Annotated in this window: 198 protein-coding genes and 3 pseudogenes (2 of these 201 cut by a window edge); 68 read left to right on the forward strand and 133 right to left on the reverse strand. The window is 65.0% G+C overall.

The window, feature by feature from the left end; translation table 11 throughout:
* From PT85_RS13030 to PT85_RS13055, 6 genes are all read left to right on the forward strand, one after another.
* Positions 1-231, forward strand: partial view of an alanine/glycine:cation symporter family protein gene (locus tag PT85_RS13030; RefSeq protein WP_039606866.1) — the end only. 1,128 nt of this gene lie to the left of the window's left edge; the window shows 231 of its 1,359 coding nt (coding positions 1,129-1,359); the start codon falls outside the window, past its left edge; its stop codon occupies positions 229-231.
* A 67-nt stretch (positions 232-298) separates the two neighbouring features.
* On the forward strand, positions 299-799 hold the full coding sequence (gene tpx, locus PT85_RS13035; protein ID WP_027591342.1) for a thiol peroxidase: 501 nt from the start codon (positions 299-301) through the stop codon (positions 797-799).
* 162 nt (positions 800-961) lie between these two features.
* The gene (locus PT85_RS13040) at positions 962-2,173 is read left to right on the forward strand and encodes an MdtA/MuxA family multidrug efflux RND transporter periplasmic adaptor subunit (protein ID WP_052237677.1); all 1,212 of its coding nucleotides are present in this window, start codon (positions 962-964) and stop codon (positions 2,171-2,173) included.
* Positions 2,170-5,277, forward strand: coding sequence for an MdtB/MuxB family multidrug efflux RND transporter permease subunit (locus tag PT85_RS13045; protein WP_039606867.1), 3,108 nt, complete (start codon positions 2,170-2,172; stop codon positions 5,275-5,277). The genes PT85_RS13040 and PT85_RS13045 overlap by 4 nt, the downstream gene beginning before the upstream one ends.
* Positions 5,274-8,360: an efflux RND transporter permease subunit gene (locus PT85_RS13050; protein WP_039606868.1), complete on the forward strand. Its 3,087-nt coding sequence runs from the start codon at positions 5,274-5,276 to the stop codon at positions 8,358-8,360. The genes PT85_RS13045 and PT85_RS13050 overlap by 4 nt, the downstream gene beginning before the upstream one ends.
* Entirely contained in the window at positions 8,360-9,793 is a 1,434-nt protein-coding gene (locus PT85_RS13055; protein WP_039606869.1) for an efflux transporter outer membrane subunit, read from the forward strand. The genes PT85_RS13050 and PT85_RS13055 overlap by 1 nt, the downstream gene beginning before the upstream one ends.
* Before the next feature lie 106 nt (positions 9,794-9,899).
* Here PT85_RS13055 and PT85_RS13060 read toward each other — a convergent pair whose 3' ends face one another.
* From PT85_RS13060 to PT85_RS13075, 4 genes are all read right to left on the reverse strand, one after another.
* Positions 9,900-10,895, reverse strand: coding sequence for a DctP family TRAP transporter solute-binding subunit (locus tag PT85_RS13060; RefSeq protein ID WP_407681095.1), 996 nt, complete (start codon positions 10,893-10,895; stop codon positions 9,900-9,902).
* A 290-nt stretch (positions 10,896-11,185) separates the two neighbouring features.
* Positions 11,186-11,581 carry a diacylglycerol kinase gene (locus PT85_RS13065; RefSeq protein WP_051587413.1) on the reverse strand — a complete coding sequence of 132 codons (396 nt, stop codon included), beginning with the start codon at positions 11,579-11,581 and terminating at the stop codon, positions 11,186-11,188.
* 90 nt (positions 11,582-11,671) lie between these two features.
* Positions 11,672-12,388, reverse strand: a complete 717-nt coding sequence (locus PT85_RS13070) for a PIG-L deacetylase family protein (RefSeq protein WP_175444362.1) — start codon at positions 12,386-12,388, stop codon at positions 11,672-11,674.
* Positions 12,389-12,618: 230 nt separating this feature from the next.
* Positions 12,619-13,614: a D-cysteine desulfhydrase gene (locus tag PT85_RS13075; protein ID WP_039560283.1), complete on the reverse strand. Its 996-nt coding sequence runs from the start codon at positions 13,612-13,614 to the stop codon at positions 12,619-12,621.
* A gap of 142 nt (positions 13,615-13,756) precedes the next feature.
* Here PT85_RS13075 and PT85_RS13080 point away from each other — a divergent pair, with 142 nt between their 5' ends.
* The 3 genes from PT85_RS13080 to PT85_RS13090 all read left to right on the forward strand — a co-directional run bounded on the left by PT85_RS13080 (position 13,757) and on the right by PT85_RS13090 (position 16,137).
* Positions 13,757-14,869: a DUF3182 family protein gene (locus PT85_RS13080; RefSeq protein ID WP_027590333.1), complete on the forward strand. Its 1,113-nt coding sequence runs from the start codon at positions 13,757-13,759 to the stop codon at positions 14,867-14,869.
* Positions 14,853-15,605, forward strand: coding sequence for an alpha/beta hydrolase family protein (locus PT85_RS13085; RefSeq protein WP_039606870.1), 753 nt, complete (start codon positions 14,853-14,855; stop codon positions 15,603-15,605). Before PT85_RS13080 ends, PT85_RS13085 begins: the two co-directional genes overlap by 17 nt.
* Positions 15,606-15,681: 76 nt before the next feature.
* Entirely contained in the window at positions 15,682-16,137 is a 456-nt protein-coding gene (locus PT85_RS13090) for a PA2169 family four-helix-bundle protein (RefSeq protein WP_027590331.1), read from the forward strand.
* 34 nt (positions 16,138-16,171) lie between these two features.
* Here the strand turns inward: PT85_RS13090 and PT85_RS13095 are convergent, their stop codons facing one another.
* The 5 genes from PT85_RS13095 to PT85_RS13115 all read right to left on the reverse strand — a co-directional run bounded on the left by PT85_RS13095 (position 16,172) and on the right by PT85_RS13115 (position 18,805).
* Positions 16,172-16,615 (reverse strand): DUF421 domain-containing protein, encoded by a 444-nt coding sequence (locus PT85_RS13095; protein WP_039560281.1) that lies wholly within the window; start codon positions 16,613-16,615, stop codon positions 16,172-16,174.
* Between the two features lie 11 nt (positions 16,616-16,626).
* Positions 16,627-17,148: a hypothetical protein gene (locus PT85_RS13100; protein WP_039606871.1), complete on the reverse strand. Its 522-nt coding sequence runs from the start codon at positions 17,146-17,148 to the stop codon at positions 16,627-16,629.
* A 98-nt stretch (positions 17,149-17,246) separates the two neighbouring features.
* Positions 17,247-17,534 (reverse strand): DUF3509 domain-containing protein, encoded by a 288-nt coding sequence (locus PT85_RS13105; RefSeq protein ID WP_052199725.1) that lies wholly within the window; start codon positions 17,532-17,534, stop codon positions 17,247-17,249.
* Positions 17,535-17,654: 120 nt separating this feature from the next.
* A complete protein-coding gene (locus PT85_RS13110) occupies positions 17,655-18,080 on the reverse strand; it encodes a DUF4142 domain-containing protein (protein ID WP_234702704.1) in 426 nt (141 codons plus the stop codon).
* A 65-nt stretch (positions 18,081-18,145) separates the two neighbouring features.
* Positions 18,146-18,805: a Yip1 family protein gene (locus PT85_RS13115; protein ID WP_082013078.1), complete on the reverse strand. Its 660-nt coding sequence runs from the start codon at positions 18,803-18,805 to the stop codon at positions 18,146-18,148.
* 159 nt (positions 18,806-18,964) lie between these two features.
* Here PT85_RS13115 and PT85_RS13120 point away from each other — a divergent pair, with 159 nt between their 5' ends.
* Positions 18,965-19,420 (forward strand): hemerythrin domain-containing protein, encoded by a 456-nt coding sequence (locus PT85_RS13120; protein ID WP_027590327.1) that lies wholly within the window; start codon positions 18,965-18,967, stop codon positions 19,418-19,420.
* Between the two features lie 4 nt (positions 19,421-19,424).
* Here the strand turns inward: PT85_RS13120 and PT85_RS18065 are convergent, their stop codons facing one another.
* Complete coding sequence (locus tag PT85_RS18065; protein WP_065365669.1) at positions 19,425-21,101, reverse strand: DNA-binding protein; 1,677 nt, start codon at positions 21,099-21,101, stop codon at positions 19,425-19,427.
* Between the two features lie 170 nt (positions 21,102-21,271).
* Between PT85_RS18065 and PT85_RS13130 the strand changes: the two genes are divergently transcribed.
* Positions 21,272-22,285 (forward strand): site-specific integrase, encoded by a 1,014-nt coding sequence (locus tag PT85_RS13130; protein ID WP_082013067.1) that lies wholly within the window; start codon positions 21,272-21,274, stop codon positions 22,283-22,285.
* 46 nt (positions 22,286-22,331) lie between these two features.
* Here the strand turns inward: PT85_RS13130 and PT85_RS13135 are convergent, their stop codons facing one another.
* On the reverse strand, positions 22,332-23,279 hold the full coding sequence (locus tag PT85_RS13135) for a LysR substrate-binding domain-containing protein (protein WP_039606873.1): 948 nt from the start codon (positions 23,277-23,279) through the stop codon (positions 22,332-22,334).
* Positions 23,280-23,441: 162 nt separating this feature from the next.
* Here PT85_RS13135 and PT85_RS13140 point away from each other — a divergent pair, with 162 nt between their 5' ends.
* Positions 23,442-24,068: a hypothetical protein gene (locus PT85_RS13140; protein ID WP_027590325.1), complete on the forward strand. Its 627-nt coding sequence runs from the start codon at positions 23,442-23,444 to the stop codon at positions 24,066-24,068.
* Here PT85_RS13140 and PT85_RS13145 read toward each other — a convergent pair.
* On the reverse strand, positions 24,065-24,448 hold the full coding sequence (locus tag PT85_RS13145) for a Rho termination factor N-terminal domain-containing protein (protein WP_039606874.1): 384 nt from the start codon (positions 24,446-24,448) through the stop codon (positions 24,065-24,067). The two genes, PT85_RS13140 and PT85_RS13145, sit on opposite strands and share 4 nt — an antisense overlap.
* Before the next feature lie 141 nt (positions 24,449-24,589).
* Here PT85_RS13145 and PT85_RS13150 point away from each other — a divergent pair, with 141 nt between their 5' ends.
* The 8 genes from PT85_RS13150 (at position 24,590) to PT85_RS13175 (ending at position 33,051) form a co-directional block, all read left to right on the forward strand.
* Entirely contained in the window at positions 24,590-27,055 is a 2,466-nt protein-coding gene (locus PT85_RS13150; RefSeq protein WP_039606875.1) for a glycogen/starch/alpha-glucan phosphorylase, read from the forward strand.
* Between the two features lie 154 nt (positions 27,056-27,209).
* Positions 27,210-27,392 carry a con-10 family general stress protein gene (locus tag PT85_RS17805; protein WP_074467522.1) on the forward strand — a complete coding sequence of 61 codons (183 nt, stop codon included), beginning with the start codon at positions 27,210-27,212 and terminating at the stop codon, positions 27,390-27,392.
* Between the two features lie 143 nt (positions 27,393-27,535).
* Positions 27,536-27,673 (forward strand): PSPA7_2676 family Cys-rich small protein, encoded by a 138-nt coding sequence (locus PT85_RS18405; RefSeq protein ID WP_139182030.1) that lies wholly within the window; start codon positions 27,536-27,538, stop codon positions 27,671-27,673.
* Positions 27,674-27,676: 3 nt separating this feature from the next.
* The gene (locus tag PT85_RS13155; protein WP_039606876.1) at positions 27,677-28,165 is read left to right on the forward strand and encodes an MgtC/SapB family protein; all 489 of its coding nucleotides are present in this window, start codon (positions 27,677-27,679) and stop codon (positions 28,163-28,165) included.
* A gap of 41 nt (positions 28,166-28,206) precedes the next feature.
* Positions 28,207-29,097 (forward strand): non-homologous end joining protein Ku, encoded by an 891-nt coding sequence (ku, locus tag PT85_RS13160; protein WP_039606877.1) that lies wholly within the window; start codon positions 28,207-28,209, stop codon positions 29,095-29,097.
* A gap of 30 nt (positions 29,098-29,127) precedes the next feature.
* Positions 29,128-31,647 carry a DNA ligase D gene (gene ligD / locus PT85_RS13165; RefSeq protein WP_039606878.1) on the forward strand — a complete coding sequence of 840 codons (2,520 nt, stop codon included), beginning with the start codon at positions 29,128-29,130 and terminating at the stop codon, positions 31,645-31,647.
* 155 nt (positions 31,648-31,802) lie between these two features.
* Positions 31,803-32,663: an SDR family oxidoreductase gene (locus PT85_RS13170; RefSeq protein ID WP_039606879.1), complete on the forward strand. Its 861-nt coding sequence runs from the start codon at positions 31,803-31,805 to the stop codon at positions 32,661-32,663.
* A complete protein-coding gene (locus PT85_RS13175) occupies positions 32,656-33,051 on the forward strand; it encodes a GFA family protein (RefSeq protein WP_039606880.1) in 396 nt (131 codons plus the stop codon). The genes PT85_RS13170 and PT85_RS13175 overlap by 8 nt, the downstream gene beginning before the upstream one ends.
* A gap of 9 nt (positions 33,052-33,060) precedes the next feature.
* Here PT85_RS13175 and PT85_RS13180 read toward each other — a convergent pair whose 3' ends face one another.
* The 4 genes from PT85_RS13180 to PT85_RS13195 all read right to left on the reverse strand — a co-directional run bounded on the left by PT85_RS13180 (position 33,061) and on the right by PT85_RS13195 (position 36,224).
* Positions 33,061-33,825 (reverse strand): class I SAM-dependent methyltransferase, encoded by a 765-nt coding sequence (locus tag PT85_RS13180; RefSeq protein ID WP_039606881.1) that lies wholly within the window; start codon positions 33,823-33,825, stop codon positions 33,061-33,063.
* Positions 33,816-34,931: a hypothetical protein gene (locus PT85_RS18070; protein WP_139182025.1), complete on the reverse strand. Its 1,116-nt coding sequence runs from the start codon at positions 34,929-34,931 to the stop codon at positions 33,816-33,818. Before PT85_RS18070 ends, PT85_RS13180 begins: the two co-directional genes overlap by 10 nt.
* 184 nt (positions 34,932-35,115) lie before the next feature.
* Positions 35,116-35,817, reverse strand: a complete 702-nt coding sequence (locus PT85_RS13190) for an RES family NAD+ phosphorylase (protein ID WP_039606883.1) — start codon at positions 35,815-35,817, stop codon at positions 35,116-35,118.
* On the reverse strand, positions 35,811-36,224 hold the full coding sequence (locus PT85_RS13195; RefSeq protein ID WP_039607032.1) for an antitoxin Xre-like helix-turn-helix domain-containing protein: 414 nt from the start codon (positions 36,222-36,224) through the stop codon (positions 35,811-35,813). The genes PT85_RS13190 and PT85_RS13195 overlap by 7 nt, the downstream gene beginning before the upstream one ends.
* A 139-nt stretch (positions 36,225-36,363) precedes the next feature.
* Between PT85_RS13195 and PT85_RS13200 the strand changes: the two genes are divergently transcribed.
* Positions 36,364-36,852, forward strand: a complete 489-nt coding sequence (locus PT85_RS13200) for a VOC family protein (RefSeq protein WP_039606884.1) — start codon at positions 36,364-36,366, stop codon at positions 36,850-36,852.
* A gap of 22 nt (positions 36,853-36,874) precedes the next feature.
* On the opposite strand, the gene PT85_RS13205 is transcribed toward PT85_RS13200, so the two are convergent.
* Positions 36,875-38,383: a 2Fe-2S iron-sulfur cluster-binding protein gene (locus PT85_RS13205; RefSeq protein WP_052237679.1), complete on the reverse strand. Its 1,509-nt coding sequence runs from the start codon at positions 38,381-38,383 to the stop codon at positions 36,875-36,877.
* Between the two features lie 142 nt (positions 38,384-38,525).
* Between PT85_RS13205 and PT85_RS13210 the strand changes: the two genes are divergently transcribed.
* Complete coding sequence (locus PT85_RS13210) at positions 38,526-38,930, forward strand: DUF1924 domain-containing protein (protein ID WP_039606885.1); 405 nt, start codon at positions 38,526-38,528, stop codon at positions 38,928-38,930.
* A gap of 9 nt (positions 38,931-38,939) precedes the next feature.
* Positions 38,940-39,461 (forward strand): diheme cytochrome c, encoded by a 522-nt coding sequence (locus tag PT85_RS13215; RefSeq protein ID WP_039606886.1) that lies wholly within the window; start codon positions 38,940-38,942, stop codon positions 39,459-39,461.
* A 9-nt stretch (positions 39,462-39,470) separates the two neighbouring features.
* Here the strand turns inward: PT85_RS13215 and zapE are convergent, their stop codons facing one another.
* Positions 39,471-40,580, reverse strand: a complete 1,110-nt coding sequence (gene zapE / locus PT85_RS13220; protein ID WP_039606887.1) for a cell division protein ZapE — start codon at positions 40,578-40,580, stop codon at positions 39,471-39,473.
* A gap of 144 nt (positions 40,581-40,724) precedes the next feature.
* Here zapE and PT85_RS13225 point away from each other — a divergent pair, with 144 nt between their 5' ends.
* Genes PT85_RS13225 through glgB form a run of 3 tightly spaced genes read left to right on the forward strand, consistent with a single transcriptional unit; the run spans position 40,725 to position 48,284 of the window.
* A complete protein-coding gene (locus tag PT85_RS13225) occupies positions 40,725-42,734 on the forward strand; it encodes an alpha-1,4-glucan--maltose-1-phosphate maltosyltransferase (RefSeq protein ID WP_051587410.1) in 2,010 nt (669 codons plus the stop codon).
* A gap of 10 nt (positions 42,735-42,744) precedes the next feature.
* Positions 42,745-46,053, forward strand: coding sequence for a maltose alpha-D-glucosyltransferase (gene treS / locus PT85_RS13230; protein ID WP_027590307.1), 3,309 nt, complete (start codon positions 42,745-42,747; stop codon positions 46,051-46,053).
* Positions 46,050-48,284 carry a 1,4-alpha-glucan branching protein GlgB gene (gene glgB, locus PT85_RS13235; protein WP_052237680.1) on the forward strand — a complete coding sequence of 745 codons (2,235 nt, stop codon included), beginning with the start codon at positions 46,050-46,052 and terminating at the stop codon, positions 48,282-48,284. The genes treS and glgB overlap by 4 nt, the downstream gene beginning before the upstream one ends.
* A 13-nt stretch (positions 48,285-48,297) precedes the next feature.
* Here the strand turns inward: glgB and PT85_RS13240 are convergent, their stop codons facing one another.
* The 12 genes from PT85_RS13240 to glgA all read right to left on the reverse strand — a co-directional run bounded on the left by PT85_RS13240 (position 48,298) and on the right by glgA (position 64,516).
* On the reverse strand, positions 48,298-49,257 hold the full coding sequence (locus PT85_RS13240) for a lysylphosphatidylglycerol synthase domain-containing protein (protein WP_039606888.1): 960 nt from the start codon (positions 49,255-49,257) through the stop codon (positions 48,298-48,300).
* Positions 49,254-50,462 carry a cardiolipin synthase ClsB gene (gene clsB, locus PT85_RS13245; protein WP_039606889.1) on the reverse strand — a complete coding sequence of 403 codons (1,209 nt, stop codon included), beginning with the start codon at positions 50,460-50,462 and terminating at the stop codon, positions 49,254-49,256. Before clsB ends, PT85_RS13240 begins: the two co-directional genes overlap by 4 nt.
* The gene (locus tag PT85_RS13250) at positions 50,459-51,235 is read right to left on the reverse strand and encodes an endonuclease/exonuclease/phosphatase family protein (protein WP_037008779.1); all 777 of its coding nucleotides are present in this window, start codon (positions 51,233-51,235) and stop codon (positions 50,459-50,461) included. The genes clsB and PT85_RS13250 overlap by 4 nt, the downstream gene beginning before the upstream one ends.
* Positions 51,232-52,146, reverse strand: a complete 915-nt coding sequence (locus PT85_RS13255; RefSeq protein WP_039560267.1) for a DUF72 domain-containing protein — start codon at positions 52,144-52,146, stop codon at positions 51,232-51,234. Before PT85_RS13255 ends, PT85_RS13250 begins: the two co-directional genes overlap by 4 nt.
* Before the next feature lie 3 nt (positions 52,147-52,149).
* Positions 52,150-53,469 (reverse strand): zinc-dependent alcohol dehydrogenase, encoded by a 1,320-nt coding sequence (locus PT85_RS13260; RefSeq protein ID WP_039606890.1) that lies wholly within the window; start codon positions 53,467-53,469, stop codon positions 52,150-52,152.
* 28 nt (positions 53,470-53,497) lie between these two features.
* Positions 53,498-53,911, reverse strand: coding sequence for a CBS domain-containing protein (locus PT85_RS13265; protein WP_027590301.1), 414 nt, complete (start codon positions 53,909-53,911; stop codon positions 53,498-53,500).
* Positions 53,912-54,042: 131 nt separating this feature from the next.
* A complete protein-coding gene (gene glgX / locus PT85_RS13270) occupies positions 54,043-56,181 on the reverse strand; it encodes a glycogen debranching protein GlgX (protein WP_039560265.1) in 2,139 nt (712 codons plus the stop codon).
* 24 nt (positions 56,182-56,205) lie between these two features.
* A complete protein-coding gene (locus PT85_RS13275; protein WP_039606891.1) occupies positions 56,206-56,463 on the reverse strand; it encodes a DUF2934 domain-containing protein in 258 nt (85 codons plus the stop codon).
* On the reverse strand, positions 56,456-59,236 hold the full coding sequence (locus PT85_RS13280; protein WP_039606892.1) for a malto-oligosyltrehalose synthase: 2,781 nt from the start codon (positions 59,234-59,236) through the stop codon (positions 56,456-56,458). Before PT85_RS13280 ends, PT85_RS13275 begins: the two co-directional genes overlap by 8 nt.
* Positions 59,233-61,311, reverse strand: a complete 2,079-nt coding sequence (gene malQ, locus PT85_RS13285; RefSeq protein ID WP_039606893.1) for a 4-alpha-glucanotransferase — start codon at positions 61,309-61,311, stop codon at positions 59,233-59,235. Before malQ ends, PT85_RS13280 begins: the two co-directional genes overlap by 4 nt.
* Complete coding sequence (treZ, locus tag PT85_RS13290; RefSeq protein WP_065365668.1) at positions 61,304-63,043, reverse strand: malto-oligosyltrehalose trehalohydrolase; 1,740 nt, start codon at positions 63,041-63,043, stop codon at positions 61,304-61,306. Before treZ ends, malQ begins: the two co-directional genes overlap by 8 nt.
* 3 nt (positions 63,044-63,046) lie before the next feature.
* The gene (gene glgA, locus PT85_RS13295) at positions 63,047-64,516 is read right to left on the reverse strand and encodes a glycogen synthase GlgA (RefSeq protein WP_175444361.1); all 1,470 of its coding nucleotides are present in this window, start codon (positions 64,514-64,516) and stop codon (positions 63,047-63,049) included.
* 259 nt (positions 64,517-64,775) lie between these two features.
* On the opposite strand from glgA, the gene PT85_RS13300 reads away from it, so the two are divergent.
* The gene (locus tag PT85_RS13300; protein WP_027590295.1) at positions 64,776-65,264 is read left to right on the forward strand and encodes a CinA family protein; all 489 of its coding nucleotides are present in this window, start codon (positions 64,776-64,778) and stop codon (positions 65,262-65,264) included.
* Between the two features lie 6 nt (positions 65,265-65,270).
* Here PT85_RS13300 and PT85_RS13305 read toward each other — a convergent pair whose 3' ends face one another.
* Together PT85_RS13305 and PT85_RS13310 are read right to left on the reverse strand one after the other, a co-directional pair.
* Positions 65,271-66,563, reverse strand: a complete 1,293-nt coding sequence (locus PT85_RS13305; RefSeq protein WP_175444360.1) for a tyrosine-type recombinase/integrase — start codon at positions 66,561-66,563, stop codon at positions 65,271-65,273.
* 697 nt (positions 66,564-67,260) lie between these two features.
* The gene (locus tag PT85_RS13310) at positions 67,261-68,292 is read right to left on the reverse strand and encodes a hemolysin family protein (RefSeq protein WP_027590293.1); all 1,032 of its coding nucleotides are present in this window, start codon (positions 68,290-68,292) and stop codon (positions 67,261-67,263) included.
* 267 nt (positions 68,293-68,559) lie between these two features.
* Between PT85_RS13310 and PT85_RS13315 the strand changes: the two genes are divergently transcribed.
* The 13 genes from PT85_RS13315 to PT85_RS13375 all read left to right on the forward strand — a co-directional run bounded on the left by PT85_RS13315 (position 68,560) and on the right by PT85_RS13375 (position 85,660).
* Positions 68,560-69,711, forward strand: coding sequence for an outer membrane beta-barrel protein (locus PT85_RS13315; RefSeq protein WP_039606894.1), 1,152 nt, complete (start codon positions 68,560-68,562; stop codon positions 69,709-69,711).
* Positions 69,712-69,731: 20 nt separating this feature from the next.
* Positions 69,732-70,268 carry a polysaccharide biosynthesis/export family protein gene (locus PT85_RS13320; RefSeq protein WP_037008769.1) on the forward strand — a complete coding sequence of 179 codons (537 nt, stop codon included), beginning with the start codon at positions 69,732-69,734 and terminating at the stop codon, positions 70,266-70,268.
* The gene (locus tag PT85_RS13325; RefSeq protein ID WP_051587403.1) at positions 70,268-72,481 is read left to right on the forward strand and encodes a GumC family protein; all 2,214 of its coding nucleotides are present in this window, start codon (positions 70,268-70,270) and stop codon (positions 72,479-72,481) included. The genes PT85_RS13320 and PT85_RS13325 overlap by 1 nt, the downstream gene beginning before the upstream one ends.
* Positions 72,482-72,630: 149 nt before the next feature.
* Positions 72,631-73,944, forward strand: a complete 1,314-nt coding sequence (locus tag PT85_RS13330; protein WP_139182029.1) for an undecaprenyl-phosphate glucose phosphotransferase — start codon at positions 72,631-72,633, stop codon at positions 73,942-73,944.
* A gap of 25 nt (positions 73,945-73,969) precedes the next feature.
* Positions 73,970-74,725: a WecB/TagA/CpsF family glycosyltransferase gene (locus PT85_RS13335; RefSeq protein ID WP_234702705.1), complete on the forward strand. Its 756-nt coding sequence runs from the start codon at positions 73,970-73,972 to the stop codon at positions 74,723-74,725.
* Between the two features lie 10 nt (positions 74,726-74,735).
* Complete coding sequence (locus PT85_RS13340) at positions 74,736-75,743, forward strand: glycosyltransferase (RefSeq protein ID WP_234702706.1); 1,008 nt, start codon at positions 74,736-74,738, stop codon at positions 75,741-75,743.
* A complete protein-coding gene (locus PT85_RS13345) occupies positions 75,740-76,849 on the forward strand; it encodes a glycosyltransferase (protein ID WP_039606896.1) in 1,110 nt (369 codons plus the stop codon). The genes PT85_RS13340 and PT85_RS13345 overlap by 4 nt, the downstream gene beginning before the upstream one ends.
* Positions 76,846-78,135, forward strand: coding sequence for an O-antigen ligase family protein (locus PT85_RS13350; protein WP_052237681.1), 1,290 nt, complete (start codon positions 76,846-76,848; stop codon positions 78,133-78,135). Before PT85_RS13345 ends, PT85_RS13350 begins: the two co-directional genes overlap by 4 nt.
* Positions 78,132-79,058, forward strand: coding sequence for a glycosyltransferase family 2 protein (locus PT85_RS13355; RefSeq protein ID WP_039560258.1), 927 nt, complete (start codon positions 78,132-78,134; stop codon positions 79,056-79,058). The genes PT85_RS13350 and PT85_RS13355 overlap by 4 nt, the downstream gene beginning before the upstream one ends.
* Positions 79,055-80,473, forward strand: a complete 1,419-nt coding sequence (locus PT85_RS13360) for an oligosaccharide flippase family protein (RefSeq protein WP_039560257.1) — start codon at positions 79,055-79,057, stop codon at positions 80,471-80,473. Before PT85_RS13355 ends, PT85_RS13360 begins: the two co-directional genes overlap by 4 nt.
* A gap of 90 nt (positions 80,474-80,563) precedes the next feature.
* The gene (gene imuA, locus PT85_RS13365) at positions 80,564-81,190 is read left to right on the forward strand and encodes a translesion DNA synthesis-associated protein ImuA (protein WP_039560256.1); all 627 of its coding nucleotides are present in this window, start codon (positions 80,564-80,566) and stop codon (positions 81,188-81,190) included.
* Positions 81,191-81,197: 7 nt separating this feature from the next.
* Complete coding sequence (locus PT85_RS13370; RefSeq protein ID WP_039560255.1) at positions 81,198-82,604, forward strand: Y-family DNA polymerase; 1,407 nt, start codon at positions 81,198-81,200, stop codon at positions 82,602-82,604.
* Entirely contained in the window at positions 82,601-85,660 is a 3,060-nt protein-coding gene (locus PT85_RS13375) for an error-prone DNA polymerase (RefSeq protein WP_039606897.1), read from the forward strand. Before PT85_RS13370 ends, PT85_RS13375 begins: the two co-directional genes overlap by 4 nt.
* 74 nt (positions 85,661-85,734) lie before the next feature.
* On the opposite strand, the gene PT85_RS13380 is transcribed toward PT85_RS13375, so the two are convergent.
* From PT85_RS13380 to PT85_RS13480, 21 genes are all read right to left on the reverse strand, one after another.
* Positions 85,735-86,538: an enoyl-CoA hydratase/isomerase family protein gene (locus PT85_RS13380; protein ID WP_074467521.1), complete on the reverse strand. Its 804-nt coding sequence runs from the start codon at positions 86,536-86,538 to the stop codon at positions 85,735-85,737.
* Positions 86,535-87,578 carry a Rieske 2Fe-2S domain-containing protein gene (locus PT85_RS13385; RefSeq protein WP_039606898.1) on the reverse strand — a complete coding sequence of 348 codons (1,044 nt, stop codon included), beginning with the start codon at positions 87,576-87,578 and terminating at the stop codon, positions 86,535-86,537. The genes PT85_RS13380 and PT85_RS13385 overlap by 4 nt, the downstream gene beginning before the upstream one ends.
* Positions 87,579-87,773: 195 nt before the next feature.
* On the reverse strand, positions 87,774-89,015 hold the full coding sequence (locus PT85_RS13390) for a helix-turn-helix transcriptional regulator (protein WP_234702710.1): 1,242 nt from the start codon (positions 89,013-89,015) through the stop codon (positions 87,774-87,776).
* A gap of 118 nt (positions 89,016-89,133) precedes the next feature.
* A complete protein-coding gene (locus tag PT85_RS13395; protein WP_197058171.1) occupies positions 89,134-90,303 on the reverse strand; it encodes a helix-turn-helix transcriptional regulator in 1,170 nt (389 codons plus the stop codon).
* 11 nt (positions 90,304-90,314) lie between these two features.
* Entirely contained in the window at positions 90,315-92,732 is a 2,418-nt protein-coding gene (locus tag PT85_RS13400) for an efflux RND transporter permease subunit (RefSeq protein WP_039606899.1), read from the reverse strand.
* Positions 92,733-92,741: 9 nt separating this feature from the next.
* Positions 92,742-93,710, reverse strand: coding sequence for a WD40/YVTN/BNR-like repeat-containing protein (locus tag PT85_RS13405; RefSeq protein ID WP_039606900.1), 969 nt, complete (start codon positions 93,708-93,710; stop codon positions 92,742-92,744).
* A gap of 188 nt (positions 93,711-93,898) precedes the next feature.
* Positions 93,899-95,101: an acetyl-CoA C-acyltransferase gene (locus PT85_RS13410; protein ID WP_039606901.1), complete on the reverse strand. Its 1,203-nt coding sequence runs from the start codon at positions 95,099-95,101 to the stop codon at positions 93,899-93,901.
* Positions 95,102-95,112: 11 nt separating this feature from the next.
* Complete coding sequence (locus tag PT85_RS13415; protein ID WP_039606902.1) at positions 95,113-95,583, reverse strand: MaoC family dehydratase; 471 nt, start codon at positions 95,581-95,583, stop codon at positions 95,113-95,115.
* 10 nt (positions 95,584-95,593) lie between these two features.
* Positions 95,594-96,379, reverse strand: coding sequence for an SDR family oxidoreductase (locus PT85_RS13420; RefSeq protein ID WP_039607041.1), 786 nt, complete (start codon positions 96,377-96,379; stop codon positions 95,594-95,596).
* Between the two features lie 231 nt (positions 96,380-96,610).
* The gene (locus PT85_RS13425; protein WP_039606903.1) at positions 96,611-97,495 is read right to left on the reverse strand and encodes an SDR family oxidoreductase; all 885 of its coding nucleotides are present in this window, start codon (positions 97,493-97,495) and stop codon (positions 96,611-96,613) included.
* 164 nt (positions 97,496-97,659) lie between these two features.
* The gene (locus PT85_RS13430; protein ID WP_039606904.1) at positions 97,660-98,811 is read right to left on the reverse strand and encodes an acetyl-CoA C-acetyltransferase; all 1,152 of its coding nucleotides are present in this window, start codon (positions 98,809-98,811) and stop codon (positions 97,660-97,662) included.
* A gap of 3 nt (positions 98,812-98,814) precedes the next feature.
* Positions 98,815-99,873, reverse strand: coding sequence for an acyl-CoA dehydrogenase family protein (locus tag PT85_RS13435; RefSeq protein ID WP_039606905.1), 1,059 nt, complete (start codon positions 99,871-99,873; stop codon positions 98,815-98,817).
* Between the two features lie 10 nt (positions 99,874-99,883).
* Positions 99,884-101,050 carry an acyl-CoA dehydrogenase family protein gene (locus tag PT85_RS13440; RefSeq protein ID WP_039606906.1) on the reverse strand — a complete coding sequence of 389 codons (1,167 nt, stop codon included), beginning with the start codon at positions 101,048-101,050 and terminating at the stop codon, positions 99,884-99,886.
* Positions 101,051-101,060: 10 nt separating this feature from the next.
* Positions 101,061-101,813, reverse strand: a complete 753-nt coding sequence (locus PT85_RS13445) for an enoyl-CoA hydratase family protein (RefSeq protein WP_039606907.1) — start codon at positions 101,811-101,813, stop codon at positions 101,061-101,063.
* Positions 101,810-102,925 carry an NAD(P)H-dependent flavin oxidoreductase gene (locus PT85_RS13450; RefSeq protein WP_039606908.1) on the reverse strand — a complete coding sequence of 372 codons (1,116 nt, stop codon included), beginning with the start codon at positions 102,923-102,925 and terminating at the stop codon, positions 101,810-101,812. The genes PT85_RS13445 and PT85_RS13450 overlap by 4 nt, the downstream gene beginning before the upstream one ends.
* Positions 102,922-103,833 (reverse strand): enoyl-CoA hydratase, encoded by a 912-nt coding sequence (locus PT85_RS13455; protein WP_039606909.1) that lies wholly within the window; start codon positions 103,831-103,833, stop codon positions 102,922-102,924. Before PT85_RS13455 ends, PT85_RS13450 begins: the two co-directional genes overlap by 4 nt.
* Complete coding sequence (locus tag PT85_RS13460) at positions 103,830-104,639, reverse strand: CoA-transferase subunit beta (RefSeq protein ID WP_039606910.1); 810 nt, start codon at positions 104,637-104,639, stop codon at positions 103,830-103,832. The genes PT85_RS13455 and PT85_RS13460 overlap by 4 nt, the downstream gene beginning before the upstream one ends.
* Positions 104,640-104,651: 12 nt before the next feature.
* Positions 104,652-105,527 carry a CoA transferase subunit A gene (locus PT85_RS13465; RefSeq protein ID WP_039606911.1) on the reverse strand — a complete coding sequence of 292 codons (876 nt, stop codon included), beginning with the start codon at positions 105,525-105,527 and terminating at the stop codon, positions 104,652-104,654.
* The gene (locus tag PT85_RS13470) at positions 105,524-106,438 is read right to left on the reverse strand and encodes a VOC family protein (protein WP_039606912.1); all 915 of its coding nucleotides are present in this window, start codon (positions 106,436-106,438) and stop codon (positions 105,524-105,526) included. Before PT85_RS13470 ends, PT85_RS13465 begins: the two co-directional genes overlap by 4 nt.
* A gap of 286 nt (positions 106,439-106,724) precedes the next feature.
* Positions 106,725-107,663 (reverse strand): bifunctional OB-fold nucleic acid binding domain-containing protein/MaoC family dehydratase, encoded by a 939-nt coding sequence (locus tag PT85_RS13475; protein WP_039606913.1) that lies wholly within the window; start codon positions 107,661-107,663, stop codon positions 106,725-106,727.
* A 2-nt stretch (positions 107,664-107,665) separates the two neighbouring features.
* The gene (locus tag PT85_RS13480; RefSeq protein WP_039606914.1) at positions 107,666-108,877 is read right to left on the reverse strand and encodes a thiolase family protein; all 1,212 of its coding nucleotides are present in this window, start codon (positions 108,875-108,877) and stop codon (positions 107,666-107,668) included.
* Positions 108,878-109,061: 184 nt separating this feature from the next.
* Between PT85_RS13480 and PT85_RS13485 the strand changes: the two genes are divergently transcribed.
* On the forward strand, positions 109,062-111,149 hold the full coding sequence (locus PT85_RS13485) for a PQQ-dependent dehydrogenase, methanol/ethanol family (RefSeq protein WP_197058173.1): 2,088 nt from the start codon (positions 109,062-109,064) through the stop codon (positions 111,147-111,149).
* A 76-nt stretch (positions 111,150-111,225) separates the two neighbouring features.
* Here the strand turns inward: PT85_RS13485 and PT85_RS13490 are convergent, their stop codons facing one another.
* From PT85_RS13490 to PT85_RS13520, 7 genes are read right to left on the reverse strand one after another with little or no spacing between them, the layout of a single operon-like run.
* Positions 111,226-112,878, reverse strand: coding sequence for a DUF1302 domain-containing protein (locus PT85_RS13490; protein ID WP_052237683.1), 1,653 nt, complete (start codon positions 112,876-112,878; stop codon positions 111,226-111,228).
* 60 nt (positions 112,879-112,938) lie between these two features.
* Positions 112,939-114,024, reverse strand: coding sequence for an MBL fold metallo-hydrolase (locus PT85_RS13495; RefSeq protein WP_039606915.1), 1,086 nt, complete (start codon positions 114,022-114,024; stop codon positions 112,939-112,941).
* Positions 114,024-115,886, reverse strand: coding sequence for a long-chain-acyl-CoA synthetase (locus tag PT85_RS13500; protein ID WP_039606916.1), 1,863 nt, complete (start codon positions 115,884-115,886; stop codon positions 114,024-114,026). The genes PT85_RS13495 and PT85_RS13500 overlap by 1 nt, the downstream gene beginning before the upstream one ends.
* A 3-nt stretch (positions 115,887-115,889) precedes the next feature.
* The gene (locus PT85_RS13505) at positions 115,890-116,969 is read right to left on the reverse strand and encodes an alkene reductase (RefSeq protein ID WP_039606917.1); all 1,080 of its coding nucleotides are present in this window, start codon (positions 116,967-116,969) and stop codon (positions 115,890-115,892) included.
* A 12-nt stretch (positions 116,970-116,981) separates the two neighbouring features.
* Positions 116,982-117,608, reverse strand: a complete 627-nt coding sequence (locus tag PT85_RS13510) for a nuclear transport factor 2 family protein (RefSeq protein ID WP_039606918.1) — start codon at positions 117,606-117,608, stop codon at positions 116,982-116,984.
* Positions 117,609-117,649: 41 nt separating this feature from the next.
* Positions 117,650-118,423: an SDR family NAD(P)-dependent oxidoreductase gene (locus tag PT85_RS13515; protein ID WP_039606919.1), complete on the reverse strand. Its 774-nt coding sequence runs from the start codon at positions 118,421-118,423 to the stop codon at positions 117,650-117,652.
* Positions 118,424-118,433: 10 nt separating this feature from the next.
* Positions 118,434-119,165 carry an SDR family NAD(P)-dependent oxidoreductase gene (locus PT85_RS13520; RefSeq protein WP_039606920.1) on the reverse strand — a complete coding sequence of 244 codons (732 nt, stop codon included), beginning with the start codon at positions 119,163-119,165 and terminating at the stop codon, positions 118,434-118,436.
* A 221-nt stretch (positions 119,166-119,386) separates the two neighbouring features.
* Here PT85_RS13520 and PT85_RS13525 point away from each other — a divergent pair, with 221 nt between their 5' ends.
* The 3 genes from PT85_RS13525 to PT85_RS13535 are packed head-to-tail and all read left to right on the forward strand — an operon-like array spanning position 119,387 to position 123,738.
* Positions 119,387-120,715, forward strand: a complete 1,329-nt coding sequence (locus PT85_RS13525; RefSeq protein WP_039606921.1) for a spinster family MFS transporter — start codon at positions 119,387-119,389, stop codon at positions 120,713-120,715.
* Between the two features lie 16 nt (positions 120,716-120,731).
* Entirely contained in the window at positions 120,732-121,568 is an 837-nt protein-coding gene (locus tag PT85_RS13530) for an alpha/beta fold hydrolase (RefSeq protein WP_039606922.1), read from the forward strand.
* 40 nt (positions 121,569-121,608) lie between these two features.
* A complete protein-coding gene (locus PT85_RS13535; protein WP_039606923.1) occupies positions 121,609-123,738 on the forward strand; it encodes an oxidoreductase in 2,130 nt (709 codons plus the stop codon).
* 91 nt (positions 123,739-123,829) lie between these two features.
* On the opposite strand, the gene PT85_RS13540 is transcribed toward PT85_RS13535, so the two are convergent.
* Positions 123,830-124,510 carry a TetR/AcrR family transcriptional regulator gene (locus PT85_RS13540; protein ID WP_039606924.1) on the reverse strand — a complete coding sequence of 227 codons (681 nt, stop codon included), beginning with the start codon at positions 124,508-124,510 and terminating at the stop codon, positions 123,830-123,832.
* A 205-nt stretch (positions 124,511-124,715) separates the two neighbouring features.
* Here PT85_RS13540 and PT85_RS13545 point away from each other — a divergent pair, with 205 nt between their 5' ends.
* From PT85_RS13545 to PT85_RS13555, 3 genes are all read left to right on the forward strand, one after another.
* Positions 124,716-125,552: a TauD/TfdA dioxygenase family protein gene (locus PT85_RS13545; protein ID WP_039606925.1), complete on the forward strand. Its 837-nt coding sequence runs from the start codon at positions 124,716-124,718 to the stop codon at positions 125,550-125,552.
* A gap of 41 nt (positions 125,553-125,593) precedes the next feature.
* A complete protein-coding gene (locus PT85_RS13550) occupies positions 125,594-126,364 on the forward strand; it encodes a class II aldolase/adducin family protein (RefSeq protein ID WP_039606926.1) in 771 nt (256 codons plus the stop codon).
* Between the two features lie 82 nt (positions 126,365-126,446).
* Positions 126,447-127,379, forward strand: coding sequence for a 2-hydroxyacid dehydrogenase (locus PT85_RS13555; RefSeq protein ID WP_039606927.1), 933 nt, complete (start codon positions 126,447-126,449; stop codon positions 127,377-127,379).
* A gap of 92 nt (positions 127,380-127,471) precedes the next feature.
* Here the strand turns inward: PT85_RS13555 and PT85_RS13560 are convergent, their stop codons facing one another.
* The 11 genes from PT85_RS13560 to PT85_RS13610 all read right to left on the reverse strand — a co-directional run bounded on the left by PT85_RS13560 (position 127,472) and on the right by PT85_RS13610 (position 140,567).
* A complete protein-coding gene (locus PT85_RS13560) occupies positions 127,472-128,845 on the reverse strand; it encodes a DUF1329 domain-containing protein (RefSeq protein ID WP_039606928.1) in 1,374 nt (457 codons plus the stop codon).
* Positions 128,846-129,049: 204 nt separating this feature from the next.
* Positions 129,050-130,741 carry a class I adenylate-forming enzyme family protein gene (locus tag PT85_RS13565; protein WP_039606929.1) on the reverse strand — a complete coding sequence of 564 codons (1,692 nt, stop codon included), beginning with the start codon at positions 130,739-130,741 and terminating at the stop codon, positions 129,050-129,052.
* A gap of 109 nt (positions 130,742-130,850) precedes the next feature.
* A complete protein-coding gene (locus tag PT85_RS13570) occupies positions 130,851-131,978 on the reverse strand; it encodes an acyl-CoA dehydrogenase family protein (RefSeq protein WP_039606930.1) in 1,128 nt (375 codons plus the stop codon).
* A gap of 10 nt (positions 131,979-131,988) precedes the next feature.
* Positions 131,989-133,182 (reverse strand): acyl-CoA dehydrogenase family protein, encoded by a 1,194-nt coding sequence (locus tag PT85_RS13575; protein ID WP_039606931.1) that lies wholly within the window; start codon positions 133,180-133,182, stop codon positions 131,989-131,991.
* Positions 133,183-133,263: 81 nt separating this feature from the next.
* Entirely contained in the window at positions 133,264-134,733 is a 1,470-nt protein-coding gene (locus tag PT85_RS13580; RefSeq protein WP_039606932.1) for an FAD-dependent oxidoreductase, read from the reverse strand.
* A 97-nt stretch (positions 134,734-134,830) separates the two neighbouring features.
* The gene (locus PT85_RS13585) at positions 134,831-136,000 is read right to left on the reverse strand and encodes an acyl-CoA dehydrogenase family protein (RefSeq protein ID WP_039606933.1); all 1,170 of its coding nucleotides are present in this window, start codon (positions 135,998-136,000) and stop codon (positions 134,831-134,833) included.
* Between the two features lie 10 nt (positions 136,001-136,010).
* On the reverse strand, positions 136,011-137,189 hold the full coding sequence (locus PT85_RS13590; protein WP_039606934.1) for a lipid-transfer protein: 1,179 nt from the start codon (positions 137,187-137,189) through the stop codon (positions 136,011-136,013).
* 20 nt (positions 137,190-137,209) lie between these two features.
* Positions 137,210-137,629, reverse strand: a complete 420-nt coding sequence (locus PT85_RS13595; RefSeq protein WP_039606935.1) for a MaoC family dehydratase — start codon at positions 137,627-137,629, stop codon at positions 137,210-137,212.
* On the reverse strand, positions 137,598-138,734 hold the full coding sequence (locus PT85_RS13600) for an acyl-CoA dehydrogenase family protein (protein ID WP_039606936.1): 1,137 nt from the start codon (positions 138,732-138,734) through the stop codon (positions 137,598-137,600). The genes PT85_RS13595 and PT85_RS13600 overlap by 32 nt, the downstream gene beginning before the upstream one ends.
* Positions 138,735-138,743: 9 nt before the next feature.
* Positions 138,744-139,724: a bifunctional MaoC family dehydratase N-terminal/OB-fold nucleic acid binding domain-containing protein gene (locus PT85_RS13605; RefSeq protein ID WP_039606937.1), complete on the reverse strand. Its 981-nt coding sequence runs from the start codon at positions 139,722-139,724 to the stop codon at positions 138,744-138,746.
* Between the two features lie 57 nt (positions 139,725-139,781).
* Positions 139,782-140,567 (reverse strand): SDR family oxidoreductase, encoded by a 786-nt coding sequence (locus tag PT85_RS13610; RefSeq protein WP_039606938.1) that lies wholly within the window; start codon positions 140,565-140,567, stop codon positions 139,782-139,784.
* Positions 140,568-140,705: 138 nt separating this feature from the next.
* Between PT85_RS13610 and PT85_RS13615 the strand changes: the two genes are divergently transcribed.
* The 3 genes from PT85_RS13615 (at position 140,706) to PT85_RS13625 (ending at position 143,919) form a co-directional block, all read left to right on the forward strand.
* On the forward strand, positions 140,706-141,491 hold the full coding sequence (locus PT85_RS13615) for an enoyl-CoA hydratase (RefSeq protein ID WP_039606939.1): 786 nt from the start codon (positions 140,706-140,708) through the stop codon (positions 141,489-141,491).
* A gap of 71 nt (positions 141,492-141,562) precedes the next feature.
* Positions 141,563-142,732, forward strand: coding sequence for an acyl-CoA dehydrogenase family protein (locus tag PT85_RS13620; protein WP_039606940.1), 1,170 nt, complete (start codon positions 141,563-141,565; stop codon positions 142,730-142,732).
* Complete coding sequence (locus tag PT85_RS13625) at positions 142,729-143,919, forward strand: acyl-CoA dehydrogenase family protein (protein ID WP_039606941.1); 1,191 nt, start codon at positions 142,729-142,731, stop codon at positions 143,917-143,919. Before PT85_RS13620 ends, PT85_RS13625 begins: the two co-directional genes overlap by 4 nt.
* Before the next feature lie 80 nt (positions 143,920-143,999).
* Here PT85_RS13625 and PT85_RS13630 read toward each other — a convergent pair whose 3' ends face one another.
* The 10 genes from PT85_RS13630 to PT85_RS13675 form a co-directional block, all read right to left on the reverse strand.
* Entirely contained in the window at positions 144,000-145,226 is a 1,227-nt protein-coding gene (locus PT85_RS13630; protein WP_039606942.1) for an NADH:flavin oxidoreductase, read from the reverse strand.
* Between the two features lie 67 nt (positions 145,227-145,293).
* Positions 145,294-146,670, reverse strand: a complete 1,377-nt coding sequence (locus PT85_RS13635; protein ID WP_039606943.1) for a DUF1329 domain-containing protein — start codon at positions 146,668-146,670, stop codon at positions 145,294-145,296.
* Between the two features lie 19 nt (positions 146,671-146,689).
* Positions 146,690-148,351, reverse strand: coding sequence for a DUF1302 domain-containing protein (locus tag PT85_RS13640; protein WP_175444359.1), 1,662 nt, complete (start codon positions 148,349-148,351; stop codon positions 146,690-146,692).
* Between the two features lie 106 nt (positions 148,352-148,457).
* Positions 148,458-150,071 carry a FadD3 family acyl-CoA ligase gene (locus PT85_RS13645; protein WP_082013070.1) on the reverse strand — a complete coding sequence of 538 codons (1,614 nt, stop codon included), beginning with the start codon at positions 150,069-150,071 and terminating at the stop codon, positions 148,458-148,460.
* A gap of 16 nt (positions 150,072-150,087) precedes the next feature.
* A complete protein-coding gene (locus PT85_RS13650) occupies positions 150,088-151,122 on the reverse strand; it encodes a ferredoxin--NADP reductase (RefSeq protein ID WP_039606944.1) in 1,035 nt (344 codons plus the stop codon).
* 2 nt (positions 151,123-151,124) lie between these two features.
* A complete protein-coding gene (locus tag PT85_RS13655) occupies positions 151,125-151,880 on the reverse strand; it encodes a glucose 1-dehydrogenase (RefSeq protein ID WP_039606945.1) in 756 nt (251 codons plus the stop codon).
* 10 nt (positions 151,881-151,890) lie between these two features.
* Positions 151,891-153,597 (reverse strand): FAD-binding protein, encoded by a 1,707-nt coding sequence (locus PT85_RS13660; RefSeq protein WP_039606946.1) that lies wholly within the window; start codon positions 153,595-153,597, stop codon positions 151,891-151,893.
* A gap of 61 nt (positions 153,598-153,658) precedes the next feature.
* Positions 153,659-154,849, reverse strand: coding sequence for an acyl-CoA dehydrogenase family protein (locus tag PT85_RS13665; protein WP_039606947.1), 1,191 nt, complete (start codon positions 154,847-154,849; stop codon positions 153,659-153,661).
* A 217-nt stretch (positions 154,850-155,066) separates the two neighbouring features.
* Positions 155,067-156,659, reverse strand: a complete 1,593-nt coding sequence (locus PT85_RS13670) for an amidase (RefSeq protein WP_407681096.1) — start codon at positions 156,657-156,659, stop codon at positions 155,067-155,069.
* 44 nt (positions 156,660-156,703) lie between these two features.
* A complete protein-coding gene (locus PT85_RS13675) occupies positions 156,704-158,137 on the reverse strand; it encodes a coniferyl aldehyde dehydrogenase (protein ID WP_039606948.1) in 1,434 nt (477 codons plus the stop codon).
* Positions 158,138-158,320: 183 nt separating this feature from the next.
* Here PT85_RS13675 and PT85_RS13680 point away from each other — a divergent pair, with 183 nt between their 5' ends.
* From PT85_RS13680 to PT85_RS13705, 6 genes are read left to right on the forward strand one after another with little or no spacing between them, the layout of a single operon-like run.
* Positions 158,321-159,322, forward strand: coding sequence for a flavin reductase family protein (locus PT85_RS13680; RefSeq protein WP_039606949.1), 1,002 nt, complete (start codon positions 158,321-158,323; stop codon positions 159,320-159,322).
* A gap of 35 nt (positions 159,323-159,357) precedes the next feature.
* A complete protein-coding gene (locus PT85_RS13685; RefSeq protein ID WP_039606950.1) occupies positions 159,358-160,131 on the forward strand; it encodes a glucose 1-dehydrogenase in 774 nt (257 codons plus the stop codon).
* A gap of 12 nt (positions 160,132-160,143) precedes the next feature.
* Entirely contained in the window at positions 160,144-160,938 is a 795-nt protein-coding gene (locus PT85_RS13690) for a fumarylacetoacetate hydrolase family protein (RefSeq protein WP_039606951.1), read from the forward strand.
* A gap of 25 nt (positions 160,939-160,963) precedes the next feature.
* Positions 160,964-161,860, forward strand: a complete 897-nt coding sequence (locus tag PT85_RS13695) for an acetaldehyde dehydrogenase (acetylating) (RefSeq protein WP_039606952.1) — start codon at positions 160,964-160,966, stop codon at positions 161,858-161,860.
* Between the two features lie 10 nt (positions 161,861-161,870).
* Entirely contained in the window at positions 161,871-162,902 is a 1,032-nt protein-coding gene (gene dmpG / locus PT85_RS13700) for a 4-hydroxy-2-oxovalerate aldolase (RefSeq protein ID WP_039606953.1), read from the forward strand.
* 30 nt (positions 162,903-162,932) lie between these two features.
* Positions 162,933-164,288: an MFS transporter gene (locus PT85_RS13705; protein ID WP_039606954.1), complete on the forward strand. Its 1,356-nt coding sequence runs from the start codon at positions 162,933-162,935 to the stop codon at positions 164,286-164,288.
* A gap of 73 nt (positions 164,289-164,361) precedes the next feature.
* Here PT85_RS13705 and PT85_RS13710 read toward each other — a convergent pair whose 3' ends face one another.
* On the reverse strand, positions 164,362-165,129 hold the full coding sequence (locus PT85_RS13710) for a 3-alpha-hydroxysteroid 3-dehydrogenase (protein ID WP_039560249.1): 768 nt from the start codon (positions 165,127-165,129) through the stop codon (positions 164,362-164,364).
* 615 nt (positions 165,130-165,744) lie between these two features.
* On the opposite strand from PT85_RS13710, the gene PT85_RS17580 reads away from it, so the two are divergent.
* From PT85_RS17580 to PT85_RS13725, 3 genes are read left to right on the forward strand one after another with little or no spacing between them, the layout of a single operon-like run.
* Complete coding sequence (locus tag PT85_RS17580; RefSeq protein WP_065365791.1) at positions 165,745-167,157, forward strand: site-specific integrase; 1,413 nt, start codon at positions 165,745-165,747, stop codon at positions 167,155-167,157.
* Positions 167,158-167,208: 51 nt separating this feature from the next.
* The gene (locus PT85_RS13720; RefSeq protein WP_039606955.1) at positions 167,209-167,535 is read left to right on the forward strand and encodes a type II toxin-antitoxin system PrlF family antitoxin; all 327 of its coding nucleotides are present in this window, start codon (positions 167,209-167,211) and stop codon (positions 167,533-167,535) included.
* Positions 167,532-168,044 carry a type II toxin-antitoxin system YhaV family toxin gene (locus tag PT85_RS13725; protein WP_039606956.1) on the forward strand — a complete coding sequence of 171 codons (513 nt, stop codon included), beginning with the start codon at positions 167,532-167,534 and terminating at the stop codon, positions 168,042-168,044. The genes PT85_RS13720 and PT85_RS13725 overlap by 4 nt, the downstream gene beginning before the upstream one ends.
* A 56-nt stretch (positions 168,045-168,100) precedes the next feature.
* On the opposite strand, the gene mobH is transcribed toward PT85_RS13725, so the two are convergent.
* Positions 168,101-169,816 carry a MobH family relaxase gene (gene mobH / locus PT85_RS13730; protein WP_039607048.1) on the reverse strand — a complete coding sequence of 572 codons (1,716 nt, stop codon included), beginning with the start codon at positions 169,814-169,816 and terminating at the stop codon, positions 168,101-168,103.
* A 673-nt stretch (positions 169,817-170,489) separates the two neighbouring features.
* Here mobH and PT85_RS13735 point away from each other — a divergent pair.
* Both PT85_RS13735 and PT85_RS17810 read left to right on the forward strand, forming a co-directional pair.
* A complete protein-coding gene (locus PT85_RS13735; RefSeq protein ID WP_139182023.1) occupies positions 170,490-172,274 on the forward strand; it encodes a formylglycine-generating enzyme family protein in 1,785 nt (594 codons plus the stop codon).
* Positions 172,275-172,584: 310 nt separating this feature from the next.
* Positions 172,585-172,938 (forward strand): DUF3742 family protein, encoded by a 354-nt coding sequence (locus PT85_RS17810; RefSeq protein ID WP_074467520.1) that lies wholly within the window; start codon positions 172,585-172,587, stop codon positions 172,936-172,938.
* A gap of 74 nt (positions 172,939-173,012) precedes the next feature.
* On the opposite strand, the pseudogene PT85_RS13740 reads toward PT85_RS17810, so the two are convergent.
* From PT85_RS13740 to PT85_RS13760, 5 genes and pseudogenes are all read right to left on the reverse strand, one after another.
* Positions 173,013-174,443, reverse strand: a pseudogene (locus PT85_RS13740) (conjugal transfer protein TraG); the annotation flags it as partial.
* Positions 174,440-174,784, reverse strand: coding sequence for a hypothetical protein (locus tag PT85_RS13745; RefSeq protein WP_039606958.1), 345 nt, complete (start codon positions 174,782-174,784; stop codon positions 174,440-174,442). The gene PT85_RS13745 and the pseudogene PT85_RS13740, both read right to left, overlap by 4 nt.
* The gene (locus tag PT85_RS13750) at positions 174,781-176,124 is read right to left on the reverse strand and encodes an integrating conjugative element protein (RefSeq protein ID WP_407681097.1); all 1,344 of its coding nucleotides are present in this window, start codon (positions 176,122-176,124) and stop codon (positions 174,781-174,783) included. The genes PT85_RS13745 and PT85_RS13750 overlap by 4 nt, the downstream gene beginning before the upstream one ends.
* Before the next feature lie 14 nt (positions 176,125-176,138).
* Positions 176,139-177,083 carry a TIGR03756 family integrating conjugative element protein gene (locus tag PT85_RS13755; RefSeq protein ID WP_039606960.1) on the reverse strand — a complete coding sequence of 315 codons (945 nt, stop codon included), beginning with the start codon at positions 177,081-177,083 and terminating at the stop codon, positions 176,139-176,141.
* On the reverse strand, positions 177,080-177,505 hold the full coding sequence (locus tag PT85_RS13760; protein ID WP_039606961.1) for a TIGR03757 family integrating conjugative element protein: 426 nt from the start codon (positions 177,503-177,505) through the stop codon (positions 177,080-177,082). The genes PT85_RS13755 and PT85_RS13760 overlap by 4 nt, the downstream gene beginning before the upstream one ends.
* A 162-nt stretch (positions 177,506-177,667) precedes the next feature.
* Between PT85_RS13760 and PT85_RS13765 the strand changes: the two are divergent.
* The 5 genes and pseudogenes from PT85_RS13765 to PT85_RS13785 all read left to right on the forward strand — a co-directional run.
* Positions 177,668-178,206: pseudogene (locus tag PT85_RS13765) on the forward strand (serine O-acetyltransferase); the annotation flags it as partial.
* Positions 178,207-178,490: 284 nt separating this feature from the next.
* Positions 178,491-181,190, forward strand: a complete 2,700-nt coding sequence (locus PT85_RS13770; protein WP_039606962.1) for an AAA domain-containing protein — start codon at positions 178,491-178,493, stop codon at positions 181,188-181,190.
* Positions 181,187-182,359, forward strand: a complete 1,173-nt coding sequence (locus PT85_RS13775) for a hypothetical protein (RefSeq protein WP_039606963.1) — start codon at positions 181,187-181,189, stop codon at positions 182,357-182,359. Before PT85_RS13770 ends, PT85_RS13775 begins: the two co-directional genes overlap by 4 nt.
* Positions 182,360-182,362: 3 nt before the next feature.
* The gene (locus PT85_RS13780) at positions 182,363-183,895 is read left to right on the forward strand and encodes a phospholipase D-like domain-containing protein (RefSeq protein ID WP_234702707.1); all 1,533 of its coding nucleotides are present in this window, start codon (positions 182,363-182,365) and stop codon (positions 183,893-183,895) included.
* Entirely contained in the window at positions 183,892-185,472 is a 1,581-nt protein-coding gene (locus PT85_RS13785) for a sigma-54-dependent transcriptional regulator (RefSeq protein WP_039606964.1), read from the forward strand. Before PT85_RS13780 ends, PT85_RS13785 begins: the two co-directional genes overlap by 4 nt.
* 9 nt (positions 185,473-185,481) lie before the next feature.
* Here the strand turns inward: PT85_RS13785 and PT85_RS13790 are convergent, their stop codons facing one another.
* On the reverse strand, positions 185,482-185,835 hold the full coding sequence (locus PT85_RS13790; RefSeq protein WP_039606965.1) for a HipA N-terminal domain-containing protein: 354 nt from the start codon (positions 185,833-185,835) through the stop codon (positions 185,482-185,484).
* A gap of 74 nt (positions 185,836-185,909) precedes the next feature.
* The gene (locus PT85_RS13795) at positions 185,910-186,191 is read right to left on the reverse strand and encodes a helix-turn-helix domain-containing protein (protein ID WP_039606966.1); all 282 of its coding nucleotides are present in this window, start codon (positions 186,189-186,191) and stop codon (positions 185,910-185,912) included.
* A 220-nt stretch (positions 186,192-186,411) separates the two neighbouring features.
* On the opposite strand from PT85_RS13795, the gene PT85_RS13800 reads away from it, so the two are divergent.
* Entirely contained in the window at positions 186,412-187,353 is a 942-nt protein-coding gene (locus PT85_RS13800; RefSeq protein WP_065365792.1) for an NUDIX hydrolase, read from the forward strand.
* 3 nt (positions 187,354-187,356) lie between these two features.
* On the opposite strand, the gene PT85_RS13805 is transcribed toward PT85_RS13800, so the two are convergent.
* The 11 genes from PT85_RS13805 to PT85_RS13855 form a co-directional block, all read right to left on the reverse strand.
* Positions 187,357-190,206, reverse strand: coding sequence for a conjugative transfer ATPase (locus PT85_RS13805; RefSeq protein ID WP_039606967.1), 2,850 nt, complete (start codon positions 190,204-190,206; stop codon positions 187,357-187,359).
* Complete coding sequence (locus PT85_RS13810; RefSeq protein WP_039606968.1) at positions 190,206-190,616, reverse strand: TIGR03751 family conjugal transfer lipoprotein; 411 nt, start codon at positions 190,614-190,616, stop codon at positions 190,206-190,208. The genes PT85_RS13805 and PT85_RS13810 overlap by 1 nt, the downstream gene beginning before the upstream one ends.
* Complete coding sequence (locus PT85_RS13815; RefSeq protein ID WP_039606969.1) at positions 190,597-191,997, reverse strand: TIGR03752 family integrating conjugative element protein; 1,401 nt, start codon at positions 191,995-191,997, stop codon at positions 190,597-190,599. The genes PT85_RS13810 and PT85_RS13815 overlap by 20 nt, the downstream gene beginning before the upstream one ends.
* A 205-nt stretch (positions 191,998-192,202) precedes the next feature.
* Entirely contained in the window at positions 192,203-192,544 is a 342-nt protein-coding gene (locus tag PT85_RS13820) for a type II toxin-antitoxin system HicB family antitoxin (protein ID WP_027589671.1), read from the reverse strand.
* On the reverse strand, positions 192,541-192,792 hold the full coding sequence (locus tag PT85_RS13825; RefSeq protein ID WP_039606970.1) for a type II toxin-antitoxin system HicA family toxin: 252 nt from the start codon (positions 192,790-192,792) through the stop codon (positions 192,541-192,543). Before PT85_RS13825 ends, PT85_RS13820 begins: the two co-directional genes overlap by 4 nt.
* A gap of 117 nt (positions 192,793-192,909) precedes the next feature.
* The gene (locus tag PT85_RS13830) at positions 192,910-193,713 is read right to left on the reverse strand and encodes a TIGR03749 family integrating conjugative element protein (protein ID WP_052237685.1); all 804 of its coding nucleotides are present in this window, start codon (positions 193,711-193,713) and stop codon (positions 192,910-192,912) included.
* On the reverse strand, positions 193,710-194,369 hold the full coding sequence (locus PT85_RS13835) for a PFL_4703 family integrating conjugative element protein (RefSeq protein ID WP_039606971.1): 660 nt from the start codon (positions 194,367-194,369) through the stop codon (positions 193,710-193,712). Before PT85_RS13835 ends, PT85_RS13830 begins: the two co-directional genes overlap by 4 nt.
* On the reverse strand, positions 194,366-194,761 hold the full coding sequence (locus PT85_RS13840) for a TIGR03750 family conjugal transfer protein (RefSeq protein ID WP_039606972.1): 396 nt from the start codon (positions 194,759-194,761) through the stop codon (positions 194,366-194,368). Before PT85_RS13840 ends, PT85_RS13835 begins: the two co-directional genes overlap by 4 nt.
* Positions 194,762-194,774: 13 nt before the next feature.
* Positions 194,775-195,125, reverse strand: coding sequence for a TIGR03745 family integrating conjugative element membrane protein (locus tag PT85_RS13845; protein WP_039606973.1), 351 nt, complete (start codon positions 195,123-195,125; stop codon positions 194,775-194,777).
* A 23-nt stretch (positions 195,126-195,148) separates the two neighbouring features.
* On the reverse strand, positions 195,149-195,382 hold the full coding sequence (locus PT85_RS13850) for a TIGR03758 family integrating conjugative element protein (RefSeq protein ID WP_039606974.1): 234 nt from the start codon (positions 195,380-195,382) through the stop codon (positions 195,149-195,151).
* On the reverse strand, positions 195,379-195,741 hold the full coding sequence (locus PT85_RS13855; RefSeq protein WP_039606975.1) for an integrative conjugative element protein, RAQPRD family: 363 nt from the start codon (positions 195,739-195,741) through the stop codon (positions 195,379-195,381). The genes PT85_RS13850 and PT85_RS13855 overlap by 4 nt, the downstream gene beginning before the upstream one ends.
* A 163-nt stretch (positions 195,742-195,904) precedes the next feature.
* On the opposite strand from PT85_RS13855, the gene PT85_RS13860 reads away from it, so the two are divergent.
* Positions 195,905-196,207, forward strand: coding sequence for a hypothetical protein (locus tag PT85_RS13860; RefSeq protein ID WP_039607052.1), 303 nt, complete (start codon positions 195,905-195,907; stop codon positions 196,205-196,207).
* An 8-nt stretch (positions 196,208-196,215) separates the two neighbouring features.
* On the opposite strand, the gene PT85_RS13865 is transcribed toward PT85_RS13860, so the two are convergent.
* The 31 genes and pseudogenes from PT85_RS13865 to PT85_RS14010 form a co-directional block, all read right to left on the reverse strand.
* A complete protein-coding gene (locus tag PT85_RS13865) occupies positions 196,216-196,938 on the reverse strand; it encodes a hypothetical protein (RefSeq protein WP_039606976.1) in 723 nt (240 codons plus the stop codon).
* Entirely contained in the window at positions 196,935-198,950 is a 2,016-nt protein-coding gene (gene pglZ, locus PT85_RS13870) for a BREX-3 system phosphatase PglZ (RefSeq protein WP_039606977.1), read from the reverse strand. Before pglZ ends, PT85_RS13865 begins: the two co-directional genes overlap by 4 nt.
* The gene (locus PT85_RS13875) at positions 198,947-201,709 is read right to left on the reverse strand and encodes a DEAD/DEAH box helicase (RefSeq protein WP_234702708.1); all 2,763 of its coding nucleotides are present in this window, start codon (positions 201,707-201,709) and stop codon (positions 198,947-198,949) included. Before PT85_RS13875 ends, pglZ begins: the two co-directional genes overlap by 4 nt.
* A 68-nt stretch (positions 201,710-201,777) precedes the next feature.
* Entirely contained in the window at positions 201,778-204,555 is a 2,778-nt protein-coding gene (locus PT85_RS13880) for a DNA methyltransferase (protein ID WP_039606979.1), read from the reverse strand.
* Positions 204,556-204,567: 12 nt separating this feature from the next.
* Positions 204,568-205,917 (reverse strand): hypothetical protein, encoded by a 1,350-nt coding sequence (locus tag PT85_RS13885; RefSeq protein ID WP_139182022.1) that lies wholly within the window; start codon positions 205,915-205,917, stop codon positions 204,568-204,570.
* 10 nt (positions 205,918-205,927) lie between these two features.
* Complete coding sequence (locus tag PT85_RS13890) at positions 205,928-209,668, reverse strand: DUF6079 family protein (RefSeq protein WP_197058174.1); 3,741 nt, start codon at positions 209,666-209,668, stop codon at positions 205,928-205,930.
* Positions 209,669-209,707: 39 nt separating this feature from the next.
* A complete protein-coding gene (gene brxF / locus PT85_RS13895; protein ID WP_039607054.1) occupies positions 209,708-210,163 on the reverse strand; it encodes a BREX-3 system P-loop-containing protein BrxF in 456 nt (151 codons plus the stop codon).
* 10 nt (positions 210,164-210,173) lie between these two features.
* Positions 210,174-211,088 carry a WYL domain-containing protein gene (locus tag PT85_RS13900; RefSeq protein ID WP_039606981.1) on the reverse strand — a complete coding sequence of 305 codons (915 nt, stop codon included), beginning with the start codon at positions 211,086-211,088 and terminating at the stop codon, positions 210,174-210,176.
* A gap of 213 nt (positions 211,089-211,301) precedes the next feature.
* Positions 211,302-211,703, reverse strand: a complete 402-nt coding sequence (locus PT85_RS13905; RefSeq protein WP_082013073.1) for a type II toxin-antitoxin system YafO family toxin — start codon at positions 211,701-211,703, stop codon at positions 211,302-211,304.
* Complete coding sequence (locus tag PT85_RS18075) at positions 211,639-211,995, reverse strand: hypothetical protein (protein ID WP_052237688.1); 357 nt, start codon at positions 211,993-211,995, stop codon at positions 211,639-211,641. Before PT85_RS18075 ends, PT85_RS13905 begins: the two co-directional genes overlap by 65 nt.
* A 300-nt stretch (positions 211,996-212,295) precedes the next feature.
* Complete coding sequence (locus PT85_RS13910; RefSeq protein WP_039606982.1) at positions 212,296-213,042, reverse strand: TIGR03747 family integrating conjugative element membrane protein; 747 nt, start codon at positions 213,040-213,042, stop codon at positions 212,296-212,298.
* Complete coding sequence (traD, locus tag PT85_RS13915) at positions 213,039-215,192, reverse strand: type IV conjugative transfer system coupling protein TraD (RefSeq protein WP_039606983.1); 2,154 nt, start codon at positions 215,190-215,192, stop codon at positions 213,039-213,041. Before traD ends, PT85_RS13910 begins: the two co-directional genes overlap by 4 nt.
* Before the next feature lie 9 nt (positions 215,193-215,201).
* Positions 215,202-215,744 carry an integrating conjugative element protein gene (locus PT85_RS13920; protein ID WP_039606984.1) on the reverse strand — a complete coding sequence of 181 codons (543 nt, stop codon included), beginning with the start codon at positions 215,742-215,744 and terminating at the stop codon, positions 215,202-215,204.
* A complete protein-coding gene (locus PT85_RS13925; protein ID WP_039606985.1) occupies positions 215,741-216,319 on the reverse strand; it encodes a lysozyme family protein in 579 nt (192 codons plus the stop codon). Before PT85_RS13925 ends, PT85_RS13920 begins: the two co-directional genes overlap by 4 nt.
* On the reverse strand, positions 216,301-217,002 hold the full coding sequence (locus PT85_RS13930) for a TIGR03759 family integrating conjugative element protein (RefSeq protein WP_039606986.1): 702 nt from the start codon (positions 217,000-217,002) through the stop codon (positions 216,301-216,303). Before PT85_RS13930 ends, PT85_RS13925 begins: the two co-directional genes overlap by 19 nt.
* A gap of 3 nt (positions 217,003-217,005) precedes the next feature.
* Complete coding sequence (locus tag PT85_RS13935; RefSeq protein WP_039607056.1) at positions 217,006-217,635, reverse strand: hypothetical protein; 630 nt, start codon at positions 217,633-217,635, stop codon at positions 217,006-217,008.
* Complete coding sequence (gene pilL2 / locus PT85_RS13940) at positions 217,628-218,167, reverse strand: PFGI-1 class ICE element type IV pilus protein PilL2 (protein WP_052237690.1); 540 nt, start codon at positions 218,165-218,167, stop codon at positions 217,628-217,630. Before pilL2 ends, PT85_RS13935 begins: the two co-directional genes overlap by 8 nt.
* Positions 218,168-218,321: 154 nt before the next feature.
* On the reverse strand, positions 218,322-219,146 hold the full coding sequence (locus PT85_RS13945) for a DUF932 domain-containing protein (RefSeq protein WP_039606987.1): 825 nt from the start codon (positions 219,144-219,146) through the stop codon (positions 218,322-218,324).
* Positions 219,147-219,264: 118 nt separating this feature from the next.
* Positions 219,265-219,663 carry a hypothetical protein gene (locus PT85_RS13950; RefSeq protein ID WP_039606988.1) on the reverse strand — a complete coding sequence of 133 codons (399 nt, stop codon included), beginning with the start codon at positions 219,661-219,663 and terminating at the stop codon, positions 219,265-219,267.
* Positions 219,664-219,748: 85 nt separating this feature from the next.
* Complete coding sequence (locus PT85_RS13955) at positions 219,749-220,207, reverse strand: STY4534 family ICE replication protein (protein ID WP_039607058.1); 459 nt, start codon at positions 220,205-220,207, stop codon at positions 219,749-219,751.
* Positions 220,208-220,541: 334 nt separating this feature from the next.
* Complete coding sequence (locus PT85_RS13960) at positions 220,542-221,249, reverse strand: DUF5983 family protein (RefSeq protein WP_039606989.1); 708 nt, start codon at positions 221,247-221,249, stop codon at positions 220,542-220,544.
* 702 nt (positions 221,250-221,951) lie between these two features.
* Positions 221,952-223,850 (reverse strand): annotated as a pseudogene (locus tag PT85_RS13965) (DNA topoisomerase III); the annotation flags it as partial.
* A gap of 12 nt (positions 223,851-223,862) precedes the next feature.
* On the reverse strand, positions 223,863-224,246 hold the full coding sequence (locus PT85_RS13970) for a single-stranded DNA-binding protein (RefSeq protein WP_039606990.1): 384 nt from the start codon (positions 224,244-224,246) through the stop codon (positions 223,863-223,865).
* On the reverse strand, positions 224,243-224,764 hold the full coding sequence (locus tag PT85_RS13975; protein ID WP_052237691.1) for a DUF3158 family protein: 522 nt from the start codon (positions 224,762-224,764) through the stop codon (positions 224,243-224,245). The genes PT85_RS13970 and PT85_RS13975 overlap by 4 nt, the downstream gene beginning before the upstream one ends.
* Positions 224,761-225,525: a PFL_4669 family integrating conjugative element protein gene (locus PT85_RS13980; protein ID WP_074467519.1), complete on the reverse strand. Its 765-nt coding sequence runs from the start codon at positions 225,523-225,525 to the stop codon at positions 224,761-224,763. The genes PT85_RS13975 and PT85_RS13980 overlap by 4 nt, the downstream gene beginning before the upstream one ends.
* 148 nt (positions 225,526-225,673) lie before the next feature.
* On the reverse strand, positions 225,674-226,768 hold the full coding sequence (locus tag PT85_RS13985; RefSeq protein WP_052237692.1) for an STY4528 family pathogenicity island replication protein: 1,095 nt from the start codon (positions 226,766-226,768) through the stop codon (positions 225,674-225,676).
* Entirely contained in the window at positions 226,768-227,334 is a 567-nt protein-coding gene (locus PT85_RS13990; RefSeq protein WP_039606991.1) for a DUF2857 domain-containing protein, read from the reverse strand. The genes PT85_RS13985 and PT85_RS13990 overlap by 1 nt, the downstream gene beginning before the upstream one ends.
* Positions 227,335-227,346: 12 nt before the next feature.
* Positions 227,347-228,951, reverse strand: a complete 1,605-nt coding sequence (locus PT85_RS13995) for a ParB family protein (RefSeq protein WP_082013075.1) — start codon at positions 228,949-228,951, stop codon at positions 227,347-227,349.
* Positions 228,887-229,129 (reverse strand): hypothetical protein, encoded by a 243-nt coding sequence (locus tag PT85_RS14000; RefSeq protein ID WP_027590722.1) that lies wholly within the window; start codon positions 229,127-229,129, stop codon positions 228,887-228,889. Before PT85_RS14000 ends, PT85_RS13995 begins: the two co-directional genes overlap by 65 nt.
* A 43-nt stretch (positions 229,130-229,172) precedes the next feature.
* A complete protein-coding gene (locus PT85_RS14005) occupies positions 229,173-229,379 on the reverse strand; it encodes a helix-turn-helix transcriptional regulator (RefSeq protein ID WP_027590723.1) in 207 nt (68 codons plus the stop codon).
* A gap of 100 nt (positions 229,380-229,479) precedes the next feature.
* Positions 229,480-230,033, reverse strand: the 3' portion of a protein-coding gene (locus PT85_RS14010; protein WP_039606992.1) for a hypothetical protein. Its footprint extends 205 nt past the window's final position; 554 of the gene's 759 nt are visible here — the last part of the coding sequence; its start codon lies off the right edge, out of view — the gene reads right to left on this strand; the stop codon is at positions 229,480-229,482.

Consider the following 230,033-nt stretch of genomic DNA (forward strand, 5'->3'; position numbering starts at 1 on the left):
AAATGCTGGGAGTTCATGATGGGCACGCGCGCCATCTGGCCGTTCCGGGTGATCTGGGTGCTGGCGGTGCCGATCGGCGCGCTGACCCAGTTGGACTTCACCTGGCTAGTAGCCGATACCCTTAATGGGCTGATGGCCATTCCCAACCTGGTCGCGCTGCTGCTACTGAGCCCGGTAGTGGTGCGCCTGACCCGTGAGTATTTCGCCAAGCAGGCAGCCGTCCGGGTGTGATCCGGGCGCTGCCATGCTTAAATTGCCAGCCTGGTAATCCCCCAATCCCACCAGAAGGATCAAGCAAATGGCTCAAGTGACCATGCGTGGCAACCCCATCGAGATTTCCGGCAACCTGCCGCAGCCCGGTCAGCAGGCGCCGGCGTTCAGCCTGGTCGGTACTGACCTGGCCGACGTCACCCTGGCCAGCTTCGCCGGCAAGCGCAAGGTGCTGAACATCTTCCCGAGCATCGACACGCCGACCTGTGCCACCTCGGTGCGCAAGTTCAACACCGAGGCTTCCAGCCTGCAGAACACCGTGGTGCTGTGCATTTCCGCCGACCTGCCGTTCGCCCAGAAGCGTTTTTGCGGTGCCGAAGGCATCCAGAACGTGGTCAGCCTGTCCACGATGCGCGGTCGTGAGTTCCTGCAGGACTATGGCGTCGCCATCGCCAATGGTCCGATGGTCGGCCTGACTGCCCGTGCCGTGGTGGTGCTGGACGAGCAGGACAAGGTCCTGCACAGCGAGCTGGTTCCGGAAATCGGCCAGGAGCCCGACTACCAGGCCGCGCTGGCGGTACTGCGCTGAGTCACCCGCGCCCCGCTTGGTCGGGGCGCTTTTTTCCCTCGATTCACCCCTCCTTACAATTCCCCGCGCCCGCCGCAGGTAAAACTGCGGTAAAGAGCCTTTGCAGGCGCTTGCTCAATCCTTATCGTGCGGCCATTCGATTTGTCCCAGGCGCAATCCGTCATGTCCGAGTCTCCTTCCACCCTGTCGCGCAACCTCCGCCGTGGCGGGCTGCTGGTGTTGCTGGTTCTGCTCGTGCTGCTGGCCTGGTGGTTGTGGCCCGCCGGCAAGGCCCCGAGCGGTGCGGGTGGACTGGGTGGCCCCGGCGCCGGCCCGGCACGCTTCGGTTTCGGCGGCCCGGTGCCAGTACGCGTCGCGCCGGTGACCCGGGGTGACTTCCCCATCGAGCTGCGCGCGCTGGGCACGGTCACCGCGTACAACACCGCGAACGTACGGACGCGGGTGGGCGGTGAGCTGGTCAAGGTGTTGTTCGAAGAAGGCCAACGCGTCAAGGCCGGCGATCTGCTGGCGGTGATCGATCCGCGTCCCTACGAGACGGCGCTGCGCCTGGCCGAAGGTCAGCTGCAGCAGACCCGCGCCCAGCTGAAGAATGCCGAGATCGACCTGGCCCGTTATGAGGGCCTGTACCAGGAAGACTCTATCGCCCGCCAGACCCTGGACACCCAGCAGGCGCTGGTCGCCCAGTACCAGGGACAGCTCAAGGTTCAGCAGGCCAGCGTCGAGGAAGCCCGCCTGAACCTGGACTTCACCCAGATCCGCGCGCCGATTTCCGGACGCCTCGGCCTGCGCCAGGTGGATCTGGGCAACCTGCTGACCAGCAATGACAGCACCGTGCTGGTCAGCATCACCCAGACCGAGCCCATCGCGGTCAGCTTCACCCTGCCGGAGGGCGAGCTGCCCCCGGTGCTGGAGCAACTGCGTGCCGGGCGAACGCTGAACGTCGAAGCCTGGGACCGCGCCGAGCGCGAGGTATTGGCGCAAGGGCAACTGGCAAGCCTCGACAACCAGATCGACACGGCCACCGGCACCCTGCGTCTCAAGGCCCGCTTCGCCAATGCCGACCAGCGCCTGTTTCCCAACCAGTTCGTCAATGTGCGCCTGCGGGTCAGCACCCGCCAACAGGCTCTGCTGATTCCCGCCGCAGCGCTGCAATACGGTTCGCGCGGCACCTTCGTCTATGTAGTGGGCGAGGGCGACACCGTCGAGCTGCGCCAGGTCACCGCAGGGCCCAGCAGTGGTGAGCTGACGCTCATCGAGGCCGGGGTGCAGCCCGGCGAGCGCCTGGTGCTGGAAGGCACCGACCGCCTGCGCGACGGTTCGCCCGTGCAGGTGATCGAGAGCTTGCCGGCGGCCACCGCCAAGCGCGACGCATGAACATCTCGCGGCCCTTCATCCTGCGTCCGGTGGCCACCACCTTGCTGATGGTGGCCATCTTCCTCAGTGGACTGATCGCCTACCGGCTGCTGCCGGTTTCCGCGCTGCCCGAGGTGGACTACCCGACCATCCGCGTCATGACGCTGTATCCGGGCGCTAGCCCGGAGGTGATGACCCGTGCGGTGACTGCGCCGCTGGAGCGCCAGTTCGGCCAGATGCCCGGCCTGGAGCAGATGTCCTCGACCAGCTCAGGCGGCGCCTCTGTAATTACCCTGCGCTTCAGCCTGGACGTCGAACTGGATGTCGCTGAACAGGAAGTGCAGGCCGCCATCAACGCGGCCAGCAACCTGCTGCCCAACGACCTGCCGTCCCCGCCGGTGTACAACAAGGTCAACCCGGCGGACACCCCGGTGATGACCCTGGCCATCACCTCGCCCAGTATGCCGCTATACCGGGTGCATGACTTGGTGGACACCCGCATGGCGCAAAAACTGGCGCAGATCAGCGGTGTCGGCCTCGTCAGCCTGGCCGGCGGCCAGCGGCCGGCGGTGCGTATCCGGGTCAATCCCGAGGCGCTGGCCGCCTACGGGCTGAACCTCGCCGATGTGCGCGCGCTGATCGGTGCCTCCAACGTCAACCAGCCCAAGGGCAACTTCGACGGCCCGACCCGCGTGTCGCAGCTGGATGCCAACGACCAGCTGCGCTCCGCCGAGGAATACGCCGAGCTGATCCTCAGCTACCAGAACGGCGCCGCCCTGCGCCTGAAGGACGTGGCCAGCATCGTCAACGGCGCCGAGAACGAACGCCTGGCCGCCTGGGCCAACCGCAATGGCGCGGTGCTGCTTAACATCCAGCGCCAACCGGGTGCCAACGTCATCGAGGTGGTCGACCGCATCCAGCAGTTGCTGCCGCAGATCAGCGCCAGCCTGCCGGCCAACCTGGACGTGACGGTGCTCACCGACCGCACCCAGACCATTCGCGCCGCCGTCAGCCACGTGCAGTTCGAGCTGCTGTTGGCGGTGTGCCTGGTGGTGCTGGTCACCTTCCTGTTCCTGCGTCGGCTGGCGGCCACGGTGATACCCTCCATCGCCGTGCCCTTGTCGCTGATCGGCACCTTCGCGGTCATGTACCTGGCGGGGTTCTCCATCAACAACCTGACCCTGATGGCGCTGACCGTGGCGGCGGGCTTCGTGGTGGATGACGCCATCGTCATGCTGGAGAACATCGCCCGCCATCTGGAGGAGGGCGAAACACCGCTGCAGGCCGCGCTCAAGGGTGCGAAACAGATCGGCTTCACGCTGATCTCGCTGACCTTCTCGCTGATCGCCGTGCTGATTCCCCTGCTGTTCATGGAAGACGTGGTGGGACGTCTGTTCCGCGAGTTCGCCATCACCCTGGCGGTGGCCATCCTGATTTCGCTGGTGGTATCGCTGACCCTCACGCCCATGATGTGTGCGCGTTTCCTGCGCCAGGAGCGCGAGGACGACCAGGGGCGCTTCTACCGCGCCGCCGGCGACGTCATCGACCGCATGATCGCCGCCTACGACCGAGGCCTGCACTGGGTGCTGCGTCATCAGCCGCTGACCCTGCTGGTGGCCGTCGCCACCCTGGGCCTGACCGTGCTGCTGTATCTGGTGGTGCCCAAGGGCTTCTTCCCGGTGCAGGACACCGGCCTGATCCAGGGCATTTCCGAGGCGCCGCAGAGCATTTCCTTCCAGGCCATGAGCGAGCGCCAGCAGCGCCTGACCGAGGTGATCCTGCGGGACCCGGCAGTGGCCGGCCTGTCCTCGTACATCGGCGTGGATGGCGACAATCCGACCCTGAACAGCGGCCGCCTGCTGATCAACCTCATCCCGCATACCGAACGCAACGTGACCGCCAGCGACGTGATCGAGCGCCTGCGCCCGCAGCTGGCGGCGATTCCCGGCATCGAGCTGTACCTGCAGCCGGTGCAGGACCTGACCATCGAAGACCGGGTCAGTCGCACCCAGTTCCAGTTCAGCCTGGAATCGCCGGATGACGCGCTGCTGGAGGAGTGGACACCGCGCCTGGTCGAGGCCCTGCGCGCGCGCCCGGAGCTGAGCGATGTGGCCAGCGACCTGCAGAATCGGGGGCTGCAGCTGTTCCTGGACATCGACCGGGATGTCGCAGCACGCCTGGGCATCAGTGTCGCGGACATCACCGATGCGCTGTACGACGCCTTCGGCCAGCGGCAGATCTCCACCATCTACACCCAGGCCAGCCAGTACCGCGTGGTGCTGGAAACCGCCGGCGCCGACCGCCTGGGGCCCCAGGCGCTGCGCCAGGTGCACCTGGCCACCCGCGACGGCGGCCAGGTGCCGCTGTCGGCGCTGGTGCGCCTCGAAGAGCGGGCCACGCCGCTGCTCATCAACCACATCGGCCAGTTCCCGGCGGTGACCCTGTCCTTCAACCTGGCCCCGGGCGTGTCCCTGGGCGAAGCGGTGGCGGTGATCGAGCAGGCCGAACAGGACATCGGTCTGCCGGCCGGCATCGTTCGCCAGTTCCAGGGCGCCGCGCAGGCCTTCCGCGCCTCGCTGTCCAGCACGCTGCTGCTGATCCTGGCGGCCATCGTGACCATGTACATCGTGCTCGGCGTGCTCTACGAGAGCTACATCCACCCGATCACCATCCTCTCCACGCTGCCGTCGGCGGCGGTCGGCGCGCTGCTGGCGTTGCTGCTCACCGGCAACGACCTGGGGCTGATCGCCATCATCGGCATCATCCTGCTGATCGGCATCGTCAAGAAGAACGCCATCATGATGATCGACTTCGCGCTGGAGGCGGAGCGCAATCAGGGCATGGCCCCGCAGGCCGCCATCCACCAGGCGGCGCTGCTGCGCTTCCGGCCGATCCTGATGACCACGCTGGCCGCGCTGTTCGGCGCCATTCCGCTGATGTTCGCCACCGGCTCGGGCGCGGAGCTGCGCCAGCCGCTGGGCCTGGTGCTGGTCGGCGGCCTGCTGCTCAGCCAGTTGCTGACCCTGTTCACCACGCCGGTGATCTACCTGTACTTCGACCGCCTGAGCCGGCGCCTCACCGGGCGTAGCGCGGCGGGAGTCGCCGCGGACGGCGCCCGGTCATGAACCTCTCGGCGCCGTTCATCGTCCGACCGGTGGCCACGCTGCTGATCAGCCTGGCTATCCTGCTGGTCGGCGCGCTGAGCTTCGGCCTGCTGCCGGTGTCGCCGCTGCCGAACATGGATTTCCCGGCCATTACCGTGCAGGCCAGCCTGCCGGGCGCCAGTCCGCAGATCATGGCGTCCACCGTGGCCACGCCGCTGGAGCGGGCGCTGGGCGGCATCGCCGGCATCAACGAGATGACCAGCCGCAGCAGTCAGGGCAACACCCGCATCATCCTGGTGTTCGACCTGGACCGCGACATCAACGCCGCCGCCCGCGAGGTGCAGGCGGCCATCAACGAGGCGCGGCCGCTGCTGCCCAGCGGCATGCGCAGCATGCCCACCTACAACAAGATCAACCCCGCCCAGGCGCCGATCATGGTGCTGTCGCTCACCTCACCGGTGCTGGGGCAGGGCGAGCTGTACGACATCGCCAGCTCCATCGTCGGCCAGAAGCTCTCCCAGGTGCCTGGGGTGGGCGAAGTGCAGGTCGGCGGCAGCTCGCTGCCGGCGGTGCGCATCGAGCTGCAGCCCCGGCTGCTGGACCAGTACGGCGTGGCGCTGGACGAGGTGCGCCGGGCCATCGCCGACGCCAATCAGCAGCGCCCCAAGGGCGCCGTCGCGGACGACCGGCGCCACTGGCAGATCCAGGCCAACGACCAGCTGCGCACGGCCGCCGAGTACATCCCCCTGATCATCCGCTACCAGGACGGCGCGGCGATCCGCCTGGGCGACGTGGCCAGCGTGCGCGACGCGGTGGAAGACCGCTACAACAGCGGCTTCTACAACGACCAGGAAGCCGTGCTGGTGGTGATCAACCGCCAGGCCGGTGCCAACATCCTGGAGACGATCGAGGCCATCAACGCCCAGTTGCCGGCGCTGCGTGCGGTGATTCCCGCCAGCCTCGAGCTGGACGTGGCGATGGAACGTTCGTCGGTGATCCGCGCCACCCTGCGCGAGGCCGAACGCACCCTGCTGATCGCCGTGGGACTGGTCATCCTGGTGGTGTTCGCCTTCCTCGGCCACTGGCGGGCGGCGCTGATTCCGGCACTGGCGGTGCCGGTGTCGCTGATCGGCACCTTCGCGGCCATGTACCTGTGGGGCTTTTCGCTGAACAACCTGTCGCTGATGGCACTGATCGTCGCCACCGGCCTGGTGGTCGACGACGCCATCGTGGTGCTGGAGAACATCGCCCGGCATATCGAGAACGGCGAAAAGCCGCTGGCGGCGGCACTGAAGGGGGCGAAGGAGGTGGGCTTCACGCTGCTGTCGATGAACCTCTCGCTGGTCGCGGTATTCATCTCCATCCTGTTCATGGGCGGCATCGTCGAGCGGCTGTTCCGCGAGTTCTCGCTGACCCTGGCGGCGGCCATCCTGATTTCCCTGCTGGTCTCGGTGACCCTCACGCCGATGCTCTGCGCGCGCTGGCTCAAGGCCGAGACATCCCGCGAGCCGGGGCGCCTGCAACGTGCCGGCAAGCACCTGCAGGGCAGGGTGCTTGCCGGCTATGCGCGCAGCCTGGACTGGGCGTTGCGCCACACCCGTCTGATGCTGCTCCTGCTGCTGGGCACCATCGCCCTGAACGTCTATCTCTACGTGGCAGTGCCCAAGACCTTCCTGCCGCAGCAGGACACCGGCCTGCTGATGGGCATGATCCGCGGTGATGACGGCCTGTCCTTCCAGGTGATGCAGCCGAAGATGGAACAGTTTCGCCAGGCGGTGCTGACCGACCCGGCGGTGGAAAGCGTGGCCGGCTTCATCGGTGGCAGTGGCGGTATCAACAACGCCTTCATGATGGTGCGCCTCAAGCCGCTGGCCGAACGGCGCATCGGCGCGCAGGCGGTAGTCGATCGGCTGCGTCGCGAGCTGCCGAAGATTCCCGGCGCGCGGCTGTTCATGATGGTCAACCAGGACCTGCAGATCGGCGGCCGCCAGCGCAGCACGGAAAACGAATTCGTGCTGCTGGCCAGCGACCTCGACGACCTGCGCATCTGGCTGCCCAGGGTGCGCGAGGCGCTGCGTGCCTTGCCGCAGCTCACCGATATTGACGCCAGCGAGGGCGAGGGCGCCCAGCAGATCACCCTGCAGGTGGATCGCGAAACCGCCAAGCGCCTGGGCGTGGACATGGCCATGGTGACCAGCGTGCTGAACAACGCCTTCAGCCAGCGGCAGATTTCCACCATCTACGACACTCTCAACCAGTACAGCGTGGTGATGGAGATCGATCCGCGCCATGCCCAGCACCCCGAGGCCCTGGACCGGGTGCAGGTGATCGCCGCCGATGGCAGCCGCGTGCCGCTGTCCGCTTTTTCGCGCTGGGAGCGCAGCCTGGAAGAGGACCGCGTCAGTCACCAGAGCCAGTTCGCCGCGGAGAGCATCGGCTACTCGGTGGCGCCGGGTTACAGCGCCGATCAGGCCGTGGCGGCGATCAACGAGGCGGTGGCGCGGGTTGGCCTGCCCACCGAGGTGCAGGGGCTGATCGGTGGCACCGGCGGCATGCTGCAGCAGACCCAGCAGGGCCAGCCACTGATGATTCTCGGCGCGCTGGTGATCGTCTACATCGTGCTGGGAGTGCTCTACGAGAGCTATGTCCATCCGCTGACCATCCTCTCCACGCTGCCCTCAGCGGGCGTCGGTGCTCTGCTCGCCATCCAGCTCACCGGCGGCCAGTTCAGCCTGATCTCGCTGCTCGGCCTGTTCCTGCTGATCGGCATCGTCAAGAAGAACGCCATCCTGATGATCGACCTGGCCCTGCAGCTGGAGCGCGAGGGACGCGAGTCGCTGGCCGCTATCCGCGAGGCCTGCCTGCTGCGCTTCCGGCCGATCCTGATGACCACCCTGGCGGCGATTCTCGGCGCGCTGCCGCTGCTGCTGGACAGCAGCGAAGGCGGCGAGATGCGCCAGCCGCTGGGCCTGGCCATCGTCGGCGGACTGCTGCTCAGCCAGTTGCTTACCCTGTACACCACGCCGGTGGTGTACCTGTATTTCGACCGCCTGCGCCAGCGCTTCGGCCGCCGGCGCGTGCACACCGCAGTGGATGCCGCCTGATGAACGCTTCCTTTCGACTTCTGACCCTCGCCCTGCTGACCAGCAGCCTTAGCGCCTGTGCCCTGGGTCCCGATTACCAGCGTCCCGAACTGGACGTACCCGAGCAGTACCGCCAGGTGCAGGGCTGGAAGCCGGCAGCCCCCGCCGATGCCTTGGAGCGCGGTGCCTGGTGGTCGCTGTACGACGACTGGGAGCTGGATGCGCTGGTCGAGCGCCTGAACGTGTCCAACCAGAATTTGGCGGCTGCCGAGGCGCAGTATCGTCAGGCGCGCGCACTGGTACGCGGCGCGCGCGCAGCCTTCTATCCGACCGTCAGCGCCGGCGTCGAGGTCGGGCGCAGCTCCATCGGGTCGGGCTCCCAGCAAGGCGTGACGTCAGATAGTCGACGGGATTCCTACGATGCCAATCTGGGCCTGAACTGGCAGTTGGACCTGTGGGGCCGGCTGCGCCGCACCCTGGAGTCGGAACGCGCCAGCGCCCAGGCCAGCCAGGCGGACCTGGCCGCCGCGCGGCTCAGCCTGCAGACCGAACTGGTGCAGAACTACCTGCAGTTGCGCGTGCTTGATGAGCAGCGCCGCCTGCTGGAAGCCACGCTGGAGGCCTACCAGCGATCGCTGAGCCTGACCGAAAACCAGTACCGTGCCGGCATCGTGCCGAAATCCGACGTCAGCCAGGCGCTGACCCAGCTGAAAAGCACCCAGGCCCAGGCCGTCGATCTGGAATGGCAGCGCGCCCAGCTGGAGCATGCGATCGCCGTGCTGATCGGTCTGCCGCCCGCCGGCTTCTCGATTGTCGCTCGCACCGGGCTCCCCGCATTGCCGAATATTCCGCCGGCGCTGCCGTCACAGCTGCTGGAACGTCGCCCGGACGTGGCCTCGGCCGAGCGCAGCGTGATGGCAGCCAACGCCGGCATCGGCGTGGCCAAGACCGCCTGGTTCCCCGATCTCAGCCTGTCCGCGCTGGGCGGTTACCGCAGCAGCAGCTTTGCCGACTGGATCAGTCTGCCGAATCGCTACTGGTCCCTGGGACCGGCGTTGGCCCTGGAGCTGTTCGATGGCGGTGCCCGGCGCGCCGAGCTGGAACGGGCCGAGGCGGCCTACGACCAGACGGTGGCCCAGTACCGGCAGACGGTGCTGGATGCCTTTCGGGAGGTGGAGGACGCCCTGGTCGAGTTGAGTGTGCTGGAGCGCGAGCAGCAGTTGCAGCAAGAAGCCGTGGCTGCCGCGCGCGAATCCTTGCGTCTGATTGGGAACCAGTACCGGGCCGGCACCGTAGACTTCAACAGTGTGGTAATCGTGCAGGCGGCTGCGCTGAACAACGAGCGCAGCGCATTGAGCCTGCTGGGCAACCGCCTGCGTGCGAGCGTACAGCTGATCGCCGCGCTGGGTGGTGGTTGGGAAAGTGGGGAACTGAGCGACCCCGAGCGGCCTTGAAAGCGGCGAAGTAGGGGGGCATCGCTTTGTCTGGCCGCCAGCGGAGCGCGACCTCAGCGTAACGGTGGACAAGGAACACGTTGTCCACCCTAGTTGCCGACGGGGCCTACTCCTCGCGCAGATTGGATGCTCGCGCGGCCCTGAGCACGTCGGGGCCGATGTCCGCTTCGAAATGCCTCCACACCGGTTCCATGGCGACCCGCCAAGCCTCGCGTTCTCGAGGGCTCAGGCTGATGATCTGGCTGTGCCCGGACTCCGCCACGCGCTGCCGGTCCAGCGCATTGAGCCGGGCGGCCTCCCGGTTCACCGCATAGCTCACCTCGTCGATGATGGCTTCCAGTTGCGTGCGGATCCGGTGCGGGATGCTATACCAGAAGCGCGCATTGGTGACCAGCATGTAATCCAGCACGCCATGGTTGCTCTCGGTGATGTACGGCTGCACTTCGTGGAAGCGCTGGCTGTAGACGTTGGACCAGGGGTTTTCCGCTCCCTGCACCTGCCCGCTGGCCAATGCATCAAACACCTTGGAGAAGGCCAGACGGGTGGTCAGCGCGCCCACCTGATTGAACTGGGTCTCCAAAACCTCCGACTGTTGAATACGGAAGTTCAGGCCGGCTGCGTCTTCAGGCAGGCGTAGCGGACGGGTGGCGGACAGCTGCTTCATGCCGTTGTGCCAGTACGCCAGCCCCAGGATGTCATGCTGCTCCATCGAGTACAGCAACTGCCGCCCCTTGGCGCGCTTCTGGAATCGGTCCACCGCATCCAGGCCATCGAACAGGAAGGGTAGATCGAAGACCCGCAGCTGGCGGGTGTAGGTCTCGAACTTGGCCAGCGAGGGGGCCAGCAACTGCACCTTGTTGTCACGCAGGGCGGCCAGTTCTTCGGCGTCGCCGTAAAGACTGGAGTTATGGAACACCTCAACCTGCACCTGGTCGCCCAGGCGTTCTTCGACCAGTTGCTTGAACAGCAGTGCCCCCTTGCCCTTGGGGGTGTCTTCGGCGACCACGTGGGAGAATTTGATGAGGATCGGATCGGCTTGCGCCTCGACGGCACCCGCCAGGGCGGCGATGCCGAGACAGACGGCCAGGACTGTCTTGATCACGGAGTTTCCTTTTTTGTTCTGGGGATAGGAGCTCCGGCCGGGACCTGCGGTCACGGTCGGGCGGGTGCATTTCGCAAGGCCTGTGCCAGGTTCCGTAACTAATCCTGATTTCGGCGGAGAATGATTCCGTTTTGGCGGCGAACGCACGTATCTAAGGGTGAGCGCGGGTTTTCAGCTGAACAGACGAGTCAGGTAGTTGGCGAGCGTTCGCCGCCGGACTAACAAAAATGGGCGTATTTTCGCCACGTTGCGCCTCATGCGCCCGACATCGGGCACACGAGGACGCGACCTCAGAGCAGGATGGTGCTCCAGACCAGCGCGATCAGGCTGAGTGCCAGGAATTGCGCGGCGCTGCCCATGTCCTTGGCGCGTTTGGCCAGCGGGTGAATGTCCAGGGAAATGCGATCCACCGCGGCCTCGATGGCAGAGTTGAGGATTTCCACGATCAGTCCCAGAAACACCACCCCTACCAGGATGGCGCGCTCGGCGCGGGTAACATCCAGCCAGAAAGCGAGGGGGATCAGCACCAGATTGATCAGGACGAGTTGTCGGAAGGCGGCTTCCCCCGTAAAGGCCGCCTTCAACCCGGCCATCGAATAACCGGTGGCATTGAGAATACGCGCCAGGCCAGTACGGCCCTTGAGCTGTCCGGCATCCACGGCCGGCGCGGTTTTCAGCTTCTCCATGAAGACTCCAACAAGGGCAAGCGAGCCCGGAAAAATGAACGCAAGTCTAGCGGAGTTGCCCTTTCCTTGGCAGGGGCATCCAACGCCCGATCAGAGAATGAACAGCTCGTAATGCAGTTGCAGATGCCAGCGCTCGTCCGACCGGTACGCAAGCCAGTCCATCGGTCCGGATGTCTGGAATTTGATGGCGTGGCGCTTGCGCGCCAGCGTCGGATGATCAAGTACCAGCTTGCATGAACGCCGCCAGGGCAGGTTGCCATCCTCGCCGGATGCCCATTGCCAGGCCTGGATAGGCATTTCCACGAGACGAGCCCCCAGCATTTCGCAAGCCGCGTGTGCACCACGGCCTACTGTCTCGCGGTCCGGATCACCATCCAGCCGCCAGGGGGCAAAGACCACGTCACCGGGGCGCAGGTAGCGCAGCAGGAAGTCCAGCAGGCTGTCGGGGCGCAACTGGTTCGGCATAAATCGGCCGCGCACCCATTTCATCTGCAGTGGCGGAATGCCCAGGCGGCGCAGCGAGTCGGAATTTTCCAGCGCTTGCGCGACGCTGCGTCCCTGCGGCAGGTCGTCCGGGCCATAGGCTTCGTCAGTCACTGAGATCAGCTGCAGGGCATGACCGCGCAGGCTGAGAATCTGCAGCAGACCGCCGCAGGCAAGCACTTCGTCAAAGGGATGTGTCGCCAGAATCACGGCCCGCTGGAAGGGGCGTAGCAGCGTGTCGAATTCGATCAGCGGTATCCGATCCAGCTGATGGCAACCGACAGCCTTCCAGGGAGGGGCCTTGGTGGCGTTGCGCGAATGCATGTCCATTTCCATTCGACCTCCATTGGTGCGAGGTCCGCCTTGCGCTTGCCGCAACCCGGCCGCCGTCAGAAACGGACCCACACCCGTATTGGCGGCCAGCGGCGGAAAAACTTGATCCGCTCTTCCTTGATCCCGTGGCCGCGTTGAAGGTGAGGCAGGCGCTGACGGACGAAGTTCGCCCAACCCACGCGGTGATGACACTGAAATGACAGACGGCCTTGCGAGCAAACTCAGCCCGCGGCGGGGTGATAGGCGAACAGGGCGGGTGTACCACCGGTATGTACGAATAGCACCGGACCTTCTGCAAAACGAGTCAGGGCAATGCCGTCGAGCAGGCCGTCCATGGCCTTGCCGGTGTAGACCGGATCGAGCAGCAGCCCTTCACACCGCGCAAGCTTGTGCAGTGCCGCCTGGGTTCCCTCGTTTGGCTCGCCGTAGCAGGGGCCGTGGTACTCGTCCCACAGCTGCACCTGTAGCGGGTGCGGCACATCGACGCCCAGCAGGGCCGCGCAGCGCTCGATCAGCCCCATGACCTTGGGGCGCTGCGCATCTGCCGGCCGCGACACGGTGATGCCGATGACCGGAAGTTCCGGCATTTCATGGGCCAGTGCCAGGCTCAGACCTGCCTGGGTCCCCGCGCTGCCGGAGGCGACAACCACGGCGGCGAAGCGCAGCCCGAGGGCGTGAATCTGCTGCGCCAGCTCCAACCCGGCGCGCACATAGCCCAGGGTACCCAAGGCATTGGAACCGCCCACGGGCAGCACATAGGGTCGCTTGCCCTGAGCACGCAGGCGCTCGGCCAGCGCTTCCAGCTGGGCGTCCGGATCGCCCAGCGTGGCGACCGTTTCTACCGTTACGCCGAACAGGTCCAGCAGCAGTCGGTTGCCATTGCCCAGGTAGCAGGCCTGTGTCGCGCCCAGGGGATTCTCCAGGAGGGCGTGGCATGCCATGCCCTGCCGGGCGGCCAGAGCGGCTGTCTGGCGCACGTGATTGGACTGTATGGCTCCAGCGGTCACCAGGCAGTCGGCGCCGGCCCGCAGCGCATCGGCGCCCAGGTATTCGAGCTTGCGAACCTTGTTGCCGCCCATTGCCAGCGGGGTGAGGTCATCACGCTTGACCCAGATGTCGCAGTTCATGTGGGCGGAGAGACGCTCCAGGCGTTCCAGCGGGGTGGCGGAGGGCACTAGCTCCAGGCGGGAAAAGCGCTGCAGGGCCGCATTCAGCATGGTGGTGACTCCCAGGGGCGATCCCCGTTGACTATAGGCAAGCCACCGTCGGCGTTGACCCGTCCATGACGAACTGGCCCCGGTCGTCATGGTCATTCACTCACGCACAGCCTCTTTCGTGCCGCTTGCAGGGAGAACTGCCATGCCCGTCACCCCACGGCCGATCGTTCTGTCCCACATCAATAACCCCAGGGCGCCACGGCACCAGCGCGAAACCACCCGGTTCATCGCCCGCTGGCTGGCCAGCATTCGCGGTCTGGAATACGGCGGGGACTTCGATCCGCGCCTGCACGCCGGACACCGCTGTTATTTGGTGCCTGCTCAGACCCTCAAGGGACCAGAGGAGGCCCGCGCCCTCAACGTGCACGGGCCGGACGATCTGTTCGGCGGCTATGTGGAGCGGGATTTCATGGCCAGCAAGATCATCGCCCATCCGCTGGTCTCGCCTCGGGCCATCCACCCCGAAGGCTGGAGCGAGGCTTTTGCAACCCGCGTGCACGAGTGCGCGCTGCCGGGGTTCAGCGTGTTTTCCCGGGACGATGCCGAAGTGGCTGTGCGCCAGCTACTGCCGCACGGCACCGTACGCGTCAAGGCGGCGCGGGCCAGCGGCGGCCGGGAACAGTGGCAAATCTCCGCTATGGATGAGCTGCACGCCTGGTTCGGCGAGCCAAATGGAGACGCGATGCTGGAAGGCGGGGTGGTCTTCGAGCAGGACCTGGCCGAATGCCAGACCTTCAGTGTCGGTCAGTTATCCATTGATGGCCGGCTGCTAAGCTACTTCGGCACCCAGCACGTGACGCCGGACCATGCCGGGGAGCTTGCCTATGGCGGCTCCGACCTGGTGGTGGTGCAGGGCGATTACGACGCGCTGCTCACGCTGGACCTGGCCGACCCCGTGCGCCTGGCCATCGCCCAGGCCCGCTGCTTCGATGCAGCGGCGGATGCCTTGCTGCCCGGTTTCTTCGCGTCGCGGCGCAACTACGACACGGTGCAAGGCCTCGACCTGCAGGGTCAGATGCGCGCCGGGATACTCGAGCAATCCTGGCGCATCGGCGGCGCCACCAGCGCCGAGGTGGCCGCCCTGCAAGCCTTCATCGACAACCCGCGACTGCGTGCAGTGCGCGCCTCGTCTTTCGAGCGTTTCGAGGATAAACCGTTGCCCGCCAACGCCACGGTGATCTTCCGTGGCAAGGACGCTGAAGTGGGTTTTTTGCTCAAGTACGCCATGGTGGAACCCTATGACGGCCCGAAGTGAGACGATCCAGATCCAGGTGGAGCAGGAGTTCATGGAGGGGACATTCCTCACCCCACGCACCCGTGTGCCAGGCGTTCTGTTCGTGCACGGCTGGGGCGGTAGCCAGCAGCGCGACCTGGCGCGCGCCAAGGGCATCGCCGGGCTCGGCTGCATCTGCCTGACCTTTGACCTGCGCGGCCACGCCAGTGCCGAGGCGCGCCTGTGCCAGGTGTCGCGGGAAGACAATCTGCGCGACCTGGTGGCCGCCTACGACCGCCTGCGCGGTCACCCGGCGATCGACACCGATGCCATCGCCGTGGTGGGCACCAGTTATGGCGGCTACCTGGCGACCATCCTCACCAGCCTGCGTCCGGTCAAATGGCTGGCCTTGCGCGTGCCGGCCATCTACCGGGACGCCCAGTGGGGAACACCCAAGCGGCAGTTGGACAAGGCCGACCTGGCCCACTACCGCAGCCATCCGATACCGGTGGCGGACAACCGGGCGCTGCGAGCCTGCGCCGAGTTTCGCGGCGATGTGCTGTTAGTTGAATCCGAGCATGACGAACACGTGCCCCACGCGACCCTGATGAGTTATCGCACCGCCTTCCGCCAGGCGCATTCCCTGAGCCACCGGATCATCGATTCCGCCGACCATTCGCTCAGCGATAGGGTCGCGCAGGAGTCGTACACCAACATCCTGGTCAACTGGATCACCGAGATGGTGGTGGGCGAGCGCCTGCGTCTGGTACGTGACTGACCGGTGATCCCGGGCATAGAACCCGCCGGCCGCGCGAGCAGTCAGGGAAAGGGCAACGTACTTCCCAGGAGGCACCATGACCGATAACAAGCAGACCGTTTCCGTACTCAATGACTTGATTGAAACCTGCAAGGACGGCGAGGCCGGCTTTCGTACCTGTGCCGAGGATGTCCGCCGCCCCGAGCTCAAGAGCCTGTTCCATACCCGTGCGCAGCAGTGCGCTGAGGCCGCGGCGGAGCTGCAGCAACTGGTCCGCCAGCGCGGCGGCAACCCGGAAACCGACACCAGCGTTGGCGGCGATCTGCACCGTCGCTGGGTCGATCTGAAGTCGCTGATCACCGGCAAGGATGACGAGTCGATCCTCAACGAGTGCGAGCGCGGTGAGGATGTCGCCAAGCGCAGCTACCAGAAGGCCCTGGAAAAGGGACTGCCGGAAGACGTCAGGGCCATTGTGCAACGTCAGTATGAAGGCGTGCTGCGCAACCATGACGAAGTGCGCGCCCTGCGCAACGCGGCGCGGGCCAACGGCTGAGCGTCTTGACGAGGGGGTGGTGGCATTGCCACCCCTACGAATAGGGGATGATCGAGATCTTCCCGTTGGGTTCGAGGATCGCGTACTTGATCTGCTCCATGTGCTCCAGTCCCTGGCCCTGTCGGGCCGCCTGAAGAATGTCCTCATCCTGGAGGCGCGCCTCCACCATGCGCGCCCTGAGCGGGCGACCATGTTCGACCAGCAGCGTCGGCGTGCCATCCAGCCATCGCTGAGTCCCCTTGCTGCGCAGCTTGAGCATCGACAGCCCGACGTCGAGAACCACCAGCGTGCAGATCGCCAGCAGGCTGTTGGAAAAGGAATGGTCATCGCCCAGTAGGGCTTCCTGGGTGGCTTCGCCAATCACCAGCAGCAGGATCAGGTCGAACGGGGTGATCTCCGCCAGCGAGCGGCGCCCCGCCAGGCGAAACAGCACCATCAGGGCGAAATAGAGGGATGCCGCACGCAGCACCACGTCCATGGTCACCTCCTTCAGGGATAGATGAACTGCCAGAGCCGCAGTCGGTGCTCGCCGAACCGTATCGTCAGGTGGGTCGCTCCCGTCCGGTCCGGTCGCAGGCTGAAGTGCAGGGTTGCGCGGCCGTCCCGGTCAGCGCGCACCGCCAGGCGCAACCCACCTTGTGCGCTACCCGATTCCAGCGGGTGCGGTTCAAGCGCCTCGATCCGGTGGGTATCCAGGAACGGCGCCTCCAGCACGACCTGCAGTGTGGCGCCCGGCTCGCCCTGCAGGGCAAGTCGCAGGGGACTGCGTCCGCCCTGGCGGAGAAAGCGCTGGTCATCGACCTGCAGGGTGCCGTCGGGCGTTGTCAGGCGTCGGTCGCTCAAGGGACCATTGGAAAATAACCCCAGCAGGGCGAACACGACCAGAACCAGCAGGCACGCCCAGCCGACCCGCTCCACTTTCCAGGCCTTGCGCTGGAAGGCGATGTCATCCTCGACGGGATGATCGCGGGGTCTGAAGTCATCCTCTGGCGCTTCGGGAGATCGCGGCATGTCCCGCTCCTAACGGACACTGCTCGTTGGGCAAGCGCGACGGCGAATGATTCCAAGGAAAGGCCGGATGGGGGCGGCACACCGCCCCGTTCCGGTGATCAGAAGTAGGGCAACTGGAGGCGTTTGTGGAAGTAGCCGATATGGCTTTTCTGCAGGGGACCCTGGTGAGCAAGCAGGTCGCGGCGAACGCGCTCCAGCACATCGTTGATGAGCACGGGATTGCGTTGCTCCTGCGCCGTCACCACCCGACGCAGCACCTGGACGTCGTCGGAGCGCCGATGAAGCGTCAGGACCAGTGAAGCATCCGGTCGGAGTTCGCGGGTGATCCGGTAGTCCTTGGAGAGCACTTCGATCAGGTAATCGATAGGGCTTTCTTGTTTTGACATGTTGCCGTCCCTCTGTGATTCAGCAGTGACTCATTCACTGTAGCAGGGGACTGAGCCTTCCCAGGCCCGAGCGACCGGCTGTAGCCCACGCAGCGCCTGGTTTCCAGCGGGAGGCCGGGCTTATTGGTCACCGGCCAGCTTGCGGGCCATTTCCAGGTGCTCCTCCAGCGCGGGCAGTTTTTCTTTGGCGAACGCCTGCAGCTCCCGGTCGTCGAGGCTCTGCGACGCTTCTCGGAACAGCTCGACCACTTGCTCATGGGCATTGACCTGGTTCCGGGCGTAGGCGTCATCGAAGTTCTCGCCCTCACGCAATTCAAGGAGCATGGTCTTTGCCTTGTCCATGGCATCGGGAGCGTTGGCAACCTCGAGCTGCTTGCGGCTGGCCAGGGCCTTGAGGTCCTCGTTGGCTGCCGTGTGATCCTTGATCATCCGCTCGGCGAAGCGCTTTACCTCCGCGGAACGGCCTTCCTCCAGGGCCAAACGGGCAGCTTCGATCTCCGCCATGCCGGCAGCCGACGCCTTGTCGACGAAGTCCTGTGCTCTCATATCCGCCCAGGCCGACGCAGCGGTAAGCAACAAGGAAAGCCCGGCAACGGGCAACCTAGGGTGTTTCATGGTGCGTTCTCCTGCGATGGGGTCATGGGATCGTCGAGAGGGAGCGCCGGCTCCGTCCGGTACTCACTGGTCATGAAGGTCTCCAGCCAGAACTCCAGGAACATGAAGGCCGTGGTCAGCAGCGCCAGGAAGCCGAAACCGAGAAGGCAGGCGGTGTAGAACAGGGACTTCCGCCGCGTCATGCGCATGAAGACCGGCACCCCGACGAAAAGCAGGAACGTGGATGCGCCGCTGGTCAGTACCGCCACGATCAGCAACAGCCAGCGTTCCGGATGCAGGGCAGCCAGGCCTCCCAGCATCAGGGGTACGGCCACGACGGTGTTGAAGGTCAGGCTTTCCGGCAGCGTCGGACGCGACGCCGTGCGGTACAGCACCCAGCGGGTCAGCACTGCCATCACCAGAACACCGCACAGGAAGGCCAGATAGCACATCAGCGCCAGGTTGAATCCGCTGCGCGGGTCCAGGTAGCGAACATCGTTCTCGCCGAAGAAGCTCCAGCCGACCTTGACCGCACCGATATAGGTGCAGATCGCCGGCAACAGCGCTAGTCCGAGCAGGACGGGCGCGAACCCCCACGGGTGACGATCAGCCCTTTTGCGAATATCCAGCCAGGCACCTGCTGGAGCGTGCAGCAGTCGGGGCAGCGTGTTCAGCATGATCTGACCTCGCAGCACGGATGACTGATTGACGACCCTGGGACCGATAGGTTCATGAGGCCGGGCCGGGAGGCAGCCATCCATCCCGGTACACGAACCGCTGGCGTGGCCTGGCGGTCTGCTCCCTACCGTGAGGGTGATATGACGTGGAGAGACCGAATGAATGCCATCGAGCTGCTCAAACAAGACCATGAAACCGTGCGCAAGCTGCTGGAACAGCTGAGTGCGACCACCGAACGGGCGGTGAAGACCCGTCAGGAGCTGCTGCACAAGATCGAACTGGAGCTGTCCATCCACACCCAGCTGGAGGAGCAGCTTTTCTATCCCGCCTACAAGCAGGCAGGCGGCAAGGATGCCGCCATCATGGATGCCGAGGCCCGCGAGGAGCATCGGACCGTCGAGGCGCTGGTGCTGCCGGACCTGTTGCAGACCGACCCGGCAAGCCTTCCGTTCACCGGCCGGGTGAAGGTTCTCAAGGAACTGCTCGAACACCACATCGAGGAAGAAGAGGGGGAACTCTTCCCCGAAGCGACCAAGCTGCTGGGCAAATCGCGCCTCGAAGAACTCGGTCTGGAGATGGAAAGCATGAAAAAGGGGCTCAAGAAAGCCTCGTGAACCGTCAGCGCAGCCGCACCTGCCGGCTGCGCTCCACCAGCAGGGCGCAGGCACTGGAGGCGCCGGCCCAGAAGCCGTCCAGGGATTCGCGCCCCGGCTCGATCAATTGCCCGCGGGGGTCCAACAGCACGCCTCCAGCCGCCTTGAGCAGAGCCAGCGCGGCGCGCAGGCTTCGTTGCGGCACGCTCTGGCTGCCCAAGGCGCATACCCCGTCACCGGCGGCAACGCGCGCCAGGCGGTAGGCGGGATGCGGCACCAGCATCAGCTCCGCCGGCGCACTCCATTGCCGCAGCCGCTCGTCCGCCCGATCTGAAAGCACCTGCGCGCCCTTATCCAGCCGCAGGCGAGGCAGGGCAGAGGTTACCGGAGTACCGTTACGCAGCAAGCCCTCCAGCCCAGACGCCCAGGCGATGCAATCGGCCTGCCCCTGTTCGTCGCTCGGCGCCATGACCAGTGCCAGCACGGGCTTGCCATCACGCAACAGCGCGATGCTGAAGGCGCCGCCATGCAAGGCGGCACCCACGCAGCCGTCTACCAGCCAGACCGCCCGCTGGCTGCCTTCCGCCTGGCAGGGCAGCAGGGCTTCAAGGCGCTCTTTCAGATGCAACTCGGTTTCGCGCTCCGTGCGCAGGCGTTCGGCATCGCTGGGAAATGCCTGCTGCAGACGCTGGCCCGCATCCGTTGCCAGTGGCAGGACCGCCTCCAGCAGGGGGCGGCAGTCGTCTGGGCGTAGCGCCAACGCCCGGTACAGGTCCGGTGCCGTTCGGCGAGACAGCTCCACGTGCGCCTGCCGCAAACGCTCGGCGTCTTCCATGCGCGCGACCCCCAACTTCTTCACCTCCTGTTGCGCAGTCTCCAGACGCACCTGTAGCACCTGCACGGAGGTTCCGGCCTGGGCAAGGCGCTCTTGCAGGGCAGGCAACTCCGCAGACAGGCGCTCCTGCTCACGCCGCAGTTGCGCAGACTCGGTAAGCAGCCGCTCATTGTCCCGGTGCAGGCGAGTCAGCTCGTCCTGTTTGACCAGCAGGCTCTGCTGCGCCTGACGCAGCTCCATCTGCAGCTGCTGCAGTTGGGTTTCATGCCGGCGCTGGTCCTGCTCACGCTGTTCACGGCTGGCCTGGCGATAGTGCTCCAGCGCATCCCGTGCGTGCTGATGCTTTTCTTCCAGCGAGCGGATCTGGCCGTCGCGGTCCTCCAGGCGCGTCTGCAGGTCCTGGGTGGCCTGCAGGGCGCGCGCCAACTCCAGTTCGCGTTGTTGCAACTGGTCGCGCAGCTGATTGTTTACCTGGCCCTGCTCGGCGAGACGGCTGGCCAACTCGCCGTGCTGCGTCTGCACTTGACTGACCCGCGCCTCGCTGTCCTGCAGGCGCTGCTGCCATTCCAGGCGGTCGCGGGCCAGCTCGGCGCGCTCCTCGGCCACGCCCTCGGCGGCTTCCTCTTCCAGCGCCTCGGCCAGACGCGCCACGAGTTGTCCGAGCCGCTCGCTGATCGGCGTGCCAGGCTCGGTCTGGATGGTCGACCCCCGACCCTCCAGCTCCTTGAGGCAACGGTGGATGGTGCTCTTGGACCCGGTATTGCCGAGCTCAACGCGGATGGCGTCGATGCTGGGGTGCTCGCCACGGGCGAGCAGTGCATCCCTTGCCTTCTGCACCAGTGCCCTGTTGATGCCGCTGCGTGCCATGTGTGCTCCTATTATTTCGTAGCGTTTGTACGTAATACGTAAATACATACCAGTATGGCTATATTCTGCGCAACATGCAGCCTAGAATAAAGATAAGATAATGGAGGCTTATCACAGGTCAGGGCCGTTCTCAGGCACAGCTGACCTCACAGCGGTACAGGGGAGAGGACATGAGCGAGGTCGAGCGCTATCTGCAGGCCGGCACCCGGGAGAACACCCGGCGCAGTTACCAGGCCGCCATTGAGCACTTCGAGGTGAGCTGGGGTGGCTTCCTGCCCGCGACCAGTGACAGCGTGGCCCGCTACCTGGCCGAGCATGCCGGAACGCTTGCGCTCAACACCCTCAAGCTGCGTCTGGCGGCCTTGTCGCAGTGGCATGTCACCCAGGGCTTTCCCGATCCCACCAAGGCGCCGCTGGTACGCCAGGTACTGAAAGGCATCCGCAGCCTGCATCCAGCCCGGGAAAAGCAGGCTGCGCCGCTGCAGCTGCAACAGTTGCAGCTGGTGGCTGACGATCTGGAACGCCAGGCAGAAGAGGCCCTTCAGGATGGAAACCGAGCGGCCCTGTTGCGCGCCCGCCGGGATCGCGCGCTGCTGTTGCTGGGCTTCTGGCGGGGCTTTCGCAGCGATGAGTTGTGCCGCCTACAGGTGGAGCACGTCCAGGCGGTGGCCGGCTCTGGCATGACCCTATACCTGCCGCGCAGCAAGGGCGACAGAGACAATCTGGGCGTGACGCATCAGGCGCCGGCCTTGCGCCGGCTCTGCCCGGTACAGGCCTACCTGGACTGGATCGGTACCGCCGGGCTGACCAGCGGCTCGGTATTCCGACGCATCGACCGCTGGGGGCGTCTGGCCGGAGAGGGACTCAACCCCAACAGCCTGATCGCCTTGCTGCGGCGCATCCTGGAGCAGGCCGGCATTCCGGCCGAAGCGTATAGCAGCCACTCGCTGCGTCGCGGCTTCGCCACCTGGGCCGCCGGCAGCGGCTGGGACCTGAAGGCGCTGATGCAGTATGTCGGCTGGAAGGACATGAAGTCGGCACTGCGTTATGTGGATGCCACGGCGTCGTTTGGCGGGCTGGCGGTTGAGCAACGGCCGCAGCTGCCCAGGCAGGTGCCGCCTGCCGGGGTAAAGCCGCCCCTAGAGGGTCCCCATCAGGCCCCCGCGGATGGAGAGCCCGGATAACAGCCTGCGCGATGGGGTTGCAGATGGCGCTGACCGATAACGCGACCTAACGCCCGCGCCCCGCCTCGGCATAGAAATCCTGATCCAGAACTCCCGGCAGAGTGAGCAGAATGAAGTCGATCAGGCTGCGCACCGAAGGCAGCATGCCGCGCGGGCTCGGGTAGGCAAGTCCCAGCGCACTGGTTCGGCCGTTCCACTCGGGAAGGACACGTGCCAGCAGGCCCTCGCGAAGGGTGGCCTTGAGCAGGGTGCCGTGGAGCAGAGCGACCCCGGTGCCGTGAATCGCTGCCTCCAGTTGCACCCGGATGTTCCGGGTTACTAGCGCCGGATTGTGGCGAACCACCACCGGTACTGCGCGCTCACGAAACAGCTCCCAGTAACCGGAACCCTGGGACACTTCCTCCGGACGGCAAATGGAGGGCAGCCCGCTCAGCTCGTCGATCGACCGGGGCGTTCCATGGCGGGCCAGGAAATCCGGGCTGGCCACCAGGATCGGCGAGGACCGTCCCAGCTCGCGAATGACCACGCCACTCGGCTCACTGTCCTTGCCTGGCGTAATGACGCGTAGAGCGATATCGACCCGGTCGGCGAACAGATCCACATCGCTGTCACCGGCGTCGATCACCACCGAAACCTTGGGGTGTGCACGCAGGTACTCCGGCACTACGTGCGCCAGATAACTTTCGGCGAGCAGCAGCGGCGCACTGATGCGCACGACGCCAGCAGGCTCGGCCTGCAGCTCGGCCAGGCATTCGTAGGTCGCGCGCAGGCTTTCCAGGGTCGCCTGGCAGTGTCGGTGGAAATGCTGGCCCGCCTCGGTGAGCACCACCGTGCGGGTGGTGCGGTGGAGCAGCGCTACGCCCAGCTGTTTTTCCAGGGCCGTTACCCGGCGGCTCAGGCGCGACTTCTCGATGCCTGCGGCTCGCGAGGCGGCGCTGAATCCCCCGTGCTTGACTGTGAGGGCGAAGAGTTCGAGATCGCTGAGATTGCTCATGACGGTTCAATAAGAGACAAAAATGCAACACACCTTAGCATTTCGAGTCCATTGTCTACAGAAGCCTTGTAAGTATAGTGACCGGCCCAATCCGGGCAGGTACTCCCCCGGGTAGTCATGAGGTATGCGATGTTCGATAGAAGGTTCGATGAGAAGACAGTCGTGTCGGCTATCCTGGGCGCCTGGCTCGGCTTTGGCGCCCTGGCCACCTATTCGCTGTTCGTGGAAGGCAACGTCAATGTCTACGCCGAGAATGGCATCCTGGAAACCCTGCAGGCCGTCCTGCTGGCGCTGTCCTGCCTGATGTTTCTCGCTACAGCGATCTGGGAGAAGGGCACGGGACGCCTGGTGGTCCTGTTCTGCGCCTTGCTGTGCTATGGCTTCGTACTGCGCGAAGTCGACGTCGAAACCCTGGATATTCCGGATCTGCTGATCCTGCTGGGCTCGGGTAGCGGCCGCAACCTCTCGCTGGGGATCGGGCTGATCCTGTTGTGCCTGTGCGCGCTGTTCGCCGGCTTTCGCGCGCAGTTGCGCTGTGGCCTGGACTTCGCCCGCTCGCGCGCCGGCCTGCTGCTGCTGAGCGGGCTGGGCTTCCTGCTGCTGGGCGATGTGTTCGAGAAACAGGTGCTGGGCAGCATCCCGCACCATGTGTTCTTCGAGGAAATGTCCGAGTTGCTGGGGGATGTGATGATCCTGCTGTCCGCCGTCGCCTCGGGTTCCTTCCTGCAACGCGAAGCGGCGACCGCGCGGCGCAAGATCGCGCTGGCCACCGGGGCGGTACGCAGCTAACCCGTCTGCTTCAGCGCCTCGATCAGCTCAGCCTTGCGCATTGTCGAACGCCCGCGAATGTCCTTGGCCCGCGCTTCCTCCATCAGCTGAGCGCGGGTCTTCTCCTGCCGCTCAGGCGCCGAGCGGGCACGGGGTACGCCACGCCGGGTGGCCACGGCCCGCCGGGCCGATTCCTCACGATCATCGGCCTTGGCCGCAGCGCTCTTCCTGCGTCCGGAGCCACCGGCGCGCTCGCCGCCGCCGGACTGCTTGTTGACTGTTGCCCAGGCGCGGGCCTCGGCTTCATCCTCGGAAACGCCCTTGGCCTTGTAGCTGTCCTCGATGTGCTCGGCCTTGCGCTTCTGTTTGGCTGTGTACTTGTCTTTACTGCCACGAGGCATGGTGGTGACTCCAGGAACAAACCCCTTCGATCCCCACTCCGCGCCCTCGGTTTGCCCGGCCGGACAGGCGGGGCGGGAACCGTCAGCCCGCATCGGCTTTCAGAATGACAGTCCATCCCGATTCGCAGCGAGGAACGCACCATGTCCCAGCCCGCCGACCAGCCCAGCGAAGGTGTGGAGGCCTTTCGCGCGCGCATTCTCGACAAGCTCAAGTACGCCACCGGCAAGGACATCACCTCGGCCTGCCCCCATGACTGGTTCGAAGCCACCGCGCTGGCGGCGCGCGACCACATCATCGACCGCTGGGAAGACGCGGCGTTGCAGATCGACCGCAGCGAGGAGAAGCGCGTCTATTACCTGTCGCTGGAATTTCTTATCGGTCGCCTGCTGGTCGACAACCTGAGCAACCTGGGCCTGCTGGACACGGCCCGTGCGGCACTGCACGACCTGGGGGTGGACTTCGAGGAGATCCGCGAACTGGAACCGGATGCCGCGCTAGGCAACGGCGGCCTGGGCCGATTGGCTGCCTGTTTCATGGAAAGCATGGCCACTCTGGGCGTGGCGGCCCACGGCTACGGCATCCGCTACGAGCACGGGCTGTTCCGCCAGGTACTCATCGATGGCTGGCAACACGAGCACACGGAAACCTGGCTGGAGTTCGGCAACCCGTGGGAATTCGAGCGCTCCGAGGTCAGCTACACGGTGGGCTTCGGCGGCAGCGTGATGAGCACCGGCGACAACGGCAACAGCCGCCAGGTGTGGTTGCCCAACGACACCGTTCGGGCGATTGCCTACGACACGCCGATCATCGGCTGGCGACGCCACAGCGTGAATACCTTGCGCCTGTGGCGTTCGCGCGCCGAGCGTTACCTGCAGCTGGAGCGCTTCAACGCCGGCGACCACCTGGGGGCGGTGGCCGAAGCGGTCAAGGCGGACAGCATTTCCCGAGTGCTGTATCCGGCCGATGTCACCGAGGCCGGCCAGGAGCTGCGCCTGCGCCAGGAGTACTTCTTCGTCTCCGCCTCGCTGCAGGACCTGCTGGGCCGCCACCTCAGCCACTACCCGCTGGAACGCCTGCCGGACATGGTGGCCATCCAGCTCAACGACACCCACCCGGCCATCGCCGTGGCCGAGCTGATGCGCCTGCTGGTGGACGAGCACGACGTTGAATGGGCCGAGGCCTGGCGCTTGACCGTGGCGACCCTGTCCTACACCAACCACACGCTGTTGCCCGAGGCGCTGGAATCCTGGCCGGTGTCGCTGATGGAGCGACTGCTGCCGCGCCACATGCAGATCATCTACCTGATCAACGCGGAGCACATCGACGCGCTGCGCGCCAGGGACATCCATGATTTCGGCCTGCTGCGCGCCGTGTCGCTGATCGAGGAAGACCAGGGGCGCCGGGTGCGCATGGGCAACCTGGCCTTTCTCGGCAGCCACAGCATCAATGGCGTATCGGCGCTGCACACCGACCTGATGCGCCAGACCGTGTTCCGCGAGCTGCACGGGCTGTACCCGGAGCGCATCAACAACAAGACCAATGGCGTCACCTTCCGGCGCTGGCTGTACCAGGCCAACCCGGCCCTGACCGGCCTGCTGGTCGAGCGTCTCGGCGAATCGGTACTGGATGCGCCCGAACAACGGCTGCGCGACCTGGAGGCCTGGGCCGAGAAGAGCGGGTTTCGCAAGCAGTTCATGGCCATGCGCCAAGGCAACAAGGCTGCCCTGGCGCGACTGGTCAAGGAATGGCTGGGCATCAACCTGGATACCCGGGCGATCTTCGATGTGCAGGTCAAGCGCATCCACGAGTACAAGCGCCAACTGCTCAATCTGCTGCACTGCGTGGCGCTCTACCAGGCGATCCGCAACGACCCGACGGTGGACTGGGTGCCGCGGGTGAAAATCTTCGCCGGCAAGGCGGCGGCCAGCTACTACCAGGCCAAGCTGATCATCAAGCTGGCCAACGATATCGCCCGTACCATCAACAACGACCCCACGCTGCGCGGGCAGCTCAAGGTGGTGTTCCTGCCCAACTACAACGTCAGCCTGGCGGAAATCATCATCCCCGCCGCCGACCTGTCCGAGCAGATCTCCACCGCCGGCATGGAGGCCTCCGGCACCAGCAACATGAAGTTCGCCCTGAACGCTGCCCTGACCATTGGCACCCTGGATGGCGCCAACGTGGAAATGAGCGAGCAGATCGGCCGCGAGCACATGTTCATCTTCGGCATGACCGCCGACGAGGTGAACCTGCGCCGCCATGCCGGCGAGCTGGACATGTCAGGCCTGATCGCCGGCTCGGAGCGCCTGCGCGAGGCGCTGGAAGCCATCCGCGGCGGGGTGTTCAGCCCCGATGAGCCGCATCGCTATGCGGCCCTGATACAGGGCCTGCAGCACCAGGACACCTTCATGGTGTGCGCCGACTTCGACGCCTACTGGGCGGCGCAGCTGCAGGTCGAGGAATACTGGCGCCAGCCCGACCGCTGGTGGCGTTCGGCAATTCTCAACTGCGCGAGGGCCGGCTGGTTCTCCTCGGATCGCACCATTCGCGAGTACGCGGCGGATATCTGGAAAGTGAGTCCCAGCCTGCCGCCGGAACAAGGCTGAACCGACCAGTCGTCTTGTTACCGCAAGCCACGCAGGGCAGGCTCTTAACAACAAATCGCTATAGAAATACCTCGAACTTACGCGAAATCACGCTTTCAGAGGCTATGGGTGCGCCAAGCGCCCGCATTAAATCCTGAACACGAGGACATCGAAAATGGCTCAGCATCAAGGCGGTAAAGGCAACTTCGCTGAGGATCCACAACGGGCCTCCGAAGCTGGCAAGAAAGGCGGCCAAGCCAGTGGCGGCAACTTCAAGAATGACCCGCAACGCGCCTCGGAAGCAGGCAAAAAGGGTGGACAGCAAAGCCATGGCGGCGGTCGCAGCAGCAGTAGCTGATTGAGTGCCATGGGCGGAAGCTGGACGCTTCCGCCCCGGATGCGGTTCTCCAACGTCCCTTTGTACCCCTTTCGCAAAACCTCTCGCCGTCTCGGCAGTCCAAAACCATGATCCTGAACAGAGGCCAGGCCCTGGAGGTCATCATGTGCTTGCGTTGCCTGCTTGTCGGCTGCCTGTGGACACAACCAACCCGTGTCCGCCTGGGATCCGAAACCCTGCTGTGCCAGCGCTGCAGTCGCTGCGCCAGCAAGCGCTACCGACCCGATGATGGACAGGCATGATGAATGGACGCATGGGCAGTGCTCGTCGAGACCCTGGCGGATGAGTTAGGCGACACCACCGATCTGGAGCATGCCACGCGCATCGTGTTGCGTCTTGCCCTCGCCGCGCTGTTCGGCGGGCTGCTAGGTTTCGAGCGCGAACACCATGGCAAGGCCGCCGGGATACGCACCCATATGCTGGTCGCGGTGGGCAGCGCGCTGTTCGTCATGGCACCGAGTCTGAGCGGCTCCGAGGAAGACGCCATGAGCCGCGTCATACAGGGCATCGTCGCCGGCGTGGGCTTTCTCTGTGCCGGGACCATACTCAAGAGCGACAACGACCGCGACGTGAAGGGCCTGACCACCGCCGCCGGCGTCTGGCTCACCGCCGCCATCGGCATCGCCACCGGCCTGGGGAGTGCGCTCCTTGCCCTGCTGGGCACGCTGCTGGGGCTGTTCATCCTGAACATCGTGCCGCGCCTGGTCGACCGCTGCGAACGCCACAGGGACTAGCGTCAACCGCCAGCGGAGCCGGGAGCGGGGAGGTAACCGCAATGCCACGCTCAATCTGGAAAGGCGCAATCAGCTTCGGCCTGGTGCATATCCCGGTCGGTCTGGTATCCGCGACCTCGAAGCAGGGCGTCGACTTCGACTGGCTGGACAAGCGCAGCATGGACCCGGTCGGCTACAAGCGCATCAACAAGGTCACCGGCAAGGAAATCACCAGCGAGAACATCGTCAAGGGTGTGCAGTACGAAAAGGGCCGCTACGTGGTGCTCAGCGACGAAGAAATCCGCGCCGCGCATCCGGAGGCCACGCAGACCATCGACATCTTCTCGTTCGTCGAGCGCAGCGCCATTCCGCTGCAGAACATCGACACCCCGTACTACCTCAGTCCCGAACGGCGCGGCGAGAAGGTCTATGCGCTGCTGCGCGAAGCGCTGCGCCAGAGCGACAAGGTGGCCCTGGCGCGGGTGGTGCTGCACACCCGCCAGTACCTGACGGCACTGATGCCGCTCGAGGACGCACTGGTCCTGGTCAAACTGCGCTGGCCCGCCGAGGTGCGCAGCCTGGCCAGCCTGGAACTCGGTCCGGCAGTCACCAAACCCTCGCTGGCGAAAAGCGAACTGGAAATGGCTCGACGCCTGATCGAGGACATGGCCGGCGACTGGCAACCCGACGACTACCGCGACCAGTTCCAGGACCAGATCATGGATCTCGTGGAGGAGAAGGCCCGCAAGGGCAAGATCCACGAGGTGGAGGCTGTGCCCGGCGAAGCCGAAACCCGGCGCAGCGCCGATGTCATCGACCTGACCGAACTGCTCAAGCGCAGCCTGAGCGAACGGGGAGGAGCGGCCAAGGGCAAGGAAAAAACTAGCGGCAAAGCGGGCGATGACGGCGAGGAAAAACCCGCGGCGCCGCGTCGACGTCGCAAGGCCCAGTAGGGTTTTCACGGACTACCAGCAGGCGAGGCGATGAACAGCAAACTCGACGAGTACCGCCGCAAGCGCGACTTCAGCATTACCGCCGAGCCGGATGAGCAGCCCCTGCGCAAGCGGCGTGGCAAGAGCGCCCTGAGTTTCGTTATCCAGAAGCACGCTGCACGGCGCCTGCACTACGACTTCCGCCTGGAGCTGGACGGCACCCTGAAGAGCTGGGCAGTGCCCAAGGGTCCGAGCCTGGACCCCCGCGACAAGCGCCTGGCCGTGCATGTGGAAGACCATCCACTGGACTACGGCAGCTTCGAGGGCAGCATTCCGGCCGGGCAGTACGGCGCAGGCGATGTGATCGTCTGGGACCGCGGCATCTGGCAGCCCCACGGCGATCCCCGAACGGCCTACCAGAGCGGCAAGCTCAAGTTCAGCCTGCAGGGCGAAAAGCTGGGCGGCGACTGGACACTGGTACGCACCCATCTGCGCGGCAGCGGCGACAAGGAACAATGGCTGCTGATCAAGGAACGCGACCAGCAGGCGCGTTCCGCCGACGACTACAACATCGTCGAGGCACTGCCAGGGAGCGTGCTCAGCGAGGCAAGCATTCCGGCCAAGCCTGCGAAACCGACCCAGGCGGCACCGCGCGAGAAACCGCCACGTTCCGGCGTGCCGCTGCCGGACATGCTCAAGCCAGCCCTGGCCACCCTGGTGGATCGCCCCCCATCCGGTGACTGGCGCTACGAAATCAAGTTCGACGGCTACCGCATCCTGGCCCGCAAGCAGGGCAGGGAAGTGCGGCTATTGACCCGCAACGGCAACGACTGGACCGAACGCCTGCCGCAGCAGGCCAAGGCGCTGGCCGCACTGGACGTCGGTGACAGCTGGCTGGACGGCGAAGTGGTGGTGCTCGGCGACAATGGCCTGCCGGATTTCCAGGCGCTGCAGAATGCCTTCGACCGCAACCTGCCGAAGGACATCATCTTCTACCTGTTCGACGCCCCGTTCCTGCACGGCGAAGACCTGCGCGACCAACCCGTGGAGGCACGCCGCGCCGCCCTCAAGGCCGTGATGGGCAGCAACCGTAGCCCGGCACTGCGCTTTTCCGAGGATTTCAGCGCCGCCCCCCAGGACATCATCGAAAGTGCCTGTGCCCTGAAGCTGGAAGGCATCATCGGCAAACGTGTCGGCAGCACCTATGTTGCGCGACGCACACCCGACTGGATCAAACTCAAGTGCCGGCTGCGCCAGGAGTTCGTGATCATCGGCTTCACCAAGCCCAAGGGCAGCCGTTCCGGCTTCGGCGCACTGCTGCTTGGCGTGCATGAGCAGGGCGACCTGCACTACGCCGGGCGCGTCGGCACCGGCTTCAGCGAAACCCGCCTGCGCGAGCTGCACGACCGCCTGAAGCGTCTGGAGCGCAAGACCCCGGCAGCGGTCGATCCCCCCACTGGCGCCGAGGCCCGCGACGTGCATTGGGTCAAGCCCGAACTGGTCGCCGAAGTCGAGTTCGCCGAGTGGACCCGCGAAGGCGTGGTGCGCCAGGCCAGCTTCGTTGCCCTGCGCAGCGACAAGCCGGCGCAAGAGATCGGCCACGAAACCCCGCAGCCGGCGGAAAGTATCGAGCCTCAACGCAACGATGTCGCCATGCACCGCGCCGGCAAGGCAGTGGTCGCCGGTGTGTCGATCAGCAATCCGCAGCGGATCATCGACCCGGAAAGCGGCGGCAGGAAGCTGGACCTGGCGCGCTTCTACGCCGATATCGCCGACTGGATCCTGCCGTTCCTCAACGACCGGCCGGTATCGCTGGTGCGCGCCCCGGACGGCGTGGAAGGAGAGCAGTTCTTCCAGAAACACGCCGAAAAGCTGTCCATCCCCAACATCCGCCACCTGGACCCGAGTTTGGACCCGGATCACCCACGCCTCATGGAAATCGACTCCCTCAAGGCGCTGATCGGCGCGGTGCAGATGGGCACCATCGAACTGCACACCTGGGGCGCCACCGATGACGCCATCGAAACCCCCGACCTGTTCGTGCTCGACCTGGACCCCGATCCCGCACTGCCCTGGCGCACCATGCAGGAAGCCGCGCAACTGTGCCTGTCGGTGCTCGATGAGCTGGGCCTGGACGCGTACCTCAAGACCAGCGGTGGCAAGGGCCTGCACATCATCGTGCCGCTCAAGCGCGAAGCCGGCTGGGACGTGGTTAAAGCGTTCAGCAAGGCTTTCGCACGCTTCATGGCGCACCAGTTGCCGGACCGTTTCAGCGCCACCTCCGGCCCGAGGAACCGTGTCGGCAAGATCTTCATCGATTACCTGCGCAACAACCGCGGCTCCAGCACCGTCTGCGCCTACTCGGTACGGGCGCGCCCCAGCCTGCCGGTATCGGTACCCATTGCCCGCGACGAACTGCACGACCTGCACAGCGCAGCCCAGTGGACCATCTTCAACCTACGCGACCGCCTCGACGCGCTCAACGGCAACCCCTGGGACGGCTACGCCAACCGCCAGACCCTCACGCCGAAGATGTGGAAACAGCTCGGCGCCAAGCCACCCCGTACCTGAACGTAGGGCGGACAACGCCTTTCTTGTCCGCCAACCGGCACCGAACCACTGGTCTGGCGCGCAACGCCCCAGACCACCGCGCATCCCCAACCCCGAACCCCATGCTCCCATCCCAGTCGGGTTTCCAAACACATCTGCAAAACGGGGAGCCCGCCATGACCGACAAGAAGCAAACCCAGCCGCCCCAGCACCAGGATCAGCGCCCCGGCTCCGAAGAGGAGATGACCCCGCAGCCGGTCTACCTGGCCGACACCTATCGCCCGGCCGGCAAGCTGCAGGATCGGGTCGCCATCATCACCGGCGCCGACAGCGGCATCGGCCGTGCGGTGGCCGTGCATTTCGCCCTTGAAGGCGCCAGGATCGTCCTGCTCTACCTGAACGAGTACCAGGACGCCGAGGTCACCAAGGACGAAATCCGCAAGATGGGTGGCGAGGTGATCGACTTCGCCGGTGACGTGGCGGGCGAAGACTTCTGCCGCACCGTGGTGGAGGAAACCCTCAAGCAATGGGGACGCATCGACATCCTGGTCAACAACGCCGGCGAGCAGCATCCGCAGAAAAGCCTTGAGGACATCAGCCCGGAGCAATGGGAGCGCACCTTCCGCACCAACATCTTCGGCATGTACCAGCTCACCCGCGCCGTGCTGCCGCACCTGAAACGCGGGGCGGCCATCATCAACACCACCTCGATTACCGCCTACAAGGGCAACCCGATCCTGCTGGACTATTCATCCACCAAAGGCGCAATCACCGCCTTCACCCGCTCGCTGGCCATCAACCTCGCCCCGAAGGGCATCCGCGTGAACGGCGTAGCGCCGGGGCCGATCTGGACGCCGCTGATTCCCTCGACCTTCTCGGAAGAACAGGTGGCCAGCTTTGGCACCGACACGCCGCTGGGGCGCGTCGGCCAGCCCGCCGAAGTGGCGCCGGCCTTCGTCTACCTGGCCAGCGACGATGCCTCCTACGTCTGCGGGCAGGTGATTCATGTGAACGGGGGGAGTGTGGTGAATGGGTGACCGAATCAGCGGCGGCTGCCTGTGCGGCAGGCTCCGCCTGGTGGCCACGGGCCAACCGTACCGAGTGGGCCTGTGCCACTGCCTCGACTGCCGTAAACACCACGGCGCGTTGTTCAGCGCCTCGGCGATCTTTCCGCAGGACGCAGTGAGCATCGAAGGCGAAACCCGGCACTACGCCGGGCGGGCCTTCTGCCCCCACTGCGGCTCCTCCGTGTTCGCCCGCACCGGCGACGAGATCGAGGTGCATCTGGGCGCGCTGGATGCCCCCGATCAGCTGATGCCCACCTACGAGAGCTGGATCGAGCGGCGGGAGGCCTGGCTACCGGCGTTTCCGCTGACCAAGAGATATGAGCGGGATCGGGAGGGGACAGGGCGGTTCGAGGGATAGCGCTGAGCGCTATACCCGGCCAATCCGCCCGTTGATGGGCCAGCAAATCTCCCGCTTGCGCCCGGCGTTACCCCAGAGCTGCGCAAGATCGCTGGCAAAGCGCTGCAGCACGTCCTCCTTTCCCGCTTCGCGAGCACGGCGCACCGCCGACCAGGTGGAGAGGTAGCCGAGGAACTGTTCCAGATTCCAGTCGAGACGGATCTGCAGGGCGGGCAGCGCAATCGGCTCGAAGGGGAAATCCAGCGTGGCGTAGCCGCTGTCTACCAGCTTGCGTTCCGCCGGCCAGTAGGGGCCGATTTCCTGCCAGTAGAAGGTCTCGAAACGGGCTCCCAGATCGCCATCCAGACGCAGAACGCCATAGCTGACCAGCGCCACGGCGGCCCCGGGCGTCGCGACTCGGCGCACTTCGGCATAGAAGGCGGGCAGGTCGAACCAGTGCGCAGCCTGGGCGGCCGTTATCAGACTGGCGCAGCGGTCGGGCAGGGGCAGGGATTCGGCGGGTGCACACAGGTAGCTCAGATTTCCCCGCGCGGCAGCATGGACAAGCTGATCGGCGCTCGGGTCCATGCCAATCACGCGGCTGAAATGTTCGGCCAATTGGTGGGTGAGCTGGCCGTTGCCGCAACCCACATCCACCGCAAGCTCGCTGTCGGGCGCGATCGACGCCAGGAACGCTGCGAGCTCGGGCGGGTACTCGGGCCGAAAGCGGGCGTAGGCTTGGCCGCCCTGGTCAAACCAGTTTCGTGAGACGTCCGGGTGGTCCTTCACTGGCATGCTTCCGAGGTAGTGATTGCAGCCGGCTTGAGCTTGGCGGCTGACCTAACGGCCAGACTGCCCGTAGCCTTTAGAATAGCCACCTTGAGCACGGAAAATACCGCGTTCCAGAAAAGCCCTATAAGGGCAAACACTCCGGTAAGAATTGCGCCAATCAATGTTAAGGCTGCATCGCTCAGCTGCATGGTGAGTTTGATCAGGCGGCTCTTTCCAATTACATCCAGGGCCACCAACATTCTCTTCTTTACTGCCTCGCTGGCGCGACTCAATGCTCGCAGTTCTGCTGGCGTATCCGCATGGTGCAGGATTTTCATGGTGATAACCGTGCCCAAGGAACTGCGCATCTTGGTCAGATCGCTTACCCAGTCCTGCAAGGCGTTTAGTTTTTTCATATCGACAGCTTCGGTGAGCACACGAGGATTCTTCCAGGTGCCATCTGATATCTTGGCAACATCAACCATGTTGTCTGCAAGTTGCGTTAGATGTTTGGTCATCGGGCGAGTAATGCTTCCGGCCTTGCGAGCAGCCTTGGCCAGACTCGCACCTGCTTTTACACCGGCAGTACTCCCCCCTGTAAACACAGCAACGCCTGTGGCAACAAGGCCCACAGTGGCAAGCGCAATATCAATCTGGTCCGCATCCTCACTGACCAAGGTTCGCACATCCCCGATGGGAGTGATTTCAACAGCTACGTCACACAGTTTTGCTGCCGACAATGGGCATTGATTGGGAGAGGTAATACAGCTCCAGCACTGCTTGGAACCGGCCAATAACCCGCGTTCCTTCGCTTTGCGTTCTTTGATCTGCAAGATCACGTCGGGACTGAGATCAATGCCTTTTTCGCCGGCGTAATCTTCAATTTCGTCGATTATTAGCCAATCTGCTGGAGTCGGATCTAGCGCTTGGAGAATTCGTGTATTAAGTTCCTCTGGCGTTGCACGCTTGGCTAGCTCTCTTTCAATTTCCTTTTGTAGAGATTCGATGGCTCTTTCTGAATAAAAGCTTACAGTGGGATTATTGAGCATTAGGTGAAATTGCCAGAGGGCAGCTACAAGAGAGGCAAAAGCCACCGCTATCCAGAACAGCCGCTTTACCGAAATAAACATGTCTTTCCTTATGTTTTCGGACCTTAATGGCTAGAAGCTATCATTAAGCATTTCTACAGTCCATGGGGGGCTACGGCACGGGAATGCTGATGTAGGCCATTTAGTACTTTCCAGACCCTCATGCAGATCAAATTCAGTCAGGTATGGAGTTCGCTCATTCGCTCGACAACTGCACGCGGCTCTTCTACCGCATCTCCACCCCCGCCAACCGATTCACCCCGACGATCCGCTGGTTCCAGATCATCTCGTAGTGTGCCGTCTGCAGGATGGCTGTGACGGGCCTGGGGGTCAGCAGCGCCCAGCAGTGATTGCCGGGGGAGCGCACCGAGAGGTAGCGCAAACCGGGGCAACCGCTGCGTTTCAACGCGTGTCCCAGCCGGCGGGCGTGGCTGTAGTCGTCGGGGGCGTAGATGGGATCGGAGAGCGGCACGGCGGTGGCGTCCTGCATGCCGGTGTCGTTGAAGCGACAGGTGAGGCCACGAAAGATGAAGCGCTCGTAATTGAGTCCCGGCACCTGCGACCAGTAGCGCTCCTGGTGGTAGCACACCTCGGCGATGGCGGTGCTCAGCGTGTCGGCCAGGTAGAGCACGCCGAAGCTGCCGTCGCTGAAGCGCGAGCCTTCGGGGTTCACGTGGGTGAAGGGGGCTGTGGCGTAGGAGCAGCCGGGGATGCCGAAGGGGATTTCCTCGCGTGCGATCAGCTCCAGGCGGCCGACCTCGTTCTGCAACCGGGGATTGGTCAGCGCCTGCAACTGGTACAGCGCGTCGAAGTCCTCGGCATCGGCCACGTCGTCGAACAGGTGGATGGGCGGGAACTTGGAATTGACCAGACGGTAGGCTTGCAGCGGCTCGCCTGCCGCCGTGGCGAGGCTGTCCAGCCTCACCATTGCGCGCCGCGCAGGGCGTCGATGCGCCGGTAGGTTTCGTAGAGGGAGATCATGTCGCCCTGGGCCATGATCTCCAGCGGCGCACGCCCGTTGAAGAAGGCGTTGTGGTTGGCCATCGCCGGGAAGCCGTAGACGTTGTCGGGGTTGTCGAACAGCAGACGCAGCGCAGCGTGGATATTCAGCACCATGCTGATGCGTTGCAGCTGGTCGGTGTCCAGGCCGACGCTCCAGGCCGGGTCGCGCTGCCGGGCGCGGGTGTAGGTGCTGCGCGAAATGCGCAGGATGCGACAGGCCTGTTCCGAGGACGCCTGCCATTTGTCCAGGATGTTCAGGGCCGCGCGCAGGCCGGTGACGCCTTGCTCTTTCGAGAGGTCGCGGGCGGGACGTACGGTTGCGAGGGTGGCCATGCCGAACTCCATCATTGATTCCGTAGGCGCAATACTAGGCGAACTGCGTCCTCAGATCAAAAGCGAACGACCGAAGGGGAGGCCGGTCAACCCCTGCAACTGGAGTTGATTGCTCGATCCCTTAGCGTGGAGAACCAAGATGAACAGCAAGAACAGAATCTGCCTCTGGTATGACGGCACCGCCCTGGAGGCGGCGACCTTCTACGCCGAGACCTTTCCGGACAGCGCGGTCGGCGCGATCACCCACGCCCCGGGCGACTATCCGGCCGGCAAGCAGGGCGATGTGTTGACCGTCGAGTTCACTGTCGCGGGCATTCCATGCCTGGGACTGAACGGCGGGCCGGCGTTCACCCACAGCGAGGCGTTCTCGTTCCAGATCGCCACCGACGACCAGGCCGAAACGGACCGCCTGTGGGAGGCGATTGTCGGCAACGGCGGCCAGGAAAGTGCCTGCGGCTGGTGCAAGGACAGGTGGGGACTGTCGTGGCAGATCACGCCGCGGGCCCTGACGGCCGCGATCGCCGATCCGGATCCCGCGGCCGCCAGGCGCGCCTTCGAGGCCATGATGGGCATGCACAAGATCGACATCGCGGCGATCGAGGCGGCGCGGGGCCGGACGACACCTTGAAGCACCGCCCGGCCTCGCCCCCTTAGTACTCCACCTGCAGCTCGGCGCTGTTCGGCTCGGCCTGGCAGGCCAGCGTCCAGCCCTGGCGCACCTGCTGCTCGCTGAGCACCTGGTTGCTGCGCATGGTCACGCTGCCGGCCACCACCCGGCACTTGCAGGCGGCGCAGATGCCCGAGCGGCAGGCGCTCGGCGGTTGCAGGCCTGCCTGCTCCATGGCGTCCAGCAGCACCTCGCCGCTAGCGACCTTCAGTTCGTGGCGCTTGCCGTCGAGCTCCACGCGCAAGTGACTACCGTGGCCGCCGTGCGCCTTTGAACTCGCAACCGCGCCAAAACGCTCCAGATGGATGCGTGCCTTGGCGACGCCCAGTTCCTCCAGCGCGGCGTGCGCCGTGTCCATGAAGGCCTGTGGCCCGCAGATGAAGCAGTCAGCACCGCGCCAGTCGGCCAGTTGCGTGGCGATGGCCCGCGCATCCGGCAGTCCCTGGCTGGCATCGAACCAGGCATGCAGTACCAGCCGCTGCGGATAGGCCCGCTGCAGTTCCACCAGTTCTCCGGCAAAGATCACCGAGTCGGCATCCCGGTTGGCCTGGAACAGGCACACCCGACCGCTGCCCTGCGCCAGCGCCGCGCGCAGGATCGCCATCAGCGGAGTGATGCCGCTGCCGGCGCCTAGCAGCAGTAGATCCGCGTCCAGGCTGCGCGGCACGAACTGCCCGGCCGGCGGCAGCGACTCGATGACGTCGCCCGGCTTGAGGTGATCGAGCAGCCAGGTCGAGGCCCGTCCACCAGGGACGCGCTTGACCGTAATGCGCAACTCAGCGTCGTGCGACAGCGAATAGCAGCGCAGCAGCGGCGGTTCGGCGCACGGCACCTTCAGGGTGAGGAACTGCCCCGGCTGCGCGGCGAAGCGGGCGCGCTGCTCGGCCGGCGCCCGCAGGACGAACGAACAGGCATCGGCCGTCTCGCTGTGCCGCGCGACGACTTGCAGACGCGTGAAGTCGCTCGCCGGCGCAGGGCTCGGCACCGGCTGGATGCCGCGCAGCATCGGCCCCACGGACGTGCGGCGAAACAGCAGCACATAGCCGATATGCAGGCCGATCAGCCACAGCCCCAGGTTGGCGAAGAACTCGTGGACCTCTTCGGAGTCGCCGAGCCAGCCGACGAAATTCAGATCGCTGGCGGCGCCAAACAGATCCGGCTGCACGCCGGGGAGGGCGGCCAGCACGTCGCCATTGTCGACCATGCCCAGGCCGATCAGGCTGGCCAGCGCGAAACTCGCCAGGGCGCCGAAGGTCAGCCAGGTGCCGACTGCGGACAGGCTCGGCGTGCGGCGCTCGGCCTTCGGCGGCAGCAGCGTCGGAAAGCCGCGCAGGCGCAGCGGTGCGATCAGCAGGCGCGCCACCAGCAGCACGAGCAGGCCGTAGCCCAGCCAGATATGCAGCAGTTCGGCATCGTCGCCGCTCAGATAGACGGCGATGAAAAATCCGGCCAGTAACCAGTGGAACAAGCGAAAGCGATTGAAGGCAGCCACGGCGGCGATCCTCTACGAATGGATTGCCCTCCTTGTAAGCCCATCACCTGAAGCGAAGCTGAATGCCCGGGCCAGAGCCGTTCAGCTTCGCTTCAGGTGGCGAGCCTAGGCTGCACACCCATCCCTTCCCGGAGAACGCACCATGAAAGCCCACTGGATTGCCCTTGCCTGTTGCCTGAGCCTGCCGGCGCTGGCTGAAACCGCACACCCGCTGCTGCCGGGCTACGCCGCCCAGGCGCGCCAGCAGGACCCGGCCTTTGCCGGCTTTTCCGCCGAACGCGGCAAGGCGTTGTATTACGCGGAGGAACAGCGCAACGGCAAGACCATGAGCTGCACCACCTGCCACACCGCCGATCCGCGCCAGGCCGGCAAGACACCGGCCCATCGCAAGGTCGAGCCGCTGGCGCCGGTGGCCAATCCGGCGCGTTTCACCGATGCGAAGAAGGTCGAGAAGTGGTTTCGCCGCAACTGCGACGATGTCTTCGCCCGCGAATGCACCGCCCAGGAGAAGGGCGATTTCATCACCTGGATCAACAGCCTGAAGTAGGAGCGCGCCATGAATATCGCCCGCATGGCGACCGTCGCCGGACTGACACTGACCCTGGGGCTGGTTGGCTACAGCTTCGCCGATGACGATGATGACCACGACCGGCGTTACAAGCGTCCCAAGCGCCTGGCGGTGCCGAGTGATGCCCCGCTGGTCTGGAAGGAGGAGTGCGCCGCCTGCCACATGCTCTACGTGCCGGGCCTGCTGCCGGCCGCTGCCTGGCGTCAGCAGATGAGCACCCTCGACGAGCACTACGGCAGTAATGCCACGCTGGAGCCGGCGCTGGAACAGCAGATCCTCGATTTCCTGGTGCGCGCCTCGGCGGCCAACCGCCTGCCGGTGGAACCCTCACCGACCGCCGGCGAGCCGCCGCGCATCAGCCAGACGCGTTGGTTCGAGCACAAGCACGACGAGGTCAGCGAAGCCAAGTTCCGCCGCGAAGCGGTCGGCGGCCGCGCCAACTGCGTGGCCTGCCACCGCGATGCCGAACGCGGCGACTTCGATGACGATCGGGTGAAGATTCCGCGCTGAAGAAGGTGATCAGCGCCCGAAGCGCTCCAGCTGCATTTCCCGCAACCGGCTCAAGGTGCGCCGGAACGGAAACGCCAGATAGCCTTGCTCGTACAACTGCTCAAGCGGTACGTCCGCTTCGATGTACAGCGGCACGCCCCGGTCGTAGCACTCGTCCACCAGGGCGATGAAGCGCCGCACCGCGTTGTCGTTGCGGGCGAGGGCGGGCAGGGTGCGATCGCCGGCCTGCACCTGTTCGCTGGCATCCTCGGTGCCCCGGGCGATGCGCCCCTCGCGTTGCTCACCACCCAGCACGGGCACATCGCCCAGCAGGATTGCGGGGAAGCGGTCGCACAGGGCGATGTAGTCCTGGGACGCCCAGGGCGCTTCGCACAGCGCGGCGAAGGAGGCCCAGAGTGTGGTTGCGCTCCGGGCAATGACCTCCAGGCTTCGTCCGTTGAGTTCCAGCGGCGCGTGCTCGACCAGCTTTCCGCCGGCCAGGGTGGAGAACAGGCCGGGCAGGACGGACGGCTGTTGTGGCTGGCGCACCCAATAGCGCTGGCAGGGCGTGCCCGGATGCAGGCGGTGATCCTGACTGCCGTCCATGCTGACCACCTGCATATGCCGCTCGATGGCCTTGATGGCCGGCAGGAAGCGCTCGCGGTTGAAACCGTCGGCGTACAGCTGCCCGGGCGGCTGGTTGGAGGTGACCACCAGCACCACGCCGTTGGCGAACAGTTTCTGCAACAGGCCTCCGAGCAGGATGGCATCGCCGATGTCGCTGACGAACAACTCGTCGAAGCACAGCACACGCACCTCGGCGGCCAGTTCGTCCGCCAGGCCCTGCAGCGGATCGGCAGTGCCGGTCAGCTGGAACAGGCGGCGGTGCACCCAACGCATGAAATGATGGAAATGCTGGCGGCGCGAGGGCAGCTGCAGGGCGTGCTGGAAGCGATCCATCAGCCAGGTCTTGCCCCGCCCCACCGGCCCCCAGAGGTACACGCCGTCGACCGCCTCTCCGGCGTGCAGGGCCCGCAAACAGTCGTCGAGCAACGCCACGGCGTGCCACTGAGCCGGGTCGGCAACGAAGCCCTGATGGTCGATGGCGTGGCGGTACAGGGCAGCAAGCGGCGAGGGCATGGAACGGCATCCCGGAGAACGAAAGGGCGAAGTATACGGGCGGCAGCGGCCCGCCGGCCTGCCTGAACTTTCCCACCCATCGCGGTTCGGTAATAGAGCCCCGGGTGAGCGGGGGCCAAACCTGACGGCAAGGGAACGACACCGATGCTGGACAAGCCTTTCGCTGCATCCTGGCGCCTGAGCGGCCGGGTCGGTCTGCAGGAAGCCCTGACCTTACCGCGTATCGCCATCGAGAACGTCGAGCCGGTGGTGGAAGGTGGGCGCTTTGCCGCCAAGGCCATCGTCGGCCAGCCGGTGACCATCAGCGCGGTGATCTTCACCGACGGTCACGAACTGATGGCCGCCGAACTGCTCTGGCGGCATGCCGAGCGCTCCGACTGGCACAGCCAGCCAATGACCCTGCTGGGCAACGATCACTGGCAGGCGCGCCTGCTGCCGAGCGAGACCGGCCGCCTGGTGTTCGCCATCGAGGCCTGGTGGGACGACTACGGCACCTACTGCAGTGAACTGCAGAAGAAACACGCCGCCGGCCTGCAGCTGGACTTGGAGCTGGAGGAGGGCCGCCGCCACCTGCGCGGCGCGATCAACCGCGCCAACGGCCAGCAGGCCGAGCAGTTGCGCCAGCTCAGCGAGCTGCTGGAACAGACCGAGGAACAGGACGCCCGAGTGGCGCTGCTGCTCGATGACCAGACCCGCCAGGTGATGGCCGACACCAGCGAGCGCGCCTTCCGCCTGCGCAGCCTCGACTATCCGCTGGAGGTGGAACGCCCCCTGGCGCAGTTCGCCAGCTGGTACGAGCTGTTCCCGCGCTCGGTGACCGACGACCCTCAACGCCACGGCACGTTTCGCGACGTGATCGGGCGCCTGCCGGAAATCGTCGCCATGGGCTTCGACGTGGTGTATTTCCCGCCCATCCACCCCATCGGCCATACCCACCGCAAGGGCCGCAACAACAGCCTGACGGCGGCGCCGGACGACCCCGGCAGCCCCTACGCCATCGGCAGCGAGGAAGGCGGCCACGATGCCATTCACCCCGAGCTGGGCAGCCTGGAGGATTTCCGTGAACTGGTGGCCGTGGCGCGCTCCCTGGGCCTGGAGGTGGCTCTGGATTTCGCCATCCAGTGCTCGCCGGATCACCCCTGGCTGCGCGAACACCCCGAGTGGTTCAGCTGGCGCCCGGACGGCAGCCTGCGCTATGCGGAAAACCCGCCCAAGAAATACGAGGACATCGTCAACGTCGACTTCTACGCCGAAGGCGCCCAGCCGGGCCTGTGGCAGGCCCTGCGCGACGTGGTGGCCTTCTGGGTTGAGCAGGGCGTGACGCTGTTCCGGGTCGACAACCCGCACACCAAGCCGCTGCCGTTCTGGGAATGGCTGATCGCCGATATCCGCGGTCGACATCCGGAGGTGATCTTCCTGTCCGAAGCCTTCACCCGCCCGGCGATGATGGCGCGCCTCGGCAAACTGGGCTTCAGCCAGAGCTACACCTACTTCACCTGGCGCAACACCAAGCGCGAGCTGGCCCAATACTTCAGCGAGCTGAACGAAACCCCGTGGCGCGACTGCTACCGGCCCAACTTCTTCGTCAACACGCCGGACATCAACCCGTTCTTCCTGCAGAGTTCGGGGCGTCCCGGTTTCCTGATCCGCGCCGCGCTGGCCACCATGGGCTCGGGGCTATGGGGCATGTACTCCGGCTTCGAGCTGTGCGAGGGCGAGGCGATTCCCGGCAAGGAGGAATACCTGCACTCCGAGAAGTACGAGATCAAGCCGCGCAACTACCGCCAGCCCGGCAACATCGTGGCCGAGATCGCCCGGCTCAACCTGATCCGCCGCAACAATCCCGCGCTGCAGAGTCACCTGGGCTTCACGCCCTACACCGTCTGGAACGACAACATCCTGTACTTCGGCAAGCGCAGCGAAGACCTTTCCAACTTCATCCTGGTGGCCATCAGCCTGGATCCGTACCACGCTCAGGAGGCGCATTTCGAGCTGCCGCTGTGGGAGTTCGGCCTGCCCGACGAGGCCAGCATGGACGGCGAGGACCTCATGAACGGCAAGCGCTGGACCTGGCACGGCAAGGTCCAGTGGATGCGCATCGAACCCTGGGTGCTGCCATTCGGTATCTGGCGCATCCGCCCCCACGGAACCTGAGGCAAGGAACATGGCGAAACGACCCCGGCCGCGCCCGGCGGCCTTCATCGACGACCCGCTCTGGTACAAGGACGCCGTCATCTACCAGGTGCACGTGAAGTCCTACCACGACGCCAACGGCGACGGCATCGGCGACTTCCAGGGCCTGATCGAACGCCTGGACTACATCGCCAGCCTGGGGGTGAACACCATCTGGCTGCTGCCGTTCTACCCCTCGCCACGCCGCGACGACGGCTACGACATTTCCGACTACCGCGCCGTGCACCCGGACTACGGCGACATGGCCACGGTGCGGCGCTTCATCGACGAGGCACACCGTCGCGGGCTGCGGGTGATCGCCGAGCTGGTCATCAACCACACCTCCGACCAGCACCCCTGGTTCCAGCGCGCCCGGCTGGCGCGCAAGGGCTCGCGCATGCGCGATTTCTACGTGTGGTCGGACACCAACCAGAAGTACCAGGGCACGCGGATCATCTTCCTGGACACGGAAACCTCCAACTGGACCTGGGACCCGGTGGCCAAGCAGTACTTCTGGCACCGTTTCTACTCTCACCAGCCGGATCTGAACTTCGACAATCCCATGGTGCTGCGTGGCGTGCTGAGCATCATGCGTTTCTGGCTGGACCTGGGCATCGACGGCCTGCGTCTGGACGCCATTCCCTACCTGATCGAGCGCGATGGCACCAACAACGAGAACCTGCCGGAAACCCACGAGGTCCTGAGGAAGATCCGCGCCGAGATCGAGGCCAACTACCCCGACCGCATGCTGTTGGCCGAGGCCAACCAGTGGCCGGAGGACACCCGCCCGTACTTCGGCGAGGGCGACGAGTGCCACATGGCCTTCCACTTCCCGCTGATGCCGCGCATGTACATGGCCATCGCCCAGGAAGACCGCTACCCGATCACCGACATCCTGCGCCAGACGCCAGAGATTCCCGAGAACTGCCAGTGGGCAATCTTCCTGCGCAACCACGATGAGCTGACCCTGGAGATGGTCACCGACCACGAGCGCGACTACCTGTGGAACGTCTACGCCGCCGACCGCCGCGCGCGCTTGAACCTGGGCATCCGCCGCCGCCTGGCACCCCTGGTGGAGCGCGACCGCCGGCGCATCGAGCTGCTGCACAGCCTGCTGTTCTCCATGCCCGGCACACCGACGCTGTACTACGGCGACGAGATCGGCATGGGCGACAACATCTACCTGGGCGACCGCGACGGCGTGCGCACGCCGATGCAATGGAGCAGCGACCGCAACGGTGGCTTCTCGCGCGCCGATCCGGCCAGCCTGGTGCTGCCGCCGATCATGGACCCGCTGTACGGCTATCAGAGCGTCAACGTGGAAGCCCAGCTGCGCGACCCGCACTCGCTCCTGAACTGGACACGGCGCATGCTGGCGGTGCGCAAGCAGCAGAAGGCCTTCGGCCGCGGCGAGATGAAGATGCTGGCGCCCAGCAACCGGCGCGTGCTCGCCTACCTGCGCGAATACACCGGCGTCGATGGCAGGCACGAGATCATCCTGTGCGTGGCCAACCTGTCGCGGGCCGCCCAGGCCGCCGAGCTGGAGTTGTCCGCGTTCGATGGCAAGGTGCCGGTGGAGATGCTCGGTGGCAGCGCCTTTCCGCCGATCGGCGAACTGCCTTATCTCCTCACCTTGCCGCCCTACGGCTTCTACTGGTTCCTGCTCGCCGAGGCCACGCAGATGCCCGCCTGGCACCAGCCGGCGCTGGAACGCATGCCGGAGCTGATGACCCTGGTGATCAAGCGCGACCTGCAGGAGCTGCTCGAACCGCCGCTGCGCGAAACCCTGGAAAACGACATCCTGCCCACCTACCTGGCCAAACGGCGCTGGTTCGGCGGCAACCCGCAAGGCCGCCTGCACCTGCTCTACCTGCAGCCGCTGACCAGCGAAGCCTATGCGCTGTGCGAGCTGGAGGTGCTGGGCAACGACGGCCCCGCGCACTACCAGCTGCCGCTGGCCTTCCTCGGCGACGGGCAGGCGGGCACCAGCCTGGCCCAGCGCCTGGCCCTGGGACGCCTGCGCCGGCGCCAGCGGGTTGGCCTGCTCACCGACGCCGTGAGCCTGCCTGGCTTCACCCACGACGTGCTGCAGGCCCTGCGTGCGCAACGCGAGATGAACTGGCGCCACACCCGGCTGATCTTCCACGGCACTGCGAAGCTCGCGGAGCTGGAGGTCATTGAGGATGAACCCATCGAACCGATGACGGCCGAGCAGTCCAACAGCTCGGTGCTGATCGGCGAACGCATGGTCCTCAAGGTGATCCGCCGTATCCGTCCCGGCATCCATCCGGAGGCCGAAATGGGCGGCTACCTGACCGAGCAGGGCTTTCCGCACATCGCGCCGCTGCTGGGCGAGGTGCGGCGCATGGATTCCGAAGGCACTCCGCACACCCTGATGCTGCTGCAGGGCTACCTGGACAGCCAGGGCGACGCCTGGAACTGGACGCAGAACAACCTGGAGCGCGCCATCCGTGACGAACTGGCCGGGGGCCTGTCCAGCCAGGAAAATCAGTTCGGCGCGCTGGAGGAGCTGACCGCCTTCGCCCATATGCTGGGTCGGCGCCTGGGCGAGATGCACCGGGTACTGGCGCGCCCCTCGAACAATCCCGCGTTCGGTGCCCGCGCTGCCGACAGCGCCCTCTGCAACACCTGGGCGGCGGACATCGCCGAGCAACTGCGCGAGGCGCTGCGCGTGCTGGACAGCCAGCGCGGGCAACTACCGGCCGAGGTGCGCACCGAGGCCGCCTGGCTGAGCGAGCAGGGCGACGCGCTGGAGGCCCTGGTGAAGCGCCTGGCCCGCCAGGTGGCGGGAGGCCTGGTGATGCGCGTGCACGGTGACCTGCACCTGGGGCAGGTGCTGGTGGTCGGTGGCGACGCCTACCTGATCGACTTCGAGGGCGAGCCGGAGCGCAGCCTGGAGGAGCGCCGTGCCAAGCACAGTCCCTACAAGGACGTCACCGGCGTGCTGCGCTCCTTCGATTACGCGGCCGCGCTGGCCATGCGCAACGCCCAGGGCAGCGACAGCTCCGAGGAAGCGGCCCGGGCCCGGCGCGCCATTGCCGACAGCTACCTGCAACAGTCACGCACGGCCTTCCTCGCCGCCTATCGGCGAGCGGCCGCCGAACTGGCGCACACCTGGAAGGAAGCGGGCGGCGAAGAGGCGGCCCTGGCCTTGTTCGGCATCGAAAAAGCCGCCTATGAACTGCGCTATGAGGCGCGTTACCGGCCAGACTGGCTGGAAGTCCCGCTGCACGGATTGGTCGATCTGTGCAGCCCGCTGCTGGAGAAATCGCACCCATGAACGACCTGGCCCCCGCCGTGCAGCGAGCCACCGAACGTGCCGCCATCGAGGCCCTGGAGCAGGGCGAACACGGCAATCCGTTTGCCTTTCTGGGCCCGCACCGCGACGGCGACGGTGCCTTCATCCGCGCCTGGCTGCCCGGCGCGCAGCGTGTCGAGCTGCTGGCGGCATCCCGGGGCGCCCCCACGGGCGACGGGCCGCCGGACGGCGAGTTGCTGGGCGAGATGGCACAACCCCACCCCGGGTTGTTCTGTCTGCGCATCGAACCGCCCCGCGATTACCGCTACCGCATCCATTGGCCAGACAGCGTGCAGGAAACCGAGGACCCCTACGCCTTCGGCCCGCTGCTGGGCGATCTGGACATCTACCTGTTCAGCGAGGGCAATCACCGTCAGTTGGGCGAGGTGTTCGGCGCCCAGCTGGCGCGGCACGAGGAGGTGGACGGCGTGCGCTTCGCCGTCTGGGCGCCCAATGCGCGGCGGGTGTCGGTGGTCGGCAACTTCAATGCCTGGGACGGGCGTCGTCATCCGATGCGCCTGCGCCACCCCTCTGGCGTGTGGGAGCTGTTCATTCCCCGCCTCGGCGTCGGAGAGATCTACAAGTACGAGATCCTCGGTCAGGAGGGCCTGCTGCCGCTCAAGGCCGACCCTCTGGCGCGCACCAGCGAGCCGCCGCCGGCCACCGGTTCGGTGGTGGCCGCGCCGCTGGATTATTCCTGGAACGATGCCGAATGGGTGGAACAGCGCCCGCAGCGCCAGGCCCATGACCAGCCACTGGCCATCTATGAAGTGCACGTCGGCTCCTGGCGGCGCCACGGCGAACGGGACGGTCGGCAACTGAGCTGGGCGGAACTGAGCGAACAGCTGATCCCCTATGTGCTGGACCTGGGCTTCACCCATATCGAGCTGTTGCCGATCATGGAGCACCCGTTCGGCGGCTCCTGGGGCTATCAGCCGCTGGGCCTGTTCGCCCCCACCGCCCGCCACGGCAGTCCGCAGGATTTCGCCGCCTTCGTGGACGCCTGCCACCGCGCGGGGTTGGGGGTGATCCTCGACTGGGTGCCGGCGCATTTCCCCACCGACCCCCATGGCCTGGGCCGCTTCGACGGCACCGCGCTGTACGAATACGCCCACCCCTTCGAGGGCTTTCACCGCGACTGGGACACCTACATCTACAACCTCGGACGCACCGAGGTGCACGGTTTCATGCTCGCCTCGGCCCTCCACTGGCTGCGCACTTTCCATATCGACGGGCTGCGCGTGGACGCCGTGGCCTCGATGCTCTACCGGGACTATTCCCGAGAGCCCGGCGAATGGATTCCCAACCGCCACGGCGGCCGCGAAAACCTGGAGGCCATCGACTTCCTCTGCCACCTCAACGACGTGGTGAACCTGGAGGTGCCCGGCGCGCTGGTGATCGCCGAGGAGTCCACTGCCTGGCCCGGGGTCAGCCGGCCGACCCGCGAAGGCGGGCTGGGCTTTGCCTACAAGTGGAACATGGGCTGGATGCACGACAGCCTGCGCTACATCGCCGAAGACCCCATCCATCGTGGACATCACCACGACGAACTGACCTTCGGACTGCTCTACGCCTTTTCCGAACAGTTCATCCTGCCCATCTCCCACGACGAGGTGGTGCACGGCAAGCGCTCGCTGCTGGACAAGATGCCCGGCGACCGCTGGCAGCAATTCGCCAATCTGCGGCTGTTCTTCAGCTTCATGTGGACGCACCCGGGCAAGAAGCTGCTGTTCATGGGCTGCGAGTTCGGCCAGTGGCGCGAGTGGGACCATGATCAGGAACTGGACTGGTACCTGTTGCGCTACGGCGACCATGTCGGCGTGCAGAGCCTGGTGCGCACCCTCAACCAGCTGCATCGCGAAGAGCCGGCGCTGCACCGTCTGGACGGCAATAGCGCAGGTTTTCGCTGGGTGATTGGCGACGATCACAGCAACAGCGTCTACGCCTGGCTGCGCCACGACCGGGACGGCGCGACCCTGCTGGTGGTGCACAACTTCACCCCGGTGCCGCGCAACGCCTACCGCATCGGCGTGCCGCTACCCGGCCGCTGGACAGTGCTGCTCAACAGCGACGACGAGCTGTACGCCGGCTCTGGCGCCGGCAGCCGGGGCGAACTGCAGAGCGAGGAGCAGGCCAGCCATGGCGAAGCCCATTCGCTGATCCTCGACCTGCCGCCGCTGGGCAGCCTGGTTCTCAAGCCGGCTGAGAACTAGCGCCGTTTCGGCGTCAGCGCGATGCCTGGAATCGTGCGCCCGCCCGGCGCTCCAGCAGCAGATAGAGCGCGCAGGCCACCAGCAGGGGCAGCAGGAAGTACAGCGCCCGGTAGCCGATCAGCGCAGCCAGCAGGGCGCTGGCCGGCATCTGGTGCTGCAGCATGGCGAGAAAGATGGCTTCCAGTACGCCCAGTCCGGCGGGGATGTGGGTGACTACGCCGGCGATGGCACTGATCAGCAGAATGCCCAGCACCGTGGCAAAGCCGGCGCGCTCGGGCAGCAGCAGGGTGATGAGCAACGCCATCAGGCACCAGTTCAGGGCGCCCATGCTGGCCTGCAGCAGGGCGAAGCGCAGCGAGGGCAGGGTAATGCGGTGGGCGCGCCAATGCCAGGTGCGATGGGTGGCGAAGCGGCAGGCCAACAGGTAGGCGACGCCGGCCAGCAGCAGCAGTACGCCGACAATACGTAACCCCTCGCTACCCAGACGCCAGTGCTCCGGCAATTCCAGCAGCCCCAGCGCGAAGACCAAGCCGGCCATCAGTATGTAACCCAGCCAGTTGGTGATGATGCTGGTGCTGAGAATCCGCGTGATGGTGGACAGGTCCAGGCCCAGGCGGGAGTACAGGCGGTAGCGCATGGCCACACTACCGACCCAGGAGCCCAGGTTCAGGTTGAAGGCGTAGCAGACGAACGCCACCCGCAGCACCTGCCGCGTGGGCAACTGGTGCCCGGTGTAGGCACGCCCGAGCAGATCGAATGCGCTGAACAGCAGATGGCTCACCAGTACCAGCGCCACGCCCAGGACCAGCGTTGCCAGGCTGAAGCCGCGCAACGCCTGCCAGACTTCGCGCCAATCCACATGGCGAATCAGGTTGAACAGCAGCACGGCCAGCAGGCTGACCAGCGCCAGGGTAACCAGCCGCCGCAACAGGCGCCGGCCGCGCGGCACGCTGCGCACTGTCTCGTTGTTCATGACTTGCCGGACCCGCAAGCGATAGTGTCCGGCGATTCCGCTGCGGCGGTGGTCAGCTTGGGACGGTGGGCCGGGAACCAGCCCAGCACGGCGGGGAAGTGCCGGGCGGCGTGGAAACCCAGAAACATCAGCGGCGCGCGCCACCAGTAGCCACGCCGCAGCACCTGGCGAGTGACCGGCTTGCAGCGGGTTTCAGCCAGCTCGCTGAGGTGGGCGAACAACCGCTGGTTGAAGGTTGGATCGCGGATGAACAGGTTGGCCTCCAGGTTCAGGGACAGGCTCAGCGGATCGAGATTGCTGGAGCCCACCGTGCTCCATTCCCGGTCGGCCAGGGCCACCTTGCCATGCAGCGGCTTCTCGCAGTACTCGTAGATCTGCACGCCGTCGCGCAGCAGATAGTCATACAGCAGGCGCCCCAATACCCACACCCAGCGCATGTCCGGTTGTCCCTGCAGGATCAACGACACCTGCACGCCGCGCTGGGCGGCGTTGCGCAGCTCGCGCAGCAGCCGGTAGCCGGGGAAGAAGTAGGCATTGGCCACCAGCAGCCGCTCGCGGGCGTTGCGGATCGCCGCCATGTACTGGTCCTCGATGTCGTCCTGGTGGGCGTCGTTGTCGCGGATCGCCAGCAGCATGGCACTGCGCCCCTGGCTGCCGGGGCTGGGACGCAGCCCGGCCCCCGGGGTATCGACGCCACACTGGGCCAGCAACTCCACGGCGGCGCGGTGGATGTCGGCCACCACCGGGCCGCGCACCTCGACGGCGTAATCCTGCTTGGCCATGGGACCGAACTCCTGCAGGTGATCCAGGCAGAAGTTGATGCCCCCCACATAGGCGACCTCGCCATCGACCACCACGATCTTGCGGTGCAGCCGGCGGAACAGGTTGGTGCGCATACCGAACATCTTCGGGCGCGGGTCGAACAGGTGTACCCGCACGCCGACGCGGGTCAGGGCTTCGATGTAGGCCTTGCCCAGGTCGGCGGTGCCGTAGCCGTCGGCGGTCACCTCGATGCGCACGCCGCGCTCGGCCGCTTCGATCAGCGCCTGTTGCAGCGCCTGGCCGACCGGGTCCTCGAAGATGATGAAGGTTTCCACCAGCACCTCGTGGCGCGCCGCGCGGATCGCCTCGAATACCCGAGGAAAGTAGTCCTCGCCATTGATCAGCAGCTCCACCTGGTTCTGCCCATGCCAGACCCCGGTCATAGATGCACCTCCACAGACAGCGGCGCATGGTCGGACAGATGCGACCAGGGGCGACGGGTCAGCGCCCGTGCCTCATGCCCGCTGGCATTGCGCAGATAGACCCGATCCAGCGGCAACAACGGCCAGCGCGCCGGAAAGCTCTTCGCTGGCGCGCCGTAGGCGCGGGTGAACACCTCGTGCAGGCCGCACTCGGCCAGCAGCGGATCGGCCGTGCGGCGCCAGTCATTGAAATCCCCGGCGACGATCACCGCCGCGTCGCCGGGCAGCTCGGCCAGCAGGCCGCACAGCAGACGCAACTGGCGACGGCGGTGACTCTCCCGCAAGCCCAGGTGCACGCAGATGGCATGCACCTCGCGGTCACCGGGCACGTCCAACTCGGCATGCAGCAGGCCGCGCACTTCATGATCACCGATGGACACGTCATGGTTGTGGAACGCCAGGATCGGAAACTTGGAGAGCAGGGCGTTGCCGTGGTCGCCATCCGGGTACACCGCGTTGCGCCCGTAGGCGAACTCCGGCCACATGCTGTCGGCCAGGAATTCGTACTGCGGCGTCGGTGGCCACTCCTTCCAGCGCAACGGATGACGGTGATGGGTGCCATGCACTTCCTGCAGGAACACCAGCTCGGTGGACAGGGTGCGCACCGCATCGCGCAGCTCCGGCAGGATGAAGCGCCGGTTGAACACATTGAAGCCCTTGTGGGTATTGACGGTCAGCAGCCGCAGCCGGTGCACCGCCGGCCGCTGGCTGTGGCGCAGCGATTCGGGACTCATGACCGCGCCTCCAACTGGCCCGGCGCGTACTCCAGTCGATCCGCCAGCCCCAGCCGTTCCAGCAGGGCGCGTGCGTCATAGGGCGCGCGGACCTTGATGTCGTTGTCGAAGTAGCAGTAGGCATCCCGGGGCTGGTGCTCGACCGCACGGTGCGGATCGATCAGGTGGGCGTCCTCGGGCTGGTCGCCGTGGGTCCACAAGCGAATGCGCGCGGCCCAGCGGTCCAGCGCCTCGTCGCTGTAGCCGCTGGCATAGAGCTCTTCGTCGCCATGCAACCGCAAGTAGAGGAAGTCGCTGGTCACATCTTCCTGATAGGGCCATTTGCCGGCGGTGTCGGCCACCACCAGGGCGACCCGGTAGCGGCTCAGCAGCTCTACGAAGGCCGGCACCACGAAACTGCGGTGGCGGATTTCCACGGCGTGGCGCAGCGGCCCCTCGCGGGTGAACTCCAGCGAACCTTTGCGGCGCAGCGTGCTGTCGCACTTCATGGCACAGGCGCGCGCGGCCTCAGCATCCTGAGGCAGCAGATCGAGGAAGTGCTCGAACTGCCCGGCATCAAAGCGAAAGCTGGGGGGAAACTGCCAGAGCATGGGCCCCAGCTTGTCTTCCAGGCGCAGCACCCCCGACGCGAAGAAGTTGGCCACCGGGGTTTCCACGTCGCGCAGGCGTCGCACATGGGTAATGAAGCGCGGTGCCTTGACACTGAACACGAAGCCCTCGGGCGTGTCGGCGTACCAGCCGGCGTAGCGCTCAGGCGTCTGCAGGGCATAGAAGGAACCGTTGATCTCGATGCTGCCCACTGTGCGCGAGGCATAGTGCAGCTCGTTCTTTTGCGCCAGACCTTCGGGATAGAAGTCGCCCCGCCAGGGCGCGTAGCGCCAGCCGGAAATGCCGATGCGTATCTCGCTCATCGCTCAGGAGCGCTTGGGCGCCGTAATCGCCGGGGGATCGCTGGCCGGGAAGGAGTCCTCGATGGCGTCATCCAGCAGCGCCTCACCGTGTACCTGCTCCTCATCGCCCGTGCGTGCCTGCTGCCGCTGGGGATGCAGCTCCACCTTCACCCAGCCGCTTTCCCGTCGGTCGAATGCCTGGAAGGCAGCAATGGCATCGCCCATGGGTTTGACCTGGGTGAGGATCTGCGCCGGATCGATCGCTCCGGACAGCACCAGCTCGATGAGTTTCGGGATGTAGCGCCGGTGTGGGCAGTTTCCCATCTTGATGGTGAGGTTCTTCATCATCGCCATGCCGATGGGGAAGCTGCGTGCCTGCTCCGGATACACACCGATGATGGACAAGGTGCCGGCCTTGGCCAGGCCTTCCACGGCCCACTGCAGCACTTGGCTGGGCGCGTCGCCGGGATGCCAGTTGTCACCGTCAGGGTGGGTGTGCGGCGCCACGCTGGCGACTTCCTCCCGGAAGTGGCCGGTCTCCCCGTGCCGTGCGGCCTGATGGGGCTGCTCGGCATCCACGCCCACCGCGTCGATGGCGCGGTCCACGCCGATGCCGGCCGTCAGCCGGCGCAGGGTGGCGACCGGGTCTTCCTTGTCGAAGTTGATCACCTCCGCACCCTGCTGGCGGGCCATGTGCAAACGGTCTTCCAGGTGATCGATGGCAAAGACCTGCCCGGCGCCCAGGAGCAGGGCGCTGGCAATGGCGAACTGGCCCACCGGGCCACAGCCGAACACCGCCACGGTGTCCCCCGGTTTGATTTCCGCCAGTTCGGCGCCGAAATAGCCGGTGGGAAAGATGTCCGACAGCAGGATCGCCTGGTCGTCGCTGATCTTGCTGGGCAGCTTCACCAGCCCCACGTGGGCGAACGGCACGCGCACCTTTTCGGCCTGCATGCCATGGAACGGACCGGTGCTCTTCGGCCCTCCGAAGAAAGCGGTGCCGGCCTGCGGACCGTTGGGGTTGGCCACATCGCACTGGGAGTAGTAGCCGGCACGGCAGTACACGCAGTTGCCACAGGCGATGGTCGAGCCGATCACCACCCGGTCGCCGATTTGCAGGTTGCGCACGTCAGCGCCCAGCGCCTCGACGATGCCCACGCCTTCGTGGCCGAGAATGGTGCCCGGCACCATGCCGGTCATGGTGCCCCGCACCATGTGCAGGTCGGTGCCGCAGATCGCCGACGCCGTGATCCGCACGATGGCATCGGTGGGTGCCTGCAGCGTCGGTTCCGCTACCTCTTCCAGGCGGATGTCGCCCACGTCATGGAATACCACGGCCTTCATGATCAGTCTCCCGGCCCGGCAGGGCGCCTCAGTGCGCCTTGGCAACGCCGCGCAGCACCGTGTCGCTGGCGCGCTGGCTGTGGATGCTGGCGATGTTGCCCAGGGATACCACGCCGATCAGCCGCTTCTCGCGGTTGAGCACCGGCAGGCGGCGCACCTGGATATCGGCCATGTTCTGGGCCACATGCTGGACGTCCTCGTCCTCGAAGCAGTAGCGGATGCCACTGCTCATCACCTGGCGCACCGGCGTGTCGGGCGACAGGCCCTGGGCCACCGCGCGGATGGCGATGTCGCGATCGGTCAGCATGCCGACCAGTCGGTCGCCTTCATGCACCAGCAGGGCGCCGCAGTCGATGCGCTGCATCAGACTGGCCGCCTCCTGGATGCTTTGTTCGGGAAGGATGGTCTGCACGTCGCGGGTCATGACTTCGGAAATCTTCATGACGAGGTCCTCCGGATTGCTGGAATGCGAGCCTGGCGGATGTCTGTCCGCCCCCTCTAGCGTCCGACTAGGGCGACGCAGGACGGTTCAGAACATCGGGGGCCGCCTGTCCAGTGGCATCTGCACGCCGCTTACCTCGCTTCGCGCTGCAGCTCCAGCAGCAGCAGCGAGCGGCCAGTCACCAGGAATTCGCTGTGAAAGGCATGCGATTCCCCGCCCCGCAGCTCGGGCCGATTGGTGTCCAGCAGGCAGTTCCAGCCGGCGCCCTGGGCCACCTCGGGCAGCCGGAAGTTCACCGCGTCGTCATGGGCATTGACGATCACCAGCAGGGTCACATCAGCGCCCTTGCGGCGAATGCCGGTGGGTTGTGCGCGTCCATCCAGCAGCATGCCCATGCAGCGGGCGTTCGCATCGTGCCAGTTTTCCTGGCTCATCTCGCTGCCGTCGGGCACCAGCCAGGCCACGTCCTTGACGCCCAGTTCCTCGTTGTAATTGCCCACCAGGAAACGCCCGCGGCGCAGGATGGGGTAGCTGCGGCGCAAGGCGATCAAACGACGGGTGAAGGCCAGCAGTTGCTGGCCTTCCTCGTCCAGCTCCCAGTTGATCCAGGACAGCTCGTTGTCCTGGCAATAGACGTTGTTGTTGCCCTGCTGGGTGCGGCCGAACTCGTCACCGGCTACCAGCATCGGCGTACCTTGCGAGAGGAAGAGGGTAGCCAGCATGTTGCGCATCTGGCGCAGGCGCAGGGTGCGGATATCCGGATCGTCCGTGGGGCCTTCGCAACCATGGTTCCAGGAGTAGTTGTTGTCGGTGCCGTCGCGATTGCCCTCGTCGTTGGCCTCGTTGTGCTTGTGGTCGTAGCTGACCAGATCGCGCAGGGTGAAGCCGTCGTGGGCAGTGACGAAATTGACCGAGGCGTAGGGGCGGCGACCGCGCTGGTCGAACAGGTCGCCCGAGCCGGTCATCCGGCAGGCCAGCTCGGCGAGCATGCCGTCATCGCCGCGCCAGAACGCCCGCACGCAGTCGCGGAACTTGTCGTTCCACTCCACCCAGCCGGGTGGAAAACCGCCGACCTGGTAGCCCCCGGGACCGCAGTCCCAGGGCTCGGCGATCAGCTTGACCTTGCTCAGCGCCGGGTCCTGGCGGCAGGCCACCAGGAAGCCGTGGCGCTCGTCGAAGCCGTGTGCATGGCGGCCGAGGATGGTCGCCAGGTCGAAGCGGAATCCGTCCACGCGCATGTCGGTAGCCCAGTAGCGCAGCGAGTCGGTGACCATCTGCAGCACGCAGGGATGGCTGAGGTCGAGGGTATTGCCGGTGCCGGTGTCGTTGACGTAGAAGCGCCGGTTGTCGGGCATCAGCCGGTAGTAGGTGGCGTTGTCGATGCCACGCATGCTCAGCGTCGGGCCCAGCTCGTTGCCTTCGGCGGTGTGGTTGTAGACCACATCGAGAATCAGCTCCAGGCCGGCATCATGCAGGCGCGCGACCATCTCCTTGAACTCGTTGACCTTACCACTGGCCAGGTAGGCCGGGTGCGGGGCGAAGAAGGCGATGCTGTTGTAGCCCCAGTAGTTGTTGAGGTCCTTGTCCAGCAGGTGCTGATCGTTGACGAAGGCGTGCACCGGGAGCAGTTCCAGGCTGGTAATGCCGAGGGAGCGGATATGGCGCAGCAGCTCCGGGTTGGTCAGTCCGGCAAAGGTGCCGCGCCGCTCCTCGGGCACCGCCGGGTGGCGCATGCTCAGCCCGCGCAGGTGGGCTTCGTAGATCACGGTGCTGTCCCAGGGCACACGCACCGTCTGCTGGTCGCCCCAAGTGAAGGCCGGGTCGAGGATCTTGCACTTGGGCACGAAGGGTGCGCTGTCGCGGGTGTCGAAACTGAGGTCGCCGTCCGGCGAGCCGATGGTGTAGCCGAACAGCGACTCCGACCATTGCAGTCGACCGACCAACTGCTTGGCGTAGGGGTCGATCAGCAGCTTGTGGGGGTTGAAGCGATGGCCGGCCTCTGGTTCGTAGGGCCCATGCACCCGGTAGCCATAGATCTGCCCCGGGTGAGCGTCGGGCAGGTAGCCATGCCAGATTTCATTGGTGTATTCGGGCAGCTCGATGCGTTCCAGCTCGCGCCGGCCGGAATCATCGAACAGGCACAGTTCCACCTTGGTGGCATGGGCGGAAAACAGGGCGAAATTGACGCCAAGACCATCCCAGGTGGCACCGAGCGGGAACGGGTGCCCTTCGGTGACCCGGGAGTGTTGACGGGGTCTGCGACTGGTCATGGTGAGCCCTCCTTGGTCTGGTCGTCAGCGCGGTTGTTCATTCTTCCGCCGGCTACTGCTGGCGCCGCGCCGGGGGGCCGGCGGCGTTTCGACCGTCTCGGCCGCTGCCGCGCGGGGCCGGCTGCGGGAGACCCGCGCCTTGGGGGTAGGGGTTTCCACACGCACGGTCTCGCTGGCCAGCCGGCTGGCCAGTGTCCAGTGGCGGTCCTGTTCTCCATCGGGACGCCCCTCGGCCTCCCAGATCTGGTAGGCCAGCTCTCGTATGCGCTGTTCGTCACTCATGGTTGCTCTCCTGAACATGCAGCACCTCGACCGGAAACCCTCCGAGCACATCGCTCAGGGCCAGGCGACCCTGCTCGGGCGCCAGCATCCGACCTGCAAACAGGCCGGACAGGGTGGTCGCGGTCAGTGCCTTCGGCAGTTCGACGGCGGTGTCGCACCAGCGTTCCCCTGGCACCAGAGGAATGGTCTGGCCGTTCAGCAGGTCGGCGGCCAGGCGCGGCACCACCACCACCAGCCAGTCCTGGCCGTGGCGGCGCGCGAAGGCCAGCGCCCGGTCGGCGTGGGTGCCGACCAGCGACAGCGGCTGGTAGTCGCCGGCGTGGAACAGCTCAGGCAGGCGGGCGCGCAGAGCCAGGACCCGTGCAATCAGTTGCTGCTTGACGTGCCCATCCGGCCAGCGGGCCAGCAGTTCGGACAGGCCGGCCGCCTGGGCGAGGGCGGCCTGGCGCGCATCGAAGTCCACCGGTTGGCGGTTGTCCGGATCCACCAGACTGAAGTCCCAGAACTCGCAACCCTGGTAAAGATCGGGGACGCCCGGGGCGGTCAGCTTCAACAGGCATTGCGCCAGTCCGTTCAGCGCGCCGGTCGGCGCCAGGGAGCGAGCGGCCACGGCGATACGCTCACGCAGTTCGGCGCCCGCCGGAGCTTCCAGCAACTGGCGCAGGAAATGCCGACTGGCCTCTTCGCAAGGCGCGTTGGGCGCACTCCAGCTGCTGCTCAGCTTGGCTTCGCGCACGGCCTTCTCCTGCCAGCGCAATAGCCGTTCCAGATACGCCTGTCGGCCCTCTTCGTCGTCCGTCTCCAGCGCCAGCGGCCAGCTGGCCAGCAACGTCTGGTAGAGCATCAGCTCGTCGCCGGGGGAGGGCGCCGGCACACCGTTGAGTTCGGCACGCAGCGGCTCGGCCAGGCGCAGCCAGACATTGACCTCGTCGATGAACCAGGCGGCGCGTTCGCTGAGCACCGCCAGACGCGCGCGAGTGTCCTCGCCGCGCTTGTGGTCGTGGGTGGCAGTGGCCAGCAGGTTGTCCGGAAAGCGTGCGGCGCGTTCGCGGCAGGCATCGTGGAACGCCTGTGGCGGCGCGCAGAAATGCTGCGGATCAAAGCCGACGTCGTTGCGTGACAGCAGGCGCGCCGATCGGTAGCAGGCGGTGTCTTCCACGGCCTTGGCCGCCGCCGGCGCGGTGAGTTGCTGGAAACGGGTGAGCATCTTGCGCCGCAGCTTGCGCACCGGGCCACGCGGCAGCTCACGCAGCGGTTGGCCGCCCAGCCAGCGATCGAGGTGATCCAGCAGCGGCCAGTCGGCTTCCGGCAGGCTCCGGCGCGCGCCATGCAGGGCCATGCTGAAGAACCGCCTGTCCTCGGCGGAGCGGCCGCAGACCGTGACATAGGTGCGGTACACCGGAAAATGCATGATCAGCGCCGTCAGCGCGCGGCGCAGCGAACCCAGCGTCAGGTCGCGGGTGGCCAGGTCCTGGCGGGCGATGAGCAGCAGGCCCTGGGCCACGGTTTCCAGGTCGCCGGCCAGGGAACCCTGCAGCATCAGTTGACGGGCCTGGACCACCTCGGCGGCGAAGTCCAGGTCGCGGCCGCTGGCGTCGCGCCAGAAGCTGGTCAGCGGCACCTCGCCGGCCGGGTCATGCTGCAGCAGCGACAGCTGGTTCATGAACTCGTAGCCGGTGGTGCCGTCCACGCCCCAGTCGCCCGGCAGCGATTCCCCGGCCCCCAGGATCTTCTCCACGTAGATGGGCAGGTGGTGCCCCGGCCGCAGGCGGTCGACGCGCCGGCGCAACCGACGGCAGTAGGCGCGGGGATTGGCCAGGCCGTCCACATGGTCGATGCGCAGGCCATCGATCAGGCCTTCCTCGATCAGCGCGAACAGCGTGCGATGGGTGGCCTCGAAGACCTCGGCGCGTTCGACCCGCAGACCGCCCAGCTCGTTGATGTCGAAGAAGCGCCGCCAGTTGATGTCGTCCGCCGCAGTGCGCCAGCTGGCCAGGCGGTAATGCTGGCACTCCAGCAGCGCATGCAGGCGCTGGAAGCCTTCCTCGCCATCCACGCGGTACGCGTCGATGCCCCGCTGTAACGCCGTGCGCACCTCAGGCTCCCGGCACAGCTGGCACAGTTCCCTGCGCAGCCCGAGGGCGCGGTGCCGGCCCCGCTCGCCGCGTGGCAGGCTGGCGAAGCGCACCGCCAGCGCGCCCAGCCCAGCATGGCCGGCATGGCGCAGGATACGGGCGCAGGACGCCGGCGCGAGGGGAAAACGGTGTTCATGGTGGGTGGCGTAGAACTGCCCGGTGTTCTCCTGGTAGCCAAGAACCAGCTCACCAGCGCGTAGCACCTCCGCATAGTCGCTGCGCAGGAAGGGCACCAGCAATTGGCCGCGCAGCAGCGGGTCGTGTGAGCGCCACTGGATATCGAAGAACTTGGCATAGGGGCTGGCTTCGCCCCATTCCAGCACGTCGAGCCACCAGGGATTGCCATCGCCGCCGACCGCCATGTGGTTGGAGACGATGTCCAGGATCAGGCCCATGCCGTGCGCATGCAGCGCATCCACCAGGCGGCGTAACGCGGCTTCGCCGCCCAGCTCCGGGTTGATGCGGGTCGGGTCCAGCACGTCGTAGCCATGCAGCGAACCGGGGCGCGCCGTGAACAGAGGCGAGGCATAGATATGGCTGATGCCCAGCGCGGCGAAGTAGGGCACCCGGCGCGCGGCGTCATCCAGGGTGAAGCCCCGGTGGAATTGCAGGCGCAGGGTGGCACGCGGCGCACTCATGGCTGCGTACCCGCCGCCTGTCGACTGCTGTCCAGAAGGCGTAGACGCGTGATGGCCTGCGGCTCGCGCAGCAGGCGGTCCACGCTGACCGGCCAGCGCCGGCGCCAGTTGGGGTGGCGATCGCCGGGGCCCGGCAGGTTGGGTTGCTCCGGATGCCCGAGGATGTCTTCCAGGGGAAGCAGCACCAGCGGGGCCGGCGTGAGGCCGAGAAACTCCACGCAAGCATCCAGCAAACGGGCCGGTCTTTGCTCATCCTCGCGCAACAGACCCTCGGCCTGCAGCGTCTCGGCGAGCGCCTGGCGGTCCTCCTCGCGCTGGGCAAGATCGTCCTGGGCACGGTGTTCGTCGATATGGCCACTGTCCAGACGCTGCTGGATGTCACGCCCTTCCAGCCAGCCGATGATGCTCGGCAGGTCGTGGGTCGTACTGGTTGCCAGGGCTTCGTCGGACCATTGCGCCAGCGGCCGGAAGCCCTTCTGATGCTGTTCGAAGTACAGCACGCGCATGCCCAGGATATTGCGCCGTGCCAGGTCCTCGCTGAAACCGGGCGGGACGGTGCCCAGGTCTTCACCAATGATCAGCGCCTGGTGACGGGTGGCTTCCAGGCAGAGCAGGCGCAGCAGATCGGTGCAGGGGTAGTCCAGGTAGGCACCGGCCTCGGGCGGTGCCCCCTGGGGAATCAGCCAGAGACGCTGCAGGCCCATGGCGTGGTCGATGCGCAGGCCACCGACATGCGCCAGGTTGGCGCGCAGCATCTCCAGGTAGGCGCGAAAGCCATGCTGGCGCAGGCCTTCCGGCGAAAAGGCGGTGATGCCCCAGTTCTGCCCGGCGCGGTTGATCAGGTCCGGCGGGGCGCCCACCGCCAGCGCGAGCAGGAACTCCGCCTGCCGCGACCAGGCCTGACTGCCGGTGGGCTCGGCGCCCACCGCCAGGTCGGCGATCAGACCGATGCGCATGCCGGCGCCGGTGGCGGCGTCCTGGGCACGCTTCAGGCAGCGGGCGATGAGCCACTGGCAGAAGGCGTGGAAGCGCACTTCTTCGGCGTGCTCCCGGGCGAAACGCTCCACCTCGGCATGGCGGGGATCGTGCAGGGATTCCGGCCAGTCTCGCCAGTCGCCAGACTGGCCACGGGCCAGCTGGAAGGCGTGCAATGCCTCGAAGCGGCAGTGGTCGCGCAGCGCTTCGCCACCTGCCGAGCAGAAGCTGTCGAAGTCCGGGGTCAGCAGGTGTTCCTTGCCGCCGTCACCAAAGCTGCGGTAGAGCTGGTGCAGGATGCGCAGGCGAGCGGTGCCCGCCGCCGGCCAGTCGATCAGGTCCAGGGCCTCCAGGCGCTTGAACTCCTGCTCCAGGCCGCTGACCTTGAGCGCCTGGCTCTGGGCGTGCTCGCCCATGATGCAGCCGGGCGAGGCATGCAGGACATTGAAGAACAAGCGGCTGGACGGGGAGTAGGGGCTGTAGTGGTGGGGCAGGGCGCTGAACATGGCATGCACCGGGCTCAGTGCCATGGCGTCTGCGCCGGCCTGGGCCGCGCTGCGCACCAGGTGCTCCAGCGCCTCGGTATCGCCCACGCCCCCATCGCCCTGTCGGCGCAGGGCGTAGAGCTGCACGGCCAGCCCCCACAGATGCCGGTCCCGGCCACCCGACAGGGTGGCGACATCGGGGCAGGCGGGCGGGCAGACCGCGACCGTCAGTTGCTCGTTGCCGACTTCCAGATGGTGATAACCGGGCATGTGCCAGCCAGGCAGGCGGGCATGGGCGTCCAACCGACCTTCGTGGCGCTGGGAATCCTCTTCGATCAGGCGAAAGGGGCTGCCCGCCTTGAAGCGCCCGGTCAGGTCGAGGGGTTGTCCCTGCTCGACGGTCAGCAGCGGACCGTAGCAGCGGCTGCGGTGACGATCGCGGAGCGTGGCCAGGCTTTCCACGATCTGTTGCGAGGTCTGCGCCGGATACCCCATGGCCTCCAGCAGGGCCCGCTGGGCCTCGGGAGTGACGTGCTGGGTCTTCTTGGCAGCGTCCTGCCACTCGATGTTGAGTCCCACGGCTCGGGAAAGCTCGGCCAGACGCTTGTCACTCATGGGCATTCTCCAGGGTGGCCAGCAGACTGCAGGGCGGCAGCGACAGCGGCCGGAAAGCGTCGACAGCGCCGACGCGCAGGTCGAACAACGGCCGGGCGGCGGCGGGCAACGGAGCGGCCGTAGCCGGCCGCTCCCCCAGGTTGAAATCGATGCGCAACCGGCTGCCGTCGCCAAGCCGCCAGGTGGCGCTAAGCGCCTGGTCCTGCAGCACATGCACGCCCCCGGCACGACTGCCGCGCAGACGCGGAACCAGTTGGTGGTGGCGGATCTGCAGCAGCTGCCGGTAGAACTGCTGCCAATGCGCACAGGCCTCCCCCGGGCGCGAGTGCTCGAAGGTCTCGGCTGCATTGGGATCGGGCACCTGGACGCCGGCAAACGCGCTGAAGGCGGCGAATTCCCGCTGGCGACCCTCGCGGACCGCACGCCCCAGCTCGTTGTGGTAATCGGTAAAGAACAGGAAGGGCTCTCTGCAGCCGCGCTCCTCGCCCATGAACAGCAGCGGGATCATCGGGCAGAGCATCTGCAGCGCCACCGCGACTTCCAGAGCCTGCGGCGCGCACAGACTCACCAGCCGTTCGCCCAGGGCACGATTGCCGACCTGGTCATGGTTCTGCAGGAACAGCACGAACGACGTCGGTGGCAAGTGCCCGCTGGGCTGGCCGCGTCGGTGCCCACGGCGATCGGCTTCCCCCTGGAACACGAAGCCCTCGCCCAGACAACGGGCCAGCTTTTCCGTGGTCCCTTCGCAGAAGTCGGCGTAATAGCCCTCGCGTTCGCCCGTCAGCAGGGCATGCAGCACATTGTGGGCGTCGTCGTTCCACTGCGCGGTGTAGCCGCTTTCCAGCAGTTCGACGCTGTTACCCTCGTTTTCCACCACCAGATGAACTTCCCGCCCAGGCGGAACCGCATCCCGCACACGCCGGGCCAGCTCGATGAGGAAGTCCTGGTCGGGAATGGCGTGCACGGCGTCCAGCCGCAGGCCATCCATCCGGTAATCCTGCACCCACATCAGTGCGTTCTCGATGAAGAAGTCGCGAACCTGCCGGCGGCGGAAATCGATAGCGGCACCCCAGGGGGTATGCTGGTCCTCACGGAAGAAGGCACTGGCGTACTGGTGGAGGTAGTTACCTTCGGGTCCGAAATGGTTGTAGACCACGTCGACAAATACCATCAGCCCCAGGCTGTGAGCCTGATCCACCAGGCGCTGCAGCGCTTCGGGCGATCCATAGCTGGCTTCAGGGGCGAAGGGCAGCACGCCGTCATAGCCCCAGTTGCGTGCGCCGGGAAACTCGCCCAGCGGCATCAGTTCGATGGCGGTAATGCCCAGGTCGGCCAGCGCGGGGAGATGGCTCGCGACACCGGCGAAACCGCCGAGCAGGCCGGCATGCACTTCACAGAACACTGCCTCATGCCAGGGGCGCCCCTGCCAGTCGGTGGTCTGCCAGGGGAATGCGGCGAGATCGACGACCCGGCTGGGGCCGTCCACATCGCCCTGCTGGCCGCGTGAGGCCGGGTCGGGCACGCGCAGACGTTCATCAATCCAGTAGCGGTAGGTCGTGCCTGCCGGGCACCCCAGCTGGCCGGTGAACCAGCCCTGTGGCTCGCGACGCAGGGCGTGGCGGCTGCCATCGCCCAGTTCCACCTGAACCTGGGTGGCATCCGGTGCCCACAGGGAAAAACGCGCTGATCCGTCGTCCAGCAGACGGACCCCATGGTGCCTGGCATGCCACATGGTTCAGATCCGCGCCTCGACCGGCTCCGTCAGCAGGCTGCGATAGAGCTGGTCGTAGGGCCTGACCGACTCGGACCAGAACAACGGCGCCGCCATGGCCTGGGTGCGCATGGCGGCGAGCAGTTGCGGGTGGGCGTGCACCTGAAGGGCGCGTCGAATCGCCCCCAGGTAGCTGTCCGCGGTCTGCTCGACGAACAGGAAGCCGTTCACGCCGTCCTCGATGGTGTCGACCAATCCGCCGGTACGCCGTGCGATCGGCAGCGTGCCATAGCGTTGCGCATACATCTGACTGAGCCCGCAGGGCTCGTAGCGGGACGGCATGAGCAGGAAGTCGCTGCCCGCAAAGATGCGCCGAGCGTCCCGTTCGTCGAAGCCGATGCGCACGCCGATGCGCCCTGGGTGGCGGCGCGCCAGCGCGACCAGCGCCTGTTCCAGCGCTTCCTCACCCCGGCCGAGCACCACCAGCCGCCCACCGGCCGCTACCAGCGTGTCGGCGATCTCCAGGGTGAGGTCGATGCCTTTCTGATGCACCAGCCGGGACACCACGGCGAACAGCGGTCCCCCGGCGTCGAGTCCATACAGTTTTTCCACGTAGCGCGTGTTCTCGGCACGGGCCAGCCAGTCGCTCGACGCGAAGGGCCGCGCCAGGAAGGGATCGTTGTCGGGTTGCCAGCTGGCGTCGATACCGTTGGGAATGCCGGTCAGCCGGCCAAGGCTTTCGCGTTCGCGCAGCACGCCCTCCAGGCCACAGCCGAACTCCGGGGTCGTGATCTCCAGGGCGTAGTTGCGACTGACCGTGGTGATGTGACTGGCATACACCAGGCCGGCCTTGAGCGCGCACAGGCGACCGTAGTACTCCATGCCATCCGTGCGGGCGACCGTGTCCGGCAGGCCCAGCTCCTTGTAGCAGGCCAGTTCGCACAGCCCCTGGTAGGCCAGGTTGTGCACGGTGAACACGCAGGGCGTACGCAACCCCTGCCAGTGCATGTAGGCCGGGGCCAGCGCGGTCTGCCAATCATTGGCATGCACCAGTTCCGGAACCCAGTTCAGTTCGCCCGCGGCGATCTGCGCGGCGGCCAGCCCCAGGCGGGCGAAGCGGATGTGGTTGTCGTCCCAGTCGCGACCCCGGTCGTCGCCGTAGGGGGTGCCTTCGCGCTCGTAGAGCTCCGGGCAGATCACCGCGTACAGGGTCAGCCCATCGGGAAGGTCCATGCGGCCGATACGGCAGGGCGGCAGCGCGGCGTGGCCGGGCAGGGTGGCGATCACGCGCACCTCGTGGCCGCTGTTGAGCACTTGGGGATAGCCGGGCATCAGCACACGGATGTCGTGCAGGGCATGCAAGGCGCGAGGCAGTGAGGCGGAAACGTCACCCAGGCCACCGACCTTGATCAGGTCGGCGAACTCGGGGGTGACGAACAGAATTCGTTTTGTAGTGGTCTGGAGACTTTCGACGCTGAGTCGCGGACGATCCATCGTCGCGCCGTGCACATTCGAATCGGCTAGGTGAGCGGTTACCGCTGCATTCCCCATCGTTTTTCCTCCCGGTGTCAGGCCAAGGCGCACAGAAGCCACACGCGGCAAGTGCGCTAAAGAACTGTAGTTCTCTGATCCCCATCCATAAGGCTGACCGACCGGTCGCAGGTTAGTTTCGCGCCTCCTACCAGCGGTTCTCGTGAACTGGCGCGGCTTGCCGGTATCCCATGGTTACGGGAGTACGCCGCCGGAGGGCACCATGCAAACCCTGGAGGACGTGGTGGAGTTTCTGACTCGCCACCAGCTCATGCTGACCACTGCCGAATCCTGTACCGCCGGGTTGATGAGCGGACTACTTGCCGACGTCGCGGGCTGCGGCAAGGTGCTGGAAAGCGGCTACGTGACGTACACCGTGGGAGCCAAGCACGCCATGCTAGGGGTCAGTCTGCAGACCATTCAGACCTATGGTCTGACCAGTGAGGAGGTCGCACGGGAGATGGCCGTCGGCGCGCTGCGCGCCAGTGCCGCGACCATCGCGCTGGCCAACACCGGCCTGGCCGAGGCCGATGGCCCCATGGACGGCGTGGTCTGTTTCGCCTGCGCCATGGGCATCGAGGGCAACATCAAGGTGATCAGCGAAACGGTGAAATTCGACGGCGAACGCAATGCGGTGCGCCGCGCGGCCGCGCGGCACGGCCTGCTGCACCTGCCGGACTACCACCAGCGCCTGCGCAAGGCGGGGGCCTGACGTCTTTCAGCGCTTGAGCTTGAGGCCTTTCACCGAGTGCGCCCGCTGCTCGTCCAGGGTGTTGTAGTAGACGTTCTGGGTGGTGCTGAGGCTGTTGTGGCGAAGATCTGCCTGCAGGTCCTTCATGTCCCGGTGGGGCGCGTCGAAGGTTGCGGCCGTGTGGCGCAGCCAATGCAGCGAGGCCGAGCGCAGCTGGTCGATTTCATCCTCGCTCCAGCCCTCCTCGGCCATGCGCGCGAGGGCGCGATCGAACACCTCCTGGAGCAACAGCCGTACATGGCGGTCGGAAAGGCCGGCTCGCCCCCTGAGGGTTCCGATCAGAGGCGTGGTTTCGTGGGGCGAGGGCAGCGGTGGCAGCTGCAGGTGCCGTCGGTAGCGCACCAGGTAGGTGTCGATGTACTCGTCCCGGACGCTGATCCTGGCCGCCTTGTTGCCTTTGCCCACCACATGAAACCACCAGTTGTCCCGGCTGTCGCGACGAAGGTCGCCCATGGTCGGCGACCAGCCATCCCTGCCCACCAGGTCGGACACCCGCAGATACATGGAAAACAGCGTGGCCACGATGAACAGGGTGCGCTCGTGCACGGGGTCCTGCGCCGCCATCTGCTCGGCAGTCTCCAGCACGTAGCTCCACTGCAACGGAGTGAGCGAGCGCGAGGCGACGTTGAGGGTATTGCGCTGCTTGTAGATGGACTTCTGTTTCACCGCGCGGAACGGATTCACCTCAGTGAGGCCTTCGTCGATGGCGTGCTGGAAGAAGCTGCCGCACACGGCGAACACCTGCGCCACCGAGCCCTGCGCCATGCGATAGGGCCGAGGGGGCAGGGGAGTCAACGACTCCTCGGCGACCTTGCGCTCGCGCTTGGCGATACTCAGGCTGAAGGGGCGCCAGTGCTCGTTCAGAAGATAGGTATCGGTGTCCTGCTTCTTGCGGCCGCCTACCCGCAGGAAGCGCGACTTGACCACCGGACCGACCCAGTCGGCAGGGGGATTGAGGCAGAACTCCATGAACGCTTCGGCATCGCGGCGGCGCAGCTCCAGCAGCGGTTTGTGCGCCACCAGCAGCGACCAGAGCAGCAATCGCTCGACGTGGGTCCGGTAGGAATTGAACGTGGCCTCGTTGCCCGCATAGGACTTCAGGAATCCCCGAGCCGCACAGTAGCCTTCGACAGCCTGACGTTCCGCGGGGAAGCCCAGGAGGAACTCGCGAACCACCGGCAGCTCGCCGCTCAGGTGCAGGAAATTGAGTTCATGGAAGCGATCGAAGGTCTCGAACAGGGGTTGCGGGGAGTGCGCCACGGCGGATCATTCCTGGGGAACTACGGGTGTGCCGCGCAGTATATGCAATATCCGGGTCTGGCTGTTATCGGATATTGAAGATGGGTAAAGGGCTGCCCCCACGCCCTGAAACCTTGAGCCGCCACGACGTACGCGTGCTGCCTGCGCTCGATTAACCCGTCCCTTAAAGCACCACAGCCGATACGTCGCGTAACCAATTGATTTTATTGAATCTTGATTGAGACCTGTACGTCAGCATCACAGGCGCCAGGCCAGGTGCGGCGTATCCGGTTGAACGCTGGGAACCGCGCTAGCAGGCAGACAGAATACGAACACGGAGCGCTGGCCCAGCCGCCGGAGAAGCGCTTCGGATCACAAGAACTCCGGTCGGCTGTTTGCCGAAAGCCGAAACGCGAAAGCACTGCGACGGCGACGTTCGCCCGAGACGGAACCTCAGCGCTCGGCGTGAGTGTGGCCAGCAGCGGGTCGCCGATCCGATGCGATGCTTGAGCGCAGTGACACAGCGGCAGACAGGCGCGAGTGCACATACCGGATCGGCCTGGCTTTCATCGTTACGAATCTTCATCGCAGCCAAAGAAGCAGCAACCCTGGGCCGGCAAGCGTTCACCCGGGCCCCCAGCTTTCTTCACGCCTGAACTACCCATAATGCACGTTATGTTAAATATGGATGCACGTGCCTTTGCGTGTACGACACCCATCAGTCCTGACGCCCCTGGATCGACTTGACCCGATGCTCCCAGCGACGCTTGGCAAAACGGCGCATGTTGGGAATGTCGTCAGTCTCGTCGAGGATCGGCTTGCCGATGATGGTTTCGAGGATGTCCTCCAGCGTCACCAGCCCCTGCCAGCCGCCGAACTCGTCGTACACCAGGCACATGTGCTGCTGCTCGCGCATCAGCTCGGTCATCAGGCTCTCGACGTTCATGGTTTCCTGCACGATCTTGAGCGGTTTCATGATCTCGCTCACCGGTCGCTCATCGTCGGCAGCCTTCAGGGCGTCGTAACGGAACACCACACCCAGCGGGCTTTCGTGCTCGTCGATCACCGGGTAGCGGGAAAACTGGCTTTCCTCGACACGCTGCTTAAGCTCGCGAATCGACTCATCCGGCGTGACGGATTCGCAGACCGTGCGCGGGGTCATGATGTCGCGCAGACGAATCTCGTGCAGGTCGAGAATGTTGCGGATCACCCGCTGCTCATCCTCGTCGAGCTTGCCGACCTCCCTTCCCAGCATCGCGAGGGCCTTGATCTCCTGGCGAACATCCAGCTCCGGCTCCTTGCCGCCGAACAGCCGCATGATGGCGTCAGACATCCAGATGAAGGGCTTGAGCAGCAGGATCATGCCACCCAGCAGCACCGGCAGCATGGGCGCCAGACGTGGCCAGTAACGGGCACCGATGGTCTTGGGCAGGATTTCCGACAGCACCAGGATCAGCAGTGTCATGACGGCCGAGGCAACGCCCAGGTAGCCGTCGCCGAACACCACCACGACCTGCGCCCCCACCCCGGTGGCGCCCACGGTGTGAGCTACGGTGTTCAGCGTCAGGATGGCGGCCAGCGGCTGGTCGATCTTGTCCTTGAGGGCCTTCAGCCGTGCATACAGCTTCGGCCGCGTGAGTCGTTGCTGGGCAATGTAGCTGGGGGTCAGAGAAAGCAGCGCCGCCTCCAGGATGGAGCACAGGAACGAGACCAGGATGGAAAGAACGGCGAAGGCGATGAGCAGGGTCATGAAGGGCAGTGTTGTTCAGGGAGGACACCACTGTAGCGGAGCCGCCCGTGGTCCGGACGAAAGGGCTTGCAACATTTCATGTCGCCACCGCTCCGTCTGTCGTCCCCCTCGAAACGAAGCGGCAGCCTGACGGTCAGGGATTGCGTTGCCTGTCGTCATGCAGTTCAGCGGCAAATCGCTCGTTCTCAGGGATCCGACGGACAACCTGGGCGGTAGCGCACCGTCCCGGAAAGAGCCCGGATGCCATACCCAGCAAGGATACGCTTCATGAACCGGCTTACGACCGCCTGCCTACTCACGCCCGCGCTACTCGCCGCGCCGGCCTGTGCCCTCGACCCGCAGCCTGTGAACATCCAGGGGCTGCAGTTCTATCCCTCGCTGCTGCTTGGCGAGCGGTACGACGACAACTACCGCGAAGCGGCCTACGCAGCGCCCAGTTCCTGGATCACCACGCTGGAGCCGCGCCTGCGGCTGGTTGCCGAGGACCGCAACAGCGCCTACCGCCTGACGTACGCGGGCGCACAGCAGACCTATCACGACGACAGCTCCGCCAGCCATCTGGACCACCGCCTGCTGCTCGAAGGCATCCTGGAGTTCACCGCTCGCCACCGGCTGACCCTGAAGGCCGGCTACAGCCGCCTGGAGGAAACCGCCTCCACCGCCATCCCCGGCGTGAATGACGAGTACAGCCTGCGGACCTTCGGCGCCACCTATCGTTTCGGCGCCGAAACGGCGCGCAACAACCTGGAATTCGCCGCCAACCACGAGCGCTTGCGCTTCCACGATGACAGCCTGGTCAATGCCCGCGAGGAGCGTGATGCCAGTCGACTGGGCGTCACCTGGTTCCACCGCATCGGCGGTACGCGTGCGCTGATCGAGACCCGCTACGAGGACTTCGACTACGTCCAGCCGGACAGCCCGCTGAACAGCCACAACCTGGCGCTGCTGACCGGTGCCGTGTGGGAAGCCAGCGCGAAAACCAGCGGCCGCATCCGCGCCGGCTACCAGCGCAAGGAATACGACGACGATGGTCGCGACGGACTGGAAAGCCCCATGTGGGAAATCGGACTGGACTGGGAGCCGCGCAGCTACTCGCGCTTCAGCCTGACCACCCGCCAGGCCTACGACGAAGGCGATGACGGCGCGGATGCCATCAAGCAAACCCGGACCCGTCTCGACTGGCGCCATGAGTGGAGCGAACGCCTGAGCTCCACCCTCTTCGTCGGCGCGGCGCGCCTGCGCTACCAGGGCCTGGACCGCGAGGACGACCTGAGCAGCGCCGGCCTGACGCTGACCTATCAACCGCGGCGCTGGCTGGAACTGGCCCTGGGCTACAGCCATTGGGACAACGATTCCACCGTGGATCGCGAACGCTTCCAGCGCAACCTGTACACCCTCACGGCCACCGGCAGCCTGTAAACCCTATGGAGCCCGCCCCGATGTCGAGAGTCCTGCTAGCGATCCTGCTCACCCTGTTGTTCATTCCCCCGGGCATCGCCCAGGTCGAGCAAGGCAGCAGTTACCGGCTGGCCTCGGGCGACATCATCCGCATCAGCGTGTTCGGCGAGCCCGACCTCAGCTTCGAGGAAATTCGCCTCAACGATGCGGGCACCTTCTCCTACCCCTTCGTGGGCGAAGTGCATGCCGGCGGGCGAACCGCGGGACAGATCGAACAGCAACTGAGCGAGCGCCTGCGCGACGGCTACCTGGTCAATCCGCGGGTGACGGTCAGCGTGGTCGCCTACCGGGAGTTCTACATCAGCGGCGAAGTACAGAAGCCCGGGGGCTACCCCTACCAGCCGGGCCTGACCCTGAACCGCGCCATAGCCCTGGCCGGCGGCCTGACCGAGCGCGCCTCGCTCAAGCGGGTCACCATCGTGCGAGGCGACGGCGACCGACGGGAGCGTGAACGCCCTGCCCTGGACACGCCGATCCTGCCCGGCGACACCATCACCATCGCTCAGGGGTTCTTCTGATGAACACGCTCCCGCCCTATGATGCTGCGCGCCTGCCCTCGCCCGCCCTCGGCCCCGGTGAAGACGAGGACACCCTGGACCTGATGAAGCTGTGGAACATCCTGTGGCGCGCCAAGTGGATGATCGTCGGCCTGATCCTGGTGGCTTGCGTCGCCACCCTGCTCGTCCTGCAATGGGTCACACCCCAGTACAAGGCCACTGCCACCCTGGTGATTGCCGACCGCAACCCGCAGGTGCTGGCCTTTCAACAGCTCTTCGAACCTGGCGTGAACACCAGCGAGTACCTGCAGACCCAGCTGGGCCTGCTGCACTCGCGGGCACTGGCCGAACGGGTGGTAAAAGAGCTCGACCTGACTCGGCACCCGCTGTTTGCACCGGAAGCGCCCAGCGAGCCCTGGATCGATTGGCGCGCCTGGCTGCCCGACTGGCTGATGCCCGAAGAGCCGGAGCAGCCGGACGAAGCGGCACGGGTCCGCGAGGTGGTTCGGGCCCTCGGCCCGGCGATCAGCGCCCACTATGTCGGCAAGAGCCAGCTGATCGCGGTGAACGTCGAACTGCCGGACCCGCAGCTGGCGGCGAACGCCGCCAACGCGCTGGCCGATGGATTCATCACCAGCCAGCTGGACAGCAACATGACGCGCTCGCTGTCCGCCGCCGACTGGATGAACAAGCGGCTGCTGGAACTGCAGGAGAACCTGCGCGCGGCAGAGAACCGGCTGCAGGGCTACCGCGAAGCTGAAGGGTTGGTCGACCTGGACGGCGTGTCCACCATCAGTGCCAACGAGCTGACCCTGACCGGCAGCAAGATGATCGATGCCCGCCGCGAACGCGCCGAGGCGCAGAGCCAGTACCGCCAGGTGCAGGCGCTCAACGGCGACCTGGAGCGCCTGGCCAGTGTGCCGGCGGTGCTTGGCCATCCACTGATCCAGCAGTTCAAGGCCGAACGCGCGCGTGCCCAGGCCAAGGTGGATGAACTTTCGCGGCGCTACGGCCCCAAGCACCCGGCGATGATCGCCGCCCACACCGAACTGAATGCCGCGACTGCCAGCCTGCACACCCAGGTACAGCAGGTGGTGGCCGGCATCGAGCGCAACTATCAGCTGGCCGAGGCCAACGAGCAGTCCCTGCGCCAGTCCTTCGATCTCAACAAGACCCAGATCCAGGACATTTCCCGCAAGGAATTTCGCCTGCGCGAGCTGCAGCGCGAGGTGGACAGCAACCGGGTGCTGTACGAAACCTTCCTGGCGCGCCTCAAGGAGACCGCCGCCACCTCGGACATCAACTCCGCCAACGCCCAGGTGGTGGACCGCGCCATGGTGCCGATCCAGCCCAGCAAGCCGCAGAAAGGCCTGATCCTGGGGATCGCGGCGCTGGCCGCCGGGGTGCTGGGCATGGGCCTGGCCTTCCTGCGCGAGGCGCTAGACGACACCTTCCGTACCAGCGAGGACGTCGAGGCGCGGATCAACGTGCCGCTGCTGGGCGTGGTGCCGCTGGTGACACGCAAGAGCCGCAACCGGCTCGCCCACCTGTTCCGTCTCAACGAGGACAAGCGCTTCTGCGAGGCCATCCGTACCCTGCGCACCGGCCTGGTGCTGTCGGACATCGACCGCCCCCGGCAGATCGTGCTGGTCACCTCGACCCTGGCCAACGAAGGCAAGAGTACCGTGGCGGTGAACCTGGCCTTCTCCATGTCGCACATCGAGCGGGTGCTGCTCATCGAGGCCGACCTGCGCAACCCGACCCTGGCGCGCAGCTTCACCCTGCCCGAGAAGGGCCCCGGCCTGGCTGACCTGATCGCCGGCCATGGCCGGCTCGAGGACTGCGTGCGCACCGTGGGCAAGCTGGCCATGCTGCCGGCCGGCAGCGTACCGTCCAATCCCCAGGAGCTGCTGTCATCCCCGCGCCTGGCACGCATCCTCAATGCGCTCACCTCCCGCTACCAGCGCATCATCATCGACTCGCCGCCCAGCCAGGTGGTCAGTGATGCGCTGTTGCTGGCCAAGCTGAGCAACGCGCTGATCTACGTGATTCATGCGGAAAGCACGCCGATTCCGCTGGTGCAGAAAGGCATCGGCCGCCTGCTGCGCAACAAGGCCCCGGTGATCGGCGTGGTGCTCAACCAGTACGACCTGGCCAAGGCGGGGCGCTACGGCAAGCCCTACGAAAGCTACGGCTACCTGTCTGCCCCCTTATCACAGGCATCGCGCGGCTGATGGCCATGCAAGAGTGTCATTCGACTGCCCGCCCGGTCACCCGGCCCGGCATGGATACCCCGCATCCCCTGCCCCTGGATATCGGCCAGCCCGGCGTGCCGGTCGCCAACCGACGCGGGCTGACGTTCTGGAGCCAGTGGACAACCGCCATGCTGGTACTGCAGTTGCTGCTCTGGCAACTCACCGAGGTGCACGCCGGGAAATTCTCCGAGGAATATCGGCTGCTGGGCGCCCTCACCCTCCTCGGTTCGCCGTACTGCTACAGCCTGCTGCAGGTCTACCACAAACGACACGACCTGTCGCAGGGCCTTGGCAGGCTCATGGTCGCCTGGCTGCTGCTGACCGGCGGGCTGCTGGCGCTGCTCGAGCTGGTTGGCCAGCTTGACGACTTCTCCGCAGCCTTCCTGCGCGACTGGCTGATCCTTGGCCTGTTCATCCAGATGCCCAGCCAGGCCCTGCTGTATGGCGTTTTTCGCCGCGTGACCCGCCGCCTGCGCCGCGAGCGGCGCGCCGTGATCATCGGCAGCGGCCCGGCGGCCCAGGCGCTGGCCGACCAGTTGCGCAACCGGCAGGTCACCCTGCGCGGGCTGGTGGCCTGCGATGCAAGCGATTCGCCGCTGCCTGGTCTGCGCCTGCTGGGCACCCTGGACGAGCTGGCCGAGATCATCGAGCGGGAAGGCATTCGCCGCGTCTACCTGGCCTTGCCCCGGGAGCTACAGGGGCGTCTCGAAGGGCTGTATGGGGAATTGCTGAACCTGCCGGTGGATGTGATCTGGGTGCCGGACCTGGCACACCTGCCACTGCTCAATCCGTCCTATTCGGCTATCGGCCCGCTGCCGGCGCTGTATCTCAACGAAACCCTGATGAGCTCCCAACCGGCCGCCAGCCTGGCCAAGACCGTGGTTGAACGGTGCCTGGCGGCCCTGGCCCTGGTGCTCCTCGCCCCACTGCTGTTGCTCATCGCCGTGGCCGTGAAACTGTCCTCTCCGGGCCCCGTCCTGTTCCGCCAGCAGCGTCACGGCTGGAACGGCCGGATCATCGAAATCTGGAAGTTCCGCACCATGTACCAGCATCAGGACGATCAGGTGCGCCAGGCCAGCCGGCATGATCCGCGGGTGACCCCGGTCGGGCGGCTGCTGCGGCGCAGCTCGCTGGACGAGCTGCCGCAACTGTTCAACGTGCTGCGCGGCGACATGGCCCTGGTGGGGCCGCGTCCGCATGCCGTGCTGCACAACCTCTACTACAGCGAGCGCATCCAGGCGTACATGGCCCGGCACCGCATCAAGCCGGGCATCACCGGGCTCGCCCAGGTCAACGGCCACCGTGGCGAAACCGAGACACTGGAGAAGATGCAGCAGCGGGTCGCAGCCGATCTGGCCTACATCAACCGGTGGTCGTTCTGGCTGGACCTGAAGATTCTCTGCAAGACGCCCTTCACCCTGCTTTCCCGGGACATCTACTGAGCATGGAAACGCTTGGAGGTCGCATATGCCGATGATCCGCGTAGCGGTCATGGAGAACTTCTCGGAGCAATTGCTGAACAGCGACCAGGCGTTCTCCTTCCTCAACTTCGCCTCGATTGGCCGCCTCTTCCAGGACGCCAGCCAGGATCCCCGGGAAAGCCTGCACTATTTCTGCGACGGCATGCTGATGTCGAACTTCCTGTCGCGGCTGACCGGCCAGCACATCAGCCGGGTAAGCTTCGATTTCACCTCCATCGCACCGGTGGTGTTCCTGCATGCCGAGCAGCACCGCAAGCGGGTGTTCCTGCTGGGCGCCACCCCACGGGAGCTGAGCAGCTTCATCCGCAAGATGAAGGCGCGCTATCCGCAATTGATCATCGCCGGTCGCGAACACGGCTATTTCCGGCGCGACGAGACCGGCAAGGTGGTCCAGGCGGTGCTCGACAGCCGTTGCGACATTCTCATCGTCGGGCTGGGCGCCGGGCGCCAGGAGGACTTCATCCGCCAGGCCAAACGCCAGGGGTTCGGCGGCGTGGCCTTTTCCTGTGGGGCCTTCATCCGCCAGGAGGCCATGGCGCAGGGTGCTTACTATCCCTCGCTGATCAACCGGCTCAACCTGCGGGCCCTGTACCGGATGTACCGGGAGCCGCACACCATCCTGCGTTACCTGCTGATCTACCCGGCCAACTTCCTGCGGCTGAATTACCTGCTGGTGCGCCGGCGGCTGGAAATCCACATCACCCCGGCTCGCAAGAACAATGCGCATCCTGTTCATTCATAAGGACTTTCCCTTGGACGGGGGCGTCGAGCAGGTGCACCGCCGGCTGGCGGCGCAGTTTGCCCGCGATGGCCATGAGGTCGGCTTTTTCGTGATCAACGGCGACCCCGTACCCGACTGGCCGACCTTTGCCGGCACGGGCAGCGTGTCCGGCTCCTGGTTGCGCCTGCGACATCTGATCCGCCAGGGCGTCACCCACCTGATCGCCGCCAAGGAGCAGGCCAACCTTTGCGCCTGGTTGGCATCGCTGGGCACCGACTGCCAGGTGATCTACAGCCGCCACGCCACGCTGGAGTGCACCGGCCAGCGCCTCTCACCGCGCCTGCTGGGCTGGCTCTATTCCCTGTACCTGCTCGGCGGCGGGCGCGCGGTGGCGGTGTCCGAGCCGCTCGTACAGACACTGTCGCGGCGCCTGCTGTGGCGGCGGGAGCGTCTGCATCATTGCCCGAATGCGGTGATCGGCGACGAGCTGCAGGAACTGGCCGACCAGCCGCCGCCCTGCCCCCTGCCGGAACGCTACCTGCTGGCGGTGGGCCGGCTGGCGCCGGAGAAGGGCTTCGATGTACTGCTTGAGGCCTATGCCCTGGCCAGCCGGCAGGCGTCACTGCCGGCGCTGGTCATCGTGGGCGCGGGCCCCGAGAAGGACGCTCTGCAAGCCCAGGCGGTACAACTGAGCATCGCCGCGCACGTTCATTTCACCGGTTTTCTGGGCAATCCGTACCCGCTGTTTCGCGCGGCCCGGCTGTTCGTGCTCAGCTCCCGCCACGAAGGCATGCCCACCGCGCTGATCGAAGCCCTGGCCCTCGGCGTACCGGTGGTAGCCACTGATTGCGAAACCGGCCCCCGTGAGCTGTTGGATCAGGGGCGCCTGGGCATGCTGGTGCGTCCGGATGATCCTCGGGCGCTGGCTGCGGGACTGCTGCGTGCGCTTGGCGCCAGATCGGCTGCGGCGGATGCCTCCATTCTTCGCTTTCACGGCCGCCAGGCTGCACAGGCCTTCTACCAGGTGTGGAACCAGTGAGCCGCCGCATCCTGTTCATCCTGCACAACCTGCACGGCGGCGGCGCCGAGAAGATGCTCGCCCGGCTGGCGAGCAGCCTGTGCGAGGACTACCGAGTGACGGTGCTGACGCTGACCGAGGGCGGCATTCACGAGGCGCTGCTGGCGCCCGGTGTGCGCCGGGTGTGCCTGGACAGTCCGCGCACCGCCCGTGCACTGCCGGCCCTGGCGCGCTTCCTGCGCCGCGAGCGCTACGATGCCATGCTCGCCGCACTGACCCATGTGAACGTGCTGGCCATCGGCGCCGCCCTGCTATCCGGCACGCTGGCGCGCCTGCATGTCAGCGAGCGCAATGCCTTCTCCCGAGATCGCTGCGTCAATCCCGCCCGCAGCGTGCGCGCCGCCTACGCCCTGGCGCCCTGGCTGTATCGGCTGATTCCCAATCCGGTGATCTGCGTGTCGCACGGCGTGGCGCAGGATCTGCTGCGCCATCCGGCGTTGCGACCGCGTGATCTGGTCACCGCCGACAACCCGGTGCTGGACGACGACTACCTGATCCACCCGCTGCCCAACCCGCGTCATCCGTGGCTGCGCCACAAAGCGGGGCGCGTGCTGGTGGCCGTGGGTCGCCTGGCGCCGCAGAAGGGGTTCGACATTCTTCTCGACGCCCTGACGCGCCTGCCGGAAGACGTGCGCCTGGTGATTTTCGGCGAAGGCCCGCAGCGCGCAGCGCTGGAGCAGCAGGCCCGCCGGCTGGGCCTCGCCGGGCGCCTCGACCTGCCCGGCTACTGCGTCGACCCGCAGGCAGAGATCGCCGCCGCCGACTGCTTCGTGCTCGCGTCCCGCTTCGAGGGCAGTCCCAACGCCCTGGTGGAGGCCCTGGCGACCGGCGTGCCCGTGGTGGCCACGGACTGCCCCTACGGGCCGGAGGAGATCCTGGATCGGGGACTCGTCGCGCCCCTGGTCCCCGTGGAGGATGCCAAGACCCTGGCGCGCACGGTGGCGCAGGTTCTGGCCAGCAACCCCGAGGCGGAGCGCAGCCTCCGGCAACAGGCCGCGGCCCGTTTCACCCGCAGTGCGGCAGCGCGCAGCTATCTGCGGGTGCTGCTGCCGGAGGACCAGGCATGAAGACCCTCGAGGTGCGCTACTCCAGCCTGCGTTTCGCCTTTCTCATGTTCGGGCTGCTGTTCTACCTGAAGGCGTTCGACTTCCTGATCGCCCTGGTGATCGGGCGACGCGGCCTGAGCATGGACCGGGAGCTGGAAGGCAATCCGGTCAACCAGATCTGCGGATTGATCACCCTGCTGGTGCCGGCCTGGCTGTTCATCCGCCAGCGGATCTTTCAGCGCCGAAGCGTCTACCGGGACAATCTGGTGCTGCTGCTGTTCCTCGGCTGCCTGCTGCTCTCGGTGTTCTGGTCCTACGAACCGGGGCTGAGTTTCCGGCGCTTCGTGGCGCTGCTGGGCGTGGTGTTCTTCGCCGGCTTCGCCGTCTACAACTACCCCCTGGAACGCCTGGCGCTGCTCATCGGCTGCACCATCGGCTTCCTGTCCTTGCTCGGCCTGGCGTTCGCCCTGGTTTCCCCCGAGCTGGTGTTCTACAGCGACGGCGCGCGGGCCGGAGCCTTTCGCGGCGTGTTCGGCGAGAAGAATGCCGCTGCACGCATCAATGCCGTCGCCATCCTGCTGCTGCTGCCGGCCATCCGCCGGCGCAACCGCTGGGCGCTGCTCGCCGGCTTCTTCGCCCTGGTGGCCATCGCCCTCGGACGCTCGGCAACCGGCCTGGTACTGGTCTGCGCCGGCGTGGCCAGCTACTGGTACTTCCTGACGCTGATCCGCCTGCGCCTGCATCATTCGCGCTCGGTACTGGTGACCAGCACCCTGGTCTACCTGCTGATCTGCCTGACGCTGTATGCCAATTACCATATCTTCCTCGACCTGCTCGGCCGCGACAGCTCGCTGACCGATCGCACGCAGATCTGGGCGCTGCTGGCCCCATCCATCGAGGAAGAGCTGCTGCGCGGCTACGGCTTCGGTGCCTTCTGGGCCAGCTCGGCGGCGGATTTCTTCCTGCGCCGCTGGGGCTATATCGGCAATGCCCATAGCGGCTATCTGGAAACCCTGCTCAATGGCGGACTGGTTCATCTGGTCGCGCTGGTGCTGCTGTTCGCCGCCACCCTGTACAAGCATTTCAACGCCCTGCAGCAGCGCAGCGCGGTGGCCCAGCACGCCAGCGCGCTGGTCATCATCGGCGTGTTCATCCTTTCCAACTACGTGGCGTATGTGGTGCCCAACCACCGCACCGGGGAGTTCCTGGTGTTTTGTGTGCTGGCCCTGTCCCTGCGCCCCGCCCGGGCCGCAGCGACAAGCCGCGCCGGCGTGGAATCCGGTATCTACGGAAGGCCTTCGGCATGAACGACTACTCGGTGTGCGTGATCATCCCCCTCTACAACGCCGACGACACCATCGACCAGGCGCTGGACTCCCTGGCAGCCCAGACCCGGCGGCCGGACCGGGTCATCGTGGTGGACGACGGCTCCACCGACGCTGGCCCGGAGCGGGTGGAGCGCTATCGCGCTCCCTTTCCGCTCACCCTGATCCGCCAGACGAACCAGGGCCCGGCCGCGGCGCGCAATCGCGGCATTTTCCAAGCCAGTGATCACCTGCTGGCCTTCCTGGACGCCGATGACTACTGGCTGCCCACCAAACTGGAAAAACAGCTGGAATGCTTCAAACGACTCAGCGCGGCGGGCCGGCGTATCGGTCTGGTCGATTGCTTCGGCATGAACCTGTTCGCCGATGGCCGGCAGATCCCTTTCGCCTGGTGCAAGGCCGGCTGGCATTTCCGCGATTTCCAGCAGCGCAACGTCATCAACTGTCCCTCCTCGGTGCTGATGGAGCGTGAGCTGGCCACTCGCTTCGGCGGCTTCGACGCGCGCCTCCGCTTCGCCGAGGACCGCTGGCTGTGGACCCAGGTGGCCGAGCGGGCGGAAATCCATACGGTGCAGGAGGTGCTCTATCACCGCCTGGTCGGTCCCGACAACATCACCGCCCAGCCAGAGCGCCACTACCCGCACAAGTTGCGCTTCGTCGAGCTCTACCTGGAACATTACGGCGCGCAGATGAGCCCACGCGAGCGCACGGATTTCATTCTCGCCAACCAGACGGAATTCCTCGAAGCTTTCTCGCGCCAGGGACAACAGCACCGGGTCATTCAGGTGTTCGAACAGATGCTGCGCATTTCCTGGCGCGCTCTGCTGACCGCGCATGGCAAGCCCGCACTGCGCTACGCCTATGCCCGCGCAACCCGCTGGCGCATGCCGGAACGTGCACGGTGATCCGGGAACGCCTGGCTCGCCTGGCCTGGATCTTCTCGGAGAAATTCGGGCTGATCCTGTTGTCCATGCTGTCCTTCTTCGTCTTCGCCCACCTGCTGACCCCGGAGGAATTGGGCGTCGGCATGCTGATCATCGTCATCGTCGAGCTGGTGGGCATCCTGTTCGGCGCGCTGATCGAAGACCCGCTGGTGCGACAGCAACAGGTCTCGCACCGCCAGCGCGCCACTGCCTTCTGGGCCTGCGTGGTGGTCGGGCTGGGTTCGCTGGGGGTGATCGGTCTGGGCGGCCTGATGGTCAGCGACGATACGGCCGTGCGCGCCATGGTGCTGGTGGCGGCATCCAAGGTGCTGGCGACCCTAATGGCGCGCATCTACGTGGCGGAGATGCGCCGCAGCGGCAACTTCCGCCTGCTCGCCTCGCGCACCCTGCTGGGCAAGGTGCTCGGCGCCTTGGGCGGCATCCTGGTTGCGCTGCAGGGCGGCGGCGCCTGGGCGCTGATCGTGCAGGCGCTGATCATGGAGCTGGTATCCCTGCTGATGCTGATGCGCAACGACCCGCGCCGCCTGCCGCTTGCGTTTGATCGGCCCTGGCTGGCCGGCGTGCTCGTGGCCGGCCTGCCCATCGCGATCAATACCCTGTGCGGGCAACTGCTGCAGCGCGGGGCCAGCGTGGTGCTGGGACTCACCGTGGGCGTGCAGGCGGTGGGCCAGTTCAATTTCGCCCTGCGCATCATCGAACTGCCGCGCACGGCGCTCTACAACGGGCTGGCCAGTTATGCGCTGCCGGCGTTCGCCCGGCGCGCCGAGCAGCCGGCACGCCTGTGGTCGCTGTTCGGCGCCGTAAGTAGCCTGACCGGCTTCCTGCTCACGCCCTGCTATATCGGCCTGGCGCTCACCGCCGAGGATCTGGTGCTGCTGGTGTTCGGCGCCCAGTGGCTGGCCGCCGTACCGACCCTGCAGGTACTGGCGGTGATGGCGGCGCTGGCCAATACCGCCCTGCATGCGCAGAGCCTGCTGGTGGCAGTGAGCCGCATCCAGACCGTGGTGCGCGCCGAAGTCGTCACTACCCTGCTGACGCTGGCCCTGCTCGGCCTGCTCGGTGAACCGCTGGGCGCCCTGGCTGGCGGGCTGGCCATGCTGGCGCGCACCCTGCTGATCGTGCCGATCCATGTCGCCGCGCTGCGCCGCAGCATCGGTTTCGGTGCAGCCGACTGGCTGCAGGGCAACTACCGCAGCCTGCTCGCCACCCTGCTGATGAGCCTCGCCGTGCTGTATTTCTCGGCCCACAGCACCCTGGGCGGCTACACCCACTGGCTGGCGGACATCTGCGTCGGCACCCTGGCCTACGCCCTTGCCTATTCGGTGCTGCACCCGCGCTGGTGGCCGGATTTCAAAGGGATGCTGGCTATGCGCTGAGCGGACGGTTGGGCATTTATCGCCCTGACTTGACCCGCGCGGGGCACTGACCGAATACTGTACTCATATACAGTATTCGAGTGATCGCGCATGTCATCCGTTGTCGCCCTCGACCGCCTGCTCGATACGCGCCGTGTCTGGCGCGGTCAGGCCGTCGTCCCGCCTTCCGCCAGCCAGCCGACCGGACATGCCGCGCTGGACGCCGCCCTGCCCGGCGGCGGCTGGCCGGATGCCGCGCTGAGCGAGATCCTCAGCGCGGCCATCGGCATCGGCGAGCTGCGCCTGCTGTGGCCGACCCTGGCGCGCCTCACCGCATCCGCCGAGCGGGTCGTGCTGGTCGATCCACCCCATATCCCCTATCCGCACGCCTGGCTGGCCGCCGGCGTCGACCTGCGCCACCTGAGCATCGTGCGGGCAACTGGCCGCGACGCCCTATGGGCCGCCGAGCAGTGCCTGCGTTCGGGCTGCTGCGGTGCCGTGCTGTGCTGGCCGAAACAGGCCGACGACCGCGCCCTGCGGCGCCTGCAGGTCGCCGCCGAAACCGGCCAGACCCTGGCCTTCGCCTACCGTCCGCTGCAGGAAGCCGCCAATCCCTCACCCGCCGCCCTGCGCCTGGCGGTGGACGCCCGCGAGGTGCGCGTCCTCAAGTGTCGCGGCGGCCTGGCCCCGGCCCGGCCGATCGCCACAGCCGCCTTGGCCAGCGGCGGCGGGCACTGAGACCGTCATGCGCTGGGCCTGCATCCTCTTTCCGCAACTGGCCATGGATGGCGTGCTGCGCCAACGGAGCGACGCGGACGCGCCGCTGGTTCTGCTGGCCGGCACGGCGCAACGGCGCCGACTGCAGGCGGTCAACCCGGCGGCGCGCGCCCTGGGCCTGAAGCCTGGCCAGTCGCTCACCGCCGCCCAGGCGCTCAGCCAGCACTTCGCCACTGCCGAATACGATCCGGCGGCCATCGAGCGCTGGCAGCAGCTGCTGGCCGCCTGGGGCTACCGCTTCAGCGCCCAGGTAAGCCTGCACTATCCGCGCTGCCTGCTGCTGGAGGTGCAGTCCTCCCTCGGCCTATTCGGCCCGTGGCCGCGCTTCGAGGCGCGTCTGCGCGAGGAACTGACCGCCCTGGGCTTCCAGCACCGCATCACCGTGGCGCCCAATCCCGCCGCCGCGCGGGTGCTGGCCAATGCCCATGATGGATTGGCGGTGGGCGACGAAACGCTGCATCAGGCGCTGGCTCCGTTGCCGGTGGAGCGCCTCGGCTTCTCCCGCGAGGCGTCCAGCGCCTTTGCCCGCATGGGCGTGCGCAACCTGGCGCAGCTGCTCGCCCTGCCCCGCGACGGCCTGGCCAAACGCTTTCCGGCCGAGGTGCTGAGTCAGTTGGATACGCTGCTCGGCCAGCGCCCGCTGGCCCTGGCCTTCTACCGACCGCCGGATCGGTTCGAGGCGCGCATCGAACTGAACTTCGAGGTCGAGTCGCACCAGGCGCTGCTCTTCCCGCTGCGCCGGCTGACCGCCGACCTGGCCACCTACCTGGCGGGGCGCGACAGCGGCGTGCAGCGTTTCGTCCTGTATCTGGAACACCGCAACCGCCCCGCCAGTCAGGTGCCGGTCGGCCTGCTGAGCGCCGAGCGCGAGGCCGCCATGCTCTTCGAGCTGACCCGGGGCCGCCTGGAGCAGCAGCAACTGCCGGAGCCGGTGCTGGCGGTGCGTCTGGTCGCCCGGGACCTGCCGCCCTTCGTGCCGGAACACCAACGGTTGTTCGAGGAACGCCCGCAACAGTCGCTGCCCTGGGAACAGCTACGCGAGCGCTTGCGCGCCCGCCTGGGCGACGACGCTGTGCAGGGCCTCGGCGCCCGCGCCGACCATCGTCCCGAGCAGGCCTGGAGCAGCCAGTCTGCCGACGTGGCACTGCCGCCCTGCGGTCCCCGTCCCGGCTGGCTGCTGGCCGAGCCGCAACCGCTGCGCGAAGGCAGCGTGCAGGTGCAGGCCGGCCCGGAGCGTATCGAGTCCGGCTGGTGGGACGGCGGCGACGTGCGCCGCGACTACTATCGGGTCGAAACCCGCGCCGGCCAGCGCGGCTGGGCCTTCAGGACCGTCGGCAATGACGGGCCGCTGCTGCTGCACGGCTGGTTCGCATGAGCGCCTACGCCGAACTGCACTGCCTGTCGCACTTCAGCTTCCAGCGTGGCGCCTCCAGCGCCGCGGAGCTGTTCGAGCGCGCTTCACGTCTCGGCTACCGCGCCCTGGCGATCACCGACGAATGCAGCCTGGCCGGCATCGTGCGCGCCTGGCAGGCGGCCAAGGAACACGCGCTGCCGCTGATCGTCGGCAGCGAGATGCGCATCGAGGACGGTCCGAAACTGGTCTTGCTGGCCGAGAACCTGGCCGGCTACCAGACACTCTGTCGATTGATCACCCAGGCCAGGCGCCGCGCCGACAAGGGCCGCTATCGCCTGCTGCATGAGGACTTCGACGCGCCGCTCGACGGGCTGCTGGCCATCTGGCTGGCGGAGCATGACGCCGACCAGGCCGCCTGGCTGCTCACGCGGTTCCCGCAACGGCTGTGGCTGGGCATCGAACTGCACCGGGGCCCGGACGATGCCGCACGGTTAAAGCACCTGCTGGCGATCGCCCGCGCCTACGGCCTGCCGGCGGTGGCCTGCGGCGACGTGCACATGCACGCCCGCGGGCGCCGCGCCCTGCAGGACTGCATGACCGCCATCCGCCATCACCTGCCGGTCAGCGAGGCCGGCGTCCACCTGTTTCCCAATGGCGAGCGCCACCTGCGCCGCCGCGAGGAGCTGGCCGAGCTCTACCCGCCCGAGCTGCTGGCCGAGACGCTGCGCATCGCCGAACGCTGCACCTTCGACCTGGATCAGTTGCGCTACCAGTACCCGCAGGAACTGGTTCCCCCGGGCTACGACGCCACTGGCTGGCTGTGCGAACTGGTGGAGCTCGGCGCCCGCGCACGCTGGCCAGACGGGGTGCCGGACAAGGTACAGGGGTTGATCGACCATGAGCTTGAGCTGATCGCCGAACTCAAGTACGAGAGCTACTTTCTCACCGTCCATGACATCGTCCGCTGGGCCCGCGAGCGGGGCATTCTCTGCCAGGGGCGTGGCTCGGCGGCCAACTCGACGGTGTGCTTCGCGCTAGGCATCACCGAACTGGATCCGTCGCGCAGCAAGCTGCTGTTCGAACGCTTCCTGTCCCGCGAGCGCAACGAGCCGCCGGACATCGACGTCGATTTCGAGCACGAGCGCCGCGAGGAAGTCATCCAGTACATCTTTCGCCGCTACGGCCGCGAGCGCGCCGCGCTCACCGCGGTGGTCAGCACTTACCATGGCGCCGGCGCGGTGCGCGACGTGGCCAAGGCTCTCGGCCTGCCGCCGGATCAGGTGAGCGCCCTGGCCGACTGCTGTGGCCGCTGGAGCGACCGGCCACCGGCCGCCGTACGCCTGCTCGAGGCCGGCTTCGACCCGGAGAATCCGCTATTACGCCGGGTGCTGGCGCTGACCGGCGAGCTGATCGGCTTCCCCCGGCACCTGTCGCAGCATCCCGGCGGCTTCGTCATCTCCCAGGAGCCGCTGGCCAGCCTGGTGCCGTTGGAGAACGCCAGCATGGCCGAACGGACGGTGATCCAGTGGGACAAGGACGACCTGGACCTGGTCGGCCTGCTCAAGGTCGATGTGCTGGCACTGGGCATGCTCAGCGCGCTGCGCCGCTGCTTCGACCTGATCGAGCACTATCGCGGCACGCGCTGGACCCTGGCCAGCCTGCCTCAGGAGGACCCGGCGACCTACGCCATGATCAGCCGCGCCGACACCATCGGCGTGTTCCAGATCGAGTCGCGGGCGCAGATGGCCATGCTGCCGCGCCTGCGCCCGCAGACCTTCTACGACCTGGTGATCCAGGTGGCTATCGTGCGCCCCGGGCCGATCCAGGGCGACATGGTCCATCCCTACCTGCGCCGGCGCAACGGCGAGGAACCGGTACTCTACCCGTCCGAGGAACTGGTGCCGGTCTTCGAGCGCACCCTCGGCGTGCCGCTGTTCCAGGAACAGGTCATGGAGCTGGCGATGGTCGCCGCCGACTACACCCCGGGCGAGGCCGACGAACTGCGCCGCAGCATGGCCGCCTGGAAACGCCACGGCGGCCTGGAAAAACACCGCGAGCGCCTGACGTCGCGGATGCTCGCCAAGCAGTACACACCCGAATTCATCGCGCGCATCTTCGAGCAGATCAAGGGCTTCGGCAGCTATGGCTTCCCTGAGTCCCACGCGGCCAGCTTCGCGCTGCTCAGCTATGCCAGCAGCTGGCTGAAGTGCCATGAACCGGCCGCCTTTGCCTGCGCGCTGATCAACAGCTGGCCGATGGGTTTCTACAGCCCCGACCAGGTGCTGCAGGACGCACGCCGGCATGGCATCGAGGTGCGCCCGGTCGATGTGCGCCACAGCGGTTGGGATTGCGCCCTGGAGGATGGCGGCGGCCCGCAGCCGGCGATCCGCCTGGGACTACGGATGATTCGCGGCTTTCGCCAGGCCGATGCGCAGCGGATCGAGGCGGCGCGTCCGTTCGCCTGTGTCGAAGACCTGGTGCTGCGTGCGGGCCTGGACGCCCGCGCCCGCGAGCATCTGGCCGATGCCGGTGCCTTGCGCGGCCTCGCCGGCCATCGCCACCGGGCGCGCTGGGCGGTGGCCGGCGTCGAACCCCAGTTGCCGCTGTTCGCCGGCCTGACGGCCCGCGATGAACCCCCGGTGAGCCTGCCGCCGCCCACGGTCAGCGAGGAACTGTTCACCGACTACGCGACCCTGGGCACCACCCTCGGTCCGCATCCGCTGGCGCTGCTGCGCCGCCAGCTCGAGAGCATGCGCTGTCGCAGCTCGCGCGAACTGCGCGACGCCGAACCCGGCCGCCCGCTCAGCGTCGCCGGCCTGGTCATCGGCCGCCAGCGCCCGCAAACCGCCAGCGGCGTGATCTTCGTGACCCTGGAGGACGAGTTCGGACTGATCAATGTGATCGTCTGGCACGACCTGGCCGAACGCCAACGCCGGGTGCTGGTGCAGTCGCAGATGCTGCGCATCGACGGCCATCTGGAAGCGGCGAATGGCATCCGCCACGTCATCGCCGGCCGACTGACGGATCTCACCCCGCTACTGACGGGGCTGGATGTGCGGAGTCGGGATTTTCATTAACGGTACCTGTATGCCGGCCGCCGCAGCGGCATGGCCTGCAAGGGAGGAACACGAAATTTGGATATAGCGAAGGACTACCGACGCTTCTCAAAGAACTGATCGATCGAGGCCGAAAAAATCGGCCGCGTCGCGCAGTCCAAGAACATCGAGTGTTCCAGATCTAGCTGCTCTTTCAATGACGCCGATTGAGCATGTAAGAGCAGCGTTTTCGTAGCTCGTATTACATGCGTGGGCATCGCCGATAACCTAGCGATCAAAGCCTGTACAAATTCGTCCAGTCGCGGTCGTTCGACCACATGGTTCACCAACCCCCAATCGGCCGCCTGCCTTGCATCGAAGCCACGACTCCACAACGCGATCTCTATCGCACGGCTCACTCCAAGCCTGCGGACAACATGCCAGGAAAGCCCCAGATCGCAGGTCGTCGCAATGTCCGAATAGGCATAGACGAAACGGGTTTCTGCCGCCGCGATAGAAATATCCGCCAGACACGCCAGGCTTAGCCCGGCGCCCGCAACGGCCCCATGCAGACGCGCAATGATCACGATCGGCATGGCCTGGAGCAAAAGCACGGCCTGATTCATCGGTGGAATGATCGCCGCAACGGTCGCCTCCGGATCCTGACGCAGGGCGTGCAGGTCGCCGCCCGCCATGAAGGCTTTCCCACTGCCCTGCAGGACGAGCGCCTTGAGTTCGTCTTGTCCAGATAGCGACTCGCAGGCTTGCAGGAATTCCTGTGCCATCGCAGGGCTGAGCGCATTGAGGGTATCGGCCTGGATGAAGGTCATCCAGGCGATCCCGTTTGCGATGCTCAGGGTAAGCGTCTTGCCTGCATAGTGCGGTTCCACGCCCGCGCCCGGCACAGCTTCATCGTTCATTTGCGCTGGTCGACCGTCACGATCTCGCGACGCTCGGTAAAGCTCGCCGGGACATCCGCCTCGTCCATGAAGAACTGCTGATACCACTCGCGAAGCTGGTAGACCGGGCCGTCGCCCTCGGCCAGAACGGGATTGTCGATGCGAATCTTGTGCTTCCAGATATCGACGTCCTGGTAGAAGGAGGTGCGATTGTTCTGAACGTATTGCAGGGCCAGCTCCTTGTTCTGCTCCTCACTCCAGCCGGGTACTTTCTTGACCAGCACGCCGAAGCGCAGCTCGAAGCTCTCGGGACCGATCGGAACGTGACAGTTCAGCAGAATGCTCTCGACCAGCAGGCCCTCGAAGTTGGCTCTCATACGGGTGAAGTGCGTAGCCGGGCCGTAATAGGCAGACTCGGCAACCAGATCGCCACCCAGGCGCCCCGAGTCACCATGGAAAATCTGGTGCCCAATGTGTCTGTCGAAGACATTGGCGAAATAGGTGGTCGGCGTGCCGTGCACAGGTCCGAAGTGCTGCGCGTCGGCCAGGTTGTCGACCAGCTCGCGCGGATTGGTTTCGATCACCATCGTGTCGAGGTGCCAGTCACTGTCCCACTCGTCACTGTCGATTTCCGGCAGGTACGGTATCTCGACGCCGGGCGCGGGGGGATTGCCTTCCGGGTTGTTCCAGACGAACAGCAACCGGTTGACCTCGCAGGTCTGCCAGCTACGGGTTTTGGCCTTTGGTGGGATGCGCTTGCAGTAGGGGATTTCTGCACAGCGACCGCTGGCTTCGAATTGCCAGTGGTGAAACGGACAGACAACGCGCCCATCAACCAGTTCGCCCTGCGACAGGTCAGCCCCCATGTGCGGGCAATGCGCATTGAGAATGCTGATCGAGCCTTGCTCGTTGGCAAACGCAACCAGCCGAGTACCGAAGATGTTCAGCGTGTGAAGCTTGCCGTCGCGGTAATCATCCGCGATGCCAAGGCAATGCCAGCCACGAGCGTATCGATATTCGGCAGTGGAAGCGGCTGCTTTGATGTTGATCAGTTGCGTCATGTCGTTACCCTCAGGCCTTGTTCTTGTTAGCGGGTGTGGCGGGTTAAACCACACGTGACATGGCGATAATCGGCAACATGACGAGGTGCTTCATCCCTCAGATGGACTAGATCGACTCCTTATGGAAGGTATGAGGGGAGCCGCGGCAGCAGGCGTACCCCTCCGCGGCGAAAGTCAGGCGGCGCTGCCCAGTGGTCAGCGAACATCACGGATGCGCGGGCGCGGCAGGGTCACAACCGGGATCTTGAGCGGGGCAAGCTGGCTGCCACCCAACGCCACCACACTGTTAAGCATCACGCGAACCAGCTCGGCCTGACGCCGTACGCCAGTCTTCGAAAAGATGGCACGAAGGTGCGCCCGCGCCGTGTTTCGCATGATGTTCAGGTTCTCCGCAGCCTCCTCCAGCGACAGACCGTTGGCCAGCTCCAGCGCCAAAGCGGTTTCCGCAGGGGTAAAGTTGAAGAGTTGTTTTGCCACGGTGTTGTTGACCTGGGACCTGCCGACCGAATCTCGCACGTAGAGCACCACGGCCGGCTGGCCTTTGCCCTCCACCCAATCCACTGATGGCATTGCTTCGGCCACCACCCCGAGGTTGACCTCGCCGGAGGGGCGCGAGATTGACAGCGCATCGCGCTCCAGGGGGCGCTGCCCCTGGTGCGCGGCAAAGGCTTCATTGATCAGCTTGTGCAGCTCCCGGTTATCACTCGGATAGGTCGCCTCCAGGCGTCCGCCAACGAGCTTCAGACCGTCAGCGCGCTCCAGCAGCTCCTGGGCCACCGCATTTAACCGCAGTACTGAACCGCCTTTGTCCAGCACGATGGTTGCGACCGACAAACGGGTTATCGCCTGTGAGTAAAGCGTACCTATCATCTCGCTGCGATTGAGAAGGTTATGCATATGCAGGCTGCGGCGCAGATGCGGCAGCAGCATCTGGCAGACTTCACGATCACGGGCATCAAATTCGGGGGAGTTGTGGGGGCGAGTGATGCGCAAGCGGACCAGCCCGGAGTCAGGCGTAGAGATATCCGCACCCATCAGGTGGTACACATTGTAGTTACGACACAGCTCGCGGTAGTAGTGTGACGTCTGCCAGTCTGCTTCCGACAGCACGTCCAGCTCGGTAAAAACAGTGTCTGCGGGCTGATGTCCGAAGGGGGTAGAACCCTCCTGATACGCCTGGTAGCAGAGCCGGCCGTGCTCCTTGTAATTACCAGCCACCAGCATCAGGCCCAATTCTTCTATACCGACAACTTTCAGAATCAGCGTTACGTAATTGCCACGGAAGTAGACTCTCAAGGCATCCAAGGCGCGGGTCAGCGCTTCATTATCGAATGCACCCTCCTGCAGAATACTCACCAGCTCGTCATACTCGGTCAGTGACAGCTGTTCGTTGTCAGATACTGGAACAACGTTTTTGGAAGTCATGGACAGCGACATAGTCTGCATATCTAACCTCGCTTGCTGTCGGCCACGGGAACCTCAGCAGTTATTGTTATTTTCGATTTGTTCCGGCTGTAGCGGGCATGGAGCGCGCGTGCTACGTCCTGAAGTTTTTTCAGTGTTTACCCTGAGTTACCCCCCCTAGGCTGACTACGCTATTCAGAATGATGCGAACCAGATCCGTCTGACGCCTGACCCCGGTCTTTGAAAAAATTGCACGCAGGTGCGCCCGAGCTGTATTGCGCCTGATTCCGAGAGACTGGGCGGCCTCCTCCAGCGAAAGCCCGTTAGCCAGCTCTATCACCAGGGCCGTTTCCGACGGGGTTAAGCCGAACAACTGACGCGCCAGCGCATCGCTTAGAAGCATCCGCTCCTCAGCGTCTCGGACATAAACCAAGAGCACAGGTTCTTCTCCATCATCACGCCATTCACCTGCCGGTACGGGCTCGACCACCAGACCCAGACCCACCCGGCCAGAGGGCCGCGAGATGGACAATGCCTCAGTTGACTCGGCAGTTCCGTTAACGCCCCGGCGAAATGCACCACGCAATAGCTGATACAAGCGCTGGTTGTCGCCGGGGTAGTACGCCTCCAAGCGACCACCAACACTTTTCAGTCCGTCACCGCTGGCTAGCAGCTCGCGAGCTACCTGGTTCTGCTCAACGATTCTGCCGCCGGCATCGACAACAAGCGTGGCAACTGACAGACGTCCGATGACCTTAGAGTAGATCGAGCAAAGCGATTCGTTTCGCCCAAGCAGCACATTCAGGCGCAGTACACGGGACAGATGTGGCACAAGGCGTGCGCAGAACGCCTTCTCGGCTGCGGAAAAGTCGGGCGCCGACTCCGGGCGCGTGATCCGCATACGGAACGTGCCGCTGCCGGATGGGGCGATATCTACCCCAAGCACGTGGAAGACATCGAAAGTCGCGCAGTAGCTTCGGTAGTACGGCGATTCACGCCACGTCCGAACATCCATCAGATCGCCGACGCTGAATACCTGATTAGGCGGAAGATTCACAAATGGCGTGACCTCGTGAGGATAATCCAGATAGGTGATACGCCCCCGCCCCTCGATATCGCCAAAGACGATCATCAGCCCTTGATCCGAATCCTCGCCTGGCGGCCGCAGTATCAGCGTCACGTAATTTGCGGCGAACAACTCGTGCAGTGCGCTCAATGCCTGTTGCCAGCCCTGTTCCTCCAGGGCCGCGGCGTACAGCTTGCCAAGCAGGCTGTCGTAGCTATCGATAAGCTGCGGCACCGCCATTGCGAGGGCTATCACCGCCTGATCCTCTACGCTCGCCGCATGGCAATGGTCTTGCGACGTGGAGCAACCGCTACAGCCGCCGCCGGTCTTGGTTTCGCCTTGACCAGCCGTGCCGAGCGGTCGAACCAGGCCGCCAACCCTGGCAACAGGAATATCGCTCCGAACACGTTAACCAGGAACATGAAGGCCAGCAGGATGCCCATGTCGGCCTGAAACTTCAGTGGTGCGAAGGCCCAGGTGCCGACACCCACCGACATGGTGAAGGCTGTGAACAGCGCCGCCGTACCGCGCTGGCGCATCGCCTCGTAGAACGCCGTGCGCAGGTCCTTGCCGGCCGCCAGCTCGTGCTGCATTCGTTCGTACAAATAGATGCCGTAATCGACGCCGACGCCGACCCCGAGCGCCAGCACCGGCAAGGTGGAAACCTTCAGGCCGATGCCGAAGCTCGCCATCAGCGCATTGCAGAGCGTCGCCACGATCGCCAGCGGCGTGATGATGCACAGCACGGCGCGGAACGAGCGGAACGTCAGCCAGCAGAACAGCGCCACCGAACCGAGCAGTGCGCCATGCATCTGGACCTCGGCCTGCTTGACAGCCTCGTTGGAGGCCGCCATCACGCCCGCGTTGCCGCCGGCCAGCTTGAATTGCACTTTGCTCTGATCCACACCGGCAAGGATGCGCTCGATCTCCGAAACCGCATGCTCGATGGTCTCGCCGCTGTGGTTCTGCAGGAAGACCAGAATCTGCATGGTCTGGCAGCCGTCCAGCACCAGGCCATGGGCCTGCGAGTAGGCCATCGAGCCAGGCTGCAGCCCGCGCTGGGCGCCGGGAATCGCCGCCCAGCGTGGATTGCCTTCGTTATTGCTGGCGATCGCGACTTTGCCCATACCCGCCACGCTCTGGACCGACTGTACGCCGGCGATGCTGCGGGCCTGAAAATCCACCTGTTCCACCGCTCGCATCACGTCGGGATCCAGGCAGGCCTCCTGAATGCCGGGTACCTCGGCATAGATGGACAGCACGTCCAGGCCGATCGAATAGCTGCCGATGATCTGCGCGTTGTCCCGGTTGTAGCGCGAGTTGTCGCGCAGCTCCGGGGCGCCGGTACCGACATCGCCGACGACCAGATCGCGGCTCTTCCAGGTTCCGGCCAGGAGCAATACCAGGCTGACGGCGAATACGACCAGCGCCGGGCCGGGCGTAGCCACCACCGACAGCTTCCACCACAACGCATGGCGCGCACCGACCGTCTCGTTACTCTTCGCCACGGCGCCGGGCTCGAGGCGCATGTGGGAGATGATGATCGGCAGCATCAGTTTGTTGGTGATGATCATCAGCATCACGCCGATGCACGCCGTCAGCCCCAGCTCACGCACGATCGGAATGTCGATCAACATGATCACGCCAAAGCCCAGCGCATTCATCAGCAGCGCCAGCGCACCCGGGACGAAGATTTTGCAGAAGGCCGCGTGGGCCGCATCCTCCGAGCTGCTGCCCGCCAGGACATCCTGCTTCCAGGCGTTGGTCATCTGCACCGCATGGGACACGCCGATCGAGAAGATCAGGAAGGGCACCAGGATCGACATCGGATCGATGCCCAGGCCCAGCACCGGCAGCAGCCCAAGTAGCCAAATGACCGGCAGCAACGCCACCAGCAAGGCCACTACCGAGAGCTTGAACGAGCGACAGTAGATCCACAGCAGCGCTGCGGTAATGAAAAACGCAATAACGAAGAAGCCGATGACCGCGACCAGGCCATCCACTACATCACCGACCAGCTTGGAGAAGCCGACAATATTGAGTTCGATGTTTTCGTTATCGAAACGCTCACGAATCTGTTCCAGCTGCCTTGCGATCTCGGTATAGGAGACCCGTTCGCCTGTCTGCGGATTGATCTCCTGCAGATCGGCGCGGACCATTGCCGCGCTGAGATCGTTGGCTACCAAACGGCCGATCTGCCCGGAGCGTGCAGTGTTGTTACGGACCTGCGCCAGATCTTGCGGAGTACCGCTGAACTGCGGCGGAACAACCACATCGCCCACATAGCCTTGTTCAGTGATTTCGATGTAGCGCACGTCAGGTGTGAACAACGAGCGTACGCTCGCGCGCCGAACGCCCGGAATGAAGAACACTTCATCGGTCACCTTACGAAGCGTTTCGAAGAATTCCGTGTTGTAGATGTCTCCCTCACCCTTCCAGCGCACGCTCACCAGAATGCTGTTCGCGCCGGAAAATATCTCGCTGTAATGCAGGTAGTTGCGCATGAACGCATGCGATATGGGGATCTGCTTGTTGAAGCCCGGATCCAGGCGGACATGGGTTGCGCTGTAGCCCAGCGCCAGGGTGATCAGCACGAACAGCGCAAGCAGGGGCTTTCGCCACTCCAGCAGGCCGTTGGCGCAGCGTTCGACGACACGGTCGACCAGGCGAGTAGGGTTCTTCATGGCGATTCCTTAGTGACCGGCGGCGAAAAGGCTGTTGAGTTGAAGCGCCAGCCCGCGCTGGCCGGCGACCACCAGTCGACCGTCTCCGAGCATGACCGCGGACGTGAGCGTGTCCTGACCTTTCAGGTAACCCGTCGTGGTCAGTTCGCCGGTTTCGTCGAGCCAGGCATAGGCGCCGCCGCTGCCAACGATCAGCACACCGTTATCTGCCGTCCGCACATGACCGTAGAGAGGCAGCTTGTGCCCCAGCTCTACCTGTTCCCAATGGGCGCCATCGTCATGGCTTACAAACACATGGCCGCGCATGCCGTAGGCCACCCAGCTACGCCCGGCAAGCCGCGAGACACCGAACAGTGAGCCGTCATAGAAAGGCTCTACCTGCTCCCAGGTGGCCCCGCCGTCCTGCGTGCGCAAAACCAGCCCCATCTCTCCCACAAGAATGCGGCGGCCGTCCGCAGCACCGTCCATGCTGTTCAGGTGCTCGCCATTGATCGGCAAATCCTGCTTGCTCCAGGTCTGTCCCGCATCGTTGGACACAAAGAACTTGCCGAAACTGCCGAACGCGTAGATCCGCTTTCCGTCACTGCTCCAGAGCCCGAGCAGCGGTTCTCCGAGCTCGGCATCGTGGAGCGTCGCGGCCCAGTTGCGACCGCGGTCGGTGCTGCGCAGAACGAGGTTGTCATGGCCAACCGCAAGCAACGTATCGGTACCGAAAGCCGCAACGGCGGTGAGCGTCACCGGCTCTCGAACCGCTTCGTGACGAGGCTTCCAACTCCTGCCGCCATCCTCGCTGAACAAGATGACGCCCCGTTCGCCGACTGCCACCAGCGTCTCGCCGAGCCGGGTCAGGTCATTGATGTGGAGGCGCGAGACATCCAGCGCTGTGCTTGCTGTGGCTTCGTCGCTACGAGGCGAGAAGGCGAAAACCACCAGGACCGCGACGACAAGACAGAATGAATAGCTGATCAGTTTGCTCATGGCACGCCATCCTCTTCTGGGCGCTCTGACTTCCTGGGTCGAAGCGGCGCCCGTTGTTCTTGTTCTGTGTTCAGCCAACGCTTGTCCGCTACCCGGGGTGCGGCCTTTACCCGATCTTGTGCCGGCGCGCGACGAGCAACATCGTCCAAATGGGTTACACCCTGGATCAGCTGCCCGCGCCGGTTGGATCAGGGCAGCTCGAACAGCCCTGCCGCGCCCATTCCACCGCCGATACACATGGAAACCACCACGTATCGGGCACCGCGGCGGCGCCCCTCCAGCAAGGCGTGGCCGACCATCCGCGCCCCGCTCATACCGAACGGGTGACCGATGGCGATCGCGCCACCGTTGACATTCAGACGCTCGTTGGGAATTCCAAGTGCGTCGCGGCAGTGCAGCACCTGGCAGGCGAAGGCTTCGTTGATCTCCCACAGGTCGATGTCGGAGACCCGCAGGCTAAAGCGCTCCAACAACCTGGGCACCGCATACGCAGGACCGATGCCCATTTCCTCGGGCTTGCAGCCGGCCAGTGCAATGCCGCGGTAGATACCGAGCGGCGTCAGCCCACGACGCCTGGCCTCGTCGCGGCTCATCAGCAGGCTGGCGGCGGCACCATCGGAGAGCTGAGAGGCGTTGCCCGCCGTGATATGAGCCCCCTGCTGTACCCACTTGCCGCTCTTCCAAACCGGGCTCAACGACTGCAATGCCTCGAGCGTGGTACTGGCGCGATTGCACTCGTCCCGGTCCGCGACGACCGATTCGTGCCCGTTCGGGTTGCCCTCCTTGTCGAACAGCAGCCGGCTGGCTGTGAGCGGCACAATCTCGTCGGCGAACAGACCGGCCCGCTGGGCCGCTGCCGTGCGCTGCTGGCTCTGCAGAGCGTACTCGTCCTGGGCCAGGCGACTGATGCCGTAGCGGCTGGCGACGATCTCGGCGGTCTCGATCATCGGCATGTAGGCAGTCGGCATGACTTCAAGCACCGCTTCGGATTGTGCGCGGTAGGCGTTCTTATGCTTGGTCTGGGTCAACGAGAGAGACTCCACGCCGCCAGCGACCGCAATATCCAGCTCACCGCAGGCGATCGACTTGGCCGCCACGCCGATCGCCATGAGCCCGGAGGCGCACATGCGGTCCAGCGCCATGCCGGGAACGCTGTCGGGCAAGCCGCCGGTGTATGCGCACAACCGCCCGATGTTGAATCCCTGGGTGCCCTGCTGTACTGCGGCGCCCATGATGACGTCGCCCACCTCACCCGGCGCGACGCCCGCGCGCTCGACCACCGCGCGAACGACATGACCACCGAGCACCGGCGCCTCGGTATCGTTGAACGAACCCCGGAAGGACTTGGTCAGGGCGGTACGCGCGGTGGAAACGATCACAGCTTCTTGCATGACAACATTCCTCATGGAGCAGGGTTGAAGGTGTAGCGACTGATGGTGTCCACCACGCAGCCAGGGCGGTCACTGCCATCGATCTCGACGGCAACGCGCACCACGACCTGCAGCGCGCCGTTGGCAAGCGTCTCCACGGCCGTGATCTCGCCCGCGCCACGCACGCGCGCGCCGACCTTGACCGGCGCCGGGAAACGCACCCGGTCGCAGCCGTAATTCACGCCCATCAGCAGGTTGTCCACACGCATCAGCTGCGGCAGAAAGAAATTCACCAGGGACAGCGTCAGGTAACCGTGGGCGATGCAACCGCCGAACGGGCCGCTGGCGGCGCGCTTCGGATCGACATGGATCCACTGGTGATCGCCGGTGGCCTCGGCGAACTGGTTCACCCGCTCCTGCTCGATGAGCAGCCAGTCGGTTGCCCCGAGGGGCTTGCCGACGGCCTCACGCAGTTGCTCGGCGTTAGCGAATACAGAGGTCATGACCGGCTCCTCAGGCGTGTTGCGAACTGACTGAAAGCACTTCGCCCACCATGTAGGAGGCGTAGTCGCTGGCCAGGAACATCATCACGTTGGCCACCTCCCAGACCTCGGCGGCGCGGCCGAACGCCTCGCGGCTGGCAAGTTGCTCAAGCAGCTGCTCGCTGGAGGCCTTCTTCAGGAAGTCATGCAGGGCGATGGACGGTGAGACCGCGTTGATACGCACGCCGAACTCGGCAGCCTCCAGCGCGCTGCAGCGCGTCAGCGCCATCACTCCGGCCTTCGCCGCAGCGTAGTGAGCCTGTTCCTTCTGTGCCCGCCAGCCGAGCACCGAAGCGTTGTTGACGATCGCTCCACCACCGCGCTGCTGCATGTGCGGCAGCATCGCGCGGGTCATGCGGAAGGTCCCTGTGAGGGTGATATCCAGCACCCGCGTCCACTCTTCGTCGCTCATCTCGGCAACGCGTTTCTGGCCACCGAGTCCGGCGTTGTTGATCAGCACATCGACACCCCCCAGGGCCTGCTCGGCCGCGGCGACCAGCGCCTGGACCTCTTCTTCGACGGTGACGTTGCACAGCTGACCGTAGATCGCCTGCAGGCCGGTTTCGGCCTTCAGCCGCTCCACCGCCTCTTCCAGGCGACGTGGATGAATGTCGGAAATCATCAGTGCCCGGCAGCCCTCTTCGGCACTGCGGCGAGCCGCCGCATAGCCGATGCCGGCGCCGGCAGCAGCGGTGATCAGAACGGATTTGCCAGCCAGCAACTGGTGGCCAGGCACATAGGCAGGAGCTTGTCTCACGATGTCGACCTCAGGAATGAACAACCTTGAGGTCATCTAAACGCGCCGGCCGGCGGGCCGGCATCGTCAAAACGGACGGGGTGGTGAAGCGGGTCCGTGTACAGCCGGTGGACCGGGGTTACATAGGGTGGAAAACGGCAAAGCCTTTTCCGCCGTCGGCCGCGACCTGGTGGAAATTCGCTGTGCGAGATTTCCACCCTGCGGCGAGAACAGCCAACCGGGATGGCTGTTTCAGCTGCCCCAGACCTTCTGCGCCGGCGGCGCCTCGGCGAGGATCTGGGCGATGGCCGCGCCGACTTCCGTGGGCTGCCAGCGCTCACCCTTCTCGCGCGTGACGCCCGTGCGCCAGCCATCGGCGAGGGAAATGCGGCCGCCTTCGGCCTCGAACACACAGCCACTGACCTGTGCGGACTCGACCGAGGCGAACCAGGCGAGCACGCTGGAGACGTTTTCCGGCGCCCAGTAATCGAAGCTGCCGTCCTCGGGTTTGGCCATGCGCGTCGCCATTGCCTCGACTGCGGTCGTCATGCCGGTGCGGGCAGCGGGCGCCACGGCGTTGGCAGTGATGCCATAACGGCCGAGCTCGGCCGCCTGGTTCAAGGTCAGCGCGGCGATACCGGCCTTGGCGGCCGCATAGTTGGACTGGCCGATCGAGCCCTGCAAGCCGGCGCCGGAGGTGGTGTTGATGATCCGCGCATCGACCTTCCTGCCGGCCTTGCTCTGGTCCCGCCAGTAGTGCACGGCGTGAGAGCTGATGCAGAAGTGGCCTTTCAGGTGCACGGACATGATGGCGTCCCAGTCGGACTCGGTCATCGAGGCGAACATGCGGTCGCGGTTGATCCCCGCGTTGTTCAACACCACGTGCAGGTCGCCGAAGGTCTCGATGGCCTGGCGTACCGCGTTTTCACTGTCGGCGTAGTGGGTGATGTCGGAGGTATTCACCACCGCGCGGCCGCCCGCGGCGGTGATCTCGTCGACCACCCGCTGCGCGGCCGCCTGGTTGATGTCGTTGACCAGCACGCAGGCGCCTTCGGCGGCGAAAACCCGCGCATGCGCGGCACCCAGGCCGCCACCCGCGCCGGTGATGATCACCACGCGATCGTTGAGAATTCCCATGATTTGCTCCTTTAAAGATTTGAGGGCCGCCCTAACGGTCGCAGGCGCCTGCCAGCGCGTCGCGAGCGCCGGTCAGGCAAGGCGAAATCAGCTGAGGAAGCGGAGTTTGCCGAGGCAAATGAGCATTCCACGGCCGATTTCAACGCCGCAGCGTTGGCTGCGCCCTACAACCGTTCGATGATGGTGACATTGGCCTGCCCGCCGCCTTCGCACATCGTCTGCAACCCATAGCGCCCGCCGGTGCGTTCGAGCTCGTGCAGCAGGGTCGCCATCAGCTTGGCGCCGGTGGCGCCCAGCGGGTGGCCGAGCGCAATGGCGCCGCCATTGACGTTGGTGCGCGCGGGGTCGTAGTCCAGCTCCCGTTGCCAGGCCATGACCACGGAGGCAAATGCCTCATTGATCTCCACCCGGTCGATGTCGTTGACCGTCATGCCGGCCTTGCGCAACGCATGGCGCGTCGCTTCGATCGGCGCGGTCAAATGCCAGATTGGATCATCGCCGCGCACCGAAAGATGATGGATGCGTGCCCTCGGCGTCAGCCCGTAGCGCTTCAGCGCAGTTTCCGAAACTACCAGCAGCGCCGCCGACGCATCGCACGTCTGGCTGGAGACCGCCGCAGTGATGTCGGGGTACTGGGGATCGACCGGCTCCAGCGCCGCCATCTTTTCCAGCGTGCTGTGGCGGGGCGTTTCGTCGGTGCTGACGCCTTCCAGCGGCACGATCTCACGGCTGAAATGCCCGGCCTCTATGGCCGCCAGCGCACGCCGATGGCTTTCAAGAGCGAAGGCTTCCATCTGGCCGCGGTCGAAACCCCAGTGCCGGGCGATACGTTGGGCGGCATAGAACTGGTTTACCGGCTGGTCACCAAACCGTGCCTGCCAGCCGCGGCTGCCGGAGAACGGATCGGCAAAGCCGAGCGGCTGCCCGGCCAGCATTGCCGAGGAAATGGGAATCTGCGTCATGGTCTGCACGCCACCGACGGCCACCACATCCTGGGTGCCGCTCATGACGGCCTGGGCGGCGAAATGCAGCGCCTGCTGGGACGAGCCGCACTGACGGTCAACCGTGGTGCCCGGTACGTTCAGCGGCAGACCGGCCGCCAGCCAGGCGGTACGAGCGATGTCCCCTGCCTGCGAACCGATGGTGTCGACGCAGCCGAAAATCACATCGTCGTACTCGTCAGCCGGTATCAGGTTGCGCTCTACGAGCGCCTTGAGCACATGCGCCCCCAGGTCAATGGCATGGACGTGGGCCAGGCCCCCCTTGCGCTTGCCGGTGGGGCTGCGCAGCGCGTCGACGATATAGGCTTGGGCCATGACTCATTCCTCGAAAGTGAATTGCGGACCGACGGGGGCACTGTCGGCGAGGAGGGTCGTGGCCACCCGCGATTTGTGGCAGGCCCGATCGCCCCAGGCCGAGTCCAGCGCCCAGGCACGCTTCATGAACATCTGCAGGTCGACTTCCCAGGTGTAGCCCATTGCCCCGTGCACCTGGATGCCGTGGCGTGCTGCCAGCCAGGCAGCCTCGCAACAGGCCAGCTTGGCGTGTGAAACATGCACATCGACCTGCTTATCGCCGCTCGCCAAAGCATGGGCGGCGCGGTAGAGCACCGGCTTGGCGAACTCGATCTTGCTGGCGACATCGGCCAGGTGATGCTTGATCGCCTGGAAGCTGCCGATCGGCTTGCCAAACTGCTTGCGCTGCACTGCGTAGTCCACCGACAAGTCGAGCATGCGCTGGGCCAGGCCCATGCTCTGCCCGGCTACCGCCAAAGCCCCCCGGTTGAGCGTGGCACGCCACAGCGGACGGCCTGCCTCCGCATCCGCCATGCGGGTCTGTTCCGTCGGATGCCAGCTGATTCGGCTGAGTCGGCGTGAGCTGTCGATGCTCGGATTACGCTCGATGTCGACCTGGGCGCGGGGCACCGCATGCACTTCGCCGCCATGTTCCAGCAACAGCACCCCGGCCAGGTGCGCATCGGCGACCAGCAGGTTGACCGGATGGCCGACCGCGATGCGCACAGCGCCCTCGGCGATCTTTTCCAGCAACTCGCCACGGCGCGGCGTGCTTTCGGGCAATCCGGTGAGCAGGCCGGTCGCGACGTAGGCGGTATCGGCCAGCGAGTCCGGAATGGCGTAGTAGCCCAGCTCCTGCGTCAGCAACGACCAGGCGATGTCGTCCATGCCCAGCCCGCCCTGCGCCTCGGGTACCGAAAGCGCCGTCAGCCCCTGCTCGGCCATCTTGCGGCGCAGTTCCGGCGAGCGGCCCTCTTCGGTCTCCCAGATGTCGCGGAGCATTTCCGGCGGTGCCTCGGTCATCAGGAAACGACTGATGGCGTCGCGAAAGGCGAGCTGCTCCTCGGTAAAAGTGAAATCCATGTTCGCCCCCTCAAGCTTTCGGCAGGCCGAGCATCCGCTCGGCGATAATGTTGCGCTGGATTTCGTTGGTGCCGGCGTAGATCGGCCCCGCCTGGGCGAAGAGAAAGCCCTCCAGCCAGCTGCCGCCATCCACGGCTTCGGGCGCATTGCCCCGCAGCTCTCCGCGGGCACCGAGAATGCGCATGGCCGTCTCGTGCATCTTCAGGTCCAGCTCGGACCAGACCACCTTGTTGATGCTCGACTCGGCGCCGATCTTCGCGCCTTTGCCGATCAGCCCGACGGTGTGATACGCCGAGTACGCATAGGCCTGGGCCCCCATCCAGCTGTCGATGACCGCATCGCGCAGCCCCGGATCGCGCTCGGCGACTTCCGGGTGCGCCTTGTAAAGATCCACCAGGCGCTGAGCCGTCTGCTGGAAGCGTGCCGGCGAGCGCAGCAACAGGCCCCGCTCGAAGCCGGCCGTGGCCATCGCCACGTTCCAGCCCTGCCCTTCACCGCCAACCAGGTTCGCCGCCGGCACCCGGACATCGTCGAAGAACACTTCGGCGAAGGCGTCCTTGCCGTTGAGTGCCTTGATCGGTCGGATGGTTACCCCGGGCGCGTCGAGCGGCACCAGCAGATAGCTCAGCCCATGGTGGCGGCTACTGGCCGGGTCGGTGCGGAACAGACCGAAGATCCAGTCGGCGAACGTGGCTCGCGTCGACCAGGTCTTCTGCCCGTTGACCACGTAGTGGTCGCCGTCCGCGGTTGCCTTGCTGCGGATCGCCGCCATGTCGGATCCGGCGTTCGGCTCCGACCAACCTTGCGCCCACATGTCTTCGCTGGAGGCGATACGCGGCAGAAAGCGGCGCTTCTGTTCCTCGGTGCCGAACTCCATCAGGGTCGGGCCAAGCAGCAGTTGGCCGTTCTGGTTCACGCGCATGGGCGCGCCCGCGGCGTAGTACTCCTCCTCGAAGATCAGCCACTCGATCAGGTCGCAGCCCCGCCCGCCCAGGTGTTCCGGCCACATGACCATGGACAGGCGGTTGGCATACAGGCGCCCTTCCCACTGGCGGTGCTGCTCGAATCCCTCGCGGGTGTCGTAACTGGCCAGCGGTGTGCGCGGCACGTTGTCTCTGAGCCACTCGCGCACTTCGCTGCGGAAGGCCTTCTGGGAATCGGTATAGGTCAGCTGCATGGCGGCGCTCTCAGAACTGGGTATCACGTTTTTCGACGAAGGCACGGCGGGTCTCGGCCGAGTCCGGCTGGGTGTACGCCTCGAGGGTGAAGCCCTGCTCCCAGCGGTACTTGGCTTCCAGATCGCCATCCTCGATGCCGTTGAGCGCCTCCTTGGCGATACGGATCATCGCCGGGCTCTTGGCCGCGATCCTGGCAGCGATCTCCCGGGCGGCGGCGGGCAGCTCGTCGCGCTCGACCAGCCGTTCGATGAAGCCGTACCGCATGGCGTCCGGCGCACTGACCTTCTCGCCGGTGAAGAACATGTGGCGCACCTTCTGCACAGGAAACAGCCGCTGCAGGTGCGCGCCGCCACCCATCGCTCCGCGGTCGACCTCCGGCAAGGCGAAGGTGGCGCAGCGCGAGGCCACCACAATGTCGGCCGCGCCGGTCATACCGATGCCGCCGCCGAGCACGAAGCCGTGCACGGCGACGATCACCGGCACCCGGCAGCGGTGGATGGCCTTGAAGGTGGCGTAATTGCCGGCGTTGACCTTGACGATTCGCTCCGGGTGGGCGTCCAGCTCCTTGATGTCGACGCCGGCGCAGAAGCCGCGCCCCTCGGCCCGCACGATCAGTACGCGCACCTCGGGGTCGGCGCCGAGTTCGTCGATCCGGGCGGCAAGGGCCAGCCATTCATTGCTGTCCAGCGCGTTGACCGGGGGTTTGGCCAGCACCAGCTCCGCGATGCCCTGGTTGATCTCGACCTTGAATACGCTACTCATGCGTGAACCCTCTGCTGTTCATTGCCCGGCGCGCTGGCCGGATCCAGTGGCAGGCGTGCGTACAGACGCTGCAGGCAGCGTTCGGCTTCGCCGGCGATCTGTTCGATGAGCTCCTGGCAGCTCGGCAGGTTGTCGATGGCGGCGGCCACCTGACCGCTGGGCAGGATGCCCTCGTCGGGCACGCCCTCGACCATCGAGCGCTCCAGGAGTACCGGCTGGTTGGCCGCCATGACCACTTGCGAGAGCGTCGAGGGGTCTTCCCTGATCGCCTTGAAGAGAGTCTTGAACATGTGCGCACTGCTCATGCCGGTCTGCGCCTGCCACTTGCGCGCACTGCGCAGGGCAATCAGCAGTCGGCCCATGGGGCTGGCCTGCTCCAGGCGGCGGATGAAGGGGTTGTCGATCATTCGATGGCGCATGCCATCCGCCGCCAGGGTGACACGGATCTGCTGGGTGTCGTTGACAGCCAGGTAGCGCTCCAGGGTGGCGCGAGGGGTCGGCGAGTCGGATGTCATCAGAAAGCGCGTACCCATGGCGATGCCCTCGGCACCGGCGGCCAGCGCCGAGGCCAGGCCGCGTCCGGTGGAGTAGCCGCCTGCGGCGATCACCGGTACCGAGACTGCATCGAGCACCTGCGGCAACAGGATGGTGGTCGGCACGCCGCCGGTGTGCCCGCCGCCCTCGCCACCCTGAATGGTGACCATGTCCGCGCCCAGCTCCACCGCCTTCTGCGCGTGTTTGAGCGCACCGACCGTGGGAATGCACAGCACGCCAGCCTCCTTGAATCGGGCAATGGTGGCCTTGTCCGGCCCGCGACCGTAGCTGACCGCGCGCAGGCGATACTGGATGGCCAGGTCGACGCACTGGGCGGCGTTGTCCTGGAACATGTGGAAGTTCAAGCCGAAGTTGCTGGTGCCGGTGGCCTGGATGACCTTCTTGATCTCGCCCTCCAGCGCCTGCGCGGGAATGGTCGCACCGGCCAGGAAGCCAAAGCCGCCGGCCAGGGTCGTGGCGATCACCAGATTGGCGTCGGCCACCCAGCCCATGGCGGTCTGCACGATCGGGTAGCGGCAACCGAGGGCTTCGGTCAGGCGGGTCTGCAGCATCGTCATGTGGCTTCTCCCCGGCCGGCCTGCGCCTTGTTCGCCTGCGCCATGGCCTTGCCGTCGTAGCCGCCCAGCTTGTCGCCGGAAACCAGCTCGTTGTGGACGTGCGCGAAGTGGTGCCAGGCGAACGCCGCCTCCATGCCAGTGCGCTTGCCCTGCAGGTCCTCGATGTGATTCACCGCCTGCTTGCTCAGCGCCAGGCCCATGCGTGGCTGGGCGGCGATGCGCCGAGCGATGTCCAGGGTCTGCTGCTCCAGCGCCTCGCGCGGGACCACGCGGTTGACCATGCCCAGTTCGTAGGCGCGCATGGCCGGCATGCGCTCGCCAAGAAGGAGAAACTCCTTGGCGATACGCGGGTGCATCTCGAAGGCATGGGCGAAGTACTCGACGCCCGGGATGCCCATGCGTACCACCGGATCCTGGAAGAATGCATCTTCGCTGGCGACGATCAGGTCGCAGACCCAGGCCAGCATCAGACCGCCCGCGACACAGGCGCCCTGCACCATGGCGATGGTCGGCTTGGGAATCTCCCGCCAGCGCCGACACATGTTCAGGTACACCTCCTGCTCGCGTACGTACAGGAATTCGCCGCCCGGCTTGTTGCTGTGGTCCCACCACAGGTGCTGGCGCTCGAACGACCTGTTGACGTCGCGGCCCGGGGTGCCGATGTCGTGCCCCGCCGAGAAATGCTTGCCGGTACCGCCCAGCACAATGACCCTGACGCCATCGTCGTCCACCGCGCGGCGGAAGGCGGCATCCAGCGCATAGGTCATCTGCGAGTTCTGGGCATTGTTGAACTGCGGTCGATGCAGGGTCAGGATCGCCACGCCGTCCTCGACGCGATACCGGACCGGCTCATCGGTTTCGTAGACGGCCGTGTCCGACCGCTCAACGAACGCGTCGTCTCGGCTCATCCGGCGATCTCCTCTGCAGTGCGAATGCCGCGCGGGTTGCCTTTGAGCTGCTTGCTGCGCAGATCGTGCGGATCGAGTCGCTGGATGATCGCCAACTGCTCGGCAGTCGGATACGGCGTCTCGCCCATGCCCTCGGCCTTGCGCAACGGGAAGCCGGTACGCGCCTGCACGGTGTCGAAATCCACCCCGGGGTGCAGCGAGAGCACCTGGCAGGCGTGGCCCGGGCCGTTGAAGTCCATCACGCAGAGGTCGGTGATCACCCGCCCGATGCTCATCAGCTCGCGGCGCATGCCGGGCCCCCAGCGCTCTTCCTTGAAGCCCACTCCGGACACCATGTCCACCTCGCCGGCGACGAAGGCCCGGGGGCTATGGTTCGGCACGAAGAAGGAGTTCTTGTGGTTGATGCTGTTGCCCGGCAGGCCCCGCACGCCGAGCATCGCCACCTTCGGCCGGGCGTAGTCGCCGACCACCGACAGGTTGGTCTGCGCCCAGCGGTCGACCTGGGTCGGCCCGATCATCGCGTGGCGACGACCGTGCCAGACGCACTCGAAGATGCGCTCGAAGGGCATGTAACCGGCGTACTTCGGCTGGAAGTCGCCGCGCGGACCGACCGGCACCGGCTCCTCGACCAGATACGCCTCGCTATCGGTCATCAGCAGGTCCGGGTTATGGCTCAGCTTGGCCAGGCTGGCGCCCAGTCGGGGAATGATGCCCAGCCCCGAGGCGAGCAGCTCGCCGTCATCGCGCCAGGCCTCGGCGGCGGCCACGATCATCAGTTCGGCGAGGCTGAAAGTGTTATCCGACATGCTCATGCTCCTTCAGAAAATCGGCAGCGGCAGGCTGGCTAGACGCGCGGTCCCGCCATTGCGCTCGCGATAGGCGGCCTCGTCGCAGGTGACGTAGGTGTCCAGGTAGCGTTGCCAGCCGCTTTCCTCGCCGGCACTGGCGACGTAGTCCTTCAGGTGCTGCATGTCCCAGCCGTAGTCGGGGGAACAGCTGGTCGGGTGCGCGCCCTGCGGCGCTTCGACCACCCCGGTGACCAGCGAACGCTCGAAGGTGTTGAAGCGTGCGGTTTCGGCATCCAGAGAAAGCCGCTCCTCGACCGCTTCGGCCGAGACGAAGCACTGCTTGGCGGCCCGCGCGAACAGGTGATCGAAGTACGCGTCGGTGCCGGTGACCAGCGTATTGCCAAGGCGGTCGGCGCGATTGACGTGAACGAAGGCGACGTCCAGCTCCAGCGCCGGCATCGCCAGCAGCACCTCGCCGTCGTCGTAGGGCGAAGTCACGGTGCGCAGCGCCGGGTTATGCGTCAGCACATCGGTGGCCAATCCGGCGCGCGCCGGCAGGAACGGCACGCGCATGCCGGCGGCCCGCAGCCCCCACTGGAACAAGCCCTCGTCCAGTTCCATGACATCAACGAAGCCGGCTTCACGGGCCTTGCGGAAATACGGCTCCAGGGGAATTGCGTCGAGCGTGGCGAAACCGAAGATCAGTTTGCGAACCTTGCCAGCCGCCAGCAGCATGCCCACTTCCGGGCCGCCATAGGCGACTACGGTCAGGTCCTTGACCTCGCTGCGCAGGATCTCGCGAACGATGGCCATTGGCTTGCGCCGCGGACCCCAGCCACCGAAGCCGACGGTCATGCCATCACGCAGCTGACCCACCACATCGCTCAGCGTCATCAGCTTGTTCATTGCGCGTCTCCTTGCGCAGCGGCCTGGCGGCCGACCGAGAAGTCATGACCCCAGACGCTCACCCGGGTGAATTCGAAGGCGCTGTGCTCGCTCCAGTCCACCTGCAGCCCGCCACAGCCGTACTCCAGGTCGAAGCCGGACGGCGTCTTCATGTAGAACGACGTCATGCGGTCGTTCAGGTGCTGGCCGAGCGTCGCCGACAGCGGCACGCCGTGGGCCGCGACACGGTCGTGCGCGCGGCCGACCTCGGTCATGTTCTCCACTTCCACCATCACGTGAACGCATTTGCTCGGCACGTCGTACTCGGCAATCGCCAGGCTGTGATGGCGCGCATTGGCGCAATGCAGGAAGTGGATGCGCACCGGCGGCGCGTCGGGCGCCGGCTTGAAATTGAAGACGTCCGAGATTTCGAAACCGAGCAGGTCGCGGTAGAACGCGCGGCACTCATCGAAGCACGGCGCCGGCAGCACGGTATGCCCGAGCCCCATCTCGCCAGTGATAAAGCGCGGCACGCCCTGCGGCGAAACGAATGGAAGGCAGTCGGAGCGATGTCCCCAGGTCAGTTCGTGGCGGTTGCCCGCCGGGTCGCGCACGATGGCCAGCGCCTGCACGCCCCGCTGCTCGCACAGCGCCGCATCGCCCAGCTCGACGGCGACATCGGCGTCGCGAAGGCGTGCCAGCATCGCCACGAAGGCGCGCTCGCCGGACAGTTCCCAACCCGAAGCCACATAGCCTGCGGACGGGCCCTCCAGGATCAGCATCCGAAACGGACGCTCATCCATCTTCACGTACAGGCCGCCGCCGGGCGCCGGGCTGGTCATCATGCCCAGCACGTCCTCGGCATAGCGCTGCCAGGCGTCCAGGTTTTCGATCTGAGCCACGAAATAGCTCAGTGCGCGGATATCGGTCATAGGTTCACTCCACATGCGCCTACGTTGGGCTTGGGAGGATTGTCCTGCCGATGTCCGGGGGGCTCATCGTCCGTTGAGACTAACAGCGGCAAGGCTCGCCGCCTTGCCCGGCGGGGCTCCGGCAGCGCCGGAGCCGGTCCGCGATGGCGAGCCTCGCGCGCGCTCGGACAAGGCTGCGCGTATTCCGTCATGGGGATGACGCGCTGCTGACCCAGCCGATCGAGCGCGCAAAAAAAAGACCGTCCCTGCCCAAGCATGAGACGGTCAAAAGGGCACAGCCCGCAGCTCACATGTAGAGGATGACCAGATCGTTGATCACGGCCGGCCGCTCCTGTCCCACCACGTGTACGTTGAATTCCAGGGTCAGTTGGGTACCCCGCTTGTTGCGCTCGACCGCCTTGACCCGGCAGCGCGAGTGCACCAGCGATCCGGCCGGCACCGGCGAGGGGAAGCGCAGGCGGTCGGAGCCGTAGTTGACCATGTTGGTGAAGCCGGTGATCTCGAACGGCAGCGGTACCTGCATGCGCGACATGATCACCTGCACCAGCGCGCCGTGGGCGATGGTGCCGCCGAAGGGGCCTTCCTTGCGCGCCCGCTCCGGATCGGTGTGGATCCAGTAGTCGTCGCCCGACAGCTCGGCGAAGGCATCGATCAGCGCCTGGTCGACCAGCACCTGATTGCTCCAGTCGGTGAACGCTTCCGAGACCAGCGCCTGCAGCGCCTGCTCGTCGCCGACGTCGATCTGCCGGCGTGGCGGGCGCTCATCGGGCTTCACCGGGGCGGGCGCGCGCACCACCTCGTCGATGAAGTCCAACGCAACATCGGCTCCGGTGTAGCGCAGCAGAACGGTGCCATCGTCCTTCACCTGGGCGCGCACCGGCTTGACCGGCATGCCGATCTCGATCGCTTCCGGCGCCAGGCCCACCAGCGTGGTATTGATCCGCACGCCCTGCTCCAGCTCGACCACCGCGAGGATCTGCGCATCCGGCCCGGCGAACTCCGGTAGCGTGGGGATGCGCGCCACGGTGAAGGTGTAGAGCGTGCCGCGGCCGCTGACCTCTTTCCAGGTCAGGTCGTGGGCCAGGCAACGGGCGCAGTGCCGGCGCGGGTAGAAGTTCCAGGCTTGGCAGGCGTTGCACTGCTGCAGCTGAATGCGACCCTCCTTGAGCCCGTTCCAGAACGGCGCGGAAATCTCGGTCATCACCGGCATGGGTTTGTTCGACATGGTCAGGCTCCCTGGAGAATCAATGCGCCCTGCTCGCTCATGACACCGCCGGTGCCGGTCACGAACACGTTGTCGCAGGTCTTCAGCTGGCGATCCCCGGCGCGGCCGGCGATCTGGTGAAAGGCTTCGATGACCTGCGACATGCCGCCCGCGGCACCGGCCTGGCCGAAGCTGAGCTGGCCACCGTGGGTGTTCATCGGGAAGCTGCCGCGCCAGGTGAGGTCATGCTCGCGCACGAAGCGCATGCCCTCGCCCTTGGCGCAGAAGCCGGCGTCCTCCAGGCTGAGCAGCACGGTGATGGTGTAGCAGTCGTAGATCTGCGCGGCGTGCATGGCGGCGGGCTTCAGCCCGGCCATGGCGAAGGCGCTGCGCGCCGCCGGGCCGACCGGCGTTTCGGTCATGTCCGGCGAGTAGCTCGGCGACTTGTAACCCAGGCGTTCGCCGAACCCCGTGACCACCGCGCCGCGGTTGCGCGCCTTGGCCATCAGCTCCTTCGAGGCGACGATGACCGCTGCGCCGCCGGCCACCGGCATGACGATCTCCAGCACATGCAGCGGATCGGCGACCATGCGGCTGTTGAGCACGTCGTCGATGGTCAGCGGCTGGCCGCAGAAAATCGCATCCGGATTGGCCTGGGCGTTGGTGCGCTGATCCACGGCGATCTTGGCCAGGGCAACCGGGTCATAGCCATAACGCGCCGCATAGCGCTGCGCGATCATTGCGTAGCCGGTGTTCTGGCCCATGTGTCCATACGGCAGGTCGAACTCGGCCTCGGGTGCGCCATAGTTCGTGCTGTGACCGCCGAAGCGCATCGCACGCATCATCGCCGTAGGGTCTTCGTCCGGGCCCATCGGCGCCATCCTTGCCGGCATCACGCACAGCACCGCCTGGCACAGGCCCAGCTCGATGGCCGCCGCCGCACGCCAGACCATGCCCATGCCGGTACAGCCACCGAGGTCGACGACTTCGGCGAAGTTCACCGCCAGCCCGAGGTATTCCGCCGCCATCGCCGGCACGAACACCGACGCCTCGTGAAAATGCGGGCCGTTGATGACCAGCCCGTCGAGGTCCTCGGCCCTGAGGCCGGCATCGTGCAGCGCACGTGCGGCCAGGTCGGCCACCTGCTCCAGGTGGAACATGCGCGGCGCCGTCGCGTACTTCTCCGGCTTGTACTGTGCGGCGCCCACGATGGCCGCCTGCCCTTTGAGTCCCATGCTTCGCTACCTCGTCTCGAACGCCCGGTGAGCTTCTTGCGCAGCCTGGCCGGCGGCGCGGTTGCCGTTGTCCCACGCAAAGGTGCCAGCGGGTGTTTCGCTGGGCATCGTCCATAAGGTCTAGGGGGCACAGACGATCGGCTACGCCATACGGACGAGGTTCGCCTCCCGGGGCCAGCCGATCATGGGCTTTACCGAGCCAAACAAGGACGCTGCCATGTCACCTCGATCACTGCCCCGGCTGTTGCCACTCGCGCTGGCGATCTGCGCTTACCGCTTGGTGGCGGCCCCCTTGCCCGACCAACCCTGGCCGCAGCACGGGCGGGATGCCGCCGAGGCACGCTTCTCCCCGTTGGCACAGATCGACCGCTCGAATGTCAGCCGGCTCGGTCTGGCGTGGCAGTTCAGGTTTGATCGCCCGCGCGGCGTGCAGGCAACCCCGCTGATGGTCGGCGAGACGATCTACGTCAGCGGCCCCTGGGGCGTGGTCTATGCGCTGGATGCCCGCAACGGCAATCTACGCTGGCAGCACGACCCGCTGGTGCCGGCGCACAAGGCCGCAGTGGCCTGCTGCGACGTGGTCAATCGTGGCGTCGCCGTGGCCCACGGGCGCGTCTTCGTCGGCACGCTCGACGGCCGCCTGCAGGCGCTGGATGCACAGAGCGGCGAGCTGCTCTGGTCGACGCAAACCACGCCACCGGAACGCCCCTACACCATCACCGGGGCACCACGAGTGGTCGGTGATCTGGTGATGATCGGCAATGGCGGCGCCGAGTACGGCGTGCGCGGCTATCTCTCGGCCTACGATGCCGCCAGCGGCAGGCTGCGTTGGCGCTTCTACACCGTGCCCGACAACCCGGCCGAAGGGGCGGATGGCCAGATTTCCGATGAGCCACTCAGGAACATCGCCCTACCGACTTGGAGCGGCCAATGGTGGTTGCTCGGAGGCGGCGGCACGGTGTGGGATTCGATGGCCTACGATCCGGAGCTGGACCTGCTCTACTTCGGCGTCGGAAACGGATCGCCGCATGACCGCGACCTGCGCAGCCCTGAAGGCGGTGACAACCTGTTCCTGTCCTCCATCGTCGCGGTGCACGCAAAAACCGGCGAGTACGCCTGGCACTACCAGACCACGCCCGGCGACAGCTGGGACTACACCGCCACCCAGCACATGATCCTCGCCGAACTGCGCCTCGATGGGCGACTGCGCAAGGTGCTGATGCAGGCGCCAAAGAACGGCTTCTTCTACGTGCTCGACCGTGAGACCGGCGAACTGCTGAGCGCGGCCAATTACGTGCCCACCAGTTGGGCCAGCCATGTGGACGTGGTCAGCGGCCGCCCCGTCGAAGTGCCGGGCGCACGCTACCCCGCGGGACAGACCGCAGCCATCACACCCTCGCAGATCGGCGGGCACAACTGGCAGCCGATGGCCTGGAACCCGCTCACCGGGCTGGTGTACATACCGGCGCAGGAAAGCCAGGCGTACATGATCAAGACCCAGCCGTTTCGCATCGAGCCCGGGCGCTGGAACACCGGCATCCAGGATCATCCGCTGCCGACCGATGCACAAAGCCTCGCGCAAGCACGCCAGGGGATGCGCGGCCACTTGCTTGCCTGGGACCCGATTAAGCAGCGCGAGGCCTGGCGCACCCAGCAGCCTGGCCTGTGGAATGGCGGCGTGCTGACCACCGCGGGGCGCCTGGTGTTTCAGGGCCAGGGTGGTGGCGGCCTGCACGCCTACGATGCCGAAAGCGGCGAACGGCTCTGGCAGAGCGACACCTGGCTCGACATCCTCGGCGGCCCCATCAGCTACCGCCTCGACGGCGTGCAATACATTGCGGCCGCCGCGGGCTTCGGCAGTTCGATGCACCTCTCCGCCAGCGCACTGCTACCTCGCCAGGGCCTGCCGGCAAACGGCGGTGTGTTCGTCTGGAAGCTCGACGGCAAGGCGCAGTTGCCCGAGCCGCAAACGCGCCCGCCGATGCCGCCGCTGCCTGCCGTCACGGCCGATCCCGCCACGCTGCAGCAGGGCGCGCAACTCTACACCCGCTACTGCATGGTCTGTCACGGCGCGGCCGCGGTCGCCGGCGCGGGTATTCCCGACCTGCGCCACTCGGCGTATCTGCAGAGCGCCGATGCCTTTCGCCGGCCGCCGCTCGAAGGCTTGCTCGAGGGGCGCGGCATGCCCTCTTTCGCTGGCAGCCTGGATCGGGAAGCGATCGACTCGATTCGCGCCTATGTCATCCACAGCGCCCGGGACACATCGAAATGACCCAACAGTACTGACCTGCCGAGACGAGAAAACCCGGCCGAGGCCGGGTTTTCTTTTTCCTTCGGGCTGACAACGGCTAGAAGGCGTACTTGGCCGCCAGGGTGACGTAGTCACGATCGGCCAGCTTGCGGCGAATCGGGTCAGGATCGCCGAGGAACGCGTTGTAGTTGAGCGCCACCTCGAAGTTGCCCAGCCGGCGGAAGGTGGTGCCGAGGCTCAGGCGCATGTCGCCCTTGGCACCCTGGATGGCGCCTTGCAAAGGGGTCGCTCCTTCCGCCACATGGGAGAAGCGCACCGGCACGATCATGTCCCAGCCATTGGCAACGCCCGGGTAGCTGAGCTCAACGCCGAGCTGATAGGCCGTGGCAGTCTTGCTCTGCCAGGCCGTGGCGGTGCGGTAGGTGAAGTCGTCACTGCCGCTCTGCGGGTGATCCTCCACGCTGTCGGCGCGCACATGGACGATTTCACCGGTAAGCGTGGTCTGACTCGCCCACGGCCGGTTGCCGAGAATATGGATAAAGGACACCTGCAGCTGCTGGCCACTGCCTCGGGTGTGCTGCGGCGCGCCCTGCGGGCTGAGGACGTTGACCGGGGCGCCATCACGATAGCTCCACTCGCCGCTGACCTGGGTGTCGCCCAGGCGCGTGGAGAAGCTCAGCCCGGTCATCTTGATGTCGTCGTAATAGTTGACGCGGTACTCGGTCGGCAGAGGCAGCATCAGCCCCGGCGCGACTTCCACCATGCCGTTGTAGGTGGTGATGCCGGCCGGGCTCTTGTCGTGGTAGCGGATGTGGAAGGCCGACAGCTCCCAGTCGAAGTTCGGCCGGTAGCGCACCTGCACGCCCCACTGACCGCTGTCACTGGGCTCGTCCGCGCCGGCATAGAGCACGCGCTGGTTGAACGTACCCAGCGGCCCCAGCGGAATGCCGACGATCAGGAAGTCGCGCCCCGGTCCGATGATGTCGGAGGTCGACAGGTAACTGCCCACCGGCGGCAGCTCGGTGCCCTTCCACTCGTACTGCACATAGCCGCCGAGGCTGAAGTACGGATTGACGTTCCACAGCGCCGAGACCTGGCCGACCGGCAGGATGATCTCCTTGACCTCCACCCCGGGCAGCGAACCCTTGACCGCATCCGCAGGCGACTGCGCGCCGGAGACGCCGGGGTAGAAGAGGCTTTCGCCCCAGGCGACGACGTGCCGGCCGGCATTCACGTCGAGGCTCTGGCCGTTGTCGAAGCGCCAGCCGCTGAACACATAGGCATCGAGGAAACGCGCCCGCTCGCCAGCGTAGTACTCGGTGCCGCTGGTGAATTCGTTGTAATCGCCGAACTTGTTCACCCGCTCCGGGGCGTCATGGTCGTTCTTGCCGTGATAGGCATCGTCGTAAAAGACGCTGGCGCGGACCACGGCGCCGTAGTTGTCCTTGCGCACGATCATCTCGCCCAGTGCGCTGACGCGATGGGTCACCAGGCTGCCGCGGTCGAAGTTGCGATTGCCGTCGTCGGCATTGATGTCGCGAAGCAAGGCGTCATCCTGCTTCTCGGCCCGCATGCCGATGCCGTAAGCAGTGATCAGGCTCCAGTCCAGTGTCGCACCGTTGTCGTAGAAGATGGTGTCGCCTGCCAGGGCTGCCGGCGCCTGAGACACCAGGCACACCGCCCAGGCGAGCGTCGCGATGCGGGACTCACGCGCCTGACGGCCAGGAAACAGTTTCTTATTGTTGTTCATCGTGTATCTCCCGAGTGGTGGTCAAAGACCGTTAGGTACTTCCTGCAAAATTCCCGTCGCTCAGACGTGGATGTCACCCGGCAGCTCTGTCGACTCCAGGCCAGTGCCCACACAACGGAAGCGCCAGGCGCCCGCCTCGAACTCGCGTGCCAACTCGCCCTCTTCGACCAGGTAATGGATGTGGGCAAGCGTCTCGCCCAGCGACATCAGCAGGTCGAATGGCCCCTTGATCCGTGGAAACAGCAGCGGGCGGATCTCGGCTGCAGTCATCGCGCCCTGGAGCCGCTCCATGAGGGTGTCGAGGTGGTGTTCGTGATGTTTCTGCAATTGGTAGAGACGCTGGTGCAGACCGAAGAACGGCCTCTCGTGAGCGGGCAGCACCAGGGCCTCGTCGGGCAGGGCACGCAAGCGGCGCAGGGAATCCAGCCAGTCGCCCAGCGGATTGGCATAGGGCTCGTTCGCCCCGACCAGGACACTGGAGGTGATCCGCGGCAGGACCTGATCGCCAGCGATCAGCAACGGGTCATCCTTGCTGAACAGACAGGCGTGCTCGGGTGAATGGCCGGCGCCGAGTACCACCTGCCAGTGTCGGCCACCGATCTTCAACCAGTCCCCGTCGCGCAGGCGGCGGTAGCTGCGCGGCAGCCCGCCGTCGAAGCGCATGCCCTCGATGGTGGGCAGCAGCGAGGCGATCTGTTCGTCATCCAGGCCGGCGCGGCGATAGAAGTCATGGAATTCCCAGCCCGGCTCACGGCCGTCCGGCGTGACGTAGAGCGCCTGGAACTCACCACGCGTCATGTACAGCGGACAGCGAAAGCGCTCGGTCAGCCAGGCCGCCAATCCGCTGTGGTCGAAGTGGAAGTGGGTGCAGACCACGGCCAGCACCGGCAGACGGCCCATGTCCTCAACGAACACCTTTTCCCACACCTCGCGGCTGCGGGGCACCGCCAGGCCGGTATCGACAACCACCCATCCTTCACCGTGGCGAAGCAGATAGAGGTTGATGTGGTCCAGCCCGAACGGCAGCGGCATGCGCAGCCAGAGCACGCCGTCGGCCACTTCCTGCACCTCCCCGGCGGCCGGCGGCTCCAGCCAGGGAAAGCGCAAACCCTCCCGCTGCTCGTGGCCCTGCGATGGCGCGCTCATCAGCATGACTCGCTTGCGAACGGCGCCAGGCCGTTGGCGGCCAACACCTCGGGGCTGTAAGGCTGGTAGCTGGCGGAGGCCTCGTCACGGATGAACAGCGGATCGTCGAACTGCCGCGGATCGTAGCCCTGGCGCTGCAGGTCGACCTTGCGCAGCTTGAAGGTACTGGTCATGTCCGCACTGGCGCAGACCCGCACGAACACGGGCGCGGCATAACGTGGCACGCGCGACGAGGTGAGCTGATAGAACGCTGCGGGATCGAAGGCCTGCCCCGGCTGCATCAGCAGCGCGGCCATGCCGGCCCGCCCCTCGTGCCCCGGCACCTTGACGCCATAAACGTTGATCAGCTCCAGGCCCGGGAAATCGCCGAGCGCGTCGGCCACTTCCTGGGTCGAGACGTTTTCGCTTTTCCAGCGGAAGGTATCGCCGATGCGGTCGACGAAGTAGCAGTAGCCTTCTTCGTCGTAACGCAGCAGGTCGCCCGAACTCCACCAGGCGTCTCCCTTCTGGAACACACCGCGCAGGATCTTGCTCTCGGTAGCCTTGGGGCAGGTATAGCCTTCGAAACGCCCGGCACCGATCTCCGGATGGTCGACGATGAAGGCAACCGCCTCACCCACCTCGCCCGGTTGGCAAGGAATGCAGAAGCCCTGCTCGTCGCGCGGATGGCATTGGTTCTCGCTGTCGTAGCGGATCAACCGGACATTGGTCTTTTCCCAATACGGTACCCGGCCGCAGGAGCCCAGGCGATTGTCGAGATTGATGATGGCGCAGTTGGCCTCCGTGGAGCCCCAACCCTCGAAAACCGGCAGATTGCCAAAGCGCTCGATCCAGCGCTGCCAGGTTTCCGGGGTCAGGCCTGCGCCAAGCATGCACCGCAGGCTGTGGCGGCGCTCGTCCGGCTGCGGCGGGCGATTGAGCAGGTAACGGCAGATCTCGCCGATGTACTGGAAGATGCTGACCTGATAGGAGCGCACGTCGACCCAAAACTCGCTGGCGCTGAACTTGCGCCGCACCACGATCGAGGCACCGGCCTTGAGCGCCGTGGAGGTGACCGACGTGGCCGCCGCGCCGTGGTATAGCGGCAGGCAGCAATAGAAGACGTCATCCGGCGTCGCATCGAGCGTCACCTGCATCACGTCGCCCGAACTCAGCCAGCGCATGTGGCTGTAGCGGGCCGCCTTGGGGAGTCCGGTGGTGCCGGAAGTGAAGATCAGCAGCATGGTTTCTTCGGCGCGGATGCCGGCACGCCAGGCCGGATCGACCGCCGAAACGCCCGGACCGGCTACCGCGTCGGCGAAGTCGCGATCGGTCAATCGGAGTAGCGGCTCGGCCGCCGGAGTCTCCTCGTCGCGCACCAGCAGCAGCGGATAGCGCGCGGTCTCGGGTGTGTCGGCAAACGGCTGCAGGCACTCCTCACCGACCACCACCGCCTTGGCAGCGGTGCTCTGCAGCGCATGCAACAGTGGCGCGCCGGCCGCGTGGTGATTGATAAAGGCCGCGACGACGCCGAGCTTGGCCATGCCGAACCAGGCAAAGAAGAATTCTGGCCGGTTTTCCATCGCCAACGCGCAGACATCACCGCGCTGCAGCCCCTTGTTTCGCAGCGCGTGGGCGAACACACAGGCACGTGCGTCGACCTCGGCGTAGCTGTAGCGACGGCCTTTGTAGATCAGAAAGTCGCGCTGGCCGAAGCTCGCCGCCTGTGTTTCCAGGCGGTCGGCCAGGGTATAGAGGTCCTTCGGTTTGATCGCGCCGGCGGCAGCCGCACGCCGGTTGAGGATCTGCTGGGTCTGTTCTCGCGGAACCACGGCGGACTGCAGGTGTTGTTCTTGTTTGTTTGCTATTCCGGTGGTGCTCATGGGTTACTCCAGGGCTGGTTCGGTAACCCCGCTCGGGTAATCGCTGTAGCCAGCGGGCCCGGGCGAGTAGAGGGTGTGCCGGTCGAAGCGAGCCAGTGCGCGCCCCTCGCGAAGGCGCTCCACCAGGTCCGGATTGGCGATGTAGTGGCGGGCGAACGACACCGCCTCCGCAGCGCCGCTCGCGATGTGTTGTGCTGCGCTCTGGCCATCGAAACCGTCATTGGCTATCAGCGCACCGCCGAAGCCCTGCCGCGCGATGGCGAAGGCGTCCAGGCCCGGCACGGGTGAACGCATGATGTGCAGGTACGCCAGATCCAGGCCGTCGATGCCGGCAAGCAGCGCTTCGAGGGTGGCCCGCGGGTCTGGGTCTTCGACGTCGTTGTACGGGTTGCCCGGGCAGAGCCGCAGGCCGACGCGCCCCGCTCCTATGGCCTCGGCCATGGCCTGCAGGACTTCCAGCGTGAAACGAATACGGTTGGCCAGCGATCCGCCGTAGCGGTCGTCGCGTACGTTGCTGTTGGTCGCGATGAACTGCATCGGCAGGTAGCCGCTCGTACCGTGCAGCTCGACACCATCGAAGCCGGCCGCGCGGGCGTTGAGTGCTGCCTGGCGGTAGTCGCCGATGACCCCGGTGATCTCATCCAGAGTGAGCGCGTGCGGCAGATCGGTATCGACCATGCCGTGACTGTCGGTATACAGCTGCGTCCTGGCCGCCACGGCCGAGGGCGCGACGCTGCGCGTGCCGGCCGGCTTGTTGGCCTGCGCGGCGACCCGACCGCAGTGCATCAACTGCAGGACGATGCGGCCGCCACGCGCATGCACCGCATCGGTCACCTTGCGCCAGGCCTGAATCTGCTCGTCGCTGTAGATGCCCGGCGTGCGGCAATAGCCGATGCCATCGGCGGAAGGCGCGGTGCCTTCGGCGATGATCAGTCCGGCGCTGGCCCGCTGGGCGTAGTAATCCTCCATGACGACAGTCGGCACATGGCCGCTGCTGGCGCGGCTGCGGGTCATCGGCGCCATGACAATGCGATTGGCCAGTTCCAGCTCACCGAAGCGCGCCGGCCGAAAAAGTGCGTTCATTGGCGGGCCCTCTCAGCGGACGCGAATGCGCGGTGCCGGCGTGTCGCCGCGCATATGCCGCAGAAAGCCTTCCAGCGGCGCTGGCTCGGCCACTTCAGGCAGGGCATCCCGGGCGGGCGGGTTGGCCCAGAACGCCTTCCACGACGGGAACAGGTCATGGAAAGTGCCCGGATAGGGTTCGCGCCCCGGCCAGCGCATTTTCATGTCGCCGATCGGCGGCTTGTTCAGGTCGGTCGCGTACCAGTAGCAGGGCAGCCGCCGGCGGAAATACCACTCACCGTCGATGCGCTGGTAGTCGTCCCAATAGAGCATCTGCATGATTACCCACTCGGCACCGGCCTCGTGCTCGTTCTTCGAGTACACGACGCCGATCGCGTGGTCGGCGTCGACGAACTCGATGACGTGCTGGCCGAGGTGATGAGAGGTTCCGGTGAACTGGTGGCGCAGGGTCTCATCGACCCAGGCCTTGAGGTGCGCGCGGCCAACCTGGTCGCGGCCGACGCGGATGTCCGGCGCGAACAGATTGACGTGGGCGTCGAGGTCGCGCATGTCCAGCGACAGGGAATACCTGGCCGCCAGTTGCCGTATCGCCTCGATCGACTCCAGCCGGTCGAGGCGCTGCAGAAGTGCTTGGTCCATGGGGTCACCCTGGTGTCGAGTCGGTTGCACGGAGCACGGCCTCATTCGAGAACCGTGTAGAGATCCGAACTGCGCCCGCCGTCGACGGGCAGACTGGCGCCGGTGATGTAGGAGGCTTCGTCGGAAGCGAGAAACAGCACGGCGTTGGCCAGCTCCTCCGGGCGCGCGACACGGCGCATCGGAATCAGCTTTTCGGTGTTGGCCCGGGTTTGGTCATCGGAGAGCATCCCGGCGGTCGCAGGCGTCGCCACTACGCCGGGCACCACCACGTTGCAGCGCACACCGCAGGCCGCTCCTTCGGAGGCCACGGCGCGGCTGAAGTTGATCACGGCAGCCTTGGCCGCCGAGTAGCCGGACATCCAGGCCGTGCCGAACAGGCCGCAGATGGATGCAATGTTGATGATCGAGCCGCCACCGCTGTCCTTCATCAGGCGCATCGCCGTGCGGGTGCCCCAGAAGGTGCCGTCTACCGTTGTGGAGAAATTGGCGTGCCAGTCTTCGGTAGACATGCTGTCGACGCTGCCCCAGGTGTAAGCCATGGCGTTGTTGACCATCACATCGAGGCGGCCATGCTCAGCTGCCGCTTCCTCGATGGCGCTCACGAAGGCGCGCTCGTTGCTGACGTCAGCCACCTTGAGCTCGGCCTTGCCGCCAGACTGGCGGATGCTTTCGACGACTTCGGCCAACGGCGCCTCGCGGCGGCCGCAGACGATGACCGTAGCGCCCTCCTGCGCCAGGCGCTTGGCCGTGGCCGCGCCGATACCCGAGCCACCCCCGGTGACGAATGCGATTTTTCCAGCCATGCGTGATGTCATGTGCAGCTCCTCAGATGAAGGACATGCCGCCGTTGACGGCAATGTTCTGTCCGGTGATGAAACTGGCGTCGTCGCCGGCCAGGAACGCCGCGACGCGGGCGATTTCCTCCGGCTGGCAGAGGCGCCCGAGCGGGATGGCCTTGACCATCGACTCCATCCATTCGGCGGGGATGCCGGCCATCATCGGCGTGTCGGTCGGGCCGGGAACCAGGGTGTTCACGCGAATGCCGCTGGCGGCCAGCTCACGCGCGGTGCTGCGGGTCAGGCCCATGATTGCGGCCTTGCTCGCGCAGTAGTGACTGGGGCCTTCGCCGGTTATGGCCGCTGTGCTGGCCAGATTGACGATCGCGCCGGAGCCGGCCCGGCTCATCAGGCGGGCGGCCTCGCGACTGCACAGGAAGGCGCCGGTGAGGTTCACGCCGAGCACGCGGTTCCAGTGCTCCAGCGGGGTATCGAGAAAAGTGTCGTGGGAGCCGATGCCCGCGTTGTTGACGAGGATGTCCAGCCGTCCCGATTCGACGGCGATGCGCTCGAAGGCGGCGCAAACCGAGTGCTCGTCGGCCACGTTGCAGTGCTGGACGACGCCGCGTTCGGCCAGGCCGGCGACGGTCTCTTCGAGCGCGTCGACGTTGATATCCACCGCATACACGGTGGCGCCCTGCTCGGCAAAATGCCGCACGATGGCGCGCCCCATGCCCTGCGCGGCGCCGGTCACCAGCGCGATCTTGCCTTCGAGTTTCATGCCCGCTCCTCCTGTCCAAGGCCGTCGGCGTGGAGCCGGACCAGCCCATTGCGTTGGAGCGGATGATTCATGGCGCGCCGCGACCGAACATCGTCCGTTGAGACTAATGAGTCATTCGTTGGACGCGGCGTGCAGAAGCTGGTCTGAACGGACGATGCTTGCCTGCGAACCCTTGAACATCCTGTCCCGACCCTTACAAGAACAAGACAGGAACGCCTACCGTGAGCAGCTCATCGCAAGTCACCTGGCGTAGTCATTACGCCCTGTGCGTGCTGGCCATCATCTACGTCTGCAACTACATCGACCGCTACCTCGTCTCCATCCTCATCGAGCCGATCAAGCTCGAATTCGGCGTGTCCGACACGGCGATCGGCCTGCTCACCGGGGTGGCGTTCGCGCTGTTCTACACGGTGTTCGGCCTGCCCATGGGGCGGCTCGCCGATCGCATTGGGCGCAAGCCGGTAGTGGCGCTGTCGTGTATCGCCTGGAGCCTGATGACCATGCTCTGCGGCGTGGCGACCAGCTTCGGCATGCTGCTGGCCTTCCGCATCCTGGTTGCCGTGGGCGAAGCCGGCGGATCGGCACCCTCGGTGGCGATGGTCGCGGACCTGTACCCGGCGCGCCTGCGCTCGCGCGCGCTGTCGATCTTCATGATGGGCCCGCCGATCGGCATTGCCCTGGGCCTCGGCGCCGGCGGCTGGATCGCCGAGCACTATGGTTGGCGTGCCGCGTTCCTGGTGATCGGTGCGCCGGGCATTCTCATCGGCCTGCTGCTCGCCTTCACGGTCAGGGCGCCGCGACCGGCTTCGCTGTCCTCGCCGCAGGTGCGCCAGGAGCGCTTCATGGCCACGCTGCGCAGCATGCTCGGCGTCTCGTCTTACCGCCTGATTCTCGTGGCCGGCAGCCTGGCCGCGGTGGCCGGCAACGCTGTCGGCACCTGGAACCCGAGCTTCCTGATCCGCTCGCATGGGCTGGGCATCCAGGAGGCCGGCTTTCTCATCGGCATCGTTGGCGGGTTGTGCGCGGCCATCGGCACGCTCACCTGCGGCTTCGTCACCGACCGGCTGATGGCCCGCGATGCCGGCTGGCAGGTCGGCGTCGCGGCCCTTGGCACGCTGGTCAGCGTGCCCTTCGGGCTGCTGTTCTTCCTCTGGCCCAGTGGCGGGGCCTTTCAGGTCGCCGGCATCAGCGTGCCCACGGCGTTTCTCTTCTATATGGGCTTCGCCTTCTTCGCGACCTGGTGGACCACGCCTTGCTTCGGTGCCATGAGCGGGTTGTTCCCGCCTGCGAAAGTGGCGCAAGCCACCGCCCTGTTCCTGATGGGCGTCACCCTGGTCGGCGTGGGCGTCGGCCCCCTGGTGGTCGGTGCGCTGAGCGACCTCTACCACACCGCCATTGGCGACCAGGCCCTGCGCTACGCCATGGCCAGCACCATTGCCCTGCTACTGGCACCCGTGGTCTGCCTATCGCTGGCGGTGCCTCGCTATCGCCGCCAGACCCTCGACCTGCCTGCCAATCAGCTGGCCCAAGCAGACGCCGTCACTGTCTAACTGAAGGACCTTTCCGATGATCGAGCAAAGCCACGACCTGCCCCTGCCGACCGGCAAGCACGTCACCCTCTCCACCGGCCTGACCCTGCACTATCTGGATGTTGGCGAGGGCCCGATCGTAGTCTGGTTGCACGGCAGCGGCCCGGGAGCCAGCGGCTACAGCAATTTCAAAGGCAACTACCCGGTCTTCGAGCGAGCCGGTTACCGCAACATCATCGTCGACCTGCCCGGCTTCGGGCGCTCCGACAAGCCCGCCGACGCCCAGTACAACCTCGACTTTTTCGTTCGTCACTTGCATGCCCTGCTCGAGGCGCTGGACATCGAGCGCTGCACCCTGCTCGGCAACTCGCTCGGAGGCGCCATTGCGCTGGGTACCGCCCTGGCCCACCCGCAGCGGGTCGAGAAGCTGATTCTCATGGCGCCGGGCGGCGTCGAGGAGCGCGAGACCTACTTCCAGATGCAGGGCATCCAGCGCATGGTCGAGACCTACGCCGCCGGGCCGATGGGCATCGAGCAGATGCGCCACGTGATGGAGCTGCAGGTCTTCGTCCCCGCCAATCTGCCCGAGTCGATACTGGCCGAACGCGTCGCCGTGGCCGTGACCCAGCCGGCCAACCTGTTCACCACCATGATGGTGCCGAACATGACCGAACGCCTTGGCGAACTGACCTGTCCGATCTTCGGCTTCTGGGGCAGCAACGACCTGTTCAACCCGCCGAGCGGCGTGTTCAAGATCCTGCAGCACGCGCGCAACGCCCGCTTCACGCTGCTCAACCGGTGCGGCCACTGGGTGCAGGTCGAGCATCCCGATCTGTTCAACCGCCAGTGCCTCGAATTCCTGCAGGAAGACTGAGGACGGACAGCTGTCGCCAGCCCACCGCAAGGAGCCACACATGACCGACTATTCGCACCTGCTCTCCCCTGGCCGGCTGGGCACACTCGCGCTGCGCAACCGCATCGTCATGGCGCCCATGGGGTCGAACTTCGCCGAGGAAACCGGCCATTGCGGCGAGCGCATCCAGGCCTACTACGAAGCCCGCGCCGCCGGTGGCGCCGGCCTGCTGATCATGGGCGTGTGCGCTGTGGCCTACCCGGCCGGCACCGCCGAGCCCTGGCAGGTCGGCGTCTCGCGCGACGATTTCATCCCTGGCCTCGCCCAGTTGGCCAAGCGCGTCCACAAACATGGCGCGAAGATCGCCATGCAGCTGCAGCACGCCGGCAAGGTCTCGGTGCGCGACATGGCCGCCGGGCGCGAACTCTGGGTGCCCTCGATGCCCAGCCGGGTGAACAGCGACATCATGGCGGCGCTGACGCCGGAGGAACTTGAAAACTTCGTCAGCTCCTCCCGTGGCATCGGCTCGGGCCCGCGCATCCGCGTGATGGACCGCGATGACATCGCCCAGATGGTCGAGTGGTTCGCCGCCGCCGCGGTGCGCGCACAGCAGGCCGGGTTCGACGGGGTAGAGATTCACGCGGCGCATAACTACATCATCGCCGGCTTCCTCTCGCCTTATCACAACCGGCGCGATGACGAATACGGCGGCAGCCTGGAAAACCGCAGCCGCCTGCTGCGCGAGGTACTGGCCGAAACCCGGCGGCGCGTGGGCAATGACTTCGGCGTCTGGCTGCGCCTCGACGCCTACGAGCTGCACACGCCGGGCGGCATCACCCTTGAGGAAACCTGCAAGGTCGCGCGCATGGCCGAGCGCGCCGGCGCCGACGCCGTGTCGGTGTCCGCCTATGCGCAGGTCACCACCGGCACCGCCTTCACCGACGCGCCGCTGGTGCACAAACCGGCCGCCTATCTGGAGTGGGCCGCCGAAGTGCGCAAGGCAGTGGACGTGCCGGTGATCGCCGTCGGCCGCCTGGAACCTGACGTCGCCGATCGCGCCATTGCCGACGGCAAGTGCGAGTTCGTCGCCATGGCGCGCAAGCTGCTGGCCGACCCGGAACTGCCGAACAAGCTGGCCGCCGGCGACCCCGACAGCATTCGCCCGTGCATCTACTGCTACACCTGCGTCAGCCAGATCTTCATCAACCGGCGGGTCAGATGCGCCGTCAATGCCTTCACCGGCCACGAGCACGAAGCCGTCATCATGCCCGCCGCGCAGCCGCGGCATATCGCCGTGGTCGGTGGTGGCCCGGCGGGTCTCGAAGCCGCGCGGATCGCCAGTCTGCGCGGGCACAAGGTCACCCTGTTGGAGCGCAGCGAGCGGCTCGGTGGCACGCTGTTCTTTGCCGCCCTCGCCTACCACGAGAACGGCCGCCTGCTGGACAACCTGGTGCATCAAGTACGCAGCCTGCCCATCGATGTGCGTCTTGGCACGACTGCTACCCCCGGGCTTCTGCACGACCTGGAGGTCGACGAAGTGCTCGTCGCCAGCGGCGCCCGCCGATCCGCCCCGGCCATTCCCGGTGCCGACCTCAAGCACGTCTGGAGTGGTGACGAGCTGCGCAGGCTGATGACCGGCGACCGCGCCGAAGAGATCGCCAAGCAGAAACTGTCGCTGACCCAGCGCACCCTGATGAAAGCCGGCAGCCTCACCGGCGCGACCAACAGCACCGAAGCCATCCAGGCGTTGTCGCGCCTGTGGATGCCGCTGGGCAAGCGTATCGTCATCATTGGCGGCGGGCTGGTCGGCCTGGAACTCGCCGAGTTCCTGATCGAGCGCGGACGCCAGGTCGCCGTGCTGGAACCCGGCTCGCGCCTTGGCCGTGAACTGGCCATCGTCCGACGCTGGCGCGTGCTCGACAACCTGCGCAGCCATCAGGTGCCGCTCATGGCCGATGTCAGCGTCACGCGCATCGACGACAGTGGCGTCGACTACCGAGACAGCAACGGCGACAGCCAGCGCCTGCCGGCCAATTCCGTTGTCATGGCCATGGGCGCCGAACCCGACGACAGCCTCGCAACCCAGCTCGCAGCTGCCGGCCTATCGGTACAACGGATCGGCGACTGCGGCGAACTCGGCTATATCGACGGGGCGATACATAGCGCGGCGGAGGTCGCGCTGAGGGTGTAACCGGGGTTCTGTCCGTTTATCTGAGGCCCCGTGCAACGCCGGGGCCTTTCCTGAGTTGTTGGCGCTGACAACCCAAAAGGTCGATCGATGGCTAGCCCGTTGCCGAAGGCCGAAGACAACCCACCGCCATAGCGACAAGGCTGTCAACCAACGCCGGGTTCTCCAGCTGCTGCGGAGTGTCCTCCAGCACGGACAGGATCACGCCGCGCATCCCCTGTCCAAGCAGATACGCCGCCAGCGGAAGATCCGCTGCAGTGATCTCATGCTCGTACATTTTCAACAGCGGCAACCACGTCGCCTCGATGAACTCCCGTTTCGTGTGATATGGCCCGCGCCACATCCCGAGATGAAGCGCTGAGTGATAACGCAAGTGAAACGCCTTGTTCAATTTGAATAGTCGCGTTTCAACTCGAATAATGTTCGCGAAAATCTTCCGAAGCGCCGATTCAAGCGACAAACCCACCAAGCGCTCACGCATGCCCAGCAACTGTTCCGACTCTTCATCAAGAACACGTTCGTACAGCAGCGTAATAATAGCGTCCTTGTTTGGAAAGTACTGATAGATAGATCCGACAGCAACTCCCGAAACTTCCGAAATCCGAGAAATAGTTAGGGTTTCCTCACCACCCTCATCCAGGATTTTTAGGCAGGCCTGCTCTACGGCACTAACCAGTGCACGAGAACGAGATTGCGCCGGCCGCTTACGCAGCGCGGGCAGCTGCGAGGGCATTGGCCCAGTATCGATTGACGGATCGTTGTCTTTTTTATTCATAAAAATCCGAGGGTCGGCCTGAACTCAAAAAGAGCAGGCATTTTTATCGCACAAAAATCAAAGGCTTGCTAGCTGGCAAAGCACCAACGGAACACGAGTGTATCGACTGCATCAACCCTTCTATGATCTTCACCGTCAACCAGGCAATGCCGGTAAACGCGCGATTGACTGCATTACAAAAAGCACCAATTAAACGGGAGATCGTATGCCATCCACCTTAACAATCCAGCCACTGGGCCCCAACCTTGGCGCCGAAGTTCTAGATCTTGATCCTGCCGCGATTCAATCAAAGGAAACGCTGATCGCGCTCGAGGCGGCACTGGTCAAACACGAAGCACTTGTGCTGCACGTTCCTGATCTTCGACCGGCACAACAGCTTGCGATTGCTCAACACTTTGGCGAACCCGAAGTTCACACCTTCTATCCAAACCTGGGCGAAGGCTTCGAGCAGATAACCGTGATCGACTCAAAGTTGGGCGACCGCGCCGACATGTGGCACCACGATGAGAGCTTTCTGCCAAGCCCGCCTATCGTGACCATGACACACGCACAAATACTGCCACCCTGTGGCGGCGACACCTGCTGGATCAGCATGACCTCTGCGTACGACGCACTGTCAGAGCGCATGAAGCGCTATCTTGACGGCCTGAGCGCCTGGCACGACATGAACGGTCCGATGACCGCCGCACTGCGCCAGAACGTAGTCAGTTACGAGCGCTACCTTGAGGTGATCAACACCAAACGACGGCATCTGCACCCGCTCGTCACCACGCATCCGGTTTCAGGCCGCAAGGCACTGTATCTGAGCCCGACCTACACAACCCACATCGAAGGCCTGGCAGTCCCGGAAAGCGATGCGGTCCTTGCTTACCTACACGCTCACTGCCAGCAGGTCCACTTCGGCTTCCGCCATCGCTGGGCGGTCGGTGACATGGTGATCTGGGATAACCGCAGTGTGATTCACAACGCCATCCTCGATTACCAACCCCACCAGCGCCGCATGCACCGCGCCTCGGTCTTCGACCGCAGCCTGGTTCGCTGATTGATCGCCCCCGTCTCGGGGCGCCCTAACGAGGTATACCCATGTTGAACGATTCGCTTAATCGCGAGTTGCTGGCTCGCTACACGCCCAAGCCTGGTCGGCATGCGCTCTTGCCCGAGTTGACGCCACGTCAAACGGTCGCGTTGCTGTGCCGGGTGTTGTATCGCGAGGGTTACAACGACCATATCGCAGGCCACATAACCCTTCGCCAGGGTGACGGCAGTTACCTTGCCAACCCTTGGGAACTCACCTGGGGCGAGGTGACTGCTTCAGACATCGTACGGCTCGACCCAAAAGGCAAGGTGATCGAGGGGGAATGGAACATCACCCCAGCCATAAACCTGCATATCGATCTACATGCTGCTCGGCACGATGTGAACGTGGTGATCCACAATCACCCCCAGTGGGGTTCGGTCTGGTCGGCAGTCGGGCGCGTCCCGCCTATCTACGACCAGACCTCAGCCCTGGTCGATACGGATCCGGTGCTCTATGACGAGTACCGCGGCACCGTCGAAGACCTCGACCTGGGGCGCGCCTGCGTGGAGGCCCTGGGCACTCAAAAATGGGCCATGCTGGCCAACCACGGCGTGCTGGTCGTTGCCAACGGGGTGCGTCAAGCGCACTTGCGCGCAATCACCCTGGAATGGCGCAGCCGACTGGCCTGGCGGGTTGAATCGCTAGGCGGCGGCTCGCCGCTGCCGATCAACGTTGCCCGCGCGACCGGTGAACGCACGGACTCGAATGGCTTTCCCTTCCTATGGGAAGCGATGGCCCGCGAGGAAATCCGGCGCGATCCCAGCGTACTCGAGTAAACGGCCATCTTCGTTAACAGCGGCCATGGCGCCAACACCGCCATGGCCGCTGGCATTTCCGCCTTCTGGAATCTCCTACATCATGAAGCCAACTCTATTGCTGCTGTCACCGTTACCGGCCAGTTTGAATGATCGTCTGGCGGCACATTTCGACTGCCACGAACAATCGCAACTGGACGAACAAAGCGCCATAGCGCTGGCTCCGGTCGTCCGCGGCATCATCGCAACCGGCGAATCGATCCTGACGCGCGAGGAGATCGCTCGATGGCCAGCGCTTGAAATCATCGCGGTGCTGGGTGTCGGCTACGACGGGATCGACCTTGGCGCGGCTCACGACTATAACGTGCGCGTCACCCATACCCCTGGCCTGTCTACCGAAGACATCGCGGATTTCGCCATGGCGTTGTTGCTATGCGCTACACGTCAGCTGCTTTCCGCCGACCGATTTGTTCGTCAGGGCGGGTGGACGTCCAGCCGCTATCCCACGACGAGAAGAGTATCCGGCGGACGAATGGGGATTGTCGGCTTAGGTCGAATCGGCAGTGCATTAGCCGTGCGGGCCGAGGCGTTCGGCATGAGCATCGCCTACACCGGACGCACGCAAAAAACCGGCGTGCCCTACCGCTGGTACAGCGACGTTCAGGGTTTGGCCGCAGACGTGGATTTTCTGGTGATCTGCGCAACGGGCGGGCCTGCCACTCAGGCCATGGTCAATGGTGCCGTGCTAGATGCACTCGGCCCTACAGGCGTACTTGTCAACATTGCTCGCGGCACCATCGTCGACGAGGAGGCGCTCGTGCGCGCGCTGCGCGAAGGCAAGATTCTCGCTGCGGGCCTTGATGTGTTTCGTGATGAACCCAGGGTACCCGCGGCACTGCTGGAGCTACCCAATGTGGTGCTGAGCCCGCACATGGCGAGCACTACGGAGGCGACCGTTCGGGCTATGGCGGACTTGGTCTTTGACAATCTGGCCGCTCACTTTTCCGGACAGCCTGTGTTAACGCCGGTGGTTTAGCACGCTGGAGCTCCGAGGCCGCGTTCGGCAACCAGTCCGCCACACATAAAAAAGCCGGCGCCCAGGCGCCGGCTTTTCCTTCAGTTCACTGCTCAGCGACCGGCCGCGCGCAGGGCGTCCGGCGTGTACATGTTGGGCGTGAACTTGCCTTCGTTGAGGATTGGTCCCTTGTGCGACTCGTTGGTGAGCGCATAGGCGAGGTACTGCCCGGTGCTCAGGTCGTGATAGAAGGCCGCGCCGGATTGCCAGGCACTCATGTCCGGGTGGTAGTAGTAACTGGTCGAGGCGTACTTCCACAGCTGCCCGCGGGTGTCGTAGTGGTCGGCCAGCACGCCGTGCCAGGTGTCCTCGTCGATGAACATCACGCGCTTGCCGTAGACGTGGCGGTATCCCTCCTTCAGGGTCGCTTCCAGCACCCAGACCCGACGCAGCTCGTAGCGCTGGAAATCCGGGTTGGGGTGATGGGGGGTCAGCAGGTCGGCGTACTTGGTGTCGGCGCTGTTGATCTTGTAGGCGTTGGCGGGAATGTAGATCTCACGCTTGCCAAGCATCTTCCATTCGAAGCGCTCCGGCCCGCCGTTGAACAGACGGTCCTCGTCCACGATCATGGTGCCGTTGCTGCCGGCCATTGGCTGGTCGTAGCCGTAGCCGGGCGATTGCCTTACGCGGCGGGTGCCCGGATTGTAGGACCATGCCGTGCGCGTGCTGGTGGTGAAGTTGTAGGGCTCATGCGCGGCGATCGCGGTGCCGCGGTCGCGGGTCGGCAGCATGGTGTAGTTGTAGGAGTATGCCTGGACGCCGGTCTTGGTATATGGCGTCTCGGTCGGGTGGTTGGCCGGCGAAAGTCCCTTCATGTGCGTGCGCCCCCAGCCAATGTTACCGTCGGGCATCACGGAGGCCAGGTCGCGTACGGCATCCTCGGTCCAGGCCCGGGCCGGCAGTTGATGGTTCCACAGCAGTTCGTAGCCATTCTTCGGAATCGGGAACATCACCTGGCCGATGCCCTCCACGCCCATGCCGTCATTCACCACCTCGGCGTTCAGCGCGTTCCACTTGGCCCGCTCGCACACGTAATCCGGGTAGCGGTAATCGCGATGTCCCGGGTGGATGTCCATGCGGAAGGTATCCGGGTACTTGCGGAACATCGCCTTCTGCCCCTCGGTCAGGTGCTTGGCGTGCTCTTCGACGTTCTGCGCCGTGATCACCAGGATCGGCTTTTCGTTGGGGTACGGGTCAACCGGCTTGCCGCCCGAGTGCTTCACATGGTCCCAGCCAGGCACTTCACCGAGGTACTTGCCGGTAAAGGCGGGAATGGAGCCGTCAGCATTTGCGGCACGCTCGGCGCCAGTGCAGGTGAGCTCATTGCCGAGCCGAGCCGCCTCTTCCTCGCTCACCTTGGCCAACGCTCCTTGGGAAACTAGCTTGACTGCCACCGCCAGTGAGAGAAGAGCTACAGACTTTTTCATTGTTATTGTCTCCATCGGTTACCTGTCGGAACTGGTACCGATTCTTTCCAGAGACACCGCCCGCCACATCGTCTGGAAAGACTACTCGCGCGAGGTCGTCGACAGATTGACCGACTGGTCAGCATGGAGAAGGCCGCGGGTGCGCGAAATGCACGTTCGTGCACTGGCCGTCAGCCAGCGCACGACGGTTGGCGACGCCCGACTTCAGCGAGCCTCGGGCACAGATTGCAGCAGCTGCTTGATCTCCTGCTTGACCAATTTGCCCATGGCGTTGCGTGGCAAAGGCTCCCGTCGCAGCAGCAGCTGCGTGGGCAGCTTGTAGGCCGCCAGCCGCTCGGCCAGATGGCTGCGCAACTGCGCTTCGCCGAGGTGCGCCTCTGGATGGAGGCAGGCCACCAGCCCCACGCATTCGCCCATCTGCTCGTCGGGCAAGGCGAAGGCCGCCGCCTCGCTCACAGCCGGATGACTGCAGGCGCAGTGCTCGATCTCCAGCGCGGAAATGTTCTCGCCACCGCGGATGATCAGATCCTTGATGCGGTCGATGATGCGCAGGAAGCCGTCCTCATCGACCAGGCCGACGTCGCCGGTGTACAGCCAGCCTTCACGCAGCGCCTGCTCGGTTTCCTCTCGGCGGTTGCGATAGCCCTGCATCAGCGTTGGCGCCCGGAGCCAGATCGGCCCGGCCTGGCCAGGCGGCAAAGCGTGCCACGGGTCTTCACCGATGCGGATATCGACGATCGGCAACGCCCAGCCGGCGCTACCGGGGCGCGCCACAAACTGGTTGCCCGCATAGGCGGCGCCGATGCCGTTGCTTTCGGTCAAGCCGTAACCCGCGCCAGTCAGTGCATCCGGCTTCAGTCCAATCAACTGATCGAGCAGGCGCGCCGAAGCCGCACCGCCACCCAGGCCTAGGCCTATCAGGCTGCGGGTCTCCTCGCTGGCGAAGCGTGGATGAGCCAGCATCTGTTGCATCATCACCGGCGCCCCGCTGAACTGCGTACAGCGTTCGCGGGCGACGAGCTCGAGTGCCTGGTCAACGTCCCACTTGTACATCATGACCATGCGCCTGCCGCTGCGCAGGGCATTGAGAAACATCGCGTGCAGGCCGCTGACATGAAACAGCGGCACCGCCAGCAGCAGCGTCGGTTGAAGCCCGGATTCGAGCAGCGGTCGAATGCGCTCATAGGAAGTCATGCCGGCAAAGGCACCCTGGAACTCCAGCGCGTAGAGCGCCTGACTGACCGCCCGATGCGACGAGACCACGGCCTTGGCGCGCTGCGTAGTGCCCGAGGTGAAGAGGATCAGCGCAGGCTCATCCGGGTCCGGACTGTACAACGTGACCGGCTCTACCGGCTCGCGAAGCAGCTCGGCATAGCTGAGCACCCCCTCGCCCGCCTCGGCGTCCACCACCAATGCCTGCACGTTCTGCGTCGCCAGTGCATCCGCAACGAGGGAGAGCCGCGCCCCGTCGCAGACGAGCACCGCCGCCTCGACATCTTCGAGCGCATTGAGCAACTCGTCGCGCAGCCCCCAGCTATTGAGGGGCACGGGCACCGCGCCGGCCTGCACCGCGGCGATGAAGGCGACCAGCCACTCCGGCCGGTTGCGCATGGCGATGGCGACCCGTTTCCCCGGCCGCACGCCTAATGTGCGCACCAGGTGCGCGGTCAGACGATCAGCGGCCTGGTAGAACTCGCCGTAGTTCAGTTGCTGGTCCTGCCAGAGCAGAAAGGGTCGCTCCGAAAACACCCGGCCAGTCTGCACCGCCTCGACCAGGTGAGCTGGAGCGTTTCGAAAGTGCCGAATACCATCGTCAGACTCAACGACTTCGAACGGCGCGCCGGGTGCGATGAGTCGCTGCCACGCCTGTTGCCAATGCTGGAGTTGCTCCTTCATCTGCAGTTCCCCTGTCGTCAGGCACAGGCCGGGCGACAAAGCCCGAGCGCGGCCCTTCATTTATTGTTGTTTTGGAGGGTGTTCGTCGCGCATGCCAAGAGCACACAGGTCAACTCAGCGTCTTGCCATAGCGCTCCACATGAAAGTCCGAATCGCCCAGGCAGACCTGCGCCACGCGGATGCGTTTGAGGTACAGGCCAAGGTCGTACTCATCGGTCACCCCGATGCCACCGTGCATTTGTACCGCCTCGTTGCTGACGCGCTGGGCTGCCTCGTTCATCTTCCACTTGGCCAGGCTGGCGAGTCGCGCCCGCTCCGCAGCCTCTATTCGTGCGTCTTCCAGGGCTTCGAATGCCGCCATGACGGCACTGCGCGCCAGCTGCAGATCGACGTACAGGCGTGCGGCCCGGTGCTGCAGCGCCTGGAACGAACCGATGGGCACATCGAACTGCACCCGTGTACGCAGGTAGTCGAGGGTCATCTCGAACGCACGCTCGGCCATGCCCAGCAGCTCGGCGGCAAGGCACGCGCGACCCCGGTCGAGGGCCTTATCCAGGGCCTGGCGGATGTCGCCGCTGCCGAGGCGGGCCGAAGCAGGAACGCGCACACTGTCGAATGCCAGCGTGCCGTGGTTGCGAGAGTCGACGAGATCCATGGGCGTCATATGCAGACCCTCGGCGTCGGCCGGCACCAGGAACAGCGCAAGCTGGCCATCCTCGAGCCGGGCGACGGTGAGAAAGGCGCCGGCCCGGCGGGCGTCGATCACCCAGCTCTTGCGACCGGCGAGCACGAAGTCGTCTGCCTCCTCAATGGCGCGCAGGGCGATCTGTTCGGGCGCATGCCGGTGCCTTTCTTCCAGCGCCAGCGCCAGGCGCTGCTCGCCGCCGACCAGCGCAGGCAGCAGCGCATCGCGCTGGCTTTCGCTGCCCAACTCCTCGATCAGGCTGCCGCAGAGCACGATGCTCGAGAGCAGCGGCGAAGCGCTCAGGTGGCGCCCCAGTTCTTCGAAGATCGGGGCGTAGCCGGCGAAGCCGAAGGCCAGACCGCCAACCTCCTCGGGAAAGGCAACCGCGCTCCAGCCGAGCTCGAGCATGCCGCACCAGGCGGACTCGTCGAAGCCCAGCACGACGCCCTCGTCGCGCAGGCGTCGCTGCAAGGTCACGGGGGCGCGGGCGGCGAGGAAATCGCGGGCGCTGTCGAGCAGCTGTCGTTGTTCTTCGTTGTATACCAGGCTCACGGCGGACTCCTTACTTGCTATCCGGCAGACCAAGCACACGCTTGGCGATGACGTTCAGTTGCACCTCCGAGGAGCCCCCGGCAATGGTCTGCGCAAAGCTCGCCAGCCAAGCGCCGGTCATCGCCACTTCCCGTTCGCGATGGGCCTGGGTCGAGAAGCCGAGCCCGCGATGCCCCATCAGGTCCAGGAGAATCTCGAACTTGTCGCGTTCCTGCTCGGAATGCACCAGTTTGGAAATGGCCATGACGCCGGACATATCCTCCCGGGCGCGCATACCTTCGAGCATCCGGCGGTTGGTCAGGCGGAAGGCGTGCTCGTCCATCAGGCAGGCCACCGCACGCTGATGCAGCGCGATCTCGCCGGTGCTTGCCGGCTCCGGCAGGTACTCGTGCAGGTGCGCCGCCAGATCGAAGTGCGTGGGCAGCGCCGATTCGCTGAACTTGGACATGGCCTTGCGCTCGTGCTGCAACAGCGCCTTGGCCAGCGTCCAACCGCCATTGAGCGGGCCGATCAGGTTCCTTTTCGGCACCCTGACCTCGTCGAAGAACACCTGGCAGAACGAGGATTTGCCACTGATCAGGTCGATCGGGGTGGCGGTCACGCCGGGCGACTTCATGTCCAGCACCAGCAGGCTGATGCCGGCGTGCTTGGGCTGCTGCGGGCCGGTACGCACCAGGGCGTACATCCAGTCGGACTTGTTGCCGTAGGACGTCCAGATCTTGGTGCCATTGACGACGAAGTCATCGCCATCCTCGCGCGCGCTGGTTCTCAGGCTGGCCAGGTCGGAGCCGGCGTTGGGTTCGGAGAACCCCTGGCACCAGCGCGTCTCGCCCCGCGCCATCGGCGGCAGCAGTTCGCGCTTCTGCTCTTCGCTGCCAAACTCCAGCAGCACCGGCCCGAGCATCCAGATGCCGAGATTGATCTGCGGCGGGCGGCAACCCAGGCGGCGCATTTCACTGCTCAGTACGGCCGCCTGCTCGGGGTCAAGTCCACCGCCGCCGTACTCGGTCGGCCAATCCGGCGCGAACCAGCCCTTGTCGCGCATGCGTTCGAACCACAGGCGCTGATCGTCGCTCTTGAACTGGATCTCGCGCCCTCCCCAGATCAGTTCGTCCTCGGGCATCGGGGTGCGCATCGACGCGGGGCAGTTGGCTTCCAGCCAGGCCCGGGTTTCTTCGCGGAACTGCTCGATAGTGCTGCTCATCGCATGTCCTTGTGAGTCGGGGCGTGATGGGACTGAATCTAGGACCCAGGCGCGCGCGGCGCGTCGTCCGGATGGACGAGCTCACGCCGAGGCGGCCCGGAGCCCGGCCTGTCGGCCAAAGAAGGTCGCATCGCCCAACGATAGGCCCGAGCTGTAGCCCTCCCCCCAGCGCGGCAGGCCGCACGCCGTGCGCCCGGCGGCATAAAGGCCGGCGATTGAATGGCCATCGGCATCCAGCACTTCACCGGTGGGCCGGGTGGCAAGCCCGCCGAGGGTGAATGCGTGGGCGCCGAAGTCGCCGCTGCAGTAGCTCAGCGCGGCGAACGGCGGCTCGGTCAACGGCCGCAGCCATTCGCCGGCCTTGTGCAGCAGGGGGTCGCGCCCTTGGCTGGCCTCGCGATTGAAGGCTTCAACGGTATGCACCAGGGCGCCAGTCGGCAGACCCAGTTCGACCTCGACCTCCTCCCAGCTTTCGCCGACCGCGGCGATCGGAATGTCCGGCTGCAACATCGGCCGGCCAAAGATTCCGTTGTCCACCAGCAACCAGGCGCGACCTTCCGGCTGGCGCAGCACATAGTGGGCAACCCGCCCGTGGTAGGCGTCTTCATTGATAAAGCGCTGGCCCCTTGCGTTGACGAAAATGCCCTTGACCAGGGACTCGGGCGGAAAGAACGGCAAGGTGGCGAAGAATTCCTGCATGTTGAGCGCGGCGGCGCCCACGGCGATGCCCATCCGGATGCCGCTGCCGTCGTCGTTGCCGGCGGTGACCTGCTGCTGGCAGGCCTCGGCCGCCGGCACGAAGCGGCGGACCATGTCCGGGTTGGCGATGAAGCCGCCGGCACAGAGGATCACCCCCTTGCGGGCGCGGACAAATCGCGGTGAACCTTCCAACCGCACTACCAAGCCGCACACCGCACCGTGTCGGTCGACCACCAGGGTCAGCGCGCGGGCGCCGTAGTGCACCTGGGCTCCCAGCTCGACCGCGCGACCGCAGAGGGTTTCCATCAAGACCTTGCCGCCGCCCCAGCCGACGAACTGGGCGGTGTGCCCGCGCGGTGCCGGCTGGGCGACGGCACTGAACGGCCAGGCTTTCTCGTTGCCGGACCAAAGCAAGGTGTCGTCCGTGGTCGGTTCGATCCACTTGCCCGGCAGGTAGGTGCCCTTGAAGGGCACGCCCTGCTCGCGCAGCCAGCCGAAGTGATCGACCGCCTGCTCGGCGTACAGGCGTACCCGCTCGGCATCGGCGGCGGGCCCACCGGCCATCATCAGGTAGCGGTAGAAGTCCTCGGTGTCGTCGCGGAAGCCCGCCGCGCGCTGGACATCCGTCCCGCCGTTGCCGCCGACGTAGACCTCGCCACCGGACAGCGCCGCGCTGCCGCCTGCGGCCGAGGCCACCTCGAATATCTGCACCGCGGCGCCGGCGTTGCGCGCCTCGATGGCCGCACAGCTGCCGGCGGCACCGAAGCCGACGATGGCCACATCGGTGTCGATGTCCCAGGCGGGCACGTCCTCGACACGACAGGGGCGCGCGGGAGTGTAAGAAACGTCCATGACAGGCTCCATCGGAATTCGTCTTGTTATGGGAGAAGCCAACAAACGCCGGTGGCCGCGCAAGGCGCCACCGGCGGCACGCATCGGCGCCGGAGCGTCAGCGAGACGTGCGCGGCATGCCGAGGCCGAACTGGGCGATCAGTTCGCGCTGAAGCTCGTTCACCCCGCCGCCGAAGGTCTGCGTCACCGCTTCGCGCACCTCGTATTCCAGCTCGCCAAGCAGGAACGCCGCCGAGCTGCCGGGGCGCACCAGCCCGTTCGCGCCCGCCACTTCGGTCAGCTTGCGCAGGATCTCGATGACCGACTCCGAGCCATAGACCTTGGTGGTCGAGGCCAGCGCAACGTCCATCCGCCCCTGCTCCAGCTCCGCGGCGATGCGGAAGTTGATCAGGCGCATGGCTTCGGTCCGCGCATAGCACTCGGCGAGCAGCTGACGCACCCAGGGCTGGTCGGTCGCGCGCCGACCGTTCTCGTCGCGCGTTCGCGCCCAGAGATAGACACGACGGAACAGCCCGACCACCTTGTCGCCCCAGGCGCCGAGGCCGAGTCGCTCGTGGTTGAGTTGGGAGGTGATCAGCCGCCAGCCCCGGTGCAGTTCGCCCACCAGCATCTCCTTCGGCACCTTGACGTTGTCGTAGTAGGTGGCTGTCGTCGGCATGCTGCAGGTCGGGATCAGTGTGTGCGAGAACCCTTCGTCCCGCGTATCGACGATCAGGATCGAGATGCCCTTGTGGCGCTGCTCCTCGGGATGGGTGCGCGCGGCCAGCCAGATGAAGTCCGCGTTGCCGGCGCCGGAGGTCCAGAGCTTGTTGCCGTTGACCACGAAGTGGTCGCCCTCCAGGCGCGCATGGGTCTTCAGAGTAGCCAGGTCGGTGCCGGCGCCCGGTTCGGAGTAGCCGATGGAGAAATGGATCTCGCCGGCTGCGATACCCGGCAGGAACCGCTCCTTCTGCAGGGGCGTGCCGTGTTCCATCAGCGCCGGACCCACCGTACTGATGGTCACGAACGGCAGCGGCGCACCGGCGATATTGGCTTCCTCGAAGAAGATAAGCTGCTCGGTCGCGGCATAGCCCTGCCCGCCATATTCCTTCGGCCAGCCGACCGCCAGCCAACCGTCGGCGCCCATCTTGCGGATAAGCCGGCGATACTCCTCGCCGCCCTCGGTGCCGCGCATCCGCATGCGCAGCTCGGGGCTGATCAGTTGGTTGAAATAGTCCCGCACCTTCAGGCGCAGAGCCCTTTGCTCTTCGGTTAGATCAACGAACATGTCGTTCTCCTCAGGCCACGCCGAGAATCAGGCCGCTCGTGGGAACCCCGGTGCCGGCGGTGACCAGCACGTGCTCGACGTTGCCGACCTGATTGGCGGCGCTGCCGCGCACCTGCCGCACGCCTTCGGCCACGCCGTTCATGCCGTGGATGTAGGCCTCGCCGATCTGCCCGCCGTGGGTGTTGATCGGCAGCTTGCCGCCGCGGGCATGGTGGCCGGCGCGGATGAAATCCTTGGCCTCGCCCTTGGGTGCAAAGCCGAACGCCTCAAGCTGGGGCAGGACGAATGGCGTGAAGTGGTCGTAGATCACTGCGGTCTGGATCGCCTCCGGCCCGACACCGGCCTGACGATAGAGCTCGCGGGCCACCACTTCCATCTCCGGCAGGCCGGTAATGTCATCGCGGTAGAACGAGGTCATCGACTGCTGCCCGGGTGCCATGCCCTGCGAGGCGCCCTTGATCAGCACCGGCTTTTGCTTGAGGTCGCGGGCGCGCTCGGCCGAGGTGATGACCATCGCCACGGCGCCATCGGACTCCTGGCAGCAGTCCAGCAGGTGCAGCGGCTCGCAGATCCAGCGCGAGGCCTGATGCTCCTCCAGGGTGATCGGCTTGCCATAGAAGAAGGCATTGGGGTTGGTCGCGGCGAAATCGCGCGCCGCCACGGCCACGCGGCCGAAATCCTCGGAGGTGGCGCCATACGTGTGCATGTAGCGCTGGGCGAACATGCCGATCCAGGAGGCCGGAGTGTGCAGGCCGTGGGGCATGTACCAGCCGTAGTTGACGTTCTCGAAGATCGGCGTATTGCCGAAGCCGTAGCTGCCGTTGCCGAAGCGATACCAGGAGCGCTCGTTCATCGCCCGGTAGACCACCACCGTCTTGGCCACACCGGTGGCGACCGCCATTGCGGCGTGCATGATCGGCGCGCAGGCGGCACCGCCGCCGTGCGGGATCTGCGAGAAGAAGCGCACCTGCTCGCAGCCGAGCAGCCTGGCGACCTCGAATTCGGGCACCTTGTCCAGGGTATAGCTGCTGAAGCCGTCGACCTCCTTGGGGTCGATGCCGGCATCCTCCAGCGCGGCGAGGGTCGCCTCCATGGCCAGGCGCAGCTCGGTGCGCCCGGAGTTCTTGGAAAATTCGGTGGCACCCAGGCCGACGATGGCGGCCTGGCCGGAAAGATTGGATTGGGTCATGAACGCTGCCTCCGGTTTGATCACGGCAGGGCCACGGTGACCGTTCCGGTCACGTGGTTGCCCATGGAATTGCTGCCCTTGAGGCTGACGACGACGCATTTGGCCGCCTCGTCGCGCTCGCTCACTTCGCCACTGAAGGTCATGCAATCGCCTGGGTAGTTGGGCGCGCCGAGCTTGATCTTCAGGTCCGAGAAACGCGCCTGTGGCCCGCTCCACTGCTCGATGAAACCCTGCACCAGCGCACTGGTGGTGAGGATGTTCATGAATACGTTGGGGGCGCCCTGCGCGCGAGCCGCTTCGACGTCGTGGTGCACCGGCACGTAGTCGCGGGTGGCGATGGCGCCACCGGCAATCAGGGTCACGGTGATCGGGATCTGCTGCTGCGGCAGCTTCTCGCCGAGGGTGACGTCAGCGAATGCCTTGGTTTTCTTCGAGGTCATATTTCCATCCCAGCGTGTCGTTGTTGGCAAGCCACTGTCCGAGGCGGTCGAGGGTGGCGGCAGGCCCGCCCAGGCTCTGGCCGAGGTCGCGGCTCCAGTACAGGTAGCGATGGATCGGGTAGGTCAGGTCGACGCCGATGCCACCGTGGACGTGTTGTGTCTTGTGGCCGATCTGGTGTCCGGCTTCGCACGCCAGGTAGCGCGTGGCGAGTGCCTCCGAATCGCTGCCCAGGTTCTGCTCCAGGCGGTAGCAGAGCTGGTAGAGCGACGAACGCAGCGCCTCGAGGACGATGTAGGAATCGGCCATGCTCATCTGCACTGCCTGGAACGAGCCGATGGCGCGATCGAACTGGCGTCGTTCGCTGACATAGGCCACGGTGCGGTGGATCTGCTCCTCGCTGACGCCCAGTTGCAGGGCGGCCGTGGCCGCGATGGCGCGCTGCTCCAGCCAGCTCAGCGCGGCGGCCGGCAGCACCTGCTCGCGGGCCAGGCGGACGCCTCGGCAGTGCAGGTCGGCCACGGCCAGGCCATGATTGGCCACGCCGTCGACGCGTTCGATACCTTCGGCACGCGGGTCGAGCAGGACCAGGCACGCTCCCTCCGGTCCTTCTGCCACCAGCAGCAAGCGGCCGGCCTGCGAAGCCAGCGGTACGGCGCCGACCGAACCGTCCAGCGCGAATTGTCCGTCGCGCGATGCCAGGCGCAGACCAATGCCACGCCCGGCCGTAAGGCCTGCAAGCGACAGCGACAGCAGCACGCCGCCCTGCGCGGCCTGTTCGACGAGCGCGGCATACGCTTGCCCGCCCCACTCGGCCAGGGTGGCCGCGACCAGCTGGTGCTGCCACAGCGGCACCTGGGCCAGGCTCGCGCCCTGCGCCTGCAGCAGGCAGAGGAGATCGGTCATGCCGAGCCCGCTGCCGCCGCTGGCCTCCGGTATCGCCAGGGCGTGCAGCCCGGTCTCGACGCAGGCCTGCCACAGCTCACCCATGAACGGCTCGCTGGACAGTTCCCAGGCGCGCAGGCGGTCATCGGTGCAGTAATCACGAAACAGCCCGTTGGCCATCTCGGCGATGGCGCGCTGCTCGTCACTGAACGAGAAATCCATGAGGCCTCCTTAGCCGGCTACGGGCCGGAACTGGGGGAGCGTCAGCCGCCCATCGAAGGTGTTGAATTCCACCTGCAGGCGCTGACCGATCTTGAGGTCGTCCGGGACAACACCGACCAGCCCCGCCACCAGGCGCACGCCCTCGTCGAGCTCGATCAGACCGATGGGGTTGGGATGCTCGAAGGGCGCAACTTCCGGGTAGTGCATCACGACGAACGAATACAGCTCGCCCTGCCCGCTGGCCTGCACATGGTCCAGCTCGAAGCTCTGGCAGGTGCTGCACACCGGCGCCGGCGGATGCTGAAGGGTCCGGCAGGCCGTGCAGCGCTGGATGAGCAACTTACCTTCGCGGCAGCCATCCCAGAAGAAGCGGCTGTCGTCGCTGATGCCGGGCAGTGGGCGCATCGCCTTCGGCGCGTCGGTTTTCGCCGCGGCGGGTTCGGCGGCCTTCGGTCGCTCGGCGGGCTTGAACTTGAATACGCGGAACAGCAGTTCGCCGACCCGCTCGTCGTCACGGTCATCCTGCTCGACGAAGTAGGTCATGATCGCCGTGACGAAAAACCCGGTGCCCAGCGCCGTCGTCTTTTCTTCGCTGATCTGGTCGATACGGCTGCGGTAGTACAGGCGCTCGCCGACGTGCAGGTAGCGGTCGAAGCTCAGCTCGGAATTCACCGCCACAACGCCGGGGTAGCCATAGGCTTCGATGTCCTTGAGGATCTCGAAGACGTTGGCGTCGGTGGAGCCTGGTGCAAAGTTATCCAGATCCAGCCCGGCCATTCCCCAGACCTGCAGCATGGCGGGTGGCGCCACTACATCCGGGTAACCGGCGTCTCGCGCGGCGGCCGGGTCGGTATAGAGCGGATTGTCGATGCCCATGACCTCGCACCAGTGGCGGATCATCGGCGCGTTGACCTCATCCCAGGCGTTCACCCGGCCGTACTCGCGTCCGACCGTGGCCCGCAGTTTTTCTATCAGCTCTTGATCAGCCAAGTTAGCCTCCTGATGGATCTGTCTGGACGCCGCCAACGGCGGCATCACCGGGTTACATCAATGCTGGTCGGCGTTGGCGGCATCGAGAAACGCAGGTTTCTCTCCGCCGCCATGCAGCAGCAGGTTGCTTCCACTGAAATAGGTCGCCATGGGCGAAGCCGCGAAAAGGCAGGCATTGGCGATGTCGTCCGGCTCGCCCATGCGGCCTGCCGGTATGGTGCGACCCACCGCCTGGATCCCGTTCTCATCGCCATAGTGCAGATGCGATTGCTCGGTACGGATCAGTCCGGGGCTGATCGCCGCTACCCGCACCCGAGGCGCCCACTCCACCGCCAGCGAACTGACCAGAGCGAGCACGCCGGCCTTGGCCGCACCGTATGCCGCAGTGCCGGGCGACGGGCGCAGGGCGGCAACGCTGCCAATGAACAGGATGACCCCACCCTCGGCCTGGCGCTGCATGAGCCGGTTGCCCTGTTGGGCGACGTTCAGCGGGGCGATGAGATTGAGCCGGATGATTCCCTCGTGGAACCTCGGCGAGGCGGTCGCCGCCTCGGCGGCCGGGCTGCCCCCGGCGTTGTTGATCAACACGTCCAGACGCCCGTAGCGGTCTTCGATGGCCGCGAACAGCGCTATCAGCGAATCGCAGTCGCGCACGTCCGCCGGAATGAACTCGGCCGCTCGGCCGCCGCCTTCGGGCAGGCGCTCCGGCGCCTGGCGGCCACAGACCACTACGTTCGCCCCCGCCGCCAGAAAACGGCTGGCGATCGCCGCGCCGATGCCTTTGGTGCCGCCGGTCACCAATACGGTCTTGTCGGAAAAATTCAGGTTGCCTGGGGCATCCATCGCTGCGTCCTCGTTCAAGCAATGGCCCCAACTGTATTGAGCCAGCCCAGGCGGCTCGTCGTCTGAACGGACGATGAGCCGGGCATGGCAGGCCCCAACAATTGCCGCACCTTCCCGCGGTCGAGGAGCGTGGCACGCATGAGCCAAGCCGAACAACCCAGCGTCCTGATCGATCGCCCCGCCGATGGCGTGGCCCGCCTGTGCCTGAACCGTCCGGCGGTCAACAACGCCCTGAGCCTGGAGCTGCAGGCGCTGCTGGCCCGGCACTTCAGCGAACTGGCAGAGGACACCTCGGTGCGCTGCATCCTGCTGACCGGTGGCGCGCGGGTATTCGCGGCCGGCGGCGATATTTCCAGCATGGCCGGCGTCGGCCCCATCGAGATCCTGCAGCGCCATACCGAACGGGTCTGGGCGCCCATACAGCACTGCCCCAAGCCAGTGGTCGCCGCCGTCTGCGGCTACGCCTACGGCGGCGGGTGCGAACTGGCGATGCACGCCGACATCATCATCGCCGGCCAGAGCGCACGCTTCAGCCAGCCGGAAATTCGCATCGGCATCATGCCCGGTATCGGCGGTACCCAACGTCTGGTGCGCGCGGTGGGCAAGGCCAAGGCGATGCAGATGGCCCTCACCGGCCGACCAATCAGCGCCGAGGAAGCCTGGATCGCCGGGCTGATCAGCGAGGTGGTGGCCGATGAGCAGGTACAGGAGCACGCCCTGGAGCAGGCCCGCCTCATCGCCGCCATGCCGCCGCTGGCCGCCGAACAGATCAAGGAGGTCATCCTCGCCGGCATGGACGCCTCGCTCGAAGCCGGGCTCGCACTGGAGCGCAAGGCCAACGCCCTGCTGTTCGCCTCACGTGATCAGAAGGAAGGCATGCAGGCGTTTCTCGACAAGCGCCGCCCGGCCTTCGAGGGCAAATAGTCCGTTTCGAGGATTCCGCCTCCCGGGGCCCGCCGTAGGCTGCCGCCAACGAAGCCCCTAGGAGCCCGACGATGGATTTCGCCCTGAGCGATGAACAACTGATGATTCAGGAAAGCGCCGCAGGCTTTCTCGCCAAGGCCTCTGACTCGGCCGCTGTGCGCGCGGCCATGGAACGTGACGGCTACAGCGGCGAGCTGTGGTGCCAGATCGCCGGGGAGCTGTGCTGGCCGGCGCTGATCGTGCCGGAAGAACACGGCGGCCTTGGGCTCGGTTTCGTCGAGCAGGCCATTCTGCTGGAGCAGATGGGCCGGCGCCTGGTCGGCTCGCCGTTCTTCGCCAGCGCCTGTCTCGCCATCCCCGCCCTGCTGCTGAGCCGCAATGCCGAGCTGCAGGCGCGCCTGTTGCCCGAACTCGCCAGTGGCAGCCTGACCGCTACCCTCGCCTGCTCGGCCAGTTCACGGGCGGGCCATCTGCTCGACCAGAACGTGCAGGCGGTGGCCGAGGGTAACGGCTGGCGTCTGGATGGCATCTGCGAGGCGGTGGTCGACGGCGCCGAGGCCGATCTGCTGATCGTCGCCGCCCGCCTGCCGGAAGGTGAGCGCGCGTCCATCGGCCTGTTCGCCGTACCGGCCAACCAGCGCGGTATCGACCGCAGGGCCCTGCCGACGCTCGATCAGACCCGGCGCCTGGGCCGGGTCGCCTTCGAGACCGTCAAGGTGCCGGCCGATGGCTGTCTGCACACGGCCGACGATGGCGCGAATCTGCTCGATCGCACGCTGCAGCTGGGCGCGATTGCGCTCGCCTGCGAGCAGACCGGCAGCGCCCAGCAGTGCCTGGACCTGACGCTGGCCTACCTGGGTGAACGCCAGCAGTTCGGCCGCCCCATCGCCAGCTTCCAGGCCATCAAGCATCGCTGCGCCGACCTCATGCTGGAGATCGAGAGCGCCCGTTCAGCCTGCTATTACGCGGCGTGCGTGGCGCGTGAGGTGCTCGATCCCGCTGGCGACCGGACGATCGCCGGTGAGCTGGGCGAAGCCAGCGCCATCGCCAAGATCCACGCCAGCGAAGCCTTCATGCACTGCGCCGCCGAGTCGATTCAGCTGCACGGCGGGGTCGGCTTTACCTGGGAATACGACCCGCATCTGTACTTCAAACGCGCTCGCGCCGGCGAACAACTGCTCGGCAGCCCCGCCCAGCACCGCGAGCGCCTGGCCCACCTGATTCTGGAGCACTACGCATGAAGATCGGATTCAGCGCCGAAGACGAGGCCTTTCGCCAGGAGGTCGCCGACTGGCTGGCCGAGCACCTGCGCGGGCCGTTCGAATCGCTGCGCTTTCGTGGCGGGCCGGGTGACGAACACATGTTTCCCGAAGAGCGCAAAGCCTGGGAGCGCGAACTGGCCCGCGGTGGCTGGATCGGCCTGGGCTGGCCGAGCGCCTACGGTGGGCGCGCGCTGTCGATCAGCCAGCAGGTGATCTTCTACGAGGAATATGCGCGTGCCGGCGGCCCCGGTCGCATGGGCCACATCGGCGAGGGCCTGATCGGCCCGACCCTGGTGGCCTTTGGCAGCGACGAGCAGCGCGCGCGCTTCCTGCCCGGCATCCTCGAAGGCCGTGAATTCTGGTGCCAGGGCTACTCCGAACCGGGCGCCGGCTCGGACCTGGCGGCGGTGAAGACCCGGGCGCACTTCGACGAGGCGCTCGGCAAGTGGTTGATCAACGGCCAGAAGGTCTGGACCTCACTGGCACATGAATCGGACTGGTGCTTCGTGCTGGCGCGTACCGAGCCGGAAAGTCGCGGCCATCACGGTCTTTCGTTCCTGCTGGTGCCGATGGACCAGCCCGGCGTCAGCGTGCAGCCGATCCAGCAGATCACCGGCACCAGCGAGTTCAACGAAGTGTTCTTCGACGATGCCCAGACCGATGCGAGCTGCATGATCGGCGCACCGGGTGACGGCTGGAAGATCGCCATGGCGTTGCTGGGCTTCGAGCGGGGCGTCTCGACCCTCGGCCAGCAGATGCAGTTCCACAACGAGCTGGACGAGGTGATCCGCCTGGCCAGAAGCAACGGTGCCGCCACAGACCCCCTGATCCGCCAGCGCCTGGCCCAGGCCTGGGCGGGCCTGCGGGTACTGCGCTACAACTCGTTGCGCATGCTGTCCGGCCCGCAGGACGGCAGCCTGCGCCGGGAGGCGACCATCTACAAGCTGGCCTGGTCCACCTGGCACGCCGAACTGGGCAAGCTGGCGATGGACGTGCTGGGTCCGCAGGCGGAAATCCTCGACGGCGGGCCATATGCGCTGTCGCGCCTGCAGTCGCTGTTCCTGTTCACCCGCGCCGACACCATCTATGGCGGCAGCAACGAAATCCAGCGCAACATCATTGCCGAACGGGCGCTGGGCATGCCGCGCGAGCCGAGGGTGCAGTAGGTTTAACGCACACTGGATGGAGAAAGGCCCGGCTATTGGCCGGGCCTTTCTCATTGGCGGACCGAACGTTGCGCTTCGGCCTATGAGGCCGCCGCCTGGGCGTTGAGCAGCGCATCGCCCGGCGCCCCCAGCACGCAGCTGGTGCCGCCCGGGGTGTACATCATCGCCACGCAGCGGTTGCAGGCCGTGCAGATGCCGCGCTTCGAAGCGCCGGAGGCGAATTTGGCCACCAGGTCCGGCTCGGCGATCAGCGCCCGCCCCAGGGCCAGTGCATCGAAGCCCTCGGCCAATACCTGACGGGTTCCCTGCAGGCTGGTCACCCCGCCCAGGTAGGCCAGCGGCAACGTGACGGCCTGACGAATCCGCCGCGAATGCTCCAGCAGATACAGCTCGCGAAAGTCCACCACCGGCTCGCGCAACTGCTGGATCGCCATGGCGGCCGCCACCAGCGGATTGCTCGGGCGCACCCGGTTCTCCTTGGGAAACGAAGAGCCGAACATGGTCGTGATCGACTCGGCGTTCATCCCCGCGCTGAGCACCAGCATGTGCGTACCCTCGCGCTCCAGCAGCCGGGCGATGGCGATGCCGTCGTCCGGACGGTTCCCGCCCTTGACGCCCTCGGTGATGCTGTACTTGCACAGCACCGCCATGTCGTTGCCGACCGCATCGAGCACCGCGCGCAGGACCTGGCGCGGGAAGCGCAGGCGGTTCTCCAGGGTGCCGCCGTACCCGTCGCGGCGCTTGTTATACAGCGGCGAAATGAACTGGCTGAGCAGGTAGCCATGGCCCATGTGGATTTCCACCGCATCGAACCCCGCCTCGCGGGCGAGCCGGGCGGCCTGGACGAAGTCGCCGATGACCCGGTTCATGTCGGTTTCGCGCATCGCCTGCTTGCGAAACATCCCGCTGAGCATGCCGATCTTGTTGAAGCCGCCACTGGCCGACAGCGGCCTGGGTGTGGCGCGCTCCTTGAGAAAGGTGAAGCAGCCACCGTGGGTGATCTGCGCCGAAGCCGCGGCCCCGTGCCGGTGCACCGCGTCGGTCAGCACACGCAGATGCGCCAGGCTATCGGGCTGCAGCACGATCTGCCCCGGCAGGGTTCGCCCGTCCGGGCTGACCGAGCAGTAAGCCAGGGTCGTCATCGCGACACCGCCGGTGGCCATCGACTCGTGGAAGCGCACCAGCTGCTTGCTGGGAACGCCGCCGATGGACATGCCCTCATTGGTGGCGGCTTTGATGAAGCGGTTCCTGAGCGTCAGCGGGCCGACGCGCAGGGGTGTGAAGGGAGACTGGGTTTGAGGGTTCATGGCGGTACCTGCGGCTGCGCTGGACGGGAAGAAGCCGGCGCCCCCCGATGGAACGCCGGCGGTTGTACTACAGCCCGGACCGGCGCGCCGCCTCAGGGCCGAAGTTGCGCTCGGTCAGCTTGCCGCGGTTGAGCACATAGGCCTGCGGTTGCTCGTTGACCAGGTTGAAGCCCAGGTAGGTGCCCGACAGCAGGTCGTGGTAGAAGCCGGCGCCGGCCTGCCAGGTCTCGGCCTCGTAGGCGTAGAAGTAGTTCACCATCGAGGTGCGCCACAGGCCGCCACGGGTGTCGTAGTTGTCGCCCATGAGCATCAGCCAGCTGTCCTCGTCGACATACATCACGCGCTTGCCGTACAGATGCCGGTAGTTCTGCTTGAGCGTGCCTTCGAGCACCCACACGCGGTGCAGCTCGTAGCGCATGTGTTCCGGGTTGGCATGCCCGGGTGTCAGCAGCTCGTCGTAGCTGGCCTCCGGCGAGTGCACCCGGTAGGCGTTGTACGGCACGTACATCTCTTTCTTACCGACTATGCGCCAGTCGTAGCGCTGCGGAGAGCCGTTGAAGATGCGCACCTCGTCGACGGTGATCGAGCCTCCGGTGCCAGGGAACGGCATGTCGAAGCCATACTCCGGTGCCTGGCGGACACGCCGTGTGCCGGGATCGTAGCGCCAGCTCTGCCGGGGCTGAACCTGGTGGTTCCAGAACTCCATGCCAGTGTTGATCTCGCCGCGATCGCGCTCGGGCTTGAGCGTTTCGTTCAGGTAGAACGACGACTGCCCCGACTGCGGGCCGACCTGCCCCGGTTTCAGATGCGGCGCCAGGTTGCGCGACTTCACCCGCCCCCAGTTGATCTTGCCGTCGGCCAGCACATAGGCATTGTCGGAGGTCAGCTCCTCGGTCCAGGGCCGGTAGGTGTAGAAGCTCGATGTCCAGAGTAATTCCAGACCGGTCTTCGGGAAGGGAAACGCAATGCCGCCCGTGGTGGCCTCGATGCCCTCCCCGTCGCTCACCAGCTTGGCGCTGCGAGCATTCTCCAGGGTGGCCTGGCAGACGCTGTCAGGCATCCTGAAATCCCGCCGCGAGGGGTACACCGGCATGCGGAAGCTGTCCGGGTACTTGGCAAACAGCGCCTTCTGCCCGTCGGACAGCTTGCTTTCGTGCTCGGCCAGGTTCTGCGCGGTGATGACGAATAGCGGCTTGTCGTCCGGATAGGGATCAATCGGATGCGCGCCGGTACCGGTGAAGCTCACGTGCGGCGGCACCCCCAGCCATTTGCCGGACCACTCGGGAATACTGCCATCGGCGTTGCCGGCCTTCTCGGCGCCGACGCAGGTCAGGTCCTGGCCCAGGCGCGAAATGTCCGCTTCGGTGGCGGCCGCCAGGGCGACGCCTGCCACCCCGAACTGCAAGGCCAGGCCGAGCAGCAGGTGTTGTTTTGCTACGTGCATGAAGAGGTCCCTTATCCGATCAGAACGTGTACTTGACGTTGAGCGAGAGGTAGTCGCGGTCGGCCAGCAGCCGGCCGTGCTCGATGCTCGGCGAGGAGAGGTAGTTGACCAGGGTCGCACCGACCTGGAAGTTGCCGAGGTACTTGAAGTCGGCTCCGAGGGTGAGGCGCTTCTCGTCGCGTCCCAACCCCTGGGTGCCGCTGCCATCGAGGGCCTGCATCCAGACGACTCGGGTGTTCAAATCCCAGCCGCTGAACAGTCCGGGGTAGTCGAAATAGGCGCCGAGCCCCAGCAAGGTGCTGGAGCGGGTCTGCCCGTCGTACTCGTAGTCGTCATATGCGCCATCGACACCTGCCCCCCCGCCGCTGACCCGCAGGGTATCGACGCGCTGGATACGCTCGTTGAGCAGCTCGCCGGAGAGCGTCGTCTGGTGGGCGAAACGGTTCGGGCCGAGCATGTACAGGAAGTTCAGGTTGGTCATCAGCAGATCGCCGGTGGTGGGCGCGCCGTTGCTGAGGTACACCGGCGCATCCTGGCGCAGGCTCAGATCACCGCCGATCTGCACATCACGGTACTTGGTGGTGAAGCTCAGACCGGTCAGCTTGATGTCCTCGAAGTAGCCGAACTTGTAGCTCGGCACGCCGGGGCCGTAGCCCAGCCCGTCGAGTTCGGGCGCCGAGGAATAGTGCGTGGTCCCGCTGAAATCGAAGAACATCGCCGCGACCCGGTCGTGGTAGCGGTAGTGGTACAGGCCGAACTCGGTGCTGAAGATCGGCGCATAGCGCAGCCCCACGCCCCACTGCCCCGAGTCCCGCGGTTTTTCCTCGCCGGCATAGGTCAGTGCGGTGAACGAGGTGTCCGGCAAGCTGTTGATCACCCCGGGGGCAAGCCGATACAGCTGCGCGCCCGGACCGAAGTAGTCCGAACCGAAGTAGTCGCCCACCGGGTTGAGCAGGGTCTTTTCCCACTCGTACTGGTAGAAGCCTGTCAGCGTGAACTGCTGGTTGAGCGACCAGGCAGCCGACACCTGGCCCACGGGCAGGTAGGCATCCTTGGCTTCGGTGCCCGGCACGTTGAACTTGGTGGAATCCACCGGCACCTGACCCTGGCTGATATTCGGCCAGAACAGGCTTTCACCCCAGGCCAGCAGATGCCGTCCGGCCTTGACCGAAAGGTACTGCTGTTCGCCCAAAGGGAAATCGCCGAAGACATAGGCATCCAGCAGCCGTGCCTTGCTGCCGCTGTCCTTGCGGGTCCGCGAGGTGAATTCGCGATGGTCGCCTGTCTTGTTCACCGTGAGCGGCGAATCGTTGTCGTTGCTGCTTTTGTAGACATCATCGTAAAAGTGGCTGCCGCGCAGCACGGCGCCGTAGTTGTCCTTGCGCGCGATGATCTCGCCAAACAGGCTCAGCCGATTGTTGATCAGGCTGCCCTTGTCGAAGTTGCGCGTGCCGTCATCGTTGTTGATGTCCGCCAGGTACTCGCTTGAGGGGCTGGCCGTGCGAACCGACAGCGTGTAGTTGGCGGTGATCTGCGATTGCAGCACCAGCCCGTTGTCGAACTCGACGGTCGGCAGCGCCAATGCAGGCGCGCTGGATGCCAACCCGAAAAGTGCCAGCAGCAGCCGTCTTGGCTGGGCCGGAACGCCGGCGTACCCGATTACCTTTTTCTTGTTATTCAAGGCCTGCTCCTTAACGTCCAACCGTTGCCCTTCAATAGGTGCAGACGCAGTATCGAAACTGGAGAGCCGCGCCACATGGTCCATACGGACGAAGCTGCAGCGGTTATCAGGGCAATTCGGCGGCCAGCCTCAGCTTGTCGATCTTGTTCGATGCGTTGGTCGGCAGTTGCTCGTAAAACACCACCTTGCGCGGCACCTTGTAGTTGGCCATGCGCTCGCGGGACCAGGCGATCAGACCAGCCTCATCCAGCGTCGCACCAACCTTGCGCACCACACAGGCACAGCACACCTCACCCATTCGCGGATCGGGAATGCCCAGCACCGCCACCAGGGCGACATCCGGGTGTTCGCCCAACGCGGCCTCGATCTCGGCCGGATAGCAGTTGAAGCCGCCGACGATGAACATGTCCTTCAAGCGTCCGGTGATCCGCAGGTTGCCGCTCGAATCCAGGCTGCCGATATCACCGGTATGCAGCCAGCCCTCGGCGTCGATGGCCTCGGCCGTGGCGACCGGATCATCGAAGTAGCCTTGCATCACATGAAAGCCTCGCAGGCAGATTTCACCGTTCTCGTTTGCCGGCAGCGGCCGGTTCTGCGGATCGACGATGCGCACCTCGGTGCCAGGAATCGGCTGACCGCTGGTGCCGGCGATGATTTCCGCCGGCTCGCAGGGGTTGCAGATGGTGGCCAGGCCGCCACACTCGGTCAGCCCGTAGGCGGTCGTCACCACCGCACAGCCGAGCTCGTGGCGAATGCGCTCGATCAGCTGCGGCGGAATGGTCGAGGCGCCGGTGACCGCGATGCGCAGGCTGCCCAGATCGGCGCTTTCCAGGCGCGGATGGGCGAGCATCGAGAGATACAGCGCCGGCGGACCGGGCAGCACGGTGATCCGCTCGCCCGACACGCGCTCGAAGATCGCCTCGGCGTCGAACACCGCGTGCGGCAGGATGGTCGCGCCGGCGAGCAGGCAGGTCAGCCACCCGGCCTTGTAGCCGAACGAATGAAAGAACGGATTGACGATCAGGTAGCGATCGCCCGGCAGCAGCCCGATGATCCGCGCGTACTCGGAGAAGGCTCGCAGGCTCTGCCCGTGTGCATTCATCACACCCTTGGGTTTGCCGGTGGTGCCGGAGGTGTACAGCAGGTCAGACAGATCCTCCGGCCGCACGGCCAGCGCTCTCTGGCGGGCGGCATCCAGTGAGACGCCCAGGCCCTTGGCCCGCAGGTCGGCCAGCGTCATTTCGGTGGCCACCACCGAGCCGGTCGCTATCGTGACCACCTGCTCCAGGCTGCCGGGGCGATGAGGCGCAAGCATGGCCGGGTAGTCCGCGCCGAGAAACTGCGCCTCGACAAAAAGAAGGCGGGCCCCGCTGCGCGCGAGGATATCGGCCGCCTCGGCCCCCTTCATGCGGGTATTGAGCGGCACCAGCACGGCACCGGCACATTGCAGGCCCAGGGCGAGCAGCACCCAGTCGATACTGTTTGGCGCCCAGATAGCCACCCGGTCGCCGGGCTCGATCCCGACAGCCATCAGGCCTCGGGTGACGGCCAGCGCCTGTTCGGGCAGATCTCGGTAGTCGATGCGTCGCTCGCCCTCTTCCAGCGCGACACGACCGGCATGTACTTGGGCAGCGACAAACAGCAGTTCTGGCAGGGTCCGTGCGGCAGCACCGGCGGCGGCATCACGGGTTTCGCTCGATGTGGATATCAGCACGGTCATATCGGCCTCTGCTCGGTCAATCGGGAAAGCGCAGATGAACGTTCGAGGTCAGCGCAATGGCCTGGCAGGCCAGCCTCCAGCCTTCCCTGAGCTCCTCGGCATCCAGCGCTTCATTGGCCAGGAGCTCGACCTCGCCTTCCACCAGGGTGCACATGCAGGAGGCGCAGGCGCCGACCAGGCAGGAATGCGGCGGCTGCAGGCCCTCGCGACGCATGGCCGTCAGCAACAGCTCGCCCGGCTGACAGTCGATGGTGCGTCGCTCACCGTCCAGCTCCACGGTCAGCCGCGCAGCCAGGGCGCCGGCATGTTCGACGACCGTTACGGCCGGTTGCTCGCTCTCGCCTGGCAGCGAGACGAAGCGCTCGACATGTACCGCCCGGCTTGGCAACCCGGCGATCTTGAGCGCGGCTACCGCACCGTCCATGAAAGGCCCCGGCCCACAGATGAACGCCTCGGCCTGGGTGAACCCCTCGGCGAAGGCCGCGAGCTGCTCCGGCAAGGGCCTGCCCTGTACGCTGTCGAGCCAGTGAATGACCTGCAGCCGCGTCGGGTGATGCCGGGCCAGCTCGCGCAGTTGATCGCGGAAGATCACCGAAGCCTCGTCGCGATTGGCATAGACCAGGCGGAGGCGGCCGCTGCCCTGCTTCAGTGCGGCGCGCAGGATCGACAGAACGGGCGTGATGCCGCTGCCGCCAGCGAACAGCAAGAAGTCGGCATCCAGCGACTTCGGTACGAAGACCCCGGCGGGAGGCAATACCTGAACGCTGTCACCGGCCGCCAGCTGATCGCACAACCAATTCGAGCCACGGCCATCGGCCACCCGCTTGACCGTTACCCGCAAGGGCTCGTCCTCCAGCGGACAGCTGGATAGCGAATAGCAGCGCGGCAGCCAGTCATCACCATGGGGTATTCGCAGGGTCAGGAACTGGCCGGGGCGATAGCTGAAACGCCCGGCCAGCGCCTGGGGCACATCGAATACGAACGAGCAACTGTCGGCGGTCTCGCGAACCACCTCGGCCACCCTGAGAGTGAGGTACTCGGGCGCGTTCATGCTCAGATACTCATGACGAACTGGCCGCTGTCGATGCGCAGTTCTATTCCGTTGATCGCCCGCGCCTCATCGGACGCGAGAAAAACGATGGCGTTGGCCACATCCTCCGCCCGGCAGGCGCGATTCATCGGGTTTGCGTCGATGGTCAGCTGTTCCGGATCGACGCCAGCCGGGTAGACCGCTCGGGTCATGGGGGTCAGCACCCCATCGGGATGGACCGAGTTGCAGCGAATGCGAAACGGCCTGCCGAATGCCGCGACGCTGCGCGTCAGCGCGGCGATGGCGCCCTTGCTGGCGCTGTAAGCCAGATAGTCGGGCTTGCCGGCCATTGACGTGATGGACGCGAGGTTGACGATCGCCCCCCCTGCGCCGCGCTTCATCAGTGCGACCGCGGTCTGACAGCCCAGAAACACGCTTTCGGCATTGACTCGCATCAGCCGCTGCCAGTCCTCGAGCGTGGTGTCCTCCACGGAGCCGGCCTTGAGGATGCCGGCGTTGTTGACCAGGACATCGAGACGGCCATGCTGCGCCTCGATGTGGGCAGCCAGGGTCTGCCAGCTCTGCGCGTCACTGACATCCTGCCCGATGAAGGTCACTGCCTCGCCCAGCTCGTCCGCCAGACGCTGACCGGCCTCGACATTCAGGTCAGTCAGCAGCACCCGAGCGCCCTCGGCGGCGAACCGGCGTACCGCGCTCGCGCCCATACCGCTGGCTCCGCCTGTCACCACGGCAACCTTGCCCTGCAAACGTTCGCTCATCGGTCGACCCTCAGCTAGTGGCCAGATGGCGGGCGGCGATATAACCGAAGGTCATCGCCGGGCCCAGGGTGGCGCCCGCACCGGGATAGCGGATACCCATGACCGACGCCGAGGTGTTGCCGATGGCATACAGTCCGGGAATTGGCGCGCCGTCTTCACGCAGTACCTGCGCCTGGGCGTTGGTCAGCAACCCACCCTTGGTGCCGATATCGCCGGCATTCATCCGCATTGCGTAGAACGGCCCCTTGGCCAGCGGCGCCAGGCAGGGGTTGGGCTTGACGTTGGAGTCACCGTAATAGCGATCGAAGACATTGCCACCACGGCCGAAGTCTTCGTCGATCCCGGTGCTGGCGAAGCGATTCACCCGCGCCACGGTGTCCTTGAGTCCGCTCGCGTCCACACCGATCTGAGCGGCCAGTTCGTCCAGGCTGTCGGCCTTCCAGTAGACGCTGCCCAGCCACTCCTTGCGCAGACGGCTGTCGGGCATGATCTGCGCCGGCATCAACGGCCCCATCGCGTAGCCGAAGCGGAATTTCGAATCGAAGATCACCCAGGCCGGCACGCTTTTCCCGCCCGTGGCTTCGTTGTCGCGATACATGGCATCGACAAATTCGAGATAAGGCGCTGCCTCGTTGACGAAGCGCCGGCCTTGGCCGTTGACCACAATGGCGCCCGGGAAGGCCCGCTCGGCAAACACAGCGCGCGACTGCGCTTCGCCTGTTACTTGCAGGGTCGGCGCCCACCAGGCCCAGTCCAGCAGATCGGTCGCCGCACCGAGCTTCTGCCCGGCCAGCAAAGCCGCGCCGGTGTTGCAACCCTTGGGCGTCGCGCTCCATGCCTGAGTGCTCGGCTGCGGGAGATAGCGATCGCGCAAGGCCTGGTTCTGTTCGAAACCGCCGGAGCCAAGGATGACACCGCGCAGCGCACGGATGCGCAGCGGCTGGCCGTCGCGCTCGGCGACCACGCCCACGACCTTGCCGTCCTCCTCGATCAACTCGCGGAAGTCAGTCTTCAGCCACAGCGGGATATTGCGGTCGAGCATGGACGCGCGCAGGCTCGCCACCAGCGCATTGCCCAGCGCCGCGCGACGGTCACGACGAGTCTTGCGGCGCCAGGCGAAGTCCAGCTTGTAACGCAGGATCAGCCACATGATTAGCAAGCGCCAACCCGGCGTCTTGGCCATGGCCTTGTGAGCGTGGCGCGCGGTCCAAGCGATGCGGCCCATCAGCAGCGTGGTCGGTGAGGCCTCGCGCAGGTTCTCCAGCTCGTCGCCGAGCACGCTGGTATCGAACAGCTCGGGATCCAGGGTTCGGCCACCGTGCAACGCGCCCGGCAGGTTCGGATAGTAATCGGGGTACTTGTCGGCCACCGTGTAGTGCACGTGGGTGTGCTCTTCCAAGTACTGGATCATCGCTGGCGCATGGGTCAGGTAAGCATGCAGGCGCGCTTCATCGACACGGTCACCCACCGAGGCCTTGAGGTAGGCCATGGCCTGCTCGTAGCTGTCCTTGCCGCCAATGGCCTTGAAGTAGTGATTTCCCGGAATCCAGATACCGCCGCCGGAAAGCGCCGATGTACCACCGTACTGAGCAGCCTTTTCGATCATGAGTACCGACATTCCGCAGTCGGCGGCGATCACGGCCGCCGTCATCGCCCCCGCCCCCGAACCGACCACTACAACATCGCAGGTGGCCGCGTATTCATTGTTGTTATGCATGGTCCAGACTCACTTGCCAGATTCAAACGAACCGCCACCGGCAACGGTGGCGGAGTGACCGTCATACATAGGGATCAGGGTTGGGCAGGCCGAGCTGAACCGCACCGTAGGTACGGGCGAACGCCGCGACGTTGTTCGAGATGTGCCCGCGCGCCTGATGCAGGTCACGGAAGATGCGCGCTACCGGATTGCTCTCGTACAGGCCCGAAGCGGCCATGCAGCGCAGAATGCCGCTGACCTTCTCGGCGCAGGTATTGGTCACATAGGCCGACTGGTAGCGGTACAGCAGGCGGGTCTCGACATCCGGAAAGGCGTTGCCGGCAGCGATCTGCTGCAACTGCTCATAGTTGCGCTCGAGCACCAGCCGCAGCATGTCCAGGGTCAGCGCCGCATCGGCCACCGTCTCCTGCGCCAGGGGGTCTTCGGCCGTCTTGGCACCGTGCTTGCCGATGTGTCGCGCCGCGGTCTCGCGAAACTCGCTGATCGCACCCTGCAGCGCACCCAGGCAAGACGTGGACACCGCCCGTGTGAAGACCTGAGCGAATGGAATGCCGTACAACGGGTTGGTGTTCACCTCGCGACCCGGCGTGGCTTCGAGGCTGGAGTTGTTGGTGCGCTGCACGCGATGGGCAGGCACGAAGGCATCCTCGACCACGATGTCGTGGCTGCCGGTGCCTCGCAGGCCCAGCACGTCCCAGTTGCGTTCGATCCGATAGTCGCTGCTCGGTACCAGGAAGGTACCGTGCTCGGCGCCCTCGCCGTTCTCGTCGGCCGGAATGATCCCGCCGAGCAGGCACCAGCGGCAATGTTCGCTGCCGCTGGAAAAGCCCCAGCGTCCACTGATGCGATAGCCACCCTCGACCTCGGTCACCTTGGCGACGGGCATGTAGGTGGACGACATCAGCGTCGACTGATCCTCACCCCAGACATCCTCCTGCGCCTGCAACGGATAGCGCGCCAGCTGCCAGGGGTGCACACCGATCACGCCATAGATCCAGGCGGTAGACATGCAGCCTTCGGCCAGCGCCATCTGAATCTCGGCAAAGGTGCGTAGGTCCGCCTCGTAGCCGCCGAAGCGCTTGGGTTGCAGCACGCGAAAAAAACCAGCTTCCTGCATGTCGGCGATGGTTTCATCGGGCACCTTCTGCTGGCTTTCCGCTTGTGCGGCGCGCGCCTTCAGCACGGGGATCATCTGCCGCGCGCGCTCGATCAGATCGATGTCTTTTGGTGTTCTCTGGCGAGTGGCTGCCATCTCGGAATCCTCACTTTGGCACCGCAACAGGAAGACGCGGCTGGCCTGATTATCGAGAGGACGGATCACCGGACTCATCGTCAAAGTGGACTAGGGCTAGCGCCTGGCGAGCTGGATGCGAGTTGGTGCGACGGAACGCGCCCAGCGGCCCGGACCGCCTCCACTGGAAGCGGTGCGAGCGCGCCGGGCGAGTTCGGGTGAGCGATAGCGGCGGATGCTAGATCGCCAGTCGGGGGTGGCGATCGGCCCAGGGGCGGGTCTGTTCCAGCTGCCCGGCCAGGCGCAACAGCAGCGCCTCGTTGCCCAGGCGGGCGGTGAACATCATGCCGACCGGCAGGCCCTCGGTGCTCATGCCCAGCGGCAGGGAGATTGCCGGCTGGCCGCTGACATTGGCCAGCACCGTGAAGGACGCGCTGCCCATGGCCTTGCGCGCGTACTCCCCCCAGGGCTGCGAGAGGCGCAGCTCACCGAGTTTCGGCGGCAGGTTGGCGGTCACCGGTGACAGGATCAGGTCATAGCGCTCAAACACCTGCTCCATACGCGTGCTGATGGTTTCGAACGCATGCCGTGCGCGAAACAGCTCGACCGCGCTGGCCCGTTCGCCATTGCCGAACACGGTATGCGTGACCTCTTCCAGCTCGTCCCTGCGCAAGGCGCGCCCAAGGGCCTGCTCCCGATCGCGTATGGTCGCCGCCGTTGCAGCGGCACCCACCGTTCCATGAGCACTGAACAGTTCTCGCGGATCGACCGGCAAGCTCAACTCGTCGATCTCGTGGCCAAGGCTGAGCACCAGCCTGACAGTCTCGTCGAGCACCCGCGCCACGGCGGGATCCAGCTCGGCGCCGGTCAGCGAGCGCTTGACCAGGGCAACGCGCAGGCGGCCAGGGTCACGCCCAACTTCCTCGACGAACGGCCGCTCCACTGGCTGCGCCCAATACGGACTGCCCGGCTCGCGGCCCTGCCCTACATCGAGAAACAATGCGGTGTCACGCACCGAACGCGACACGACGTTCGCCACGCTGGCACCGAACCATCCCTCGAACCGCGCCGGGCCGCTCGGCGTGCGGTAACGGCTCGGCTTGAGCCCCACCAGGCCGCAGTAGGAGGCCGGAATGCGGATCGAGCCCCCGCCATCGGTGGCATGTGCCGCCGGAACGATGCCGGCGGCCACCGCCGCCGCAGCCCCGCCCGACGAACCGCCCGCGCTACGCTCCAGGTTCCAGGGGTTGCGCGTCTGCCCCCAGAGCGCCGACTCGGTGGTCGTGGTCAGGCCGAATTCGGGGATGGCGGTCTTGCCGAACGGCACCGCGCCCGCCACCTGGTATCGGGCGATCAGCGTACTGGTAAAGGCAGCCGGCGGACTGTCGCGAAACAGCCGGCTGCCGTGGCTGGTCGGCGTCCCCTTGAGATACGTACCCAGGTCCTTGATCAGCAGCGGCACACCCGCGAGTGCCCCGCTGCTCGCCTGGCCTGCCGCCGAGCGCTCGGCCAACAGCGCACGGGCGTAATCCTCGTGAATCATGTTCACCGCATTGACCTGCCGATTGACCGCCGCGCAGCGGTCGAGCGCGGCTGCCAGCAGCTGCGCACCGGTCAATTCCCCTGCCCGCACCGCATCGGCCATCGACCAGGCATCGAGCCGGAGATATTCCTCTGCGGTCAGCCCGCCGTGCGTGGTTTGGGCGTGCGCAAGCCGGCCGAGCACCGCTGCCCCCAGCGCCAGCGCACTGGCTTTAAGCACCCGTCGACGCGGCCAGGCGACACGGTCATCGTTGGAGAAGGCCTCATCAGGCGGAGGCATGTCGTTCATGGCGGTTCCCTGCAGTCAGTAGGTGCCTGTAGGCGTCGGCCGGCTCAGCCCGGGTTGACCTGTGCCCGCATCGCCATCAGGAACTGCTCGCCATAGGGCGGCAACAGTCCCCATTCGGCACGCGGGTCGTAGGCCGGGGCCTTGAACACCGTGCGCGCATGGCTGAACTGGCGGAACCCTTCCCGTCCGTGATAGTGCCCCATGCCGGAGGCGCCGACGCCGCCGAACGGCGCATCGTGCATCGCCGGGTGCATCATGGCGTCATTGATCGTCACACCGCCGGAAAGCGTGTGGCTGAGCACGTAATCCTGCTCGGCCGGGTTCTGTCCGAAGTAGTACAACGCCAACGGACGAGGCCGGGCGTTGATTTCTGCAAGCACGGAAGGCAGGTCGCTGTAGGTCAGCAGCACCATGATCGGGCCGAACAGCTCCTCTTCCATGACCAGGCTGCGCAGCGGCGGGTTGACCACCACGCTCAGTGGGCGCTTGCGGCTCTCGGGCACAGGTGCCTCGTCAGGGCAGCGCAGCACTTCGGCGCCTTGTTCGAGCGCATCGGCCAGATAGCGATCGATACGCTGCTGATGCCGCTCGTTGACGACCGCCACGAGGTCCGGATTGCCGTTGGCGTTCGGATAGAGCGAGATCACTGCGGCACGGAACGCATCGATGAACGCCTGCTTGTGCTCGACCGCGATGTAGACGAGGTCCGGTGAAACGCAGATCTGCCCGCTGTTGGTCATCTTGGCGATCGCCAGGCGCCGCGCCGCATCGGCGATGTCGGCGCTGCGTCCGACGATCGCCGGCGACTTGCCGCCCAGTTCGAGGGTCACCGGCACGAGGTTTTCCGCGGCGCGGCGCATCACGTCGCGGCCAACGACGGTGCTGCCGGTGAACACCAGATGGTCGAATGGCTGGCTGGCAAAGCCCTGCCCCACCTCGACGCCGCCGGTCACCACCGCCAGTTCCAGCGGATCGAAGCGCTCGCCGATCGCCGCGGCAAGCACCGCGGCCGTATTGCCGGTGACCTCCGAGGGTTTCAGGATGGCGCGATTACCCGCCGCCAGCACACCCGCCAGCGGACTCAACAGGGTGAACAGCGGAGCGTTCCAGGTGCCGATGATGCCGACGCTGCCCTTGGGCTGGTACTGCACCCACGCCTCGGCTCCCAGCTGATCGTAGGGTGGGAACGCCGGCCGCGGATCCCGTTGCATCCAGCCTTCCACATGGTCCCGGGCATGCTTGAGCGAAGCGAGCGCACCGAGGATGTCGTTCATCAGCCCGTATCCGGGGTGGCGCCCACCGAAGTCGCTGTCCATCGCCTCGACCAACGTCTGCTGCTCGGCCACCAGCAGGTCGATCACTGCCTGCAGCCGGCGCTTGCGGGTTGCGGCGTCGACCGTGCCTTCATGATCGAAGGCCTTTCGTTGGGCGGCCAGCAGCACGCCTACCTCGTCGATGGATCGCAGGTTCGCATTCATACGGCCTCCGGGCATCCCCGTTGTTCTTGTCCGTCCCACCTTACGTGGTCTCCGAGCGTGGCAGCCTCGTCCATCCGGACGACACGAACCGCAGTACTTCCCTTAGTCCGTAAAGACGATGTTCGCGCAAGCGCGGCTGCGAATACTGCAATCACACGACTGACCCGATTTGCGAGGCAGACCATGACTGCTCCAGCCAGCTTCAACCCCCAGGCGTTCCGTGCAGCGCTCAGCACTTTCACCACCGGGGTGACGATCATTACCACGCGCGGCGCCGATGGCGAGCCGGTGGGCGTGACGGCCAACAGTTTCAACTCGGTCTCGCTGAACCCGCCGCTGGTGCTCTGGAGCCTGGCCAAATCGGCCCTGAGCCTGCCCGCCTTCTCCGGCAACAAGCACTGGAACGTGCATGTGCTGTCGGCTGACCAGCAACTGCTCTCGGGCCGCTTCGCCTCGCGTGGCGAAGACAAGTTCGCCGGCGTCACGCTCGATCAGGGCATCAACGACACGCCGCTGTTCAAGGATTGCACGGCCCGCTTCCAGTGCCGCACCGCCTTTACCTACGAGGGCGGCGACCACCTGATCTTCGTCGGCGAGGTATTGGCGTTCGACAAGACCGATTTGCCACCGCTGGCCTTCCAGAGCGGCCAGTACGCGCTGGCCACCTGCAAGGCGCGCGAGACGCTGCGTCTGGGCTCCGAGCCGCCGCCGGAATGCAGCTACACCGAGGACCTCCTGGGTTACCTGATCGGGCGTGCGCATTACCAGTTGCTCGACGCACTGCGCCGACTGCTGCATAGCCAGAAGATCGACGAGTACGCCTTCTTCGTGCTCTCGGTTCTGTGCATCCGGGACAACCTGACGCTGGAAGAGATCAACCAGTTCGTCAGCTACACGGGCCGTGAGGTCACGCTTTCGATGATGCTGTTCCTGGAAAAGCAGGGCTGCGTGGTGGCCGAGAAGCAGTTCGGCGTACTGCGCTTCCTGCTCACGGCGACCGGGCGAGAGATGTCGCTCGAGCAGATCGCACTGGCCAAGGCGGTTGAGCAGGACGTGACCGATAAGCTCGGTGCGAGCGATTCACAGATCCTGAAAGTGCTGCTCAAACGCCTGATTCGCGACACCGACCCCGGCCTGCCCGACCTCTGGGCCCCTGCACAACCTCCGGTCAGCGCTCAGGCCTGAGTCCGACCGTACGTACCACGAGACAAGGAATCGCCATGAGTCTGCTCGACCGCTTCACCCTGCATGACAGTGTCGCCATCGTCACCGGCGCCGGCCGCGGCATCGGCCGTGCCATTGCGCTGGCCTACGCCGAGGCCGGTGCTCGCGTGGTCTGCGCCGCGCGTACCCGGGCCGACGTCGAGGCAGTGGCCGCCGAGATTTGCGCCGCCGGTGGCGAGGCCATCGCCGTGCGCTGCGACGTCAACGACGACGGTATGCGTCGGGCCACCGTTGCGGCTGCGCTGGAGGCCTTTGGCCGCATCACCCACCTGGTCAACAACGCTGGCGGCGCCGGCCCAAACGACCCCCTGAGGATGAGCGTCGAGGAGTTCGAGCAGGTGCTGCGTTTCAACGTCGGTTCCGCCTACGCCCTGACGCAGCTTTGCGTCCCGCACATGCGCCAGGCGGGCGCCGGCAATGTCCTCAACATCACCTCGGGTGCGGCCCGCTATGCACAGCCACAGTTCAGCGCCTATGGCGCGGCCAAGGCGGCCCTGACGCAACTGACCCGGCTGCTGGCCCACGACTTCGCCCCGACGGTGAGGGTCAATGCCATCGCGCCCGGCCCGATCCTCACCGACGCGCTCAATCGCGTGATGCCGGAGCAGATGCGCGCGGCGATGGAGCGAAACACACCGATGAAATGCCTCGGCGAGGTGGAAGACATCGCTGCCGCCGCCCTCTACCTGGCTACCCCGGCGTCCCGCTGGGTAACGGGAAAGATCATCGAAGTCGACGGCGGCGCCGAATCCAGCGTCTGGCCCGGTTGAGGAGCGATTGCCATGCTTGACCCGAAAATGATCGAGGCCCTCGGCGACGAGCTGTTTTTCGCCCTGCGCGAGCGGCGCACCCTGGCGCCGCTGACCACCCGCCACCCGGCCATCGACCTGGACGATGCCTACCGCATCTCGCTGCGCTTCCTGCAGCGCCGCGAGGCCGTCGGCGAGCGGGTGATCGGCAAGAAGATCGGCGTCACCAGCAAGGCCGTGCAGGACATGCTGAATGTGCACCAGCCGGACTTCGGCTTCCTGACCGAAGCGATGCAGGTGGGCAATGGCAGCGCCGTGAGCCTGAGCGAGCACCGCCTGATTCAGCCACGCGCCGAGGGCGAGATCGCCTTCATTCTCGCCCAGGACCTCGACGGGCCGGGCGTCACGGCCTCGGATGTGGCGGCCGCCACCGCCTCGGTGGCCTGCTGCTTCGAGATCGTCGATTCGCGCATCGACAACTGGCAGATCCGCATCCAGGACACGGTGGCGGACAACGCCTCCTGCGGCGTGTTCGCCCTTGGCGAAACGCGTATCGACCCGCGCCAGCTGGACCTGGCCGCCTGCGAGCTGCAGATGTTCAAGAACGGCCAACCGGTCGGGCGCGGCCTGGGCGCCGCGGTCCAGGGGCACCCCTGCGAGGCCGTGGCCTGGCTGGCCAACACGCTGGGTCGGCTGGGCATTCCGTTTCGCAAGGGCGAAGTGATCCTCTCCGGCGCCCTCGCCCCGCTGGTGCCGGTGGGCGCCGGCGACCGCATCCACATGACCATCAGCGGCATCGGCGCCGTGAGCCTGCACTTCGTCGACTGAACCCGATTCGTCAAGGAGACGAACCATGAGCAAGAAGATCCGCTGCGCCCTGATCGGGCCCGGAAACATTGGCACCGACCTGTTGTACAAGCTCATGCGCAGCGAGGTGCTCGAGCCGGTCTGGATGGTGGGCATCGACCCGACTTCCGAGGGCCTCAAGCGCGCTGAGGAAATGGGTCTGAAGGTCACCGCCGACGGGGTCGACGGCCTGCTGGCGCACGTCGAGGCCGATGACATTCGGATCGCCTTCGATGCCACCTCTGCCTATGTGCATGCCGAGAACAGCCGCAAGCTGAACGCGCTGGGCGTGCTGATGATCGACCTGACACCGGCGGCCATCGGGCCCTATTGCGTGCCCCCGGTGAACCTCAAGGACAACCTGCGGGCCGGTGTGAAGAACGTCAACATGGTCACCTGCGGCGGTCAGGCCACCATTCCGCTGGTCGCCGCGGTGTCGCGTGTGCAGCCCGTGGAATATGCGGAGATCATCGCCACCGCCGCGTCCAAGTCGGTTGGCCCGGGTACGCGCAAGAACATCGACGAGTTCACCCGCACCACCGCTGGCGCGGTGGAACAGGTGGGCGGGGCGAAGAAGGGCAAGGCGATCATCGTCATCAACCCGGCCGAGCCGCCGCTGATCATGCGTGACACCGTGCACTGCCTGGTCGAAGGCACGCCAGACGAAGCGGCCATTACCGAATCGATCCACGCCATGATCGCCGAGGTGCAGAAGTACGTGCCGGGCTACCAGTTGGTCAACGGGCCGGTGTTCGATGGCAAGCGTGTATCCATCTTCATGGAGGTCGAGGGCCTCGGCGACTATTTGCCCAAGTACGCCGGCAACCTCGACATCATGACCGCAGCCTCGGCCCGCACCGCCGAGATGTTCGCCGAAGAACTGCTCAAGCAGACCGAGGTTTAAGGAGCTCGCCATGGACCTTCGCGGCAAGAAAATTACCGTACACGACATGTGCCTGCGCGACGGCATGCACCCCAAGCGGCACCAGATCAGCCTGGAGCAGATGAAAAGCATTGCCCAGGGCCTGGATGCGGCCGGCGTGCCACTGATCGAAGTCACCCACGGCGACGGCCTGGGCGGCAGCTCGGTCAACTATGGCTTCCCCGCGCACAGCGACGAGGAATACCTCTCGGCCGTCATTCCGCTGATGAAGAACGCCCGGGTATCGGCACTGCTGCTGCCGGGTATCGGCACGGTCGACCATCTGAAGATGGCCCATGAACTTGGGGTTTCCACCATCCGTGTGGCAACCCACTGCACCGAGGCGGATGTTTCAGAACAGCACATCAACCACGCCCGTCACCTGGGCATGGACACGGTGGGCTTTCTGATGATGGCGCACATGAACAGCCCTGAAGGTCTCGCCGCCCAGGGCCTGCTGATGGAGAGCTACGGCGCCAACTGTATCTACATCACCGACTCGGCCGGCTATCTGCTGCCCGAGGATGTCCGCGCCCGGGTCGCCGCACTGCGCGCCGCACTGAATCCGGAGACCGAGATCGGCTTTCACGGCCATCACAACCTGTCGATGGGCGTGGCCAATTCCATTGCCGCGATCGAGGCCGGGGCCACGCGTATCGATGCCGCCTGCGCCGGCCTCGGGGCGGGTGCCGGCAACACGCCAATGGAAGTGCTGGTGGCGGTGTGTGACCGCATGGGCATCGAGACCGGCGTCAGCGTGTTCGGCATTCAGGACGTCGCCGAGGACCTGGTGGTGCCGATCATGGACTTCCCCATCCGCAGCGACCGCGACGCGCTGACCATGGGCTACGCCGGGGTCTATGGCTCGTTCCTGCTGTTCGCCAAGCGCGCCGAGAAGAAGTACGGCGTCTCGGCGCGCGAGATCCTCGTGGAGATGGGGCGCCGCGGCATGGTGGGTGGCCAGGAGGACATGATCGAGGACACCGCGCTGACGCTGCTCAAGCAACGCAGGGCTAACGCCTGAGTCAAATCCTCTCGCGTCTCGGAGCCAAACATGACGACTGCCACCACAGCGGAGGCGCGCCTCGGCTGGCGCACGCATAGCGTGCTGGCGCTGCTGGTGGTGGCCTATGCCAGCAGCTTCATCGGTCGACAGATCATGTCGGTGATGATCGAACCCATCAAACTGGAATTCGGCGTCAGCGACACGGCCATGGGGCTGGTATCCGGCCTGTCGTTCGCCGCCGTCTATGCCCTGCTCGGCCTGCCGGCCGGTCGCCTGGCGGATCGCCATTCGCGGATGCGGGTCCTGGCCATCACCGCGGCGCTCTGGGCGCTGGCCACCCTCCTCTGCGGCATGGCCACCGGCTTTCTCATGCTGGCGCTGGTGCGGATGCTGGTGGCGGCCACCGAGGCCCCCGTTACTCCAACATCCCTTTCACTGATCGCCGATCTCTACCCGGTTCGGAATCGCTCGTTGGCGATCAGCTGTTTCACCGGTGCGCCCACCCTGTCTGCCATCGTCGGCCTGAGCATGGGTGCCTGGCTCGTGGATGTTCATGGCTGGCGCACCGGATTCGTGCTGATCGCCATTCCGCTGTTGTTCCTGTCGCTGGTCTTCGGTTTCCTGGTGCGCGAGCCCCAGCGGGGGCGCTGGGACGGCGTCGCCGATCAGCCGGATCCGGGAGAAACCTTACGGCAAGCGGCTATGACGTTGCTGCGCAACCGGCCCTACCTGATCCTGATGAGCGCCAGTGCGCTGACCACCTTCAGCGCCTACGCATTTGCCATGTGGAACACCAGCTTTCTCGTGCGCAGTCATGCGCTATCACTACAGCATGCCGGCATCCTCGCCGGCGTGGTCAGCGGTGCCAGCATGGCCTTTGGCGGTGTATTCAGCGGCTGGTTGACCGACCGCCTCAGCAGCGTGAATCGCGCCTGGCTGCTACGCATCCCGCTGCTCGGGCATCTGCTCGGGCTGGCTGGCATGGTGCTCTATCTACTCTGGCCGCAGGCGACATGGTTGACCGTCGCAGGCCTGCCGGTGCCAACAGCCATGCTCTGGGCAACGTTCAGCGGTTTTTTCAGCATCTGGTGGGTGGCGGCGTCCTTCAATCTGCTGACCCAGTTGGTCAGCCCCTGGCAGCGCGCGACGGCGATCGCCCTGCAGACGGTTTTCTCCACACTGCTTGGCATCGGTCTCGGCCCGCTTGCGGTCGGCCTGCTGAGCGACGCACTCGGCGGCGCGTTCGGCAACGACTCGCTGCGCTACGCCATCCTGTTCATCAGCGTTTTCCTGCTGGTGCCTATGGGCTTGCTGCTGACGCTGTACCGTTCCGGTGCCTATCACGCGCCGGCGCCCGTGCTCAGACCGTCTGCCGGGGCGCCGCTGGTGGCCTGCTCGGATTGAAGGAGGCGGTCACCTGGCGCAGCAACGCCCGGCAAGCCAGGCGTCTTTCGAATGTCGTCGCAGCGGTGAAGGCTCAGAAGGTCTTGGCGCGCATCAGGGCGTCCATCCCGCCGTCGACGAACAGTACGCTGCCGTGGATGAAGCTCGCCTGAGGCCCAAGCAGAAAGGCGATCGCCTCCGCCACCTCTCGGGGCTCGCTGCCACGACCCAGCGGCGCCACGAAACGACGCGTCGACTCCCCATAACGCGGATCGGCCTTCGAAGCCTGCAGCAGTGGCGTCTCCACCGCACCTGGCGCGACCACGTTCAAGCGTACGCCGCGGCCGGCCCAGTCAACCACGTTACGTCGAGCCAGGCAGGTCACCGCATACTTGGAACCGGCATAAGCCAAATGCGTCTGGCCCTGCTGCTCTGCCAGCTCGATCGCACGGGCCTCATCGCCGTCCAGCATCGCCTCAACCATCGGCAGCTCGGCGGCCCCGGGCTGAGTCGCCGCAATGGAACCGACGATCACCGCGGCCGGCTGCTGTCCTCGCGATAGCGCCTCGGCCAGACCGTCCAGCAGGGCACTGACGCCAAAGTAGTTGACCGCAACGACCAGGCCACTGTTTGCAGCGGTTACGCCGACGCCGGCGCAGCAAACCAGCCCATCGAGCACTCCACCACAACGGTCCAGCACAGCGGCGACGGCCGTTTCTCGCCCGCCTGGGGTAGACAGATCCGCCTCGATATCAGCCTGGCCGCGGTCAATGCCAATCACAGTATGGCCGGCGCGGGCCAGCAGCTCCTTGAGCGCGGCGCCGATGCCTGAAGCGCTTCCAGTAATTGCGATAACGGACATAAACATCTCCTTGATGGGCGGATTACGAACGGGCATGCCATAGGTTACTGCCGGATGCCTCACATAGGCTCACTCCACCATACGACAGCCCGCATCTCATCGTCTGGAAAGACTACCGTGAGCCGCAAAGCAATGCTCTGTAAGAAAGGTCCGAACGGGTGAGTCGACGCAATGATAGGAAAGGCTGGAGACACTCCTGGGCAAGCGTTGCGAACGCCCCGATGCTGCCTTGGAAACTGATCGCGGATCTGGCTTCCCCAGCGCACAAGACCCAGGCGTCCCCATCCCCAGCAAACCGGTACGGCATCGCAAGTGGTTGTGGCGGACAAGGGCGACGAGCCGACACCTGCGCCAGTACTGCGACCGTTATCGAATGCAGCCTGTGATCCCGCTGCGGAGCATCGCGCAGCTAATTGCCTGCCAATTGGCTACCGGAAGGCCCGAAATTGGCTATCAGAAATTTTCTGATCGCCCATAAAAAAATCCAGTCACCGCTAAGTGACTGGATTTTTTGGAGTTTTTTTGGTCGGGACGGAGTGATTCGAACACTCGACCCCTTGCACCCCATTGGCCCAAAACTACGTCTATAGAGGTCTATAGCGTTCTGATGGCACCATGTCTCTGGCGGATGCGCGTGAGCGCGCAACGGAACTGGCCAACCTGCACAAGTCCGGTATCCGCAATATCCGTGAGCACCTGGAGGCCGAGCAAGAGACCATCCTCCGCGCCCGTGAGCTTGAAATGGAGCGGCAGGCTGCCCGCAAGGCGGCCAGGGACGCCGAAAAGGCACGGCTTGCCGCACGCAAGTCAGTCAGGGATCTGTTTGAGCATTGGGCCCGGGTTGACCTCATTCATCGCAAAGACAATGGCGCCGAGGTCAGGCGCGTCTTTGAGAAGGACGTGTTACCAGTGATGGGCCACCTCTTCGTCGATGATGTGCGCAAGGGATGTCTGACCGAGGTGACCGATGTACTGGTGGCTCGCGGCTCCCACCGCATGGCCAAGCTGGTCTTTAGCCTGATGCGGCAAATGTTCCGTTTCGCCGTGGAACGTGACTACATCGAGCATGATCCCAGCGCCAGCATCCGCAAGGCCAAGATCGGCGGCAAGAATGTGGAGCGGGATCGGGCACTCAGTGAACAGGAAATTGTCCTGCTGCATCGGCTGGCGCCCCAGGCCGGGTTGCTGGTCACCACCGAACTGGCGATCTGGATACCGCTGTCCACCTGCTGCCGCATCGGGGAGCTGCTGGGCGCACGCTGGGAGCATGTCGATTTCAACCGGAAAACCTGGCTTATCCCTGCGGAAAACAGCAAGAACGGCAAAGCCCACACCATCTACCTTTCAGATTTTTCCGTCGATTGCTTTCAGCGGCTGCGCTATGTGACCGGGAGATCGCAATGGTGCTATCCAAACAGTCGCTATACGGGGCCGGTCGACTCCCGGACGGTCACCAATCAGTTGAGGGACCGCCAGCTCGCGGCGGGCCGGAAAATTCTGGCCAACCGTAGCGTCCGGCAGCAAACATTGGTTCTGCCTGGCGGGAAATGGACACCGCATGACCTGCGCCGAACCGGGGCGACCATGATGACCGCGCTGGGGGTACTGCCGGAAGTTGCGGAGCGCTGCTTGAACCATATCGAAGAGAACCGGTTGAAGCGCATCTACCAGCGGCACAACTACCGAGCGGAGATGACAAACGCATGGGAGGTTCTGGGTAAGCGGCTTCAGGAGCTCACCATGGATACGCCCGGCCCAATTTCGGACCCCGAGCCCCCCGCCGATTGTGATACAGACGCTGACAGTACTAGCCAGGTACTGATTCAGCCTCACGCTGGCGAGCCGAGCTCTGAGCTCCTGACGCTGGCCGAGGTCGCCAAGGCCCTGAAGATCGGTCGCACCGCATGTTTTGAACTGCGCCGACGGGATCCAAACTTCCCAAAGCCGATCACCAATGGCAGCAATCCCCGAAGTCGCGTGTATTTCGTACGACAGGAAATCGAGGCGTACCTGCGCTTGCCACGGTAATGCACTCGCATTACCATGCGATCAACAGCCCTGATCCGCAGGAGATTTGCCATGGCCGCGTCCCTCGAAGCCGAATCCACCCTTACCGATCGCTACCAAACCACGGTGCCGGAAACCGTCCGTCGCGCCCTCAAGCTGGGCAGGCGCGACAAGATTCACTACACCATTCGCCCCGGCGGAGAGGTGGTGCTTACGCGTGCCGATATCCCTGACGACGATCCGGTGCTCGGTCAATTCCTCGGCTTTCTGGCTGCCGACCTCACCCGCCATCCCGAGCGGCTGAAATCTGTGGATGCCGGCCTCGTCCAGCGGCTGCAATCATTGGTCGGCGGGGTCGATGTCGATCTCGATACTCCCCTGTCGGCGGACGATGAATGAGCACAGGAAAGCCCGAACCTCTGGTCATTCACGGCTGGACTGTTTTTGCTCATCCCCTCTTCCTTGCACAGATTGAAGCACTGGCGCAGCAGGTCGAGTCCCTTAAGCAAAAGGACCCCGTCGGGTATATGCAGAAGAACGCCAGTAAACGACTGGCCGCGATCCTCAAGCTGGCGTTTGACGCTATTCCACAAGATCCGGCGCGAGCGGAATACCGTCAGGGTGCGACCCTGGGTGACGATCACAAGCACTGGTTTCGGGCCAAGTTCTTTCAGCAGTACCGGCTGTTCTTTCGCTACCACGCGCCGAGCAAGGTGATTGTTTACGCCTGGGTGAATGACGAGGACACCAAACGGGCCTACCAAAGTAGCGACGACGCCTACCGGGTGTTCCGCAGAATGCTGGAGGGTGGGCACCCGCCGGATGACTGGGACCAGCTGCTCGTGGAGGCGCAAAAGGAATCGCTGCGCATGCGGGAATCATTGGCAAAGGCGGTAATTGTGCAGTGATAGCGACTCTGTCGCTCGGCACTATTGGCGGCACAGCGACTCATCGGTGCTTCGCCCTACTCCACAAGACGCAGATACGGGTTGTTCGGCGGCAGCTCATCGAACAGCACCCCGGCGTCCGCCAGCAGGTAGCCATGTAGCGTCCGCGTTCTACGCGAGCCGCTCACCGCGCAATGCCAGATATTCAGCCCGTCGGGCTGTTTGCGGTGCAGACGCAGCTTCTCGAAGCGCCGTTGCGCCCATTCCCAGTCCGGCAGACCCTCTCGCTTCGCCAGATAGGCGCTTTGTGGGTGTTCCTGGGCATAGCGCTGGAACACCCCGGGAGTCACCAGATACGCCGTATCGGCCACTGTGTGCACCAGCGCTCTGGCATCATTGATGATCAGGCGACGCGACTGGATCGATTGCCGCAGCCAGGCGATGAAGTGCTCCCCGGATGGAGTTGCGTCGACCGGTGTGCCAACCGCAGGCGTAGGCTCCGGCCCAACTTCTTCTACCCCAAGCATCGCCAACAGATCGCCCACCGCATCGGCCGGCTCTGGCACGATCTCAGCGTCGGGTGGTTGTGGTGGGGGACCGTCGGATGCCGGCGTCGAGTCCTGATCCGGCAGCGCCTTCGGTTCGTCCATCACGAGAGTGCCAACGAAAGGCTCTGGCCGCTCATCCGGCTCCCAGATCAACGCGGGTGAAAGCCGCAGGAAGGTGAAACTGTTGCTCCAGCCACTGGGGCTGGTCACCGTGGCCTTCCAGATGGCTTTGCCCTCGGGCGTGGGTTGCGCGATGCCATGCTCCTGCAGCACATTGAAGACCGCCGTGTTGCTGCTGGGAATGCCATCAACGCCCTGCGACAACAGGTGCGCCCGCAGCTTGTCGGATACCGTCTTGCTGACCAGCCACAGACCATCCGGGGTCAGCCAGCCGTCCGAAGCCTGGGGCTGGTTGATCGTCAGAGTTTCCCGCAGCAGGTAGCGCAGTCCCTCGAGCAGTTTGCGCTGCAGAGCGTGTCGGGGCGCAGCCATCGCCTTGGCCGGATCACCGCCCAGGGCCTGGGCGACCGAGGCCTGGTCTGCCTGGCTGACCAGTTCGCCCAGAACACCGGCGTGCTCGTACTGACCGGCCAGCACATAGAGCAATGCCGCCCACAGCTCCGGAAAACCGCTGAGCCAATCGAGGATGTGGCGATCGAGCACCTGGGTGTAGAGCAGCCCGGTGGCGGCGCCGTGCAGGCGGTACTCGCGGGATGCGCAATAGCGGAAACGGTAGGGACGCCGCAACGGGCCATGCCACGGATGCCAGATCTGGCCATCTTCGTATTCCACGTGCAGATCGACGGCGATCTTGCCGATGTCGTGCAGCAGCGCCGCATAGGCAACCGCGGCGCTCCAGGCCTCGGCCTGGGCGACCTGCGCCTCTGGAGTCACGCCGGTGGGCAGCAGATGAGATTGCCGCAGCTTCAGCGCATACGCGACGATCTCGAGTCCGTGATCCAGCATACCGCCCGGGTAGGCATGGTGGTGCGTCTCCGAGGCCGGCAACTGCTGTACCAGCTCGGCGTAGCGCTCGAGCGGCTCCTGGTAAAGCGCGGCGAATTGCTGGTGCGAAAGCGACGTCCGCTGCCAGATATGCTCCAGCAAGTGGTGTCGCCGGGGTGTTGCCAGGAGTCTGCTGGCAGACTCAGGCAGGAGCAGTTGCTCCGGAAGCGCCGGACCTGTTCCGACCTCTTGCTGGATAGCCGCCGTCTTGATTGGCTTCTGCCGAAACAGCGCGAACAGCACTGGACGCAGCCAGCGCGACCTTTTGCCTTTTTCGGATAGGGCCTTTCCCCTTGCCGCCATTCCCTTGCCTCGTCCCCTTTGGGATCTGTTTTTAGGGCAACGAGGATCAGTCCGCCAGCGCCAATCCGTGCTGAGGCTGGTCCTTTTGAAGCTTAAATCGGAGAGCAATATACGGACCAGAATTCGTCCTGTAAGTCAGGGCCAGCTAGTGCGTCTGCGTTACACCGAGCGAACAACAAGGCGTTCTGACGTTGATAACTGAGGAACTGCACCGGCTGCGTGTTGAGTGCTGGCACGCTACGGGTTGCGCCTTTCGGAGTACGCGGCGTGGAAGAAGCGGCAAGCACATTGCGTGCTCAGCCTCCGGCCAGGTAGCCCAGTTGCGGTGTGATGACGACGATCTGACCCTGATAGCTGCATGTGATTCAGTCAGGAAAGCGGCGGTCTTTAGCTGTTGGCTATACGCTGATGCTCAAGGGTTGCCCCTCGCACTGTGTTTCGGTAGCCTAGGCGCATCGCTAAGCGTGTGGTTCCAGAGCAACCACGGCTGGGAAGTTGCCTCCTCAGCTCATCAGCTCAAAGGTCCCAAGACCTCCCTCTCCAAATCCCCTGAATCCATGCCCTATTGCCTGAGGCAGCACGGTGTTTAGCCGTGGCTGGAGATTTGATGATGAGCGGTTCCAATCTGTTGTGTGCAAAACGCAACAACGTATATGTTCTCGTTGAAAAACCTAACAACGAAAAGGGTCTGTCTACTCGCTACTGGTCGATGCATCTGGCTGGACTGGAATGCGAGGATTTGAGGCAGTCTGCGGATGAATTACGTCAGTCTTTGCCTAAGCCGCACGGACCCACTGCAAAATCAAAAGCGCTCCTGAATTCGCTCGCCAATGCACTGGGCGCCAAGTCGTACGACTATTGGCTAGATGTTGAGTTGCCGAGGATAAAAAGTTTCTTGTCCGAACACGGGATGACGACGCCCAGCGATTTGATCTCCTGGAGAAATCGTAATCAGCATGCCATGTTCAGTCTGACCGCTGTAGAAGTCTCGCAACGTCTCTTCACATCGGGTAAGCCTCTGCCCAAACGGATATTTACGGGTGTTGGCTCGCATCTTTACGCCTCGGGGTACAGTACATGGGAGTTTTGCAACCTGTGGCCTGATTCTGTGCATAGCAAGGATATTGTTGATTTTTGCATGGCAGGCTTGACATCAGTTCTTCGCAGCGACGCGCCACTGCGCCAGGGATGGAACATCAAACAGGAAATGACCGGACGCCAGTGGCTGATTCACGCGCTGCCCGCCGAGGTAGGCAGTTGCTTTAACTTAATTGGCGACAACCTGGTGGAACCTGCAGACGGTGATCCGGTCATTACTGCCTATCAGATGCAAAAACCCGCAGTGGATCTCTACAATTGCATATTCGAGCAATTTCGACGCGAGATTGAAAGCTCGTCATTAGGATGGGTGGATGTCATCCCCCTGCCAGGCAACGACAACATCGTCTTCCTGCGGGGGGCCAATGGCGAGTTCGATTGGGTGGTCAGGAACCAGCGTGCCGAGGCGTTTACCGGGAATACATTGCATCCTCTGTTAACCAGAAACGAGCTCCCATCCGCCATGGATGAGAAGATCCGGTGGAACGCACATATTTACTACGCTACCGATATATGGTTTGAAAAGCTGACGCATGATGCCGAGGCTCGCCACTATGAGCAGGGAGGTACTGTGCAGTGCTGGCCAGGATATGACATCCTGCATCAGAGAGAGTTGCTTGCCCAAGGCTATATTAAGCCAAACCCGAAGACGGGTAAGACATTGGAGGGCTTCTTCCCCCACCGCCTGAAGAATAGAACGCTGATGGTGTCGCCGCTCGTGACCATCAAGGAGTTGTTCGAATATCTGGATCACTCGGATTGGCGGGAGATTCGCAATAAAAGAATCCAGACGGTCGATGGCTCCATCCGAAGCAGAGATGAGATATTCTCGATCAATGAGGAGACTTCCAATGACTATCCTGCGGCTGTCAGCTGGCTGGATGCCATTGCGTATTGCCGTCATTTCGAGCAGCGCACTGGCGTGCCGGTCCGGCTTATGACCACCGAGGAGTGGTTTGAAGTTGCGCCCGAGCCCTCTGTTCAAGATTCGTATCTGGGATGGCCTGAGAAAAAGCTCACTGAGCCAGGACCACATAGGCGGCCAGACTGGTCGCTGACATATGGCCCGGATTTAAAGGTTACTAACAGTGCAAGCGGGATTCCTTTCCTCGTGGAGCGAGGATTCTTCGAGTGGTTGTTCGAACATGAAGACCACTTTGCACGCATGGCATGTGCTGCTACGGGAAAAGCCCTGGGGGCCGAAATATCGCGCGGTCTATACCCCGTGCACAGCACTATGGCATATAAAGGTGTAAAGGTAGGATTTCGTCTTTGTTACGTGCTTGATGAGAATTAGCCTGCCGTCGGACAAGGCTGAGTAATTCCTATAAAACAAAAAGCCAGCACGATGCTGGCTTTTCATCAAGGAGCAAACAATGGCGACCGTGAGCGATTCGGTGCCTTGTCCAAAGGGCCGACTGGCGATTCCGGTTCTTCTTTCGCCACGACTCACAGGTCACGGTAGATCATCTACGCTTGGTCAACGATGCTGCACGCGGTTTTCTAAATATCGCTCAGATGAAGCCACCGTCTAGTAACTGGGACGCGCTGGAGGCGGTCAGCCAGGATAACTGGAGCGCACCGGAGTAATTGATCGAGCAAGCACCATGACCATACAGTCGCGTTATAGCAAGGCAGAGCGCTTTGGCCACTGGCTGGGTGGAGGGTGGCAGGCCTATCGCCAGCGCGAACGCCAAACAGTAGCCCAAGCGCTTGAGCGTGGCGTGCCGCGAGCGATCGCTATCGGCGGCCTATGGCTTGTGCGGCTGCTGATAATGGGCGGTTTGTTGTACGTCGCATTTTGGGTGGGATTGCTGGTGGCTGTGTTGGTACTGGTCGCCTGGATGGTCTGCCGTCCACTGCGTTCCGAAAATGAAAAACCAGAGTGGCGAATGGGCTGGTCCGGATTTGGTCTCTATAGCGGAGAAACCCGAATCGACAACGATGAGCCCGAGAATTAATGAAGAAGCTTATCGACAGCCTTACCACCGTTCTCTTTCCCGCCTGTGGTTGACGTCATCATCATCTAGGTGAAATTGCCCGCCCTCACCCCCGCCCAGGCCAGCGCCCCGATCCAGAACGACGGCAGCACGATGAACATCGTGGCCATCACGAAGTTCAGCAGCATGTCCCCGAACGCGTTGTTCAGTCCCATCAGCGCGTTGAAGTTGCTGTACGGCCGGTTCCAGCCGAAACCCCAGCCGTAGAGCGCATCGAGGATGGTCGAGTCGAGCCAGCGGGCAAGCTGGAACCAGAAGTCCACAAAGAACAGCGCGAACTGCACCACGCTCACCGTGACCAGGGTTTTCAGGTCATAGGTGCCGATCAGCAGCACCAGCGGAATGCAGATTACCAGCGCCATCTTCAGCAGGGCCAGCACCATCGGCAGCGCCTGACGAACGACGTCCATGGCTGGAAAGTACCCCAGCGCGCCCAGCGACAATCCCAGGTCACCGGCGGCGCGGGTGACGATGTTGGTGCGGGTCATCTCCACCTGGCCGCCGTAATCGGTGTAGACCGCCCCCTGATTGAGTTTCTGCTGCCGAGGCGCCGCCAGCGCGCGAATCACCGAATCGCCCACCTGCTGCGGACTGAGAAACCCCGCCCAGCCGGCCAGCCGACTCAGCAGCCCCGGGTCGACCTGGGCCAGCAGGCGTGCCCGCAGACCGAGGTCCGGCTTGGTCCACCACTCCCGACAGGTTGGGTAGCCCCCTGCCCCGGGCAATTCGGCCAGGCCGGCATCACGCAAGGCATCGAAGGTCCAGGCAGCTCGCGGCCTTGCGGAGCGGTAGCTGTCGTAGAAACCTGCGGTATCGACGAAGTAGTTCGAGCCGATCCAGCTCACGTCGTGCATCTGTTCATCGCTCAGGCTCGGCCGGCGCATGAACAGCCGGGCCCGCGCCGCACCGTAGCAGTCACGACTGAAGTCGCTCACCTCCTGTGCCAGCAGCGGGTCATCGATGCGCGTCGCGTCGATGTCCATGCGCATCTGCCGCAAGTCCGTGCCGCATGGAATCGCCGCCACCGCGGCTCCCGTGATCGAGCGCGACAGCGCATGCATGAAGAACCACCACACCGGCACCCTGGCCGACTGGTTGTTGAGCGTGCTAAACGATTGCGACCAGCCGGTATCGCTCGGCACCGGCACGTTGACCTGGCATTGCTGCGAGCGTGAGCGGTCGTGCTGGATCGTTGAGAAGTCGACATCGATGAACGGAACGCCGGCGAACAGGATGACCCCGATGGCCACGAACACCCGGTTCTCGATGCGCGCCGCGGACAGCACGCCTTTGTTTCCCTCGTCTGCCCCTTCCGCGCGGGCCTTCAGCCATTCCTGCAGCACGATGGCCAGGAATGGCAGCGCAAACACGCCGCTGGCGACCAGCACCATCCAGATACCGTTATGGATCAACCAGCTCACCAGGGTGAGGTAGTACTCCAGGTAGTCACCGGTGAAGAGCGTCATACGGCGCTCCGCGACGCAGACAGCAGCAGGCTGGCTTCCAGCGCGAGCAGCACCAGCACCGCCGCGACCTCGACCCGCAGCAGTCGTCCGGCGGCAGCCCCGCCCGGCTCACGGGCACGCAGCCGCCGACGCATCCACAGCCAGCCCCAAGCCGTCCCGGCATACAGCAGCACTCGCCAGCCCAGAAACACGCCGCTGTGGGCGCTCAGCCAGTGCTGCCAGCCGGCAACATCACCCGCCAGGCGGATACCGATCAGGTTCGTCAGCAGGCTGACAATCAGCAGCGCCAGAACCCAGGCCAATGCACCGGCCAGCGGCCGCAATCGGCGCAGCCCGCTCATGGCGTTCCTCCGGGCTGCTGCAACAGATCGAGACGGTTGCGCAGCGGGTCCCCTTCATAGACACCGCGTGAGCCGGCGGCGCGCCGGCCATGCCGCTGGATAATCATCATCGGCGCGTTGTTGGCCAGCTCGTGACGCAGCTCCAGCTCCGTCTTGAGGTTGCGGATCTCGCGTTCAAGCAGGTCGCTCTCGCGGGTGATGGCTGCCTGGGCCAGCTCGTTGGCCGCCACATTCGGCTCCTTGCGGCCGGTGAGCAGCGTGCGCTGCAGCAGCAAGGCCTTCTCCAGCACGCTGGCCAGGGCGATCTCTGAAGCCAGGCGGCGGACCAGCAGTTCCTGATCCGGCTCATCACGCAGCGCCTCGATCACGCCCCGGGTGATGGGCAGCGACACACTGCCGGCGGCGCGCAGGTCATTGATACGGGTTGGTCGACTGCCATCGACCAGCTCCTGAAGCACCTGCAGCCGCTCTTCAAATTCCTCCTGGATCAGCGGCGTCAGGCCGGCGCCGGGCGTGGTGACGGTCTTGGCGCAGGAATCGCAGGTACGCTGCTCCTGCTCGCCCAGCACCCGCACCGCCCAGGCGGCTGCGGCATCGGGTGAACGCCAGGTCTCGCAGGCCAGGTTGCCGGCACAGTCAGTCGGTGCGATGGGATCCGCCTCGGTGGCGGCGCGCCCGTTGAGCAGATTGAAGCCGGCGCGGGTCACGTCACCCACCAGGCTGACCGGGCGCTGAGCCGTGCCGCCAGCCGGCTCGCCGCCCACCCAGGGCACGCCCTGATTGCCGCGACTGGCTTCGGCCATGTCGATGGCCGATACCGCATCGCCGCCGGCCACGGCCTGTTTCAGCGCCATGCCCTCGGCCAGTTGATCCCAGCCAAGCTGCCCGCCGGCCATGTCGGCCATCCGCCCGGCGATGGCGCGACAGGTCATCTTCGAGCGATCGAAATCCAGCCGCGCCTGCAGCACACCGTTGGTGAGCAGGTTGTACAGACCGGGATCGGCGCGCTGAATGATCAGCGCCGGCAGCGAGGCCACCGCCGCCGTGGCGTTCTGGATCACCGTGGACATGATGCTCTGGAAGCCGTCGGTGACGCCGTTCAGCTGGTTCTGCAGGGTGGTGGTCAGGCTCAGGTCGCCGCAGATCAGGTTGCTGTTCCAGCCCAGGCCCACGCCCAGCGAGCGCATGTTGGCCGCCCCGCTCATCGACACCGCGCGACCGCCGCCGATGCTGTACAGCACATCGTCACCGATCGCACTGCCCTGCTGCTGTACGGTCTGCGCGTAAGCACCCAGTGACCCCATCCATCCCGCCAACAGCAGGGTTCGGCCAAGACGCATCAGTGCGCTCTCCATCACGGGAGCTCCACGCTGCCGAGCAGCACCTGCCCCTGCCGCTGACAGCAGCTATAAGGGCGCCACAGCGCCCAGGCGTAATCGCCGCGCTGGGCCTGTTGCCTGGGTAGGTCATGGGGAAACACCGCGCAGCGGTCGGACAGCGTCGGCGTCAGCTCCTGCCACTTGCCGGTGCTGGCATCGCCCTCCAGCAACCCACCGGCCGGCCAGTAGCCGTCGCGCGCCTCGCCCAGCAACGGCTGATATGCGTGGATCTGGTTCCGGCGCGTGACGATGTCAGCGGCGCGCTGGGCCACCACGGCGGCGGCCTTGTAGTCATCCACCTGATGCAGAAAGCCGCCACGCGGGTAGACGGCGCCCCACAGATTGCCGGACTGGCGCGAGCCGATCTCACGGAGCCCGGGAGTCAGCGCCTCCGGGTACAGGGATTCGGGCAGGTTGTAACGCCAGGCCGGGGTATCGAACGTGCTCAGCAGGTAGGGACGAAACGCCGTGCCGGCGCCTTCGCAGCTGTAACCCATGCTGCCGGCGAACTGGCTGAACAGCGCCCCGGCCGGATGGCCGATCACATCGGCGTTTTTGAAGCGCGCCAGATTGTTCTCATGCGCCTGATTGGTAGTGCCGTCGCCGCCAGCCCGGGCTGTAGCGTTCGGTGGACTCAATACGGCCATCTCGGCCCACGAGTTCTCGCCCGTGTTCGAATAGCTGGAAACCACCGCGTCCGGAACGTAATGGCTGACCCTGACCGAGGTCCGCACGCTGCAGCCAAACGGCGTGCAGTACAGCCAATAGCAGATGCCGCTGATGCGGTACTCCAGACAGTCCGGTGACAAAGCCGCAGCCACGATGGCAGCAGTATTCAGGGCGAAGGCCGGGGCAGAACCCAGCGTGAGCAGCGCCACGCCGAACCGCCACCGAACGGAAGCGAAAGCCGAGCGCTTCATGGCTGCGCCTTCCGCCACTGCTCGACCCGGTCAACCGCCCGAACCACATCGGGCTCGCCGTAGACCACATAACGCCCGTCCACCACCACTGCAGGGATCTTGGCGACACCCAGGCGCCAGGCTTCGGTGACGTCCTGGTACGCCTGCAGTAGGCCCTGATACACATCGCCCCGCAAGCGGCTCCGTACCTGTACATGCGCCCGCCCGGGATCACTCGAAAGCCGGCTGGAAAGATCCTCCTCGATGCGAGTCGGCGCATCCAGCTCGATCAGTCGGTCGGCTTCACCTCGTACGGGATGCCAGCGATCGGTGATGACCCAGACCGGCGAGGCAGCGGTAATCGATTCGGCCAGCGCACCGGCCGAGGTCAGGGCCAGCAGCAAAAGCCCAAGATAAGCGTGCGAAAGAAGAAGGCGAAGCATGGCGCGGCACTCGAAAGCTCTTCACTCTCGTAGTGCAGCGCGGGATAGGGTGAACTGGCGACCGCGAATAGGAAGCCTGGGATGTCCGGTTTCGCTTGGTCCTTTCGGTCTCTAGCCAGATCCTGACGGCAGCAGGCCGCTGATGCGCTCTCCCAACGGGTTGCTAAGGCCCTGGCGGATGATGTGAAGCAGCGGCAAGTGCTGACGGATCGCTTTGCCGGGATCCATCGTCAGCATCCCGGTTGGCCGAAGCGGCTTGGTGCGACCTGCATGCCATCGTGATGCGCGACCCAGCGTTCGGCACGGCGCTGGAGGTCTTCCTGTTCTCCAAGGGATTCCTGGCGCTGCAGGCCTACCGCATCGGTCATGAACTACTGGGACAGGGCGGAAGACTGCTGGCGATGTTCATCCAGGCGCGCTGCAACGAGCGACTGGGCATAGATATCAACCCGGCCAGTCGGATCGGCAGCGGCATCATTCTGGACCATGGCACCGGCATCGTCATCGGCGAAACCGCCGAGGTGGGTGACGATGTGTCCATCCTGCAAGGCGTGACGCTGGGTGGAACTGGTAAAGGAGAGCAGTGACCGTCACCCAAGGTGCGCAGCGGCGTAATGATAGGTGCAGGCGCGAAAATCCTCGGCAACATCGAGATTGGCGAAGACGCCAAGGTCGGGGCCGGCAGTATCGTCTGTTGGCCTTCATGCAAGCTGCCTGGGGGGGGGACGTCACTATCCTCGCCTCCGTTGCTGGGCGTGACTTGCATCTAGGTCGCGGGCTAGTTGTAACACACGACAACTACGCTCCCCTCTTTCGCTCCGGCAATCCACCTGGCCTAATATCGCCGGAATATGGCCAAATCAGGCCTATAAAAACCCCAAAGGCTCAATAGAATTCTTTGTAAATCAAAGGGTTAAATTAAATTAGGACATTGGCACGAGAGCTGCTCTAGGAAGATCGAACCGGCAAGAAAGGAAAACGCCTTATGGCCAGCCATTGCTACATGTCACTCCCCGGAATTGGAAAATGGGAGCGTGCGCTCAGCGAAACGGGCGCGCAGTGGGCCCCTTACCGTCGCTACCTAACCACCGCCATCAAAGCCGCCGAGCAACGCTCGCCCATACTTGCCTGGCGCCTGCCGACAGAGACGGAGAGGTGCGCCATTCAGCAGCAGGCAAGTAGGCGCGCAGCTTCTCGGCAATCATCTCGAAAGCCTGCCCGGCGTCGAGATCGAATCGAACTCAAAGAAACCATTGGTGGTGAATGGATCATCCTCGAACCCCGCCCTGGATTCGAAGAGGAGCCGGACGCCACCTTCGAGGCCTTTCTGGAGGCTCGGGACATTCACGAGCGCGAGCCGCAGCGGAGTCGGGGCCAACTGTTTTGGAATCCTCAGAACAAAATAGCAATCCTCGCCAGCGATCATGAGCGGCTGGCCCTGAAAGTCGAGCGACTCCCCACCATTCTTAACGCAGATACAGAAACGCCGCAGGCACTGATCTACCTGAGAACCAACACTTGGCCGCTGGAATGCCAGAAAAACGCCTTGGAGCAGCTGGAAAACCTACCCTCGCCGCGTTTGGCGCCACTGGTCCGCCTAGCCTCCACTCGACCGACCTGGGAAACACCAAAGCCACGTATGTTGACCGAAGGCGAGTGGGTCTTTCTGCGCAGGCAAGTCGACGGCGGCCTACGGGATGGCACTCAGGAACAGCGCACATTCGTCACCCGCGCTTTGGCTACACCTGATTACGCTGTGCTGGAGGGACCTCCAGGCTCTGGCAAGACCACCGCCATCTGTGAATTGATACTGCAGTTGGCCCGCGAAGACAAACGAGTGCTGCTGGTCGCCTCCACCCATGTCGCCGTCGACAACGTGCTGGAGAACCTCATGAGTTGGCAAGACCAAGCCGAACAGAAGCTGGTCATGCCATTGCGTATCGGCGATGAAGACAACATCGCTTCGGCTGCAGTCCGTCCGTGGGCATTGAACCGACTGGTTCGCACCTGCAAAGGCGAAATCCTTGATTTCCTAGATAAACCGGGTGCAGGTAGCGCACTGGGCGCGAACAGCCGTACCCTGCTTGGCCAGGCACTACGCAGCGACAAGCAATCGGCGTTAGCCAATATGATGCTGGAGGCCTCCAACCTCGTCTGCGCGACCACCATTGGCATCTTGCAGCACCCAAGCATCAAGCAGAGCCGTCACCTGGAGCCCTTCGATGTCCTGATTCTTGACGAAGCTTCAAAAACTACTTTCAGCGAGTTCCTAGTGCCCGCTCTGTTTGCCCGGCGCTGGGTCATAGTGGGAGACCGACGCCAGCTCTCACCTTTCGTCGATGAAACTGATCTGGCGGAAAACGTACGCAACCTGCTGCCTTCCGCCGCTGCCAATGCTGCGGCGTATGCTTTCCAGGCCTCTGAACAGGGGTACCGGAAGCGCGGCAGCTCACTGCTAGCCTTCGGTTCGGCCGAGCAGCGACAGTTGCAAATCGAGGAGGCCGAGGCTCGAGCTGTACCTGCGGTCGACCTCGACACATATGATCTGGCACAACCCTGCGTGCCGCTTGTCGGCGCCCAGATTGTCTGCGCCAGTGCCGAAACGCTCTGTGCTTGGGAGCATCGCCTACCCGGCGACCTGCACCTTTTCAACGAGGCAGTGCCGCTGCTCCCCGACTGGCAGGCCCACCGCCGAGCTTGCGGAATTGAAAATCAGCAAGCTCCAGCCAGTTGGGCCGATGAAGTGGCTTGGCGCCAAGTCCGCGCTTATGAACTGCGGCACAACCCAAGCGAACAGCAACGCCTGCTGGACGAACTTCAAGCCCTGCTGCCAAAAGCTGCAACTACTCAGGCAGTCACACCGCACTTGAGGGAAAACCTTGAACAGATGCGCCGTGTGGCTATGACTTCAATTCTGGAGATCCTCCAGGTCGGGGCCGGTAGCCTTGGTTGGGATAAAGAGACGGCTTTGACCCACGGCTTACCCGGCCAAGTGCAAGAGCAGCGTTGTGTCTCACTTAGCTTCCAACACCGCATGCACCCAGATATCTCAGCGTTCCCGCGTGAAAAATTCTATGCAGGGGGCGGCCTGCTCAACGATGCCAGCAGCCTGGATCGGCACTGGACCTATCAACACTATGGTCGTCGTGCAGTGTGGCTGGATATAGCACCACGCCCAGAGCCACGAGGCGGTCAAAGCCGGGGCAACCGCAACTTGGCCGAGGCGGATGCACTCATGGATGAGCTTACCGCGTTCGCCGACTGGGCCAAACATGCACCCCGCAGCGGGAGCAACGCCCAAGCGCCATGGAAAGTAGCTGCCCTGACCTTCTATAAAGGACAGGAGCACGAACTGCGCAAACGCCTGCAAACGCTCAGTGGACAACGGGCCAACACTCGACACTTCACCCTCCACAACGGCCGAGTCGAAGTCGCCCTGTGCACCGTCGACCGTTTCCAAGGCCATGAGGCCGACTTGGTGCTGCTTTCCTTCGTCAAGTCCGGCTGCGTCGGCTTCCTCAACAGCCCTAACCGCCTCAACGTGGCTCTTACCCGCGCCCGCTTCCAGTTGGTGCTGATCGGCCATCGTCGCTGGATGGACTCCGAGCGCTGCCGTTCCGACCTACTGCGTGGGCTAGCCTCCTCGCCCCACTACGCCAAAGACTTCGGATGGGACAACCCATGATACAGCTCAAACGCGTCGTCAACATTAAGTGCTTTGAGGCCCAGGCCACCGTGGCTGTTGGTCGTGAACGTCCAGAATTTCTCGCTGTCGCACAGCTGGCCTACGACCTCGACCGGCCTATCAATGGTCAGGACATCTTGGACGAACTACTGGGTAACTGCCCTGATGCCATGGGTCGGCAAGTCCTCAAGCGCTGTATCGATCTCGGCTTGCTGGAAAGTTTAGGGCAGGGTGACTATGCCCAACTTTCCTGGGCTGGCGAACAAGCCTTGGCGGCAGGTCAGGTTCTGGTACCCGAGGAAGGCGTCTGGCGCTTCTATACGGTGGACGATCCGCTAATATCGCAGCACTTGCTGCATGCCCAGCGCTTGGAAACCGACCGCGCCCAGCAGGTCCGCAATGACAACCGCAAGGAAGCCGGCAAGCAGACGACATTCAGGTCAAGTGCCCACCCCACACCTAACCTGCTCAAAGCCTGCCTGTCCGACCCTGCGGCGATTTCGGTTGCAGATGGGCAGCTGCTGCAGGTTAAGGCGCTGCCTCATCAAGGCGTGAACGCCCCCGACAGCACTCTCGAATTGACACTCGAATGGACACCTCAGGCTCAACCCCAGATCAAGCTGACGGGTGTGTTGTCGGGCATTGGCAAAAAAGCCGAGCAGCGGATTGACGCAACACTCTCCCCCGCCAAGACCGTTGCCCCCAGTTACGAGCACCTCTGGAAGGCGCTGGCTGCCTTTGCCACTTCAATCGACATAGAGACACTTGATCACTGGCATGAACGCACTGGAGAACTCATTCTGCCCTCGGCATTTGCCGAACTGGACGCTGTCGCGCGCAAGGTATTCAACCGCGATGTAGCCGTCCCTGCTTTAAAGTGGGATCACTTTGGCACCTTTCAGTCCACCCATTTAAAAGCAGTGTCGCTCGTTCCCGCGGACACTCCAAATGCCAGTGCTTGGGCGCAATGGCTGCAATGGGAGTCGATCCAGGACTATGTCACACCAATGCAATTGATCGAGATGGCGGACGCCCAGCGCCAACTTTTCCCCTATCACCAGCCGCGCCTGGCCACGCCAGATGAACTGCTCGCCAGAGCACTCAATGGCGAACGCGATCACCGTAGCACTTTTCTGCTCGCGCCTTACGACCTCGGACTCTGGAGCTGAATCATGATCATCGATACTCTGCCGCGCCAGGCTGTCATCGACCTTACCGGCGAACCTCTCGGCCCTGGCTGGCTACGCCGCGCCGCCACTATGACCGAGCAGCACGAGCAGGTGTCGTCGCACGTCTGGCGCACCGGCATGCAACTGCGGTTTCGAGACACCTTGGTACAGGCTATCGACGAAGCGGAGGAGCAGGTGTTGCTCTGCTCGTTCTTGCTCGCCGATGAGCGCCTCGCCGCTGCCCTGACTCAGGCGGCAGAGCGTGGTGTACGGGTCTACGTCATCACCGCTTCTGAGCAACGCCTGGACAGCTTAATAGATGACGAAGACGATTTTGGCAAGCGAATGGTCGAGCAGCACAAGACATTACTCGCCCGACTTGCAGGAAAAGTACTACTGCGCTCTGCCGAACATATACATGCCAAGTTCCTAGTAATTGACGCTCACCGACAGAATGCGGCAAGGGCTTGGCTTTCCACAGCCAACTTCAACAAAGCATTGCAGGACAGCATTGAACTAGGCGTGCAGCTGGAGCAAGACGGCGCCCAGGCCTTGGCAGAGTGCTTCCATTGGGCATTCTGGTGCGAAGCCCAGCGCGAGCTGCGTAGCGCCAACAGGCTAGTAGAGATCAAGGCACCTCCAGCCATGCCCAGACGCCCAGTGCATGGCCAGGTGGTGGCAACCCTGCAGGGCAGCAATGAACTTCGCGAAGCGGTGATCGCTATGATCCATGGCGCACAGCGGGAGGTCTTGGTCAGCAGCTACGGCCTCAATGCCGATCATGCGGTACTTGGCGAGCTGGTCCGGGCGGCGGAACGGGGCGTGCGGGTCTGCGTTCTGACGCGGCCACGTCCGGCCGTTGCGGCCGGAGCGAAAAAGCTGGCTGGCGCCGGTATCCAAGTATTAGCGCACGACAAGCTGCATGCCAAGGCGCTGGTAGTAGACGGGGAGGCCATGGTTATGACCGCCAACTTCGATGCCATTGGCCTTGATATCGGTTTCGAGGTTGGGGCGAAGCTTCCGGCCTTGAGCGCAGCAGCTGTCGAGCAAACCCTACGTGAGTGGATCGACACCTTCCCCTGGATCTACCGGGCAGACGCCTGCCGCGGTGAACACCTGGGCGACTTCTGCCCCGCCAACAAAGGCCTGCGTGATGGAGTGATGTGCGTGGTTGAACACCGCGACAAGGTGCTACCTGATGTCGAGGCCAGCGACGCACTGAGCCTCGACAGCGCGCCCGCTCCCCAGACACCAATCGCTGACACAGCCGGAGAGCTAGTGCAACGACTGACCTTGCACTGGAAAGTCAAGGCGCCACGACTGCCGGCGGGAGCTACCGAATATAAACGTTTGGTAGAGCATGATCGTGTACGGGATGGCAAGCAGGTAAAAGAGCGGATGCAAGTCCCCTTCGACCCACCGGCATATCAGCACAAAGGCCTCAAATATGTCGTTATACGTCGTAGTGAGGAGCTGGAGCAGGCCCGCAGTACCGCAGCGCAACTGGGCGCACGACTTGTGCTGGAGCGCACATGAGAAACCGAGAACCCAAGCAGCGAGCAGTGCTGATTAGCTGGGTCAGCGTCAATAACGGTGCCGCCCCGATCATCACGGCATTAACCCCGTCTGCCTGGCCTAAAGAACAGCGCTTCGACCGATTGTACCTGTGCTGGCGCAACACACCGGGCGATGACACGAGTAAGGCGGCACTCAAACACACCCAACAGGAGCTGGGCAAAGTCTTTAAGCAATGCCCGGAGATCATTCCACTGCGCTGGGACACCCATGCGCCACCCACTGACCATGAAGCGGTTCGAGCCTTCGCTCAAAGCGCCCTGTCGAGGGTGCGAGATGAGAACCCCGAGGCGCTGATTACCGTGCACCTGTCACCTGGCACACCAGCCATGCACGCTGTCTGGTTGACGCTTGGGTCAACCGGCTACATTGAAGGGCCGCTACAGATGATCCAGACGCGCAAGAAGGATCAAGTAGAGCCTGGCCAATCACAGGTCCAAGTGCTGGCATTTGAACTGGACACCTGGCTGCAACGCTACCGCCGGACATGGCCCAAGAGTGCCGGAAGCGATGATGCCGGGCACAGCATCGATCCGCTACAAGCACGCAGCCCTGCCCTGCGTGATGCGCTTACCCAGCTCAAGCGCTGGGCGCCACTGCGGGTCCCGGTTTTGCTACTGGGCGAGCGAGGCACAGGCAAGACCACCCTGGCCAACCTGCTGCGGGCCAGCAGCCCGTTCCAGCGGGACGACGTAAAGGTCTGGCCCTCGGTGGTCTGCGGCCAATTTCGGGTTAACCCACAGCTGGCCCAAGCCAGACTATTCGGACATGAGAAAGGCGCCTTTACGGGCGCTGAGAAACTGCATAAAGGCTTGTTGGAAAGTGCTGATGGCGATTCGCTGTTTTTGGACGAGATCGCCGACCTTGATCGCGACACTCAGCGCATGCTCATGGCAGCGCTGGAAGGACGTGGCTTCCAGCGCATCGGCGGGACGGTGACGCTGCTCTCTAACTTTCGCCTGATATGCGCGACCAACTGCAATCTGGCTAGGCTGCAGGATGAAGTGCTCGACCCGGACTTCTTCGACCGCATCAGCACCTTCGTACTGCGGGCACCTCCGCTCAGAGAGTGCCTTGAGGACATACCGCGCTTCTGGGCTAAGACCTTGGAGAACACTGTAAAGTCTAGTGGCGTCTCGCCTGATGGCTGGCAACGGTTTGCCAGCAATCCGATTCTGTTGCAGAACCTGCAGACAAACACTTTGCCCGGTAATTTCCGCGATTTGCAGCGTGTGGCATATCACCTGCTAGCGGCACTAGCTGCTGGTTGCGAAGTTGACGATGTACTGAACCAGTCACTAGCAGCCCTCCCGACACCACGAGCATCAGGCACTGGGCTTGACGATACCGCCGCATTGGCCGGCCAGTTGCCCACCGATGTGCAGACCAGGCTCGATGCCCATGAGCTGGCGTGGTATCGAGCGGCCTTGCAAAGGAGTTCCAACAACAAGGTCAAGGCGGCGAAGCTGCTGATGCTACCGCGCAAGACGTTCGACAACAGGCTCAGGAAACTAACCGAACAGGAGATTGGCAAATGACCAGCCTACCTAGGCCCCCAATCGCGCGCTTGCATTAGACAGACCCTCCGGCTCGTAGAGTTCGTCATGCTCAAGAATCACAGCCAGCTTGTGTTGCGCTCCGGCCAGTGACATCCGCTTCTTCGCTTCATAGGTCAGCGGGATGTGAGGCATCTGCTGGATCCGTCTGGACAGCGCCTCATCCGTCAATCTATGCGTTGCGCGAGCCAGCCTGGGCTCATCATCGGGAAGCAGCGTCACCGAGCCGGCCGACTCGGCTCCGTAATGCGCCAGCAGTGCAAGGGCATCAAAGGCATCGAGCCGTGCCGACCCGGCCAGCAGCGTTCTCTGGCCTTCTTCTGGACGAAAGTTGTCGAATACCATTGCACCGAGCGGGTGGTCCCGCTATCCCGCTGAAGCCCCGCCTGCAATGATCCAGGCGTGCAGCATCCGTGACATCAGGGCGTCTCCTTGAGTCGGGCAGCCAGCTTCTTCATCTCGGCGTCTAGCAGAGCTTCGGCCTCCGCCGGAATGTCGGCGTACAGGCGGATACCCAGCTGCTCCAAGACCTGGAAGAGCTTGCTCCATTGAACGGAGTCATCGCCACGCTCAACCTTCCCCAGAAAGTTCTCACTGACGCCAATGGCGCCGGCCGCATCATCCTGGCGGAGCCGAAGGGCCTTGCGCGTCGCCCGGACGACAGGGCCCAGCTGCGAGGCGGAATCCAACCTGTGCTTCATGTCTTAATCCTCATGGTCGTGAGGATTATGAGCAACGCAGCGATTAAGCAAGTAAATCCTCACGATCGTGAGGATTATGTGAACTAGGGCTGCGAGCTACATACGATGTGGCTGGTTCTGCGCCGTATGACCTGCTCGAAGACGCTGAGCAGGTGGCAGCCTACCGATTTACGATGAGCGCCCTGCTTGATCTACTCATGAAAAGCCAGAAGAAAGCCGCATGCCGATCATTCATCCCCGCCCTGATGAAGCGGGAAAACCCGTCGTCATCAAGCATCCGAGCACACCATCGTCGATGGAGGCCTGGGCTGATCCCGCCGTCACCGCCACGGCTGTGCCCGATGGCCCGGTGCCGGACGAACTGAACGGCATTGCCCTGTCGCCCTGGGTCTACCACCCACGCACCACCGAGGGATGGGATTACGTGGATGGGCTCAACGACGAGATCGAAGAACCGATGGAAATCGGTGGAAAGAAGCCGGCTGCCGGTGCGGTCATCCTCGAGCCGGATGGGAGGGTCTGGTTGGTGCATCCCACCAATCAGTTCGGTGGCTACCAGGCCACGTTCCCTAAAGGTCGCGTTGATGGTGGCCTGAGCCTGCAAGCATCGGCGATCCGTGAATGCTGGGAGGAGGCAGGACTACAGGTGCGCCTCACCGGCTGGCTGGGCGACTTCGATCGCACAACGACCCGCACCCGGCTCTATCTGGCCAAGCGGATAGGCGGTTCACCCGCCGCAATGGGCTGGGAGAGCCAGGCCGTCAGTCTGGTACCGGTGAAACAGCTCGGAGAGATGCTGAACGGGGCGGCCGACAAGCCTGTGCTTGAGCGGCTGCTCCAGGTGGCTTTTCCGTCCGATGGTGAAGTGGTCCAGCACGGCGGCAACCTTGTCCGCACGCTGCAGGCGCTTGACGGGTTCAGGGCAACGCACGGCTGTTGGCCAACTCGTCTGCAAATGAGCCCCGCATGCCTGGCCGATCTGGCGGTTCATCACCTGGCGCCCCTTGGCTTCTACAGGCTTCAGTCCAAGGTACGCTTGGAGATCAGTGACGAATCTCAGCTGATCGCTTGGGATGAGTCCGGAAGGTGTTTCGACTATGGCCGGCACGGCTGGGATGTGAAGAACATGGGACAGTCTGCGCGAGAGTGGCTGGAGATTTAGCCATCACTCATACGCAAGGCACCCAAACGCTCCAGCCAACGGCTCAATCCCCCGCTCCCGATCAATCCGCTCGGCCACCCGGAACGCCGCCTCCAGCTCGCTGATGCCGTGTTCCCGCATCAGCCGGTAGCGTTCGGCCTTCTCTTCCGGTTCGGTCTGGGCCAGCGCCAAGTACAGGCTGGGCGGTACGGCGCGGAACAGCAGTTCCAGCGACTTGCCGAGAATCACGCCCTCGCTGAACTTGCCGGCTTCCTTGCGCGCCGAGAGCATCAGCGCCTTCTGCGCCGGCGAGAGCTCGCGAAAGCGGGCGATCTTCTCCACTTCGGCCGGCGGCATCGACAGGCAGATCCACCATTCGATCATGTTGAGCATCGGCTCGGCCGCCTGCGGCAGGTCGTCGATGTTCTGGGTCGCCAGCCAGTACCAGGCGCCGAGCTTGCGCCACATCTTGGTGATCTTCACCACGTAGGGGGCCAGCAGCGGGTTCTTGGTGATGATGTGCCCTTCGTCCGTGACGTTGATGATCGGCCGGCCGAGAAACTGGTCGCGCTCGGCGATGTTGTTGACCGTATTGATCAGCGAGCTGTAGGCGATCGAGAGCTGCGCGTTGTAGCCCTCGCGGGCGAAGGTCGCCAGGTCGACGATGGTGATGTCGGCCTCCGGCCAGGGCGTGCCGTCACGGTCGAACAGTTCGCCGTCGGCGCCCTGGCAGAGCATGTCCATGGCGTCGGCCATTTCCAGCAGACGGGTGCGCCGCACTTCGGCCAGCGCCGTGTCCAGGGCCCGCTCGCGCAGCGCGTCACGCACATCGCGGGTCAGCACCGTGCGCTGCTCCGTGCGGCAACGGCGCGCCGCGGCCAGAACGCACTGGCGGATCAGGCTGCGGTCGGCGCGTGTCATGCGCGCCTCCTCCTTGTCCTCGCCGCCGGTGATCATCAGCCGCGCGGTGATTTCCAGCTCGCCCAGCACATCGCGCTGCTCGTCGCCGGCAACCGCTGCCTCGTCGTCATCCAGGGCATCGGCGTCCAGCGTACTGACCTGCGCCGGCGTGTCCACCAGACGCCGGGCATCGGCGAATGGCGCCAGGCTAACGCCGGTGCCGGGGGCCAGGGTCACACGATGCACACTGAGTCCGAGGCGCGCGGCGAACTCGCCGAACAGGCCGAAGCTGTTGCCGGCCTCGACGATGAACAGCCGCGGCCGGTAGATGGCCGTGACCTGGGTGAGGATGTTGTTGAGGGTCGCCGACTTGCCCGAGCCGGTCGGACCGAACAGGAACAGGTGGGCGTTCATCTGCCGGTCGAGCCGATTCAGCGGATCGAAGGTGACGGTGCCGCCGCCCCGGTTGAAGAAGGTGATGCCCGGGTGCCCGGTGCCCTGGCTACGCCCCCACACCGGCGCCAGATTGGCTGCGTGCTGGGCGAACAGCAGTTGCGTGTACCACTGGCGCTTGTCGGCGGCCGGGTCGAACACACAGGGCAACCAACGCAGGTAGCTGTTCAGCGGCGCCACCTCGTCGTCTTCGCGCACCGGTTGCAGGCCGGCGTTGAGCATCACGTTGGCCAGTTGCAGACCCCGAGCATCCAGCTCGGCCACATCGCGGCCGCACAGGTAGAAGGCCAGCGTGCCCCGGTACAGCTTGTGGGCGCCGCCGATCAGGCCGCGTGCCGTCTGCACGTCCTGACGGGCCTGCTCCGAGGCTAGCGTGTCGCCCACCGCCTTGCGCGCCAGATGGTTGAGGCGCGCCTCCAGCACATCCTGCGGCGTGACCACCAGGGTCAGGCACAGCACCGTGTCCTCGGGCAACTGATCGAACAGGGCACTGACGGCATCGCCACCCTTGCGGGTCTCACCGGTGAGATGACCGGGCGTCGGCGGCACGCGCAGACGATCCATCACCACCACGCGGTGCGGCATCCCGTCGAAGAACCACAGCCCCTGCGCGGCGTCGGATCGCGGCTGGGTGAAAAACAGACGTTGGGCGAAGTCGGTGCCGCTGGCCAGCTCCACCTCCCCCGCTTCCTGCTCCTCTGGATAGCGGGTCAGCGCATAGAAGCGTTCGCGCGCCTCGGCATCATTGCCCAGCGCAGTCGGATTGGGATTGAACCAGCGCAGCAGCCAGTCGTGGATGTCCGCCGCGCCCAGCCGCCGGGCCTTCACCCCGGCATTGGCCAGGCCGCCCAGCAGGCGTTCGCAGAGGGTGGCCAGCGCCTGCTCGGGCGACGGCCCGCGGCGAGTCCCGGTTTCCGGGGCGCGCCGGTAGACCACCATGCGCACGCGCCGGGTCTGGCCGCGCCACGGCAGGCGCATCACCGTGGTGTCCTCGAACAAGCCGCCAGGCTTGGCGATGGCGTCCAGGTGGTGGGCGAAGAAGCGCAGGTAGAACTCGCTGAAGGCGCTGCCCCGGGCGCGCGGCTGCTGGTAGGCCTGCAGGGTCTGCAGGTAGTCGGACCAGTCCGTTTCATCCTGGGCGTAGAACTGCAGCACCCAGGGGTTCTCGTCGAGCTCGTCGAAGGCATCCTGCAGAGCATTCTCCAGCGCATCGCGCGCCTGCCACAGCCACGCCAGCTCGCGGCCCTCGGTGCCGATCGGGTGCAGCTCGAAGAACGCCGCCACCGACTGGCCGTCTTCGAGCAGCAGGCTTTGGGACTCGGACAGGTACTCGGCCCACGGCAGCCGGTCCACGAAGGACGGGCCCACCGCGTACAGCGCCTCATGCTCGGCCTGGGTGGCTGGGCGTCGTCCCGTCACGCCCGGCGCGCCGATGCCAGCACTGGACAGCGCCGCGACGTGTCGGCTCCAGGCATCCGGCGACTCGTCGCTCACCTGCGGTTCCACCGCGCGCCAGCGCATCAGAGATCCTCCAGCCGTTCGCCCGGCAGCGCGTACTGCACCCGCTGGTAGAACGGGAACACCGTGCTGTAGCCAGGGACTGGTACCGGCTCGCTGCCGGCCAAGTGCGGAAAGACGTACATCACCAGGTCGGGATTCGGCAGGCGCGGGAACTGGCTGCGGATCTCGCTGGCGGCGCTGCGGGTGTACGTCGCATTGGGCGCCGCAAGCTCGTGCTCCTCCAGCGGTCGGCGCAGCGTCAGGCGAGCTTCCAGCAAGGCCCCCTGCCCCGCGCCGCCGGTCTGTTGCCGCCAGATGTCCAGCATGTTCGACTCGTCGCGCGCCAGGAGTTGCTGGGTGTCGGTGGCGCAGCCGCCGAGCAGGCTCAGCGCGAGCAGCCACAGGCCGGGATCAGTCCAGTTCCGCCGCATGGGTGGCCTCCTGCCGATGGGTAACCCGGCGACCCCGGGCGTCGTAATCGATGGCCAGCGCCTGCTCCAGGTGCACGGCGACCCGGGCGCCGGGCTGCACGTACACCGCGGCAAAGGCCTGGCCGTAGAGTTTGTTGACCCAGTCGGCCATGTCGCGCACGCCGCCGGCGAGGATGCGCTCCATCACCTGGCTACCGCCGATGCCGACCGTGCCCAGCGCGCCGTTGCCGCTAGCCACCACCGCCACGCTGTCCTTACCGGACGAGATCAGCGAGGCAGCCCCGGCGCCTGCCGCGGTCATCAGCGCTTGGGTGCCCAGATACTGCTGGGCGTTGCTGCGCCGCTCGCCGCTCACACAGGGAATGCCCTGGGGATCGCTGATCCAGCCCAGGCCGTCCTGCATCCCGCTGCCGCCACGCGCCTGTCTGCCCTCCTCCGGCAAGGTGCGCACCGTACCGTCCTGGAACACGAAGGTGATGGAGCGGATCTGCCCGCGCACGCAGGACAGCGTCCAGTCGCCCGAGGCGGTGCCGCTGACCACCGCGCCGGCCACGTCGGGCAGTTCGATGCCGTTGGCGGTCAGGTTGTCGGCGCCGATCAGCACCTTGAAGGGATAGGGATCGTTGACCGTGCCGTCGATGGGCACCCGGCCAATCAGCGCGGTCATGGCCACCGAGCCCATCAGCGTGGCGTTGGCCGGCAGCGTGTAGACGGCTCGGGTGGATCCGCTCAGGGCTTGCCGTACTTGCCCGCTCGCCTCTCCTACCGCCTCGGCCAACGCGGGGCGTTCCGGCCTGGCAAGGCCAAAGCCAACGGGCTTCGGCTGGCCAGCAGATTGGGATTCGACGCGCAGCTCTTCCGGCTCAATCCAGCGCAACCCCACTGCTTCTCCTGCCAGATCGCCGGGCTCCAGGCCCAAGCCGATCGGCAGCTCAGGCGCACCCCGGGCCGCCAGTGCATCCAGGCGCATCTGCAGTTCCTGCAGCAGGCTCTGGGTCACCTGCCGTTCGCCGGCCAGTTCGTCGCGCGACTGTTCCAGCCGCTTGCGTTCCGCCTGCAGCGCCTGCTCGATGCGCTGGTCAATCGCCCCCTCGCGGGCGCGCAGCCGTTCGTTCTCGGCCTTGTGCTGGCGGTTGTCGCCCAGCGCGCGCTGCAGCTCGCCGCGCAGCTGCTTTACCTGCGCCACCAGGGTGGCCACGGTGTCCTGCGGCGTGTCGCCGGCAATGCCCAGCGCCTGCACCTCGTCAGGGGTAAGCCGCGCCGCCTCACCCGCCAGCGGGGGCGGCTGGGATTCACCATCGGCGGACAGCCGCACGCCGACCCACACCAGGAGCAGCGCCACGGGCACCAGCAGCCACTTCAGCAGTGGGTTACTGCCCATCGGCCAGCGCTCCGCGAGCGACAGGTATCGAGGTGAAGCCAAACAGAGCGGTGTGCATCACGCCATTCCTTGGGGTCAGGGAACGGCATGATGCGCGGGCGTGGATCGTTATGCGGGAGGCAATGGGGAGCTGGAGGGTACCGGATTCGTTGCGTGTCACGGGAAACCGCCACGACTAAGCGGCGGCGAGGCAATTGGCGCAGTGCTATGGGTGATGCGCCAGATACTCGGCCAGCGCGCGGCGGGTCAGGTCGTTCAGCGTAATGCTCTGCCGGTTTGCCGCAACGCTGGCGGCCAGATGCAGGTCGTGCCCGATGCGAACGTTGAACGAGCCCTTGCAAGGTACCTCGGGCTCCTGCCCCAGGCTCGCGCAGGTGTCCAGATAATCATCCACCGCCTGCTCAAACGCCTCCTTCAGCTCGGCGACGGTTTCGCCTTCGTAGCTGACCAGCGCCCGGATGAACTGGAGCCTGCCAAACAGGCAGTTGTCCTCCGGACTGGCTTCGATCGAGCCGTAATAACCCCGGTGCTTCAACAGATTGCTCATCCAATCAATCCTCCCGCCTTCAGGTGCTCGACCACCTGGCGTTTCACATAAGCCTTCGGCTCGTTACCCGGGTGCGGCCTGTGCAGGTTGATCATCGCGCGCGGATCACCATTGTCGAATTTGACACGACTCCCCGCTCCCTCGATCTGCCGATACCCCAGGCTGCACAGCAAAGACACCAGCTCAGGCCAGGTGAATCCGGCCTGTTTGCTAAGCAGTTTCGCCAGCAACTTTGCATGCTTGGTCATGCACCCTCCGAGCTGCAACTAATGCTAGTTGCAATCACGCTAACGATCAATCGACCTGGTTCTGCCGGATCAACAAGATGGGGGGGAACTATGGCTGGGCGTGCTCGACGCAGCCATTCACTGGGCCGGCACGACGGGCGCCGGCAGCAACGCACCGGCCAGACCCTGCCCGCGCGTCACCAGGTAGACCACGGTGGTATCCGTCGCCTCGCCCGCCGGGCCGAGGGTGGCGTGCTGAAAGGTGGCCGCCACGAACGCGCCCTGCAGTGTGCGGGGATCCAGTTCCAGCCAGCGCGCGGACTGGTTGCTGAGGCGTACCGCGCTGACCCAGTGGTCGCCCAGACGCCAGGCCGCCAGGGCCCGCGCCTGAATCGGCAGCGTCGGCAACAGGGTCTGCAGCGGCAGATCCTCGCGCAGACCGACCCGGGCGACGCCCGGCAGCGGCTCGACGGTACGCAGCGGCGCATACAGCATCTGTGCCGCGTACCGCGTCAGCACCACCGGCAACGGCGTCGGCCGCGGCGGAGACGGCTCCATCTCGCCCACCGTAGCCGCTTCCGCACTGACAATGCGCAGCGGCTCCAGGGGCGCCGCGCCGGCAGCCGCGGCACTGGCCACCACATCCAGCAACAGCAGCTCGCCTGTCTCCACATCCTGCACCTGCAGCCGCGTCGGCCCCAGCGCCTCGCTGGCCCGCAGGTAGAGCGCGCCGCCCGCACTCTGCACGCGCAGCCGTTCGCCCACCGCGGCGGGCACGCCGACCCGCACGCGGCGATCGACAAACACCACCCGCTCCTGCCCGACCTGCAGCGACACGCTCAGCGGCAAGCGCTCCCAACGCAGAATCTCCACGGCCTGGCTCAGCGGCGCCAGGCCCAGGGCCGCCACCAGCACGGCACCGCGAATGACTGCCCACCTCATGGCTTCCCTCCCTGCCCAGGCTCGGCGACCGGCGGCTCGATGCGTTGCGGCGCGCTGGCGTAGCAGTCCAGCGCCAGGCCGAACGGATTGCGCTGCGGGTCGATGTCCAGGCGGATGACCTTGAGCGGATAGCGCACCAGGGCGCGCTTCACCTGCTCGGCGCCGTAGTACTCATCGGCGCTGACATCCAGGGTCACCACCCAGTCGCGGGCCGACAGTGCCCGCACCCGCGCGGCGGGGTTGTCGCCATAGCCACGCCCGGGAATCTCATAGATGCCGCGCACGCGCTGACGCAGCTCGCCGCTGCTGCGGCGGTGCTCGTAGTCCTGACGCAGAAACGCCTGGCAGGCTGGCGTGAAGTAGGCGGACAGAGCCTGCAGGTTGCGCAGATAGTCCTCCTCGCCATTGCTCGGCCAGCGCTGCAGCTGCTGCCAGACGTAGAAGGTGAAGGCATACACGCTCTCCGGCGGCACGTCCCACCACTTGCGCGTGCTGCCCGAACGCAGGTCCGGCGGCACATGGACGGTCAACTGACTGGGCGCGCTCCACCAGCCGAAGCCCAGCAGCAGCGCCAACAGGAACAGCGCGCCGAGCGCCAGGCGCAGGGTGCGCACATGTGCCTGCAGATGGCAGACCTCGTTGCGAAAGCGGCTCATCGCGGCCCCCGGCCGGCGCTGCGGCGCGTCGTCCAGTAGCCCGAGCGGGTGATCAGCCCCTGCCCGCCCAGCCAGTCCGCCACCAGCGGATACCGTACCGCCAGGCGCCACTGAAGCTGCCGGTACAACCAGGTGTCCGGCCGGCCACGCTTGTGCCGGCGCAACAACCCGCCGCCGACGAGCCCCCCCAGCGCGATGCAGCCCACCAGCAGTGTGGGCAGCACCGCGACGCTGCCCAGCAGCCAGGCCAGCGGCAGGCCGATAAGCAGTCCGCCAGATGCCGACAGCGCCACGCAGATCCACAGCTCGTCGGCGGTCAGCCCGCGCACCACCACCGGCTGGTGATTCAGCCGGTGCGGCAGGAAGGTCACCTGACGCTCGTCAGTGGCCATGTCGGCGTCGATCCTAGAGCACGCCGGTGGCGTTGGTGAGCAGCCAGATTCCCACCACCAGCAGGATCGCGCCTACCGCCACCGTCAGGCCGAACTGGCCCCAGGTGGCGCGCCCGGTGTGGATCTCCGAATAGCGCGTGTAGGCGTGGTAACACACGCCCACGAACATCGAGGCCACCACCAGCAGCGCCACCAGCAGCACGATGTCGTAGCCGTAGTTCTGCAGCGTCTGCATGATGCCGCTGCCCTGCCCGCGCGACGGGTCCTCCATGGTCGGCAGGCCTTGCGCCAGGGCCGGCAACGGCAGCGCCGCCAAGGCCAGGAGGTTGAGGGTAAAACGAGGGAAACGCGGTTCGGTCTTCATGGCGGTCGGGCCTTTGCGGGTGGTCAGGACAGAAGGAAGAAGGTCAGCACCAGGTACAGCGCGACGAAGCGCACCACGACCCCGAGGAACTGGCGCAGCGACAGGCGCTGCTCGGCCCAGCCGACGTAGGCGGTGCGCATCGCCCATACGCCCCACACCAGCAGCACGGCGAACACCAGACCGAGCAGCAGGGTCGCCACGATCGCCGGCGCAACGCCGCCATTGGCCTGGAAGGCGCTCACCTGGGCAGCGGTCACGGCGCCGCCTGCGCATCAGCGGTCCGTGTAGACAGCAGGTAATCGCCGGCCAACGGCTCCGGCTCGCGCGGCTGAGCGCGCGGCGGAGACAGGTATGCCTGAATGCCGGCACGAACGCGCTGCAGATCCTCGCGCAGGCGGGCGTGGTCGAAGTGGTAGCGCTCGGAGGGGTTTGGCTGGTGGATCGAGGCGGCGGTGACGAGGAAGCGGTCCAGCAGATCAAGCTGGCGCAGGGCGATGGCCAAATCCTGCCGATGAAGATCTGGGTCGCTGGCGGAGGCGTTAGAGGCCCAAAGCCACAGTGCCGCCAGCAGCAAGGCCGCGGGGCACTGGGTGAGCTTGAGGGGAAGAATGCACATCACGCCAATCCATGAGCTTGAGGATGGTGTGATGGTGGTAATAAGAAACCGGCTCGGGGAGCAGGAAATGGGTTTCGACTGCTACCGGTTTAGCCGCCGTCCGATTGGGGACATTCAGAACAGTGCTTTGGTAATCTCCCCGGTCCATCAGCCAGGCAAGACTATGAAACTGCTTAATACCTATGAAGACCGCGACGAAGCCGAAGAGGCTGCCGCGAAGCTGACCGGCGATAAGCGCCTGGCCAGCGAGCGAGACGCCACCGTGGTCATTTACAACCTGTTCGGGATCCCCAGCTGGGGCAATTTCCACCGTCTGGGCATGTACAACCTAGGCGAACTGAAGAGCTTGTTGGAGCACCGAGCAACTTGGCAGCCGACCGACCATGCTCGACATAGCGAGATCATCACCACACTTAAGACTGTGGCGAAGAACTATGGGATCGAGGTGCCTGGGCACTGGCTGTAAGCTCCTGATTAGATGTTCTCTCGTAAAGCAACGTACTGGCTACTCGGCCCTTCCGATCGCAAGATTAGATTCGCACTGCTCGACACCACATAAGCCAGAGGTCGCATCAGAGTAAACGGGAACAAAACGGGTAGGGCCTGAAGGCTAGGCACTGAAACGGGCTTGCCGGCATAGCGCACAGCTGCTTCGATCAACCAAGTCGTGAGCTCGTCGCTGACGATCGGTGTTGATGCCAGCCGGATAACACGCTTGCCTTTCTCGACCCGCTCCACTGCGCCCCAGCTTGCCTGGCTCTGGATGACCATGTTGGTCATGCGCCGGGTGCCTTCGCGCTCCCCATAGGTTTCACTCATGCGCCGATGGACCTCGGCGGACGCGCAGTCGCCCTGGATGGCGGAGAGGCGGCCCACCAGCTCGGCCACCTTGCCAAAGAACGGGTACGTCGCCACGGACATGCCCCAGCACAGCGCTGAGACGGGAATGTCCGGCTGCGTCTTGTGGATGGCCACGCCGCGATCCGCGTAATCGACCAGTTCGGCGCGTGGCTCCAGCCACAACCGATTCAGTACGGTGCGGGTTTTCTTCTTGGCTTCCACGCCAAGTTCGGCTGCATCAAGCAGTGCATTCAGATCATCTAGCCCAGCCACGCCTGCACGAACATTCAGTGCCGCAGCCGCCCATTCAAGCTGAATGAACCGATCAAAGCCTATTTTTGGGGCTGATGAATTCATTCGGTACCAATCACATAACTGACTTTCACAAAGGGCACGATCAACTCTTCGATCGACACCCCGCCGTGGACCACCACCTGTTCGCCCTCCGGCACAAAGGCGGTTCGCCCGCCTGCGAATAGGGGCATGAAGTTCGCGGGTAGCCCTGCGATCTCCAACCTGAGTGTGGTGGGATAGGCCCCAGCGGAATCAGCCAGCAACGGCTCACTCCGGTAGACCCGGACGCGCTCGCCGCGAGTCTCCGCAATAACACCCTGGCTGGGCCTGCCGACGCCGGTGGACTCCACGTTGCCGTGGTCCGCCGTGAGGTAGATGTGGTATCCCTTGTCCAAAAGCAATGAGAATAGCCGGTCGACGAAACCGGTCGTCAGCCAGTTGCCGATCCACACCGCCACGTCCTTCTTGGACCGCTCCTTGTGGAGCCGATCGTCAACCTCATCGATGACCAGGCCCACCACCTTCGGGCGTCGGTCGATCAAATCCGCTTCCAGTGCGTCGAGCTGATGGATCTGACGTAGTGCACGTCGATACATCACCTCATTCGCGTTCACGCCTTCGTTCTGCCAGAACGTCTTCCACAAGGATTCCTCCTTATCCGTCCTGTCGATGGAGTCGTCGAACTCGCGCGGTTTCAGGCCGGAGAACAGCGCCTGGCGCGACACCGATGTCACGGTCGGCAGCCATGCGAATGCGGTTCCCTCGTCGAACGCGAAGCGCTTTGTGGTGGCGATCAGGCGCTCCCGGATCTGCACCCACTGGTCGAAGGCCAGGCCGTCGAAGACCAGCAGAGCCACCTTGGTTTCCCCTGCGGACCGCCGATGCCGCAAGTAGTGCGGAACGTGGTGCACCATTACTGGCGATCGTGCAGGAGATTGGAGTATCAGGTCGGCGTAATGCTTGGCAGCGACCCACGCCTGCAGTTGCTCGTCTGACTGCGCCTGTAAAGTCTTGATCCGCTCACGGATCATCGGCAGGTGTTCGCTGCCTTCCGTGCCCGGCAGGCCGTGCGTGCGGGCCAGAATCTCGCCGTAGCGCTTGGCGAACTCGCTCCAGTCCTTGTGCGAAGAGGCTGCCGTTGGCATCGTCTCGATCAGGCCATCGATACCCTTGAGCACCAATGCCTGCAATGCTGCTGGATCCTGAACAATGCCGGCCTGAATCCAACCCGGTATCCACGCCGGAACGCTGTGCACCGCGAGCGGATGCAAGCTGCCGTCGAGGAACATAGAATCGACCAGCACCTGCACATCGGAGTGGTCGAACGGAATCTCGATCTTGGCGAGGTAGTCTGGCGGTGGCGGTTCACCCGTGCGCGTGCCATCCAGACCCAGGGTCTTCAGATAGCGGTACCACGCATCCTGCACCACGCGCAGCAGCGCGCTCTTGGATGCCAGCCATGTGGCGACGGGAATATCCGGGAACAGTCCCTTGCCCTGGAGGATGCCTGCCGCGTGCTCGGCAAACAGTATTGGCAACGAGCGGTTGGCGAAGTGCATGCGCAGCAGCTCACGCCAGAAGTCGACCGGGTTGCGAATGGATCTCGGCGTCAGTTGGTAGACGTGTTCGAGAATGAAGTCCTTGGACTCATTCTCGCCCCGCGCTGACTGCAATTCGGTCTGGTGGGCATGAAACAGCCCGGCAAAGTGCTCCGGCTCGACTTGCTGTACCGCGCTGTATGCCAGCCTGGGGAAAAGCTCCGCAAGACTGAGCCGGACCACACGTCCGTGGTGCACGATGTCCCAAGGCAACTCATTCGCATCGGCGCTGCGCAGATGCAGAACCAGCGAAGGCGCCGGCCCCGGCTCACCGCGATCCCAGGCTGCGCGATAGCGTTCCTCGTATTCCGCCCGAAAGGCGAACGGGTCTTCGTACAGCATGACCTCGAAGCCCCGACTACGCAGTTTGGACAAGAGCCTTTCGTCCAGGAGCACATCGTCGGGGTCGCAGGCCACCCACAGCCGGGTGAGATCGGCCGTGAAGTGGCTGAGAATGCGTTCTGACCACTGGCTCATCCCACCTGTCCTCCGGGCATCACATCGCCGGAGACGCGCACCATCATCACGGCATTCAAATCCGGCACGCTGGCCTCCATGTCGTCCAGCGCCGCCATGCGTGCATCGTGTTCCTGTTGCAGCCGCTTGCGCCGGTGCTCACGCACAGCGGGCAGCCCGATTCGTCCAATGGCCTGGCCTCGGGCCTCGAACGCATACACCGCACGTTCGCGTTCTTCCTTCAGCCGGGCGCGGTGTTCGGTCAGCAGTTCGGTGAAGATCCGCTCGCCCTGGGTACTGGCAGCCGCATGCGATGCCTCAAACCACCTCACCGATTCCTCGGCACCGGTCACGGCATGCACGTCCACGGTTTCGGTCAGCAGCAGATCCCATACGCGCTTGGCGGTCGGCACGAAGGGGCGACCTTCCTCGTTGATGAACACTGGCAGGAAACGCTTGCGGCTCAGGCCTTCGGCCGCCAGGCTGATTTCCCATAGCGACCAGATACCGCGAACCGAATCCGGCAAGCCAGTCACGCGGATCACCGGCAGCGGTTGGCCGGCGACAAAGCGCGGCAGCTCGCTGATCACTGCCCGGGCGCGTGGGTCTTCCATCGTGACCCATTCCAACTCCGGGTTCTCATCCGCCGTGCGGGCGTCAAAACAAGCCTGCGCCGACTCGCTGCCGTCCGCCCACTTCACTCGCCACGCCTTACCAACCTTCGTTGCAGAGCCGCCTCTCGCAGCCAACCCACTGATGATGGCGCGCTCCAGCCAGAACTGCGCCGGGTGGTCGCGCCATTTGCGGGCATCATCGGCGTCCAGATCGTGCTCTGTGGCGAGCAGATCGCTGTTCTTCTTCGACTCCCCCAAGGTGGTTCGCAGCTGCGACACCACCGCGTCGCACTCCTGTTCGATGGCATCCGGGTTCTGCAGACCGTGCACGAACAGCTCGTCGAAGATCGGGTCGGCCTCGACCGAGTCCATCACGTCGGCCGCTTTGTCGACACCAAACTCCTGCGCGATGACTTCGAGCTTTTCCTCCAACACCTGGCGCACCCGATGCTCCACCGTGTCTTCGAGCACCAAATTGATGGCGCGAACCACGTGCTTTTGCCCGATACGGTCTACCCGGCCAATGCGCTGCTCGATCCGCATCGGGTTCCACGGCATGTCGAAGTTGACGATGACGTGGCAGAACTGCAGGTTCAGGCCTTCACCACCGGCATCCGTCGAAATCAGCACGCGCACATCCTTGGAGAACACCTGTTGTGCCCGTGTGCGCGCTTCCAGGTCCATGCTGCCGTTGAGCGTCGCCACCGAGAAACCCCGGCTTTCCAGGTAATCGGCCAGCATCGCTTGCGTCGGCACGAACTCGGTAAAGATCAGCACTTTCAGCGCCGGGTCGCCCTCCTCTTGCTGTAGCTTGTAGATCAGCTCCAGCAGTGCCTCGGCCTTGGCATCGGTGCCTGCGGCCTCGGTTTCTCGCGCCAGCTCCAGCAGCATCTCGACTTCGGACTTCTCCAGCTCCCAGCCGCTGGACTGCATCGCCAGATCCACCTGGGACTGGCCGTCGAGGTCCGCCCACTCGTCGGCGCTGGTGTTCTCGAACAGGTTGGCCTGTAGTTGAGGCGCGTCGAGCAGCGCTTGGCGCTTTTCCAGTGTGGTGCGGATGGCTGCCGTGCTGGAGGTCACCAGCCGCTGCATCAGGATCATCAAGAAGCCGATGTGACGCTGCTTGGCGGCCATGGCCTGGTTGTAGCCGTGGCGCACATAGTCGGTCACCGCCTCGTAAAGGCGCTGCTGCGAGCCGTGTCGGGCCTGCCAGGCCACGGCCTGCAACCGGGTGACACGAGGCTTGAACAGCCGCTGGCCCTCTGCGTTGATCGATGCGCGCTTCTCAGTGCGAATCACGAAGGGACGCACCCGGTCGCGGCTGACGCTGCTCTCGTCCGGGAATGCTTCCCTGTCCAGCAACTGCATCAGCCGCATGAACTGGTCGGTCTTGCCCTGGTGCGGCGTGGCAGACAGCAGCAAGAGATAGGGTGAGGCTTCGGCCAGCGCGGCGCCTAGCTTGTAGCGCGCCACCTGCTCGGTGCTGCCGCCCATGCGGTGGGCTTCGTCGATGATGACCAGATCCCAGGACGCCGAGATCAGGTCCTCGAAGCGCTCGCGGTTGTAGGTGTTGAGTTGCTCCAGACTCCAGCCGCGCCGGCCTTCCAGCGGCTTCACCGAATCCAGCGAGCAGATCACCTGGTCGTGCATGCGCCACAGATTCTCTTCCTCGCCCGCTCCGCCACTGCGCCACTGCCGGAAGGCCGCCAGCTCGGACGGCTCGATGAACTGGAACTTCTCACCGAAGTGCAAGCGCATTTCCGCTTGCCACTGGCGCACCAGCCCCTTGGGCGCCACCACCAGGATGCGCTTCACCCGACCACGCAACTTCAATTCGCGCAGCACCAAGCCAGCCTCGATGGTCTTACCGAGGCCCACCTCATCGGCCAGCAGGTAGCGGATGCGGTCGCGGCTGATGGAGCGGTTCAGTGCGTAAAGCTGGTGCGGCAGCGGCACCACGCTGGATTGGATCGGCGCCAACAGCAGGTTGTCCTCCAGCGCGTCCAGCAGTTTGGCCGCCGCCGTGGTGTGCAGGATCTGCTCCACGCTCGGGCGCACGCTTTCCAACGATGCCAGATCGACGGCCCGCGCACGCACAACAGCGTCCTTGGCAGGCAGCCACACGCGATAGGCCACCTCGCCCCACACGTCCTGACGTTCGATCACGCGGCAGGGCGATGCCTGCCGAGTGAACCAACACCAGTCGCCAATGGTGAACCCGCCGCCGGCCACGTTCAGACCCCGTCTTCGGTACGGGTCAGTGCGAGGTCATAGAGAGTGAGCAGCTTCTCGTCCTCTTGCAGCGTTTCCTCTGGCAGTTTGTTGGCGATGCCGATGATGGTCTGGTAGTCCTTGGCTGCCCATGCAGCGCGGAAACCGGCACGCAGCACCTCCAGACGCGACTCCTTGATCTTGCGGCCCGTGAACGACCGATAGGCCTCGAATTCCTTGAGCAGTGCCTTCTCGCGCTTCTTCTCCAGATCCTGCGCCTTATTCGGGTCGGGCACGTACCAACGATCTTTCGCTTTGGCTACTAGCGCTGGACTGTTCTTCTCCAGCCCGCGCAGATCCTTGTGGTTGGTCGATAGGTAGCTGTGGATCTGGCTCGGCACATCTCCAGCACCTTCGTAGCGCAAGAAGTTGTCCTCAAGCAGCTGGTCCAATTCCGGAATGATCTCGCCCTTGCGCTTGGCCGACCCGATCTGCGGGATGTACTCGGGGTGAATCTCCGACCGAGTTGATGGGCGCTTGAGCAGGAAGTTGGTCAGCCAGTCGATGGCACTGCGCTCATCGGAAACAAACAACTCGGCCTGTTTCACCTGGGGTATGCGCGACCGCGCCTTCTCGTACTCGACCAGCTGGTCGGGCAAGAACACCATGCCATCCATCTCGCGGAAACGAACAGGCAACTCAGCCAGAAACTCCGGCGTCGAAATCGGCACCATCGTGCCGTGTCGGATGAACCAGGACGCCATGCGGTCGTAAATGCGACGCGGATCGCGCTCTACGATGTTCAACAGTTCCTGCGGATAGCCCGAGGTAACTTTGACAGCCGGCAATTGCTTCAAATGGGTTTGTACGAAGTCCCATGCCGAATCCACGGTCGGGCCATCACGATTGAACCGGTCCTCCAAGCCTCCATTCGGCTTGTATGCGGAGATCACCAGGTCCTGTTTGACGGCCGTAGCGGAAGTGACTTGTCGGTAGCTGCCTTGAACTTTATCGAGTGCGGTCACCTCAGCGACCACAAATCCAGCCTGCTGAAGCGCCACCTGGATGGCATTCCACACGGAAGCCTTGCTGTTGGAGAAGACGACAGTCATCCAACGACCAGGCTTCAAGACACGGTAGTACTCGGTAAAGCAACGCTGCATCAAATGCTGATACTCGGGGAGCCCCTTCTTCTTGAAGCGATCGACGATTGCCTCGGGCTGTGCATCCGTGGTCACACGATGCCAAGACTCCACCAAGAAATTCAGATCTGCGTAGTAGATATTTTCACCGAAAGGTGGGTCGGTAAAGATATAGTCGATCGATCCAGAAGCCAACGGCAAACAGGCCACGGAGCCGGTTGTGATACCTGCTCCAGCTTGGCGTGCACCGAAGGCTTGGAATGTCTTCGCGAGTCTCCCGAGCTTTCCTTCTAGGATGTACCACGGGCTGCATTCCGCGTGCTGCGATGCTACGTAATAAACCCCATTGAGGTACTGATTTACCTGTGAGAAATGCGTGGGCGCATAGCGGGCAAGGACAGACATACCCCAAATTGCTTGCTCTACGAAGAACAGCAGAAACGCGCGAATTCGCGGATCGGGATGCGCCCGAGCCTTTGCCCACAACACACCCATCGCCTGCGCAGCTCGTGGTAAGAAGAAATGATGGATGTGAGTGATGCCAACATAGTCCATCCGTGCCCGCTCATGCGTCATGTGCATTGGCGGGATTTCGATCGTCGGCACCATCGACTGGAGCGGCAACGCTTCGATGCGGTCAATGATGCTCAAATCGTCTACTGTTGGCTTCTTCTCGTATCGAGACTTACCGATTAAGTAAACGATCAATGCCGCCGCGCGCTTAGGCACCTTGATAGAGTTCCCGGCGCTAGGATCAACCTTCGTTGTGTATAGACGTTCCAGTCGGGACTTGGTCAGAGTTGTACCGCAATGCGGGCACGGAAATTCATCCTTAACGCGCTTGGAGTCTTCGTCCAACGCTTCCTCGGTGAAATTAACTTCGCCAGCACACTCTGGGCAGCTGTATACCTGACTCCAAACGGTGTATTCAATCCGGGCCTTTGTCTTGCCATCGGTATGCAGTGTTTCGTACATCCAGCCAAGTTCCTGCTCAACCTCGTTGAGCAGTCTCTTTCCTTCCTTGGCAAACGTCTCGACATCGAACGGCAGGTTGTAATTTGCCGCGATGAAGGTTGCTGCTGGCGACAGGTCGTTGAGAATGACGCGCCGAGCTCCCCACTTTGGCGCGGCTTTGCCTTGCTTTTTCCATTCGGTTTCCAGCTCATGCCGATAGGCTGAGGGCGCCGATCCGCACCACTGCGCTGCAACACCGGTCATTCCCGAACCGCCGAAACCATCAAGAACGATGTCACCAGGCTCGGTGTAGTGCAGGATGGACGGCACGATCGCAAGATGTGGAACCTTGGTGTGATACGAGTGCGCCTTGTAGAGCGGGTCGGTCTTGCCAACCGAGACGTCGATCGTCTGCGGCTCGCGGCTGTACTTCGCGCTCGGGTCGTATGGCTTGCCGTAGTGACGCACGAAGTCTTCGAGGAAGGGATTCGGGCATGCGGTGTAGTACGGCGGGTCCGACATCGCCAAGATGGCCTCGTCCGTACCCTGCGGGAAGCCTTCGATCTTGCGGAACGCCGGATCTTTCAGCTTCTCAGCCAGCAGCTTGGTGAAGTGCTCGCGCCGCGCATGTTCGCTAGGAAAAGTCTGGCCAAAGCATTCGACAGGTGTACTTTGGTTTTCTGCAGAAAATAGTGAATTAGTCACTGGGTTTATCCTTTAGGCAGCGGAAAGGCGTGCGCGAATCGCTGGGTATGAGTAATGTGCATCTTCCTTCCCGCCGTGCTGTTCGGTCATGGCGTTTACAAATATTTGCCAATCAGCCTTAGTATCATCAAGCAGCGGCTGAGTGATCCTGAACACGTCTAGCAGAATATCTGGCGTACCGGACGCATAAGAAATTTGACTGTTTCCAAGAACTGCTTCGAGGAGCCTTTTCACATCTTGCGCAGCAAAATTAGTGGCAAGTGGCAGAATTAACGCCTGGCCCAACCGCTCAGATTCGCGATAACTTGGGGAATCGGCGTATATGCGGATACCTTGATCGATGAACTCTCGCCTCGGATTATCCGCTATGAGCTCAACTTGCTCATCCTTGTTAAAAGCATAGAAGCGGGCAAGCAATGCATCAGCGACTCGTTGGACCGAGAAAGCATCAAAGACATGGTGCGCCTTAAGCTGGCTGACGTTTGCATCCTCAATCAATCGAAGCAGTCGAAGCTTAGTAGCCTCTGATAGCCAATCCCATAAACGATTCTCCGCCCCCAAGAGCACGCAAATATCCATCAACTTCTCGTCATCGATGCCATCGAAGAATGGCCCAACAAAAGGTACTGCTGTCGCATCAAAGATAGCTGGCTTGGAATTCGCTACTTCGCTTAGTGTCCATGCGACCAACCTACGCCGACTCAGGAAGTCTGCAGAGTCATCGAGAAAAAGCGATTTGATAAGCACCTTTACCAGGTTGGCAACCAGCACGTCTTTTGCCCTGCCCAGATATTTTGTTACGACGAATACCCGGATGCCATCTCGATTCGTTGGGTAGGACGGACTGAGAATATCCGTCCTGAATCGAGCCAACGCACTCTTGCCTTGTAGCGGCGCATGAATTAGTAATAGCCGAAGCGCATGAACAATGTGCGTTCTGACTAAATCTGGGACCGGCTGAAAGAAATCATCGTCGGTAACGAAGGCTGGATGAGCGCACAGATTTCGGTCATTTTGAATGCGAGACAGCGCCTCGTGCTCATGCTTTGTCAGCATTTGCATATGGGTACATGCAGACTCAAGAAGCTCTCTCTCAATAGTCTGCATCTGAGCCACAGACTGTGAGTTAATTGCAGAGTCGACTTTGACAATGAATGCAGTGGCAGCAGCGTCCCCTTGGACAGATAGCTCTCTCGCTTTGGAGAAAATGTCGTATACAACCGATATCCAAGTGGACATGATTGCAGATCGGAACGCGCCACCACGATAGGCAGTAATCGCCTCATGAATAAGCCTCTTGGACTCGGGGTCGCGCACAGAGAGTGCGAGGACATCAATGTCTGATACACCTTGGCTCTGCATCTCTGTCACCTCACTCGATCACAAAGCGCAGTTTGGTGGCATCCTTGCCCTTGCAGCGCTCGTTCATGAAGGTGTCGAAGCGCTTGCGCAGGTCGTCCGGCGTGGCCGGGGAGCCGCCTTGCAGCAGCGCCTGCCTGATCTCGTCTCCCTTGACCGCGATTTTCTCAAGCCCCGACAGCGCCTCCTGCACGGCGTTGGCGAATTCGCTGGTCATCGGGTCCGGCAGCTTGCGCGAGGTCAGGAAGGCATCAATCAACTTCTTGGATGCGGGCGGCAGCAGGCCCAGGCTGTCCTGCGTGAACGGGTCTTCCAGGTTCTCCAGCAGGGTTTGCTGCCAGTTGGCCACCAGCTGATCCAGGTCCTCGTCCAGCTTGTTCAGGCGGTTGACCGCCGGAATTAGCTCCAACTGCTCAGCAGACGGGCGGAACTGGCAGTGCGGGCAGACGGCGGCCGTGACCAGGGTCGGCTCATCCAGCGAGGAACAGCTCTTTAAGCCGTTGAGCGACTCCTCGAAGGCGGTTAGCTGGCTGGTGGGCATCAGCGACACGCCGGCCAGCACGCGTAGTGCCAGCAGGCGGTCGTCTTTGCGCAGGGCGTTGCGGGTCTTGTCCTCGGCCACGCCCAGCCGGGCCTTGCTGTGGCTGGCGATGTAGGCGGTGATGTAGTCCTTCTTGAGCTGGTTGAGCGTCTGCCGGTATTCTGCCGCGTGCTCGGCCGTGCGGTCTTGGCTCAGCTTTTCCTGCAGTGCCTTGCGGGCGGTTTCGGCCTGCTTCACCCAAGGGTGCTCGGAGGGCAACACCATCTCGGCCTGCGAAAGGTAGGACGCCGTGCTGCCCAGCTCCACCACCAGTTCGAGCAGACGCTCGACGGCGGCCAGGATCTCCAGATTCTTCCTCTGGCCGTCCAGGTCTTCCTGCGTGACACGCAGGTTCTTGAGCTTGCCGACGGTGTTGTACGGAGCCAGCGACTCGGTGAACTTCTTCAGCGAATCCAGCCGGGCGTGCCAGTCTTTGGCTTCTTCCTCGCGCAGCAGGTTCTGACCCCAGAAGCCGAGTTTGCCTTGTTGCAGGTCAGAGCCGGCCTTGAGCACGCGTGGCACCAATGCGCTGACTTTCTCCTGGAGCTTGATGACCGGCTCGGTGTCGCCCTGGCTGGCCTTCTGGGCCAGGCCTGACGGGAGGTCGAACAACTCGAACAGGGCACGCAGCACCGCGAGGTTGATCTCCTTGGGCGCCTCGACGTGCTTGAACTGCTTGAGTTCCTCCAGTGAGCGTTCTGCCAGCTGGTTCAGTTTGCCGGAGTCGATCTTGTCGCCGGTGATCGACAGCACGATGTCGCCGGAGTAGACGAGGCCTCCCAGCACGGTGACCAGCAAATCGGGCTCCAGCCGGTACTTGATCGGCGCGAAATACTCGACGTCAGATGTGCCCGATAGCAGTTCGCTGCGGTTGAGCACCTGGCCGTGGCCCTTGGCCTTGAGCCGGTTGAGTACTTCCTGCGCGTAACGGGAGCTGGCCGGGTCGACGCGGTCGCCATCGAGCAATTCCAGCGCATCGAGCACGGCGAGTGCATCCTTGGTGCGAGTACCGCCGGCCAGTGCCCGCAGTGCGTTGCCGATCAGTTGCTTGCGGTTGGCCTCGGTGACCAGCACCGAGAAGGTGGGGTATTCCGGCGAGAGATCGACGAAACGTTGGCCAAGTACCAGACCCGAAATGACGTTCACCACATCGCGGAAGTTGATGCGTTCGTCCGCACCCAGTCGCGCCCGGTCACGCAGCGACACGCCTTTGGTCCACTCCTGCAGGTTCTTTTTCTTGCCCTGGTAGGTGACCTCGAAGGCGGTCATCTGCTTTTCCTGCAACCACTTGCTCATGGCGCGCAGGAAATCCTGTGCCTTGGAGAGGTAAATGGCCTTGGCGCCACCACTGGCGGTGGATGCCAGATCGAGCGCCGCCGCGTAGGATGACAGATGCTGCTTGAGATCGTCGTCCAGCCCGGTGAGGCGGAAGAAGACCTCGTCCGACAGGTTGTTGTCGGCGAACTTCGGCTTGTCGAAGGGCTGGATGAAGTAGACGTAAAAGTCGCGCTCGGGTTGGGCCGTGGGCCGATCGTTTGGCGCCCCGAAGAACAAGTAGCCCATGCGCTCGACACGGCGCTCCTGCCACTCGAGCTGGTACTGCCAGATTTGGAAGCCGGGGTAACGCAGGTCGTCGCTGCACTCCATCAGCGCTTTGACGGCGCTGTAATAGGCGCGGTCCAGTGCGTCGTCGGACAGGGCTTCGGCGCGTTTTTCGATCTGGGCGTCGTAGTCGATGTCCTTCTTGAGGTCGAGGTAGTACTGCTCGGTATCCGGCGCCTTGGAGATGAACTGACCGTTGACGGTCTTCAGCACTTCCCGCATCACAGTCTGCACCATCGACAGCAGGTTCTCGGCCGGATCGCCTGGCATGTCCTCCACGCCCGGCTGGAACAGACACAAGGCGTCTCGTAGCTCGGCAGCCGTGGGGCCGATGGGTACATGGATGTCGCCGCCCGTGGTCAAGCGGTGGACGGCCAACGCGTTGATGACGCGCAACGCCATGGCTTTGTAGGCCGGGCGCGTGAAGGCCTGCTGCACGCGGGACTCCAGCACTTCGGAGACGCGCATGACTTCCTTGATGTTGGGATCAGCGCGCAGAACCGAGTTGGCCTTGATGGTGTTCCAGAAGCTCTCGTAGCTGATGAACAGCGGTTTGTCGGCGGGCACTTCCTGTTCGAGGATGGCCAGCATGGCTGCCTCGATGGTCTTGAGCGCGCCACGCTTCTCGGTGAAGTGGATCTGCTCGAAGGTCTTCAGGTAGTCCGGGTGAACCGGGAACAACCGCACGTATTCGTCCATCCGCTCGTTCATGGAGCCATAGAACTTGGCGAACGGCGTGAGGTATTCGCGGATCTTGTTCTGCTGGTCAGCCGTTTTCTTGAGCAGGCGCGCGGAGACTACGAAGCTGACGTCCTGGCGGTCGATCAGGATCTGCGTGAAGCGCTCGTTGACGCGGCGCATGCTGTCGGCAACGTGCTGGAAGCGCACGCTGTCGAAAATGGCTTCCTGGACACCGGCCACGAAGCGGAATTTCAGGTGCTTGGTCACTTCGCCGATCTGGCGCAGGATGGCCAGGTCCTGCACCAGTTCGTGATCACGACGGGACTGCAGGTATTCCAGGAACTCGTCGACGACGAGCAGCACACCCTGGTCCGGGAATTTCTCCGCGAACGCGGCCATCATCTCCTCGAAGGAATCCTTGTTGTTGAGCTCCTTGTCGGCGGTCGGGAAGGTGTAGTCGACGCCGATCTTTTCGAGGAAACGCTCAAGCTGCAGGGTGATGATCTGGCGCAGGGGCATCTGCAGCCCGCCCACCTCTATGCGCAGCACCTTGAAGCGGCCAGCGATCGAGGCAACAGCCTCAGCCACCTTCGGGTGACGGATCATCGGAGCGTAGGCGGCGTCTTCAGCCACCAACGACAGCACCGACATCAAGTGCGACTTACCGGTGCCGTAGTTGCCGACGATCAGCACACCCTTGTGATCGACCGAGTCGTCGAAACTGAGCTGGGGAACCATAAGCTTGGAGATCCGTTCGGCCATGTCGTCGGAGATGACGTAGGTCGCGACGAGCTTCTTGGCCTCGTCCGGACGTCCGGCATCGAGCAGTTGAATGACTGACTCGATCTGCTCGAACTGGATCAGATCCCCGTATTTCATGTTCTTGGCCATATGGTTCTCTCTTCCCTGCTCTCTACTTTCAAATTCAGGTCAAATTTCAAATACAACCGCACCGTCGCGGCTGTAGTCACGATGTTCTGGATGGCTCATGTCCGCGTATACCAAGCGATCACCGCGCAGCTCGCCAGGCCAGACAGCCACGACGCGCTTGGAGTGAGCCAGCCGCCTGACAAGGTCAAGCGGGTTGATCTGCAGGCCCGGCTCGAACAGCAACTCGAGGTTATCGAGCAGCAGCGGGTCTTCAGTTCGTTCCTTGTCCGCGATCTCCCGCAGCAGTTCGCCTGCCGAGAAACCGCGCTTGTTGTTCGGCGTGGCGGCCAAACGGCGCCCCAGCTCCAGGCCGACATTGAGCGGCTCGATGTTGAGCTTGGCGCCGAGCTGGCGCAGCAGTTGGGTCTTGCCACTGCGGGAGGGGCCGACCAGCAGGATCAACTTGCTGTTGAGGTCGCCGATTTCGCCAATGAGGCGTTCGAGTTTTGCAAGCATGCTCATCCCCTTAGTCCGTCTCGGCTTCAAGCCGTCGCTGATCAGGGGTGCGATAACCCGGCGCCAGTACCGCATTGCGCACACCAGAGAGGGCCGAGGGATTTTTCAACCAAAGCCGATACTCATGTCCGCGCAGGGAATGATCCGGTGAACAATCGACACTCCACTCGCGCAAAACGTACCCGGCGGTTGCTGCGCGCAGTTTTATCCGCAACACGCCATCGCGCATGCCGTAGTCCATTTCAGTGATTTCTGGTCGGGGCTGATTAGGGTGGGGAACCAACTCAAGTTCGGCGATCCGAGCCCACTGCATGTCTTGATCACTCACTTCATGGACCGCTGCTGGCTGGCCATTGAGCACGACAGGGTTACTGATCCGGGTAAGGACGAAATCGCGGAACTCTTGGAAGTTTCGGTCGAAGGCACGGACATGCCAGCGGAGGCCATTGTCGATCAGCGCAAACGGGACGATTTCCCGCTGATTGCGGCCACTAGAGATGGAGTGGTACTCGATGCCTAACGGACATTTGTGGTGGATCGCCCGGGTCACGCTAGCCAACACATCCAGATTTGGATGTGTGAGCCGTGAGGGGCTCTCGCTGGTTACCCACGGACTGAGCCACATTGGTTCGCCGTCACCAAAGCCTTGTGTCAGCCACGACAACACTCGCTCTGGGAGGAAGTTGAAGATCGGCTGAAATCTCGGCCCCAGCACGTATGACTTACCCTTGGAGTCATAGTCGATGTTGCCTGGAGCCAGGTCCTTGTACAGCGCCAGATCTCTGGATGCAGCCGCGGACTGGATACCGAATCGCGTTACCAAATCGTGGCGGCGAATCTCGCCAAGGAATCGCACACGCAGCTCCACGAACGCAAGCCGATCGCGTTGTGATTGGGTCAAAGACTCGATAAGACGGCTTGGCATCCTTGCTCGACTACATGGCATGGGACTGGCGGGGATTCATTCGTGGGATATTGTTATACCCTTTTAGCCGCTAGGATGCATCGCATTTTGATGACCATAGCACCCTACCTTGGAGATGTGGTACATAGCCGGATTCCTGCTCTCCGCCGAAGCGGCGAATGCAAAGCAGCTCAAGAAATTCGGAAGGGCCTGTCCTTGGCAAAGCTCAGGTACTCAATGCTCATCCCTGAAGCGTTGAGCCAGGCGAGCCAGGTAGCGCATAGTCTTCTCCTCCCTGGCCTTGGCATGGGCGTCAGGGTAGAAAACTCCAAAGATGCAGTAGCGGTTGTCCTCCAGCTCACCCCGAACATAGACCAACGCAGCATCCCGCTCCGGAGCACCCTTTCTGCATACACGATCCTGTTGCGGCAGGTTGGCGGGAAACAACGACGGAGGCAGCCTCAAATGGATGTGCATGAGCTGCGCGCGAAAGGCGGCATGCGGCTGCGTGTACGGGACATCTCTTCCGAAGTACCTCGGCAACTGACCCGTTCCCTTATACATAAGGAAATCAGACCGCCAGGGCCCGCAGTGCATCACCGCTGGTATGCCCATCGATTGAACGAGGAGTTTCATAGGCCTGACGCGCCAGATCGTTGACCACGGACACCCACGATCGACCCTTGGCGACGGATCGGCGCAATTGCGCATGAAGCTCAGAGAGCGGAGCCGGCACCTCGACGTTTTTCAGGGCAAGCTCAATGCCGCGCAGGCTGGTTACCAGCTCTTGAAGCACCGCGCAGTTCTCTGGACCGATGTATGCCTCAACGCCGTCGCGCGTGTATTTCTTGGCCAGACTCATGAAAACCCGCTCAAGCTCGTGGGCCTGCTGACTGACCGCATGGATTGCTTCGGCGAGCGCCTGCATGGCTTGCTGCTGCTCGATCGGCGCGGTTTGCGTCTGGCTGTCAGGCTGCTGTTGTGCGGCGGCGGACTCATAACAACCATGAGTCCCAATGCAGCCGTAATAAGTGCCTGCGAGAGATTGCTCATGGTCTTTCCTGGCGACTTGCTCATGGCGACTCCCCGCAGCGAATGCTGCCGTGAATCAGGGCGGCTTGTTAGCCGGTCGCGGATTATCACAACCGGACGTTTACAGCGTCAACCTAGCAGACTCCAAAGCCACCATCGATTTGCCGGTCCCCCAACCCAGTTGGCCTGCACATTCTCACAGATATTTCTTGAAACTCCCTACCCCCACATTCACCACCAGCCCCAACCCCACCGCCCCCGGCAGCAGAATCCACAACGGATGCAACGACACCGGCAACGCCAGGTAGACCACCCCCGGCAGCACCGCCACAGGCATCAGCAACGCCTTGGCGCGGTGGTAGACGAAGCCGGATTCCCTCCCGGCGCCGAAGCGCCGAATGTCGCGGCGTACCAGCCCATCCACCAGGCCGACAAAGGCAGCGAGCAGCAACAGCGGCAGGCTCAGTGCCAGGACCAGCAGCCGCACGAGGAAGGTCAGCGTGGTGTAGGCGGCGGCCAGCAGGTAATTCTCCATCCAGACATAGCCCTGGCCGAGGTAGTACCCGGCATTGGGCATGCCCGTAGGTGATGTCGCCGGGGTGTTTGCGGCGTTGAGGCGCAGTTGCTGCAAGCCATTTTTCACAAACAGCCATTCCTGGGCGCTATCCACCAGCCGCTGCGCGGTACGACCCGGTTCGCGCACCAGGGCGCTGCGGGTGAACTGGCTGGAGAGCTGCTCCAATTCGAAATCGAGCATCGCCTCGGCGTGTCGCCAACCCTGCTCACGCCAGAACAGGTGCAGGCCCACGCATTCGACCAGGATCGACAGCAGCAGCGAGGCGCACAGCATGCCGAATAGCCGCCACGGCAGGCTCAACAGGCGCATGAACAGACCACGCGAGGCCGCCTGCTGTCGCGGGGCGGTGCCGACCGGTTCCCTCACGGCCGAGCCTCGCCGTCCTTACCCTCTTCCGCCGGCGGCCAGTCCTCGGTCAGATCCGTTGGCAGTCCGTCGTTCGGCGAGCCCGTACCGCTCCACCACTGCCCCGCTTCCGCGTAGCGCTGGCGCATCTGCGCGGTCAGTTGCTGCAGGTCGGCGGGCATCAGCTCGTCCGGATCCGGCGCCGGCAGCGGCATGCGCACCTTCCAGAGGGTGCCACCCTCGATCAGCGCGAAGCACTGGCCCTTGGGCAAGGCGACCACATGCGCGGGCTCGATCAGCGGCACGCTGGTCGCGCTGATGCGCTCCTGGGCGTTGCTGGTGAAGTCGGTCGCGCCGTGAATGTCGGAGCTGTCGGTGGCGCTGCTGACCACCATGGTGGTGTGCACCTCGACCTTGGGCAGCTGTCTGGTCAGCAGCTCGGCGGTGGCGGTCTCGCGCACGCGCAGCATGAACAGGTTGTTGAAGTTGCCGATCACCTGGCCGGCCTTGGCGCGGTTGCCCAGGCGCGCCTCGATGTCGCTGAGGGTCTGGGTGTAGGCGGTGACCTGCATGCCGGCGCCGCCACCCTTGTTGATCAGCGGAATGAACTCATCGCCCATCAGCTCGTTGAATTCGTCGGCGTGCACGTTGATGGCCACCTTGCGGTCAGGCCGCGCGCCCGGCAGGCCGTCGTCGATGCCGTGCTTGTAGAGGTGGCCGGCCACCGACACCAGGTCGCTGAACATGGCGTTGCCCACCGCCGCCGCCACCTCGGCGTCGGACAGCGCATCCAGACCGACATAGACGACCGCCCGCTTCCGGATGATCTGCATCCAGTCGAAGATCGGTCGCGGGTCGGCCAGGTCGGTGTAGTCCGGGGCGAGCAGCCGGGCGATGGTGCCGGTGGTGAGCTTCTCCAGCAGCGGCAACAGGCTGGCGACGATCTTGTCGAAGTAGGTGCGGTCGTAGCGCACCGCCGAACGCAGGCCGTCGAGCACCGGATCGTAGGTGCGCGCCTGGGCCAGGTACTGCTCCAGCGCCACCACGCGCTTCTCGCGACCGACCATATGGCGCGGGATGCTCTTGTCGCTGAGCCGGCCTTCGAGCTGGACGATCACCTCCCAGGCCTTGGGGTCGGCCTTGGCGAAGAAGTGCCGGGCGTATTCCAGGAACAGCGCATCGATGTTGACCACATGGCGCTGGATCAGCAGGTAGTCCGGGCGCAGCCCCAGCGCCACCAGGGCGCGGGCGATGATGTTGACGAAGCGCCAGGCGAATTCCCGAAACGCCGCGCTATTGCCTTCTCCGGACAGCTGGCCGGCGATGCGCGTGGCCACTTCCGAGATGCGCCCGAAGCGCCCCACCGCGTTGTAGCGGGCGCTGATTTCCGGCCAGCCGAGATGGAAAACGTAGAACTCTCCTTCCCGCCCGGCCCGCCGCGCCTCGACGTACATGCGCTTGAGCAGGTCCGCGTCGCCCTTGGGGTCGAAGACGATCACCACCTCGTGCTCGTCGTTGACCCGGCGGCGGATGTCCTGGGTGATGAACAGCTCGGCCAGCCGCGTCTTGCCGACCCGTGTGGTGCCCAGCACCAGGCTGTGGCCGACCCGCTCGCCCAGCGGCAGGCTGACGTCGACTTCCTGCGGCTCGATGCCATGCAGGCGCGGCAGGCCGCCCAGCGGTGGCAGTGGCCGCACCGGGTTGAGCGGGCTGTCCCAGGCCAGCAGGCGTGCCAGCCGGGCCAGCGGCGGCGGCGCGAATTCCAGCCGCGCCTCCAGTCGCCGCGCCAGGCGCTGCAGCGCGGGCGGCTCGACGTAACGGCGAAACTCGGGGCGGTAGGTCTGCGCCAGTCGGTGGGTGTGTCGCTGCTCCCAGCGAAAGCCGCGGCCGATGAACAACCGCTGCGCACTCACCGGAACATCGCGGCTGCGCATCCAGTAGCGCGGCAGACGACGGATGTTGCGCCGGTAGCGCAGGATCACCCAGGCCTGGCGCAGGCGCACTGCGCCGAAGGTGAGAAAGCCCAGCGCGCTGCCCAGGCCGAGGAGCGGATCGAGGGCCAGTGCCCAGGGCGCGGTCACGCAAAGCAGCGCGGCGGCGGCGCAGACCGCCACGCTGTACAGCTCCACGGCCGGCCGCAGCAGCACTTCGATGGCATGGGCGCTCGACATGCCCGCGTCTCACTGCTCGATCGCGGTGGCGGTGATCAGCACCGGGTAGTGCCGCACGCTCAGGCGCTGTGCCAGCTCGTCACCGGACACCGGCGCCAGGGTCAGCCCGGGAGCCAAGGCGCGCAGCGCCGCCAGCGCCTGCGGCGTTTCCACCTGCACCACCAGGCCGATGGCATCCAGGTCGCGCAACTGGTTCAGGCGCTGGCGCAGCCAGTCACGCGAGCGGACGTCGTCGCCGATCAGGAACACCGGCAGCAATCCGGGTGCCCGCAGCACCCGGGGCGCCACCAGGCCGGGCGTCAGGTGCGTCGAGCGCACCGGCAGCAGATCGGCCTCGGTGAAGGGGCGTTTCCGCTCAGGCTGTGCGCGCGGCAGCACCGCGGCGTCGCGAGGCGTCAGGCCCAGCGCCTGGTAATAGGGCTGCGCCGGCGCCCCGCCCAGATCCTCGACAACGATCAGCGGCGGCGGCGCGGCGGGGAGCATCGACGGCGTGGCCAGGGCCAGCAGACCGGGCAATGCCGGTGCAACCGTACGCAGGTGGGTACGCTTCATGGCGGGGCATCTCCTCGTTGGGCGCCCTGCCCCGACACGCCGAGCACGCGCGCCAGGTGCCGCTCGACTCCCTGGCGATAGCGCGCGGCGGGTGCGCCGCCGGCCGGGCGATGGTAGCGGCCGACCGTGATCAGCCAGGTGTCTCCCGGCACGTGCTGCTCGCGCAGAATCGCCGCGGCGACTGCCAGGTTGCGGTAGGGGTCGAGCAGCTCGCAGGGCTCGCGGTAGCGGTGCCGCTGGTAGCCCAGGTTGATCTGTCCCAGGCCGGCGTCGATGCGGGTCGACGGCACCTCGCGCAGGGCCTGGCGCAGCGCGGCACAGGCCGCGTCGCGGCGGGCGAAGCGCCTCGGAATGCCGGCCACGTTGAGCGTCCAGGGCCAGGGCACCAGCCGGCCATGCAAGCGCCGGCCGCTTTCCTGCAGCGCCAGGGCGTACAGCACGCTGGCCGGTACGCCGGCGAGCTGAGCCGCCATTTCATAGGCTGGAGGGATGTCCTGGGCCGACACTACGCCGACCAGCCAGCCGCCCAGCAGCGGCAGCCAGCGACGAGCGCGGCTCAGGGCTGGCGCCGCCATTGGCCGGCCACCTGACGCAGTACGGCGGGCAGCTCGCCCGGCTGGCCGAGCAACAGCCAGCGGCCCGCGTCGTGATTGAGGGTGATGTGCCCGGCGCGCACCTTTACCGGATCGACACCGGCGGCCTGCGCCCAGGCCCGCAGTCGCGCATCGTCACCGCCGCTGCCCACCAGGTAGAGATCGAACGCGCTACCCGCAGCTTGCAGGCGCCGCACCTGCTGCGCGCAGGTCGGGCATTGCGCCGAGACGAACACCGCAAGGCGCGCCGGAACAGGCTCGGCAGCGGGGCTGATCCGCAGCAGATCCGGAGCCAGGCGCTGCCAGGCCTCGTCGTAGGCGCGCTGGTAGGTGAGCAGCTTCTCCACACGCCGGGCCTCGGCCTGCACCTGCAGTTCGGCGTAGTGGCGCCGCTCCTCGTCGGTGCGAGCCTCGATACCCAGCGCGGTCAGCGGATCGAGACCCGGTGAATGAATGCCGAGCGGCCCGCGCATCAGCTCGCGGTAACGGGTCCACTCCTCGTCCTGCAGCCCCCAGTCGCGGGCCTGTTTCGACTCGTCGAGCGTAAGCGCCTGGCTATGGGTGGTGGTCGAAGCGCGCTCGGTCTGGTTCTGCGCCAGAGCGGGCTGCCCAAGGATGATCAGCTCGCAGCAGAGGACCATAGCCAGCGGTCGCGGCAGGCACATCGACTAGCGCCCCGGCATGGGCAGGCGCTGCGTCGCGCCCGCTTTACGGAAGATGACGTGATCGGCCTCAATGGCTTCGAGCCGCCAGCCGCCCTCCTCCTCGCCAACCAGCAAAAGGCGGGCCTCGGACAGCGTGCCGGCATCGCCGGACAGCAACGACACAAATCGCTCACCGCCACGCCATTCGAGGCCCATAACCCGGAACGCCGGCTCGACCGGTGCCGGCCGCTTGGCCGCAACGGTGCGCGGACGTGGCGCTACGACCGGCGCCGGCCGGGGCAACGGCCGCGCTTCCAGCGCGGCCAGCCGCGCCTGCAACGCCGCCAGCTCGCTGGTAGGCAGGCGCTCGGAAAGGGCCTGCTCGATCGCTGCTAGGCGTTGCACCAGCACCTGGCGTTCGTGCTCATAGCGCGCCTGTTCCACGCCGGGCGGTTGCCGGCGCGCTTCTCCGAATCGCTTATCGAGAGCATCGAGGCGACCCTCGAACAGCGCCATGCGGGCATCCAGCAGTTCGGGATCGGTGCGGTTCGACCAGGCCACGTAGTCGATCAGCACCAGAGCGCTGATGAAGATGAGCCAGGCAGCGCTGGCCACCGCCAACAGCGTCGGTTGCCGGCGCGCGTGCTCATTCATGGCGACCATCCCCACTCAAAGGCGCCTCGGACGGCTCCGCATCGGCACGGGCGAAACACACCTGGCGCTGCGGCTCATCCACCTGCAAGCGCCAGGGCGAACCGGCCAGGGTCAGCAGCGCATCGCGCAACAGCATCGGGCCGAGCCGGTAGTGGGCCGCCGGCAGCGGCAGGCCCAGCAGCGTCTCGCTGTCCGCGCCGTCGCACAGCCGATAGCCGGAGCGCTGCAGCAGGTGCCGCAAGGCGTCGCCGACGCTGGCATGCAGGGTGTCGGGAACGGAAACCTCGACCACCTGGGAAAGGAGATCCCACTGGGCCGCCGTGGGCGCCAGTTCGACCAGGGTATAGCGGCCGTAGCGCACGGCCGGCACTGGTGCAGGCTCGAATGCAGGAGCGGCGGTTGCGGCCGCCGGGGTTGCCGACTGGTCCCGCGCCACGCTGCCCGCACAACCAGCCGCCAGCGCCATGGCGAGCAGCAGCGCAGCGGCAAGTGCGTGTCGAAAATGGGTCTGAACGTATGGGAATCGCTGCATCGTCTGGCTCCGATGGCGGAGCCGTTACCTTCGATGCACCAGCACGGATGAACAGCTAACAAAGGGCATCGGCGCCCGCCCCGCTTTCCGGCGCCCATCGCGGTGCGAGCACAAAAAAGCGGGCCATGCCTGTTCGGCATGGCCCGCTGATAGATCAGGACTTCAGTTGTCGCAGCCCATCGGCCAGCATCCACAACGCCCGGTTGAGGCGGATGTTCTGGTCAATGCCCTGAACGGAGCGGGTGCGCTGGGTACGCCCATTGCTCTGGCGTCCCGGCAGGCCGCCCTTGATCAGGTTCTCCTGTGCACGGTTGAACAGCGACCACAGGTCCGGACGCCGGTCGTCGAAACGACGCGGCATGAGGATCTGCTCCTCGGTCACCGGCGCCGGACTGTCCGGGTCGAAACGCAGACTTAACGCGGCACGGGCGAACACTTCCGCCTCGCCTGCATCGAGCCGCACCGCGCGCATGGCCTCCCGCGACTGCTGCACCTGCTCGAAGCCGTGCAGCACCTCGTAGGCGCCTTCGATCACCTGGTGGGTGACATTGCCCTTGTGGGGCACGCGCACGTCGGACAGCGTGTCGCCACAGACTAGGCCGTTGGCACACACGAAGCGGAACATCCCGGCCAGCATCTGGTAGCTGCTGCTGCCATCGTGTGAGTTGAGCAGGATGATCTCGTTCGCCTCGTCACCGTTGATCTGACTGGCGTGACGCAGGCGCAGCATGTGCTTGGTGTGCTCGCGACGGCCCTCCTGCCGCACGCGGGTCTGACACACCATGAACGGCTGGAAGCCTTCCCGACGCAATTCCGCCAGCACCGCGGCGGTGGGTATGTAGCTGTAACGCCGCGAGCGGCTGTGGTGCGCCTCGGCCGCGAAGATCGACGGTACGACGGCACGGATCTGATCATCAGACAGCGGATGATCGCTGCGCAGCATCGGCGAGCCAGAAGCAAAGCGGGATGCAAGTTGCATGGCATTTTCCTCGGAAAACGGGCAAGCGCTGACCGACCGGCAACGGCTGGAGGGCGCGGGCTTGCGAAGAGAGAGAACGCCCCTCACTGCGGGGCGGGTTGGGACAGGTGTCGAACGACTAGACGGGGGTGCGCGGTTCCACTGCAGTCGGCGCTCGCCGTCGCGCATGCCAGGCACGCACGCCCTCGCGCCACTCGCGGCATTGCTCGGGCGCGAGGGCCAGGTAGGACAGCGGGCAGGAATAGCGGTACGGGTGCATGGACTCGTCCAGCGGCTTGTACCCCCACTCGCCACCACTGCGCTGCAGCAGGTCGCAGCGGATGTAGCGAAGCGACTCGCCTGGAGCGAGATCCCGATGCACACCGGCCTGCTTGGCGGTGACTTCGACCACGGACCACAGGGCGTCGCCGCGCAGTGCGTGGGCGATGACCGTGACGCTGGCGCGTTCGGTCTGTGACGGTTGGATCAGTTCCCGGATCAGCTCAGCTCGGGACTGCGGTGAGAAATACCAGCCCATGGGTGGCCTCCTGTGACGACAGAAGCCGGAGCCTCCCCGTCGGGGAGAAACCCCGGCGGTGGGTGGAATGTCGCGGTGGCGACGGTCAGGCGAGCTGCGCGGCTGCAGGCTGCTCCAGGGTGGAGTCAGGAGTCGGCGTGGCGGTGTCGGTCGGCCGGGGTTCGGCCTTGTAGACCAGCTCGCCATCGACCTTGATCCAGCCGATGAACAACAACCGCGCCTTGAGGCTGACCCCTACCTCACCGGCGCGCTTGCCGCGCGAGTAGGTGAAGGTGTCGGTCCACAGATCGCCGAGGCGAAAGCCGATCAGCACCTTGCGCTCGGCGGTGACGGCAGGCAGGCAGCGGCGCACCAACTGCTGAGCTTCGCGCCCGCTGACGCGTACGTCGAAACGGCGGTACTCCACGCCGTCGGCGGGACCGTTCAGTGCCGCGATATCGGCCGCCAGAAAGGGTTCGCCTTTCCGGGGTGTGACTTCGCGTATGCGATTGAGGTAACCCAGACCACTGATGTGCAGGTCGAAGAAGGATTTTTCTTGAGACATGGCGGATCTCCGTAGCAAAGCTGCGGAGACGCATCGACCCTGGCGGGTGATGTGACCCCGCACAGGTTGAGGAACTACAGACAGGCATCACCACCGTTGCCGATGGCCGTTCGCGCAGGGATGCCGGAGCGAACTGGTGTGATCAACGCGGTCAAGCCGCGCCGCAGCCTTGAAGATCCTGGCTGCCTGGGCATGCTGCTGATCGCAATCAGCGGGGCACGGAGGCAGGATGGCGTGAATCGCCGGGTTCAGCCTGGATCAATGGGTAGCTGGCCGACGCCTGATTTCCCAGCCCGTAACCAAACGAGCCCCTGAACGGGGCTCGGTGTGCCACTCAGACATCGTAAAGCGGCAGTCCCTCCAGTACCGCCGCGTCGGCATCGAAGATCAGCACGCGCACATCGGCAAGCGCCGCGAGATGGAGGATCTCCAGCAGGGATTCCAGCACGCCGCGCTCCCGGCACTCCTGGAGCATCTGCGCGGCGCTGATGCCTTCGATGCGCTGCAGATGCTCATCGGTCCAGGGCGTGGCGAGGAGCTTCACGCCCAGAGCGCCGCTGCGCGGAAGGCGAAAGACTTCGAACAGAAAGCCCGTCGGCACGGGCAGATCAGCCAGACGGCAAAGGTAATCGAGTGCCTGTCCGGTCAGGTGCGCGGTGCTGATTTCCCAGCAACGGCTGTAGAAGCCGGTCTCGAAACCCAGCCGCCGGACCCGTTCGCGGGCCGCCTCCCGGGTGTAGGTGTCTCCCACATGCACCGGGCTGCCATCGAAGTCGCGCCCTTCCAGCGAATAGACCACCGAGAGCGCCAGGCCCTCGCTCTGGCACTGCGCCAACAGCTCGTCCGCCACAACGTGGCCTTCGCCGACAACGGCGAACTCCTCATTGAACAGACAGGGCGAGCGCACTACCTGCTCGTCGCTCAGGCGTGCCTGGCTGGCATGCAGCGGCCGCCACAGCGGCGCGCCTCCTTCGGGGCAAATCAGTAGGGTGCGCACCTGGTAGAGATCCCGATAACCGCGAATGAAAGGGTTGGGAGTCATGGACGTTCTCCTGAAAGGACGAGGCCAATCCCCGGCTGGGGATCGAACCCCAGCGGGTGGATGAGTGGCTGCCGGCCGGGCCGGCGGAGACAGGGCGTCCGCCGATGCGGACGGGTAGGTCGCACGGAGAGGCTCCGTGGCAGCCGCGTGACCCGAGGGCTGCTGGCCAGACGCCGAACCGTTCGGCGACACAAGCCGGGGCAGCATGCGCACGCCGCACACGGTCCTCGCGGAGAAATGGGCAGCTGAAAACGCCCGGATTGCCGGGCGTGGAACAGGAAGGAAACGCCGAGGGCCTGCGCCTTCGGCGGTGGAACAGGTAACCACCCGTGACGGTCGCCTGGCGCGGCTTGGGAGCCGCTACCCGGTGATTCGTCACCCGGCCCGTGTCGTGACTGGGGCCGGTACGCTCAGGCACACATCCGCGCACAAAGGGAGCCCGTTGTTTCACCGGCGGGCACCGGCGGCGACTGGCATCGACCCGTGAGGTCTCCGGGTGGCTCGGCTGACAAGCCATCGGGAGACCCCACGGGGCCAACGCATCACACCGATCAGTAAGATCGCGTCAGGGCGCGACCTCGGAACAGAAGCCCTTCTCGCTCCAACGGCCGTAGCGGACTGACGGAGCGCGCGCACGCTTGCAGAAGGGAATGTGCGCTGGCGATCCCGCCGAAGCGGGACTTGTGCTCAAGGCCCCTGCCCCTTGCCCCGCCGCGTGCGCGAGGCGGGACGACGCTGGCGCTCCTGGGGCGCCGAAGGTGCGATGGTGAGCGTCGCGCCCCGGTACTGCTCGACCAGTTGCGCAACCCAGGCCGATTGCCGGGCGACAAACGCCTCCAGACTCAGCTGCCCGCTGGCGATCCGGTCCAGTGCCTGCTCCCAGACTGCGGTCAGGCCCGGATCCGCCACCGCGGCGGGGACCGCGTCGATCAGCATGCGGGCCGTGTCCGACGGACGCACCGAGCGCCCCTTCCTCAGCAGATAGCCGCGATCGAGCAGGCCCTGGATGACGGCGGCGCGGGTCGCCTCGGTGCCGATCCCGGTGCTCTCCTTGAGCGTCTGCCGCAGGCGTGGGTCGCGGACCAACCGGGCAATGCCCTTCATGGCCGCCACAAGCTCGCCCTGGGTATAGGGTCGCGGTGGCAGCGTGCTGGACGCCTTTACCTCGACCTGTTCGATGCCGCAGGTCAGGCCGCAATGCAGCGCCGGCAGCACCTGAGCGCCGGCGAAGGCTTCGCCCTCGCCTTGCGCCTCGCTCAGCTCCGGTTCGCACAGCAGCTCACGCCAGCCCGGCACGAGGATCTTCCGGCCTGCGGCCTGCAGAACCTCGTCGCCACAGGCCAGCCGCACAGTGGTTCGCTCGAACACATGGTGCGGCAGGAACTGCACGAGGTAACGGTCACGGATCAACTGATAGACCGCCCGCTCCCGCTCGCTCATCGCCGCCAGGTTGATCGGCTCGGCCGTGAGAATGATGCCGTGGTGGGCGCTGACGCGAGCGTCGTCCCAAGCGCTGGAACGTTGCGTGAGATTCAGCCGGTCGATCACTGGTCCCAGCGCCGGGTCGCTGCGCAGCAGAGCATAGAGCACGGCCGGCACCTCGGCGAACATGCTGGCGGGCAGGTAGCCCGAATCCGATCGCGGGTAGGTGCAGGCCTTGTGCGTCTCGTACAGGGCCTGGGCGATATTCAGCGTTTCCTGCACGTCTAGCCCCAGCCGCCGCGAACACAGCGTCTGCAGGGTGCCGAGATCGAACGGCAGCGGAGGTGCCTGACGCACCTGCTCGGTTTCCAGCGACAGCACACGTGCCGGTCCCGCCGCTTTCACGCGCTCAGCCGCCTGCAGGGCAACCTCCTGGCGCAAACAGCGCCCCTCGTCGTCGACACTGGTCGCCGGCGGCAACCAGCGGGCGTAGAAAGTCTGCTCCTCGGCCGTCAATCGCACCTGGATGCTCCAATACGGAACCGCCACGAAATCGCGGATAGCTCGCTCGCGATCCACCACCAGTTTGAGAGTCGGCGTCTGCACCCGGCCGACCGAGAGCACGCCAGTATGGCCGGCCTGGCGGCCCAGCAGGGTGAACAGGCGGGTCAAGTTCATGCCGATCAGCCAGTCGGCGCGCGAGCGTGCCAGCGCCGCGTGATACAGCGGCAGCGTCGAGTTCCCATCGCGCAGCTGGCCGAGCGCCTTGCGGATCGAGGCCTCGTTCAGCGCCGACAGCCATAGGCGCTGAATCGGTCCCCGGTAGCCGCACAGCTCGATGAGCTCGCGGGCGATCATTTCACCCTCGCGATCGGCGTCGGTGGCGATCACCAGTTCGCGGGCCTGGCCGAGCAACTGCCGGACCACCTTCAACTGCGTGGCGGTGGCCGCCTTGGGCACGATGCGCCAGTGCTCGGGGATGATCGGCAGCTGTTCAAGGGACCAGCGCCGGTACTGTTCGCCGTAACCTTCGGGCGCAACCGCCTCGACCAGGTGGCCGATGCACCAGGTCACCACCACGCCGGCGCCCCGGTAACAGCCGTCGCCGCGTTGGGCGGCACCCAGCACGCGGGCGATGTCCTTGCCCTGGGAGGGCTTCTCGCAAAGGAACAGGCGCATGGGTCTCCTTGGCTACGGCCCGGCGACAGGCTTGGCGGTGAGCGCCACCGACTCGATCCGGTACGGCAGGATGCCGATGCGCCGGGCCTCGATCTTGAAGGTCACCCGCTCGTTCTCCTCGGCGTCCTCCCATTCGTCCCGCACGGCGCGACCTTCGACCAGCACGCGCATGCCCTTCTGGTACAGGGTGCTCCAGTGTTCGGCCTCGCGGTGCCAGAGCTCCACCGGCGCCCAGAAGCCGCCACGGTCCTCGTACTCGCCGTCCTTCCTGGGGATGGGGTTGTCAAAGTAGATGTTCAGGCGCAGCAGCCGACGTGGTTCGTCATTGCCGTTGGGGAATTCGCGGTACTCCGGCACGGAGCCGATGTTGCCTTCGCCACTGAAGTGCGTGCTCATGGTGTCTCCCGGGTTGGTGGACGATGGAGGCGACGCCGGTAGACGGCCTCGGCCGCGGCCAGCTTGCCGGCGCACTCCCGAGCCTGGCGGCCGAGGCTATGCAGCAGGCTGACCTGCATGTTCAGCACGATGCGCTGCTGCTCCATGGCATACAGCTCGGCCAGCAGGCGCTCAGGCGTCGATTGGGCCTGCAGCAGGTCTTGCCAGAGCGCCACACCCATCCGTGAACGGTCGAGGTTGCGCCAGCGCAGGAAGCTGGTGCCGCTGCCGGTGGTTTGCAGTGACAGCTGCACGCCCAGCAGGCTGAAGGGGTAGGCCTGCGCCTGCGACAGGATCCGCTGGGTGGCCAGGGCGATCAGTTGGTCACGCAGACCCACGCACTGGCTGGCCCAGTCCTCCAGCCCCTTACCTTTAAAAGGCCTTAAAAGGCCTTTTAGGTAGGCGGCCTGTTCCAGGCGCTGGAAGTCTGCCTGTTCCAGTCCGCGGAACGGAGCACGGGCGCGCTCGCCAATCATCATGCGTCGGACTCCCGCTCTTCACGTGCCGCGCCGGCATCCTCGTCGGGGGCGTGCTGCTCGCCCGGCTCGACGCCCTCGCCTACCGGGGTCTGGCGCCGCACCCGCGGCGGCGCGAAGCGTGAGCGCCGGCTGCCCTCCAGCACGTCCTGCGGCAAGGGACCGTACTTCTCCAGCGCCGCCCGGGCCGCCGCGTTCTGCGCGACGAAGTCGTCGCGCACCGTGCCGGAATACTGGTATTGCTGGGCCACGGTGAACAGGCTACGCAGCAGGTGCGCGCCCTCCTCCAGCCAGATATCCAGAGTGTGCCGGTCGATCAGCGCCGTGTGGTGGGCCAGGATCAGCTTGCGCACCACCTCGTCGTATTCGGCGAGCAGGTAGACGGCCATGAAGCCCAACTGGGCGTTGATGAACAGCGGCAGCTTTACCGGCTGCAGGTTGAGGTTCTCGCCCAGGGACAACGCCGACGGCACCCTGGCCAGGGCTTCATCCACCTGCTGACGCAGCAGCTGAAGCCTGGAACGGGTCTGCTCCAGCTTCTCCTCGATACGCAGCATCCACCAGTCGCTGTAGGGGTCGTCCTGCTCCGCCCCGCGCTTCATGCGGTTCACGCTGGCGACAAAGGCGCTGAGACCGATGATGCCCGGGCGCTCCGCGCTGGGCGCCCGGCCGCGCCAGACCCGGGCGGCGTGGTGGGTGTGCAGCGTCAGCGAGATGGCGCTGCGCAGCGAGCCGAGGTTGAGCTGCAGGGAGTCGTTGGCCATGAGCGGGTCACGAAGTGGGGAACGTGTCGCCAGACTGGGCAGGATGTGGAAGGCGTGCAGTCGGGAAACTGCAGCAGGGCGCGACGCTTTGTGCGCTCGCTCGCAGGGCTTATACCACTGGTATAGCTCCAGCCGGCCGACAGCCCCGTCACTTGCGCCGCAGCAGGTCCCGTATCTGCGCAATGTGCTGGCGAACCGCTTCCGGCTCGGCCGGTTTGGCGGCAGGCCTTGGCTCTTCAACTGGCGGCGGCGCCGGGCTGGGCGGTTCACGTTGCGCCTGGCCCGCCCAGGCCCGGAACTCACCCCGCGCCGCCTTCTGGATGATGCCGAACAGGTAGCCGGCCGGGTTGCGGATGCTGCTGCGCCGGCAGCGGGCGTCCCACTCGTCGAGCACCGCCTGGCGATCACTGGCGTCGAGGCGCTGCAGGGCGGCCAGCGCGCCGTGCCGCTGTTCCGCCTGCAACCTGCCGAAGCGCTCGGGAAGGCGCAATGGCTGGTCCTCGCGGTTGCCCATCGCCGTAGTACGTACTTCTTTTTTGGCTTGTACTGTACGGTCCCGCTTCGGATTCGGTAGCAAGACGGGGGGCACGGCTTGCGGCCCTGCTTCGGATGCCGAAGGCGGGTCGTTCGGATTCCGAAGCCAGTCAGTCCGGCCCGCTTCGGATTCGGAAACGGTGTTCATGCGCTGGGCCAACACCTGCAGGCGGGTTGGCAGGGACTGCTCGGAGATCCGGGGATCCTCATCGATCTCCTGCAGGGTGTGCCATCCCACCCGCTGGACGACCTTGCTGGCATGCCCCAGCGCCTGGCTGAGCAGTCCGAGGTATTCGGCATCCAGCTGCATGGCTTCCCACGGCGACAGCGGCTCGTCGTGCAGCACGTAGAGATTGCCCTGAAGGCGGCCGCTGCGGGCGTCGCGACGGCGGCGCACCAGACTCAGCCAGCGCGTCAGGCGCAGTACCGTCAGGGCGCGGGCGATGGTTTCGCAGGAAGCCCGGGCGCCGCATGGCGTGGACGCCAGGAAGGGGCGCAACTGCTCGTAGCTGGGGAAGACAGCCACGCCCTCGCCCGTGATGTGCAGGCGCAACACCTGCCAGGCGTTGCGCTCCAGGGGCGTCAGTCGGGGATCCAACAACAAGCTGCGCGGTGTGCTCTCGTGACGGTTGCCGCTGAACAGAAAGCCATCCGGGCCGGACTTACCGGACCCGCCCGGCTCGCCGCGCTCCACCGGCGGAGTGGCCACTAGCCGGACACCAGGCCCTGCTCGATCCACTGCTGCACGGTGGCCCACACCACCGACAGCGGCAGCGCCATGGCTTGCGCCACATCCAGGGTCGTCAGCAGCAACCCGTGGGTGTCATCGAGAGGCTGCTGGCGGCGTTGCAGCTCCGGCTGCCAGCGATGCCAGAGCTCGATTTCCTGCGCCTCGCTCAGCACGGGATGGCGCCCCTTGCGCTTGGGCAGGCCGAGCACCGCGCGGCGCAACGCCACCTCCTGGTGGGTCAGGCCATAGAACTGGCTGACCAGTTCGGTACTGGCCCCGGCGCGCAGCATGCGATCGATGATCGCCACCTCCTGCTCGACCTGCCGGACCTGTTGCAACAGGCGCCGCAAGACCTCGCGGTTAACCGTGACCGTGCACCAGGGGACCCGGGCATTGACCAACATGCTGACCAGCTCGGGATACTTGAGCGCATCCAGGTCACGCTCGGCGAAGCCCATGGCTAGGCAGCGCCGCAGCTGGCCGTTGCGCAGATCCTGCAGGGCCTGATTGATCACCGCCTGGTTCAGGGGATGGGATGTGGACATGCCAGCCGCCTCTCAGTAAAGGTGAACCGCAGCAGTGCCTTCTTGCGGCACCTCGAGCTCCCGCAACCGGCGCGCCAGGCGTAGCACCCGAAACAGCTTGATCAGCCCCGCATCGCTGAGCCGCGCCACCCGGGTTTCCCCGGCGCCGAGCAGCAGCGCGGCGAGGTGGTCTGCGGGTAGCCCCGGCAACGCAACGGTGGAATCCGCCGAACCACTCAAGGCCGACAGCAGGCCGAACAGCGGCCGGGCTTCCGCCTGAATCGCCACGTCTCGACAGCGGTAGCCAATACCCTCAGCGCTCGCCTCGATGCCGGCATCCAGATCGGCTTCCGCGGCGATCTCTTGGGCCAGTTGCGCGATGTGCACGCGCAACGCGCCCGGCTCATCCAGCGCGGGCGCGATGAACCAGATATTTGGGATGGGATCCAGCCCGTCCGCCGGAGCGGGGATCGGCTGCTCGCCTGTGCTGGCAAAATCGGCCAGCGGTTCGCCCAGGTGTTCGGCGGTCAATTGCTGGATGGCGCGCAAACGCTCGGTGCCGGCTCCGGGCGAGACACTGTGGATCTCCCGGATCTCGGCGCCCGCCGACTCGCCGGGCTGCGTCTGGGCAGGCGGATCGAAACACTCGCTATCGGCTGTCTGGCGGGCCGGCGCAACCGGCCAGGGCGATGCATCGGCCGGTGGTGACAGCTGCGGCGGTGCCACCGGACTCGTCGGTTCCTGGAGCAGCGCCTGCTGCCAGTTCTCACCCTCTTCCAGCTCCAGCGCCAGGGTGTCGTAGTCGGACTCCAGCAGCCCGGCCAACTGACCGAGCAGCTCGTCCTGGACACGTTGCACGGAAAGCCCGTCCACCACGCCATCGAACTGTGCCAGCACGTCCTGAAACACCTCGGTGAACGCCGATCCCGGCCGCCGCCGCGTGGCGCGCCGGTCCCAGAGTCGCTGGGCAGCCTTGCGCAACAGGGTCAGGCGTTCGATCTGCGGCCGCCCAAGCCCGCCATAGAGCAGATTGGGGATCGCCGGCAGCAGATAGGTCACCGCCTCGCGCATGCGACTGATGTGTGGCTGTGGCACCGGGTAGCCGTCGGCGGTCAGCCGCCGGGACAGTTCGGACTGCGACAGCGCCCGGCCCGTCTCGGCTTCGTAGAGCTCACAGGCCTTCTCGACACCCAGGGCCCGCTCGATGAAGGTCAGGCTGCCGCGCAGCTCGTTCTCGGCCAGGTGCCCGGTCAGGGCGACGATCTCGCCGCGCTCCGGCCAGGGGCGAAACAGACATGGGATGCGCAGGAAGCGTTCCTCGCGCGTCTCTGCCCACAGCTCGCGCAGGATCGCCAGACGGGTGTTGCCGCCGTTGCGAATGATGTACTCAGCCTCCCCCGGCCGCCGGGTGATGGCCGGAGGCGAGTCCAGGCCACGCTCGCGTATCGAGGCCTTGATTTCGTCGTAACGGGGATTACGGGTTACGCGCGGGTTGTGCTCGTAGGGACGCAACTGATCGAGCGTCACCACCAGCGGCGTGTCCTCCAGGGACACCGGGGCACTGATCGGCTGCTCACTCATGGCAGCGTTCCTCGTGCTCGGCCTGACGCTCCGCGCGCCGCAGGCGGGCGCGGGCATTGCGCTCGGAGCGATGGTCGCTGGCGGTCGCGCTGCTGTAGATGTGCGGCAGCCCGGGCTTGCAGAACTTCAAATGACCGCCGGGGGTGCGACAGACCTCCCAGCCCTCGGCCAGGGCGAACTCGATCAGTGGCCGTAGCCGGTGATGACCACGGGTCAGCTTGTGCAGACGTGACATGGCTGGGCTCGTCCTTGAGTGGGGTGACGAAGCAGGAAGCGGATCAGCGCCGTTCGGCGAAGCGCTCGGCGATCCACTGTTCCACCTCGTCTGAATCCCAACCCACGGCACGCGAGCCCAGCCGCACGGCCTTTGGAAAGGTACCTCGCTTTATCAGTACGTAGATTTGTGCCCGACGCAAGCCGGTCTTTGCCTCGACTTCCACACGGCGCAGGATGCAGCGCTCGCCCGGTAGCAGGTTGTTCAACATGATGGTCACTCCTTTCGCGCCAAGGCGCGGTTGTAGATGACCCTTATTGAAGAGACGTCAGAGGCGAAATCCACGGCAAATGCAGTTTGGGCGACTGCAGTTACATAGCCCCTGAATCAGAATCAGCGGCGACAATCAGGCGTTTGGCCTTAGCGAACTTGCCACGCAAGGTACGCGCGGTCATGCCCATGAACTTGTCAAAGTGGGCCTCCAGAGCACTGATAACGGCCTCCTGTGTCTTGAAGCAGGAGTAAGGGTTGCCGCCCGGGGACTTCCCCAACAGCAGGAAAAGCAAGCCACCAATGATGTGCAGGAAGGTTTTTTCAGCGCGGTCGCTGATGGGGCAAGCGACACCGGCGGGGATGGCGGCAGCCTGTTTGATTAACGCCTCCTGGTGCTGCTCCAGATACTGGAGTCGGGTCCGGTACTGGCAGATCTCTGCGCGCAGCGCCTTGCGTTCAACCAGCATCGCCTGGCCGGCCTCGAAGGTAATGATCGGGTGAATGTTGCGCTCGCTGCGACTGAACAGGAACGCCGGGCGCTGCGTGGGAAAGTGACGCACCATCCACTTTCTCAGATCCACGTGACGGATGGTTAGCTCCGAAGAATCCAGAAGGTCGGGATCGTTGCTGGTAACACCCGCCCTGCCGTAGG

The sequence above is a fragment of the Pseudomonas flexibilis genome (genome assembly GCF_000806415.1).
In the GTDB taxonomy this organism is placed as follows: domain Bacteria; phylum Pseudomonadota; class Gammaproteobacteria; order Pseudomonadales; family Pseudomonadaceae; genus Serpens; species Serpens flexibilis.

Excerpts from the sequence above, each read along its gene's own strand:
- tpx (WP_027591342.1), top strand. The coding sequence starts at position 299 with ATGGCTCAAGTGACCATGCGTGGCAACCCCATCGAGATTTCCGGCAAC.
- PT85_RS13040 (WP_052237677.1), top strand. The coding sequence starts at position 962 with ATGTCCGAGTCTCCTTCCACCCTGTCGCGCAACCTCCGCCGTGGCGGG.
- PT85_RS13045 (WP_039606867.1), top strand. The coding sequence starts at position 2,170 with ATGAACATCTCGCGGCCCTTCATCCTGCGTCCGGTGGCCACCACCTTG.
- PT85_RS13050 (WP_039606868.1), top strand. The coding sequence starts at position 5,274 with ATGAACCTCTCGGCGCCGTTCATCGTCCGACCGGTGGCCACGCTGCTG.
- PT85_RS13055 (WP_039606869.1), top strand. The coding sequence starts at position 8,360 with ATGAACGCTTCCTTTCGACTTCTGACCCTCGCCCTGCTGACCAGCAGC.
- PT85_RS13065 (WP_051587413.1), bottom strand. The coding sequence starts at position 11,581 with ATGGAGAAGCTGAAAACCGCGCCGGCCGTGGATGCCGGACAGCTCAAG.
- PT85_RS13070 (WP_175444362.1), bottom strand. The coding sequence starts at position 12,388 with ATGCATTCGCGCAACGCCACCAAGGCCCCTCCCTGGAAGGCTGTCGGT.
- PT85_RS13075 (WP_039560283.1), bottom strand. The coding sequence starts at position 13,614 with ATGCTGAATGCGGCCCTGCAGCGCTTTTCCCGCCTGGAGCTAGTGCCC.
- PT85_RS13080 (WP_027590333.1), top strand. The coding sequence starts at position 13,757 with ATGCCCGTCACCCCACGGCCGATCGTTCTGTCCCACATCAATAACCCC.
- PT85_RS13085 (WP_039606870.1), top strand. The coding sequence starts at position 14,853 with ATGACGGCCCGAAGTGAGACGATCCAGATCCAGGTGGAGCAGGAGTTC.
- PT85_RS13090 (WP_027590331.1), top strand. The coding sequence starts at position 15,682 with ATGACCGATAACAAGCAGACCGTTTCCGTACTCAATGACTTGATTGAA.
- PT85_RS13095 (WP_039560281.1), bottom strand. The coding sequence starts at position 16,615 with ATGGACGTGGTGCTGCGTGCGGCATCCCTCTATTTCGCCCTGATGGTG.
- PT85_RS13100 (WP_039606871.1), bottom strand. The coding sequence starts at position 17,148 with ATGCCGCGATCTCCCGAAGCGCCAGAGGATGACTTCAGACCCCGCGAT.
- PT85_RS13105 (WP_052199725.1), bottom strand. The coding sequence starts at position 17,534 with ATGTCAAAACAAGAAAGCCCTATCGATTACCTGATCGAAGTGCTCTCC.
- PT85_RS13110 (WP_234702704.1), bottom strand. The coding sequence starts at position 18,080 with ATGAGAGCACAGGACTTCGTCGACAAGGCGTCGGCTGCCGGCATGGCG.
- PT85_RS13115 (WP_082013078.1), bottom strand. The coding sequence starts at position 18,805 with ATGCTGAACACGCTGCCCCGACTGCTGCACGCTCCAGCAGGTGCCTGG.
- PT85_RS13120 (WP_027590327.1), top strand. The coding sequence starts at position 18,965 with ATGAATGCCATCGAGCTGCTCAAACAAGACCATGAAACCGTGCGCAAG.
- PT85_RS18065 (WP_065365669.1), bottom strand. The coding sequence starts at position 21,101 with ATGGCACGCAGCGGCATCAACAGGGCACTGGTGCAGAAGGCAAGGGAT.
- PT85_RS13130 (WP_082013067.1), top strand. The coding sequence starts at position 21,272 with ATGAGCGAGGTCGAGCGCTATCTGCAGGCCGGCACCCGGGAGAACACC.
- PT85_RS13135 (WP_039606873.1), bottom strand. The coding sequence starts at position 23,279 with ATGAGCAATCTCAGCGATCTCGAACTCTTCGCCCTCACAGTCAAGCAC.
- PT85_RS13145 (WP_039606874.1), bottom strand. The coding sequence starts at position 24,448 with ATGCCTCGTGGCAGTAAAGACAAGTACACAGCCAAACAGAAGCGCAAG.
- PT85_RS13150 (WP_039606875.1), top strand. The coding sequence starts at position 24,590 with ATGTCCCAGCCCGCCGACCAGCCCAGCGAAGGTGTGGAGGCCTTTCGC.
- PT85_RS17805 (WP_074467522.1), top strand. The coding sequence starts at position 27,210 with ATGGCTCAGCATCAAGGCGGTAAAGGCAACTTCGCTGAGGATCCACAA.
- PT85_RS18405 (WP_139182030.1), top strand. The coding sequence starts at position 27,536 with ATGTGCTTGCGTTGCCTGCTTGTCGGCTGCCTGTGGACACAACCAACC.
- PT85_RS13155 (WP_039606876.1), top strand. The coding sequence starts at position 27,677 with ATGGACGCATGGGCAGTGCTCGTCGAGACCCTGGCGGATGAGTTAGGC.
- ku (WP_039606877.1), top strand. The coding sequence starts at position 28,207 with ATGCCACGCTCAATCTGGAAAGGCGCAATCAGCTTCGGCCTGGTGCAT.
- ligD (WP_039606878.1), top strand. The coding sequence starts at position 29,128 with ATGAACAGCAAACTCGACGAGTACCGCCGCAAGCGCGACTTCAGCATT.
- PT85_RS13170 (WP_039606879.1), top strand. The coding sequence starts at position 31,803 with ATGACCGACAAGAAGCAAACCCAGCCGCCCCAGCACCAGGATCAGCGC.
- PT85_RS13175 (WP_039606880.1), top strand. The coding sequence starts at position 32,656 with ATGGGTGACCGAATCAGCGGCGGCTGCCTGTGCGGCAGGCTCCGCCTG.
- PT85_RS13180 (WP_039606881.1), bottom strand. The coding sequence starts at position 33,825 with ATGCCAGTGAAGGACCACCCGGACGTCTCACGAAACTGGTTTGACCAG.
- PT85_RS18070 (WP_139182025.1), bottom strand. The coding sequence starts at position 34,931 with ATGTTTATTTCGGTAAAGCGGCTGTTCTGGATAGCGGTGGCTTTTGCC.
- PT85_RS13190 (WP_039606883.1), bottom strand. The coding sequence starts at position 35,817 with ATGGTGAGGCTGGACAGCCTCGCCACGGCGGCAGGCGAGCCGCTGCAA.
- PT85_RS13195 (WP_039607032.1), bottom strand. The coding sequence starts at position 36,224 with ATGGCCACCCTCGCAACCGTACGTCCCGCCCGCGACCTCTCGAAAGAG.
- PT85_RS13200 (WP_039606884.1), top strand. The coding sequence starts at position 36,364 with ATGAACAGCAAGAACAGAATCTGCCTCTGGTATGACGGCACCGCCCTG.
- PT85_RS13210 (WP_039606885.1), top strand. The coding sequence starts at position 38,526 with ATGAAAGCCCACTGGATTGCCCTTGCCTGTTGCCTGAGCCTGCCGGCG.
- PT85_RS13215 (WP_039606886.1), top strand. The coding sequence starts at position 38,940 with ATGAATATCGCCCGCATGGCGACCGTCGCCGGACTGACACTGACCCTG.
- zapE (WP_039606887.1), bottom strand. The coding sequence starts at position 40,580 with ATGCCCTCGCCGCTTGCTGCCCTGTACCGCCACGCCATCGACCATCAG.
- PT85_RS13225 (WP_051587410.1), top strand. The coding sequence starts at position 40,725 with ATGCTGGACAAGCCTTTCGCTGCATCCTGGCGCCTGAGCGGCCGGGTC.
- treS (WP_027590307.1), top strand. The coding sequence starts at position 42,745 with ATGGCGAAACGACCCCGGCCGCGCCCGGCGGCCTTCATCGACGACCCG.
- glgB (WP_052237680.1), top strand. The coding sequence starts at position 46,050 with ATGAACGACCTGGCCCCCGCCGTGCAGCGAGCCACCGAACGTGCCGCC.
- PT85_RS13240 (WP_039606888.1), bottom strand. The coding sequence starts at position 49,257 with ATGAACAACGAGACAGTGCGCAGCGTGCCGCGCGGCCGGCGCCTGTTG.
- clsB (WP_039606889.1), bottom strand. The coding sequence starts at position 50,462 with ATGACCGGGGTCTGGCATGGGCAGAACCAGGTGGAGCTGCTGATCAAT.
- PT85_RS13250 (WP_037008779.1), bottom strand. The coding sequence starts at position 51,235 with ATGAGTCCCGAATCGCTGCGCCACAGCCAGCGGCCGGCGGTGCACCGG.
- PT85_RS13255 (WP_039560267.1), bottom strand. The coding sequence starts at position 52,146 with ATGAGCGAGATACGCATCGGCATTTCCGGCTGGCGCTACGCGCCCTGG.
- PT85_RS13260 (WP_039606890.1), bottom strand. The coding sequence starts at position 53,469 with ATGAAGGCCGTGGTATTCCATGACGTGGGCGACATCCGCCTGGAAGAG.
- PT85_RS13265 (WP_027590301.1), bottom strand. The coding sequence starts at position 53,911 with ATGAAGATTTCCGAAGTCATGACCCGCGACGTGCAGACCATCCTTCCC.
- glgX (WP_039560265.1), bottom strand. The coding sequence starts at position 56,181 with ATGACCAGTCGCAGACCCCGTCAACACTCCCGGGTCACCGAAGGGCAC.
- PT85_RS13275 (WP_039606891.1), bottom strand. The coding sequence starts at position 56,463 with ATGAGTGACGAACAGCGCATACGAGAGCTGGCCTACCAGATCTGGGAG.
- PT85_RS13280 (WP_039606892.1), bottom strand. The coding sequence starts at position 59,236 with ATGAGTGCGCCGCGTGCCACCCTGCGCCTGCAATTCCACCGGGGCTTC.
- malQ (WP_039606893.1), bottom strand. The coding sequence starts at position 61,311 with ATGAGTGACAAGCGTCTGGCCGAGCTTTCCCGAGCCGTGGGACTCAAC.
- treZ (WP_065365668.1), bottom strand. The coding sequence starts at position 63,043 with ATGTGGCATGCCAGGCACCATGGGGTCCGTCTGCTGGACGACGGATCA.
- glgA (WP_175444361.1), bottom strand. The coding sequence starts at position 64,516 with ATGGATCGTCCGCGACTCAGCGTCGAAAGTCTCCAGACCACTACAAAA.
- PT85_RS13300 (WP_027590295.1), top strand. The coding sequence starts at position 64,776 with ATGCAAACCCTGGAGGACGTGGTGGAGTTTCTGACTCGCCACCAGCTC.
- PT85_RS13310 (WP_027590293.1), bottom strand. The coding sequence starts at position 68,292 with ATGACCCTGCTCATCGCCTTCGCCGTTCTTTCCATCCTGGTCTCGTTC.
- PT85_RS13315 (WP_039606894.1), top strand. The coding sequence starts at position 68,560 with ATGAACCGGCTTACGACCGCCTGCCTACTCACGCCCGCGCTACTCGCC.
- PT85_RS13320 (WP_037008769.1), top strand. The coding sequence starts at position 69,732 with ATGTCGAGAGTCCTGCTAGCGATCCTGCTCACCCTGTTGTTCATTCCC.
- PT85_RS13325 (WP_051587403.1), top strand. The coding sequence starts at position 70,268 with ATGAACACGCTCCCGCCCTATGATGCTGCGCGCCTGCCCTCGCCCGCC.
- PT85_RS13330 (WP_139182029.1), top strand. The coding sequence starts at position 72,631 with ATGCTGGTACTGCAGTTGCTGCTCTGGCAACTCACCGAGGTGCACGCC.
- PT85_RS13335 (WP_234702705.1), top strand. The coding sequence starts at position 73,970 with ATGCCGATGATCCGCGTAGCGGTCATGGAGAACTTCTCGGAGCAATTG.
- PT85_RS13350 (WP_052237681.1), top strand. The coding sequence starts at position 76,846 with ATGAAGACCCTCGAGGTGCGCTACTCCAGCCTGCGTTTCGCCTTTCTC.
- PT85_RS13355 (WP_039560258.1), top strand. The coding sequence starts at position 78,132 with ATGAACGACTACTCGGTGTGCGTGATCATCCCCCTCTACAACGCCGAC.
- imuA (WP_039560256.1), top strand. The coding sequence starts at position 80,564 with ATGTCATCCGTTGTCGCCCTCGACCGCCTGCTCGATACGCGCCGTGTC.
- PT85_RS13370 (WP_039560255.1), top strand. The coding sequence starts at position 81,198 with ATGCGCTGGGCCTGCATCCTCTTTCCGCAACTGGCCATGGATGGCGTG.
- PT85_RS13375 (WP_039606897.1), top strand. The coding sequence starts at position 82,601 with ATGAGCGCCTACGCCGAACTGCACTGCCTGTCGCACTTCAGCTTCCAG.
- PT85_RS13380 (WP_074467521.1), bottom strand. The coding sequence starts at position 86,538 with ATGAACGATGAAGCTGTGCCGGGCGCGGGCGTGGAACCGCACTATGCA.
- PT85_RS13385 (WP_039606898.1), bottom strand. The coding sequence starts at position 87,578 with ATGACGCAACTGATCAACATCAAAGCAGCCGCTTCCACTGCCGAATAT.
- PT85_RS13390 (WP_234702710.1), bottom strand. The coding sequence starts at position 89,015 with ATGTCGCTGTCCATGACTTCCAAAAACGTTGTTCCAGTATCTGACAAC.
- PT85_RS13400 (WP_039606899.1), bottom strand. The coding sequence starts at position 92,732 with ATGAAGAACCCTACTCGCCTGGTCGACCGTGTCGTCGAACGCTGCGCC.
- PT85_RS13405 (WP_039606900.1), bottom strand. The coding sequence starts at position 93,710 with ATGAGCAAACTGATCAGCTATTCATTCTGTCTTGTCGTCGCGGTCCTG.
- PT85_RS13410 (WP_039606901.1), bottom strand. The coding sequence starts at position 95,101 with ATGCAAGAAGCTGTGATCGTTTCCACCGCGCGTACCGCCCTGACCAAG.
- PT85_RS13415 (WP_039606902.1), bottom strand. The coding sequence starts at position 95,583 with ATGACCTCTGTATTCGCTAACGCCGAGCAACTGCGTGAGGCCGTCGGC.
- PT85_RS13425 (WP_039606903.1), bottom strand. The coding sequence starts at position 97,495 with ATGGGAATTCTCAACGATCGCGTGGTGATCATCACCGGCGCGGGTGGC.
- PT85_RS13430 (WP_039606904.1), bottom strand. The coding sequence starts at position 98,811 with ATGGCCCAAGCCTATATCGTCGACGCGCTGCGCAGCCCCACCGGCAAG.
- PT85_RS13435 (WP_039606905.1), bottom strand. The coding sequence starts at position 99,873 with ATGGATTTCACTTTTACCGAGGAGCAGCTCGCCTTTCGCGACGCCATC.
- PT85_RS13440 (WP_039606906.1), bottom strand. The coding sequence starts at position 101,050 with ATGCAGCTGACCTATACCGATTCCCAGAAGGCCTTCCGCAGCGAAGTG.
- PT85_RS13445 (WP_039606907.1), bottom strand. The coding sequence starts at position 101,813 with ATGAGTAGCGTATTCAAGGTCGAGATCAACCAGGGCATCGCGGAGCTG.
- PT85_RS13450 (WP_039606908.1), bottom strand. The coding sequence starts at position 102,925 with ATGACGATGCTGCAGACCCGCCTGACCGAAGCCCTCGGTTGCCGCTAC.
- PT85_RS13455 (WP_039606909.1), bottom strand. The coding sequence starts at position 103,833 with ATGAGCCGAGACGACGCGTTCGTTGAGCGGTCGGACACGGCCGTCTAC.
- PT85_RS13460 (WP_039606910.1), bottom strand. The coding sequence starts at position 104,639 with ATGTCGGATAACACTTTCAGCCTCGCCGAACTGATGATCGTGGCCGCC.
- PT85_RS13465 (WP_039606911.1), bottom strand. The coding sequence starts at position 105,527 with ATGAACAAGCTGATGACGCTGAGCGATGTGGTGGGTCAGCTGCGTGAT.
- PT85_RS13470 (WP_039606912.1), bottom strand. The coding sequence starts at position 106,438 with ATGACCGATATCCGCGCACTGAGCTATTTCGTGGCTCAGATCGAAAAC.
- PT85_RS13475 (WP_039606913.1), bottom strand. The coding sequence starts at position 107,663 with ATGTCGAACAAACCCATGCCGGTGATGACCGAGATTTCCGCGCCGTTC.
- PT85_RS13480 (WP_039606914.1), bottom strand. The coding sequence starts at position 108,877 with ATGGGACTCAAAGGGCAGGCGGCCATCGTGGGCGCCGCACAGTACAAG.
- PT85_RS13485 (WP_197058173.1), top strand. The coding sequence starts at position 109,062 with ATGGGCTTTACCGAGCCAAACAAGGACGCTGCCATGTCACCTCGATCA.
- PT85_RS13490 (WP_052237683.1), bottom strand. The coding sequence starts at position 112,878 with ATGAACAACAATAAGAAACTGTTTCCTGGCCGTCAGGCGCGTGAGTCC.
- PT85_RS13495 (WP_039606915.1), bottom strand. The coding sequence starts at position 114,024 with ATGAGCGCGCCATCGCAGGGCCACGAGCAGCGGGAGGGTTTGCGCTTT.
- PT85_RS13500 (WP_039606916.1), bottom strand. The coding sequence starts at position 115,886 with ATGAGCACCACCGGAATAGCAAACAAACAAGAACAACACCTGCAGTCC.
- PT85_RS13505 (WP_039606917.1), bottom strand. The coding sequence starts at position 116,969 with ATGAACGCACTTTTTCGGCCGGCGCGCTTCGGTGAGCTGGAACTGGCC.
- PT85_RS13510 (WP_039606918.1), bottom strand. The coding sequence starts at position 117,608 with ATGGACCAAGCACTTCTGCAGCGCCTCGACCGGCTGGAGTCGATCGAG.
- PT85_RS13515 (WP_039606919.1), bottom strand. The coding sequence starts at position 118,423 with ATGACATCACGCATGGCTGGAAAAATCGCATTCGTCACCGGGGGTGGC.
- PT85_RS13520 (WP_039606920.1), bottom strand. The coding sequence starts at position 119,165 with ATGAAACTCGAAGGCAAGATCGCGCTGGTGACCGGCGCCGCGCAGGGC.
- PT85_RS13530 (WP_039606922.1), top strand. The coding sequence starts at position 120,732 with ATGATCGAGCAAAGCCACGACCTGCCCCTGCCGACCGGCAAGCACGTC.
- PT85_RS13535 (WP_039606923.1), top strand. The coding sequence starts at position 121,609 with ATGACCGACTATTCGCACCTGCTCTCCCCTGGCCGGCTGGGCACACTC.
- PT85_RS13540 (WP_039606924.1), bottom strand. The coding sequence starts at position 124,510 with ATGAATAAAAAAGACAACGATCCGTCAATCGATACTGGGCCAATGCCC.
- PT85_RS13545 (WP_039606925.1), top strand. The coding sequence starts at position 124,716 with ATGCCATCCACCTTAACAATCCAGCCACTGGGCCCCAACCTTGGCGCC.
- PT85_RS13550 (WP_039606926.1), top strand. The coding sequence starts at position 125,594 with ATGTTGAACGATTCGCTTAATCGCGAGTTGCTGGCTCGCTACACGCCC.
- PT85_RS13555 (WP_039606927.1), top strand. The coding sequence starts at position 126,447 with ATGAAGCCAACTCTATTGCTGCTGTCACCGTTACCGGCCAGTTTGAAT.
- PT85_RS13560 (WP_039606928.1), bottom strand. The coding sequence starts at position 128,845 with ATGAAAAAGTCTGTAGCTCTTCTCTCACTGGCGGTGGCAGTCAAGCTA.
- PT85_RS13565 (WP_039606929.1), bottom strand. The coding sequence starts at position 130,741 with ATGAAGGAGCAACTCCAGCATTGGCAACAGGCGTGGCAGCGACTCATC.
- PT85_RS13575 (WP_039606931.1), bottom strand. The coding sequence starts at position 133,182 with ATGAGCAGCACTATCGAGCAGTTCCGCGAAGAAACCCGGGCCTGGCTG.
- PT85_RS13580 (WP_039606932.1), bottom strand. The coding sequence starts at position 134,733 with ATGGACGTTTCTTACACTCCCGCGCGCCCCTGTCGTGTCGAGGACGTG.
- PT85_RS13585 (WP_039606933.1), bottom strand. The coding sequence starts at position 136,000 with ATGTTCGTTGATCTAACCGAAGAGCAAAGGGCTCTGCGCCTGAAGGTG.
- PT85_RS13590 (WP_039606934.1), bottom strand. The coding sequence starts at position 137,189 with ATGACCCAATCCAATCTTTCCGGCCAGGCCGCCATCGTCGGCCTGGGT.
- PT85_RS13595 (WP_039606935.1), bottom strand. The coding sequence starts at position 137,629 with ATGACCTCGAAGAAAACCAAGGCATTCGCTGACGTCACCCTCGGCGAG.
- PT85_RS13600 (WP_039606936.1), bottom strand. The coding sequence starts at position 138,734 with ATGGATTTCTCGTTCAGTGACGAGCAGCGCGCCATCGCCGAGATGGCC.
- PT85_RS13610 (WP_039606938.1), bottom strand. The coding sequence starts at position 140,567 with ATGGATGCCCCAGGCAACCTGAATTTTTCCGACAAGACCGTATTGGTG.
- PT85_RS13615 (WP_039606939.1), top strand. The coding sequence starts at position 140,706 with ATGAGCCAAGCCGAACAACCCAGCGTCCTGATCGATCGCCCCGCCGAT.
- PT85_RS13620 (WP_039606940.1), top strand. The coding sequence starts at position 141,563 with ATGGATTTCGCCCTGAGCGATGAACAACTGATGATTCAGGAAAGCGCC.
- PT85_RS13625 (WP_039606941.1), top strand. The coding sequence starts at position 142,729 with ATGAAGATCGGATTCAGCGCCGAAGACGAGGCCTTTCGCCAGGAGGTC.
- PT85_RS13630 (WP_039606942.1), bottom strand. The coding sequence starts at position 145,226 with ATGAACCCTCAAACCCAGTCTCCCTTCACACCCCTGCGCGTCGGCCCG.
- PT85_RS13635 (WP_039606943.1), bottom strand. The coding sequence starts at position 146,670 with ATGCACGTAGCAAAACAACACCTGCTGCTCGGCCTGGCCTTGCAGTTC.
- PT85_RS13645 (WP_082013070.1), bottom strand. The coding sequence starts at position 150,071 with ATGACCGTGCTGATATCCACATCGAGCGAAACCCGTGATGCCGCCGCC.
- PT85_RS13650 (WP_039606944.1), bottom strand. The coding sequence starts at position 151,122 with ATGAACGCGCCCGAGTACCTCACTCTCAGGGTGGCCGAGGTGGTTCGC.
- PT85_RS13655 (WP_039606945.1), bottom strand. The coding sequence starts at position 151,880 with ATGAGCGAACGTTTGCAGGGCAAGGTTGCCGTGGTGACAGGCGGAGCC.
- PT85_RS13660 (WP_039606946.1), bottom strand. The coding sequence starts at position 153,597 with ATGCATAACAACAATGAATACGCGGCCACCTGCGATGTTGTAGTGGTC.
- PT85_RS13665 (WP_039606947.1), bottom strand. The coding sequence starts at position 154,849 with ATGGCAGCCACTCGCCAGAGAACACCAAAAGACATCGATCTGATCGAG.
- PT85_RS13670 (WP_407681096.1), bottom strand. The coding sequence starts at position 156,659 with ATGAACGACATGCCTCCGCCTGATGAGGCCTTCTCCAACGATGACCGT.
- PT85_RS13675 (WP_039606948.1), bottom strand. The coding sequence starts at position 158,137 with ATGAATGCGAACCTGCGATCCATCGACGAGGTAGGCGTGCTGCTGGCC.
- PT85_RS13680 (WP_039606949.1), top strand. The coding sequence starts at position 158,321 with ATGACTGCTCCAGCCAGCTTCAACCCCCAGGCGTTCCGTGCAGCGCTC.
- PT85_RS13685 (WP_039606950.1), top strand. The coding sequence starts at position 159,358 with ATGAGTCTGCTCGACCGCTTCACCCTGCATGACAGTGTCGCCATCGTC.
- PT85_RS13690 (WP_039606951.1), top strand. The coding sequence starts at position 160,144 with ATGCTTGACCCGAAAATGATCGAGGCCCTCGGCGACGAGCTGTTTTTC.
- PT85_RS13695 (WP_039606952.1), top strand. The coding sequence starts at position 160,964 with ATGAGCAAGAAGATCCGCTGCGCCCTGATCGGGCCCGGAAACATTGGC.
- dmpG (WP_039606953.1), top strand. The coding sequence starts at position 161,871 with ATGGACCTTCGCGGCAAGAAAATTACCGTACACGACATGTGCCTGCGC.
- PT85_RS13705 (WP_039606954.1), top strand. The coding sequence starts at position 162,933 with ATGACGACTGCCACCACAGCGGAGGCGCGCCTCGGCTGGCGCACGCAT.
- PT85_RS13710 (WP_039560249.1), bottom strand. The coding sequence starts at position 165,129 with ATGTCCGTTATCGCAATTACTGGAAGCGCTTCAGGCATCGGCGCCGCG.
- PT85_RS17580 (WP_065365791.1), top strand. The coding sequence starts at position 165,745 with ATGTCTCTGGCGGATGCGCGTGAGCGCGCAACGGAACTGGCCAACCTG.
- PT85_RS13720 (WP_039606955.1), top strand. The coding sequence starts at position 167,209 with ATGGCCGCGTCCCTCGAAGCCGAATCCACCCTTACCGATCGCTACCAA.
- PT85_RS13725 (WP_039606956.1), top strand. The coding sequence starts at position 167,532 with ATGAGCACAGGAAAGCCCGAACCTCTGGTCATTCACGGCTGGACTGTT.
- PT85_RS13735 (WP_139182023.1), top strand. The coding sequence starts at position 170,490 with ATGAGCGGTTCCAATCTGTTGTGTGCAAAACGCAACAACGTATATGTT.
- PT85_RS17810 (WP_074467520.1), top strand. The coding sequence starts at position 172,585 with ATGACCATACAGTCGCGTTATAGCAAGGCAGAGCGCTTTGGCCACTGG.
- PT85_RS13745 (WP_039606958.1), bottom strand. The coding sequence starts at position 174,784 with ATGAGCGGGCTGCGCCGATTGCGGCCGCTGGCCGGTGCATTGGCCTGG.
- PT85_RS13750 (WP_407681097.1), bottom strand. The coding sequence starts at position 176,124 with ATGCGTCTTGGCCGAACCCTGCTGTTGGCGGGATGGATGGGGTCACTG.
- PT85_RS13755 (WP_039606960.1), bottom strand. The coding sequence starts at position 177,083 with ATGAAGCGCTCGGCTTTCGCTTCCGTTCGGTGGCGGTTCGGCGTGGCG.
- PT85_RS13760 (WP_039606961.1), bottom strand. The coding sequence starts at position 177,505 with ATGCTTCGCCTTCTTCTTTCGCACGCTTATCTTGGGCTTTTGCTGCTG.
- PT85_RS13770 (WP_039606962.1), top strand. The coding sequence starts at position 178,491 with ATGGCCAGCCATTGCTACATGTCACTCCCCGGAATTGGAAAATGGGAG.
- PT85_RS13775 (WP_039606963.1), top strand. The coding sequence starts at position 181,187 with ATGATACAGCTCAAACGCGTCGTCAACATTAAGTGCTTTGAGGCCCAG.
- PT85_RS13780 (WP_234702707.1), top strand. The coding sequence starts at position 182,363 with ATGATCATCGATACTCTGCCGCGCCAGGCTGTCATCGACCTTACCGGC.
- PT85_RS13785 (WP_039606964.1), top strand. The coding sequence starts at position 183,892 with ATGAGAAACCGAGAACCCAAGCAGCGAGCAGTGCTGATTAGCTGGGTC.
- PT85_RS13790 (WP_039606965.1), bottom strand. The coding sequence starts at position 185,835 with ATGGTATTCGACAACTTTCGTCCAGAAGAAGGCCAGAGAACGCTGCTG.
- PT85_RS13795 (WP_039606966.1), bottom strand. The coding sequence starts at position 186,191 with ATGAAGCACAGGTTGGATTCCGCCTCGCAGCTGGGCCCTGTCGTCCGG.
- PT85_RS13800 (WP_065365792.1), top strand. The coding sequence starts at position 186,412 with ATGCCGATCATTCATCCCCGCCCTGATGAAGCGGGAAAACCCGTCGTC.
- PT85_RS13805 (WP_039606967.1), bottom strand. The coding sequence starts at position 190,206 with ATGCGCTGGCGCGCGGTGGAACCGCAGGTGAGCGACGAGTCGCCGGAT.
- PT85_RS13810 (WP_039606968.1), bottom strand. The coding sequence starts at position 190,616 with ATGCGGCGGAACTGGACTGATCCCGGCCTGTGGCTGCTCGCGCTGAGC.
- PT85_RS13815 (WP_039606969.1), bottom strand. The coding sequence starts at position 191,997 with ATGGGCAGTAACCCACTGCTGAAGTGGCTGCTGGTGCCCGTGGCGCTG.
- PT85_RS13820 (WP_027589671.1), bottom strand. The coding sequence starts at position 192,544 with ATGAGCAATCTGTTGAAGCACCGGGGTTATTACGGCTCGATCGAAGCC.
- PT85_RS13825 (WP_039606970.1), bottom strand. The coding sequence starts at position 192,792 with ATGACCAAGCATGCAAAGTTGCTGGCGAAACTGCTTAGCAAACAGGCC.
- PT85_RS13830 (WP_052237685.1), bottom strand. The coding sequence starts at position 193,713 with ATGAGGTGGGCAGTCATTCGCGGTGCCGTGCTGGTGGCGGCCCTGGGC.
- PT85_RS13835 (WP_039606971.1), bottom strand. The coding sequence starts at position 194,369 with ATGAGCCGCTTTCGCAACGAGGTCTGCCATCTGCAGGCACATGTGCGC.
- PT85_RS13840 (WP_039606972.1), bottom strand. The coding sequence starts at position 194,761 with ATGGCCACTGACGAGCGTCAGGTGACCTTCCTGCCGCACCGGCTGAAT.
- PT85_RS13845 (WP_039606973.1), bottom strand. The coding sequence starts at position 195,125 with ATGAAGACCGAACCGCGTTTCCCTCGTTTTACCCTCAACCTCCTGGCC.
- PT85_RS13855 (WP_039606975.1), bottom strand. The coding sequence starts at position 195,741 with ATGTGCATTCTTCCCCTCAAGCTCACCCAGTGCCCCGCGGCCTTGCTG.
- PT85_RS13860 (WP_039607052.1), top strand. The coding sequence starts at position 195,905 with ATGAAACTGCTTAATACCTATGAAGACCGCGACGAAGCCGAAGAGGCT.
- PT85_RS13865 (WP_039606976.1), bottom strand. The coding sequence starts at position 196,938 with ATGAATTCATCAGCCCCAAAAATAGGCTTTGATCGGTTCATTCAGCTT.
- pglZ (WP_039606977.1), bottom strand. The coding sequence starts at position 198,950 with ATGAGCCAGTGGTCAGAACGCATTCTCAGCCACTTCACGGCCGATCTC.
- PT85_RS13885 (WP_139182022.1), bottom strand. The coding sequence starts at position 205,917 with ATGCAGAGCCAAGGTGTATCAGACATTGATGTCCTCGCACTCTCTGTG.
- PT85_RS13890 (WP_197058174.1), bottom strand. The coding sequence starts at position 209,668 with ATGGCCAAGAACATGAAATACGGGGATCTGATCCAGTTCGAGCAGATC.
- brxF (WP_039607054.1), bottom strand. The coding sequence starts at position 210,163 with ATGCTTGCAAAACTCGAACGCCTCATTGGCGAAATCGGCGACCTCAAC.
- PT85_RS13900 (WP_039606981.1), bottom strand. The coding sequence starts at position 211,088 with ATGCCAAGCCGTCTTATCGAGTCTTTGACCCAATCACAACGCGATCGG.
- PT85_RS13905 (WP_082013073.1), bottom strand. The coding sequence starts at position 211,703 with ATGAAACTCCTCGTTCAATCGATGGGCATACCAGCGGTGATGCACTGC.
- PT85_RS18075 (WP_052237688.1), bottom strand. The coding sequence starts at position 211,995 with ATGCAGGCGCTCGCCGAAGCAATCCATGCGGTCAGTCAGCAGGCCCAC.
- traD (WP_039606983.1), bottom strand. The coding sequence starts at position 215,192 with ATGTCGAGCGCCCATGCCATCGAAGTGCTGCTGCGGCCGGCCGTGGAG.
- PT85_RS13920 (WP_039606984.1), bottom strand. The coding sequence starts at position 215,744 with ATGAAGCGTACCCACCTGCGTACGGTTGCACCGGCATTGCCCGGTCTG.
- PT85_RS13925 (WP_039606985.1), bottom strand. The coding sequence starts at position 216,319 with ATGGCGGCGCCAGCCCTGAGCCGCGCTCGTCGCTGGCTGCCGCTGCTG.
- PT85_RS13930 (WP_039606986.1), bottom strand. The coding sequence starts at position 217,002 with ATGTGCCTGCCGCGACCGCTGGCTATGGTCCTCTGCTGCGAGCTGATC.
- PT85_RS13935 (WP_039607056.1), bottom strand. The coding sequence starts at position 217,635 with ATGAATGAGCACGCGCGCCGGCAACCGACGCTGTTGGCGGTGGCCAGC.
- pilL2 (WP_052237690.1), bottom strand. The coding sequence starts at position 218,167 with ATGCAGCGATTCCCATACGTTCAGACCCATTTTCGACACGCACTTGCC.
- PT85_RS13945 (WP_039606987.1), bottom strand. The coding sequence starts at position 219,146 with ATGCAACTTGCATCCCGCTTTGCTTCTGGCTCGCCGATGCTGCGCAGC.
- PT85_RS13950 (WP_039606988.1), bottom strand. The coding sequence starts at position 219,663 with ATGGGCTGGTATTTCTCACCGCAGTCCCGAGCTGAGCTGATCCGGGAA.
- PT85_RS13955 (WP_039607058.1), bottom strand. The coding sequence starts at position 220,207 with ATGTCTCAAGAAAAATCCTTCTTCGACCTGCACATCAGTGGTCTGGGT.
- PT85_RS13960 (WP_039606989.1), bottom strand. The coding sequence starts at position 221,249 with ATGACTCCCAACCCTTTCATTCGCGGTTATCGGGATCTCTACCAGGTG.
- PT85_RS13970 (WP_039606990.1), bottom strand. The coding sequence starts at position 224,246 with ATGAGCACGCACTTCAGTGGCGAAGGCAACATCGGCTCCGTGCCGGAG.
- PT85_RS13975 (WP_052237691.1), bottom strand. The coding sequence starts at position 224,764 with ATGATGATTGGCGAGCGCGCCCGTGCTCCGTTCCGCGGACTGGAACAG.
- PT85_RS13980 (WP_074467519.1), bottom strand. The coding sequence starts at position 225,525 with ATGGCCAACGACTCCCTGCAGCTCAACCTCGGCTCGCTGCGCAGCGCC.
- PT85_RS13990 (WP_039606991.1), bottom strand. The coding sequence starts at position 227,334 with ATGTCCACATCCCATCCCCTGAACCAGGCGGTGATCAATCAGGCCCTG.
- PT85_RS13995 (WP_082013075.1), bottom strand. The coding sequence starts at position 228,951 with ATGCCCGCGCCCGCCTGCGGCGCGCGGAGCGTCAGGCCGAGCACGAGG.
- PT85_RS14000 (WP_027590722.1), bottom strand. The coding sequence starts at position 229,129 with ATGTCACGTCTGCACAAGCTGACCCGTGGTCATCACCGGCTACGGCCA.
- PT85_RS14005 (WP_027590723.1), bottom strand. The coding sequence starts at position 229,379 with ATGTTGAACAACCTGCTACCGGGCGAGCGCTGCATCCTGCGCCGTGTG.